The following is a 230,686-nucleotide window of genomic DNA, read 5'->3' as shown; positions in this document are numbered from 1 at the left end:
CGGGAGTAGGACTTTACAAGTCTTATTTTTTTGTCGAGGTTGATTGCTATAGTTGGTGTAATATGAATAGGAGACATCCTTTTATCTCTTAAAGGATTAACTTGAATTCACAGTTAAAAAAATATAAACTATTACTGAACTGTATTTTACAATTTTGTGTACATAAAAAGTTATGAGGGTATACAGTACTTACAATATTAATATTTATGAAGGAATAGGTGAATAGAAATGGCAGAACGCAAAAAAGTACTTGTTTTAGGTGCAGGTTATGCTGGTTTACAAACTGTATCAAAACTTCAAAAGCAATTATCAAAAGAAGATGCACAAATCACATTAATTAATAAAAATGATTATCATTACGAAGCAACTTGGTTACATGAAGCTTCTGCAGGTACAATTAGCTATGAAGATGTATTATATCCAATCGACAGCGTTATCAAAGATCACGTAGAATTTGTGCGTGCTGAAGTGACAAAAATTGATCGTAATGCTAAAAAAGTTGAGACAACACGTGGTGTATTTGACTTTGATATTTTAGTTGTTGGTTTAGGTTTTGAATCAGAAACATTTGGAATTAGTGGTATGAAAGAACATGCTTTCCAAATTGAAAATGTGCATACTGCTCGTAAAATTGCACGTCATATTGAAGATAAATTTGCGAACTACGCTGCATCAAAAACGAAAGACGACAAAGATTTAGCAATTTTAGTTGGAGGTGCTGGATTTACAGGCGTTGAATTCTTAGGTGAATTAACAGATCGTATTCCAGAACTTGCAAATAAATATGGTGTAGACCAAAGCAAAGTAAAAATTACTTGTGTTGAAGCAGCGCCAAAAATGTTACCTATGTTCTCAGACGAATTAGTAAATCATGCTGTAAGTTATTTAGAAAGCCGCGGTGTGGAATTTAAAGTTGGAACACCGATCGTTGCTGCTAACGAGAAAGGTTTCGTAGTAAAAGTAAATGATCAAGAACAAACTTTAGAAGCGAATACTGTAGTATGGGCTGCTGGTGTACGCGGTAGTCAATTAATGGAAAAATCATTCGAAGGTGTAAAACGTGGTCGTATTGTTACGAAACAAGATTTAACAATTGAAGGTTACGATGATATTTTCGTTATTGGTGACTGTTCAGCGTTTATTCCAGAAGGTGAAGAACGTCCATTAGCAACTACTGCACAAATTGCGATGCAACAAGGTGAACATGTTGCTAAAAACATCCAACACATTTTAAAAGGTGAACCAACAGAAAACTTCACATATGTTGATCGTGGTACAGTAGCATCTTTAGGTAAACACGATGGTGTAGGATTGGTTTACGGTCGTGAAATTACTGGTAAAAAAGCAGCCTTTATGAAACGTGTTATTGATACACGTGCTATCTTCAAAATTGGTGGTTTAGGTTTAGCATACAAAAAAGGTAAATTCTAAACTTTCGTTATGTAAAGTACTAAAAAGACTAGGACATGAGGGGTCCTAGTCTTTTTTATACTTTGTCAATTGGTTTTTGAAAAACTAAGGTGTATCCACAAAAGCTTGAGATAATGATAGAGAGAGTGGCGTGTGTTGCTGTGATGCTATCACTCATTTACAATAAGAGGAGATATATTCTATTTTATTTTTACAATCTAATCTGTCATTAAATAAAAAAGGAGTGTTACTATGACAACAAATGATAAAGCTTCTATTATGCTCATTGGCATACCCGAACACCTCAATCAATATCAAGATGAGGTAAAAGAAAATGATGCATTCATTAGCGCATTGACAGAACTAAAATCGAAACAAATTATATCTTCAAAGCTAGGAGAAATACGTGATACTGCATGCTTCATCAATCAAAATTTAGTACGTATCATTACTGTAGGTTTAGGTAATGTGAAAATGCTTAAAGAAGCGGATTATATTAAAGTATGGGGAAATATATTTCAATATTTAAAAAAACAAGCTATTTCTGAAATTAAGATTCATATACCAACGTTTTATACGAAAGCTGTGGAGCTTGAGAAAATATTTCATATTATGGGATTACAACGTGAACAAGCAATTTATACGTTTGATTCCTATAAGTCGGATAAAAAAGCACCTTATACGTTACATATTCAATTTGAGCCAAAAGTGGATGCGCAATATGAAAAAGCGATCGATTTAGGTCGGAAATTAGGGCAATCCATTAATTTTGCACGTGATTTAGGCAATATGCCTCCTAATATTCTTACACCTTCTTATTTTGCAACAGTTGTGTCACAACATTTTGAATCTGCAGCAGTACATGTGGATATTAAAGATGCAGAGACCATTCAACAAGAGGGATTTGGTTTAATTCATGCAGTAGGTAAAGGCTCAATCAATGGTCCACGTTTGATCACATTAGAGTACAAAGGGAATCCTGAAAATGATGCTGAAACGATAGCTTTAGTAGGGAAAGGTATTACGTATGATTCAGGTGGTTATACCATTAAATCTAAAACAACGATGCCGTCAATGAAATTTGATATGTGTGGGGCTGCGAATGTGATAGGGATGATAGACGCGATTCAATCACTTCAACTGAAAGTCAATGTTGTTGCAGTCATTGCTGCGGCAGAAAATATGATTGCAGCACATGCGATGAAACCAGATGATGTATTTACAGCTTTAAGTGGTGAGACTGTAGAAGTTCCAAATACTGATGCAGAAGGTCGCTTAGTACTTGGAGACGCTACTTTTTATGCGAATCAATTTCAACCTTCACTCATTATCGATTTTGCAACATTAACAGGTGCGGCAATTGTGGCGCTTGGTGAAGATAAAGCTGCTGTTTTCAATAAAGGTGCATCTTCTACATTATTAAATGACATTTTAGAACAAGCACATTTGGCTGACGAAGCGGTATTTGAATTACCGATTACAGAAACGGAACGTCGTAATATCAAAAAATCCGATATTGCTGATTTAACGAATCATATTAATGGTGACGGTAAAGCGCTATTTGCAGCAGCATTTGTGACACATTTTAGTGGTAAAACCCCGCATTTGCATTTTGATATTGCGGGTCCTGCTACAATATCAAAAGATACGCATAAAGGTCCAAAAGGTCCAACAGGGTATTTAATTGCAACGATCGTGCGTTATTTAGAAAAACAATACGGAAAAATGTAAGTAACTAAACACTGTAGAATGCTTTATTTGGCGCACTACAGTGTTTTATTTATTAACCGACATTGACATGAAATTATCGAACTGTTATGATTTTCATAACGCTTTAACTCGATAACGAACTAAAGGAGAAGTTGGAATGAATGCAGTTTTGGTTGCAGTAATACTTATGATTATTTTATGTTTGTGTAGATTAAATGTAGTCATTAGTTTGTTTATTAGTGCATTAGTCGGTGGACTCATTGCAGGATTACCTATTGATAAAACAATTACGACATTCACACAAAATATTGTTGATGGTGCTGAAGTGGCATTAAGTTACGCATTACTTGGCGGTTTCGCGGCGTTGATTTCTTATAGTGGTATTACAGATTATTTAGTAAACCGCATTATTGAAGCTATCCGAACGGAAAATACGAAAGTGTCTCGTATTAAAGTGAAAATAGCCATCATCATTAGCTTATTAGCGTTAAGTGTGATGAGTCAAAACGTTATTCCAGTACATATTGCATTTATTCCAATTGTAGTGCCACCATTACTAAGTTTATTTAATGAATTAAATATAGATCGACGTTTAATCGGTATCATCATTGGATTTGGTTTATGTTTTCCATATGTGTTACTTCCTTTTGGATTCGGTCATATTTTTCAGGAAATAATACAAAAGGGCTTTGATAAAGCGCGCCATCCGATTGAGTTTGGCATGATTTGGAAAGCAATGCTAATTCCAGCAAGTGGCTACATTATCGGCTTAATTTTGGCGATGTTTTATTACCGTAAACCTAGACAATATAAAAAGATTGAGACAGCTAATACCAATGATAAAGTGATTTTAAGACCTTATGTCATTGTAATGGTTATTATTGCAATTTTAGCTACCTTTCTCGTACAAACGTTAACAGATTCAATGATCTTTGGCGCACTTGCAGGAGTTTTAGTATTTTTCATTTCTGGTGTTTACAATTGGAAAACTTTAGATGCTCAATTTGTTGAAGGCATTAAGATTATGGCATATATCGGTGTGGTCATTTTAACTGCGAATGGTTTTGCAGGTGTGATGAATAAAACGGGAGATATTGAAAAATTAGTGAGTAGTTTAACGACACTATCAGGTGGCAATATGTTTATGAGCATCGTGTTAATGTACATCATTGGTTTAATCATTACATTGGGCATTGGTTCATCATTTGCGACTATCCCAATTATAGCAGCATTATTCATTCCATTTGGAGAAGCACTTGGAATGAGCACAATGGCCTTAATTGCTTTAATTGGTACAGCGAGTGCTTTAGGAGATTCTGGTTCCCCCGCGAGTGATTCTACATTAGGACCAACCGCAGGGTTAAATGTGGATGGACAACATGATCACATCCGTGACACGTGTATTCCGAACTTTTTATTTTTTAATATTCCTCTGATTATAATGGGAACTGTTGCAGCACTTGTATTATAATTGCTGTAAATAGGAGGCGTCATTATGACAAATTTAGTGGAATTATTAGAAATGCAAGTCATCGAACAAAAAGAAGGCTACATTAAAATTGAAATGCCTGTGAGTGATAAAGTCAAACAACCTTTCGGATATCTTCATGGCGGAGCGACGATTGCTTTAGGTGAGACAGCTTGTTCTATGGGATCGGCATATCTTTTAGATTTGAACCGAGAAATACCGGTAGGTCTTGAAATGAATGCGAATCATATTAAATCTGTAAAAGAAGGTAAAGTGGTGGCAGAGGCAAACATACTTCATCAAGGTCGAATGACACACGTTTGGGAAATAAAAATTTCTAGTACCCAAGGTGAATTAATCACTGTCATGAGAGGGACTATTGCAATAAAAAAGATAATTAAAAAAGGCTAAGTTGTGTACGCAACTTAGCCTTTTTTAGTTTTATAATTTTTTCCCTTTCAAATCTTCTTTAACTTCATCTAATTTCAAGCGTTTAGAAGCGGGGGATTTTAAATTATAGGCAGATTTTAAAATCATATGGCTTGCGAGTGGTCCTGTAATAAAGACGAAAAGTATGCCGATTAATAATTGGAAGTTAACATAGCCTTCCTTACCGATGAAATAAATGAACACGCCAGTTAAGAGCAACATTGCGCCAAGTGTAGCGGCTTTACCTGCTGCATGCGCACGTGAATAAACATCATCTAGCTTTAAAATACCGATCGCAGCTAGCGCACTGAATAATGCGCCGATAAGAACAAGAATGATGCCAATACTAATCACGATGGTCTCTGTCATATTCAATCACCTCACCTTTATCCATAAATTTCGCGAAAACGGCAGTGCCTAAAAAGGCAAGGATTCCAATTAAAAGGATGGCTACAATCATATAATGTGTGCCTAAAATAATTGAAAATAATCCTACTACAGCCATAAGCTGGATGCCAATCGCGTCAAGTGCAACAACACGATCTGGTAGGGTAGGCCCTAAAATCACACGGACTAACATTGCCAATATTGAAAGGACTACAATGATAAGCGCAATAATAATAAAAATGTCATAGTTCATTAGGATTCACCTACCTCTTTCACGGCTTTTTCAAGTGAATTTTTAATGGAAGCTACTTCCGCTTCTTTCGTCGAAAAATCTAAACAATGAATGTATAAACGCTTCATGTCATCATTGACACCGATTACGACGGTACCTGGTGTTAATGTAATCAGGTTGGATAGTAATGCGACTTGCCACTTATGTTCTAACTCAGTTTCATATACAAAGAAAGCAGATTCGTTTTTAGATTGTGGTTGCATAATAACTTTAAAAACGTCAAAGTTTGCTTTCACTAATTCGATGATAAAAATGAAAGCGAGTTGAATGACTTTAAAAAGTGTAATGAGATAAAAACGACCAGGTAAAATGTGACGCATCAGATACACTAATAATAAGGCGAATAAAAAGCCTAGGACAAAAGAGTTCATCGTATAGCTACCTGATAAAAACAGCCAAAAGACAGCAAGTATAATGTTAATTAATATTTGAACTGCCATTTAATCGCCTCCCAAAACGCTTTGGACATAGATGTCAGGTTGATAGAAAGATTTCGCACCTTCTGAAATAAGTGGATATAACTGTTCAGCAGTTAATCCGAATACTACAGTAATGACAACTGCAAGGACTGCTACAGCTAAAAGGCCTCTATGATGTAATCGCGGATTATAAACATAGCCATAACTTTTTCCAAAGAAACCACGAAGGAAAATGTTAATGACTGAATAAAGAACGACTAAACTTGATACAAGTACAATGATACCACTGAGGTAAAAGCCTTTTTCAAAAGTTGCTTGTACAATATAAAGTTTACCGTAAAAACCACTAAATGGTGGAATACCTGCTAAACTTAAATCAGCGATAAAGAATGTCCAACCTAACAATGGATAATGATGAATAAGTCCACCAAACTTGCGTAAATCCGTCGTCTTCGTAATTTTATACATAATACCGATTAAGAAAAATAAAGCGGCTTTAACAAGCATGTCGTGAAGCGTATAGTAAATGGCGCCAATAATACCGGATTGATTCATCATGGCGACACCAACTAAAATCACACCGACAGCAATCATAATATTATATAAAATGATACGCTTTGTGTCGCGATAAGCAACTGCACCTACCGACCCTAAAACAATTGTTAATAAGGCAAGCGCTAAAATAGTATAGTGCGAAATAGACAAAGTATTTTGGAAAAACAAGCTCATTGTACGCGCAATAGCGTAGACACCCACTTTTGTCAGTAACGCACCAAAAAATGCGATGATCGCAAAAGGTGGGGCATAGTACGCACCAGGTAACCATACGTACATTGGGAAAGTACCTGCTTTAGTAGCAAATACGAATATAAATAAAATAAATACAATGCTAATTAATCCGGGATGCGTTTTTGAAACTTCGCCTAATTTTACACTAATGTCCGCCATATTTAATGTGCCTACCACAGAATAAAGAATGGCAACGCCCATAACAAAAAATGCGGAAGAAACGACGTTTACTAATAAATATTTCACACTTTCTTGAAGTTGGATTTTAGTACCACCAATTACCATAAGTCCATATGAAGCCATAAGAAAAACTTCAAAAAATACGAATAAGTTAAAGATGTCTCCTGTAATGAATGCGCCGTTAATTCCAGCAAGCATAAACATTACTGTGAAATAATAGTAATAAGTTTCGCGGTGTAAACCGATAGATTGATATGAAAATAAAATAATTAACACGGTGATGATTGTACTTGTCGTGACAAGTAGGGCACTGAACAAGTCTAAAACAAATACGATACTATAAGGGGCTTTCCAAGAGCCGAGTTCTAAGACGATAGGGTGCCCTGTTTGCCATACATTAACTAAATTCCAAATCGCAAAACCAAGTGTAATGAATGTCCCTGTTAGTGCGATATAACGTTTAATGTATGGGCGCAAACCACTAAAAATAAGGAATATCGTGGTAATAACAGGAATAGCCACAAGCATTACAATTAAGTTCTCATTCATCATCATCTTGTGGCACTCCTTTCATGCGTTCTACGTTGTCTGTGCCTAATTCTTTGTAACTTCGGAATGCGAGTACTAAGAAAAAGGCAGTTACAGCAAATGAAATAACAATTGCCGTTAAAATTAAAGCTTGTGGAATGGGATCAACATAATTTGTAACGTCTTTTTCAAAAATTGGAACGTTCCCTGTTTTAAGTCCTCCCATAGTTAATAAAAATAAGTTTGCAGCGTGCGTTAATAAGGCGGTACCAATGATAATACGAATCAAACTTTTAGATAGAATGAGGTACACGCCAATTGATGTAAGTAAGCCACAAATGACAATTAAAACGATTTCCATTACTCATTCTCTCCAATCGTTAAGATAATGGTTAAAACGGTACCTATAACTACAAATAATACACCGGTATCAAAAAGCACAGCAGTGTGGACATGCATAGGCGCTAATAGCGGTAAAGGGATATCTACAGAAGTATGTGTAAAGAAATTTTTACCATATAACCAGCTAAGCATAGGTGAAAATACACAAAATGCTAAACCTAAAGCAATTAATTTTTTAAAATCCCATGGAAAGACTTTACGTAAAGTTTTAACATCAAATGCTACAGCGATGATGACTAATGCACTTGAGACGAGAAGCCCTCCAATAAAGCCGCCCCCAGGTGTGTAGTGTCCAGCTAAAAAGAGAGAGAAACCGAACATCATTATTAAGAAAAAGATGATAAGCGCAGAATATTGTGAGATTAAATCATTTTTCTGTCTGTTCACTGTTCTCAACCCTTTCGTAACCATTTTTATGTTTCGCACGTAATTTGATTAATGTGTAGATGGCCATACCGGCGATACCGAGTACGGCTGATTCGAACAGTGTATCGGTACCACGGAAGTCAACTAAAATAACGTTAACCATATTTTTACCTTCTGCAAGATCGTAAACGTGCTTTTTATAGAATTCACTAATTGAAACAAAATGACGATTGCCGTAAGCGATCAACCCAAGAATTGTAACGACAAGACCAACACCTATAGAAATCATAGCGTTAACGATTTTGAATTTCGGTGTTTCATTGTAACGGCTCATATTTGGCAAGTGATAGAAACAAAGTAAAAACAGTGCTGTTGTAATTGTTTCAACGACAAATTGTGTGAGCGCAAGGTCTGGCGCATTAAAGAATATGAAAAAGATCGCCATGGAATATCCCACTGCACTTAGCATAATAATGCTGAATAGACGCGAACGTGCAAATATAATCATCACTGCCGCAATAATAATTGTAATAACCGAAATAAACTCATAAGGGCGTATAGGTGAAACGTGTTTAAAATCAAAAGTAAACGGTGCTGAAATTAACGTTATAGCTGTAATAAGAATGAGTGTTCCAAAAATAATGACGATATTATTACGGCTAAACCCTGTCATGTAAGTACGTGTTAATTGTGTCGCATAAAATGGAGAATAGCGTCCTGCTTGATTATACCAGTGGTTAAACGTGAGCCATTGTGGCATTGCTTTAAGGATGCCTACCCATTTTTTATGCGTTAAAAGTAATATCGCCCCAACTGCATAGATAATGAGTGTAGCCATAAAGGCAGGTGTGAACCCATGCCATAAATGAAACTTAGCAGTAACACTATCTACATTTGCGATTGATTTAACAGCTGGTTCTACTAATGGACCAGATACTAAGCTTGGAAATAAACCAATTGCAATAACTAATGTTGATAAGATGATTGGCGAAATATTCATAAGTAGCGATGCTTCGTGCGCTTTGTGAGGCAATGCCTCAGGTTGGTGTCGACCTAAGAAAATCTCGCTGATAAATTTAAATGAATAAACAAACGTAAAAATACTACCAATCACAGCAATAATAGGGAGTAAAAGCCCTACTGTATTAAGACTGAAAATGTTGGCGCTAGTAACCTCAATCATCGCTTCTAAAAATTGTTCTTTAGACAAGAAGCCATTAAATGGAGGTACACCTGCCATACTGAGTGACGTAACGATAGCCAGTGTGAAAGAAATCGGCATAATCGTCATTAAGCCACCTAATTTTTTGATATCACGTGTTCCTGTTGCGTGATCGACAGCACCTGTAATCATAAACAATGCCCCTTTAAATGTGGCATGATTGATTAAATGGAAAATGGCTGCACTATAAGCGGCGATATAAAATTGGTTTTGTGCCCCATTGAAATGGTAGCTGACAGCACCAATACCTAGCATAGACATAATCATACCAAGTTGAGAGACCGTCGAAAATGCTAAAATACCTTTGAGGTCTTGCTGTTTCGTCGCATTCAATGAACCCCAGAAAAGTGTGATGAGCCCGAATAACGTGACAGCCCAGATCCAGCCTTGTGATATCGCGAAAATAGGCGTAAATCGAGCGATTAAATAAATTCCAGCTTTTACCATCGTTGCTGAATGGAGGTAAGCACTTACAGGTGTAGGAGCTTCCATCGCATCAGGTAACCAAATGTAAAATGGAAATTGAGCTGATTTAGTCATCGCTCCAAGAATAATAAATATCATTGCTAAAAGGAAAAATGGTGAAGATTGTATTTCATTAATGTGACTAATAATTTCTCGAATACTCCATGTTTCTGAAGCGATAAAAAGTAAAATAAAGCCACCAAGTAATGACAATCCCCCAAATACTGTAATAATCATTGACTTCATTGCACCATATAAAGACTTATCTTTATGACGCCAAAATGAGATGAGCAAGAAACTTGAAAATGAAGTTAGCTCCCAGAATAAATATAGAACAAGTAAATTGTCTGAAAGTACAACCCCTAACATGGCACTCATAAACATAAGTAAGTAGCAATAAAAATTACCTAGTTGTTCAGAACGGCTTAAATAACTAATAGAATAAAGTACAACAAGACTCCCAATACCGGTAATTAACAAACTAAATAATAAGCCGAGTCCATCTATGTAGATGTCAAAGTTCATTCCGATTTGTGGCATCCATTTTGCGGAAGCGATTTCGTAATGACCAGATATCGTAGGTTGAAGATACGTTAAAAAGTATGCGAACAACACTACTGGAATCGGTAACACAAACCAACCTAAATGCACACGTTTATAAAAACGATACAAAACAGGTATGAGCAGTGCGAATATCAACGGCAAAATGACCGCAATATGTAACCAACTCATAAATTGTCCTCCTTCATAAAACTACATTACCTCTATTATACATGATTATGAAAGTTAAGAAAATCAACCCTAGAAAAGGATAGGGTTGATTTTTTAGGTGCTCTTAAATAAGAAGAAACACGTCCAAAATAAAAGTGAAATTAATCGAATTTTCTTTTGTATTGACGTTCATAATCTATTTTAAGTGCTTTTAAACATTCTAATGATTTTTCGTTAAAAGACGTTTGCTCCGATTTAAGTTGTTCTTCTAATGCTGTAAGTGCGTGTTGTAAAGATGTTGGATAAGGTATTTCTTTCTCTTCAAACGGTTTTAATTTACTTTTTGACGTGTAACGTTTTTCATATAAACTTAGAGCTTTGCGCTCGTGAAAAAAAACGCCTTCTACTTCGTTCGGATGGTGTAAATCGCCTTGTTTTGGATGTTTAATGACTTGCATGACTTTGATGAGAACTTGATCTTGATGTGTTTCAACAATTTCTACGCCATAAACACCTGTTTTATGTGCAAATCGATAGCGCATAGTTATTCTTTCCTTTCTTGAATATGTTAATATATGCTTATATTAGTTTAACATGAATGGAGAAATGACAAATGACGAATTATCCTCAACTTACTAAAGATATACAAAACAATGAGATTAAAGCAGTGATGCATACAAATATGGGAGATATGACTTTAAAGCTTTTCCCAGATATTGCACCAAAAACGGTTCAAAACTTTGTGGAACTTTCAAAACAAGGTTACTATAATGGGATTACTTTCCATCGTGTAATTAATGATTTTATGATTCAAGGTGGCGACCCAACTGGTACTGGTATGGGTGGTGAAAGTATTTACGGTGCGCCTTTTGAAGATGAATTTTCAATGGAAGCATTTAATCTTTACGGTGCTTTATCTATGGCAAATGCTGGACCAGGAACGAACGGTTCACAATTTTTCATCGTACAAATGAAAGAATTGCCAGCTCAAATGTTAAATCAATTAGAAGATGGTGGCTGGCCTAAAGAAATAGCGGATGCTTACCGAGAAAAAGGTGGAACGCCTTGGTTGGATCAAAAGCATACTGTATTCGGTCAATTAATTGAAGGAGACAAAACGTTAGAAGATATTGCTAACGTAAAAGTGGGCCCTGGCGACAAACCAGCTTATGATGCTGTCATTGAATCTATTGATATTGTGGATGCGCCAACTGCGTAACAATAGATGAGGAGCGTGGTCGAAGGGAGTTTGTGAATGGCAAACAACGATTTAAACATTCAATTATATCAATTGTTATCATCATGGAATCCGATGAATTTTGAAGATAAAACACTTGGAGATGCTGAAGTCTATGAAATGATGGATGCTGTGCATCAACTTGGTGATCCTGCAGCTATCGCACATGCTTTTCAAGACATTTTCCAGTTTTCGTTTGACGAATTGCTACCATACGACATGTGCTTGGAAAAAGCAACTCAAGCGGTTAGTCTTCAACAGCAATGTGATATTTAAAATATGAGTCGTCTTAAGTGAGCGATGGAGAAAGCGAGATTAGTTTTCTTTGTCGCTCTTTTTTATGTTAGAACGGTGCAAGTTTGTTTTGATATCAATTGATAAAGAATTGTGTGCTGAAATAAGTGGTCATAAACAAAAGATTGAGGGAATTTGTGTCGAATCATAGAGTACATGCCGCTCTTTAGGGTAATTTAACACTAATAGTCGTAGCGACTATCACCATATAAAGAGGGGGATAAAACTATGCCAAAAAAATTATTTAGTATTGATTTGAACAAAAAAATGGATGAGCAAGCACATCCAGGACACAACAGATGGCATCCAGATATTCCGGCAGCTTTTTCGGTAGATCCCGGAGAAGTTTTTAGAATGGAATGCTTAGATTGGACCGACGGACAAATTTCTAATAATGATGATCCAAGTGATATCAAAAATGTAAACTTGAACCGTGTGCATGTACTTAGTGGACCTGTTTATGTGAACGGGGTCAACCCCGGTGATTTATTAGTCGTAGATATTCTTGATATCGGTGTGTTTCCAGAGCATGAATGGGGATTTAATGGCATTTTCGATAAAACGAACGGAGGAAGCTTTTTAGTAGATTATTATCCTCACGCTCAAAAATCGATATGGGATTTTAACGGTATTTATGCAACAAGTCGCCATGTTCCTGGTGTGGAATTTGCGGGAATTATACATCCAGGTTTGATTGGTGTGGCTCCGTCTCAAGAGATGCTAAATGAATGGAATCGACGCGAAAAAGCGCTCGTTGATACAGATCCGAACCGCGTACCTGTTTTAGCTAATTTGCCGACTGAAGATGCAGCAGTGTTAGGCACTTTGAAAGGCAACGCGTTTGACCGTGTTGCAAAAGAAGGGGCACGTACAGTGCCACCCCGTGAAAATGGTGGAAACTGCGACATTAAAAATTTATCTAAAGGCTCACGTATTTATTTTCCAGTATTTGTAGAAGGAGCGAAACTCTCGGTGGGAGACTTACATTTTTCACAAGGCGATGGTGAAATTACTTTTTGTGGTGGTATTGAAATGCCCGGATGGATTGACTTACGTGTAAACGTGATTAAAAATGGTATGGAAAAATACAGTATTAAGAAAAATCCAGCGTTTAATCCTGGACCAGTGATGCCTAATTACACGGATTATATTGTGTTCGAAGGTATTTCGGTTAATGCCTCTTCTGGAAAGCAAACCTATCTAGATGCGAATACGGCGTATAAGAATGCATGTTTAAATGCAATTGAATTTTTGAAAACGCGCGGTTTCACAGGAGAGCAAGCCTATATGTTATTAGGAACAGCCCCAGTGCAAGGAACAGTTGCAGGTATTGTTGATGTACCTAACGCTTGTTGTACGATTGCGATTCCTCGAGAGATTTTCAAAAAAGGGGTTCTCCCAGAAATGGATGAAGATTAATGCCAAATTATACGTATTTATGTAAAACGTGCGGGTCATTTACTTTACGTCAATCCATGCAAGTGTCTCATGAAAAAGCATCATGTCCTTCATGTCATCAAATTGCCAAGAGACAATTTACAACTTTTCAAACGTATCAGATGGATAAAAAATTGAAACAACGCATTGAAAAAGGACAACAACCAAGGCGTGTTAAAAGAGACGCGCTTACTCGAGGTGGGAAAAGGGCTAATACTGCAACAAGACCTTGGATGGCTGGACATTAAAAGGATATAGGACAAAACTTTTAAAATGTGTATGTAAACAATGATATAACTATTTTCAGAAAGTAAAATGCAAACATAATACCTCATTTTACATGAATGATAATGTGGATGACTTATTTAAAAGTTAGGATTCTGAAAAAATATGTGCTATGATGATACTGTTGAAGTTCAAATTAAATAAGGGGTTATACAAGTTGAAAAAACAGTATCGTGTTGGTCAACACATAAAAGTACGTGTGACTGGTATTCAACCCTACGGTGCTTTCGTTGAAACCCCTGACAATACTGAAGGACTTATTCATATTTCAGAAATTATGGATGATTATGTGCATAATTTAAAAAAGCTTTTATCACAAGGTCAAACGGTAAGGGCGAAAATCATTTCAATTGATGAATCAGGGAAACTGAATTTGTCTTTAAAAGACAATGATTATTTTAGAAATTATGAGCGTAAAAAAGAAAAACGTTCAGTATTGGACGAAATCAAAGAGACTGAAACTTATGGGTTTCAAACTTTAAAAGAACGCTTACCATATTGGGTGAAACAGTCAAAGCGACAAATGCAAGACGAAACCGATTAAACAAGAGCCAAATGATGTGTCATCGTCATTTGGCTTTTTTATGTAAATATTTATGTAAACTTGCTGTCTACTGCAATTTGATTTCGAGATGAGTCTAAATTTACACCTTTAAAGAGGTTGAATTTGCTAGGATTAAACGCTATAATGCTTGTGAATGAAAGCGCTTCAATTCGAGCAGATTAGTCGCTTTAGAGTGTTAAAGATACAAATTACCACAAAAATTGTGATAATTCAGTAAAGACTGAAAAAATCTTTTACATCCTACTTGTGATATGTCATGATGATAATAAGTGCTTTTTCAAAATAAACAAGGGAGGATTTATGAATGATTCCATATAAACATGAACCATTTACAGATTTTACAAAAGAGGAAAACCGCGAGGCATATTTTCGCGCTCTAGAAAAGGTAGAGGGTGAATTGGGCCAAGAATACCCTTTAATCATTGGCGGGGAACGCGTTTATACAGAAGATAAAACACGTGTATATAACCCATCTAATCGTGAGGAAACAATTGGTTATGTATCTAAAGCGTCTAAAGAGCATGCTCAAAAGGCATTAGAGGCAGCTAAAGAGGCATTTAAAACATGGAGAAATGTAGATCCTAAAGTACGTGCGAATATTTTATTCCGTGCAGCGGAATTAACACGTAAGCGTAAACATGAATTTTCAGCATTATTATCAAAAGAAGGCGGCAAACCATGGAAAGAAGCGGATGCAGATACTGCTGAAGCAATTGACTTTATGGAATATTATGGTCGTCAAATGCTTGAATTAAAAGACGGGAAAAAAGTAAATAGTCGTCCGGGTGAGTACAATCAATTTGATTACCTCCCAGTAGGCGTAAGTGTTGTTATCTCTCCTTGGAACTTTGCATATGCAATCATGGCAGGTACAACAGCAGCACCAGTAGTAACAGGTAATACAGTATTATTAAAACCATCTTCAAATACACCAATTATTTCATACAAATTTATGGAAATTCTTGAAGAAGCTGGTTTACCTAAAGGTGTTGTAAACTGGATTCCAGGTTCATCAAGTGAAATTGGTGATTTCTTAATCGAAAACAAAGATGTAGGATTAATTTCATTTACAGGATCTAAAAACGTAGGTAAAGAAATTATTCAAAAAGCGGCTGTGATTCAAGAAGGACAAAATCATATTAAACGTGTCATTGCTGAAATGGGCGGTAAAGATGCGATTATCGTAGACAATGAAGCAGATTTACAAGTTGCTACAGACGCAATCGTTTATTCAGCATTTGGCTTCTCTGGTCAAAAATGTTCTGCATGTTCACGAGTTATTGCACACCAAGATATTTATGATGAATTATTAGAGCGCGTTAAAGTTGAAACAGAGAAAATTAAAGTAGGTAACGCTGCTGAACCAGATACGTATGTAGGTCCAGTTATCGATCAAAAATCATTAGATAAAATTAAAAAATATATCGAAATCGGTAAAGAAGAAGGGCGCATCGTGACGGGTGGTAACACGGATGAAGAAAAAGGTAACTTCGTTCACCCAACAGTGATTGCAGACTTAGATCCAAATTCTCGTATCATGCAAGAAGAAATTTTCGGACCTGTTGTAGGTTTCTCAAAAGTAAAAGACTTTGATGAAGCAATTGAGGTTGCTAATGATACAGAATATGGTTTAACAGGTGCTGTTATTTCAAACAACCGAATGAAATTAGAACAAGCACGTCGTGACTTCATGGTAGGTAACTTATACTTTAACCGTGGATGTACAGGTGCTGTAGTAGGTTACCAACCATTTGGTGGCTTCAAAATGTCAGGTACAGACTCTAAAGCAGGTGGACCAGACTACTTAGTACTTCACATGCAAGGTCGTACAGTATCAGAACACTTATAATTGTAAAGAACTGAATAATATACGCATAAAGTCTCAATGTGTGCTTAAGGTACAATTACGTTATATAGACGATAGCGTTTGTTGATAACCATTTGGCGATATAATACTTTATGTATTAAGGTAGGGTAAGCCATCATACACACAATCAAAACAAGTTTATGCTTAGTTTTGTATTGTGACATACGGTGGTTTACCCTACAACTATCTTAAATAAAGGGGCGTTTAATGTGACAAATCAATCAGAACAAATTATAGAATTAACTAATCATTATGGTGCACATAACTATTTACCACTTCCAATCGTTATTTCGGAAGCAGAGGGTGTATGGGTTAAAGATCCTGAAGGTAACAAATATATGGATATGCTTGCGGCATACTCAGCAGTAAACCAAGGCCATAGACATCCAAAAATTATTCAAGCGTTAAAAGATCAAGCTGACAAAGTAACATTAGTATCACGTGCTTTTCATAGTGCAAACTTAGGCGAATGGTATGAAAAGATTTGTAAGCTTTCAGGTAAAGAAAAGGCACTTCCTATGAATACAGGTGCAGAAGCAGTGGAAACGGCATTAAAAGCAGCACGTCGTTGGGCTTATGATGTTAAAGGTATTAAACCGAACGATGCTGAAATTGTAGCGATGGTAGGTAACTTCCATGGACGTACGATGGCGCCCGTTTCTTTATCATCTGAAAAAGAATATCAACGTGGTTATGGTCCGTTATTAGAAGGCTTTACAAACGTTGAATTTGGTAATATCGAACAGTTAAAAGAAGTGATTAACGAAAATACAGCTGCAGTATTAATCGAACCGATTCAAGGTGAAGCAGGTATTAACATTCCACCAGCAGGCTACTTGAAGCAAGTACGAGAATTGTGTGACGAGCACAATGTATTGTTCATTGCAGATGAAATTCAAGCTGGTTTAGGTCGTACAGGTAAATTATTTGCAACAGACTGGGATGAAGTGAAACCGGATATTTACATTTTAGGTAAAGCATTAGGCGGTGGCGTATTCCCGATTTCTGTAGTGCTTGCAGATAAAGAAGTACTAGATGTCTTTACACCAGGTTCACACGGTTCTACATTTGGTGGTAACCCACTTGCATGTGCAGCATCAATTGCAGCATTAGATGTTATTGTTGATGAAGATTTACCGGGTCGTTCACAAGAACTTGGTGAATACTTTAAAAACGCATTGCTTGAAATTGATCACCCATCAATTAAAGAAGTGCGCGGCCGAGGATTATTTATTGGCGTAGAATTAAATGAAAATGCACGTCCGTACTGTGAACGCTTAAAAGAAGAAGGTATTTTGTGTAAAGAAACGCATGATACAGTGATTCGTTTTGCGCCACCATTAGTCATTACGAAAGAAGAACTTGATTTTGCCATCGACAAAGTGAAAAAAGTGTTTTCTGAGTCAAAGTAAGGTTTAAATGTTGTGTATAAAATATTAATGTAAGTAAGTTGAAATATTGATGTTTTATTGTATTGATACCCTAGACCGAAAAGGCTTTAAAAAAGAAGGGCTTATGTTACAATGACTAATGTAAGCGAAAACAAAGTAGGAAAAAGAGGCGAAATGGATCATGGCTGAAAAAAATAATCTAGTGACGTCAACGCAAGGTATTATTAAAGAAGCAATGCACAAATTAGGTTTTGATGATGGGATGTATGAATTGATTAAAGAACCTTTAAGATTCTTAACAGTTCGCATTCCAGTTAAAATGGATGATGGAACAGTAAAAACTTTTACAGGTTACCGTGCACAACATAATGATGCTGTTGGACCGACAAAAGGTGGGGTACGTTTTCATCCAGACGTTGATGAAGAAGAAGTTAAAGCGTTGTCTATGTGGATGACATTAAAATGTGGTATTGTCAACCTCCCTTATGGTGGGGGTAAAGGTGGCATCGTATGTGACCCACGTCAAATGAGTATCCATGAAGTAGAACGTCTTTCAAGAGGTTATGTTCGTGCGATTTCACAAATTGTTGGACCAACAAAAGATATTCCAGCACCTGACGTATTTACAAACTCTCAAATTATGGCTTGGATGATGGATGAATATAGTCAGATGGACGAATTTAATTCTCCAGGCTTTATTACAGGAAAACCTATCGTGCTTGGTGGTTCTCAAGGACGTGACCGTTCTACAGCATTAGGTGTTGTTATTGCGATTGAAGAAGCGGCAAAACGCCGTGGCAAGTCTATTAAAGATTCACGTATCGTAATTCAAGGATTCGGTAATGCAGGTAGTTTCTTAGCGAAATTCTTATATGATCAAGGGGCTAAAATTGTAGGTATTTCAGATGCTTATGGTGCATTACATGATCCAGAAGGGTTAGACATTGACTACCTATTAGACCGTCGTGATAGTTTTGGTACGGTAACGAATTTATTTGAAGATACGATTTCAAACAAAGAATTGTTTGAATTAGACTGTGATATTTTAGTACCGGCTGCAATTGCAAACCAAATTACAGCAGACAATGCGAATGATATTAAAGCTGAAATCGTTGTTGAAGCGGCAAACGGCCCAACAACGCCAGAAGCAACTAAAATCTTAACAGAACGTGGTGTATTACTCGTTCCTGACGTGTTAGCAAGTGCAGGTGGCGTTACAGTATCTTACTTCGAATGGGTACAAAATAACACAGGTTATTATTGGACAGAAGAAGAAGTTAATGAGAAGCTTCGTGAAAAACTAGTGAGTGCTTTTGATACGATTTACAACCTTTCTCAAAATCGTAAAATCGATATGCGCTTAGCGGCTTATATTATAGGTATTAAACGTACAGCAGAGGCTGCACGTTACCGCGGTTGGGCATAAATCAATCACATAACATAAAAACGCAAAGTTGTCATTGAACAACTTTGCGTTTTTTGAATGCTATACACTTTATATGGTGGTTATGTATCTATAATAATTAAGACGCAAACTTCCGATTGCTACTTCGAGTCTCACTTTCCCAGGCGTCTTACCTCTGTATGAACACGTTTTTTGAATGTAATGAAATACGTGTTCCTTATCAACGCAGTCTATGACTGGTTTCTAACTGTTATTAGAAACCTAGTCATAGTTGCGGGGGGAGATACTACGAAATCAATGTTATGTGATTTCTGTATCTCTTCCGGATTTTCGGTTTTGGCTCTATGCCTCGGGAGTGTTAGGGTTCAAAGTTTCTACACAAAAAAGAAATTGGAATAAATGCAATCTGTATACCAGTAAAGCATGTGTAATGTGCGTGTGTATAAAAGATTTGTGATAGTAACACATGAGTTAAATACAAAAAATGGGGTCGTTGATGTATAGTTAAAATGACCTTTTAACGTCAGAATAAGGGATAGACGAAAATATTTCATACGATGGGTACTTTAACTAAAAAGATAAAGAATACTCTAAATTTCCCTTAGAAAACGTCAAAAAAGACATCCGTGAATACAGATGTCTTTTTTGACGTTTTCTAATCTTAATTTTATTTATTGCTTTTAGTAAAAGGTATTTTCAACAAGATAGAAGATAGAATTAATACGATAATTAAAATTAGTATATTGATTATGGTATTAGAAGTGGGGGAGAAGATAACGATACAGTATTGAGTAATACCAATTATTATTGCAAGTATAACTATTTTTAGTATATTATTTTGCATTTAACTATTGCCATCCAAAGTTAGTAATTGATCTTGTAAAAATGTTATAGTCCAACCAGATTCCTCTTGTAATTGGATAATTACTAGCTATACTTGCCAAATATCCTCCGATAGCTGCTCCAGCTGTTGCTCCTCCAATTCCACCAAACATTCCACCTAAACCTGTTGATCCTCCTGCAATAGCTGCTTGTTTTAATGCTTCAGCCTGGTGAGAATTTAAAAATACTTTAGCCCCCCACCAATATACTTTTATTGAATTAACTCCTTTAGCGGCACTTCTTGTTGATATTCCTTCTACAGTTATATTTCCTTTAGCTACTTTTGTATTTTTATCAATAATTAAATTATTTTCTGAAATCATATTATTACTTTGAGTTATATAAGTATTAGCTGTAGCTAATTCTTTAGCTGTTAAAGAATTATTAGCACGTGAGTCTAAAATAAATTTATTATTTGAAACAGTAACGTATTTATCTATTTTAATTTTTAGAGTACTAGTTAATTGATTTTTTTCTGGTGTTTGAGTTTGATTAAGTGATTGTGCTTTTACAGTATGAGAATTCATAGTTGGAGCTAGACCTACTAGTAACAGGGTGCTGGATAATGCAATTTTAATAGCCTTTGTTTTCATAATGACAACTCCTTTGTATTTTTTCACTTACAATTATATAATAAACCATTTATAGTATTAATTCCTTAAATTTACAAAAATTTAAAGAAAATTCAATTTTTCGTCCACGTTATGTAAACAAGAAAATTTTTGAATGCTTATTTCTTTTTGATAAGGTTACTATATAAATCAGGGTAGTTTGTGAAAACACCTGTAACACCATATGAATTTAAACGTTTCATATCAGCAACGGTATTCACAGTATAAGGATGTACATAAAACCCTAAATTTCTAAGATGCTTCGTATTTTTTCTATTTAAATCGTGATAATCAGGTCCGATACCTACAGCATACGTTTTTACCTTTTTTAAATCTTTTTCAGTCATTGTCGTCAATTGGCCAGCATCTGTTAGCTGGACAAGCGGTACATAAGGATTTATATGATGAATCTTTTGTAAACTTTCTTGAGAAAAGGATTGGATCACGACTTTACCGTTTGCCAACTGATTTTTCTTGTCTAAACCATAGCGATGCATCGTTTTTAGTAATTTTTCTTCCATACCTGGATAAACGTTAGGCGATTTTGTTTCAATATAGTAATTTGTTTTTGTGCCGTAACGCTTAAATATTTCATCTAAAGAAAGCACTTTTTGGCCGACAAATTTAGGGTTTTTATATTTAGGATATGCTTTATTAAACCATGAACCTGCGTCTAATTGTTTTAATTCTGCGAGTGTATATTGATCTACACGTCCTTTACCATTTGTCGTGCGATTTACGGTTTCGTCATGCATTGCAATTAGATGACCATCTTTTGTCATTTGCAAGTCTATTTCTAGAAAATCAGAACCCATCTCGTTAATGCTTTTATCGTAAGAAGCGATGGTGTGTTCTGGTGCATAGCCACTGGCACCACGGTGCCCAATAGTCACGTGTTTTTTATCTAAAACATTATGTACAGATGGGGATAATGGCGTTGCCTTGCCTTGATTTGTCGCACTTTGTACAGACCCAGCTTGCGCTTGTGAAGGGATTGCAATACCTCCAACAAGTAAAGTTGTGACTATGCTTGAAGAAACGATTAACCTAGAATAACGATTCATTATAAATCCTCCTTTGTTTTAGGTGGGAATACCCCTTTAAATTATAGTATATAGAATAAAAAAACAATAGGATTTAATGAACCTTTTAACTATTAACAAATTTTACATTAAATTAATGATTCGGCTACTGAAATTTGATGTTTCACTGCTTTTTGTCCGGTAGAACCATAACTTTTGCGTCGTTTTACAGCTTCAGAAGGGCGTAAATATGTGTAAACATCTTGATCAATTGCATTATGATGTTGCTGATAAACTTCTAGAGGTACGTCAAGTAAAAATGTATGATTTTGTATAGACCATAACACGATTTTTCCGACAATTTCATGTGCTTCTCTAAAAGGAACGTCTTTCATCACAAGATAATCTGCTAATTCAGTTGCATTAGAGAAATCTTTTTCTGTAGTTTCAGATAGGCGTTCAGTATTGACATGCATACTTTTCAGCATTCCCTCAAAGATGTGTAAAGCACCTTTAAGCGTATGAATCGCATCAAAGAGCCCTTCTTTGTCTTCTTGCATATCTTTATTGTAAGCGAGAGGCAAGCCTTTTAACGTCATTAATAGACTCATTAAATGCCCTGTCGTACGGCCTACTTTACCACGTATTAATTCTGCCATATCTGGATTCTTCTTTTGTGGCATAATAGATGAACCAGTTGAAAAGGTATCAGATAGTGTAATGAATTGTGCTTCTTCTGAAGACCAGAAAATAATTTCTTCAGCAAAACGAGACAAATGCACCATTGTTAAACTGATTGCATGTAAAGTTTCAACAATATAATCTCTATCACTGACTGCATCTAAGCTATTTTCATAAACAGCAGCAAATCCTAAAAGACGTTGTGTCTCAAAGCGATCGATAGGATAGGTTGTACCGCTTAATGCAGCTGCACCGAGTGGTGAAATATCGATACGTTTTAATGCATCTTGAAAGCGATTTTTATCACGTTCTAACATCCAAAAATAAGTCATAATATGATGTGCAAATGAAATAGGCTGTGCTCTTTGTTGATGTGTATAGCCAGGCATAATCGTTTCAACATGATGCTTTGCTAAGTCGATGATGGTTTTTTGAAACTTTTGAAGCGCAGCAATGATATGTTGCACTTCTTTTTTTGTATATAAATGCATATCCGTTGCAACTTGATCGTTTCGGCTACGGCCTGTATGCAATTTGCCGCCTACAGAACCAATACGTTGAATCAATTCATGTTCAATATTTAAGTGAATATCCTCTAAAGCATCTTGAAATTGAATGTTGCCGTCATGAAAATCTTTTTGAATCGCCTTTAAACCTTGAATGATAGTTGTACATTCGTCTTGAGTAAGAATTTGTTGATGTGCTAACATCGTTGCGTGTGCGATACTTCCTTCAATATCTTCATCGATAAGCGTTTGGTCGAAATGAATCGATGCGTTAAAAGCGTCAACCCACGCTTCTGGTTGTGCTTCAAAACGACCGCCCCATGCTTTTTTAGTCATTTTGATAACCTCCATTTTGCATTGCATTTACTTTCGTAGGTAGGCCATAAATATCAATAAAACCAACTGCAGAGGATTGATTAAAAGCATCTTCTTTTGTGTATGTCGCAAGGGATTCATTATAGAGTGTATAGTCTGATTTTCTTCCATTTGCAATGGCATGACCTTTAAACATTTTAATGCGGACGTCACCAGTAACGTGTTGTTGTGTTTGATCAACAAACGCTTTGAGTGCATCTGTTAAAGGTGAGAACCATAACCCGTTATAGACTTGTTCGGCAAATTGTTTCTCAATAACAGGCTTAAAATGTGCCACTTCTTTTGTTAACGTGATAGATTCCAATGCTTTATGAGCTGTTAAAATAACTTCTGCGCCGGGGGTTTCATATACTTCACGTGATTTTATACCGACTAATCTGTTTTCAATATGATCAATACGGCCTATGCCATGTTTACCGGCGATTTCATTTAAATGAAGAATTAAATCATCTAATTCGTAAGGTTGACTATCAATATGTGTAGGCAAACCTTTGTTAAAGGTGATTAAAATTTCTTCAGGTGTATCAGGTGTGTCTTCTAGTTCCTGTGTTAAATCAAAAGCATCTTTTGGAGGCGCAACAAAAGGATCTTCTAAAATACCACATTCATTGCTTCTTCCCCATAAGTTTTGATCAATAGAATATGGAGAGGCTTTGCCAATAGGAACAGGAATATCATGCTTTTTGGCATAGTCGATTTCTTCTTCACGGCTCCATCCCCATTCTCTCACCGGGGCTATAACATTGAGTTCAGGATTTAATGCTTTAATAGCGACTTCAAAGCGTACTTGGTCATTTCCTTTACCTGTACAACCGTGTGCTATAGTATTGGCATTTGTTTCGTGCGCGATTTCGACAAGTTTTTTAGCAATCAGTGGGCGAGATAATGCAGAAACTAAAGGATATGTTTGTTCATACATTAAGTTTCCTTTAATAGCATAGCCGACGTAATCTTCGCTAAATTCTTTTGTAGCATCGATAATATGAGATTCAATCGCCCCCATGTCTAGCGCTTTTTGATAGACTACGTCTAAATCTTTACCTTCTCCGACATCTAAACAACATGCTACAACATCATAGCCTTGATCAATTAACCATTGAACGGCAACACTTGTATCTAAACCACCTGAATAGGCTAAAACTACTTTTTGTTTATTCATTTGAATTCCCCCTAGTTGTATTTTTAATAAGTATAACGACAACTATAACACAAATGTTTTATTATGCAAGTATTTAAATAAATATACATTTAGAAGTCATCGAATTGACACTTTAATATGCGTTTGAAAATTGAAAATGCATGAAAATCTTAGTAGAATAACGATAGTTAGAAAATTTAGGAGGCGCAGTGCATGACACATATTCAATTAGATTACCAAAAAGCGTTATCATTTTTTGAGCAACATGAAATAAATCAACAGGCTGACCTTGTCAAATTAGTACACCACACAATTCATGAAGGTACAGGTGCGGGTAGCGACTTTTTAGGTTGGGTAGACTTACCAGTAGATTATGACAAAGAGGAATTTGCACGTATTCAAAAATCTGCAGAACAAATTAAATCAAATTCTGATGTACTCGTTGTCATCGGTATTGGTGGTTCATACCTTGGCGCGCGTTCAACAATTGAAATGTTAACACCGGCGTTTAAAAAAGATAATGAAACACCGGAAATCATTTTTGCGGGACATCATTTATCATCAACGTATACACAAGAATTGATCGATTACTTAGCGGATAAAGACTTTTCCGTAAATGTTATTTCTAAATCGGGTACAACTACGGAACCGGCAGTCGCATTCCGTATTTTCAAAAAATTGTTAGAAGAGAAATATGGTAAAGATGAAGCAGTTAAGCGTATTTTTGCGACGACAGATAAAGCGAAAGGTGCTTTAAAGCAATTAGCGACAAATGAAGGTTATGAATCTTTTGTAGTTCCTGATGATGTTGGCGGTCGTTTTTCTGTTTTAACTGCCGTTGGTTTATTACCAATCGCAGTAGCAGGTATCGATATTGAAAATATGATGGCTGGGGCTGCGCAAGCGCGCGAAGAATTAAGCTCAGAAGATGTAACACAAAATATCGCATATCAATATGCAACAATCCGTAACATTCTATACAGTAAAGGCTACACAACTGAAATGTTGATCAACTATGAACCATCTTTACAGTACTTCAATGAATGGTGGAAACAACTATTCGGTGAGTCAGAAGGTAAAGATTTAAAAGGCATTTATCCTTCAAGTGCGAACTTTACAACTGATCTTCATTCATTAGGGCAATATGTTCAAGAAGGACGACGTTTCCTATTTGAAACAGTATTGAAAGTAGAATCCCCTAAACATAGTATTACAATTGAAGAGGACGAAGAGGATTTAGATGGTTTAAACTATTTAGCAGGTAAAACGGTGGATGATGTTAATACGAAAGCCTTTGAAGGTACATTACTTGCACATACAGATGGTGGTGTACCGAATTTAGTCATTAAACTCCCTCAATTAGATGCCTTTACGTACGGCTATCTCGTATACTTTTTTGAAAAAGCTGTTGCTATGAGTGGCTATCAATTAGGTGTGAATCCATTTAACCAACCAGGTGTGGAAGCATATAAACAAAATATGTTTGCGTTATTAGGTAAACCAGGATTTGAAGATAAGAAAAAAGCATTAGAAGAACGATTATAAGTAGCTCCTTTCAACCCTAGTCAGCCTTGTGGGGGTGAGACGACGAAATCAAATAGATTTCTGTCTCACATCTATAATGAGAAGGTAACTGCTAAAAAGCACAGTAGCTGTCTGGATTGAAATTTCGCTTAGCAGCTCCTTTCAACCCTAGTCAGCCTTGTGGGGGTGAGACGACGAAATCAAATAGATTTCTGTCTCACTCCCTTTTTGTGTCATAATGAAGTAAGGTATAGAAATAATTAAAAGGTAGATCACTTCGATTTTGTAATAAATCTAGTTGTGTTTTTATTAAGGGGAGGAACATGGTGAAACGAATTTTCAAATATCTTTTGTCCGCAATTTGCGCCTGCATCTTTATAAGCTTTATCATTCTTTTTATTGCTATCCCATTTCGTGCTGACACTAATCGTTTAGCGCCTATCATTCAAAAAGATGAGCGCTTCATCGTCAATCAACTTGCGCCACGGCTCAATAACATTAATTATCATGATTTCATTGTATATAGAAAAAATGGAACGCTTCAGGTTGGACGTGTTATAGGTGAACCTGGTCAATCGCTCGCGATTCAAAAAAGTGAACTTTACATTGATAATCAACGTGTTCAAGATCCATTTATAAAAGATTTAGGTGTGACTTCTTGGTCTTCTAAGATGCTATCTGAACAAGAAAGTGATATCATTGCTCCAGGTCATTATATTGTGATGAATCAATTCACACGAACGACGACAGCAGAACCGTTTGGAACTGTGGACAAAAATGATATAATAGGTACGATTTTACTTCGTTATTATCCTTTCGAAAAAATAACTGCAAATTTTGAAGACTAGAGGTGTAGAGAGTGAAAAAAGAAACGATAGAATGGTTGATTTCAATAGGTTTAGCATTACTTATTGTCGGTTTGCTATATGCTTTCGTAATCAAGCCATATAACGTCAAAGGGGATTCTATGGACCCCACTTTAAAAAATGGGGAACGTGTTATAGTGAATAAACTCGGTAAAACGTTCGGACATTTAGAGCGCGGTAATGTCATTGTATTTCACGCAGATGAAAACAGTGATTATGTGAAGCGTATTATCGGTGTGCCAGGTGATCATATCGAATATAAACACGATGTTCTATATGTGAATGGGAAGAAAACAGCAGAACCTTATTTGGACTATAATATGAAGCACAAAAATTATGAAGAAATTACAGGTTCTTTCAAATCATCTGACCTTCCTAATAGTGGTGGCAAGTATAAAATACCGAAAGACAGATATCTTGTACTTGGAGACAATCGTGAAGTAAGTAAAGATAGCCGTGCTTTTGGCCTCATCGATAAAGATCAAATTGTAGGGAAAGTGTCTTTACGTTTTTGGCCAATTGGTGAATTTAAAGTAAACTTTAACCCAGATCATTAAAAATAGGACAGCTTCAGTAAGCTACGTCATAGTAACAAGAACAATAAGTATAGGCTTTTAAGAGTGAGACAGTTTCGTTGTCTCACTCTTTTTTTAGAAACGATTTGAGATATTACGACTTGAATGGATGATATGAATGAGGTGGGGAGACAGTAGAGTTAACTGAAGCGAGAATGCTATAATAAACATAAATTGTGAATGTAATATGAAGGGGTGAGGGCATGTTTCGGGTATTTTTAGGTCGTGCAGGAACAGGGAAAAGTACGACGATGTTAAAAGAAATAAAAGCGAAATTACGAGCGCAGCCTTTAGGAGATCCTATTGTGCTTATTACGCCAATGCAAGGGACGTATTTGTATGAGCGGGCATTCGTAAACGATGCAGAGTTACGTGGCAGTGTTCGGGCTGAGGTTTTGCACTTTGAACGATTAAGTCATCGTGTGTTTCAAGAGTTAGGTGGTGTGAGCGAAAAAAGATTATCCACGAATGCGATTGAAATGATGCTGTATGATATTTTACAAGCACAAAAAGCGAATCTTAAACTTTATCATGCGCAAACAGAATATTTGGGATTTAGTACTAAAATTAGGGAGCAAATTCAAGATTTTGAAAAGTATGCAGTTACTGCTGATATGGTACAAGAAGCATCAGAAAATCAAGCCTTTGATAAACGGACACGAGACAAGTTGCATGATATTGGCCTTATTTATGACCAGTTAATTCAAAATATGACGGATGAATTTATTACATCTGAAGCGTTAATGAATCGTTTTATCGAACTTATTCCAAAATCTGATTGGCTCGCACGCGCGGATATTTATATAGATGGGTTTCATAACTTTTCAACGCAAGAATATAAAGTGATTGAAGCGCTTGTTCAACATGCCAAGTCGGTATCAGTACTTCTAACGACAGATGGAGACAAAGATGCGTTTAGTATGTTTCGTAAACCTTCAGAGACACTTCAACATATAGAAGCCATTGCCAAACATTTAGATGTTAATTTGGAACGTCGCTCATTTTCAACAGTGAATCGCTTTAACAATCAAGATTTACAACATTTAGAAAGTGAATTTGATGCGTTAATCCCCCGTGTATTTGCGACAGAAATAGAATCACTGAACATTTTAGAATCGCCTACTACGCGTGATGAAGTTAATGAAATCGCGCGCCGTATTTTGAAAGATGTGCGTGAAAATGGTTATCGTTTTAATGATATTGCGATATTGTATCGAGATCCGAGTTATCCTTATTTACTAGAGTCAATATTGCCACAATACGATATTCCGTACAGTATTGATGTGAAAAAATCAATGACACATCACCCAGTGATGGAAATGTTACGTGCATTGATCGAAGTGCTTCAAACGCAATGGAATTTTGAGCCATTAATGCGTTTGTTAAAAACGAATGTGTTAACACGTACATATTCAGATAGTTTACATCGTATTGATATATTAGAAAATTATGCTTTAGAACGTGGCATTCGTGGCAAACGGTGGATAGACCCTAAATCTTTCACGTTAGAACAATTTGAAAAGATGGGGATTAAACGAAAAAAGATCGATGAAGATACGCAAGCGTTATTTGAGCGCGTAATTACACTCAAAGATGATGTGTTTCATAAATTGATGGCATTCGAAAGTGCGTTAAATGAAGGTGCGCATGCTTTAGATTATGCTACAGCTTTTTATGAAGTGATGGAATCATTCGAATTACCTCATCAATTGATGACTGAACGCGATATGTTAGATGAAATGGGAAAACATACAGCAGCTGAAGAGATAGACCAAATTTGGAATGGTTTTAGCCGCGTTTTAGATGATGTCGTGACGGTTTTTAAAACACAATCAATGACACTTCCAAGATTTCTTGAAATCTTAGATGTCGGATTGAATGAATTAGAATTTTCAATGATTCCTCAAACGTTGGATCAAGTTTCGATTGGAACAATGGATTTAGCAAAGGTAGATAATAAAAAACATATCTATATGATAGGGATGAACGACGGTGTGATGCCTCAAGCGCTAGCAGGTAAGAGCTTGATTTCTGATGATGAAAAGAAACAATTTGAAGAAGTGACTAAAACGCAATTAAGTCCTACAGCAGATATTTTACAAATGGATGAAGCGTTCGTATGTTATTACGCAATGACACGTGCGACGGATAAAGTGACGTGGAGTTATAGTTTGATGGAAAGTAGCGGTAGCGAACGAGAAATAAGTCCATTTTTAAATGACATAATGAAGTTATTCACACAACTTAAAGTGACGTATACTGAGCGTGAACATGAGCGTCATACAATGTCACTTGTAGCCCATCCACATCAGACCAAAGTGCATTTACTGGAATCTTTAAAAGCCGCGCTTGATGGCGCATTAATTTCAGATACGTGGTATGCAGTTTATTATGTGATGACACAACATGAGTCATTAGCTCATGGACTGAACCATCTTAAAACAGCACTTACTTATCGCAATGAGACGGTTCAATTGGATCAAGTATTGACCGAATCACTCTATGGTAAAGTGATTAATGCCAGTGTGTCGCGATTTGAAGGCTATCAAAGTTGTCCGTTTAAGCATTATGCTTCGCACGGTTTACGTTTAAACGAACGTACAAAATACCAACTTCAAAGTTTTGATTTAGGTACCATTTTCCATGATGTTTTACGTTATATTGCTGAGAAAGTTCAAGGACGTTTTAATCAACTTTCAACACAACAAATCCAACAGCTTACGGAAGAAGCACTGGCTAACTATTTACCTGAAGTACAATATAATTTGCTTAATTCAACATCGTATTATCAATATTTATCTCGACGTATCGGCGCAATTATTCAAGCGACATTGCATGCGATGAAACATCAAAGTGAACACTCTCAATTCAAGCCGATTGCATTTGAAAAGTCATTTAGAAAGCAACCTAGAAATGATAATGAATTAATGGCTCAACCGCTTCAAACGAAACAAGGTATCCCTATTAATATTCGAGGTCAAATCGACCGTATTGACATATACGAAACGCAAAATAAAAGTTTCATTAATATTATTGATTATAAGTCTTCAACGACGAGCGCTTCTTTAGACTTAGTCAAAGTGTATTACGGCTTACAAATGCAAATGATGACGTATATGGATATTGCATTACAAAATAAAGCACGTCTTGGACTATCATCTGAATTGAAGCCAGGGGGCTTTTTATATATGTATGTGCACAAGTTTAAAGATGAAAAGCGGACATGGTCTGATTTGAGCACTGAAAATTTAGAAACATCATTTTTAAAATCCTATAAATTAAGTGGTTTGTTGAATGGTGATTCGGATGTTATTGAGGCGTATGACAAGAGTTTAATTGACGGATTCAACTCAGATATCGTGCCATTGAGGTTGAAGAAGAATGGCGATTTTTACAGTTCAAGTAAAGTAGCAGATGAAACAACACTTTACAAATTAATGCAGCATAACAAACGCAATTTTGAAGCAATCGCAACGAATATTATGGATGGTCATACTGAAGTGGCACCACTTAAATATAAAGAAACGCTACCGTGTCGTTTTTGTAATTATCAGTCCGTATGTCATGTGGACAGTTTAATTGATGCGCCGAAATATAGAACAGTAGATGAAAAAATCAATCCGCTAGAATGTTTAAGAGAGGAGGGAGAATAATGCATATACCTGAAAAGCCACAAGGCGTGCAGTGGACAGACGCACAATGGGAAAGTATTTATGCGAAAGGACAAGATGTTCTAGTAGCGGCAGCAGCAGGTTCAGGGAAAACGGCAGTGCTAGTTGAACGGATTATTCAACGCATATTAAAAGATGGTATTGATGTAGACAGGTTGCTCGTTGTGACTTTTACTAACTTAAGTGCTCGAGAAATGAAGCATCGTATTGAATCTCGAATACGTCAAGCGATATTAGAAGATCCTTCCAACCAACATATCAAAAATCAAAGCGCAAAAATTCATCAAGCGCAAATTTCGACATTGCATAGTTTTTGTTTAAAATTAATCCAACAACATTACGATGTTTTAAACATTGATCCCAATTTTCGTACGGCGAGTGAAGTGGAAAATGTCCTTTTGTTAGAGGCTGTTATCGATGATGTTTTTGAAAAACATTACAGCATATTAGACCGCCATTTTATTGACTTAACGGAACAAATCGGCTCAGACCGTAATGACGAGCGATTGAGACAAATTATTAAAAGTTTATATTATTTTAGTGTTGCTAATCCTGAACCGGAAAAATGGTTAGATGAACTTGATGCACCTTATATCGATGCGCATTTACAGTCACATTATTTAAATATCATTAACCATTATATCCGACTGTATATGGAAGCGGCGCAAGATGCAATTGAACAAGCATATGAACAATTGCAAATGGTTGGAGATTTAGAAAAACATGTCCGATTTATCGACGACCACCGTCAGGCTTTACGACAGTTTTTGAGTGAAAGTGTGATAGATAAAGCCCAACTTCAAGAATATAAAGTAGGGCGTTTACCTAATAAGCCACGTGACATTGGTAAAGATGAAGTAATGAATACGCATTATGAGACGTTTAAATTGCATTACGATCAATTTAAAACATTTATTTCAAAAGTACAGCAAGAGCTTGCTGCTCGAGATGATGCAACATTAACAGCTGAGCTTGCACATCTTGCTCCACGAGTACGCTATTTAAGTCGTTTAACGAAAGATGTGATACAGGCATTTAGTGAAGCGAAACGTGCACGTAATCTATTGGATTTTACAGATTATGAGCATTTTGCTTTGAAAATATTGTATGACGAATCGGGTGAACCTTCAGAAGTCGCGAAGATGTATCGTCAGCGTTTTGAAGAAATTTTAGTCGATGAATATCAAGATACGAATAGAGTGCAAGAGAAAATCATCGCAAGCTTTAAACGTGGTAATGCCGCGAATGGGAATTTATTTATGGTAGGTGATGTCAAGCAATCCATTTATAAATTTAGACAAGCGGATCCAAGTTTATTTATTGAGAAGTATCAAACTTTTAACCACCCTGACCACGCGAGTGGTTGGCGTATCGATTTATCACAAAATTTTCGCTCGCGTAAAGAAGTTTTGAACACAACAAATTACTTGTTTCATCATATGATGGATAGTGATGTGGGAGAAATAGCGTACGATGATGCTGCGCGTTTATATTACGGTGCGCCCTTTGATGAAGTGGAAGTACCGGTGCGATTCAATGTTTTAATTGAAGATGAGGCAAGTGCGTTGACGGGGTCTGAACAAGAGGCACATTTGATCGCTTCACAAGTTGAAGCGATATTACAAACGCAAAAAGTCTATGATATTAAAACGCAACAGTATCGACCAGCAACGTATAAAGACATTGTTATTTTGGAGCGAAGTTATAGTAACGCACGCCATTTACAACATGTGTTTAAAGATAGAGACATTCCGCTTTATGTGAATAGCAAACAAGGATATTTTGAACAAACTGAAATACGTTTAATGTTATCTTTTTTACGCGTAATTGATAATCCATTACAAGATATTTATTTAGTGGGATTAATGCGTTCTGTGATTTTTCAGTTTACAGAAGATGAGCTCGCACACATACGTGTGGTGTCCCCACATGATGATTATTTTTACCAATCTATTAGCAACTATTTAGCATCTGAAAAGGCGGAGGCAGCCCTTGTAGACAAGCTTGAGCGTTTTATGGAAGATTTAACGGTTTATAGAACATACAGTCAAAGTCACCCTGTTTATCAGTTGATTGATAAAATTTTTAACGATTATTATTTAATTCAGTATTTCAGTGGATTAGTAGGTGGTAAAGGCCGCCGTGCAAACCTTCATGGCTTATTTAACAAAGCGGTTGATTTTGAACAGTCGAGTTTTCGAGGATTGTTTCAATTTATACGTTTTATCGATCAAATGATTGAACGAGGCAAAGACTTTGGAGAAGAAAACGTGATTGGTCCTAATGACAATGTGGTGCGCATGATGACTATTCATAGTAGTAAAGGTTTAGAGTTTCCATTTGTTATCTATTCAGGGCTAACTCGTGACTTTAATATGATGGACTTAAATCAACCGGTAATTTTGAATCAGCAAGAAGGACTAGGGCTTCAATATTATGATGAAACGCACGGGATTTTTTATCCATCCCTTATCTCGATGAGTATAGAGTTAATGAATCGAAAAGAAATTATTTCCGAGGAAATGAGATTAATTTATGTGGCATTAACGAGAGCGAAAGAGCAACTTTATCTCATAGGGCGTGAGAAAAAAGAAGAAAAGTTAATGCAACTTGCTCAAGCTCCGATAAGTAACAATCAATTAACGTCGTTATATCGTTTTAATGCTAAAAATCCATTTGAACTGATGTACAGTGTTTTAAGTAAATATCAAAATTCAGCATTAATTCCGTCTATGCGCTTTAAGGAAGGTGTCGAGTTATTGGATGCTTCTTTAACCCCGACACTTGAAATCAATCATATTGAAGCGCTTGATATTTTACCAGAGGAAAAGCATGAAACAGAACACGTGAATATGTCTGATTTGGATGAACACATTCAACTAGCAGCTAAAAACACACGTGATACGCAAGAAATTGAAGCACGCTTATTATTTGAATATCCATATAAGGCAGCAGAAAACCAAGCTTCTAAACAATCGGTATCTGAATTAAAACGACAGTTAGAAACAGAACAGGCGGATACCAATTATGACCGTGTACGTCAATATCGGTTAGGTGTTGCGGCGTATAATCGACCGACATTTTTAGAAGAACAAAAACGTTCGGCTTCTGAAATTGGAACGTTAATGCATAGGGTAATGCAACATTTACCATTTAAAAGAGAAAGGTTATCTGACAATGAGTTAAATGACTATATCGATTCACTAGTTCAGCGTGCAATGATTTCAGAAGATGCTGTCAAAGATATTCGCATCGATGATATTAAACGTTTTATTCAGAGTGATTTATATGAAACAATCGCACACAGTGATGCGCTTTATCGAGAATTACCTTTTGTCGTTAATCAACAAGATATGGAAGCGGATCAACATGTTTCTGATGCGGCCATCATTCAAGGTATGATTGACGTCGTATTTGTGAAAGATGAGCAGTACTTTTTTGTAGATTATAAAACAGATGCCTTTATTCGACGCAGAGGAATGACCGATGAAGAAATAGGTGAACAATTGAAAGAAAAATATCGCATCCAAATGAAATATTATCAAAAGGCTTTAGAAACGATAACTGGCAAACATGTGGCGGGATATTTGTATTTCTTCAAGTTCGGTGCCTTAGTAATTGATTAAATCAAAAAGCAAACTGTGTGATTTATCTGAAATTTTCGTTATAATGTGTGTAAGATATACGTTAGGAGCTGATTATGAATGAAATTTTTGTCATTCAAGCATAATGGTGAAACATCTTTTGGTGTGAAAGTAAAACGTGAAGAAGCAGCATGGGATTTAAGAAAAGTCTTCGCTGATTTTGCAGAAGGTGATTTTCATCCAAAGACATTATTACAAGGATTACAACAAAATCAAACGATTGAATTCCAAGAGCAAGTACGTAAAGCGGTAGTTGCTGCGATGGATAGTGGTCGTGGAGAAGACTACAAAGTAAAATTCGATGAAATTGAATTTTTACCGCCTGTCACGCCTACAAACAATGTTATTGCTTTTGGACGTAATTATAAAGCGCATGCTGAAGAACTCAATCATGAAGTAGATCGATTATATGTATTTACAAAAGCAGCATCGTCATTAACAGGCGATGAAACGACGATTCCAAATCATAAAGATATTACTGATACACTTGATTACGAAGGTGAACTCGGTATTGTGATTGGTAAGTCAGGTTCAAAAATCCCTAAAGGCCTCGCATTAGATTACGTGTATGGTTATACGATTATCAATGATATTACAGACCGTACAGCACAAAAAGCGCACGATCAAGCCTTTTTATCTAAGAGTCTTACAGGCGCTTGCCCAATGGGACCATATATCGTGACTAAAGATGAAATGCCAACACCTGAAAATGTTAACATTGTAACGAAAGTGAACAACGAAATTCGTCAAGATGGTAATACATCACAAATGATTTTAAAAATCGACGAACTCATTGAAGAAATTTCAAAATATGTGGCATTACATCCAGGTGATATTATCGCAACAGGTACGCCAGCGGGGGTTGGTGCAGGCATGAACCCACCAAAATATTTACAACCGGGCGACGAAGTGAAAGTGACTGTCGACAATATTGGAACATTAACAAACTACATTGAAAAATAAATTTTTGTTTTAAAGAGGTTGAGCCAACCTGTTTTTAGGACACCGCTTGTGCGTTTCCTAGAGCAGTCACTCGTAAAGGCTCAGCCTCTTTTTTTGGCAAAAACGACAGCGTAAATGTGCAAGTAAGTAAAGAAAAGGTTACTTGCTGATGTGTTTGAAAACGCTTTGTAGCGGTTATTTAAATGAATGAATACATTTAATATGGTATAATCAACAAAGTTATGTATTAAAGGAGGGGTTATTGTGGTTTTAATTAATCTTCATGTGATCAGTTGGATTATTTTGTTGATTTTATTTTTTGCGACTTATGAAAATTTTTCAAGCAAACAAGGTCCAACACCACTTTTTAAACCGTTACATATGGCAACGCGCTTATTTATGATTTTTGTTTTAATTACGGGTGTATGGCTTATTGCCAATGCGTTTACGAGTGCGGGTTCAAACCATATGTTACTAACATTCAAAATGGTATTGGGGATAGCCATTGTAGGTTTAATGGAAGTGTCTATTGCACGTAAGAAACGTAAAGCGCCAAGTCGTGGCGTATTTATTGCGACATGGGCGGTTACTGTATTGACAATTATTCTTGGTATTATTTTACCATGGGGACCGCTAACACAATTATTTCATTAATTTAAAGAAAGACGCCATGCATTGTCTACAATGTATGGCGTCTTTTTAAATGATGTTAAGGTCGTGCTTTATAACCTAGCATATTTAATGCGTCTTTTGGATGGCTATAAGGAGGGGCATAGGCTACTTCAAATTCAGTGAGTTCGTCTACAGTAGATTGGTGCATCATTGCCATTGTTAGTACATCAATACGCTTATCTGCGCCTTTTTGTCCTACAGCAACGCCTCGAAGTATTTGACGACTTTTTTTGTCATAGTAGACTCTTAAGTGAAGTTTAGCATTGTTAGGATAATAGCCTGCATGTGCCGTTTGTTTGACTTCTACCACTTCATAGTCAAAATGTTTTAATTCATTTGGAGCAATACCTGTACTTGTTAAAGTACAATCAAAGAATTTCACGATATTTGCCCCTATGAAACCTTTAAAAGTGATATTTTTATTTCCAGCAAGCTGTTCAGCGATGACGCTCGCACCACGATGTGCGCCCCATGCCAATGGAATATGTGCTGGGAGGTCAACGTGTCTATAATGGCTTGTTATAATATCACCGAGTGCGTAGACATCTGGTTGATTTGTTTGAAAGCGATCATTAACAGGAATGTAACCTTTATCATCGAGATGTATTCCCGAATTGTTTAAGAAATCGGAATTAGGTTTGACGCCAACCCCAGTAATAATTAAATCATATGTTTCTTGAAGCCCCGATGTAAACGTAACATTTTTGCCATCTATCGAAGCAATTTCTTCATTTAAGCGATAAGGTATCTTTTTATCTTTTAAAATATCGAAGATGACATGGTTCATATCTTGATCCATATGTTTATTGATGGCTTCTGAACGATGTATAAGTGTAGGTTTTAGGCCTCTTAAGTACATATTTTCTAAAACTTCTAAACTTACATAGCCACCACCGACAATGAGGACACGTTCCACGTGATTTTCTTCAATAAAACGCTCGATGGCATCTGTATCTTCCATATTGCGTAATGTGAAAAGATGAGGCGCATTAAAGTTCAATTGATTTGCACGTGCACCTGGGCTAAGGATGAGTGTGTCATAATGATCGGTAAATGTTTCTCCTGTTGAATGGTTTTTGACTTTTACCGTTTTTTGATGACTATCGACAGCAATTACTTCATGTTTTACTAAGACATCAATATGTTTTCTTTGTTTGAAATCATCAGGAGTGATTGGGAGTAAGTCATCACGAGAAGCAACGACATTTCCAAGATAATAAGGTAAACCACAATTAGCAAAACTCATATCACGATCTTTTTCATAAACGGTAATTTGAGCGTCGGGATCGAGACGACGAAGTTGACTTGCTGCAGTTGCACCACCTGCAACAGCACCTACTACAATGACTTTATTCATTATTGTACCTCCTCTTCAGTATCTTTATTTAAATTCAGTTGGAAAAAGTTATTCAAATATACGCCGATGCCATCGTCATTGTTTGAACATGTCGTTTCCTTAGCGATATGTTTTAACTCCGGAATGGCATTTGCCATCGCTACGCCGTGTTTAGCATACTTAATCATTTCGATGTCATTATCTTCATCACCAAAGGCAATGATATATTGGTGATCGATGTTGAGATATGATTTGACGATGTCTATCCCGACAGCTTTACTAATGCCTCTTTTGACGATTTCTATAACAGGATAAGGCGCGCCCCAACGGCGATGTTCAATGTTTTCAGCATAAAAACGTGTTAAAGTTTGTTTGATGCGAGGAATCATATGCTCATCAGCTTCTATCAGTATACTTGTAGGATCTTCGTTTAAAAGTTCTCGTAAGTCGCCAATTTCAATTTGAGCTTCTCCCATACTAAATCCTTCATATAGATTTTCATCATAGCGATCCAAGTACACATGATCTTTGACTTCAGCAATAATATTTTGAACCTCCATCTTTTTGAGCGTTTCAATAATACTTGTTGCAATGCCTTCATCAAGACGGGCATGTTGACACGGAAAATGTGGATCTTTAGGGTGATGGACGTAAGCGCCATTGAAATTTACGATTGGCGTATCCATGTTAAGTTCATCATAATAACGTTTACTTGCACGGAAAGGTCGCCCGGTAGAAATCATAATAGCATGACCTTGTGATTGTAAGGTTTTAAGTACTTTAAAAGTATAGGGTGAAATTTCTTTGTTATCATTTAATAACGTGCCATCTAAATCAAGGCAAATCAAATGTTGTTTCATAAATGTCTCCTTATGCTCAAGTTCGATGTAAGCCTATCATAGCATTTTATTGTCTTAATGTCTGAATTTTGATATATTGATGATAGTTATTACATTGGAGAGGTGAATCTCATGGAAGAGGCTTTAAAAGATAACATTTTAGGCGCTTTAGAAAACGTTATTGACCCTGAACTAGGTATTGATATCGTTAATTTAGGCCTTGTTTATAAAGTAGATTTAGATGATGATGGCCTTTGTACTGTTGAGATGACATTAACGTCAATTGGTTGTCCGATGGGGCCGCAAATTGTTGATCAAGTCAAAACAGCGCTAGGTGAATTGCCAGAAATTAAAGACACAGAAGTCAATATTGTTTGGAATCCGCCTTGGAACAAAGACATGATGTCACGCTATGCAAAAATTGCATTAGGTGTAAGCTAAAATAAATGATATTAAAAGTGAGAACTCCCTAAACGATATAGGGAGTTCTTATTAGTGTTGGCCAATGTTTGAAGTAGTAAAGAACGGCTAATGTTAATAGCGAAGGTGCACTTATTTAGTCAAAGTAAGTCAAACTAAACCGTTGCAATCCCAAATTTAAAGGTGTATAATGCAATTAAGGTCAAAGAAAGTCAAAGTCAAAAGACCTGTAAAATGAAAAAGGAGTGAGACATTTTGGATATTAATCAATTTACACATTCTATTCAAAATGCGCTTCAAAAAGCCATTGAATATGCAAAAGAATATCACTTAACGAATATAGAAATAGAAGCAGTTTTAAAAGCAATGTTAGAACAACCGGAAAGCTTATATCAAAGTGTTTTACAACGTGCAAATATTGATACAGAAGCTTTAAATAAAGCCTATATAGATAAATTAACAAATTATGCTACTGTTAAAGGCGATAATGTACAATATGGACAATATTTAGGTGCAAAAACAAATAGTTTGTTTAATAAAGCCGAACAATTTATGAATGAATATGAAGATACGTATGTTTCGATGGAGCATATGTTGAGAGCTGCTATAGAAATCGATGACACTACAAAACAAGCAGTAGGCAATAAAAAAGAAGCTATAATTGAGATTATTAAAAAAGTTAGAGGAGGGAATCATGTGACAACACAAAATCCTGAAGTGAATTATGAAGCATTAGCCAAATACGGTCGTGATTTAGTAGAAGAAGTACGTAAAGGGAATATGGATCCTGTTATTGGACGTGATGAGGAAATTCGAAATACGATTCGAATTCTTAGTCGTAAAACGAAAAACAATCCGGTGTTAATCGGTGAACCTGGTGTAGGTAAAACAGCAATAGTTGAAGGATTGGCACAGCGTATTGTAAAGCGTGATGTTCCTGACTCTTTATTAGATAAAACAGTTTTTGAATTAGATTTAAGTGCACTCGTTGCAGGCGCAAAATACCGAGGCGAATTTGAAGAACGTTTAAAAGCCGTTTTAAAAGAAGTTAAAGAATCTGATGGACGTATTTTGTTATTTATTGATGAAATTCATATGCTTGTAGGTGCCGGTAAAACTGAAGGTGCCATGGACGCAGGTAATATGTTAAAACCAATGCTCGCACGTGGTGAATTACACTGTATTGGGGCGACAACGTTAAATGAATACCGTGAATATATCGAAAAAGACTCAGCATTAGAACGTCGTTTCCAAAAAGTAAATGTAAAAGAACCAAATATTGAAGATACGATTTCAATTTTACGTGGTCTTAAAGAACGTTACGAAGTACACCATGGCGTACGTATTCAAGACCGTGCATTAGTTGCTGCAGCGGAGTTGTCAGACCGATATATTACCGACCGATTTTTACCAGATAAAGCCATTGATCTTATAGACCAAGCGTCGGCTACGATTCGTACAGAAATGGGTTCTAACCCAACAGAACTTGATCAAGCCAACCGTCGTGTGATGCAATTAGAAATTGAAGAAAATGCACTTAAAAAAGAATCTGATGAAGCGAGCCAAATGCGTCTTAAAGAATTGCAAGAAGAATTAGCGGAAGAAAAAGAACTTCAAGCTCAGTTACAATCACGCGTAGAAAGTGAAAAAGAAAAAATCGCAAAAGTACAAGAAAAAAGAACAGAACTTGATGAAAGCCGTAAAGCACTAGAAGATGCAGAAAATAACTATGATCTTGAAAAGGCAGCTGAATTACAACATGGTAAAATACCACAACTTGAAAAAGAATTGAAAGACTTAGAAGCTGCTTTCCAAGAAGCTCAAGGTGGAGACAATGACCACATTATTAGAGAAGTGGTGACAGACGAAGAAATCGGTGAGATTGTGAGTCAATGGACAGGCATCCCGGTATCTAAGTTAGTCGAAACTGAACGCGAAAAGTTATTAAATCTGTCAGACATTTTACACGAACGTGTTGTAGGACAGGGACGTGCAGTTGATTTAGTTGCGGATGCTGTTGTACGTGCACGTGCGGGGATTAAAGACCCTAATCGACCAATCGGTTCTTTCTTATTTTTAGGTCCTACAGGTGTTGGTAAAACAGAACTTGCTAAATCGTTAGCTTCAACATTGTTTGATTCTGAAAAACATATGATTCGCATTGATATGAGTGAATATATGGAAAAACACGCGGTTTCAAGATTAATTGGAGCACCTCCAGGTTATGTTGGTCATGATGAAGGAGGTCAACTGACAGAAGCCGTTCGACGTAATCCATATTCGGTAATTCTTTTAGATGAAGTTGAAAAAGCACATTCTGATGTGTTTAACGTGTTGCTTCAAATTTTAGATGAAGGTCGATTGACCGATTCTAAAGGTAGAAGTGTGGACTTCAAAAATACAATTATTATTATGACAAGTAATATCGGTTCACAAATTTTACTCGACCGTGTGAAAGATACTGGAGAAATTACAGCTGAAACAGAAAAAGCAGTGATGGAGAGTTTACACAGTTATTTTAAACCAGAAATATTAAACCGTATGGATGACATTGTATTATTCAAACCGTTATCTGTAGAAGATATGCAAATGATCGTTAACAAAGTATTAAGAAACCTAAATATGAGATTAACGGATCAACGTATCACACTAGATATTTCTGAAGAAGCGAAAAAATGGATGGGCGAAACAGCTTACGAACCACAATTTGGTGCACGTCCGCTTAAACGATTTGTACAACGTCATGTAGAAACACCGTTAGCACGTATGATTATTAAAGAAAATCTTCCAGAAGGCACAAAAGTTTTTGGCGATGTTGAAGATGGTGAAATGGTCTTTAAAGTAGAGAAAAACGATGAAGTATGATGTAGCGCATAGTCAAAGAAACTTAGCGTAAGATGTAAAATTATAAGAATGAATTGAGGGGCAAGGACAGCGAATGTCCTTGCCCCTTTGCTTATTCATTATTTTTGATTGCTTTTAGCAGGAGAAGCGGTTTCAGGTTTAATTGCGATATCAATCAACGCAACAACCACTACCATAAGTACAGCTAAAACAAGTGGTGCGATAAAGTTAAGTGGACCGCCGCCATTTAAACTGTTTAATACGAAATTTATCATCTCTAATAAGAGTACCGCCCAAAAAAACGTAAAGAAGTATTTCATTGAGATTTGCCTCCATTTATACTGATATTTCTATTATAATTGTCTTAGATTACTTTGTATAGTCGTGTCGGCATTTGACTTGTAATTTTTATTGTTTCTATGGTAAATTAATACCTGGTATTAAAAAACATGAAGAAGGTGTTCAAACCATGAATGTAGGAATTAAAGGATTTGGAGCTTATGCACCAGAACGCGTTGTTGATAACGCGTACTTCGAGTCGTACCTTGATACATCAGATGAATGGATTTCCCAAATGACTGGGATTAAAGAACGAAGATGGGCAGATAAAGATGAACAAACATCGGATCTCGCATATGAAGCCAGTGTGCGTGCGATAGAAGATGCAGGCATTGATAAAGATGAAATAGACATGGTTATTGTGGCAACTTCAACTGGAGATCACCGTTTTCCAACAGTAGCCAATATGCTTCAACACCGATTAGGTTTAAATAAAGTAGCCTCTGTAGATCAACTCGCAGCATGTACAGGATTTATGTACGGTATCGTGACTGCAAGAGCTTATGTATTATCTGGAGACTATAAAAACATTTTAGTAGTAGGCGCAGACAGATTGTCTGGTATTACTGATTTAGAAGATCGCTCTACAGCTATTTTATTTGGAGATGGAGCTGGAGCGGCTATTATTGGCGAAGTATCAGAGAACCGTGGTATTCTTAGTTATGAATTGGGTTCTGATGGTATTGGAGGCAAGTACTTATATCAAGAAAAAGGTACTGACTTTATCCGTATGAACGGACGAGAAGTATTCAAATTTGCGGTACGTATCATGGGAGATTCTTCTTTACGTGTGGTAGAAAAAGCGAATTTACAACCAGATGATATTGATTTATTCATTCCACATCAAGCGAACATCCGCATTATGGAGTCAGCGAGACAAAGATTAAACATTCCAAAAGAAAAAATGAGTGTCTCGGTGAATAAGTATGGCAATACTTCGGCAGCATCGATTCCATTAAGCATTTCTGATGAATTAAAAGCTGGTCGAATTAAAGATGACGATGTGCTCGTATTAGTTGGCTTTGGAGGCGGACTAACTTGGGGCTCACTAGTGATTCGATGGGGTAAATAGTAAAGGAGGAACTTTAATGACTAAAAAACAACGTGTCGTAGTTACAGGTGTAGGGGCTTTATCGCCAATTGGAAATGATGTGCCTACGATGTGGGAAAATGCATTAAAAGGCGTAAACGGTATTGATAAAATTACACGTATTGATACGGAGCCCTATAATGTTCATATAGGTGGAGAATTAAAAGATTTTAATATAGAAGAACATATTCCAAAAAAAGAAGCGCGAAAAATGTCACGCTTTACACAGTATGCCGTTGTCGCTGCGAGAGAAGCGTTAAAAGATTCAGGATTAACAATTGATGAGTCAAATGCTGATAGAGTCGGAGTATGGATCGGTTCAGGTATTGGTGGTATGGAAACATTTGAGGAAGCTTATGATTTACTTAAGAAAAAAGGCCCACGCCGTGTGAGCCCTTTCTTTGTTCCAATGTTAATTCCAGATATGGCAACTGGACAAGTCTCAATCGATCTCGGTGCCAAAGGTCCTAACGGTGCGACTGTAACGGCTTGTGCGACGGCGACAAACTCTATCGGTGAAGCATTTAAATTCATCGAACGTGGTGACGCGGATGCTATGATTGCTGGGGGTACTGAAGCGCCAATTACGCATATGGCTATCGCTGGATTTAGTGCGAGTCGTGCATTATCTACAAATGATGATATTGAAACAGCGTGTCGTCCTTTCCAAGAGGGACGTGATGGTTTCGTAATGGGAGAAGGCGCGGGTATTCTTATCCTTGAATCACTTGAGTCAGCGAAAGCACGTGGTGCAAAAATTTATGCTGAAGTTGTAGGATATGGTTCAACAGGAGATGCGCACCATATTACAGCGCCAGGACCAGATGGCGAAGGTGGTTCACGCGCAATGGAAGCGGCCATTAAAGATGCCGGTATTGAACCAAGTGATATTCAATATTTAAATGCCCATGGAACGAGTACACCTGTAGGAGACTTGTTTGAAATTAAAGCCATTAAAAATACATTCGGCCAAGCAGCAAATCAGTTGAAAATCAGTTCGACAAAATCTATGACAGGCCATTTACTTGGTGCAACAGGCGGTGTTGAAGCGATTTTCTCTGTATTATCTATTAGAGATAAAAAGATTGCGCCAACGATTCATGCTGAATCTAATGATCCTGAAATAGATTTAGATATTACGCCAAACCAAGCAGTAGATTGTGACATCAATTATGCTATGAGTAACAGTTTAGGTTTTGGTGGTCATAATGCAGTATTAATATTTAAAAAATACGAATAATAAAAATAGAGGCTAGCACACGTCGATGTGCTAGCCTCTATTTTTAACTATAAGTTCAAAAGTACGACAGGTCTCTAGGGTGTTTATGAAAGCATTATAAATTGACAATTCCTCCCAATATTTGATGGTGTGCTATATTTGAATGTTTTTGTATAGGCTTGATTATTTATACAGTGATATTTTCAAGGAACATACAAGATGGGTAGTTATACCTTTATACACACAATATATAATAGAAGAAAAACGGAAAAATCATGCATGTATTTCATTTTTTGTCATCATTTTATAAAAATTAAGCATTTTTCCAATTGATATGAGTATATATATAAACAGATGTCTTCTCTAAAAAGACATCTGTTTTTGGTATATACATAAACATGTATGACTAACGAACGGTAAAAGCGAGCAAAAATGAAAGTACGATATAAAAAACGTGGACAAGTAAAGCAGGTTTAATCCAAGATTGAACAACGTACTTAGACTGCTTAGGATTTTTAGGATTAAAAAATTCGTCAGATTCGTACCGGCCTTTATCTTTTTTGCGCATCATTTGATACTTAAAGCGTCGGAAACCAAAGCTTGTAACATCTAATATACCTTCTTGAATAATCAACAAAGTAAATAATAAAATCGCAAAAATAATAGAAAAAGTAAAAAACAAGTTAATAAAATGACTCCAAGTAGGATTGCTCAATATCCATGAAATGATTGTGAATAAAGGCGTAATAATGATATAAACCCAAGTCCGATGAGATAAACGTAACATAACTTCATTCCTTAGTAGTGATTTTAAATTATTGTAACCTATTGTCCTATTAAATTGAAGATATTTCAGCTCGTAATAAACTATTTTTATGAAAATATGTGTTGATTTAATGCTATTACGTAGAATTCCTTTATCACTGTAAATTGAAATGATATTGATTAATTCGAACCCTTGTGATTATAATATTATTAATATTTCTGAAAATTTTGAAGGGAATGTTAATTCAATACTAGGGGGTATGGTTGATGCTTAGATATACGTTAAAAAGATTGTTCTACATGATCATTTCGTTATTTATTATCATTACAATTACATTTTTTCTAATGAAGTTAATGCCTGGATCACCGTTTAACGATGAAAAGTTAAGCGAGGAACAAAAAACGATATTGAATGAAAAGTATGGTTTAAATGACCCACTGCCAATTCAATATGGAAACTACATAGCCAATGTCGTTAAAGGAGATTTTGGTAATTCTTTCCAATACGATAACCAACCTGTGTGGGACTTAATTAAGCCGAGGTTAGTGCCATCATTTCAAATGGGGCTTTTCTCAATGACAATCGGTGTAATATTAGGAGTCATTTTAGGGGTTGTTGCTGCGACCCGGCAAAATACATGGGTAGATTATCTTGCCACCTTTATATCAGTAATTGCGATATCGGTACCATCATTTGTGTTAGCGGTATTATTACAATACGTTTTTGCAGTACGCTTACAATGGTTTCCGGTAGCAGGATGGGAAGGAATCTCTACGGCAATTTTACCGTCATTAGCACTATCGGCGGTTGTCGTTGCGACTGTCGCACGTTATATTCGTGCAGAAATGATTGAAGTATTGAGCTCAGATTACATATTATTAGCTCGAGCAAAAGGAAATTCAACGCAACGCGTATTATTTGGACATGCATTGCGTAATGCGTTAATTCCAGTCATTACAATATTAGTTCCAATGTTAGCAAGTATTTTAACTGGAACGTTAACAATCGAAAACATTTTCGGTGTACCTGGATTAGGGGACCAATTCGTTCGCTCAATTACGACGAATGACTTTTCAGTTATTATGGCTATTACACTATTATTCAGTACCCTATTTATCGTATCTATTTTTATTGTCGATATTCTTTACGGTCTAATCGACCCTAGAATTCGTTTGCAAGGGGGGAAAAAGTAATGACGAAAGAAACACGTATGTTACCAAAAGATGATCATTCGGGTGCAACTGTTGCACAAACATCGGGCATTATGAATGAAGATTTTATTCGCACTGGTGCACCTGATGATAGTGAACAAGCGTTTCAAAGAGAAGGACGTACATTTTGGCAAGATGCTTGGTCACAATTAACGCGCAATAAGCTAGCAGTTGTAGGGATGATTGGCTTAATCATCATATTGATTTTAGCTATCGTAGGACCGTTAATTAGTTCACACGACTATGCTGAACAAGATGTTGAAAGACGAAACTTACCACCTAAAATTGCTGTGTTAGATCAAATTCCGTTTTTACCATTTGATGGTGAAGGAATAGACGGCAATGCTTATGAAAAAGCGAACGTAAAACAAAATTTCTGGTTTGGGACAGATCAACTTGGACGTGATATTTGGTCTCGAACTTGGCAAGGTGCACAAGTATCACTTTTCATTGGTCTCGTTGCAGCGCTTTTAGATATTTTTATCGGTGTCATTTACGGTGCCATTTCTGGATACTTTGGCGGACGTATCGACACCATTATGCAACGTATTATCGAAATTATTTCATCTATCCCAACGCTTATCGTCGTGATTTTATTCGTATTAATTTTTGAACCTTCGATATGGACGATTATTTTGGCGATGGCCATCACCGGATGGATTGGTATGAGTCGTGTTGTACGTGGAGAATTCTTAAAATTGAAAAATCAAGAGTTTGTACTTGCTTCTCGCACACTAGGCACATCTAATCTAAAGTTGATTTTCAAACATATTTTACCTAATACATTAGGCGCAATTATTGTAACATCTATGTTTACAGTGCCAAACGCTATTTTCTTTGAAGCTTTCTTAAGCTTTATCGGTATCGGTGTCCCTGCACCACAAACATCACTAGGCTCATTAGTAAATGAAGGGCGTGCGATGCTATTAATTCATCCACATCAATTATTTATTCCAGCATTTATTTTAAGTTTGTTAATTTTATTCTTTTACTTATTTAGTGATGGTTTGAGAGATGCATTTGACCCTAAAATGCGAAAATAAAGGAGGTATGACAAATGTCAGAACGTGTAATTGAAGTGAATGACTTGCATGTCTCTTTTGATATCGAAGTAGGGGAAGTGCAAGCAGTCCGTGGCGTAGATTTTTATTTGAACAAAGGGGAAACTTTAGCAATTGTAGGTGAGTCTGGATCGGGTAAATCAGTGACGACTAAAGCGATTACTAAGCTTTTCCAAGGTAAATCGGGCCGTATTAAAAAAGGAAGTATTATTTTTAACGGAGAAGATTTGACGCAAAAATCCGAAAAAGAACTGATGAAACTTCGTGGAAAAGAGATTTCAATGATTTTTCAAGATCCAATGACGTCACTTAATCCAACGATGAAAATTGGTAAGCAAGTGATGGAACCGATTATTAAACATATCGGTTTAAGTAAAGCAGAAGCGAAACAACGTGCCATAGAGTTGTTAGAACTTGTCGGGCTTAAACGTGTTAAGGAGCGCTTCAATGCTTATCCACATCAATTTTCAGGAGGTCAACGTCAACGTATTGTCATCGCCTTAGCACTTGCTTGTGAACCTAAAGTGCTGATTGCTGACGAGCCAACAACAGCTTTAGATGTGACGATGCAAGCTCAAATTTTGGACTTAATGAAAGAATTACAACAAAAAATTGATACGTCTATCATATTCATTACACATGATTTAGGCGTAGTTGCTAATGTAGCTGATCGTGTTGCAGTGATGTATGGTGGACAAATGATAGAAACAGGGGATGTGGATGAAATTTTTTATGATCCACAACATCCGTATACGTGGGGGCTATTATCTTCTATGCCCGATTTGGATACAGAAGGTTCTACAGCACTTCAAGCCATTCCAGGTTCGCCCCCAGATTTAGTTCGACCGCCTAAAGGTGATGCTTTTGCGGCACGAAGTGAATATGCTTTGGCGATTGATTTTAAAGAAGCACCGCCATGGTATCGGGTATCACCTACACACTATGTGCGCTCTTGGCTATTAGATGAACGTGCACCTAAAGTAGAACCACCAGATTTAGTAAAACGTAAACAACGGCCAATGCCAAATAATTTTGCGAAGCCAGAACGTGTAGAAAGGGTGTCGTTCTAATGGATAAAAAAGATATCTTAGTAGAAGTGAAGCATTTAAAACAGTATTTCAATCAAGGCAAGCACAACGAAGTGAGAGCCATTGATGACATTTCTTTTGAAATTTTTAAAGGGGAAACATTCGGACTAGTAGGAGAATCGGGTTCAGGTAAATCAACAACAGGTAAAGCGATCATTAAGCTCAACGATGTTACTGATGGTCAAGTGTTATATGAAGGGGTAAATATACAAAATATTAAAAAGAGAAAAGACTTATTAAAGTTCAATAAGAAAATTCAAATGATTTTCCAAGATCCGTATGCGTCACTTAATCCAAGGTTAAAAGTGATGGATATTGTGGCAGAAGGTATTGATATTCATGGGTTAGCCAAAGATAAAAATGATCGCAAAAAGCGTGTCTATGACTTGTTAGAAACAGTAGGTTTGCGTAAAAGTCATGCCAACCGATACCCTCACGAGTTTTCGGGAGGGCAACGTCAACGTATTGGTATTGCACGTGCTTTGGCCGTTCAACCAGAATTTATTATTGCTGATGAGCCGATTTCAGCTTTAGACGTATCAATTCAAGCTCAAGTGGTTAATCTAATGCAAAAACTTCAAAGAGAACATAATATTACATTTCTATTTATTGCACATGATTTGTCGATGGTGAAGTATATTTCAGATCGTATTGCTGTAATGCATTTAGGTAAGATTGTAGAACTTGGTCCAGCTGATGAAATTTACAACAACCCCTTACATCCATATACAAAATCGTTATTATCGGCAGTGCCACAACCAGATCCAGATAGTGAGCGGACACGCCAACGCTTTGCTTATGAAGGGGAGAAAAATCCTGAAGCTTCACGTGAGTTAAAAGCTTTCACACCGTATCATTTTGTATTGGCGACAGAAGAAGAGTTTAAAGCGTTTGGACGACAACATGCGTCACATGGATAGCACAAAGGAAGGGGGAAATACAATTGAAAAAAGTTAAACATACAGTGAAATTACTCGGGGCACTCGTGAGTTCAGTGGTAATACTTTCTGCTTGCGGTAATGCTGAAGGCATCTATGATGATAAAGGTCAAGTGTTTCGAAAAGTGATAACACAAGATATGTCTTCACTCGATACAGCTAAAGTTACAGATAACGTTAGCTTTGATAAATTTAATCAAGTTTATGAAGGATTATATACTGCAGGTAAAAGCGACAAAGTTGAACCGGGAGTAGCGACAGGAGAACCTGAAGTAACCAATGGAGGCAAAACATGGACCATTCACTTGCGCAAAAATGCCAAATGGTCGAATGGCGACCCTGTTACTGCCCATGACTTTGAATTTGCTTGGAAGCGTGTACTAGATCCTAATACAGCGGCAGAGTACGCATATATTATGTACGATTTAAAGAATGCTGAAGCGGTAAATATGGGTAAAAAAGATGTGAATACGCTAGGGGTTAAAGCGTTAGACGATTACACATTACGTTTTGAACTTACGAAACCTATTCCTTATTACAAAGAAATGCTCGCTTTTGGGACGTTTTTACCTCAAAATGAAAAAATTGTAAAAAAATACGGAGAACGTTATGGCACATCAGAAGATAAAAGTGTTTATAATGGGCCATTTAAAGTGAAAGATTGGGCTGTAGAAGATAAAATCATTCTCGTTAAAAATAACGAATATTGGGATAAGCAAGCTGTAAAATTAGATAAGGTAAATTACAAAGTATTAAAAGACAGCCAAGCTGGGGCATCATTGTATGATACAGAATCAGTAGATGACACAACAATTACGTCTGAACAGGTGGAAAAATATAAAGACGATGTCGCATTGAAAAAGCGTATAATGCCGGCGACCTTTTATTTGAAATTGAATCAAGGGCAAGTGCCTGAATTGAAAAATCAACATATGCGTCTTGCTTTAGCACAAGCGATTAATAAAGAAGATTATGTAAATTCAGTCCTTAACAATGGATCAGCGGTGACGGATGGTTTTACGGCTAAAGGAACAGCAGATGCACCCAACGGTAAAGACTTTACAAGTCAAATTAAATCGCCTTTAAAATACGATGTAAAAAAAGCGAAAGAAAACTACGAAAAAGCGAAAAAAGAACTTGGTAAAGACAAATTTACAATGACGTTAAATACAGATGACACACCATCCTCTAAAATTTCAGCTGAATTTATAAAATCACAAATTGAAACAACGTTACCTGGTATCACGATAAAAATAAAACAATTTCCGTTTAAACAACGTATTGCACGTGAGCAAAGTGAAAACTATGAAATTTCATTATCTGGTTGGGCGCCCGACTATCCGGATCCGATGACTTTCCTTAAAATTATGACGACGGGCAACACGTCGAACAATACGGGATGGGGAAATAAAAAATATGATGAATTGCTGAAAAAAGCCAATGGAGAATTGCTTCAAAATGCTGAAGCGCGTAATCAAACGTTAATTGAGGCGGAGGAACTTTTATTAAATGAAGCACCTGTTGCACCAATATACCAAAAAGGTGAGGCGCATTTAACGAATCCTCAAGTAAAAGGATTACATTATCATAACATGGGTGGAGACACATCATTGAAATATACGTACATTGATAAATCCATTGATCGTAAAACAGGTAAAAAGAAAACGAAATAATTTAGGCGATTAATGTTGAATGAGACTGCACTTCAATTTTAATACGCTATGTGAAATCATTTTGATGTTATAGAACTTTTATTTAGCACATATGCTAGTGATCGCATAAAAAGGCGGTAAAGCTAATCTATTGTAGAGAAAGCTTTACCGCTTTTTAAGTGCTTTATTATTTACGTTTTCGCCCTAGACCCATCGCTTTTTCCATTTTTTTCAATGTTTTAAATGATGTACGGTGTGCTTTGTCGCGTCCTTCATCTAAAATTGCATCCAGACGTTCAGAATGATAAAATGCTTCATATTTCTCTTGGAAATCAGTTAAGAACTGCGCTACAATTTCAGCTAAATCCCCTTTAAATTGGCCGTAGCCTTCATTTTCATAGCGTGTTTCGAGGGTTTTGATGCTTTCGCCAGTTAAGCTTGAATAAATCGTTAATAAATTTGAAATGCCAGGTTTATTTTCTTTATCAAATTTAATAAGCCCATCGGAATCCGTTACAGCACTTTTAATTTTTTTAGCGGCAACGCGAGGTTCATCAAGTAATGAAATGAAATTTTTCGGATTATCATCACTTTTGCTCATTTTTTTAGTAGGATCTTGAAGACTCATTACACGTCCGCCTACTTCTGGCATTTGAATTTCAGGTTTAGTGAGAATATCGTTATAACGATGATTAAAGCGATCAACAAGGTTGCGCGTTAATTCGATATGTTGTTTTTGATCGTCGCCTACAGGAACGATATCTGTATTGTATAAAATAATGTCGGCAGCCATTAATGGTGGATAAGTTAATAATCCAGCAGGAATACCATCATTTTGTTTTTGTGATTTGTCTTTGAATTGAGTCATACGTTCAAGTTCACCAATAGAGGAAATCGTCGTCAACATCCACCCAGCTTGAACATGAGCTGGCACTTCTGATTGGATGAAGAGCGTGACTTTGTCTGGATTAAGTCCAGTTGCTAAGTAAATTGCAGCAAGTTGACGTATTTGTTGACGTAATTTCAAACGATCTTGAGGCACCGTAATCGCATGTTGATCCACAATACAGAAATAACAATCGTAATCATCTTGAATCTCAACAAATTGTTTGAGTGCACCGATATAATTGCCGATTGTGGGTATACCGCTAGGTTGAATGCCTGAGAATAATGTTTTCATAAATGCAATGCCTACTTTCTTTCGGTTTTAATCATTACTATTGTAACAGTATTTTATAAGTTTGTAAGTTATGATATGATAAGTATTAGGAAATCTTAAGTAGAGGTCTCATACTAAAGACTGATTATTTAAAATAAACACTATTTTTACAGGTTTCTCATTTAATTTTAATCTTGTTTGGCTATAATATATGTATAGCGTTAGAAAAACAGAAAAAAGATTTGAGTTGTTTTAACATATATTGAGCAGTCAAACTTGAACGTTAAATTTTAGTGAATTTTTATTCAATTAGGAGAGTGAGATGTATGGTAACATTATTTACTTCACCAAGTTGCACATCTTGCCGTAAAGCGAAAGCATGGTTACAAGAACATGACATTCCGTATACGGAGCGAAATATTTTTTCTGAACATTTAACTTTAGATGAAATAAAACAAATTTTAAAAATGACTGAAGACGGAACTGATGAAATCATTTCAACGCGTTCTAAAACATACCAAAAGTTGAACGTAGACATTGATGCATTACCTTTACAAGATTTGTATGGTATCATTCAAGATAATCCTGGTATTTTACGACGTCCAATTATTTTAGACGAGAAACGTTTGCAAGTAGGTTACAACGAAGATGAAATTCGTCGTTTCTTACCACGTAAAGTGCGTACTTTCCAATTACAAGAAGCACAACGCATGGTGGACTAATTCGAACGTCATAAATGATTAAAGTCTTTATTGAATATTAAAGGGAATCGACGAAGCTATTTGTAAATTAGTATTCGTCGTTTTTGCCATTTTGAATATAAAGTTACTTTGAGGGGTTGGGACGATACCACGTCCTAACCCCGATTTCATTATATTGAATTTAAAGCGTTTTTCGAATGGTTGCAGTAAACAAATAGATTGTATTTTTCGTATATGTTTACTACAATAGGGGTACTATTCATCGGCTGTAAGGAGTGAGATGATATGAGAATAGAACGCATTGATGACACGACAATAAAGTTGTTTATCACTTACAAAGATATAGAAGCACGCGGATTTAAACGTGAAGATCTATGGACGAATCGTAAACGTGGAGAAGAATTCTTTTGGTCAATGATGGAAGAAGTTAACCAAGAAGAAGACTTTGTCGTTGAAGGTCCATTGTGGATTCAAGTTCATGCTTTTGAAAAAGGCGTAGAAGTGACCATTTCTAAATCAAAAAATGAAGAATTAATGCAAATGTCTGAAGAAGACAGTGCGATAGATGAGTTTGATAGTCAATTAAATGATTTATTAGCGCAGTCATTAAAGGCACAATCAGCAGAGTCAAGTGAGGAAGAAGAGATTGAGTCTCAAATACAATCGCAACGTCAATCACGAATGAAGGCTGTAGCGTCTAATACGCTGATTTTCAAATTTGATGGCTTAGAAGCTTTGATTGCATATGCTTACCAAAACAATCAAAAATTAACACAATACGAAGATTTATTATATCTGTTAAATAATGAATATTATTATATGGTTCATTGTGATTCTGATGTGACTGAAACAGAAATCCACGACTTCTACAGTCAAGTCTTGGAATTTGCTGTGCCAACAGATAAAACAGAATTGTATTTAAATGATTACGGTAAAATTGTAATGAGTCATAATGTTATTGAACAAGTTAAACGTTATTTCTCACAAGACTAAAACAAGAGACGAAGGAGTCAAGAACATGAAAATGTTCCTGACTCCTTTTTATATATGTTGAGCAAAAAAGGGGCGCTTTAATAGAAAATTTTTATCTGAACGGGAAGTAATCTAGCTGTTTTTCACGTGTATCATGATGAGGTGAAGTTAATGTTAACAGCAATGAATGAACAAAACAAACAAGTTGTAGCAACACATGCATCGCGCTTTGAACGGTATCATTGTCCGATTTGTAAAGAATTCCTAGTTTTGAAGCAAGGCGCTAAAGTAACACCTCATTTTGCGCATCCATCTGGTAAAATTCATTTGAATCAAAAAGGTGGCGAGACGTTACAACATTTACACATGAAACAATGGCTTTATGAGACATTCAAAAAGCATTATGATGATGTAAAACTAGAACCGTATCTTCAATCGATTAAGCAAATACCAGATATTACAGTTAATCAGTGGGCAATTGAGATTCAATTAAGCCCTATTAAACTAGAAACCATCCAGTCTAGGACAACAGGTTTAAATCAATTGGGCTATCAAGTTGTGTGGGTAACAGAAGTCCCACGATGTAGAAATGGAATTTATTATTTAACGCAACGTCATCAAGCATGCATGAATCCATTAACGAGAACGCTGTATTGCTTAAACGAAAAAACAGAAAAAATTCATGCGCTTTCAAAAATGATACCGCTCGCTTCGAAATCATTTATAGGTCAGTCGCAAACATTTTCTGTCGGTCAATTGTTTGAACGGTTAAGTACAACGTCGCATCAAATGACCGTAGTGCATAAACTTTCTCAAGCATATATAGAAAATTATTTAACGCAGTGTAGGCGGAAAAATAGCGTGCTTGAGCCACATTTATCATTGATATATCAATTACAATATACGGATACACAAGTTATTAAACTTACAGGATTTGTATTCCCTGAACAAATTTACTTTTTGACGCATCCTATTTATTGGCAGTTAACGGTTTTGAAAGCACTTCATAATGGTGGATTACCAGCTACTGCTGTAACTAAGATACTCAAACCTAGGCATTTTGCATACAAAAATGTCAATTATCACAAATTGATGAACACAATGATTCATTCGTATTTAAAATTATTGCATGTAGCGTAGTTTAAATGTGCAATCTGAATTTAAAAATGAGAAAATAGACATATTATCATCTTTAGAGGAGGAATTAGAATGACACAACAACTTACGAGAGCAGAACAAGAACAACAACATCCTGAATACACTTGGGACTTAACGACTATTTTTGAAAGTGATGAAGCGTGGGAAAAAGCGTTTAAAAACGTGGAAAGTTATCTAGGCAAAGAAACGGCTTTTAAAGGACATCTTGCAGACGATGCTGAAACACTTTATCAAGCGTTGAGTTTAGAAGATGAAATCGAAACGGAACTAGAAGAGGTTTATGTGTATGCGCACCTTAAACAAGATCAAGATACTGCAAATGACACATATACAAGCTTTGAAGCACGTGCACACCAATTAGCAATTAAAATGAGTGCTGCGTGGAGCTTTTTAGTCCCAGAATTACTACAAATCGACGAAGCACGTTTACAATCGTTTGTAGATACCCATGAAGGTTTGAAACGTTTTGCATTTGATTTAAAATTAATTAATGAACAACGTCCACATGTATTGGATGAAGAGAGAGAAAAACTATTAACTGAAGCGCAAGATGCTTTATCAACACCAAGTAATGTATTTAGCATGTTTGACAATGCAGACCTTACATTTGAAGATGCGATAGATCAAGAAGGCAATGCGCATCCATTGACACAAGGAACATTTATTAAGTATTTAGAATCAGATGATCGTATGTTACGAGCGTCTGCGTATAACAATGTTTATAAAGCATACGGAGCATATAACAATACATTAGGTGCAACGTTAGCCGGAGAAGTTAAGAAGCATGTGTTTAATGCGCGTGCCCACCGTTATAAGACGGCGCGTGAACAAGCGTTAAGCCGTACACACATCCCTGAAGAAGTATATGACAACTTAGTTAAAACGGTTCATCAATACTTACCGTTACTTCATCGCTATACGAAATTGCGTAAAACATTGTTAGGGTTAGATGACCTAAAAATGTATGATATGTATACACCGATGGTTAAAGATATCAAGTTCGATATGCCATATGATGAAGCTGTAGAATGGATGTTAAAAGGTCTTGAACCGATGGGTGAAGAATACCTTAACGTCGTTAAAGAAGGATTGGAAAACCGCTGGGTTGACGTGTATGAAAACAAAGGGAAACGTTCAGGTGGCTATTCTTCAGGGGCGCATAAAACGAATCCATTCATTTTGTTAAACTGGTCAAATACAATATCAGATTTATATACGCTTGTACATGAGTTTGGTCACTCAGCGCATAGTTACTTTAGTCGCAAAAACCAACCATCGAACCAAAGTGATTATACAATTTTTGTCGCTGAAGTAGCATCTACATGTAATGAGGCATTGTTAAGTCATTATATGGATAAGCATTTAGACGACAAACATCGTTTACTGTTGCTTAATCAAGAGCTAGAACGTTTCCGTGCGACATTATTCCGCCAAACAATGTTTGCTGAATTTGAACATAAAATTCATCAAATCGAAGAAGCGGGAGAGCCGTTAACAGCGACGCGAATGAACGAAGAATATGCTAAATTAAATCGTCAATATTTCGGAGACACTGTTGAAACAGATGACAATATTAGTAAAGAATGGTCACGTATTCCGCATTTCTATATGAATTACTATGTGTATCAATATGCAACGGGGTATAGTGCAGCGCAAAGTTTAAGTCACCAAATTTTAACAGAAGGTCAACCAGCAGTAGAACGTTATATTAATGAATTTTTGAAAAAAGGAAGTTCAAACTACCCAATCGAAATTTTGAAAAATGCAGGGGTAGATATGACAACACCAAAGCCAATTGAAGATGCATGTAAGGTGTTTGAGGAAAAATTAGACGCTTTTGAAAAATTAATGAAAGCTTGAGAATAGTGTATCCGTTTACAATATGGCGGATTTGTGAAAAGTTGCATTTTTAGTTGCTAAAGGGTTGAATCGTTTGTAAACACGTGATATATTATGAGCATGAAATTAATCACATAACAAACATACCCCTTTGTTTGAAGTGAAAAATTTCTCCCATCCCCTTTGTTTAGCGCCGTGTCAGAACACGGCGTTTTTTTTTATCTTCTTATTTACCTCATAAATATATATGTATGAAAACTTTCTTAAGTTTAATCATTCTAATGTAAAAATAATACCTAAATAGTAAAAATACCTCATCTTTTACATCTTTAAGATGTACAAAAATGCACATTTAGGTACTTAATTAAATTAAATATGTCTATTTTTTAAATTTCGGACAATAAGTATTTTCTGCCGTTCTAGTATTCAGTATGATAGATGTAACGAGAGAGTGATGATGTATTGAAGAGAGGTGCAAAATGAATGCAATTATAGAATGTATAGGTTTGAAAAAGGATTATAGAAACGGCGCTGAAAGCAATCGTGTGCTTCATCATATCGACTTAACCATTCAAGAGGGTGAATTTATCTCAATTATGGGAACGTCAGGGGTCGGAAAATCCACACTGATTAATATTTTAGGATTACTTGATTCAGACTATGAAGGTGAGTATCAATTTAATGGAACACATGTTAATACAATGAGCGATGATAAATTGTCAGAATATAGAAATAATTATATCGGTTTTATATTCCAGCACTTTAACCTCATTGATGAATATAAAGTAAGAGAAAATATTGAACTGCCATTTTTATATTCCAAACATAAAATAGACTTTAAAAAGATAGAACAATTAGCTCAACGTTTAGGCGTGATGGAGAAATTAAATGACTATCCACAAAACCTTTCCGGGGGGCAAAAGCAGAGGGTGGCAATTATAAGAGCGCTCATCAATAACCCCAAATTGATTATAGCGGATGAACCAACAGGCGCACTGGATGTACAAACAAGAGACGAAATTTTAAATGTTTTGGTGCAACTTAACAACGAAGGGAAAACGATTATTTTAGTGACACACGACCCAGAAGTTGCGCATTATAGTTCTAAAATTTTAGAAATAAAAGATGGCAAATTAATCGAGAAATTAGGTACGAAACGTGAAACACTATAAAATTTTTAAAGATGTAATAAAATTGTTAAAACGTAATAAAAGGCAAAGTATTCTAACGTCTATCGCTATAGGAATAGCAACATTTGTCGTTTTAATTGTATTATCAAGTCAAACGTATACATTTAATTCTTTGTCTGAAGGACTCAATATAGACAAAAATACAACGTCATTAACATTTACACCGCATAATAAGTTAGATTTAGAAGGTTTCACAGATAAGGATCGCAGTTTAATCGAAAAAGAAATAGGGTTTCAACCTAAATTAATTTCTAGCTCTTATGGCAAAGTAATTCCTACTGAATTTCAACAACAACGTCAAAATTTAAGCTTTAGAACTGAAGATAATTTGAGCGAAAATCAAGTCGGGTTACCTGAAGTATTAATGGGCAAAAAGATTCAAGAGACAACAAAAGCAAATCAAATTGCCATCAGTGATAAAGCGCTTAAGCGTTTATCTAGAAATGATAACATTCAGCGTTATTTAGGAGAAACGTTAACAATCGGAAAGCAACAATATAAAATAGACACAATTTACCAAAGTTCAGCTGTGAAAGAAGTACTGCCTGACCTTATCTTGTCGAATAAAACAGAGCAGCAACTATTAAAAAATCATATTTTTTATGACCAAATGGATGTATCAACAAACGAATCAGGTACGATTTATAAAATGTTAGCGATACTAGATGAACACGGGGTTAATAAAGAAAAAGGTACTTATGATTTTATCGATAATGTACAAGTTTATGAAGATACTAAAAATGAAACGAACACGATTCTTAATTTTATAGCTATTTTATCAAGTATATCGATTTTTGTAGCGGGATTTGGCGTTATGAATGCCATGTTTTCAACTGTAAACGAGAGAAGTAAGGAAATTGCAATCAGGCGAGCATTAGGAGCAAAAAAATCACAAATTTATATGTCTTATCTTATCGAAGGGACGTTGCTTTCTACTATTGGAGGTTTGATAGGTGTCGCTGCGGCATTGGTGTTTATTATTTTAATGAACCTTTCTGGAATGGTAGCAACAGTGTCTGTGATGCAAGTAATAATTACATTAGTCATCAATGCATGTTTAGGTGTTGTGTTTAGTATTTTACCTGCAATGGTTGCGGCGAATAAAAATGTAATAGAAGGTATGAAGTAGTGACAGCACATAAAAAGTTATCAAACTTAGAAATTCTTATTATTTTAATTGGCACAGCATTGCTACCTGTCATGTCTTTGATGATAGGTGTTGCTATTTTTTCATTTGTCATTCCAACACCTAGTATGGTGACGCAAATGTACGGGGAAAGACTATGCTTCGCTCTGAGTGCGCTTGCGATAGGATACGTTTTGAATAAAATCAATGTCATTACAATAGTAAAAAAAGAGATTTTTACAGTTAAACATTTAAAGCTTTATAGTTTGCAAATAATGATTATCGTTAGTGTGCTATATTACTTTCAAATTAGTGAAGATGCATTTCTAATCTTACTCATGTTTATTATGTTGAATTATTTAATCGCGTGAGAAGAAGAATATGTTTACAGATTATTAGTGCCTCGTATATTAGAACACTGGCTTACGCATCGACTGATCATTTGTTTGTTACAAGGACTTATATTCAGTTATATAGGCCATCCTGAAAGTGCCTTTATTGATAATTTAATGTTTAGACTACCAGTATCATTTATTTTATATTTTATCGTTGAAAAAACAGGGAATATTTTTTCAGCAACTTCCGCACATGCAATGTGGAACATCGTTTTAAACTATATATAGTGGATTAATGGGAGACATACGAAATGAAAAAATGGGATTATATCTTACTTGTCGCAACAGTTATTGCTTATGTTTCATGTTTATTAATTATGGCTAAATTAAATATTTTTCAATTTATGCTGTTTGGACAAGTAGTACCGACGGTTTTGTTAGCTTTATTGGGTGCAAGAATCGCATCAAAAACGAAATATAAATGGTTCATCGTATTTGTAGTTGGAATTTTTTATGCATTATTAATGTATATCTTGCTAAGTTATGCGCCTATGCAAAGCATTGAAAATAACACCAATCAAAGTGCGACTTCGACGTTTGAATTTAGTAAAAATATAGGGTTTGGGACTTACCTTGGACTCTTTTTTCAACAGTTTATTTTAACGGCTTTTATCACGTTTTTATTCCGTGCAATTCAAAAGATAAAAACGAATAATTTTTAACCTGGAACGAAAATGAGAGGCATGTTTAATCTGATGGAAACGGTAATGTTATTTTGCTTTTAGGAGTATATACGCATAAAACGTATTACAAAAATGGTAAGTTAAAAGCTTAGAATTTCATCTTTTATAGCGAAGAGTGGAACTTTAACATTTGTTGATTAATTTCAAATGTTGGTCATCATGAATAAGCGATTAAAAAGCTTATAGCGAGCTAACGAATTGGCTCAAAGATTCATGAATAGCGTTCCACTCTTCTGCTTTTTATACAAAATCACATTACACTCAATCGTCATGCGATGTATGCTATGAAACACATCGGTGTATCGCCAAGAACGAAAAAATATAGATCATTTGAATGCTGTGTTAGACAGTTCAAATGATCTTTATATTTAACGTAATCTATACATAAAAGTGTTCATACCTTTTAAATGTTTACATTTTTGACTTCCAAAATTCGCCGCCTGGATATTTTATTTTTTCAATCTTCTGTTGTAAAAGCAGCTTTTTAAGTTCTTTTTTTAGCGTTTTTTCTGGCCACTCGTAAATGGTTAATAGTTCTTCTTCTGTAACGAGTTGCTTCTGATGAATGTATTCTGCTAATTTCGGTGGCAACTGTTTTTCGATTTGGTTTCCCATCATCTCATTAATGATATACGTATAAATATGATACGGGTACAACCCCTCAACCTTCAAGCCTTCTTCTTGAATATCTTCATTAAAAAATACGAGTGAAGGTGCCAATTCTACATCCATTTCACGCGCAATATGCAAATCTACTTTTAAGCTTTCACGCAAATTACCATGTGTTAAATCTTCTTGATAGACCTCAAAGTCCAAGCCAGCATTTATGATACATTTAGAAATCATCTCTTCAGTAACAATGTCTGGTTTCGGGATGATTTCGTTTTGAATGAGGTGCATAAAACGATGTGCACGTGCACGCCCTTGCAATTCCGCTGCTTTAAATGCTAATGCAATGTTATCTCTATCTGATGTACTTTGAGCCTGACATTTCGTCAATACACGTAATGAAGGGTTAAGAATATGACGAATACGGATATATTGGCTGTATTCAATTTTTAATTTCGATAAAACGGCAGATAATTTAAAACTATCTTTGCTAAAAGGATCGAAAAAAGAATAAATTTCAATTTTGCTCACAGGAGAGAGGTTCGCATTGGACTCTTCTTGACAACTATGAACAACAGCTCTTAATTCTTTCGTCATGTTTTCACCTACAATTAATATTCTGTGTTAACCATATGTGCTGCAGTTAACTTTAAACGCTCGTATAAATACTCATCAACACCATGAGGGAGTTGTGCCGTTTTAATAGCGATATGCATATTTTCTAGCCAAGCTTCTTTAGCATGTTCGTCAATTTTGAACGGTAAGTGTCTTTGACGTAACATAGGGTGTCCATGTTCTTCAGTATAGAGATTTGGACCTCCTAAAAACTGGGTAAGAAATTGTTTTTGCTTGCGACTTGTCTCTTTAAAATCACCAGGAAATAAGTGATTAATTCTATCATCTTGTTCAACAAGTGTATAAAAGTGATCAATCATGTCATTTAATGCTTCTTGACCGATGATTTCATAGGGCGTTGGGGGCATGTTATCACCTTAATGCGTTAGTTTTGATATATATAAATAATAACATGAATTTTTACATATCAAAGCAAAAACACTTATACGATGCTATTCCTTGTCATTATAATTGAGCGTTGCTTGATATTCGAAAAAGCGACGCACTTTATTTTTAGGTTCGGTATGTGTTAAATCGAATTGACTTAATAACGTTTCAAATGATTTTTTTCCTTGTTCGTAATCTGTCACTTCAAATTCTAATTCATAATCTTCCTTACCTAAGTAACAACTATGATCGAGCACCAACAAACCATCATTAATGTGCTTTTCGAAACGGTGTGTTTTGAGGTCGCCTAAAACTTGAAGTTTTTGAACCGCGACATTTTTTTCGATAAGAACTTTTTGAATCGCTTCAGGTATTTGCGATACCTCTATATATTGATTGCTTTTGGGTGAGATGTGCGTGTCAAAATTATACTCATTAAGGCCGATGGTGTCTGGGACTTTTAATGTCATTTCTAACGAATGGTTTGATTTTTCTCTAATGCGCAATGCCATTTTTTGTGATTGGATTTGAAAATCTGGTGTATCGATATAATAATTAATTTGAGTAAAAGGGATTGCTTCTTTAAAATAAGTTGCTTTAATGCTTTTATAGCTTGAAAAATCTAAAAGTTGTTTGAATTCAATTTCTCGTTCTATTGCCATATACGTCACTCCTTAATCAGTATTATGCCTAAGTTGATCGATGTTTAAAAGTATTTATTACCGAGAGATAGACGATGAGTCGCGCAAAGAATTATGTTAAACTGTATTATGATAAGGCTATTTGCCTCATAGAAAATTTAAGATGTCAATGTGAGTGGTCAGCTCAGCGCATATTGGACATCTAGGAGGAGAACGTATGCGTATTTATGTCAATGAAATCAAAATCCAAGATGATCAAGTGTTGTGTTACACCGATCAATCTACGGAAGGATTATCAGAAGTCGGTCAAATGATAGTAGACAGTGATAATTTTTCGTTTGTTTATTTAATGGATAATGGTTCTTCGTTTTCGTACTTGATTTTTGTTCAAGAAACATGGTCCATGTTACATAAGCATAAAGATAAACCAATTATCATTAATGATACGTTAGTGTTAACGCAATTCAAAGATGAATTGGACTATTTATTAGATAATATCGAAGGAAATTCCAATTACGGAAATGAATTTGTGGCTGCCGTTGAAGAAACATTCGAATTAGTATGAAGCGGAGTGAGGTAAGATGAACCAATGGGAAATTTTTCTAGCGCCTTATCGTCAAGCGATTGATGAACTCAAAATCAAACTCAAAGGTTTGCGTAAAGAATATCAAGTTACAGAACATAATTCACCAATTGAATTTGTGACTGGACGCGTCAAACCGATTACGAGCATTATTGACAAGGCAAATAAAAGGGGCATTCCATTTGACTGTCTACGTGAAGAAATGTATGACATTGCTGGATTACGTATGATGTGTCAATTTGTGGATGATATTGATAAAGTTGTTGAATTGTTACGTCAACGTAAAGATTTCAAAGTTGTTGAAGAACGTGATTATATCAAAGATACGAAACAAAGTGGGTATCGTTCTTACCATGTCATTATTGAATATCCAATCGAAACGTTAGAAGGTCAAAAGACGATTTTGGCAGAAATCCAAATACGGACATTAGCGATGAATTTTTGGGCGACAATCGAACATACATTACGTTATAAGTATGATGGTGATTACCCTCCAGAAATTCAAAAACGCTTGGAACGGGCAGCTGAAGCCGCTTTTTTACTAGACGAAGAAATGTCAGAAATTAAAGAAGAAATTAAAGAAGCTCAAAAGTTTTATTCCAAAAAACGTGCAGATAAGCATGAAAACCGTGGGGTGGAGTAATGCGTTACGCAATTTTGTCAAAAGGTGACTCTAAATCAGAGGCATTAAAGCATAAAATGATGAGTCATATGTATGATTTCAAAATGATTGAAGATAAAGAAAATCCTGAAATCGTAATTTCTGTTGGTGGAGATGGAACGTTATTACAAGCGTTCCACCAGTATAGCCATATGCTTTCAAGATGTGCCTTTGTAGGTATTCATACAGGACACCTTGGTTTTTATGCAGATTGGTTACCGCATGAAGTTGAAAAACTTATCATTGAAATTAATAATTCAGAGTTTCAAGTGATTGAATATCCATTACTTGAAATCATAGTACGTTATAATGATAAGGGCTACGAAACGCGCCATCTCGCATTGAATGAAGCTACGATGAAAACCGAAAATGGAACAACACTTGTCGTTGATTTAGATATTCGTGGTCAGCACTTTGAACGTTTTAGAGGAGATGGTTTATGTATTTCTACGCCATCAGGCTCAACCGCGTATAATAAGGCGTTAGGTGGCGCTTTGATACACCCATCACTAGAGGCGATTCAAATCGCGGAAATTGCTTCTATTAATAACCGTGTTTTTAGAACAGTAGGTTCTCCACTTGTATTGCCTAAGCATCATACGTGTCATGTTAAACCTGTAAATCATGATTCTATACTGACGACGATTGACCATGTCAGTATTAAACATAAAAATGTGAATGCGATTCAATATCGTGTTGCGAATGAAAAAATTCGATTTGCACGTTTTAGACCGTTCCCATTTTGGAAGCGTGTACACGACTCATTCATTTCAAGTGGCGATGATTTATGATTTTTCGATATTCAATTCAAAATGAGACATTGCTTAAAACATTTTTATATGAGCATCAGTTTTCTAAAAAAACGATTAGCGCCATTAAGCAAAATGGCGCTTTACTCGTTAATCAAAAACCTGTGACAGTAAGAACGACACTTATTGAAGGGGATCAGTTAGAAGTGTGCTTGCCTGATGAAGTGCCGAGCTCAAGTTTAAAACCATATTCGAAGCCGCTTAATATTCTTTTCGAAGACGAATGGCTTTTAATCGTTGCTAAGCCAGCAGGACAAAACAGTGCGCCTTCACGTGAGCATCCACATAGAAGTTTGGTAGAACAAGCTTTAGCGCACATGCAAATGCAAAATGAGCGTGGCATTCCTCATATTGTTACCCGATTAGATCGTCACACGATGGGGATTGTTATTTTGGCGAAGTCACGGCATTTACATCATTTAATGACGCACACCACGATTGAAAAGTATTATGAATGTATTTGTGAAGGGGTATTGACCAAGCCAGGAGAGATCGTCGCACCGATTGCGCGCCAGAACGACAGCATTATAACGCGTTGTGTTTCAGAAGAAGGAAAATATGCCAAAACGCTATATTGGCCGATAAAAAACTTCAAGACTTATACTTTATGCCGTGTTAAACTGATAACGGGAAGAACACATCAAATTCGAGTGCATTTTCAATTTATAGGTGCACCAATCGTTGGTGATGGTTTATATGGGCATGAGCATCCCCTGTATGCCACACAATTACTTAAATGTGCAGAAATTAAGTTTATGCACCCAATTACAAAGTCATCATTACATATAAAAAATAGTCATCCAGACTTGTCTCAACAGTTGAAGACCTTGTAAGAACATGAGAGATGGAGGTGGCAAAATTGACGGATGAAAAAGAGCAAATCGTTTTAGATGACGAAGAAATGTACGATAAAGCATTGCTAGATCACTTTATCACTGAATCAGATATCGACGGTTTTCGTGATGCTTTTTTAGAACTTCACTCTTATGAGCAAAGTGAGTACTTTGAGGAAAGTGAAAGTGATGTTCGCCAAAAAATATATCAATTTTTATCACCCGAAGAAGTTGCCGAATTTTTCGAGCATCTAGAGATAGATGAAGAAGCTTATGAAGATTTATTTGAGGAAATGAACGCGACGTATGCGAGTCAAATTCTTGAGCATATGTCTTATGATAACGCGGTTGATATTTTAAACCAACTGTCAAAACGTAAAATTGCAAGTTTGTTAATGTTAATGAACAAAGAGGACGCTAAAGAAATTAAAGCGTTATTACATTATGAGGAAGATACTGCCGGCGGTATTATGACAACGGAGTTTATCTCTCTCACAATTAACACACCTGTACATGAAGCGATGATGCATGTTAAAGCACAAGCTCCAGATGCTGAAACGATTTACGTTATTTTTGTTGTAGATGAGCAAAAAAAATTAGTTGGGGTTATTTCATTAAGGGATTTAATTGTTGCTGAAAATGATACGTACATTGAAGATATTATGAGTGAACGTGTTATTAGTGCTAACGTCGCAGATGACCAAGAAGATGTAGCTCAAACGATGAGAGATTATGACTTCATTGCGATGCCGGTAGTAGATTACCAAAACCATTTGTTAGGTATCATCACAATCGATGATATCGTCGACGTTATGGATGAAGAGGCGAGTGAAGACTACTCTCGTTTAGCCGGGGTATCTGATATCGATTCAACAGACGATTCGATTGTTAAAACAGCATTAAAACGATTGCCGTGGTTAATGATACTTACCGTACTCGGGATGATTACGGCTTCAATTTTAGGTTCTTTTGAAGAAACATTGGAAAAAGTAGCATTGCTCGCTGCATTTATTCCTATTATTAGCGGCATGTCTGGAAACTCTGGAACACAATCTTTAGCCGTTGCCGTACGTAACATTTCAACAGGTGAAATTGATGAAAAAAGTAAATTTAAACTTGCGTTGCGTGAATCAGGGAGTGGGTTGTTAACAGGTGTGTGCTGTGCCACAAGTCTGTTTTTTATCATTTTATTATTGTATCATGAACCTTTTCTTGGCTTAATTGTTGGGGGGAGCTTAACGATTGCTATGACAGTAGGAACGACTATAGGTTCTGTCATTCCATTAATTATGAACAAAATTGGAATTGACCCAGCTGTAGCAAGTGGGCCTTTCATTACAACGATTAACGATATTGTAAGTATGCTGATTTATTTTGGATTAGCGACTACTTTTATGACGTATTTAGTATAAGGAGGCGCATATGGAATTTGTATCGCTCGTTGTTGTCATTATTGCTGCGTTGCTTACCCCGATTTTAGTGAATAGGCTTAGAATTTCCTTTCTGCCTGTCGTTGTCGCAGAAATATTGATGGGGATTATGATTGGCAATTCTTTTTTAAATTTAGTACATAGAGATAATGTTTTGGATATTCTATCAACGCTCGGTTTTATCTTTTTAATGTTCTTGAGTGGCCTTGAGATTGATTTTAATGCGTTTAAAAAAGATAAAGGCAAGTCTAAAAAAGAAAAATCTGTAGAACCGAGCCATCTTTCACTTGCGTTCTACGTTTTTATGTTGATTATGATTATTTCTATCGTGCTTGCATATGGATTTAAATGGATTGGATTAATCGATGATGTGTTACTTATGGTGATTATCATCTCGACAATTTCTCTAGGTGTTGTCGTACCTACATTAAAAGAGATGAACATTATGAGCACAATCATTGGTCAATTCATCTTACTTGTCGCTGTTCTTGCTGACTTGGCTACGATGCTACTGCTTACAGTCTATGGGGCTATCCATGCGAAAGGTGGCGGCACAATTTGGTTAATTGGTATTTTAGTTGTCTTTACGATTGTATTTTACTTACTCGGTGGCTTATTTAAAAAAGCACCATTTTTAAATAAGTTAATGGACGGCACGACGCAAATCGGAATTCGAGCAGTGTTTGCTTTAATTATTTTACTTGTTGCATTAGCTGAAGGTGTAGGTGCTGAACATATTTTAGGTGCTTTTTTAGCTGGGGTAGTCGTTTCATTACTTCAACCTGACAAAGAACTAGTGGAGAAATTAGATTCATTTGGATACGGTTTCTTTATTCCGATTTTCTTTATTATGGTAGGTGTGGATTTAGATATTCCATCACTTATTAGTAATCCGTCTATTCTTTTAATTATTCCAGTGCTCATTTTGGCATTTTTAATATCAAAATTAATACCTGTAATGATTATAAAAAAATGGTTTGATATTAAGACGACGATTGCTTCTGCATTTTTACTTACGTCAACATTATCTTTAGTGATCGCTGCGGCAAAAATTGCGGAACGTTTAGGCACTATTAGTGCAGATACATCAGGCATTTTGATTTTAAGTGCCGTTATTACATGTGTATTTGTGCCTATCGTTTTCAAAAAGATGTTTCCGCTACCTGATGAAATGCAACGTTCAATTAAAGTTGCCATGATTGGAAAAAACCAGTTATCTATTCCGATTGCACAAAGTTTACAATCGCAACTTTATCAAGTGACACTATTTTATAGAAAAGATTTAACAGATCATCGCGTTTTATCTGACGATATTACAATGGTGGAAGTTGCTGATTATGAATCGAAAATATTAGAGCGTTTAGGGTTATTTACAAGTGATATTGTAGTATGTTCTACAAATGATGACGAAATTAACCGTAAAGTCGCATTAATGGCAAAATCATTTGGTGTTGAACGCGTCATTTGTCGATTAGAAACGAATGACGAAGAACATGCACTCAAACATCAAGGCATAGAAATCTTTAGTAATTTCCAAAGTAATCAAATTTTACTTAAAGGTATGATTGAAACGCCAAACATGCTTAACTTATTAAGTAACGTTGAGACATCTATTTACGAAATTGGTATGTTTAATTACGCCTTTGATCAGACGCAGTTACGCCATTTCCCATTTGATGGTGATATCATTTTTGTGCGTATTATTCGAAATAATGAATCGATTGTTCCGCATGGAGATACGAAATTGCAATATGGTGATCGACTTATTGTGACAGGTTCTAAAGAATATGTAGATCAATTAAAAATGGAACTTGAAATGTTTAAGTAAGTTAAAACAAGAGGTTAAGACAAAGTCTTGCTTTTGGAGTATCGTGTATCGGTTTTCAAAGCATGATTGGTGAAATCTTAGCCTCTTGTTTTTTGAAGATAAAAGGGATTTAATTTTTAAAAATTAAGACCAGATGTTAAAATTAATGTGACTACTGCAAATTTTAATTTAAAGGAGCAATTGACAGTGATGAATTTAGAAGGTAAAACGTATGTTATTATGGGCATCGCAAATAAAAGAAGTATTGGATTTGGTGTCGCAAAGGTTTTAGATGAACTTGGGGCAAAGCTCGTTTTTACGTACAGAAAAGAGCGCAGTTTTAATGAATTGGATAAATTAATTGACCAGTTGAATCAAAAAGAAAAACATGTTTATCAAATTGATGTTCAAAGTGATGAAGACGTTGAAAAAGGTTTCGAACGCATCGGACAAGAGGTTGGAAAAATTGATGGCGTGTTCCACTCTATTGCTTTTGCACGTGTGGAAGAACTTCGTGGCCGTTATTCAGAAACATCACGTGACGGTTTCTTATTAGCACAAGATATTAGTTCATATTCTTTAACAATCGTAGCTCGAGAAGCGCGTAAAATTATGAATGACGGTGGAAGTATCGTAACATCTTCATATATTGGAGGAGAATTTGCAGTACCAAATTACAATGTAATGGGTATTGCTAAAGCAAGTTTAGAAGCGAGCGTGAAATATCTTGCTGCTGATTTAGGACAAGATAATATTCGTGTCAATTGTATTTCTGCGGGACCTATTAAAACATTAAGCTCACGTGGTGTAGGTAATTTTACATCAATCTTAAAAGAGATTGAGCAACGTGCACCGTTACAACGTAATGTGAACCAAGAAGAAGTTGGTAAAACAGCGGCATATTTATTAAGTGATTTCTCAAGTGGTGTCACTGGCGAAAATATTCATGTTGACGCAGGCTATCATGCCATTCGTTAAAATTTTTAATTCGGACAACAATAAACAAACATAAAAAAGGTTCTCAAACATTCAAAGTGTTTGAGAACCTTTTATGGTTTCAAATATGATTATGCAGATGAATGACGCATTATAAAAGTTCGTGTTTTTCTACGTCACTACGGGCTTTTAGCATAATTTGATGGCGGTATTTAAAGACATTACGCACAATTGTTTTGAGTACAGCATATAAAGGAACAGCCACTAAAATGAGGCCAAAGCCGCCTAAACTACCAGAGGCTAAAATAACGATAATAATCGTTAGTGGATGGATATTCAATGATTTACCCATGACATTTGGTGTAATGACATTTCCTTCAAGTTGCTGCGCAACAAGTGTGACCACACACACCCACACAAAAGTTGTAGGGCTTTGGATCAGTCCTAAAATACCTGCTGGTAAAAATGCCATCCAAGGTCCAAGGAACGGAATCATATTTGCAACAATCGCAAACATAACAAGTAATACCGTATATTCAAGACCGATTATGCTGTAACCAATAAACAAGATTGCCCCTAAGATTAAGCTTACCAATACTTGTCCTTGAATATATGATTTTAAAGTATGGTTTAGATCTGATAAAAGATCTACAACGAAGATTTTACGGTCGCCACTGAATACACGTGCAATGGCAGGGATGAAACGCTCGTGATCTTTTAACATAAAAATTAAGAAAAACGGCACTAAGATAAGTAAGAACAACGTTGAAATGATACTTGTAATAATGTTAAAAGAGTTAGATAAAATATCAGTAGTATAAGATCCGACTTGTGAAATCATACTATTAATTTTATCTGTCACATTTGATGGTAGACGATCACGTTGGTCAAGGACAAAGTTGATCAAACTTTGCGCTTCGCGTTGAATCGTCGGTATATTTTTAATTAAATTTTGAACTTGGCTCGTAATAATAGGTCCTACTAAACCAATGACCGCACCGATAGCTGCCATTAAGCCAAGTAAAATAATGGTAATGCTCGCCCAACGTGGCACATGTCTTTTTTCAAGCATTTTTTGAAATGGCAAACATATGTAAAATAAAAATCCACTTAATAGTAATGGGAGTAGTACGGATTGTACGATGATTACCAATGGCATGAAAATGTGGTTGATTTCTAAGAAGAGCTTTATTAAAAGAAAAAGAATCAACAAAGCGACTCCGGTACGAAACCACACTTTATTAGTCATAAAATGCGCCTCCTTATAAATTAGTCACATTTCAGTATAGCCTAAAATAGATAGGGATGAAACAAAAAACGGCGTATAAAATTACAATTGGTAATATTTGAATTGTGTTGCGCGGATTATATTTAACGCGTATAATAAGTTTATATTTATCTGAAAATTTGAAATTTTAATCTTTTCAGATAACAGGGGGGATGTTTTATGGTAGAAACAGTAGTGGGATGGTTGAATGGAATTGTATGGAGTAAGCCGCTCGTTTATGGTCTTTTACTCACAGGGATTTTATTCAGTTTAATGACGCGATTTTTACAAGTGAGACATTTTAAAGAAATGATTCGTCTTATGTTCCAAGGAGAAAAATCACCGACAGGTATTTCTAGTTTTCAAGCTATCGCGTTGTCACTTGCAGGACGTGTCGGCACAGGTAACATTGTCGGAGTTTCAACAGCGATTTTTATTGGCGGTCCGGGTGCTGTGTTTTGGATGTGGGCCACAGCATTTCTCGGAGCAGGTACGGCATTTATTGAATCTACACTCGGTCAAATCTTTAAAAAAGAAGAGGATGGAGAGTACCGTGGAGGACCAGCGTATTACATAGAACAGGGGATTAAAGGGAAATTTGGTAAAATTTATGGCTTATTATTTGCAGTGGTTACGATTATTTCTGTAGGTTTATTATTGCCAGGCGTTCAATCGAATGCCATTGCAAGTTCAATGAAAAATGCTTTTGGCCTACCTACATGGATCATGGCTATAGTACTGATCATTATTTTATCACTCATTATTTTTGGCGGAGTGAAATGGATTGCAAAGGTGGCAACGGCAGTCGTACCATTTATGGCCATCGTTTATATTTTAATGGCAGTGATTATTATCGCGATGAATATTACAGAAGTCCCTGCTTTATTCGCATTAATTTTTAAATCTGCTTTTGGCATGGAAGCGGCATTTGGTGGTATTGTTGGTGCCATGATCGAAATTGGGGTAAAACGTGGTTTGTATTCTAATGAAGCTGGACAAGGTACAGGACCTCATGCAGCAGCAGCTGCAGAAGTCTCCCACCCAGCAAAACAAGGGCTTGTTCAAGCATTTTCGGTTTATGTAGATACATTATTTGTTTGTACAGCTACTGCGCTTATTATTTTAATTTCTGGCACTTACAATACTACAGATGGTAGTACAAATGCGAAGGGACAGCCTAACCTTATTGAAAACGGCGGGATTTATGTACAAACTGCAGATGGTACAAAGGATTATTCAGGAACAGCGATGTATGCACAAGCAGGTATTGATAAAGCGTTCCAAGGATCAAATTATCACTTTGATCCGACATACTCAGGATTTGGTTCATACTTTATTGCCATTGCTTTATTCTTCTTTGCTTTTACAACGATTTTGGCCTACTATTACATGGCTGAAACGAATGTAAGTTATATTACTAACCGTGTTGCTAAAAAACAAAATAAATTATGGAGAAATATCATTCGTCTACTTTTAATTGCTGCAACGGCTTATGGCGCAATAAAAACGGCTGATGTCGCTTGGGCACTTGGAGATTTAGGTGTTGGAATGATGGCGTGGTTGAATATTATTGCAATTTGGATACTTTGTAAACCAGCATTGAAAGCCTTAAAAGACTTTGAACAACAGAAAAAGAAAAACGGTACAGGTAAAACAGCGATTTATCGACCAGATACAAAAGAGTTACCGACCGCGAAATTCTGGTTAGAAGATTATCCACGCCGTTTACAAGAAGAAAACTATCGACCAGAAAATGAGCGTTAAGGATTGGAATAAATTAGAGATTGGACAAGCTAGATTAAAAAGCTAACATTTTTAAAGTGATGTGAGATTGGCAAAGGTCTAGTTAACAAGTAAAGCGTCTCTTGATACAATAGTAATGAATTCGTATAGGGGGCGCTTTAATTATGACAAATTTTAAACCCGGAGAAGTCACTACGACACATATACATAGTGACATTTTAAATAGAAATATTACGTTATCTGTTTATTTACCTGAAGATTATTCAGATTTATATAAAAGTAAAGTCGTTTTTTGTTTTGATGGTCGTGATTTTTTAAGGTTTGGCCAAATTCATCGCGTTTATGAGCGCTTAAGACGAGAGAAAGCCGTAGAACGTGTAATTATAGTTGGTTTTCACTACGAAAGTGTGGAAAAGCGACGTATAGAATTTCATCCTCAAGGAGAGAAAGCATCCCAAACGGTTCAAGCTGTTGCGCGTGAAATTATGCCGTGGATTGATCAAACGTTTCCTACGTATAAAGTGGGGAATGCGCGAGTGTTATTAGGTGACAGTTTAGCAGGGAGTATTGCTTTATTAACTACTTTATCTTATCCGAGAGTGATGAGCCAAGTAGGATTGCTGAGTCCCCATTACGATCATGTCGTTGAATCATTGTTTCAACGTTGTCAATTTAAAGATGATTTAACAATTTGGCATGTGATAGGTAAAGAAGAAAAGGACTTTAAGTTACCTACTAGTGGTGAACGTGCTGACTTTTTAACACCGAATCGCACTTTAAATCGTTTGATTTCCGCTACAAGTGCGACGTATTTTTATGAAGAGCTTGATGGTGGACATAATTGGAAAACGTGGAAAAAAGAATTACCCGCATTGTTAAAATACTTTTTAAGTAACCAATAATTTAAATTTTTGCTATAATAGAAATAAGGACAAACAAAGGAGGAATTTCAATGATTTTAGGATTAGCGTTAATTCCGTCACAAGCGTTTCAAGAAGAGGTCAATGCCTATCGTAAACGTTATGATAAACACTACACAAAAATTAAACCGCACGTCACTGTTAAAGGTCGTTTTGAAGTTGATGACAACGCATTAGATACTGTTAAGCAAGATATTCCAAAACGCCTCGAAGGTATTCAACCTGTAACAGTACATGCAACAAAAGCTTCTAATTTTGCACCAACAACAAATGTCATTTACTTTAAAGTTGAAAAAACGGACGAATTACAAGATTTATTCGATTCTTTCGATAAAGACGATTTCTATGGTAAAGCTGAACATCCATTTGTGCCACATTTTACAATTGCGCAAGGGTTAACGAGTCAAGAATTTGAAGACATTTATGGACAAGTGCGTTTAGCCGGAATTGATCATAAAGAAATCATTGATAAACTTTCATTAATGAAATTTAATGAAGAAGCAGATAAATGGGAAGAAATTGAAACATACACTTTAGGTTAATGACTTTTTCTAACCAATATACTACTATTCGTAATCATATGTAGGATTGATACACATCTTAATGCATTTCTATGAAATGGTTAAAATGTGTATCTTTTTTTATGCCTTAAAAGTCTCGTTAGATGTATAATGAAATTAAATTGTTGAAAATACGAAAGGGGGAGATGTCATGATTTGTCCTAAATGCCAATCACAACGTGTAGGGGAGACGAGAAGTGGTTGTTTACTTTTGTTAGTCATTTTTGGAACGATTTTCTTTGGCATTCAGTTTATTGTATATGCAAGTTCTGGTGCGTTAAGAGAAAATACATTGGGAAGTTCTGTTGTACTGCTGTTTTATTTAATAGTCGTTGCAATGATTTGGATAATTTACAAAAAGAAAGGTCAACGCTATTATTGTATCGCGTGTCAGAGTGAATTTAAGCCTCATCAATTAAAACATCTCAAAAATGAGAGGCATAATGATAGCAAAAGAGGTTAGTATTTGAGTAGGAAAAAGGACAATGTTCAGTGCATATTCATACTTTATAAAAGGTATAAAATAGGGGTAAGACAACGAAATCAAATAGATTTCTGTCCCACTTCTATAATGAGAAGGTAACTGCTAATAAGCACAGCAGCTGTCTGGATTGAATTTTCGCTTAGCAGCTCAATTCAACCCTAGTCAGCCTTGTGGGGGTGGGACAACGAAATCAAAAAGATTTCTGTCCCACTTCTATAATGAGAAGGTAACTGTAAAAGAGCACAGTAGCTGTCTGGATTGAATTTTCGCTTAGCAGCTCATTTCAATCCTAGTCAGCCTTGTGGGGGTGGGACAACGAAATCAAAAAGATTTCTGTCCCACTCCCTTTTAAAATTATGAGACGTGACGTTGTTTTAAGAAGTAGAGTCCATAGAAAAAGGCTAAGAAGTAAATTAAAAGTGCTGCAAAATAAAAAGTATAGACTGGGCTACCTGTAAATTGTGAGATCGGGCCTCCTATGAGTGGCCCGATCATGGCCCCAAAGCCTTGAATACTGTTGATAACGCCCCAAGTCTCTTCTTGTTCACTTGTATGAATAAAGCTTGCCATAAATGTATTCCAAGCAGGTAAAAGTAATCCATAAAGCAATCCAATGAAAAACGCAATAATCCATACAATTATAATTTGGTGGATAAATGCGAAAGATAAAATCGCACTCGCATATATGAAAAATCCTATAAAGATAATGCTATACATAAATTTTTTAGAGTATTTGTCGATGATTTTTGATAAAAATAGCATTGAAATGGTACAGCCTATGCCTCCTATAACAATTGCTAATGTATATTCGACAGTTGAAACCCCAATAATGTTAATCGCATAAATTGGCAATACGAGGATGAGTGCGCTAATCGCAACCCCTTGTATTAAAATGCCGGGAAATAATACGAGATGTCTTTTAGATACGCTAACAATTTGTTTCAATTGTTGTTTTACGTTTTTAGGATTATAAGCCGTTAAAGTCACTTTGACAAACATATATAATAAAAATGCTATAGCAACACATAAGGACATTAAAAAGTTAAAATGGGTTGGGTGTGCTTTGAAAATCAAGTTCATTACAATCATTCCAGCTAATAAACCCGCAAGCCACGCAAAGTAAACGTACCCCATTTGTTTGCCTCGAGTAGTTTCTTCAACATTCGCCAACATAATCACCCAAATTGGACATACTGCAATACCTAACATTAATGCACTAAAGATGAGTACAAACGGTGATGTCGGAAACCAAATGACTAAAAATAGACTGACAAGGGCTAAAATAAATCCGACTGTCAAAACTATTTTAGTTCCTAAACGTTTCAATACAAAACCAACAATAAAATTGGAAATTGAATCGGCAATGAAATGGACGGAAACTGCGACGGAGGTAATACCTACTGCAATAGAAGTAGCAGTAGGTAATAAAGGTAAATAACTCAGTACATACATGCCTCTCGCAAATTCCATCAAAAACAGGATAACTAGTAATAAGTAAAAATTTTTCATATAGTTATCTTTATTTGAAGAGTAATTTTGCATATAAAGGTACCTTTCCATAAACATTGTCATATTGTGATGCATCAGCAAGTAAATCTAATAAATCCTCGCATAAGCGTTGCGTCGCGTATCGCGTTCTTAACTTAGACATTGTCTGAATCATTGTTTCAAGTTGCTGTGGGTGGTTGGTAAGTTGCGTTACGATATTAATCGCTTCGTCTGGCGTATGGGCGATGCGACCAAAGCCTTTTTCTTCAAAGTAATAAGCATTTTCTAATTCTTGACCAGGCGCAGGATTTAAAAATACCATTGGAACTTGACGTGTTAGTGCTTCAGAAATCGTAATGCCTCCAGGTTTAGTAATCATCATATGGCTTGATGCCATCCACTCATTCATATGTTTTGTAAAACCTAAAATGCAAACTTTTGGATTGTTTTTGAATGTTGAAGATAATTGACGTTTTAATTCTTTGCTTCGTCCACATACCATAACCACTTGGGCGTTTGGACTTTCGTCAAGTATGCGTTGTATCATTTCGTCAAAACCTTTAGAAACACCAAAAGCACCTGCCGACATGAGTATCGTTTGAGCATCAGGATCTAAACCGTGTTGTGTTAACCATTCCGCACGATTAATGGCCGCTTCGAATTTTTCAGAAATAGGGATACCAGTCACTTTAATCGTTTCAGTCGGTACGCCAATATGTTCAAACTCTGCCTTTAAGTCATCTGTAGCTAAATAATAGCGCTGAGAATTTGGTGTAATCCAATTTTTATGCATACGGTAATCTGTCATTACAGTAGCAATAGGAATGTTCATATTAAACTGTTCTGTTAATACAGACATTACTGGCGTAGGGAATGTAAGTAAAATTAAATCTGGTTTTTCTTTTAATAATAAGTTAAGCAAGCGATTTAAACCGTAGTATTTATAAAAGCATTTGTCCAATTCATCAGGTCGGCTGTAATAAAATGCTTTATACATACGTCGGAAATATTTAAAACTATTGATATACCATTTTTTCGTGATTGTCGTGAGGATAGGGTGAGCTTCTAAAAAAAGATCATGTGAAATCACTGTAAGGTTATCTAGTTTAAGGTTATTGAGTTGTTCTACGATGCTATTAGTGACTTGAATATGTCCGTTACCAAATGAACCAGTAATGATTAATATTTTTTTCTTTTGTGTCACCATGATTGGGCCACCCTCCATCAAATGTTATCTGCATGTTACAGAATCAAGTGCGGTAATAATACTGATTAATGCGTTTGAATATACATTTAGTGTAACTTAAAATGTATACTTTGTGAAAAGATTATTGTGAACCTAACAAAATCATTACAATTTTAATGTGATATAAGTGATATTAAAGTTTGCTGAAAGTTATACCAATAATGATGATGTTAGTAAAAAATTAGAGGCTAAGAACAGGGACATATATTGAAAGCGTATTTTAGACAACCGTTCAATGCATGCCAGCTATACCTTGAGTGTTCACGTGTTATGGGCTTCTCTAAATCGAGTATCATTTGCTCAGAATAATGTGTGTGAATCATACTTATGCATCTCCTAAGTGTTATAGAAGCGATATCTTTCTTATCTTATTTCCCTTTTTCAGCTAAATAAATTCATTACTATATCTTAATATATACATAACATTGATACAACAATAAAATGAATGGGATATAAAGTAAAGATAGCATTTTGTTTCATGCAAAAAATTTACTTTAAACGTTTCTGCTTCTAAATTATTGTAAGTATCATACTATATCCAACACAGCCAAGTATTTAATGTGTAATTAGCGTAACCATGAGGCAATCAATTTGTTACATAACAATTTTTTAATTTTATATTTCTTTAAAAGACAATATTAATTAGGTGGAAAATCGTTTATTAATGGTAAAATCATCCTGGTTTTTATATGATTTTAATGAGAAAAGTGTATAATGAGTGAGTGTAAATAAAAGGAGAGATTTCTGTGAATGCGCAACAGCTATTTGAAAATGTTTTAATAAAAAATGTCAGTGGAACATTGGATAGAGAAATTATAGATATTACGACAGATTCTAGAACAGCAAAAGTGGGAAGTATTTTTATTGCTTCTGAAGGTTACACTGTAGATAGTCACCAATTTGCGCAACAGGTTGTAGATGCAGGTTGTCGACTGGTTGTAGTGAATAGAATGCTACCTCTTGAAGGAGACGTAACGCAAGTTGTTGTTCCTGACACATTAAGAGTAGCAAGTCACCTCGCACACCGTTTATACAACTATCCAAGTCAACATTTAACAACGATTGGGGTTACTGGAACCAATGGAAAAACTTCCATTGCGACAATGATTCACCATATTTACCGTAAATTGGGCAAAGGAAGTGCTTATTTAGGTACGAATGGCTTTCAAATCAATGAAAAAATAACGAAAGGCACAAATACAACACCTGAAACAGTTACATTAACAAAACGTCTTCATGAAGCAGTTGAATCAGGAGCTGAAGCGATGACGCTTGAGGTTTCTTCACATGGATTGGCATTAGGGCGTTTAAGTGGTGTGACATTCGATGTTGCTATTTTTTCAAATTTAACGCAAGATCACCTTGATTTTCATGGTACAATGGAAGCTTATGGCCACGCCAAGTCGCTGTTATTTAGTCAATTAGGGCAAGATTTATCTAAAGACAAATATGCAATTGTGAATAATGATGATGCATTTTCAAAATATTTAAAGACCGTAACGCCTTATGAAACGTTGACCTATGGGATTGATACGGAATCACAATTTATGGCGACGAATATACAAGAATCTTTACAAGGTGTGACATTTGATTTTGTGACACCATTTGGAGTTTATCCAGTTAGCTCACCTTATGTAGGACGTTTTAATATTGCTAATTTAATGGCTGCCATGTTAGGAGTATGGGTTAAAGGTGCTGAACTCGAAACGATTACACGTTTAGTTAGTAATTTAGAACCTGTAGAAGGTCGTTTAGAAGTACTTGATCCTAACTTGCCTATCGATTTAATTATCGATTATGCACATACTGCAGATGGTATGACAAAATTAATGGATGCAGTGAAGCCATTCGTAAAACAGAAACTGATTTTTCTTGTTGGCATGGCTGGAGAACGTGATTTAACGAAAACACCAGAAATGGGGCGGGTAGCTTCTCAAGCGGATTATGTTATTTTTACACCAGACAATCCTGCGAATGATGACCCTAAAATGTTAACAGCTGAACTGGCAAAAGGGGCGACACATGACAATTATGTTGAATTTACAGATCGTGCAGAAGGTATTCGACATGCAATAGACGTTGCAGAGCCGGGTGACACAGTTGTACTTGCATCTAAAGGGCGTGAACCTTACCAAATTATGCCAGGCCATGTAAAGGTACCGCATCGTGATGATTTGATTGGTCTTGAAGCGGCATATCAAAAATTTGGAGGTGGACCTGTTGAAGATTAGAGAAAGTCACAGTGAAAACTATTCTGCAAAAGTGTTCATTTATCAAAATAAAAAAGAAGATTATTTTATCGTTTCAATACCGGATTTAAATTGGTCTATTGCTATTGATGATAGATTGTATGGTGAAAGTTTGACAGAACATTTATATATGCATTTATTCAATGTTGTAGAAGAAAACGAAGCAGAGTTACTCGCATTGCGTATTACACATTGGTTACAAGAAGTATAAAAGGAGAACATAAATGAGTATTAAAGAAGAAGTACAATCCCGTAAAACATTTGCGATTATTTCGCATCCAGATGCTGGGAAAACAACGTTAACAGAAAAATTATTATTTTTTAGTGGTGCTATTCGTGAAGCTGGTACAGTTAAAGGGAAAAAAACAGGAAAATTCGCAACAAGTGACTGGATGAAAGTAGAACAAGAACGTGGTATTTCCGTAACGAGTTCAGTAATGCAGTTTGACTATGATAATTTCAAAATTAATATTTTAGATACGCCTGGACACGAAGATTTTTCAGAAGATACGTATCGTACGCTTATGGCTGTTGACAGTGCTGTGATGGTCATTGACTGCGCTAAAGGAATTGAGCCTCAAACGTTGAAATTATTCAAAGTATGTAAAATGCGTGGCATCCCTATTTTTACGTTTATTAATAAGCTTGACCGCGTGGGTAAAGATCCATTTGACTTATTAGATGAGATTGAATCAACGCTTGGTATCGAGACATATCCTATGAACTGGCCAATTGGAATGGGGCAAAATTTCTTTGGTATTATTGACCGCAAAGCACGAACGATTGAACCATTTAGAGATGAAGAGAACACGCTCCACATTAATGAGGACTATGAATTAGAAGAAACACATCCTATTGCTCAAGATAGTGTGTTCCAACAAGCGATTGAAGAATTAATGTTAGTGGATGAAGCAGGTGAAGCTTTTGATACAGAAGCATTAATGAAAGGGGACTTAACACCAGTATTCTTTGGTTCAGCCCTAGCAAATTTCGGTGTACAAAACTTCTTAAATGCCTATGTGGATCATGCACCAATGCCACATGCGCGTCAAACTGAAGAAGATATCGATGTGAGTCCTTACGATGACCAATTCTCTGGTTTTATTTTTAAAATTCAAGCCAATATGGACCCAAGACATCGTGACCGTATCGCGTTTATGCGTGTCGTAAGTGGTGCTTTTGAAAGAGGCATGGACGTTAAATTACAACGTACAAATAAAAAACAAAAGATTACACGTTCTACAAGTTTTATGGCTGACGATAAAGAAACGGTCAATCACGCAGTAGCTGGTGATATTATTGGCCTTTACGACACAGGAAATTATCAAATCGGTGATACATTAGTAGGTGGCAATCAAAAGTTCAACTTTAAAGCTTTACCACAGTTCACACCTGAAATTTTTATGAAAGTGTCGGCTAAAAATGTAATGAAACAAAAACATTTTCATAAAGGAATTGAACAATTAGTGCAAGAAGGCGCAATCCAATACTACAAATCGCCACATACGAATCAAGTGATTTTAGGTGCAGTAGGACAATTGCAGTTCGAAGTGTTTGAACATCGTATGAAAAATGAATATAACGTAGATGTAATCATGGAACCTGTAGGTAAAAAGATTGCCCGTTGGATTAAAAATGAAGATGCAATTCAAGAAAAAATGAATACAAGTCGTTCTATTTTAGTGAATGACCGCTATGATAATAAAGTATTTTTATTTGAAAATGAGTTTGCGACACGTTGGTTTGAAGAAAAATTCCCTGAAATTGAGCTTTATAGCTTACTATAATCTTATTTTTTAATATAAGATGTGCATCTATCGATAAACAGACTGTTATTTTCAAGAAGAATTGGGTATAATAGTCACATCATAATTAAATACCTAGGACATTTCTGTCAGAGGGGAGTAACTTGTTTAACGTTTACACGTTAAAAACGCTTTGTCGTCATTACGAAGAGGCATCTTCCGGTGAAGCGGGCAATACTTTTGCTAAGTGAGACCTTTGCTATATGATTTAGCATGGGTCTCTTTAATTATGCAAAAAGCGATGGTAAGGTATGAAATTATATTTTGTACATTATCTCTATATAGGAGGGATTATTTTGGATCCAACGTTATTGTTAACCTATGGATGGGTAATATTAGTACTCGTATTTTTAGAAGGTTTGCTTGCAGCGGACAATGCGGTTGTTATGGCTGTTATGGTAAAACACTTACCGCCAAAACAACGAAAAAGAGCTTTATTTTACGGGCTATTAGGTGCTTTTGTTTTTCGTTTTATTGCTTTATTCTTAATTAGTATTTTAGTGAATTTCTGGTGGATACAAGCGTTAGGTGCAGTTTACCTCATTTATATGGCTATCAAAAATCTGTATGAATTCTTTAAAAAGAAACAACATGGTGAAGAAATGCCTGACAATGATGATCACCACTATGATGAATCAGGCGTAGAAAAAGAAGTAAGTGCTAAAGAATTTTGGGGCACAGTAGCCAAAGTAGAATTTGCTGACATTGCTTTCGCGATTGACTCAATGCTTGCTGCATTAGCGATTGCGGTTACGCTGCCTAAGTTAGGTGTTCATTTTGGTGGTATGGATGCCGGACAATTTGGCGTTATGTTTTTAGGTGGTTTAATTGGCGTTATTTTAATGCGTTTTGCCGCTACAGTTTTCGTAGAACTTTTGAACAAATATCCAGGTCTAGAAGGTGCAGCGTTTGCGATTGTAGGTTGGGTAGGTATTAAACTTGTTGTGTTAGTATTGGCACACGATGATATCGGTTTAATTCCACATGATTTCCCACATTCAACACTTTGGCAAATCATTTTCTGGACAGTTATGATTGGTTTAGTTATTATCGGCTGGTTAACTTCAGTAGCTAAAAACAAAAAACATTCTTAAAACTGTAAATAAAACAAACACGTTTTGAAGCGTGTGTAGCATAGAAGCGGCTAGGACTTAAAGAGTTCTAGCCGCTTCTTTTTTATTGGTGAAAATATGTGTCCTGTTTTTTACTTTTTCATTTTTAGGTGGATTATTAAAGAAATTTGCAAACCAATATGTCATAATAAAAGATAAGCACATAAACTGAGGAGGGCGTGAGCATTGGATCAAGATAAAAAACATGTCATTCCGCGACACACATACAAACGTAAACGACGCGAATTTTTTCATAATGATGAACGTGAAGCACGTATCAAAGCTGAAGAAGAAGCGTCTAAACAAAAAGCCGAGCGCGAAAAGGCACAAGTTAGAAATAATGAAGAGCGCGTCAAAGATAATTTAAGAAAAGCGCGCATTGAAAAAATCACACATGAAGATAAAATCAATACAGCATCTCAGACTACAGAAGGGAAAGAACTAGAAAAAGAACCTGTATCTAAACAGACTGCAGTGGAACAAAATTATTTATATAAACAACAAGCTGAAGAAATAAAAAAACAAACTTCATCGAAACAACATAACGCTATACATAAGTCATCGCAAACGACTGCCTCTCAAGAAGAGGAAACGCCTTTAAACGCTCGAGATAAGCATCGTTATACTAATAAAAAAGATTGGACAGAAAAAATAACGAAATTTATTTCCAAAGAATGGGCAAAATTATTAATCGTAGTAGCTGTAATTTTAATTTTAGTACTTTTGTATGCCATTTTTAGTAACGTAAATCATAGTGGAGATAACGTGCGTAATGCAGTTGGCAATCAACAAACGCATAAGCAAATCACACCAACGATGACCCATGCCAATACCGCTTTAAATTCAGTTGTAGCTGTTGAAAGTCAATCTCAATCTACTGCAGAGCATGTTCAAGCTATTAAAAATCAGGCACAACAAGAAAATGAAACAGGTTCAGGTGTCGTCTACAAAAAAGTAGACGGCACTCTTTATATACTTACAAATGCGCATGTCATTGGTAAAAGTGAACATCAAACATTAACGTATCTCTCAGATAAAAAAGTGACAGCTACTGTAGTTGGAACGGACAAGTGGTCAGATATTGCTGTGTTGAAAGTACCAGAAAAAGAAGCAAAACAACTCAAACCGTTACATACAGGAGATTCAGATAAGTTAATGCTTGGTGAGCCAATTATTGTAATGGGCAATCCTTTAGGGTTAGATTTTTATAATTCAGTAGGAGAAGGCATTGTTTCAGGTTTAAACCGTAATGTACCAGTTGATATTGACAAAGATAAGCAATATGATACATTGTTACATGCCTTTCAAGTAGATGCACCAGTAAATCCAGGAGATTCGGGTGGCGCCATTATTGATCAGAAAGGGGATTTAGTAGGTATTGCATCATTGAAAATTAGTATGCCTAATGTTGAAGGCATGGCGTTTGGGATTCCTATCAATGATGCATTAAAAATTGCTAAAAAGTTAGAAAAAGAGGGTAAAATTGATTATCCGAATTCATTTATCAAGACACAAAATGTATCCGAATTAACTGCCAATGAACGTGTGTCTTTAAAAATCCCTGAAGTACTGAAGCAAGGTGTTGTCGTGAGAGAAATCGAAAATAATCGTCTAGCTAAAAATTCAGGATTACAAAAAGATGATATTATTATAGAATTAGATAGACAACCTATAAAAGACTCATTATCCTATAAACAAAAACTTTTCCAACATTTAGACACCTCACAAAAAGTGAGATTAAAGATATTGCGTCAAGGTCAAACAGAGCACATTGCATTTAAATTGAAATAACGTGGAGTGAACAATCTTGTCGATAGTGAAACAACTCTTAAAAAAAGCAAGTCCGCAACAAGGGATAGTATTGTATTATCTTGTCGCCATCGTCATTGCATTTTTATTATTAAATATACCTGGCGTGCATAAACCTGGTGTCAAAGTTGCCCCTATTGATACATTATTTGTAGCCGTTTCAGGTGTAAGTGTCACAGGATTAACACCAGTAAATATTTCAGAAACGTATTCAACATTCGGTTATGTCATCATTTTAATTATTTTGAATATTGGTGGTATCGGTGTAATGGCTATCGGTACGCTCTTATGGGTAGTACTAGGAAAGCATATCGGTATTCGAGAACGTCAATTAATTATGTTAGATAATAATAGAGAGTCTATGAGTGGAACTGTAAAATTAATTTTAGATATCGTGCGTGCCATGTTGTTAATTGAAGCAGTAGGAGCAATATTATTGTCGTTTTATTTTTATCGTGAACTTCATGATATTAAAGAGGCGGTTATCCAAGGCATATTTGTCTCCATTTCGGCAACTACAAATGGGGGACTAGATATTACAGGAGAATCATTGATTCCTTATGCTACAGATTACTTCGTACAAACGATTATTATATTTCTAATTATTTTAGGCTCTATTGGCTTCCCCGTTTTATTAGAAGTTAAAGCGTATATTACAAATCGTATTCCTAATTTTAGATTTACGTTATTTACGAAAATAACGACTGTGACTTATTTAGCTATATTGATTGTAGGAGTTATTGGTATTTTACTTATGGAAAGTCATAGTTTATTGAAGGGATATTCTTGGCATGAATCGTTTTTCTATGCACTTTTCCAATCTGCCACTACAAGAAGTGCTGGTTTACAAACGATCGATGTGTCTCAATTTTCTGATGCTACTAATTTATTTATGGGTGGATTGATGTTCATCGGTTCTTCGCCAAGTTCAGTAGGTGGAGGAATACGGACAACGACGTTTGCGATTTTAATTTTATTTTTACTTAACTATAAACCTAACGCAGAAAAGTCGAGCGTTAAAGCGTTTAATCGAGAAATCCATGCGCAAGATATTCAACGCTCTTTTGCCGTTTTTGCCATTGCTATCTTTTTAACTTTTTTAGGCATGTTTATTATGTTACTTGCTGAGGGCCGCGAATTTAATGTGATTCATATTTATTTCGAAATCATGTCAGCATTCGGAACATGTGGCCTTTCTACTGGAATTACTGGGGAACTCAGTGGCATCTCTAAAGTCGTTTTAATGTGCTTAATGTTTATTGGACGCGTAGGATTGATTTCTTTCATTATTATGTTTAGCGGTAACCGTGAACCTGCGAAATTCCACTTTCCTAAAGAACGGGTACAAATTGGTTAATCAAATGAGAAAGTTAATGGCTATACAAATTTAAGAATAGAGTGGGACAGAAACCGATTTGATTTCTGTCCTACTTTTTTTGTATTAAATGTAAACCATACGCTATGCGTATGGTTCCGGAAAGGTTTCACCGTTGTATTAAAACAGGCACCTCAACATGCTAGAATAATATTTGGTCAGCCAACCAATACTAACTACACGAGGAGATGCCTAAATGTCTAAAGACACAAACAGTTTAGCACATACAAAGTGGAATTGTAAGTATCACATAGTTTTCGCACCTAAATATAGAAGACAAATTATATATGGAAAAATAAAAAGGGATATCGGCATAATTTTAAGACAGCTTTGTGAAAGAAAAGGCGTAGAAATTATAGAGGCCGAAGCATGTAAAGATCATATTCATATGTTGGTAAGTATACCGCCCAAAATAAGTGTTTCCCAATTTGTAGGTTATTTAAAGGGGAAAAGCAGTCTAATGATTTTTGATAGACATGCTCATTTGAAATACAAGTATGGGAATAGAAAGTTTTGGTGTAAGGGTTTTTATGTAGACACGGTCGGAAGAAACAAAAAGGTAATAGAAGAATATATACGAAATCAATTACAAGAGGATGTCGTTGCAGAGCAACTTACAATGGTGGAATATATAGATCCATTTACAGGGGAAGAAAATAAAAAGTTGAGAAAAAAATAGAACCCTTTTAAGGGTTGCTGAGAAAGTAGTACAGTTGGCTGATCTTTTCAGTGCCCTTATAAGGGCTGGTCAGTAACAGAGGCTTTCAGCCGCAGAGCAAACCACCCGTTTTACGGGTGGTTATGATTACTAGGTATACTTAGTCGGTAAAATTTGAGTGATTATTTTGTGTATAAGTCGGCTTCCAATCTAAATGTTTGTATTTACCCGTTTTTAGTATAAAAGATGAAGAACGATTCAAAATGCGTCAATGTGATTTTTTAAAGTATGATAAAATAAACTCAAATGTTTAAAAGGGGTTCTGATGATGCGTCAACATGAGGAGATTCGTGTCCAAATTTTAGCTACATCTGATATTCATAGTCATATTTTAAATGGCGAAGAAGGTGCACAAATATACCGTGCAGGAACTTATGTATCTGAAATTCGTCAACGTGAAGATCATGTACTTTTACTTGATAATGGAGGAAGTTTAGCAGGAAATATTGTCGCTTTTTATTATGCGATTATTGCACCTCATAAGCGTCATCCTATGATCAAATTAATGAATGCATTAGATTATAATGCAAGTGGAGTAAGTGCGGATGAATTTAAGTTTGGATTAGACTTTTTAAATCGTTCTGTGGCGTTATCACGTTTTCCATGGTTATCTGCCAATATCGAATATGCGATGACACATGAACCTTATTTTTCTACACCGTATTTTATTCATAAAATAGATGATTTACGTATTGCGGTTATCGGACTGACTTCTGAATCATTAGTTAAAAATGAAAACATAGAAATGGAAAAAGATATTGCAATTGAACGTGCCACAATTTCAGCCAAACGTTGGATTCGATATATTTATGAAGCTGAAGCACCAGACTTTCTTATCGTTCTTTATCATGGAGGGGTCTCAACGTCGCAACGGACTGAAAAAGAGGTGGCAGATCAATATGCGCATGAAATACTAAAAAATATTGGTATTGTAGATTTATTTATTACGGGGCATCAACGTGCAACAACGTTGGAGCATGAGGATGGCACGCTCTTTGTTAGAGCCGGCCAAAACGGGGAGCATCTTGTACACGTAGAGATTACTTTTAGACGTCGCCAATCTTCTTATGAAACATTGAAAATAGAACCTACTATCGTCACTTTAAGTGATTATGAAGAACATCCAGAACTTTTAGAAATGACACGCTATGATCGTAAAGCGGTTCAAAAATGGAAAAATGAAGGCATTCATGGAGCTAAAGTAGACACATGTTTCTTCGATTTTCAAGAACTGTTACTAAAACCACATCCATTTATTGAATTATTACATGAAAGTATGGGGCTTCATCATCAAGTTAATATCAGTTGTGTTCATTTGCCACTTCCTTTATCAAAAGGTCTCAAAAGCCCTATTCAGCATAAAGATGTTTATGACGCCTACCCTCATCCGGATCAACTGATTGAGGTCACATTACGCGGACAAGTGATAAAAACGCTTATCGAAAAAAGTGTTGCCTATCTACAAGAAGAAGCGGGAACATTGAAATTGTCCCAATTAGATCCGACGCGCTTTCTTTTTTGGAAAGGATTTGATTACACAATAGATATGTCACAACCTGTTCATCAACGTGTAACGCAAATGAGCTTACGCCAAGACTATACGTATCGTGTTACGATGACGGATTATTGCTATCGTCATTACCGTCAATATTTGAAAGATGCACCAATACATGAAGTATCTAAGCAGTCTATGCCAGAACTGATGATTGAGCGTCTGTCGTCATCGGAACCTATAAAAGAAGCCCAACAAAATATGTATATTGTCGGCTATTAAAGCGAAAAGGTTGTCTACAAATATAAAAAATAGAGAGTGAGAAAAATCGACAAGATTTCTCTCACTCTTTCATCTCAAATGATTTGAGTTTGGAAGATAGGCGTCATTTGTAGTGTAAAAAAACAAATTTGCTTCTCCTCATATCTTTTACCCGTGGAATATGAGTAAAAGGACCACCGCTACAATCTGTGCTACTGTTGTCGTTACAATTCGGCGTGTATAGGCATAACTTAGTCCTAAAATTAATTGACATACAAAGATGAAAAGCACAACCCACCAACGATCCAAGTATAAGAAGAAGGAACTAGATAAACCAGCGCTTACAACAATTCCAATCCATGGTCGTTGAAATAATTGTGTGAGTTCTTTTTGTAAAATGGTACGCATATACAATTCATGACATGGCATCACACACAACAATGTGATTAACATTTGCCATTTGAAATAAACGCCTGTTCGAGACAGTTGCTTAATAAGTGATGTATAAGTTAAATCTGAGGTGATAAAAGCAAAAATGACTTGAACTAATATCAACGCTAACCCTGTTGCCAAACCGATAGCAATAGAGGTAAGCAATCGTTTAGATGCGATATCGCGTTGATAAAATACGTAACTAATACCTGCAATGAGCATAATGCCAGTATATAATTGCCAATAAACGTTATATTCGCCCCACATGATGAAGAGTATAATGTGGAAACAAATAAAACTTAAAATAAACCAAAGTAGCGGTTTGTTCATTTTTTTCATCATAAGTTATCCTTCTTGTTCAACAATCTTATATCTTTTATGATTAATGACTGTTTTTTCTGGTAAATCAAGTGAAGCAAAATTGTCCATTATTGTAAGGTCTACAATAACAGAATTATCGTTGATTTTTTCAACTTTTCCTCTAATGCCATCATAAAATTCTACGATATCTCCAACTTCTGCAATCGTCATGCTTAAGCCCCCTTAGAAATTTAACTAGCATATATTGTACTAAAATTTACAATTTAAATAAACAATTTACGTTAATTTTAATCTTTTTGTCATCTATAAGTCTAAACAGTAGCATATTCCCCTTGCATCGTGCGATATTTAATTTAATAAAGTGTATTAAAGGAGGTAAAGACGATGAAATTTATTAGCAATCGAAATATGACCGATCCTACGATGAATTTAGCGATGGAAGAGTATGTTTTAAACACAGTTCCTATGGACGAAGAGGAGAGTTATTTTTTATTTTACATTAATAGACCTTCTATTATCGTAGGGAAAAACCAAAATACGATAGAAGAAGTGCATCAACCTTATATAGAGGCAAATCAAATTGACGTAGTACGCCGTATTTCTGGTGGTGGCGCGGTCTATCATGATTTTGGAAATTTAAATTTTAGCTTTATTACGAAAGATGATGGTCAAAGCTTTCACAATTTCAAAAAATTCACGCAGCCTATTGTAGATGCTTTAAATCAGATGGGTGTCAAAGCATCGTTAACAGGACGAAATGATATTCAAGTTGGACTAGCAAAAATTTCTGGGAATGCGATGGTCAAAGTGAAAGACCGTATGTTCAGTCATGGAACATTAATGTTAAATAGTGATCTTGATGAAGTACAAAATGCATTGCGTGTGAACCCTGCTAAAATTCAATCTAAAGGGGTCAAATCTGTACGTAAACGAGTGGCGAACATTCAAGATTTTTTAGACGAACCTTTAGCGATTGAAGACTTTAAAAAAATTATTTTAAAGCATCTTTTCGGAGAGGAAGATGTAGAAGAATACGTATTGACTGAGGAAGATTGGCACAATATTGAGCAATTAAGTATTGAAAAATATCGTACGTGGGATTGGAATTATGGTAAAAATCCAAAATACAATTTTGGAAGAGAGCAAAAATTTGAAAAAGGATTTATTCAAATCAAACTCGATGTCAAAAAAGGACGCATTGAACATGCAAAAATTTTCGGTGATTTTTTTGGAGAAGGGAACGTCACAGATTTAGAGTATGCATTAGAAGGGGTATTACATCAAAAGCAGGCGATTTATGAAGCATTAGAAGGTTTTGACTTTTACTATTATTTTGGAGATATAGCAAAAGAAGATATTATCAATTTAATGGCATAAAAATAACAGGACGATATATTGTAAAGGTGCAATGTGTCGTCCTGTTTTAATATGTGGAGGTAGAACTATCTAATGGTTTCAACTTCTGGGCCCTCCAATTGTAAATAAGCTGTTGTATACATCTTGAAGTTGGCTTCATTTTTGTTTAACAAAGCTTCATCAATTAAGCGTTTGAGCTGTTGTTTACGATGATTTTTAAGTGCATCTTCAATAATCATTTCTACACCTAGTTGATTGACCATGTGCATTGCATTCGTAGTATCATAAAGTTGTGTTTCGATTGGCTGGTTCATAAAAATCACTCCTTTTATGTTGTTAAAATAGTTAGTTAACAGTATAACTAATGAAAGACATAAATGCAATGAATTTTCTGAATTTTTAAAACGTTTTCGATTGAAAGTATCAGACTACCAATATTAAATAAAAATAAATATCAAAAATGTATTGACATATAATGTCTTATGAATATAATTAATAGTATAGAGAGAAAAATATTAAATAAAGGGGGTATTTTATGAATGAATATCCAGTAAGTAAAAATTATATTATTATGAAAGGAGACATGTTTCTTCGTCCAACTAATGGGCCTAACGGTATGAACGAAAGTACTGAAATTTTTAGGTATAGTAAACCACCACTTATTGTTCACGAGACACCACTACAAATTATTGAAAATAGTTGTAAATGTTATGGTGAAACGTATCAATCACGAAAAAATCAAACACGCCGCATTTCTAACCTCAAAAGTAAACTTCCAATTAATATTACACCGATTTTTCCATCTTTTTATTTCCCTACACACTCTGACCGAACATCTGAAAATGCATGGGTAAATATGCACTTCATTGAACAAATTAAAAAGTTACAAGGCGCACGTGTGAAAATCATATTTGTGAATCGTCAATCGGTTATCGTCAATGCATCTGAACATACTATGTCAACGCAATATCGTAATTGTATTACTTTTTCCTATCATTTAGACCGCAAAGCAAAAGCACTTACTTCCAACCCAGACAAGCCTATAGATTATAATAAAGATAATTTCAACATCTACGAAACACTATCAAGATATGCCATTTTAGAAAAGCAACGTGAGGATTATACTAGAGCTCCCGATCCATCCAAACCATTTCCAAATCTCCCAGAAGTATAGATTAATTTCCAATACTAAATGACATCTTATTTTTCCACCTATCTTTATTTCTCTTTTCATTTTCTCAAATTTAGCATTATTAATTGCCAGCTAAAATATCTAGACTAGCCCTTATTTATAAAATAAGCTATCTTTTTATGTTTCATTTATGCAGATTTTAATTGAAAATTGTTGACTATGAGGAAAGAATCACTTTCCTTAATGTAGCGATTTAACAAGCTTAGTAAATTATCCTATAATAGATTTAAATACGTCTGATTTTATAAAATATTAGAAAGATGCGCTTTTATTTCTTAATGTGTATTACACTCAGAAATAAAAGCGTGTTTTTGAATTATAAAATTAAATAACATGCACATTTATCGATAAGAACACCATCCAACATCCATAATTTAAAGTAACTTGCAAGAAAAAGGGGAGATTTGTTAAAAAATCCCCTTGGAATGGGTATAATTAAAAAATTACTATGAATAGATCATAAATATAAATCATGAATGGTGTAAGGGAGGCATAAAAGTGTTTAAGCGTTTAAGAAAATACAAATCTGTTTCAGTGGCTGTAGCACTTCTATATTCAAAATAAAAATGGTATGTCAACAGATTTCTAGACAGTTTTTATAGAAACTATCTTTGTACGCTTTCGGCGTCAGATAATTTAATACACTATGAGGTCGAATGTTGTTATACCAATTAACATAATCAAACAATTCGAGTTTTAAGTGATTAAGAGATTTAAAATCATACTGTTTAATGAATTCAGTTTTTAACGCTTTAAATGTACTTTCAGCTACTGCGTTGTCATATGGACATCCTTTCATGCTTAAAGATCTTTTGATACCAAAGGTATCTAGTACATCATCAATCATATGATTATCAAACTCTTTTCCTCTGTCAGTGTGAAACATTTGTACGTCTCTTAAATCGTGTCTAATGCTACTAAGTGCCTTGGATACAAGCGCGCTGTCTTTCTTTGATCCTGCGCTATGCCCAACAATCTCACGGTTAAAAAGATCAATAAATAAACATATGTAATGCCATTTTCCAGCCACTTTTACATATGTCAAATCACTGACAAGAACTTCCAATGGTTCTTTTCTATTGAAACTTCGATTTAATTCATTATTGATTTCGCGTTCACTTGAGCGAGAAGGAAATGATTTATACTTCGATGTCGTATAAGAAGATACTAATTTATTTGCTTTCATAATACGTCCTATACGTCGTCTTGAAACATTTAAACCATTTTTGATAAGTTCATTTTTAATCCTTCTTGTTCCAAAACATTTGCGATTAGAATTGAAAATCTCGATAATTTTATCGCTAATTTCCTTATCTCGATCATCTTTTTCAACGTTGGGTGATTTGTTAATTTCGTAATAGTAACTACTTCTAGAGATTTGCAGGACTTTGCACATTGCTGATACTGAATATTTATTGGCATTCTTTCGAATGACATCTATTTTCGTCCCATGATCAGCGCTGCTTGCTTTAAAATATCATTTTCCATTTTCAATTGTTGATTTTCTTTACGTAATTTTCTTAGTTCTTTTTCTTCATTAGTTAAGCTATCTTGATGGTTAAATGAACCAGTATTTTGATGTTGCTTAATCCATTTCCCTAACGTCGAAGGTGTTAAATCATATTCACGAGCAATTTCATTTCTAGGTTTACCGTTTTCATAAAGCTTTACATTTGTAATTTAAATTCAGGACTGAAAGTTCTTCTCTCTCTTTTCATAAAAATCGCCTACTTTCTTAATTTAACAATATCTATTCTCATAGAATTTGTCCAACTAAGTGTAGACGATTCACTACATCCCAAAGCACAGATACCATTGCGTAAACATCAATAGAATCTCCTTCATGTAGTATTTCAGGTGTATCCTAAAGGATAACTCCATATTTTGTTTTCTTAACACCAATATCAAGATCTGAATTTAAGTTATATTGCTTGATGTCAGTTTTGTTAAGAATATCTAATGAATCAATTTCCAAATCTTTAATATTAGATTTATACTTTTTACTTGACACACTGCATGTTTATTGTATACACCGATAAATTAACGGAAAATAAAGAAAAATCAAAAAAGTTTGATTATTCTTTAATTGTATTGTAAAATGACATTGTTATTGAAAAATCACATAATTTTGTAAAAGGGGAGATAAACATGAAAATCAAAAAAGTTATCGTTAAGAACGATGAGAAAATTAAGGAACTGCTCGCAGCTTGTGGAAACGTTAATGTATGCAAGGGTAATGGGTAATATTTTCTAAAGGAATGTATTTATACATTCCTTTTTTGTTAAGGGGGAAAAATATGTATATTTCAAAATATAATGTCGATGTATTTAACGATTTAGGTGAATTAATTATTTATAATTCTAAAGATGGAACATTGATAGGGCTTATTGAACAAGAGGATATGCAAGAATACTTAAAGTTAAAGTCTTTACAAAAAATAGGTCATAAAAGTGATTTGATAAATTGTCTTTATGAAGAAGGTTTTATATTAGATGAACAAGAAGACATGAGAAACGTATTCTCAGAACTAGTTGCTAAAAGAGAAGCAACAGACACCTTATTCATATCCATACTTCCAACAGAAGATTGTAATTTTAGATGCGTATACTGTTTTGAACACTTTAAACGAGGGGCAATGAATCAAGATATACAATCAGGTACAATTAACTTTATTAAAAAAACATTAGAAAAATTTGGCTATAGGCATTTACATATAAATTGGTATGGTGGAGAGCCATTATATTCATTAAATGTGATCGAAAAACTATCAGAAGAATTAATGGAATATTGCCATAAAAATAAAATTGAGTATTCCTCAAGCATAACAACAAATGGGTACCTACTAAATAGTAAAGTATTTGCTAAATTATGTGAATACAAAGTTTTAAATTACACTGTAACATTAGATGGAATAAAAGAGGAACATGATAAAACGAGGGTGTTAAAAAATGGAGGTTCTACATTTGATATTATTGTTAAGAATTTGAAGAATATGAAAAATTCTGACATAGAATTTGAACTACAATTAAGGCAGAACTATAGTAGTTCAGCATTAGAGAAATTAGATTCATTCTTATTATATTATAACAATGAATTTGCTGATGATCACCGTTTTAAAAATGTAGATTTAAGACCAATTTTTGAATATAACGGGTATAACGAAGGGAATTATGAGGAGTGTATTATTAATCATAATAAGTTTGAAGGTTTAGAACGTGCGAGTAATTACAGACTATTTAATAAAAAATTGAAATTTTACATACAACCTGGCGGTATTGTCTGCAACGCATCTAATCCTAATTATTGGATGATAGGGTCAGATGGTAAGTTAATGAGGTGTAATATTGAATTAGATACTGAAGAAAGAAATATCGTTGGCCAAATATTTAGAGATAATTATGAAATTTATGTAGGTAAATTATCTAAATGGTTGGATGCCGGCAAAGAAGATAAGACTTGTATGAGCTGTATATTTTCTCCAAACTGTCAAGGGGCATTTTGTGCGCAAAAAAGATTTGATAATGAAAGAGAAGGAGTAAAAGAACAACCATGTCCAGATGAGAAATATAATCTAGCTAGTATTTTAAAATTAGTATATAAAGAGATTGATTATAATTAATAAAAAAATTAAAATAAAATATTTTTATAGCCAGGCGATAGATTCATATTTCGAACGTTTTAACAATATTGAACTTCAAAATTATATAAGTGATAATAACATTAAAAAAAGTTATGAATACACAAACCTTATTATAGATATATATTTTAATAGTATAGGAAAGAAATACAATAATGATATCAATGCAATATTGTTATCATTAATGCAGAATGATTCAAAAATTATTGAAATACCTGACAAATTAAGATTAAACACATATAAAAACAATCAACTTAGATATATAGAAAAACCTATAGAAATTCAAATTGTTTACACTGAAAAAGCTCCTTCTCCACCATTAGGACAGTTTACTAGCTATTTGGATGAACATGACCAGCTGACAATTGTTTGTATAATAGGAAACGTAAAGGAGTATAATGTTACTAATGAATGGATTTGTAGAGGAATAGATTATTCAATATTAAAGTACTTAATTAATAAATTTTTAATTATAGATGATAATTCACTAATGAATAAGTTAATCTGGTTTAGTTATTATTTTATTTTCGAGAGAAAACCTAAAGAATTAGTATTTAATAATTTCGGGAAACAAATGGATGAATTTGAGAGAAATTATAAAGATGAATTGAAAAATAGAAAAAGCTTAAAAGAAAAACTTTATTATATTTATAAAAAAATAGAAAGTGCTGATTGAACAATGAAAATAAATGATAATTACCATATAATTGAACAAGATAAATATATATATGTTCTAAATGTATTTGAAATGTGTGAACAGTACTTAAAAATTGAAATAGAAGATTATAATACTATTCAAAAATTAAAGAGATTAGATAAACCAAATGAAAATGATGAGTATTTAGAAATGTATAATTACCTAAAAAGGGAAAACATTATTATAAATGAAGAATCAAGAGATTACAACAAAGTTATTATTAAATCTTATGAGCAAAATCTCTATATTATAAATTGTGGATTTCCACTTTTAAATATAAGTGTTGAGAATAAAAAAATACACTATATATTTTTTCTTGATCAATGGTTGCACGTAGAACTAGATACTAATTGCCAATGTTTTAACCAAAGATTACTAGCTACACTTCCGTATTTAGAACCTAACAATATTAATATATTGCATGAAGGAAGTCGAAAATTCACAGATGAAGTGTTGGAACTGACGAGTCAAAAGATTTTTTGTTTACCAAATTGTAAAGAGGGGCAATTAAATGAAAAAATTAAATTCTGTGAATAAAATTTATATTATTGAGGAAAATAATATTATAATTAACTACGGTGGTGGCAAAGTAAAGCAATACATATTACAATTGAAAAACTTTAAGGGAGCAACACTAAATGGTGGTTTTTTGATTTGTGGTGGTGTTGATTTAAATTATAAAATAGCCAAAGAAAAGGCTGTTAGTGAATGTATAGAGAGATATACAATGAATCTTTTCGAGCAACCTAGTATGTTAATTGATAAAAGTTTTTCAGAAAATATCAATTTTTTGCAAGATATTAATGGATTTAAATTTAGCAAGGTATATAGCCTCTTGGAGGAAAAAGAAACATACATTCCTTCTCAAATGGTTAATTTTAAATCAGAAGACCATATTTATTATCCCATTTCTTCTAATGGTTTTGCAGCGCACGTAAATAAAGAAAAAATAATTGAGAGTGGAGTAAATGAATGTGTAGAAAGACACTTGACTTTAAAAAACTGGATATGTGATTCGAATAAGAATTATAGATTGATACCAAATGATTATTTAAAAAATCCTATTAAATCTATTGTATTATCAATTGAAAAAATAGGGTATAACGTTAATTTTGTATATATAAAGAATAAATATAAAATTAATTGTGTGAATGTTTTTGTTGTTAAAAATAATAGAGTGTTATTTGGTGCGTCGGCAAATGGAAACTTTGATATTGCGATAAGGAACTCACTGTTCGAAGCGATGTCAAACTTAAGGTGTAATGATAGTTCTTATTATGATGATTTCAATGTAGATAATGTATATCTAAGCAGAATGGCGGAAATAATATCAAATGCTAAAAGTCTAACACGTGAAGATTATGTTGAAAATATACACGTGCTCAAGAGTATATTAAAAGATAAAGTTGAAGTATATTATGCAAATTTTAACAGCAAGGAGTGTAAAGTGAACTATAATAGAGAAGTTGGTCGAATAATAATTCCGAAGTTTATATATTTTACTAATAAACCTACGAACTTTATAAAATTAATGAAGAAAAAAGGCGAATTAAATAAATTGTTTGAATCTAAGATTATAACACCATATTAAAAAGCTGATTATGAGGAGGAACAATGAACACAAATATAATGATTTATATGATTTCTTATGCTTTAATCATACTTGGAAACAGTGCTACATTTGTAGCGGTGTATTGGACGATTGGTGAAAAATCAACGTACTCGATCTTAGCACTAGTTGTTTCTGTTGTATTTTTTATTAGGTTTATAACTTCCAGGATTATTACGAATAAGATTGATAAATTTAATCACGTTAAATTATATAGAAACCTATTTGTAATTAGAATAATCACTTTAGCAACAGCATTGTTATTATTAAATTTAATGCATGATATCCTTGTAATTTGTGTATTAACAATCATATTGAATTGCTTAGACGTGGTCAGCGGTTCGATATCGCCGAAATTTGTTAAGAGTTTTGGTGAAGCGTTAATCGTTAAAATGAATTCATATTTATCAATAATAGAAAAAGTATTATACGTATTAGGAATGATATTAGGTTCAGTACTCATCGCAAGAGTAGACATTAATGTTATTATTTATATAGAAATCGTGATGTATATTATAAGTTTAGTTTTAATTATATCAATATCTAAAGTATTGTCTGAAAATTACGAAAAAGTTTCAGGAGAAGAAAGTGCCTCTAAATATGATATAGCAATTGTGAACTATATATTAGTTATTGCGATCGCTGCAAATGTTATGATAACACCATATACAACTTTGATTATTCCTTATATAAGGGAAAGGTTAGGCGTGAACCCTGACATATTTACTGCGACTGAAATATTTATGATGTTTGGTGGTATCTTATCGGGCGTATTAATTTCAAAATATGTAACGTTGGATTCTCGCAAATCAGACAAACTATTTATTTTTAGCGCTTTATTGCAAGGATTTTTAATAACGGGGCTTTCATTCAATTCAAATATAATTATTTACTTTGTATTTATGTTTGTATTAGGTGCATGCATTACATCGTTTAATATTCCATTATCGATTATTTTGCAAAATAATATACCAATAAAATCAATAGGGAAAGCTAAATCTCATATTATAAGTATATCTACAGTGTTTTCTGCATTGTCATATTTAATATCTTCGGCATCAATTAATTATGTAGATATTTCATTAATTTATTTTGTTTTTCCTATAATTGGTATTATGATGTTAATCGTTTATAAGTTTTTAAGGAGGAAGAATGAAGTATAAACAATTTTATTGGGAAAGTTCACTAAATGATAAAAATTATAATGAATTCAATGAAAGAATAAAAGTGTACTATGAAAAATATCGAAGCAATAAAGAGAAAAAGAGTTATACAGAATTAAAAAATAAATCTGCACTAAATAATTTATTTATAAAAAGAAAAACTTCCAGGGATTTTAAAGTTGCAATAGCTAAAGACGAGTTAAACAACTTATTAGATGCAACATTTAATATATCCTATCCTTCCGCCGGAGCGCTATATGGGCTAGAAATCTATTGTTTTGTGATAAATGTAAAAGGCCTAACACAAGGTGTATATAAGATGGAGAAGGAAGGGGAATTAACAATATTTGCTGAAACAAATGATATGAAAGAATTGATAAATACATTAACTTTGAATTATTACCTCATTGATTGTAGTAGCTGTTACTTTATAATAGTTGCACATACCGAAACTTATATACAAAAGTATGGGGAAAGAGGGTTTAGGTTTGCCCTTCAAGAAAGTGGGCATTTGGCACAGAATATTGTATTAAAAGCAACTGAATTAAGTCTGCGGACATTTATAAGTGGAGGGTATATAGAAGAAAGGTACGCAGAAGTACTAGATCTTTCAAAAGACGAGTTCGTAATTTATGAAATTGCTATAGGGAAATAAAATGTTATTTTGATTGTTAATATACTAATTTATAACGTCAGAAACTCTTAGATAATTTTGTTCGAACTTAAAATAATATCTAAGAGTTTATGGCCTTATGTGTATATATTTTATCTTGTCTAAATACATTCTTTTCGATTTACAGTGATGAAGATCGTTTACCAACATATTCAGAAGAATAGCTTATTATGCTATAATTTAAGTATATAGAAGTGGTAAATATGATTACAATTACGTCTACTGAGTCAGAAGAACAATATGATGCAAGAACAGGAGAGTTCGCTTTTAAAAAAAGAATAGAAAATAAAGGAGAGCCTCGACCATTTGAAGAATTTGCAGAAGAATTAAAAATAGAATTGTAAGATATATGTTTAATTGATATAACTTAAAAGGTGATGTGGTAATTATGAAAATTAATGTATTTATAAATTAGCTCGAAATAATAATGAGAGCGAGCAAGAATTCATTAATTTGATAAGTGAAATAATGGTTGAATATGAAGATAAATTGAAAAATTTGGTGGAAAGATAAGTGAAATAAAGAAAAAAGACTAATGTACAGAAATAGCTGTGTGTTAGTCTTTTTTGCGCAATATAAGTGCGAAACAAAGAATCCTGAGTTTAGGGATCTTTTAAACAAAAAGAAAAGTTGATAAAATATACTGTTTGTTGTTGGCAAAAGAATGGAAACGAATTACAATAAATTTAATTGATAAAATATACTTCTTATAAATGAGGTGAAACTTCAATTTTATCACGGAAAGCAAGTCGAAAAAACACTAGAAACACTAGGTGGTATGTCAACAGATTTCTAGGCAGTTTTTATAGAAACTATCTTTGTACGCTTTCGGCGTCAGATAATTTAATACACTATGAGGTCGAATGTTGTTATACCAATTAACATAATCAAACAATTCGAGTTTTAAGTGATTAAGAGATTTAAAATCATACTGTTTAATGAATTCAGTTTTTAACGCTTTAAATGTACTTTCAGCTACTGCGTTGTCATATGGACATCCTTTCATGCTTAAAGATCTTTTGATACCAAAGGTATCTAGTACATCATCAATCATATGATTATCAAACTCTTTTCCTCTGTCAGTGTGAAACATTTGTACGTCTCTTAAATCGTGTCTAATGCTACTAAGTGCCTTGGATACAAGCGCGCTGTCTTTCTTTGATCCTGCGCTATGCCCAACAATCTCACGGTTAAAAAGATCAATAAATAAACATATGTAATGCCATTTTCCAGCCACTTTTACATATGTCAAATCACTGACAAGAACTTCCAATGGTTCTTTTCTATTGAAACTTCGATTTAATTCATTATTGATTTCGCGTTCACTTGAGCGAGAAGGAAATGATTTATACTTCGATGTCGTATAAGAAGATACTAATTTATTTGCTTTCATAATACGTCCTATACGTCGTCTTGAAACATTTAAACCATTTTTGATAAGTTCATTTTTAATCCTTCTTGTTCCAAAACATTTGCGATTAGAATTGAAAATCTCGATAATTTTATCGCTAATTTCCTTATCTCGATCATCTTTTTCAACGTTGGGTGATTTGTTAATTTCGTAATAGTAACTACTTCTAGAGATTTGCAGGACTTTGCACATTGCTGATACTGAATATTTATTGGCATTCTTTCGAATGACATCTATTTTCGTCCCATGATCAGCGCTGCTTGCTTTAAAATATCATTTTCCATTTTCAATTGTTGATTTTCTTTACGTAATTTTCTTAGTTCTTTTTCTTCATTAGTTAAGCTATCTTGATGGTTAAATGAACCAGTATTTTGATGTTGCTTAATCCATTTCCCTAACGTCGAAGGTGTTAAATCATATTCACGAGCAATTTCATTTCTAGGTTTACCGTTTTCATAAAGCTTTACATTTGTAATTTAAATTCAGGACTGAAAGTTCTTCTCTCTCTTTTCATAAAAATCGCCTACTTTCTTAATTTAACAATATCTATTCTCATAGAATTTGTCCAACTAAGTGTAGACGATTCAAAATTTAGAAGTGAGGAATATCTAGGTATAACAATAAAATATTTAATAAGTCATTTACCTTGTAGTTTTTAAGTATTTTAGCGCAATGGCTACCGATAAAAATAATATTCTTGTTATTAGGAGTCTCATTTTTAATTGTAAGTATATTAGTGTGTAGGGATGCTCGAAAAAAATGAGATTGTTTGAATGTCATTTTTAAGGCATTGCATAGGTCTAATAAGAATTATTTACAATATAAAAGATGAATTCAAAAGGTGTTCGGGATGATGTCTCAGCACCTTTTTATAATTGCGTACATATACCCTAAAAATTGCGCATAAATTTATCATAAGAGTTAATGTATAATTAATAATTGATTAAGCCTCTGTTAATTCATTTAGAATAACCTTTACTATACAATAGCTAATGTAATTGAAATTATGGAGGAATGAATTATGAAAAATAAATTTATGGTGAAATCTTTACTTACATTGGCTGCGGTTGGAATCGCGACGACAACATTAGCAACAAATACTGATGCAAAGGGTTATGGTGCACGTTCAGAGGTTAAAACTTCGTATAAAACAGATGCTTTTTCTGATGCAGATCGACAAGCAAGAATAGCAAAAGCGAAAGTTTTAATCGCAGAATTTGATCAAAAACGTACTGTAAAATCTCACAGAGCAGCTCAAAAAGCTGTTAACTTCATTATTTTTGATAAAGAAGATAAAAAGTTATTACAAAATAGAATTAATATGATCTTAAAACAAGGACTTAAGAAATAATATTTAGGAATGTTTGTAAATTTTACGAGTGCGTACTTTGCTACGCTCTTGTAGAAAATATGTTTATTTAATTACCTATATGTATTTAACCACCCATGCACATCTTTGGGTGGCTTTTTTGTGTAGTATTTAATAAAAATAAGTTATAAAATTTATTTCATAGACAAAAACGTATTTTTATGGTGGCTTTAATAATGAGGTATAGAACCTTAAAAAGTTTTTCATCACTAATCCTAATACGATTGCTTTAGTTTAATTTATTTACTGGTACTTCATTCACAAGTATATCATTGGTTTTAGAGTTGGTGGAGCATGAAAGCGCAACAACTATGGAACGTATTATATGACAGAGAGGCAACATTTGTATGCGCTGGTAATGCTATCGCAACACGTGTAGGCGCACCGTTCCGTACAACTAAATTAGGCTATTGGTTCAAAGCTAACGGCAATGTCAATTATGATGAAGTATGCTTGCAAGACGGGCATGTACGGATTGGCTTTAATTGGAAAGGTGTACGTTATTATATGCCAATCCGCATATGGATTGGCGCAGCACCGCTTAACAATAGTGTCGGGCTATTATGGGGAAGTATAAAATAACAAAGTGTGTTATCATCGAAAAATCGGTATGTGCAATTAGAAAAGAAAAATCTAGAAAAGGGGAGTGGGACAGAAATCTATTTGATTTCGTTGTCCCACCCCCACAAGGCTGACTAGGGTTGAAAGGAGCTGGTAAGCGAAGTTTCAATCCAGACAGCTACTGTGACTTTTTAACTGTTATTCTCTCATTAAATGCGGGACAGAAATCTATTTGATTTCGTTGTCCCACCCCCACAAGGCTGACTAGGGTTGAAAGGAGCTAGTAAGCGAAGTTTCAATCCAGCCAGCTACTGTGACTTTTTAACTGTTATTCTCACATTAAATGTGGGACAGAAATCTATTTGATTTCGTTGTCCCACCCCCACAAGGCTGACTAGGGTTGAAAGGAGCTGGTAAGCGAAGTTTCAATCCAGACAGCTACTGTGACTTTTTAACTGTTATTCTCTCATTAAATGCGGGACAGAAATCTATTTGATTTCGTTGTCCCACCCCCACAAGGCTGACTAGGGTTGAAAGGAGCTAGTAAGCGAAGTTTCAATCCAGACAGCTACTGTGACTTTTTAACTGTTATTCTCACATTAAATGCGGGACAGAAATCTATTTGATTTGGTTGTCCCACCCCCACAAGGCTGACTAGGATTGAAAGGAGCTAGTAAGCGAAGTTTCAATCCAGACAGCTACTGTGACTTTTTAACTGTTATTCTCACATTAAATGCGGGACAGAAATCTATTTGATTTGGTTGTCCCACCCCCACAAGGCTGACTAGGATTGAAAGGAGCTAGTAAGCGAAGTTTCAATCCAGACAGCTACTGTGACTTTTTAACTGTTATTCTCACATTAAATGCGGGACAGAAATCTATTTGATTTCGTTGTCCCACCCCCTCTTTTTTTATTTTATAACCAATTATAAAAATATTGTTTAGCTCATGTATTTTAATTATTTATTGGCCATTATAAAATCATATAAATCATCTTTAAATAAGAATCCACCTGCATGATTGCTTGTGTGACCATAGGTGCTACTATTTATACCTACAACTTCGTTATTTTTATTAAATAAAGGAGATCCAGAATTACCAGGGACTGAAATAATGTCTGCTACATAGATACGTTTGTTATTAAAACCATATTTTAATAATTTACCGTCAGAACCCCACATTATATTTCGGTCTTTGTTTCCTGGATAACCAGCGATATGAAATTGATTGTCGGCAGAATTTTTCATCCATTCTTCATCAATATAATTAGCATTTACTATTTTTGCTGGATTTACTACTTTATCTAAAGGTAAGTTATCCTGAGAAGGTTTAACCTTTATAATAGCTACATCATCGTCTGAATTTGGAGCAGGAATAACAGAAACAAGTTCATAATTTCCTAAGACTTTCTTACCACTATTATTATAATTGATTCCTAGCGTAAATGTTCCTGTAATTCCATCTTTTAGATTTTTTGCTACGTGTTTATTAGTTAATATTGTATCACTACCTATAACAAATCCTGTCGCTGAAGGACCGTTGCTAAAGTTAATTCTACCAACAATATTATGAGGAGCCTTGTCAGAACCAGTTATTGGATAAACACTTTCTTCTGCTGCAGATACTACTGAATTTACCGGATGTTCTGGTGCAAATACTTGGGGTAGTGCTAATAACATTAATAAAAATAAAGCCAATTTTTTACAAAAATCCATTGCAAAACCTTCTTTCTTTTCATTTATTTGTATTACAAAATTAGAATACTTCAAACCCTATTGAAAAGCAATATAAATTACTAGGCGTTGTATTTATTTTTTATTAATAATATTTTTACCAGAGATATTATTGATATTTTACTAGAAACTAATAACCCACTGGCTTAGCAATAAAGGCTGTATCCAAATAAAGAGTATATGCTTAAGAGTAACTCACCAGTCATGTATACTAGTTAAAGGTCTTAATTCAACTTAACAAAAACTAACGATATTTAAAAAAAGCAACCTGTAAAATGGTCGCTTTTATTTGTAAGTTACGAAACCATTGCAAAAGCAGTCGAATAGAAACAACACTTATCTTAATGTCACGAAGTATTGAAATTGTATCTTCGGTATCATTCTCGTGACATTTTTATTTTAAAACAGATATTAATCAAAAATAAAAAGAACGCTGTCGTAACAGCGTTCTTGATAGTTTTAAGAAAACGAATATTAACCATTGTTTCCTAACTAGCGGAAACGGAGGGATTCGAACCCTCGCGCCGCTTTCGCGACCTACACCCTTAGCAGGGGCGCCTCTTCAGCCAACTTGAGTACGTTTCCATGGCTCCACAGGTAGGACTCGAACCTACGACCGATCGGTTAACAGCCGATAGCTCTACCACTGAGCTACTGTGGATTTATGTTATTTTTTGTAAGCACAGATACTATTATATCAATTCAATTGGAGAAATCAAGAGCTAAAATTAAAAAAGTTAACGTAATATTTACACTATACGTTCCGTTATTCAGTTAGAATTACATATTGAACAACAAAATATATAACGATAAGCATTATTTTAAGACATGGTACTTACTTATGCAATTGTGTAATGGATATAGTTTGTTATAGAATAAGTGGCCATACGTTGATCGCATTTAATGATTAAGAAGTACTTAGGCAATATAAAAAAGAGGTGAAGAACATGCCTATCGTAGATGTTCTCCACCTTAAAGTAACTTTATTTAAAACGCAGTTATTTGTAATAAGAAATTTGAAAAATGGCTTGGCTACCACACTGGTCTGTGGCTAGATATGAGCTACTTCAATGCGTTCTAAAGATAACATTTGTTTAAATTGCTTTTTACATCGTCACTTCGACAGATATGTTGTTAAGTTAGGCGTTAGATTATTTTATATTTATAACGCGTGACCTTTGTAGTTTTTTAAATTATTTTTTAACCAAGGATATATTTCTTGGTTAAATTGAATAAACCCTGTAGCATGACGGTCTCCAAAGGATAATATACCTATAACTTTATTATCTGAGAGGTCTATTGCTGAAGCACCTGATTGTCCGCCAGCTGAGTAAAAGTTCGTTTGAAACATGTTGTGGATTCTGTAGTTACCTACGACTGTACCTACGGATTGCCAAGGTGTTCTGTTGAATCTGTAATGTTTCACTTTATCTCCTGGATATCCTACAGTTAAAATTTTAGAGCCCTTAACTTGGTCAGCTTTTTTAACTTTTAATGGTTCAACAACGTCGCCAATATGTTGTCCTTTTTTATTAGGTGCTACTTTTATAATAGCAATGTCGTATCCAAAATGTAGGTAATTTTCGATATTTTCCTCATTCATATAACCTTCGTGGACTTTTATAGATTTTACTTTGAATTTTCCATACGGTGCTTGTTTACCGTTTTGAGCAGGTGTAGCCGTTACTTCAGTTGCATAACCACCGCGTAATGTTTCTTTTATGCCGTAAACGACATGAGCAGCAGTTACAATAGTGTCTTTGCCTATAACTGTACCTGTTCCTATTTCATGGATACCCTTTTCTCTTGTTCCTTCAAAGTTGCCGAATTTTGCATCTAATGCAACAACAGATCTATAAGGTGCACGGTCCATATTTTTGACATATTCTCGCGTATCAGATTGATTTGCTGCTTCTGCATGGCCTTGGAAAACACCAGCAACGAGCAATAATAATATTAAAAATAGTTTTGTTTTTAAATGCGCATTCATTTCTTAGATGATACCTCCATAAATGTTAATGTGTAATGATTGATTTGGAGTATTACAAACAATGCTTCTTGAGTTAAGGCAATGTTTTAATACAGTATTAAAAATCAATATCTCTCGTTGTGGACGGTAAGTAGTTGCGATTTATGGCATATCATCTTTAGAAGTGTTGCTGTTCAAAAGAACATGCGGCGTGGAAGTTTTGGAAAGCTGAATATGACGTTTCCAAAACAGGTATTTCTTCATTTTGTATTTTATGTAGTTCATACTCGATCTAATGTACGCTATCGTCGTATCGTATGAATAGAACGATTATCTAACGTTATTTTGCCAAGCTTATAGGCTTCAAGAATCTTATTTACAAAATTATCGTATTTTCCCTTAAGTGTCCTTATATTGTTATTCCCTAAACATGAGGGCAATTAAAATATTAAAACCCAATTTTTTATATACTTACACTTCGTAAGTTGTCCATTATATGTTGACTGTAATGATATAGTTCTTTAAATCTATATAGCTTGTGTGTACTCCTCTCTATTAATGGACATCTTAAAGTTACATGAACGGGTATGAAAAAGCAATTTTTGTGTCTAGGTATCCTATATTGCACGTTAGAACGCGTTTTTAGTTCTTTTCTAATATACGTATCAGCAATCTAAAAGTTTAATCTTTCATTTAGACACGCATGTTGCTTTATTTTAAAAGTGAGACGCTTATTTTATATTAAATTGGGGAAAAATAAAAAAACTTCTTATTTCTAAAGGAGCGATAGGATGATACGAGAAGCTAAAAAAACAGATGCGCAAGAGATTGCTGAATTGTCTTATATTATTTGGAAAGATATGGAATTAGAAATTGTAGAAAAGTACTCTGAAACAGAAGTCGTTAATGTCATTCAACAAAGTATTACTGAAATTCCTTATCGTAATAACTATCAGCATATACATATTTATGAAATCGAAAATAAAGTTGCTGGAATGATTATTGCATATAGCGCAGATAAAGAACTGGCTTACGAACACGCATGGGCAGATTTAGATAGTGCGAAATATTTAACTTTATCTACAAATACACCTTTACCTGTGAAAGAGGCCGAGGATAAAACTATTTATATAGAATCCATAGCAACTTTTCCGAAATATAGAGGACGAGGCATCGCTAAAAAATTAATGAAGCATATTATTGATAAATATGAGGGAGAAACACTAAGTTTAAACTGTGATCAATCGAATCATTTGGCTAGAAATTTTTATGAAAAAATGGGTTTTGAGGTAACGAAGCAAAAACAATTGTATGGTCATAATTACGATTATATGACGTATCAAAATTAAGGAGAGATGAGATGCTTAACTTAAACAACGTGAGTTACCATGTGGAAGATCAACGCATTTTAAACCAAATTAATCTTAACGTTAAGCAAGGTGAAGCCATTGCTGTCGTAGGTGCTTCGGGAAGCGGTAAAAGTACGTTACTACGAATTATTGCAGATTTAATTTCCCCAACTGAAGGTAATATATTATTTAAAGGTCATGCTTATAAAGACTATACACCTGAGAGCTTAAGACAACGTGTCAGTTATTTACCTCAGAGACTAGAATTATTTGGTGATACGATACAGGATAATCTTGCATTTCCGGCATTAGCACGTCAAGAATCTTTTGATAAAAAGCGTGCAAAGATGCTTTTAGAAGCGGTTGGACTTAAAAAGTATAAATTGAGTGCGTCGGTGCAACGAATGTCTGGAGGAGAGCAACAACGTGTAACGATTGCGAGACAATTGATGTATCAACCAGAGTTGTTACTTTTAGATGAGGCGACAAGCGCACTAGATGATAAAAACAGCCGTTTAATCGAACAACTTATTTTTAACATGGTTAAAGAAGGGACTTCTGTCCTATGGATTACCCACAATACAGCGCAAAGCAAACGACAATTTCATCGTATTGTAACGTTACATAATGGTGAAATTGAGCAGGAGGCGTAATATGACGACAAGTTCATTGCTTTTAACATCTCTATTGTTACTTATTCCTATTTTTATTTCGTATAAAGAAAAATTACGGATTTCTAAAGATTTGGTTATTGCGGCTTTACGGGCAGTGATTCAACTTGTCCTTATTGGTTATTTACTTGAATTCGTGTTTCGCGTTAAAGATACGTGGATTGTACTTGCACTGATACTTGTCATTATGATAAATGCAGCTGCCAATACGAAAAAACGTGCATCCAAAGTGATGCATCATGTATTTTGGATATCATTTATAGCGATTATGGCAGGTGCTATTTTATCATTAGGAGGCGTTTTATTAACGGGCGCAATTGATTTTACACCTAATGAAATGATTCCTGTTGCAGGGATGGTTGGCAGTAATGGTATGATTGCAATAAATTTAAGTTATCAAAATTTGAATCGTATTTTTACGAAAGAAACAGCATCCATCGAGGCGAAATTGTCACTTGGAGCGACGCCATCATTAGCGGCTAAAGATGCAATTCGTGAAAGTATAAAGGTTGCCATTGTGCCAACCATTGATTCCGTTAAAACGTATGGGTTGGTTTCGATACCGGGAATGATGACAGGTTTGATTATTGCAGGTGTGCCGCCGCTTCAAGCGATAAAGTTTCAGCTAATGGTAGTATTTATTCATACAACTGCTACGATTATTTCTGCACTTGTTGCTACTTACTTAAGTTATCGACAATTTTTCAATTATCGTCATCAATTAATTCACATGAAAAAGACCGAAACAAATCCCACTTAATCGAATAATTAAGTGGGATTTGTTTTAAATGTTACCTAATAAGGCGCTAATATAAATGCCGAGTGCATAAAGCAAGCCGAAAAACGTATTGGTTTTTCCAGTAGCAATCATAGCAGGCATCATTGTTTCAGGCGTGTCATTTTTCTTGAAACGTCGGTAAGCTTTTATCGGCCAAGGGAAGCTGAGTAAAACGAGTAAAAAGAATATCGAGCCTCCTGGTACAAAAAAGACAGTATAAATGACCCAAACGTAAGCAACAATATACATTGCCGCTAAAACATGCAAAGATAAGCGTTTACCTAAAAGAATAGGTAGAGTACGACGTCCGCTATGCTTGTCTTTAACACGGTCACGAATATTGTTTCCCATATTGATCAGTCCGATTGTAATGACAATTGGCATACTCATCCAAACAACAGTTCCATTGACATGGCCAACTTGAATGAAGAAGGCGATTAAAATAATAATCATGCCCATAAACAAACCGGAAAAAATTTCTCCAAAAGGCGTCCATGAAATTGGGAATGGACCACCTGTATAGAGGTAACCAATAGCCATACACAACAAGCCTACCGGAATGAGCCAAAATGAAGTTTGGGCAGCTAAAAAGAGCCCTAAAATCGCTGCGATAATATAAAAAGCAATCGCTAAATTAAAAATAGACTTTGGTGTCATTCCATGGCGTACGATAGCACCGCCAATACCTACAGATTCATGGTCGTCTAGACCTTTTTTAAAGTCGTAATATTCATTAAACATATTTGTTGCCGCTTGAATTAATAAACAAGCGAGTAACATTGCTAAAAAGAGCCAAATATTAATACGATCTTCACTGCCGAGTTGGAAAATTTTAGCAATAGCTGTTCCAACCAAAACAGGGATAATAGCAGCAGTTAGTGTATGAGGTCGCATTAATAACCAATACTTACGAACGGTTGAATGTCGCTGAAATTGATTCACCATATTGAACAAAACCTCGATTGATTAAATTGTTTATACAAAAACAGTATAGGAAAGTTTAAGGATGAAATCAATAACTAACTCTGTGAATTAAGCAATGTTCCACACATTTAACATTAAAAAATGTTAAAATAAATTTTAATGGATTATGATTATGAGAAAGAAGTGAGAGAGATGACTGTTGACGTTGGTGAGCAGGAAATCATTGACGCAATAGCGAACACAGCGAAGACTTGGGTATCCATAGAGGTACGTTTACCACGTAAATTGGATCCCGTTACGTTATTTAAAAAGACCTATCAAGAAGCGGGCAACCGCTTTTATTTTCGGTTGAATGATAATGAAACGACTTACTTTGGGTGTCGCGTTGCCAAGAAGTTTAAAAATAATGAACAGAGCAAGACCTCAATTTTTAAAGAATGGGATAACTTTAAAGAAGATATTGTTTACATACATCCGCATTCTGAACGGCATCATTTACGTATCTGTGGGGGTTTTCAGTTTTCAACGGAACGCACAGATGTAGAATGGCAGCAATTTGGGATGAATCATTTTATATTACCAGAAATATTGATTTCTCATAGAGCGGGAGAAACGTTTTTAACTTATACAGTACCTAAAGCAGCTTTTTCTTATCAGCGTTTTAACGAATGGAAAGTGTTTTTCAGTACATTAGAAGCAACGTCTTTATCAATGATTGAAGGTGTACCAGAAATACGTACGCAAGAAGATTTAGATGTTGAGGCATGGGAACGCTTAGTTGATGATACCATTCAACAACTTGATGTCGATGAAAAAATAGTCTTATCACGTCGTCGAGCGATTAAATTTGATGACAAAATTGAAGTAGCTACCGTACTTAATCGTGCATTAAAAAACGAAAAAAATAGCTATTTATTTGTTTTAGAGTCTGGGGAAGACTGTTTCATCTCACAAACACCTGAACAATTGTTTAAAGTGCATAACGGCATGTTGTCCACTAAAGCGGTGGCGGGCACGATTAAGAGAACGCAAGATGTAAAGAAAGATCAGTCACGTGTTCAAGCTTTTTTACAAGATGATAAAAATTTAGGGGAACACCACATTGTTGTGGAAAGTATTCTTGAAGATATTAAACCATTTGTAAATGAAGTCAACTATAATACAACACCAAGTATTTTGAAAAATGATCATTTATATCATCTGTATACAGAAATAGGAGGCCCTTTAGTGACATCCAATTATATTGAATTAATTGATGTAATGCATCCGACGCCTGCTTTAGGCGGTTATCCTAAAGCACGTGCAGTAAAATATATTGATATGCACGAATTTAATGCGCGTGGTTTGTATGGAGCACCTGTTGGTATGATTGATACGTATAATGATAGCGAATTTATTGTTGCGATACGCTCAATGCTCATTCAAGGTAAGCAAGCTTTACTTTTTGCAGGTGCGGGTATTGTCAAAGATTCAGATGCTAAAGCAGAAGTATATGAGACTGCCTTGAAATTTAGTCCAATGATGGACGCGTTAGGGGTGAAATAAATTGGATCATGCACAACAACAATTAACAGAACAAGTATTTTATTTTGTATCAGAACTTTATGCATATGGTGTTAGAGAAGTAGTCATTAGCCCGGGTTCTCGTTCAACGCCGCTTGCAATTGCATGTGAATGTCATCCTGAAATGAAAACATGGATTCATCCAGATGAACGTAGTGCAGCATTTTTTGCATTAGGTTTAATTAAAGGAAGCCAGCGACCAGTTGCCTTAGTGTGTACTTCTGGTACTGCTGCTGCAAACTATTTGCCTGCTGTGGCAGAAAGTCATATTAGTCGTTTGCCACTCGTTGTTTTGACCAGTGATAGACCACATGAGCTTCGAGAAGTCGGCGCACCTCAAGCCATTAATCAAGTTAATATGTTTGCCAATTACGTTCATTTTCAATTTGATATGCCTATTGCAGATGGGACGCAATATACATTAGATGCGATACGTTACCAGCTTCAAAAAGCAAGCCAATATTTTGTAGGTCCACATCAAGGACCGATACATTTTAATATGCCATTTAGGGAGCCATTGACGCCAGATTGGTCACGGACGGATTTATTGACGACGCATACTTATACGCTACCTAAATACCAAAAAGCTATTGATCCTACGCCTTTAAAACAGACATTGAAACAAATTAAAGGATTGATTATCGTAGGAGATATGCAACACCAAGATGTCTCACAATTATTAACTTTTGCTACAGAATATGATATGCCTATTTTAGCGGATCCATTAAATCCTATACGACGTACGCAACATCCAAATGTTATTGCAACGTATGATTTGTTACTACGTTCAGGATTAGAACTAGAAGCAGATTTTGTAATACGTGTTGGGAAACCGGTAGTTTCTAAAAAGCTGAATCAATGGTTGAAACGGACGAATGCAACACATATATTAGTTCAAAATAGTAAGGACATAGATGCTTTCCCTAAAAAGCCAGATTACTTTTACGAAATGTCTGCGAACGACTTTTTCAGATCATTGAACACATTAGAAAGCACCTATCGCAAAGTATGGTTGAAACATTGGCAACAAATGGAATTACAGGCGAGAGAAAAAATTACCTATCATCAAAAGCAAGCATTGGATGAGGCAGGATACATTTCACGTTTACTAGATAAATTAGATCATACGGATAATCTTTTTGTAAGTAACAGTATGCCTATTCGTGATATAGATAATTTGTATTTTGATTGTGAATTTGGCGTTTATGCTAACCGAGGCGCAAACGGAATTGATGGGGTCGTTTCTACAGCTTTAGGTATGGCTGTGCATCAGAAGGTAACATTATTGATTGGTGATATCGCTTTTTATCATGATATGAATGGCTTGTTAATGTCGAAATTAAATGATATTCATATGAATATTATTTTAGTTAATAATGACGGCGGGGGTATTTTCTCATATTTGCCTCAGAAAGAAGCAGCAGCGCCACACTTCGAACGCTTATTTGGTACGCCGACAGGATTAGACTTTGAACATGCAGCGCATTTATATCACTTTTGTTATAAACGTTTTTCAGATGTCCAATCTTTTGGTTACGTTGAACTTAATGCAATGTCGGGCACATTATACGAAATTATCACGGATCGTGCAGAAAATTATGAGGTACATCAAACTTTGTACGAACAATTAAGTGAGGTTGTCAATGTTACATTATAAAGTTTATGAAGCAAAGCAACCGTCAAATACGGTGTGTATTTTATTACATGGTTTTATGAGTGATAGTTCTATATTCGATCAGCACATCGCGACACTTACAAAATCAGTTAAAGTAGTTACAGTAGATTTGCCAGGACATGGTAAAGATGAGTCGAGTTTAGAAGAACAATGGCACTTTCAATGGATTGCGGAACAACTTTATCAAGTGATACGTGAAGTGAAAGAAGCATGTGTCGTTTTACATGGATATTCTATGGGAGCACGTGTAGCGCTTTATTACGGTTGTTATTATCCTGAATTGTTGAATGGTTTAATTTTAGAAAGTGGTTCTCCAGGCATTGACGACGGATTACAACGAGCGGAACGTTCACAAGTAGACGAAGCACGTGCTAAAGTACTTGAATTAGCGCCTTTTGAAACATTTGTTAAAGATTGGGAACGATTGCCATTATTTCAGTCACAACGTTTCTTAGATGAGGCAGAGCAACAACGTATTCGACAAATGCGGCTTCGCCAATCTCCAGAAAAACTGGCAAAAGCATTACGTGAATATGGTACAGGCGTCATGCCTAATTTATGGGGAACGTTAGAAAATTTACGTATGCCAGTGCAACTGATAGTTGGGGAATGGGATGAAAAATTTGTGAGCATTGCCCAAAATATGTTGCCGGCGCTTCAACATGGCAAACTTGACGTTGTGCCACAAGTGGGCCATACAGTTCATGTGGAAGATGTTGCGAAATTTGATACAATAACATTAGATTTTATTAAAGGTTTAAATGAGGAGGACAACGATGGAAAGACAATGGGAAACATTAAAAGAATATAAAGAAATTAAATATGAATATTTTGAAGGGATTGCTAAGGTAACGATTAATCGTCCTGAAGTACACAATGCGTTTACACCAAACACTGTACATGAAATGATCGATGCTTTTACACGTGCACGTGATGATGAGCGTGTCGGTGTGATTATTTTAACAGGTGAAGGCGACAAAGCATTCTGTTCTGGTGGGGACCAAAAAGTACGTGGCCACGGTGGCTACGTAGGTGATGACCAAATTCCACGTTTAAATGTTTTAGATTTACAACGTTTAATCCGTGTCATTCCAAAACCAGTCATTGCAATGGTTAAAGGTTATGCGATTGGTGGCGGTAATGTTTTACAAGTCGTTTGTGATTTGACAATCGCAGCGGACAATGCGAAGTTTGGTCAAACAGGGCCTAAAGTAGGTTCATTTGATGCTGGTTATGGTTCAGGATACTTAGCGCGTATTGTTGGTCATAAAAAAGCGCGTGAAATTTGGTACTTATGTCGTCAATATGATGCACAACAAGCATTAGATATGGGTATGGCGAACACAGTTGTACCATTAGATAAAATTGAAGATGAAACGGTACAATGGTGTAAAGAAATATTACAACATTCACCAACAGCTTTACGTTTCTTAAAAGCGGCGATGAACGCAGATACAGATGGTTTAGCAGGTTTACAACAATTTGCTGGAGATGCAACATTGCTATACTATACAACAGATGAAGCGAAAGAAGGACGCGATGCGTTTAAAGAAAAACGTTCACCAGACTTTGATCAATTCCCTAAATTTCCATAAGTATATATAACAAACAAGGATATAGTAATAATGTCCTTTGAATATTAAACTACCGACAAAGTTAAGCTTTGCCGGTAGTTTTTGTATATAAGCGATAGTTTACAATCGTCACAAAAAAGCACCTCAACATGCTAGAATAATATTTGGTCAGCCAACCAAAATCAACTACACGAAGAGATGCTATAAAATGTCATCAGACATCAATAGTCTAGCACATATAAAATGAAATTGTAAACGTTATATCGTTATTGCATCGAAGGGATGTACCGCATCGACAACGCACGCGAGCATGTTTTTTAGACTTCTGGATAATGCGTTTTTAAATATGTTTTGAGACGGTCCATACCTTCTTTTAATGCATCAATATGGTAAGCATAAGAAATGCGTATATAACCTTTGCCACAGTCAGTAAAGGCAGAACCTGGTACAATTGCTACACCTGCTTTTTCTAAAACATCCACGCAAAAATCAAGATCATTTTCAGTGAAACGAGTAATTTTTGGAAAAATATAAAAAGCGCCTTGAGGGATAGATTCAAGTTCAAAACCCATTTCAGTCAGTGCATCAACTAAATAGTTACGACGTTCAATATAGATATCATTCATTGCTTTTGGCGCTTCTACGCCTTCGGTAAGTGCAGCTATCGTTGCGACTTGAGCAGGGACATTCGCACAAATACAGTTATAAGCATGCATAAATGTGAGTTTATCAATTAAATATTGAGGCCCTGCTAAAAAGCCAATGCGCAGCCCCGTTGCGGAGTGAGATTTGCTTAATCCATTGATAAGCAATAATTGATCGTGTAGCACTTCAAATTGGGCAAATGATGTGTGCGTACCATTTAATGTGTTCTCAGCGTAAATCTCATCGCTAATGACAAAAACGGGATATGTTTTCAAACAATCGACAAGCGCTTGAACTTCTTCAAAACTCAATGTCGTTCCAGTTGGATTAGAAGGATAATTAAGTAACACGACTTTTGTTTTATGCGTGATATGACTTTGAAGCAGCTCTGGCGTAAGTTTGAATTGTGTCTCTCGCGTGTCGATAATGACAGGTTTTCCCCCTAAAGCTTGAATTAATGGAAGATAGCCAGCATAAACAGGCCCAGGTAATAATACTTCATCACCAGGATTTAAAATACAACGCAAACTCGTATCCAGTGCCTCAGAAGCGCCATTTGTTATAATAATAGATTCGGCATCGAAGTTGGCGTGATAACGAGACTTGAGAAATTGAGCTACGGCGTGTCGTGTTTCGACTAAACCTTTATTGTGTGAATACGTAGTTAAATTGTTAGAAATGGCATCTTGATAGGCTTTTTTCACGATTTGTGGCATCTCAAAGTCAGGCTGGCCTATTGTTAAATTAATGACATTATCCATTTTATTGATTAGGCTTGAAAATTGACGTATACGTGGTGCGTCCAAATATTTGGAATGCGCATTAAGTTCTAATTTCATAGCATCACATCCTAAAAAGAGAAGTTACATCAAAGCATATCATACTTTGAGTAACTTCTCTCGAGTTGTCTATGAATAAGGTTTAAATTGGGACGGCTTTTGTAAGTGAACGAATGGGTTCGTCCATTTTGCAACAAGGTCTGTAGACCATAACCATACAATAAATATGGAAAGTACAAAGTTATAAAGAATACCGAGTGCAGGATAATCAATAAAAGGAAACAAATTATAACCACGAATTGCACCAATAAATAATCCGTGTAATAAGTAGACGTACATCGTTCTCGACCCGATATAGGTCCATTTATATTGTTTCTCAGGAATCAAATTTAAGAACGCAAACATTGTAGAGAAAATAATCAAATATAATATTAAGCGTTTGAGCGGACTCAAAAGCACATTCCATCCGTCGGTATGTGTGTAAGGAGAACTTCCAAGTAACCATGATGAATCGATAGGGTGGACGTAATATATGATAAAAAATACGACAAGCACTACCAACGACAGTGGAGCAAATGTTTTTATACGAATCACACGGCTGAAATTTTCACTTAGGATATAACCAATATAAAAAATAGGGAAAAACACTAATGTTCGGGACCAACTGAGATAGCTATCAATATTAGATGAAAACCCAGCTAAAATCGCAATTAAAATCGCTATAGGTAATACATAGATAGGATTATAATTTCTAATCACGACAATAATGATATTAAAGAAAAAGAGTGTCAGTAAAAACCATAATGCAAATACGGGATCAAATGGATCTAAGCCAATTGAACTGTTTTTCCCAGTAATAAAGTAATACAGTGAGAAAAACGCAAAAAAGATAAGATAAGGCCCGAGTAACTTTTTACCTACTTTTTCAATATACCCTGATTGGCCGACATTTTTGGCGAAATAACCGGAAATAAAAAGGAACGCTGGCATATGAAAACTATAAATTGTTAAATATAATGCGTTAATCGCTGGATGCGTACTGTTATAAGGTTGAATCAAGTGTCCAAATACAACTAGGAAAATAAGAACTGCCCGCGCATTGTCGAAGAATGCATCACGTTTCATTGCATGTGCCATGGGATAAGTACTCCTTTAAAATCGTTACTATAAATGTATTACATTGTAAGGGGTTAATGCAATTAAAAAAGAGGATAGGACACTTTAATGTCCTAACCTCTTAATGAACTGTGATAAATGGATTAACTTTTATAATGATCTACGTCAAAGTATTTACCAACGGCGCCTACTTGGTCATAGAATTGTTTCATACGGCCTGCATTGTGATGAGCCCAACTAATATCTGTGGCGTATTGATGAACACCTGGATTTTCTGGATTCCATCTCATGCGATATAAAGTGTTTTGACCCGCGCCAATGTAGCGGTTTTTGATGAAGCCTGCACCACCAACGATAGCTTTTTCAACAGTATCCCAACCATATTTTTCAGCAGTTTTAAAGCCTCCGCGAATCGCGTCAGTATCCACAGCACCAATACCAAACATATTGTAGTATTTACGTGTTGAGTTTGTGATTACTTTATTATTTTCATCGACATAGCCACCATTTGCAAGTGTAGATGTGCCATTGCCTGTTTCTAATAAAGCATGTGAAATAAGGTAAATTTCATTGATGTTATTGACTTGCGCTGCTTCTTTAAATGCTGCACCTTGTCCAGCTAAAATACCTTTTCCAACTAATAATTTATCGAGTTGAGCGGCATCTAAACCTTGGTATTTATCTAATTTTAAGAATTGATATTTTTGGACAGGGTCTTTTTCAAATGCTGTTGTATCCATCGCATTTGCAACTTCTTCACGTGTTGCATCAACCCATTTACCCGGTTCTCTTTGAATTTGTGGTTTGTAAGACAAGTTGATTTGCTTGTCTACTGCTTCGTCTAATGTATATGGCGAATTAAAGTAACGCGTAAGCTGCGAGCGTAAATCTGATGATTTAACCCAAGCGACTGTACCGTCATTAAACTTACCATAATACCATGTGACACCATTTACGAGTGCAGCGCGTTGTGCATTGAAAATGCTTTCGTAATAACTAGATAAGTTACCTTTTGCTTTGGAGTCATTGAAATTAGCGAAATATTGACCGTTACGATTGTAAATGACATAATCTACAGGTTTAGTTAAAGTTTTAACTTGTGTCGGTGTTGACTTAGGTTGAACAGCAGCTTGAGCTGTTAAGTCATTTTTATTTAACCAACCCGTTTTTTGATTCACATTACCGAAGAGGTAAGTGTCTTTTCCAACAAGTACGGATTTTGTAGCAGTGAATGTACGGTTAGTAAGATTTTTTAGTGAATCAATACGCTGTTTTGCTGTCCCCCATGGCACAGAATAGAGTCCATTATTATTACTGTTTACCATATATTGTCCTGCCGCTGGGACTTCTTTACCTAAATTACGTGTTACAACATCTTCAACTTTGAACCAACCAAGTGGTGTATTGTTCGTGTTTTGTAATAATACGAAGTTTTGATTATTTGCTGATGCAGTTTTAGTAATTTTATAAGTACGATCAGCATGCTGTGAAGCCTCTTTAGCTGTTGGATCATAAATCGTTGCACGAATGCCTGAAGTTGTAGGTTTAAGTTGACCCATCTGTGAAACCGTTTGAGCAACTTGTTGAGTTGCTTTAGGTGCTGATAAAACTGATTGGTTGACCCAACCTGATAAATTGTTGGCTGTACCATAAACGTAAATCGCGTTTGCAATTTGTTTTTGTTGTGTTGCTTTAAAGTTTTGAGCACCTTTACCTGTCACTTTACCGGCATATTGCGCAGCTGTTCCCCAAGGCACAGCATATAATTGTGTACCAGCAGGAATTGAGAAATTCTTGTTAATTTTAACAGCAGGTTGGCTTGTACGGTAATCTACATCTGACTGTTTGACCCAACCGAGGTTTGTACCTTTGTTGTAGTCAGATACTAGATAGAACTGTTCACCATTGAGTGAAGCTTTTTTTGTAACATTTAACGTTTGATTTGTTGCAGTTGTTTTCTTTCCTGAAGCATCATAAACAGATGCATATAAACCATTATTTTTAGCATTAATGCGACCTACGCCAGTATCTGCTGCTACTTTTAATTGATTTGTAGGTGCAGATAGAAGTGATTGATTAACCCAACCAGATGTATTGTTGGCAGTACCATAAATGTAAATTGTATTGGCAATTTGTTTTTGTTGTGTTGCTTTAAAGTTTTGAGCACCTGTACCTGCTACTTTACCGGCATATTGCGCATTTGTTCCCCAAGGGACAGAGTACAATTGTGTGCCAGCAGGGATTGAGAAATTCTTGTTGATTTTTACAGCAGGTTGACTTGTACGATAATCAACATCTGATTGTTTGACCCATCCTAAATTTGAACCAGTATTATAATCAGATACGAGATAAAAATGATTGCCATTTAACGATGCTTTTTTAGTGACGTTTAACGTTTGATTTGTGGCTGTCGTTTTCTTACCGTTAGCATCATATACCGTCGTATATAAGCCGCTATTCTTAGCATTAATGCGGCCTACACCTGTATCATTATTTACAGTTAACGGTGAAGTAGGATTTGTTGTACCACCACCGCCAGGCGTATTAGTAGGTGAGGCTAAGCCCATTTTAACTTGATATTTCTCATTGATTAAGTCGTATAATTCGTCGTACGAATACCCATGTGATTGAAGGTAAGCGTGTGGATCGGTGTGATCTGTGCCACCTAAAAATCTAGAAACAGCATCATGTGTCCATACTGTACCTTGACCATCATATTCAGCACTATCTGGACGTAAATTATAATATTGTAAATTTGTTGCTGCATAATCCGCAAAGTTGTTCATTTGACGTGCGAATTTATCGTAACCGTATACGTGAACAAGTTCGATATTAATGAAACGCTCATTGGCTTGTGGTCCTGCACCCCATGAAAGGTAATCTGTAGGTTGTGTTTCAATGATTCTTTGGTCATTGATAAAACCATGCACGAACGCACTTTGATAGTTATTTTTCATGTAGTTGATTTCGCCTTCGATCGTTGAATTTGGATTGGCTGTATCATGGACAACGATACCTTCAGGACGACCTACACCATTGCGGTAGCCATATTTAGGGAAGTAACTTGTATAGTCTTCTTCATATTTCGGTACCGTGTAATTTTGCTTTCGAATATAGTCGTTGATTTGTGATGCTACTTGTGGCTTATACTTTGCTGGTGCAGTAGCACGTGTAGCAGATGCACGGAAAGTAGGGGCGTTTGTAGAATTCGCTGATAATGTTGCTGGCCCCCCTTTACCTCCAACACGAGCTGGCGTAGGACCGTTTGGATTGGTATTAATATTTGTTGTATTAGCTCGTACAGAATACGTATTCGGTTGCGCAGAGAACGATTGAATTGCTTCAGAGTTATTTTGATCTAATTGTGACTGGCTTTGCGTATTTTTTGATTGTACATGTGCGTTTTGCTCAGTAGACTGAACGCTTGATGTTTCAGTTTGAGCTGCTGGCTCAGAAAATGTATGCTCAGTTGATTGAGCTGATTGATTTTCTGTAGTTTCATCTGTTTGTGCATAGGCTTCAGGTGAAACTTGTGCGTCGTTGTGCAAGTTAATGTGATTGTCTTCGGAACTATCTGTTGATGTAGTATCATTTTGTGCAGTAGGAGATGCTTCACTGCTTGTTGTTGCCGTACCATCTTTTGCTTCATTAGTTGTTTCGTTTGTTGAAACTTGAGATGGGTCTTGATAAGCTTGTGTGCCAGAAACAGTAGACTGTTGTGACGTCGCTTCGGTTTTAGCTTGTTCAGCTTGTTGTAACGCTTTTTCGCTGTCTAACACTTTTTCCGGAGTTGTTTGTGTCGTCGTTTCAGCTGCGTCAGCATGATGTGCTGAAATTGCTGTTCCTGCAATCGTCAATGCAATAATAGAAGGCGTTTTATACCCAATTTTTTTAACCATTTCATTACCCCTTTTATCTTTAAGATAGTATAAAGTTAATTGATATCATTATATAGCGTTCCAATTCTCAAATGGTGTTTTTAATTGTATTGTAATTTAATTTTAATAATCGTTGCCCTTTTTTTATTAGATTAAAACATATTCACCAGTGTGAATTAAACTGAGAAATATTAATTACAACCGCTTAAACTTTCTTATACATATCGTAGTGTGGGATGCCAGCATCGATGTATTCTTCACCGTACGGCTCATATCCTAATGATTGATAAAAAGGAATTGCATGTGTTTGGGCGCCAAGTTTAAAAGTACGGTAGCCATGTTGCATTGCTTCATCTTCAAGATAAATCATGAGTCTTTTTCCTAATCCAAGTCCACGTGCAGCTTTAGAAACAGCAACACGTTCTACTTTAACAACATCATCTACAATACGGTATCTTGCTGTCGCTAAAGGTTTAGCATCATCATTGTATGCGATAAAATGTGTAGCTTCAGCTTCATAGGCGTCAATTTCTTCCTCGACCGGAACGTTTTGTTCTTCAATAAATACTGTCTTACGAATATGTAATGCATCTTGATACTCTTTTTCAGTGTTTACTTTTTTAATCATCTTATCACTCCTAATGTCTAACTTCTTTTTTAATTACTTTAGGTTAAATCTATTTTAAAAGCAATGACAAAAAAGCCAATGAAACATAAAAAGTATCTTTTGTTTCGTTGGCTTTTTGATAATAATAAATATGAAAAATTATTTAAGGTTATTCGGCATTTTGGCGTACTAACGCAGTATATTGCCAAAAAATACGCATTTGTACTAAATTCCAATTGTTCATTCCCATCGTATAACCCGAGGGTTTGAAAATATTGACATCTGTGACTTCTAAAGCTGCAGCAACAAGGTATTGAATTGGAACACTTAAGTTTTGCATCTCTTCTGTCAAACCATTTTCATTGTAAACCCATGAAAATGGTAAAGGAGAGTCAAATACATCGATAGCATCAAAGATTTCTGGCAATGCGACGATATAACAAGCTGCATTAATGACTGGATTCGTTTCACTATCTGAATAGTAAACGAGGAGGGCTTCGTAATTCTCGCGGTGGGCATGGTTAACATAAAAAAGCTCAGAACGAAAATGTGCCATATCTTTGCTATGGATAATTTGCTGTTCTAACATTGTGAACATACCATTGATTTGATTAATCTTTTCGTATGTGTGTCGCGACATGTTGGTTACCTCCTTTTTTTAATATGGGGTTGTTGCGTTTGGATCTTGATACGTCGAGTCATTTTCTACAGGTGCTTGATTGCTATCTTGATTTGTAGGTGTTTGTGTTGCGTTTGTTGCGTTATTTTGTTGGTCTGAAGGCACATCAGTGTTGTTAGATTGGGCCGATTCAGAACGGTTTGAAGATGACGGATTCACAAGATTTTCTTCAATGTTTAAGAGTGGCGGTATTTCGCCAAAAGCTTTTTTGACACGTTCTATCATAAATTGATCTCGGTCTTTTATAGGACTTAACCCTAAATCATTGCGTAGGCGATTAGCTGTCTTAATTAGTGCATCTATGTCAGGGTTAATATAATAAATGCCGTTTAATAGTTCATTTTCGCCTTTTAATTGTTCTGTTTTAATATCAGTGTCGCTAACTAGGTAATCCGTTGCAAGTGCTTGTATTTCATCATAAGATAAATTATGTTGCGAATTTTTTCCTACAATTTGTATGATATCGTCTAGTTTACTTAAAGATTGGGTTTCTTGGGCTTTGTGGAATAAAGTTTTTAGCACTTCCATTTGCCGCTGACCACGTTTTAAGTCAGAGTCTTGCTTACGCGTTCTTGTGAGCGCAAGTACTTCTTCCCCGTTTAAAACCTGTTTACCTTTTTTCAATTTAATACGGCCTTTATCTGTTCTGTTAGGTTCATTTAAGTCATAAGGCACGTTATACTCAATACCTCCAAGTTCATCCACAGCTTGAGCGAACGCATCCATATCGATTCGTACATAATAATCAACTGGAACATTTAAAGCTTTTTCGATTGTATCCATTGAAGACTCAGGGCCACCATAGGCATGGGCATGCGTAATCTTGTCATAATATCCTACTTTAGGTATATAACTTAAAGTATCACGAGGAATACTTAACAAACGAATTTGATTTTTGTCAGGATTAAGCGTTGATAAAATCATTGCATCTGTTCTTGATTGATTTGCGCTTTGGCCATTTTCTCTACGTGCACTGCTGTCATCAATACCTAAAAACAAAATTGAAACAGGTTCTTTACTAGGATCGACTTTTTGTTTTCTCAGTACAGATTCTCTTTTATCTTTTTGCGAAAAAGAATCGTCAAAAGCATCTCTTGACGAATTAAATAATATAAAAGCGAATATTGCAGGAACAATTACCAATATGAGTACAAGCAAATACAACACGAATTTGAGGGCTTTGTTCATTGTAAGTTGCTCCTAAAAAATGTGTATTTTATCCATATGATTTCTTATTGTATAGGAAAGTATAGTTGTCTTTCAACGATTTTAACATAAAAGGACTTAAATAGAAGTAATGTGTACTATAATATGAAGGTGAAAGTAATATGTTGGTGGATTTTTAATAAGTATAATGGATAGTGTAATAACGTTTAGTGTTTTTATTGAGAATGTACGATTATGCCAGTTTCTATGTGGTATGTTCCACCATTCGAAGTTTTTATATATTGTTATTTTAACTTTTGGTGACTCTAAAAATGGGTACAAGGATTGTTTCACATCACGATAACGCATCATGTATAATAATGATGTTAACAACTTTTAAATTTAATTATTAAGGAAGGTGCGCATTTTGAAGGCACAGTGGATGTCACGTTTAGAAGAAAGTTTAGTAAAAGACTTCTATGATCAACAAACAGAAGAAGAGCGTAATGCCGCTTTTGAAGATAAATTGAAATTCGGCACTGCAGGAATAAGAAGCAAATTTGGCCTCGGCCCTGGACGGCTTAATAAATTTACTGTTCGTAAGATAGCGCTTGGACTCGCACAATTTCTTCGTCGTGAACTTGTTGAACCATTAGTTGTCATACATTATGATACACGGTTTTTATCCGAAGCATTCGCAAAAGAAATGGCGAAGGTTTTAGCTACACAATCTGTATATGTCGTCTTATCAGACACTTATAAATCAACTCCCGAATTGTCTTTTGCCGTACGTTATTTAAAAGCAGATGCTGGGATTATGATTACAGCAAGCCACAACCCAAGTGATTACAATGGAATCAAAATATACAATCATGAAGGCGGTCAACTTTTGCCAGAAGCTTCGGAACAATTAAGCGTGGCGATTGAACGTAATGAATCTGCGTTAAATATAGAAGTTGATGCATTTGACCCTTTAATGGAAAAGGGATTGATTCGTTATTTACCACACGCTGTGAAAGAAAGCTATATCCAACATGTCACAGCACTTTATGAAAGCATTCAAGATCAAGGGGCACGTATTCTCTTAACAAGTTTACATGGTACGAGTTTGCCATTGACAGCAACAATCTTAAAACGTCTTGGTTTTGAAAACTTCGATATTGATGAAGCACAATCCGTCCCAGATGGTGCATTTCCTACGTGTACTACAGCGAACCCTGAAGACCCAGTTGCATTTGAACATGCGTTTAAATTAGCAGAACGTGTACATTCAGATTTGATTATTGCCACAGATCCTGATGCTGATCGCTTTGGGGTAGTTGAACGTTATAAAGATGGATCGCATTATTTTTTCAATGGCAATGAAATCGGCTTACTTTTAATGGCACTTCGTTCAAAAGAAAGTATTAAAGAAGTACAACACCCATACATTGTCAAAACAATTGTGACAGGTGCCACAAGCGATGCCTTGGCACAGCATCTTGGCTTAGAAGTGGTCGATGTATTAACAGGATTTAAGTTTATTTCTGAACAACTGCAACAACGAGAGAATAGTGATAAGCAATTAATATTAGCTTATGAAGAAAGTCATGGTTATTTGCTCCAAGACTTTTCAAGGGATAAAGATGCAATCCAATGCATTCCTTTGTTAGTAAAGTATAAGCAACAATGCTATCAGAAAGGGATGACCTTTCACGATGTATTGGAAGATATCTATCGACAAGTAGGTCGTTTTGAAGATAAAACCTTGTCTCCTATATATGAAGGCAAAGAAGGCAAAGAAAAGATTCACGAATTAATGATGCTTTTTAAAACTTATAAAGAAAGTCATTTATGCGGTATGAAAATAAAAACGCGTGAGGATTATTTAGCTTCTGTCTGTATGAATTTAGAAACGGGAGAAAAACACGCTATCACTCTTCCAAAATCAGATGTCGTGCGTTTTACATTTGATGAAGGATTCATCGCTGTGCGGCCTTCAGGTACAGAACCTAAAATGAAAATATACTTTTCATTAAATGTTCCAGATTTTGACGCTGTTATTCATGAATTTCAACAAACATATTTATAGCAACAAGTTAAAACCTCAACGAACATCTGTAGATACGTTGAGGTTTTTATTTTATAGTGCATAATAATAGGTGAGTTAAATTTCATGTTTTATATGGTTGTGTGATGGTTCGGATAATATTAAGAAAATGTAAAGAATGTAAATTTAAGTTTGATTTAAAATTAAGTTGTTGTTAAAATTAGGTTGTAAAATAGGTTAATGATTGAAATCAAAGTAATTTTAATTAAGAATTAATATAGGTTTAATATCTTTCGGGAAAAGACCAGAATATTGATTAAGACGAGAAGGGTGTATGAAATGAAATTAACTACTGTAGGATTAGGATATATTGGTTTACCAACATCAATTATGTTCGCCAAGCATGGCGTAGAGGTTATTGGTGTGGATATTAATGAAAAAGCAGTTAATAGTTTAAATAACGGTCATATTCACATCGAAGAACCTGGACTACAGGAAGCCTATGAAGAAGTTTTAGCGACAGGCAAATTTAAGGCATCTCAAACACCAGAAGAAGCAGATGCATTTATTATCGCAGTTCCAACACCTAATAATGATGATGAATATGAGTCTTGTGATATTTCTATCGTAATGAGTGCTACAGAAAGCATTGTACCTTATTTAAGAAAGGGAAATACGGTCATTGTTGAATCTACAATCGCGCCTAGAACAATGGATGATCATGTTAAACCATTTTTAGAAAAACAAGGTTTTACAATTGGTGAAGATTTGTATCTTGTTCATTGCCCAGAACGTGTATTGCCGGGTAAAATTTTAGAGGAATTAATTAATAATAACCGCATTATAGGCGGGATTACACCTAAGTGTATTGAAGCGGGAAAACGCGTTTACAGTACGTTTGTTAAAGGTGAGATGATTGAAACAGATGCAAGAACTGCAGAAATGAGCAAGTTAATGGAAAATACTTACCGTGATTTAAACATTGCACTTGCAAATGAACTTGCCAAAATAAGTAACAATTTAAATATCAATGTATTAGATGTTATTGAAATGGCAAACAAACATCCGAGAGTAAATATTCATTTACCAGGCCCAGGTGTTGGTGGTCATTGTTTAGCAGTAGATCCGTATTTCATTATTGCAAAAGATCCTGAAAACTCACCTTTAATTCAAACTGGACGCAAAGTAAACCGTTCGATGCCTGAGTATGTGGTTGAGAATACGAAAAAAATGATTCGTACATTAGAAGGAAAGAAAATTGCGGTGTTTGGTTTGACATATAAAGGGGATGTAGATGATATTCGAGAATCACCTGCGTTTGATATTTATAAATTATTGTGCCAAGAAACAGACTTAAACGTTGTAACATATGATCCACATGTTGAATTAGATTTTGTTGAAAAAGACATTCAAAAAGCAGTTTCAGATGCATCATTGGTTTTAATCTTAAGTGATCATTCGGAATTTAAGCGACTTACAGATGCTGACTTTGAAACAATGAAAGATAAAGTGATTTTTGATACAAAAAATGTCGTTCAAAGTGACTTTGAATCAGTTCAATACTATAATTACGGTAACTTATATGAATTCTATCAAAAATAATAAGTCCATTTAGATAGTAGGTTATATTGTGAAAGCGTTAATTATTATTCTTAAAGAACAATTTGAAAACTGGCAGCAAATACTGCAACTTGCTGTCTATAATATGAAAAGCCAATATTCCAACCATTATTTAGGTGTTTTTTGGAATATTTTGCAACCAATCATGCAAGTGGGTGTCTATTATTTGATTTTTGGATTGGGGTTAAGAGGAGGGGGAGATCGTCTAGTTGATGGCGCTCCCTTTATTGTCCATTTAATATCTGGATTATTTCCTTGGTTGTTTATTTCGCAAAGTATTAATTCTGGAGCAAATGCCATTCAATCGAATTTAAGTCTTGTAACAAAAATGAAATTCCCTTCATCTGTATTACTTTCGATTTCATTTACGAACACATTATTTAATTTGATGTTTATGACAAGCATTTTATTTGTTGTATCCCTGTTACATGGCTATGTTCCGTTTTGGAAATATTTTCTATTTTTATACTTTATTTTAGCTGCTTTCCCTGCTATTTTTGGTATCTCTTTATTGATGAGTTCCTTAGTCATTGTAGTAAGAGATACGAAAAATGTATTACAGAATGTGCTTAGACTTGGCTTTTTTATGACACCTATATTTTGGGGGATTGGTTCTGCACAACCGATATTACAGACCATCGCGCGACTTAATCCATTTACATACTTAGTGGAAGTTTATAGGAGCGCATTCGTTCACCATAGCCCAGTCCTATATGGTACAGCAGCTGACCATCTTTATTATTGGTCATTTACGTTGCTTGTGTTAACGCTTGGTGCACTTGTTCATCATCGTTTTAAAGATCGATTATTAGACTTCCTTTAAAGGATAGAAAGGATTCGATATGAAAGGAAAAATATTACTCATTAGTCAAAACTTTTATCCTGAATTAGGTTCAGCTGCAAATCGGATGAAACAACTTTATAAACAATTTGAAAAAGCAGGGTATCAGCCTTTGATAGTTACAACAGAACCTTCTTATCCCAATCATGCTTTGTTTGAAGATCGAACTTATTTTGATGATTCTGAATTAAATGCTTTGGAAGGGTACCGTATCATTAGAATTCGTATGCATTGTCAAAAACAACACACAGATTTGTTTCATCGTTTGCTTTATTATATCGAATTAATGATTAGAGTACGCATTTATTTAAAAAAGCTTGGTAATTATGAAAACGTCTATGTTACAAGCCCGAATATTTTTTTGGCATGGGCAACATTATTTTTTAAGAGGAATCAAAAGGCTAAATATTTTTTGGAAATTAGAGATTTATGGCCAGATAGTTTTGTAAGTTTAAAGAAAATCAAAATTAAATTTTCGTTGCCTTTATTAAAGTGGTTAGAAAAACAAATGTACCTCAAAGCCGATGACATTGTAGTTAATAACCCTTATTTCCAAACGTATATCAATACAATGTTGGGTAAAAATAACGAAATGATTTATTTGCCAAACGCAATTTCAAAAGAGGAGCTCGTTTCAACTGAAAAAGCCGAAACATTTTCGGTAGTTTATACAGGAAATATTGGATATGCACAAGATGTTGAACAGCTCATTGCCATTGCTAGAGGTTTAAATCATAAAAACATACACATGACAGCCATTATTTATGGTGTACAAGCTAATCGTTTTAGAGAAGCGGTAAGGCAAGAAGGTATGAGGTATATTCATTTAGTTCCCCCTATGAAAAGAGATGAATGTTTGAAAGCGATTTCCAAACATCACGTTTCACTATCTATACTCGAACCAAGCGAGGTGTTCATGAATGTCATGCCTGGTAAAATAGTTGATAGTATTTGTTCAGGAACACCAGTAGTGAGTAATATTGGAGGTTACACGGGCGAATTGATTAATGCCCAACAGTTAGGTTTTGCTAAAGCAGGCGCATCTACGGATGAGATTTTAGATTATATTGAGCAAATTAAAAATAATCCTGATTTATTGGAACATATTATTAACACAACGAAAAATTTAAGAGATAAACAATTTATTTGGGAAAATAATTTTCCTAAGTTAACCGGTAAATTAAGAGGTGTTTAAATGGATGATGACAAAAAAGCATTTTTAAAATCATTACCTTATACACATTGTTATGTACGTTTAAATGAAGGGATTCTCCGAGTCTATGAAGATGAAGCAATGCAAAATGTGAAGCAGTACCATCAACACCCTGATTATGCAAAAGTTTTGTATGAATACGAGCATGATAAATTAGCGTTATTATTAAACGAAAAGCGAGTTTTTGTGAAACGAGATGACGTTTCACTTATGTTATTTAAACATTTTAATTTTGAAACGAACCATTATCAAGTTATTAATATGAGTGAACCGACGTTTATGTATGATAGCGAAACTAAGAAAACGTCAACAATAGAAGTGGAAAATGCTTGGCAAGCGATTGCAAGTCATTTATACATACATCAATTGCTTCAAAATCAGCAACAACAATTGGCAGTGAAGAAGTTACTTGGAGATAATTTGAAGCAACGCACACAAATAGAACAGCTGATTGAAATGAAAGACACACTTTTGAAGCGTTATCTCAAATTACGAGAATCAAAGTTGGGGCGTATCCAAATTAAACTATGGGAGAGACGTTCATGAAGCTCAATTCTTTGAAATATATACTCTTTGGTAAAGCAAAACCTTTTCAGATGACGCGCGATGAAATCACTTATGATAAACACGAGTATAATTCGCTAAGTCGGGTTGCTGACGTTATGGAAACTTCTCCTAACAAAGCAATTTATGAAATTAATCAAGCCCCCTTTTTAAAAGAATTTGTGGATTATATTCAGGCGTTCCACCAATATGGAAGGGGTGATCGAAATGACTTGTATAGCAAGCAAGTATTACCTTCGCCCCAGTCTTACATTTATAAAAAATTAGATTTAAACGTAGGTATCGTGGCTGATCAATTTTTATTTGACGCGTTGGATGGCGCGTGTCATTTAACATATCTTAATGGTCACACACATCAAGGGGCATTTGACTTTGTCATTGTTGCTTCAACTTGGAGAGGTATTGACGGTTATTGGGAAGGGGTAACTAATCCTCATCGTCAGAAGTTTGAGGAACTTCAAACGTTAGTTGCATCATTTCAATCTAAAGGGGTACCGGTTGTTTTTTTTAATAAAGAAGATCCTGTTAATTTTGAAGTCTTTTTGCCACATGCCAAACTGGCAGATATCGTTGTAACGACAGAAGCAGATTTAATACCGACATATCGAAATGTATTAAAACATTCACGTATCCATCATTTACAATTCCCTATTCATCTTGGTATCCATAGACCTTTGTTTACTAAAGAAGTTCAAAAAAATGAAGAAGTTGTGTTCGCAGGCTCATGGTTAGAAAAATATAAAGAACGTAATGAAGATGCGAAACAAATTTTTGACGGCGTATTAGAGAGTGCGCATGAATTAACAATTTTTGATCGGAACTTATGGTCAAATCAGCTGAAATATCAATTTCCATCAGAATACATTCCTTATATTTCTGCACCGTTGACACATGAAAATACGATGAAAATGCATATTAATCATCCTTTTGCAATTAATTTAAATACTATTAAATATTCTAGAACAATGTGTGCGAATCGAATTTTTGAGTTACAAGGGATGGGCAATTTTATTTTTTCTAATTACAACACCTTTGTAAATTCTGAAATGCCACAAGTACAAATGATTTTCGATAAAAAAGATGTTGCTACAAGTTTGAATTTAGATCCAGTTATCATACAACGTGCACGCAAAATTGGTGCGCAACAAGTGTTAAAGCAATACAATCATTTTGAATGGCTAAAATGTATGGCGAGATGGTGTGATAGGAATACTTCGGCAACAGTATGGCCTAAAGTGTCAGTCATTATAAATGATAATGATGAAGCGGCATTAATGATGTTTGAGCATCAAAGTTATGTGCATAAAGTAATGGTGCGTAGTGTAGAAGAAGTGCAAACGCCATTTTACACGTATTTTGATTCAACAAATGACTATCAGCCAGAATATTTGGAAGACTTAGTATCAACATTAACATACACGAACACATCTTTTGTTACAAAAATGGCATGTGCGAATCAATTTGTTAGTTCTTATCAAGATAATACACATACATTATTCAAAAAGGGTGTCGATGAGTATGTAGAAGGGTATGCTTGTGATAACACGTTTTTAAATGAAACACCTCAAGAGCCACTTTATAAAACGCCGCAATTGAGCATTATTATTCCTGTCTATAATAATGGTGCACATCTAGAGCATAAAGCATTAAGATCTATAATTAGAAACCCACAATTTTCAGAATTTGAAATTATTTTAGTAGATGATGGCTCTACAGATGCTTTAACACGACGGACAATTCAACTGTATGAAAAGTGGTACCGTCATTTTAAGGTGATTAGGTTAGAGGCACCGTCTGGAAGCGCTTCAACTCCAAGAAATATCGGAATACAACAGGCAAATGCGCCATATATAACATTTTTAGATCCAGACAATGAGTGGGTAGGAGACGGTATTAATCAATTGTTACAAACGATAAAAGCTGATGATAATCTAGACGTTGTAGTAGGTAATATGATTAAAGTAGACAATGAAAAAACGCACATGCATCAGTACTATCGTCAATTTATAAATGCAATGCATCAAGATGAAACGACCGACACAAAAAATGTTTTACAGCAAATGAAGCTGAAAACAGCAAGCATTCAAGCTTTAATTGCTAGAACGTCATTTGTAAAACAGCATAAAATTCAAATGGTTCCAGGCGCATTAGGTCAGGATTCATTATTCTTTCTTAATTTGATACATTTCGCACGAAAGGTGAAAGCTATAGATGCGACGGTTCACGTTTATTATGCTGCGATTGCGCAATCAATGACGAATACAATCTCATCTTCATTTTTCAAAAAATATTTGAAACTTGAAAAAGAAAAGATAACTTTCTTAAAAAAGCATGATTATTTACAAACATATATGAAATATCGCTTTAATTTTTATATGAAGCATTGGTATATTGCTCGGATTAAACGTGCAGAAAAACTTGATACAGCAGTCATTAAGTCATTTTTAGAGATTTATCACCTTTATGACAATATCAAAAGACCTAAGGATGAAGATTTAACGTCAGAAATCAAAAAGTTACAAAGTGAGGTTGAATGATGGGTTATTTATTAATTACAAACGCGTATCCTAATAAAGAGAAAATTTACGCAAATGCTTTTATTCATAGACGAGTAAAAGGATACCAGGCACATGGTTTAGATGTTACCATCGTCGTATTTACAACTAAAATTAAACGTGATGAATATTATGATGGTGTGAAAATCATGTATATGAATGAAGCGCAGTTATACAACCATCTTTTATATAACCGTTATGATAAATTACTTTTTCATTTTATTAATTATAAAATGTTCCAAGCTGTTGAACGACTAGATCAAAAACCTGACGTTGTAGTATGGATTCATGGATTTGAAGCTGAAGCTTGGTATACGCGCTATTATAACTATTTAACCTCGGCTAGAACACTAAATGAACAGTTGCGAAAAAAGGATGAACATTATCCATATCAACGTGCTTTTTTTAAAAAATTAATGACGCGTGAAGATATGAATGTTCAATTTGTGTATGTTTCTAGAGGGTTAAAAGAGCTGTATGTTGATCCTTTTGTAGGCGTATCACCAAATCATTATCACATCATACCTAATATCGTCGATAAACATATGTTTCCGTATAGAGAAAAGAAAGAAGAGGATCGTTTCAAAATTTTATCTATACGACCCTATACAGCTAAAAATTATGCAAATGATTTAACAGTAGCTGTGATCTTAGCGCTATCCAAAGAAAAATGGTTTAAAAAACTTCATTTTTCACTTTACGGAGATGGACCATTATTTGATGAATTGACAGCACCTTTAAATCATTTCAGTAATGTAAGTTTAAACAAAATGTTCGTACCGCAACAAGAAATTTCACAATTACATGCACAAAATGGTATTTATTTAGGGCCGAGTCGTCACGATTCCCAAGGTGTATCTTTAAATGAAGCAATGAGCTCAGGATTAGTTCCGATTTCAAATTCTATTGGAGGCATACCAGACTTTGTAGAGCATGGTGTTTCTGGTTATTTAGCAGAACGTAATAATGTTGAACAAATGGTAGCAGCAATCACCTTTTTAATTAAAAATCCACAAAAATTTAAAGACATGAGTTATTTAGCTTCTAAAAATATACAAATCTTGACTGGCAATGATGTAGTGATAAAAAGAGAACTAGAGGTGATTTTTAATGGCTAATGTTGATTATAAAAAAGCATATGAATATTTAGAAAGTCAGTTAGAAGATATCATGATTGAAACATCTGTTTTGTTAGATCATAACCCTGCAACTTTGAGAATTGATGACATTTTATCTAACCAAACTGAAGAAGGCAAAGTAGACATTACAGTGTGCAGTTCGGGCGAAAAGATGTCTTACGCGCTTTATATTTATAAAAAAGGACAATCCATTCCCGAAGAAAAAATCATGTATCAACCACAAAACGTCTTTCATGTATCTTTAGAGCCCGGAAAATACCGTATCAAGGCTTTTGTGCAGCAAAATAACAACCAAAAAGTGGCTGAAACCAAAGAGATAAAAGTCTTTTAGGAGAGGAAGATCAACTTGGCGAAAAATGAATTTATTGTTTCACGAAATTTAACCAAAAAGGAAAAAATATTAGATATATGGTTTAAAAGTACTGAAAATGAAGCGTCTATTTTGAAACATGTGATTAATGAAATGGATGATATCACTAAAATCAATTTTTATTTCGACGAATCTATTAATCAAGTACAAATGACGTTATTCAACGAAATAGTTCAACATCTTAAAAGTCAAGTTACAGTGAAGTTGATTTTTCAGTCGCTTCATGTTCCATTTGAACGTATTGAAACAGTGATTACAAAACTTATTAACACTTATACAATCAATATTTATTATTTTAGTAAAGGAACCTTAAACATCGAATTTTTTGGTAATGATATCGTTCCATACGATGAAACACATAACGAGGATTTATACCTTCAACTCAAAGCAGAATACAAAATTGAGCGAAATCGTCCGATTATTAATGAAATGCGGTTGAAACAAGAATTACTTGTCTTAAAAAATGACTATGATGTGTTATATGACACATATTTAAATACACATAAGCGTATGCAGTTTGCGTTTCGTGAATTGCATAAATTTAAGAGAAGTGCTTGGACGTATAAGAAAAAATATCTTAATAATGCTTTACTTATTAACAATATTGAAAGAATCTCTCATTACAAAAAGAAAATAAATAAGAAAAATGTAGCTAAAGGACTTAAACTTATCATGAAGCGGGTGAAATCGAGATGAAATTGAATGAAGAAACATATACTTCAGAGCAATTAGAAGCGATGCAAAAACCTATAAGACGGAAATCTCATACCTTCATTAATGAAGCATTGTGGTCGATGCATTCATTTCAACCGCAAAACCTTCAAAAAGGAATAAGTTATGTTTTATTTATGGATGAATGTGACTTAAATACAATTGAAGATATGATTAAGTGTTATGAACAAGTCATACTGGTATTTGAAACACAAACTGCTTTGTCGCAATTTATTGAATCGCCTTTAAGAGAAAAACAAAATATTTTTTATTATTTCGATGATAGGGCCTTTCAATATTCATTTAAATTTGTAGTGAGTCGAATGAATCAGTCTCATTGTTGTTTTAAGTTTAGTAATGAAAAATGTAACACTGAGCGTTTGATAGAAACAGAGCATTTATCACAAGCTGTAGTCTATGGTCATGGAAGCCAAACCGTATATCCAACATATATTATAAAAAACTTAAACTTGCATTATCGATTAAACCAGTTTATAAGGTGTTATATTGATGAAATCGTCAATCACACGTACCATGTATCTCATTTTATGAGCCATGCCCGTATTTTTCAAAATGCTGAGAATGTGCTCGATATAAAAACAACAAATGAGATGATGGATGCTTTAGAGACAATTAAAGCGATATATAACGAAACATTATCGGTTCACTCTGATGTGACGTTAAAACATGAAGCGAATCGTTTGATTGAATGCATTCGTACGTTTATTAAAAAACAAGATGCTGAAACACGTTATAAATTACATCAATACATTTATACAATGATGGATCAATTTAATTTTAGCTTATTAAATAAAGATAAAGCCGAAACATTAGTGATTGCTTATTGTTTTCCACCTTATATTGATACGAGTGGGAATGTGATGGCAAAACGTATTAGAGATAAAAATGAAATTGTAGATGTGATTTCGAATGATATGTCACGTTTGCGCAAAATGGATTACAAATTAACTTCCTTGTCGCATCATCTTATTGATAGACACTATGAATTAAGTGCTAAACAGGCTTTCTCAAGTTGGCAAAGTATTAGTGAATTTATTGAACAAGGATTAGCAATCGTCAAAAAAGGTCAAAAGGTGTACCATCATTTGTATTCAAGAGCGATGTTTCCACAGTCACATTTTCTAGGGTTTGAAATTAAGCAACAACAACCTAAAATATATTGGCGTGCGGAATTTTCGGACCCACTTCATTCTACAGTTACAAGTGATTTACGTTATGCACCTATTGAAGATGAAGCCTATATTCAAAAAATAAAACGACAGATAAAGCCAGAATTAAAACGTTTAGTAGATGATAATGTGTTTAACGTGTGCGAATTGTTAGCACTTTCTGATGCTGATGAACTCATATTCACAAATGAAAATCAACTTGAGTACATGATTGAGCGCTTTGATGAAAATATAAAGCAATCTATTCGTGAACGTGCAGTTATTTCAAGACATCCCATTCCAATTAAATCAGATTATCGCAAAGTGATGACGCACTATAGCGTTGATCCAGACTTTATTAATTTAGGTTATTTTGGAAATTTTTATGAAACAAGAGGTTTCAATGAAATTGAACTCGTATGTAAATATTTAGAATCAAAAGGGGAAACCAATTTTAAAATCCATTGTTTTACTAATATTAAAGGTAATGTGCAAGCAATGCATAACAATAGTGATTTTAGCGATTACATTGTTTTACATCCGTTTGTAGGTTATTTTGAATTTTTAAATATTACAACAATCTTAGACGGATTACTACTTTTTGATGCACATACTAAAGGAATTAAACCGTTGAACCCTTATATTCCTTCTAAATTGAGTGATTATAAAGGGAGTGGGAAAGCGATATGGGCATTTACAGAGGAAAACAGTATAATGGACCAAGATAAACAAATTATTCGCACACATCTTGAAGATTTTGAACACTATATTGATGGGTTTAAACAAATTAAAAATAATGTAACGCGTTTCATTTCGGAAAAATAAGATTGAACAAGGTGATGACATGACTTACAAAGTAAAAGTGGACCATGTATCTAAAATCTATGATTTAAATAATAGTAAAGTTAGTAAAATAATTTCATTATTATCATTTGGTTATTTTTATCGACCTAAACCATATTACGCATTATATGACATTTCTTTTGAAGTAGAAGAAGGAATGTCTGTTGGGCTAATCGGTCTGAATGGTTCGGGTAAATCTACTTTGTCAAATATTCTTGCAGAAGTGCTTGTTCCATCAAAAGGCACAGTTAGTATTAACGGAAAGTCATCACTTATTGCGATTTCTGCTGGTTTAAAAAATGATTTTACTGGAGAAGAGAATATACGTTATAAATGTTTAATGCATGGAATGTCATCTAAAGAAATTAATGATGTATTTGATGACATTGTGGCTTTTTCTGAATTAGACGAATTTATTTATCAACCTATCAAAAGTTATTCGAGCGGAATGAAAGCACGTTTAGGTTTTTCTATTGCAATTCATACCAACCCTGATGTGCTAATCGTAGATGAAGCTTTATCAGTTGGAGATGAAACATTTGCCAATAAATGTATTACGAAAATGAAAGAACTCCAGCAACAAGGTAAAACAATTTTCTTTGTTTCTCATTCGGCAGCACAAATTAAAAATATGTGCGATAAAGCTATTTGGATTCATTATGGAGAAATGATTGAATATGGTGAAGTAAACCATGTGGTCAATCGTTATAATACTTTAATTCGAGGATTTAAAGCCCGAGATAAAAAAGGGCAATTGGCTTATAAAAAGAAGATGTTAAGATTACAACAACAACGTAGCGATACGATTGAACAATCAGAGTTAGAAAAAGTGCATTGGTCTACCTTTATTCCGGTAATGATTAGCTTTGGAATATTTGTAGCAAGTATTTTTTGGCAAATTTTAGGATAATTCATATTAACAAGAAGGTATGTGCTTTGATACACACACTATGATGACTGATCAATGAGTTAATCTGTAAGAAGAATAGGATAGGTTGTACGATTACGTTACGCACTTGTCTAAATATATAAGGAGGTCACAAGATGAAAAAAGTGGGCATGTTTGTTTGGAATCATTTTACAAATGATGCCAGAGTGAACCGCGAGTGTACAGCTTTAGCTGAAGCAGGCTATGATGTAGACTTGATTGCGATAAATGATCCGAAAAACCCAGCAATTGAAGCGTTTGAAAAAGTAAGTGAACGTTTTCGTGTTCATCGGGTAAAACGTTATCCTTGGTTGCTCCAAGCGTATTCTGACTTTGGCAAGCCTTTTGTCATTGTCGTTGGAGGTTTAGCCATGACTGTTGCTGTAGGATTATTTTTTGTTAATTTCATGATTTTATCGAGTTATTTAATGATGCTTTTAGCTACTGCTGGGGCAATCAAACAAAGAAAAGTGCGTAAAATCGTCGTAAATAGTGCAATCATTGCGCGTATGATTGTGAAAGGCTATTTGTGTAAATCAGATATTTATCATGCTAATGATTTAAATACATTGCCTCAAGGGATTGTATGCGCAAAATTACGTCTGAAGCCTAAACCACTTGTCTATGATAGTCATGAAGTTCAGTCTGATAGAACAGGTTACGATAAGAAAAAGATTAAAGTGATTGAGCGATTTCTATTACGTTTTGTCGATGAGATGATGGTAGAGAATCATACACGTGCGAAACATAATGAAGAAATATATGGTTTTTATCCTCAAACGCTTTATAATTATTCGGAGTTGTATGATATTAACGAACGACCTAAAGTAAATTTACATCATCAATTAGGTCTTCCTGAAGGGGAAAAGATTTTACTATACCAAGGTGGTTTACAACAAGGAAGAGGCTTAGAAAAGCTGATTGAAGCAATGCCACATATTAATGAAGGGGTACTTGTTTTTATAGGTGCAGGAAAATTAACCGCAACACTAAAATCACTAGCGCAAAAATCTCCAGAGCGAGACCGAATCTTCTTTTTAGAAAAAGTGCCTTTTAAGGAATTACCAAGTATTACTAGAGAAGCGTATTTAGGTTTTCAAGTTTTGCAAAATGTGTGTTTTAATCATTATTCAGCAAGTTCAAATAAACTTTTTGAATATATAATGGCACATGTGCCGGTCGTAAGTTGTGATTTTCCAGAGATTGCAAAAGTGGTAAATGAACACGAAGTAGGGATTGCAATTGACGCACATGATTATCGAAATATAGCTCATGCCGTTAACGAATTGCTGACGAATCAAGAACGCTATGGAAAGGCTAAAGCTAACACGAAAAAAGCAAAATACATTTATAATTGGCAAAATGAAAAAAAGAAACTTTTAGCGCTTTATGAAGGAATAGAACTTAAAACAGGATTTATAGGAAAGGTTAAGCACCAGTTAAAGCCAAAAAATATGATTGAATAGACATCATAACAGCCATGATACGATGAACGATTTCATGGCTGTTGTGGTGTCTTTTTTTATGTAGAAAGTAGGTGGTATATTTAATACGATAAATACGTGATTGTCCAATAATGTGGATAAAAATTTGCAGTAAAAAAGAGAACCACACATGTAGTGAGCGTCTCTTTTTATGTTACAGCTTGATTTTATAGGTGAGCGCTGTGTCCACCTTGCATTACCCAGAATGTACCTACAACAATGACAAGTGTAATGATGATAGCGAAGATAACTTTTGCAAGTTGTACGCGGCCATCTTTACCTTCAGTTAAGTGCATGAACATTAAGAGTTGTAAGAATGCTTGGATAAAAGCAAATCCAAAAATAATAGTTACTTTAGCTTCAAATGACAATGATGTGTATAGTGTGACGAAAACTGCAAGTAACGTCAAAATGATTGAGGCGATAAAGCCTATTGTATGTTTGATTACTGTACTCATCCGCTAAACACCATCCCTATCATGTATACGGCAGTAAAGATGAAGATCCATACAACATCTAAGAAATGCCAGTATAAACTTACAATGAAAATTTTAGGTGCATTATGTTTATTAAGTCCGCGCATTGCAACTTGGATTAATAAACAAATGATCCAGAAGATACCTAATGTAACGTGGGCACCGTGCGTTCCTAATAGTAAGAAGAAACTTGACCAGTATGAGCCCGCTTGTGGTACAGCACCTTCATGTGCATAGTGTGTGAATTCGAAAATCTCGAATGCTACGAATCCTACACCAAGAAGTACCGTAATAATCATCCAAATCATAAATAATGTTTTCTTTTCTTTACGCATGTAATAAATTGCGATACCACATGTGTAAGAACTTGCTAAAAGCAAGAACGTCATGATTAAAACAAGAGGTAATTCAAATAACTCTGTTGTCATCATGCCACCGTAGCCACCACCGTGTTGGAGTGTTAACAGTGTTGCGAAAAGCGTACCAAAAAGGGCAAATTCAGCTGTAAGGAAGATCCAGAAACCGAGTTTGTTTAATTCACCTTCATGCGTACGTGCATCAATTGTATCAACCTTATGACTCATGATTCATAGCCTCCCTTTCTTTTTGACGTGCTTTTCTTAAGCGTGCTTCTGTTTCAGCAACTTCACTAGCAGGGATGTAGTAACCGTGATCTTGTTGGAAACTTCTCCAAATCATTAAACCGAAGATACCAAGTAAACATAAAATTGCTGGTAAAATCGTTTCGAATACTAAGAAGAAACCACCAATAAAGAATAGGATACCCATCCAGAAACCGATATGTGTATTATTCGGCATGTGAATATCTTTGTAGTCATGATCATCTAAGTAGTGACGACCTTGAGCTTTCATCTCAACGAATGAATCTAAGTCATCCCAATGAGGTGTTTTTGCAAAGTTGTAATGTGGAGGGATTGCTGAAGCTGTAGCCCACTCAAGACCACGACCTAAGCCGCCCCAGTTATCGCCAGTTGCTTCACGAGGTGCTTTTAAGTGACTGTATACGATGTTACCAACGAAGATTAAGAAAGCGATAGACATCATAGCTGCACCGATTGAAGAGATAAGGTTAAGTAAGAACCAACCATCTTCTGGCAAGTATTTGTATAAACGACGTGGCATACCATCTAAACCTAAAACGAATTGAGGTAAGAACGTCACATTGAAACCAATCATAAAGATCCAGAAGAACCATTTATTTGGTTTTTCGAACAATTTGTATCCCATTGCTTTTGGATACCAGAAAATCATAGCTGCAAAACATGCAAATACAACACCAGCAACAATAGTGTAGTGGAAGTGTGCCACTAAGAAATATGTGTTGTGATATTGAAAGTCTGCAGATGCCATAGCAAGCATAACACCTGTTACACCACCAATTGTAAAGTTAGGGATAAACGCTAACGAGAACAACATTGGTGATTCAAAAGTGATACGACCTTGGTAAAGTGTGAACAACCAGTTAAAGATTTTTACACCCGTTGGCACAGCAATTAACATAGTTGTAATTGAGAAGAATGAGTTAACTAACGCACCGCTACCCATTGTGTAGAAGTGGTGTACCCAAACGATAAAACTTAAGAATGCGATACCAGCTGTAGCCCACACCATACTTTGGTGACCGAACAAACGCTTACGAGCGAACGTCGGAATGATTTCTGAATAAATACCGAACGCTGGCAATACAAGGATGTATACTTCAGGGTGCCCCCATACCCAGAAGAAGTTTGCCCATAACATTGGCATACCGCCGCCAGCAACAGTAAAGAATGAAAAGTCAAAGACTCTGTCAACAGTCATTAATGCAAGTGCCACTGTTAATACAGGGAAAGCTAAGATAATGATTAACATTGTGATGAATGTTGTAACAACAAACATCGGCATTTGCATAAACGTCATACTTGGTGTTTTTAGTTTGATGATAGTCACAAAGAAGTTAATACCTGTGGCTAAAGTACCAATACCTGCGATTTGGATTGCGATTAAGTAGTAATTCACGCCAGGTCCAGGGCTGAATTCACCAGCGAGTGGCGCGTAGTTTGTCCAACCTGCTGCAGGTGAACCACCAATAATAAATGAAATATTGAATAGTAACATACCAGCAACGAACAACCAAAAACTAATGTTGTTAAGTAAAGGGAATGCTACGTCACGCGCTCCGATTTGTAGTGGAATGATGATGTTCATTAAACCAATTACAAGTGGCATTGCCATGAAGATAATCATGATAACACCGTGCGTAGTAAAAATTTCATTATAGTGGTTTGATTCTAAGAATGGATTATTTGGTACTGTTAATTGAATACGTAAAAGGATAGCATCTATACCTCCACGTACAAACATTAAAACAGCACAAATCAAGTACATTAAACCAATTTTCTTGTGGTCGACTGACATGAACCATTCCTTGTATAAATATCCCCAAAGCTTAAAGTAAGTAAGGGCTGCGATTACACCAATGACTAAGAATGGCGCTCCAATTTGAGCCATAGTAATCATCCAGTTCCCGTTTACAATAAGCTCATTCCATGGAAAGTTCATCATTAATGTCCACCTCCACTTTTATCGTTTGATTCCGATTTTGCACCTTTGTGCATTGATTCCATTTCATCCATATTATGTTCTTCTTCTTTAATGAACGCATTATCATATGGCATATTATCCGCTAAAATAGCAGCTTTCATACCGTGACGTTCATAGTTTGGATTTGTGATTTGTGGTTTACGTGCTGGCTTATTCGGTTTACTTAAAACGCCTTCTTTATCATCGTAGAAGTTTGGATCTTTTGGTGAATAGTTGAAACGTTTGTAAGCGTAGAAGATGTATTCTGGATCAGCAGCCGGATCCACGAAAGCCATGTGCGTTCCACTGAATGTTAATTCTTTGTTTGGAGTAATAGGTAAAAGCAGTTTATCGAATGTATCTTGATCGATTTTTGTTTTAGATTTTGCTTCTTTTACCCATTTGTCATACTCAGCTTGACTTACTGCGTGAACGTTAAATGTGTGACGTGAGAAGCCTTCCCCGTTAAAGTTAGAGTTACGGCCACGGTACGTACCTTCTTCACTAGCTTTGTAAGTCCAGTTCATTGTCATGCCTGTCATGGCATATTTTTGACCCCCGAGTTGAGGTACCCAGAAACTTGTCATCGTATCCATAGCTTGAAGCTTGAAAGTGACAGGACGGTTAGTTGGAATTGTGATGTGGTTAACCGTTTCAATTTTTTCATCTGGATAAGCGAAGAACCATTTGTAACCACCGCTGACTGCGTAAATCACTAAAGGTTCATCTTTAGCTTTTGGTGGTTCTTCATACTCATAAAGTGACTTAACAGTTGGAATCATTAATGCAATTAAAATAATTACAGGGATAATGAACCAAATTGATTCAAGTAACACACTATGATGCAATTTGCCAGATTCACTCGTTTTGTTGTAACGATATTTAAAAGTGAAGATAGCAAATAAAATAAGTACGACAGCAACAATGGCAACCATAAAGATAATCGAATAGATGATTAAAAACCTTTGGTCACTTGCCATTGGCCCTTTTGCGTTTAAAACTTCTACATCAGAACAGCCCGCAAGCAAAATTATTGTTCCGAATGCAAGAAGCATAGACTTTAATTTTGACACTTTTTTGACCTCCTAATACTACAATTGTAGGACTTACATTAATTTTAAAATAATATGTGATATTTACAAGAGGCTTTTTAGAAATTTGTCCAAATAAATTTAGTGAAAGCCGTGTGACTCTAACACTGACAAGGGTTAGCACCTTTATAAAAATAATGTGTACATTTTGTGAAATGTGTTACTTTTATTCAAATTTACGCCAAAAGCTACTCTCGCACGATTTATAATAGACTTTGAAATTATATTTTCATATTAAAAAAAGGGGGATTATGTATTGTGTTGTAGGGAAATTACTGATTTATTTATAGGAGAATCATCACATACAATAAGAGATAGAAAAAGAAAGAGAGTGTGTTAATTAGTCATTGAATAGACTTTGAACACACTCCGAAATTGTAAAAAAGCACACATAAGCCTACGCATATTACTATATTGTAATAGTAATTAGGGGGTGGCTTATTGTGTATAAATTACGATTTTAATCAACGGAAGGTGCGTCAACAACTTCAATAATACGTTGGGTTGTTTCGATAGCACCGTCAGAATCAGCAACTTTATATTCTAAATGATATGTACCTGTTTTTGACGTATCAATATGACCTTTAACTTTTATTTTATCCGTAAGGTCACCGTCTTCTTTATCATAAGCTTTAACACCTTCAAGCGGATTGTAGTTCGCACCGATAGTAATTTTAGTATTAGATATTCCTTTGATTGATGGAATTTGATTTGTTGTTGCTTCAGCATTCAAGTTAGGAGTGACCAAAGTGGCCGAAACGCCTAATGCAGATAGAGATTGTAGTAATTTTTGATTCATTGGCTCTAGCCTCCATTTGTTTCTATACAATTACATTATACCTATTTCACACAACAATAAAATCAATCTTTAGTACTAAAAGTTTAAAGATGATGTAAAGCCATTATGAGGCGATCGTGAAACAGAGACGAGCATATCTATAGGAATAAAGTGAAAAAGCATGAATAATAAAGGGGAAAATTGTTACAGGAGTGATGGTAATGTTAACGCAAGAAGAAAAAGGGATTATTTTAGAGACCGTTCCGGTATTGAAAGAAAAAGGGACGGAAATTACATCGGAGTTTTATGGTAGAATGTTCAAACAACATCCCGAATTACGTAATATGTTTAACCAAACAAACCAAAAGAAAGGCTTTCAATCTGCAGCATTAGCACAATCCGTATTAGCGGCGGCTGTTAATATCGAGGATTTGACACCTATTTTACCAATTGTAAAAGAAATTGGATATAAACATTGCGCATTAGATGTACAACCAGAACATTATCCTATTGTAGGCGAAAACTTACTTGCAGCCATTCAAAAAGTAGTAGGTCTTGAAGCGGATCACCCAATTATTCAAACTTGGGGTAAAGCATACGGAGAGATTGCTGATGTTTTTATCAAGGTTGAAAAAGACATTTATGATCAGATGGCTTGGGAAGGATTTAAACCATTCAAGATTGAAAAAATCGAGCAAATTACGCACAATATTAAAGCGTTTACTGTTGTATCAGATGACATTGATTTAAGTCAGTTTGTACCTGGTCAATATATCACTGTAGATATAGAAAGTGAATCATTGCCGTATCGTGCAAAACGTCATTATTCGATTATAGATGGCGATACGAACTTCATCACTTTTGGTGTGCGTCGTGAAGCGAAAGACGGACATGAAGGTGAGGTATCTACAGTGCTTCATGATGCATTTAAAGAAGGGGATTACATTCATTTGTCTGCGCCAGTAGGTGGTTTCCATTTACACGATACGGATAAACCACAGCTTTTCTTAGGAAGTGGCGTAGGCGTAACGCCACTTGTGTCAATGTACCGTCAAGCGGTGAAAGTCTCACCTCAAACGCAGTTTATTAATGTGGCAGCTTCCGAAGCAGATGTGGCATTTAAAGATGAGATTGCAGCGATTAAAGCGCAAGGCACAAATACAGATGTTCATCATCATTTACGTGATAAAGAAGGCTATTTAGAATCAGCTGAGCTAAAGCGTTATTTAACAGAAGACACACAAGTGTATCTATGTGGAGGAACATCTTTCTTACAGGCGATGATCAAAGAATTACGAGCGTTAAACTTTAACGAAGATAACATTCATTTTGAAACGTTTGTGCCAAGATTGAGTGTATCTGTATAAAAATGCTTAAAGGTTTCAACGATTCTATAAAAACGGGGCTGGAACATTGGGTTTCAGTTCCTTAAGAAAAACACCACAAAAACCGTCCGAAAGGTTTTGTGGTGTTTTATTGTTGTTGTTAAATGTAAAGGGGATAGGAATTATGTCCCAACGCCATTATTATCAAGACAAGAAGAAACGCGTTTTCACTTGGTTATGATTTTTCTCTTCCTTTTTTGAAACGAATGAATTTAACTAAATAAAGTATGTAAGCAATGAATAAAAATAAGTTAGATGTTAATACATGAACAGTACTAATATTACCAAATTTTATACTAACCATTACCCACATTATTATCAATAAAAATAACAATAAACATACCCATATATTAAAAATTTTTTCATGGTATCACTCCTAGAGTTAATAGAAAGTAGCTACTCCAGTTATTGCGCCGCCAACAGCACCAACTACTCGGCTACTAACAGCCCCAATTACTGATAGGGTAACTGTCCCAACGCCTGTACTAGCAATACCTAAAGAAGTACCTCCTGTTGCTGCACCACCTGCTAGACTAGCGAGACATTTTAATGATCCTCGTTCTTCTTGTGCTAACTGAACATAAAAGCCTAAATTACCCTCTTTTTCAAAATAACCCAATGTAAAATTGCTACCATAATGGATGAAATTCATTCTTAAGTCTCTAAAATGTTGTTTTATTCACGTTAAGCTGCTAAAACCTAAATAAAACCAAGCAAGGGCTGTGACTTAATTCCTATCCTAAATAAATAACGGGAGCATGATGACGAAATCGATTGATTTCGTCATCATGCTCCTGTTTTTGTCTATTCTAATCCACGACGCATCTTTTCAGCAATGAGTGTATTGTTTAAAACCATTGTAATTGTCATTGGGCCAACACCGCCTGGAACAGGTGTGATAGCTCCTGCAACTTCTGACACTTCCTCGTATTCAACGTCACCTTTTAATTTACCGTTTTCATCAGGAGTATTACCTACGTCGATTACAACAGCGCCTTCTTTGACATCTTCTTTTTTCACCATACCAGGTCGACCTACAGCACTCACGATAATATCCGCATTTTTAAGGTGTTCATGAATATTTTGACTGCGTGAATGTAGGGTTGTCACAGTAGCATTTTGTTGAATGAGTAATTTAGATACAGGTTGTCCTACGATGTGGCTACGACCAATGACAACAGCATTTTTACCTTCTAAATCGATGTCAGCATGTTTTAACAATTCCATAACGCCTAAAGGTGTACATGGAATAAGTTTTGCTTGATCTAAATAAAGGCGGCCGATATTGATAGGATGGAACCCGTCAACATCTTTATCAGGGTCGATGGCATCTAATACTTTTTGTTCATTGACTTGTTCAGGTAGTGGTACTTGCACAAGAATACCGCTGACACTTTCATCATTGTTTAAACGTTCTAATTCTTTTAAAACATCTTCTTCTGACGTATCTTCTTCTAAATGGATGACTTCTGAAATCATCCCGATTTTTTCAGCTGCTTTTTTCTTAGAACGTACATAACTTTGGCTCGCGCCATCATTACCTACTAGGATTACAGATAATTTTGGTGTGTAGCCTTTTTGTTTTAAAATCTCAACCTCATCTTGCAAACCTTGACGGTAATTTTTAGCAATTTCTTTACCATCTAAAATTTTCGCACTCATAATACAAAATCCTCCCTTGGTTAATTCGAACTTTCTAGTGTAAATTATACATCAATTCTCAAGTTTTTGGTCTAAAAACCGAAATATTTAAAATAAAAATACTGTAAAGTTCGATTTTTGGATTGAAAAAAGCATGTTTGGTTGTTATGCTATACCTGTAATATACAACTAATTGGTTTGGTATTTCAAATGATTGAAAGGGTGTTCAAATTGAAGATTGCAGTCATTATGGGCAGTTCATCTGACTGGCAGATTATGAAAGAGGCATGCGATATGTTGGTTTACTTTAATATTCCGTACGATAAAAAGGTGGTTTCTGCACATCGTACGCCTCATATGATGGTCGATTTTGCAACGCATGCTTATGACAATGGGTTCCGTGCCATTATTGCGGGAGCAGGTGGAGCAGCTCACTTACCTGGTATGGTCGCGTCTATGACAACATTACCGGTAATTGGTGTGCCGATTGAATCTAAAAGCTTAAAAGGTTTAGATTCTTTGCTTTCGATAGTACAAATGCCTGGAGGGATTCCAGTAGCGACGACAGCGATTGGAAAAGCTGGTGCAAAAAATGCAGGGATTTTAGCAGCGCGAATCATAGGTGCTACAGATGAAGCAATTCAACAACAACTCAGCGCTTATGAACAATCACTCATTCAAAAAGTGGAGGACATGCAAAATGACCTACAATAAGCTCAAATTCGGTTCAACGATAGGAATCATTGGTGGAGGCCAACTTGGAAAAATGATGGCACAATCTGCTCAAAAGATGGGCTATCGTGTCATTGTTTTAGACCCAGATGCAGCGTGCCCTACGCAATACGTCGCACATGAATTTATTCATGCAGCTTACGATGATGCGGAGGCTTTGGAGGAATTAGGAACGAAATCTGATGTGATCACTTATGAGTTTGAAAATATTAACGCTAAACAACTTCAAAAATTAACAGAGCGTTTTAATGTGCCACAAGGTTATGATGCCATTCAACGCTTGCAAGATCGCCTAATAGAAAAACAATCTATTCAAAATGCGGGTGCACGAGTCGTACCATTTGTTCAAGTGACTTCGCCGAATGATTTGAATATGGCGGTTAAGGAACTGGGTTATCCATTTATGTTAAAAACCCGTTTTGGTGGTTATGACGGTAAAGGACAAGTATTTGTGGATTCAGAGCAGAAATTAGAAGAAGCACTTGCACTTATCCAAGAACAAGAATGTGTCGCAGAACAATTTCTTGAATTAAAACGTGAAGTTTCGTTGACAGTCACTAGAGGTTTAAACGGTGAAATATTATTTTTCCCACTTCAAGAAAATGAACATCGTAATCAAATTCTTTTCAAAACGGTTGTTCCTGCAAGAGTGCATCATACCGCGATTGCGCAAGAAGAAGTTCGAAAGATTACACAAGCCATTCATTTTATAGGAACTTTTACAGTTGAATTTTTTATTGACGAAAATGATGAATTATATGTAAACGAAATTGCACCTAGACCACACAATTCTGGACATTATTCAATAGAAGCATGTGACTATTCACAATTTGACACACATATTATGGCTGTTACAGGCCAGCAATTGCCGCCAGAGATTCAGTTATTAAAACCAGCTGTGATGATGAACTTACTTGGAAAAGATTTGGACTTGCTTGAAGACGTTTTTGCGTCTCATCCTGAATGGCATGTTCACATTTACGGTAAAACATCTCGCAAGCCATTGCGTAAGATGGGGCATCTTACACAACTGACAAATGATATTGAAACAGTAGAAAGCGATTTAATAAATTACTTTGAAGGGAGACAATCATGAGTAACGCTTTAGTTTATGAAGGAAAGGCCAAACGCGTATTTGAAACAGAACAACCACACACACTGCGTATCGAATATAAAGATGAAGTAACAGCAGGAAATGGTGCTAAAAAAGATGAGATGAAAGGGAAAGGGCGATTGAATAACAGAATCACTTCTGAAATATTTAATTATATTGCTCAACATGGAGTGAAAAGTCACTTTATTCGTCGCATTTCTGAAACAGAACAAATTGTACAGTCTGTAAATATCGTTCCATTAGAAGTAGTTGTACGAAATATAGCTGCGGGTTCAATAACAAAACGTCTCGGCATCGAAAGTGGGCATCGATTTGAAGTACCACTCGTGGAATTTTTCTACAAAAAAGATGAACTCAATGATCCCCTTATTACTGAAGATCATATTAAATTATTACACATTGCAGATGAAGACGAAATTAAAAGTTTAAAAGCACAAGCGCTACAAGTCAATCAAGCATTAGTACAATTAATGAATGAAATGGACTTGGATTTAGTGGATTTCAAAATTGAATTTGGTAAAGATGCAGAAGGCCACTTATTGCTTGCGGATGAAATTTCCCCTGATACTTGTCGAATTTGGGATAAAACAACGGGTGAAAATTTTGATAAAGATGTTTATCGCAATGACACAGGCTCTTTAATAGACACGTATGAATCATTTTTAAATAAACTGGAGGCTCTTAAATCATGAAAAAAATCGAATTACACATCACATTACAACCACAAGTTTTAGATACACAAGGACAAGCATTAACACGTGCAGTACACGATTTAGGTTATGCGCAAGTCAATGATATCCGAGTAGGAAAAGTACTTTATTTAACTGTCGATGAAGCAACGGACGAAGCGATTCACAATGTTGTTACGACGCTAAGTGAAAAGCTATTTGCGAACACTGTTATTGAAGAATACAGCTATACAATTTTAGGTGACGCTTCAGAAAAGGAGAATGTCTAATGAAATTTGCGGTACTTAAATTTCCGGGATCTAATTGTGACCGCGATATGTATAATGCAGCCATTAAGTCAGGAGTAGAGGCTGATTATGTAGATTATCGTGAAACGTCTTTAGAAGGTTTTGATGGGGTGTTAATTCCTGGTGGATTTTCATTTGGAGATTATTTACGCTCTGGGGCTGTTGCAAGTGTGGCACCTATTATTAATGAAGTAAAACGTTTAGCTGCAGAAGGGAAACCTGTCTTAGGTGTGTGTAACGGTTTTCAAATTTTAACAGAGATTGGACTGCTTCCAGGAGCTTTATTGCATAATGACAGTCATTTGTTTGTAAGCAGAAATGAACGTTTAACAATTACGAATGCACAGACACCATTTACTAATTTATATGATGAAGGCGAAGAAGTGATTTATCCGGTAGCACATGGAGAAGGTCATTACTATTGTACAGAAGAAATATATAATGACTTAGTTCGTAACAATCAAATTATTTTGAAATACAATGAAAACCCTAATGGTTCATATGAAGATATTGCAGGGATTGTTTCAAAAGAAGGCAATGTATGTGGTATGATGCCTCACCCTGAACGTGCGTTAGAAATGATTTTAGGAACTGATAGTGGTGTGAAATTATTTGAATCAATGGTCAAAAGTTGGAGGGAACAACATGCCTAAATTTTTAGAACCTACTGCAGAAGAGGTTAAAAGTGAAAAGTTATATCAAGACATGGGTTTAAGTGACGCAGAATTTGAAAAAGTTCAAGGTATTTTAGGACGTAATCCTAATTTTACGGAAATTGGTATCTTTTCCGTGATGTGGAGTGAACATTGTTCATACAAACATTCAAAACCGTTTCTTAAACAATTTCCTACAACTGGTGAGCATGTATTAATGGGGCCAGGTGAAGGTGCCGGCGTTGTTGATATTGGTGATGAACAAGCTGTTGTTTTCAAAGTAGAGTCCCACAATCACCCTTCAGCCATTGAGCCTTACCAAGGTGCGGCGACAGGCGTCGGCGGTATTATACGTGACATCGTTTCTATTGGTGCACGTCCAATCAACCTTTTAAATAGTTTACGATTTGGTGAGTTAAATGAAAAGACTAACAGACGTCTATGTCGTGGTGTTGTTGCGGGTATTGGTGGTTACGGAAATTGTATTGGTATCCCAACAACGGCAGGCGAAATAGAATTTGATGAGCGTTATGATGGTAATCCGCTTGTTAATGCGATGTGTGTCGGTGTAATCGACCATAACATGATTCAAAAAGGAACAGCCAAAGGTGAAGGCAACTCTGTTATTTATGTTGGTTTGAAAACAGGACGTGATGGTATTCATGGTGCAACGTTTGCTTCTGAAGAACTTACTGAAGAAAGTGAAAGTAAACGACCTTCAGTACAAATTGGTGATCCATTTGTAGGTAAGAAATTAATGGAAGCGACTTTAGAAGCGATTCAGTACGATGAGCTTGTAGGTATTCAAGATATGGGGGCAGCAGGTTTAACGTCATCTTCATCTGAAATGGCTGCTAAAGGTGGAAGTGGTATCCATTTAGAACTTGAAAAAGTACCTGTACGTGAAGAAGGTATTTCACCATATGAAATGATGCTTTCAGAGACACAAGAACGTATGTTGTTAGTAGTTAAAAAAGGAACAGAGCAAAAGTTCTTAGATTTATTTGATTTTTATGAGTTAGACAGTGCAGTTATCGGTAAAGTGACAGATACAAATCGCTTTGTATTAACATATGAAGGTGAAGTTTTTGCTGATATTCCTGTAGAACCACTTGCAGATGAAGCACCAGTATATGTTTTAGAAGGAGAAAAACCAGACTATACGCCTGAAAAACGTGATTATTCAAATATTGATGCTGAGGAAGTTTTTACTAAGTTATTAACGCATCCAACAATTGCCTCTAAACGCTATTTATATTCACGATATGACCAACAAGTCGGCGCAAATACAATTGTGAAACCAGGTCTTCAAGCTTCTGTTGTACGTGTAGAAGGTACAAATAAAGCGATAGCTTCAACGATAGATGGAGAAGCGCGTTATGTATTTAATGATCCATATGAAGGTGGAAAGATGGTTGTTGCTGAAGCTTATCGCAATTTAATTGCAGTGGGTGCGAAACCATTAGCGATGACGGACTGCCTTAATTATGGTTCGCCGGAAAAGAAAGAAATATATCAACAATTAATTGATTCAACACGTGGTATGGCAGAAGCGTGTGATGTATTAAACACGCCTGTTGTGTCAGGTAACGTGTCACTTTATAACGAAACACGTACATCATCTATTTTCCCAACACCAGTTGTAGGGATGGTCGGATTAATTGAAGATATTAAATATCTTGAAACATTCCAGCCACAAGCTAGAGATACATTGTATCTTGTTGGTAAAACTGAAGCGCATTTTGGCGGTAGCCAAATTGAAAAGTTATTATACCAACGTGTTAATCATGAAGCGGAACATGTAGATTTAACGGAAGAAGCTAAACGTGGAGAAACAATTCGAGAAGCGATCCGTTCAGGACAATTATCACATGTTCAAACTGTAGGTAAAGGTGGCGCTTTAATCACATTGGCACGAATGAGTGCACACTATAGTTTAGGTGTAGAAGCAACGTTGCCATTTTCTCGAGAACTTTTCTTTAGTGAAACACCAGGACGCTACATTGTCAGCGTTAAAGAAGGACAACACTTTGATATGGAAGATGCAGTTAAAATTGGAACATTTACGGATAAAGATGTATTTAACGTGCGTGGCACAGATGCAACAATTGAACGTCATACGTCTGAATTAAAACGTGAATGGGAAGGAGCAATTGAGGCATGTATGACATCCGTGGATTAAATGAAGAATGCGGTATTTTCGGAATTTGGAATCATCCACATGCAGCACATTTAACCTATCTTGCTTTGCATAGTTTACAACATCGTGGTCAAGAAGGCGCTGGAATTGTTTGTTCGAACGGAGAACAACTTTTTGGGGCTAGAGGAATGGGATTGTTAACTGAAGCTATTTCTGATGCACAACTTAAGTCATTAGAAGGTTACAAACATGCAATTGGACATGTCCGTTACGCTACAACAGGTGCGAGTGAAGTATCCAATGTCCAACCTTTCTTATTTAAACACTCTAAAGGTGATCTTGGATTGGCGCACAACGGGAATTTAACAAATGCAATGCAACTGCGCCGTGCAATTGAATCTACGGGAGGCATTTTTCAAACGACGAGTGACTCTGAAGTTCTCGCACATTTACTGATTAAAGGTACTTCCAAGCACATTAAAACAAATCAAAAGTCTGCATTAAATCAGATGAAAGGCGCGTTTAGTTGCGTTATTTTAAATGAACAGCAATTGACTGCAACGCGTGATCATAGAGGTGTAAGACCGCTTATGTTAGGTAAAGTAGACGGTGCTTACTGTGTTGCGAGTGAAACATGCGCATTTACAGCAATTGGTGCAGAATATATTCGCGATATTGAACCGGGTGAACTTATTACATTTTCTAATGAAGACGATGTAGATTACGATCATTATACGGCAGACATTGATCATCGCATGTGTTCTATGGAATATGTTTATTTTGCTAGACCTGACTCTGAGTTTCGCAAACATTCAATTTATCAAGTTAGAAAAGCACTTGGCAGACAACTGGCAAAGGAAATGGATGTAGAAGCAGATATCGTGATCGGCGTACCAGATTCATCTCTACAAGCAGCAAAAGGTTTTTCAGAAGTTTCAGGTGTTACAAATGAACAAGGATTATTAAAAAATCGTTATATTGGACGTACGTTTATTACGCCGGATCAAGCTGTACGTGAGCGACAAGTACGTATGAAACATGCGCCTATACGAGATGTTATAGATGGGAAGCGTGTCGTTGTAATTGATGATTCGATTGTACGTGGGACAACAAGTAAACATATCGTCAAGACGTTAAAGTCGGCTGGTGCTAAAGAAGTGCATATGGGCATATCTTCGCCACCTTTGAAAAATCCATGTTATTACGGTATCGACGTATCGACACATGAAGAGCTTATGGCAGCACAATATGATCTTGATGAAATTAGAGACAAAATTGGTGCGGACTCTTTAACTTACCTTTCTGTTGAGGGGATGCATGACGTATTTAAGCAATATGGTTCAAAAGGTGAATGTAATGCGTGCTTTACAGGACATTACCCAATTGAAATCATAGACCATGAATTACCTGTAGCAAAAGAATTGAAGCGAAGAGGAGTGTAAAAGAATGGCTGAATCATACAAGCAAGCTGGCGTAGATATTGAAGCAGGATATCAAGCGGTTAAACGCATGTCGAGTCATGTTGAACGTACAATGCGTAAAGAAGTCCTTGGAGGTTTAGGCGGATTTGGTGCTACTTTTGATTTATCCCAACTTAATATGAAAGCGCCTGTTTTAGTATCAGGTACAGATGGTGTTGGAACGAAATTGAAATTAGCGATAGATCATCAACGCCATGATTCAATAGGGATAGACGCCGTAGCAATGTGTGCCAATGATATTTTAACAACTGGCGCAGAACCGTTGTACTTTTTAGATTATATTGCGACGCATAAAGTTGTGCCTGAAGTTATTGAACAAATTGTTAAAGGAATAAGTGATGGTTGCCAAGAAACTGGGATGGCACTCATTGGTGGCGAAACAGCTGAAATGGGTGAAATGTACCACGAAGGTGAATATGATGTTGCTGGCTTTGCAGTAGGTGCTGTAGAAAAAGATGAATATATAGATGGCAGTACTGTAGAAAAAGGCGACATTATTATAGGTTTAGCTTCACATGGCATCCATTCAAATGGTTACAGTTTAGTCCGCAAATTAATTGAACAATCTAACATTGATATCAATGAAATGTTTGAAGCGGATGCGTCTTATTTAGATGTATTTTTAAAGCCGACTGCACTTTATGTTAAACCGGTTTTAGAAGTTAAAAAACAAGTGAACATTAAAGCGATGACACATGTTACAGGCGGTGGTTTTTACGAAAATATTCCTCGCGCATTGCCTGAAGGTAAGACAGCAGTCATTGATACGACATCATTTCCAACGCCGCGTATTTTTGAGTGGTTACAAGAACAAGGGCAGATTAAAACTGATGAAATGTACAATATTTTTAATATGGGTATTGGTTACACGATGGTGGTATCCGCTGAAGATGAAGCAAGTGTACACGCCATTTTAAAACAAGCTAACGTAGATGCTTATACTATTGGACATATTGCTGAAGAACCTACGCCGATTCGTCTTATGGGGGTGTAGAAATGGTTAAAATTGCCATTTTCGCGTCTGGTTCAGGTACGAATTTTGATAATATCATGAAAAAAATCGCTTCTGGAGCGCTAAAGCATATAGAAGTGACAGGGCTTTATACGGATAAACCTGACGCATCATGTGTCGCGCTTGCACGTGAACATCAAGTGGAAGTATACGCTTATGAACCGAAACACTATGCATCAAAAAAAGCGTTTGAAGCAGCCATCTGTCAACAACTTAAACAAGATCAAGTGGAATGGATTGTATTGGCAGGTTTTATGCGGCTCATTGGCGAAACGTTGCTGCAAGCGTATGAAAATCGAATTTTAAATATTCATCCTTCATTACTTCCGAAATATAAAGGCAAACATGCGGTAGAACAGGCATTAAATAGTGGAGAAACAATGACTGGAACGACCGTTCATTTCGTAGATGCGGGGATGGATACTGGAAAAGTGATTGCGCAACGTCAATGCCCTATTTATCCAGACGATTGCGTTTCAGAACTTGAACAGCGCATTAAAACATTAGAGTATGAATTATATCCTGAAGTCATTCAAAAGATTATTCAATAAGGAGATTTCAAATGAAAAAAGCTATTTTAAGTGTTTCAGATAAAACAGGGATAGAAGACTTTGCTAAGGCGCTTGTAGAACAAGGGTTTGCATTGTTTTCAACTGGAGGAACATTACGTGCGATTGAAGCAGCGGGTATACCAGTAGCATCTGTTTCTGATTTAACACATTTTGATGAGATTATGGATGGTCGTGTAAAAACATTACACCCAGCTGTGCACGGAGGTATTCTTGCTGATAGAGACAAACAAGAGCATTTAGATCAATTGAAAGCTCAACATATTGACCTTATAGATATGGTAGTCGTGAACTTGTACCCATTTCAGAAAACAGTTGCGAACCCAAATGTTACTGAAGCGGATGCAATTGAAAATATTGATATAGGTGGGCCGACAATGTTACGTGCGGCTGCGAAAAACTTTAAGCATGTGACAACAATCGTACACAGTGAAGATTATGAAGAAGTCATCCAAAGATTGAAAAATAATACTTTAGACGAAGCTTACCGCAAATCATTAATGTTAAAAGTGTTTAAGCATACGAATGAATATGATCAAGCTATTGTAGCTCATTTTGATGAAAATAAAGAAAGCTTACGTTACGGTGAAAACCCACAACAAAGTGCGTATTTTGTACGTACTTCTGAAGCTAAAAATACTTTAGCTGGTGCAAAACAACATCATGGTAAGCCATTAAGTTACAATAACATTAAAGATGCAGATGCGGCACTTACACTTGTTAAGCGTTTTGAACAACCAGCAGCAGTAGCGGTTAAACATATGAATCCTTGTGGCGTAGGAATTGGTGAAGATATTGAAGTAGCATTTGAACATGCATTTCAAGCAGATTCAACGTCAATTTTTGGTGGAATAGTGGCGTTAAATCGTCCGGTAACTCGAGCTTTAGCAGAACAATTGCATGGTATCTTTTTAGAAGTTGTCATTGCACCTGCTTTCGAAGCTGATGCGCTTGAAGTATTGACGCAAAAGAAAAATATTCGCTTATTGGAAATTGAAATGACGCCAGTAGAAGATGAACAAGAGTTTGTTTCTGTATCAGGAGGTTATTTAGTACAAGATAAAGATACTCAAGTGTCTTCACGTTCAGAAATGAATGTCGTTACTGAAACAGAACCTACAGAGCAACAATGGGACGCTTTAGTATTAGGTTGGGAAGTAGCGAAAGCGGTTAAAAGTAATGCGATTGTACTTGCTAATGGTCATCAAACAGTAGGTATTGGCGCTGGACAAATGAATCGTGTAGGTGCTGCTGAAATCGCTATAAACCATGCGATTGAAATGAATGACAATGTGGCGCTTGCATCGGACGGTTTCTTCCCAATGGACGATACAGTTGAACTTGCAGCAAAAGCAGGGATAAAAGCGATTATTCAGCCAGGTGGATCTATTAAAGATCAAGATTCAATTGATATGGCTAACCGTTACGGAATTGCAATGGTTACAACGGGCGTGCGTCATTTTAAACATTAATGGAGGAACATATCATGAAAACATTAGTAATTGGTAGTGGTGGTCGTGAGCATGCGATTGCACAAAAATTGAAACAATCTAAACATGTCACACATCTCGATGTCATTCCGGGTAATGACGCGATGACAGCAATCGCTACAATTCATCCTGAAATTGCAGAAAATGATCATGAAGCGATACTTAACTTTGCTAAAACCAATGAAATTGATTGGGTTATTATCGGACCAGAACAACCATTAACAGAAGGACTAACAGATCTTTTAAGTGAATCGGAAATTTCTGTATTTGGACCTAATAAAGCAGCAGCGCAAATCGAAGGTTCTAAAGCATTTGCGAAAGCTTTAATGGAAAAATATCAAATTCCTACTGCGGATTATCGTGAAATTGACAGTAAAACTGAAGCGCTCAAGTATGTTCAAGATTGTGAACTTCCTATCGTCCTTAAAAAAGATGGCTTAGCTGCAGGAAAAGGTGTTATTATTGCACAAACACGTCAAGAAGCATTAGACGCTGTAGACACATTGTATCCTAATGAAAATGAAAAAGTCGTATTTGAAACCTTTCTTGAAGGTGAAGAATTTTCAGTAATGACTTTCGTGAATGGAAGCTACGCGGTGCCATTCGAAACGATTGCACAAGATCATAAACGTGCATTTGATCAAGATAAAGGGCCAAATACAGGTGGTATGGGAGCGTATTGCCCAGTGCCACATATCGGGGAAGACGTATTGCGTCAAACGAATGAACGCATTGCACAGCCTATAGCCCATGCCTTAGAAAAAGAAGGATATGACTATTTTGGTATTTTATACATCGGGGCAATTTTGACAAAAGAAGGCCCTAAAGTCATTGAATTTAATGCGCGTTTTGGAGATCCAGAAGCTCAAGTATTATTGACGCGACTTGAAAGTGATTTGATGGAGCACATTTTAGAATTAAAAGAAAAGCAACCGATTTCTCAACAATGGAAACAGGATGCTGTTGTTGGTGTCATGCTTGCATCAAAAGGCTATCCAGCGGCCTATGACAAAGGAAGTCTTGTTTCTGGTTTTGAAACTGATTTAGAACATTATTTTGTAAGTGGTTTGAAACGTGATGCAAATCAATCATTTGTTACAAGCGGAGGACGTGTCATTCTTGCTATTGGAGAGGGAGACTCAATTGAAGCTGCACAAAAGAAAGCTTACGAGCGTGTAACAAAAATTGAAAGTGATGGGTTATTCTATCGTAAAGATATTGCGAACAAAGCATTGAAATCATAAAGGAAACCCCTAGGGACAATTGAATTGTGCCTAGGGGTTTTTTACGGGAAAATTTCCTTTGCAGATGGAAGTTAGGAAAGGAAATGGTGTGCCTTTTCACATCATCGAGATCGTGAAAACGCAACGGTTTAACGGACATCTAATATGCCTGTGATAGGCAATAGATGACTTAAGCCAAACGCAGCACTGATGAGGGCTATGATACATACGATAAGAAGTAAATCTCGATAGCTAAAAGGGGTTTGATAATAATACGTGCGTGGACCGTCACGAAACCCTTTCATTTCCATTGCCACAGATAGTCGGTGTGCTTTACGCATATTTTGACTCAATAAAGGAATAAGCAAATGATAAAAGCGCTTGATACCTCTATAATTTTGTTTTTGAATGATTTGATAGCGCATTTTCAATGCTTGTCTAAGTTGAAAAAATGATTCGATAATTAATGGCAACATTCGGAAAGCTGCCATAAAGGCATAAGCGATTTTAGGTTTTACTTTCATATGCTGCATAAAGCTGTAAAATATCATGATTACTTGTGATGTGAATGCAATAGATAAACCGAAAAAACTAATCGTTAAAGTTCTTAACGATAAATGTATACCACGTACAAGGCTTTCAATGGTAATATGGATAAAACCAAATTTAAAAAGCTCATGATGCCCATCTCCATAAAAAATCATAAATAAAGATGAACTAAGCGCAAAGAACATAGAAAAACCTACAAAAATGAAAAGAATGCGTAATTTGGCGCCACTCATAATGAGCATAAATCCAAACATTAATGCGACAAGGTAGAGCATCACATCAAAATTGTGTACAAAAATAATAAAGAAAAATAAAGCAAGGCCTAAAAAGAGTTTCGTAATAATATTGACATTATCCATAAAAGTACGATAGTTTTTCCAAGATGCAATCATGTTAAAGCCTCGCTTTCATACATCTTCCCATTTTCGATGACATAACGTTTAGAAGGGTAACGCGCTATGATTTCAGAGTCATGTGTAATCATAATGATGGCTTGCCCTTTTTGAATACGTTGTTGAAACAGTTGAATTAATTTAAAAGTATTATGACTATCCAATCCAAACGTAGGTTCATCCAAAAGGAGAATGTCCGCTGATGTGCTTAAAGCCACTGCAACACTTAGACGGCGCTTTTGCCCCATTGAAAGTTCAAAAGGGTGTTGCTCTTTGACGTGTGTTAAGTCTAATAACGCTAACATTTCATTCGTTTCTTTTTGTGCTGTTTGTGCGTTTTGATGCTTAAAATTAATAAAAATCTCATCATAAACCGTATTTTGAATAAATTGGAGTTCTGGGTTTTGATAGACTAAAAACATATGAGAAGCTGCTGTTTTTAGTTTGCGCACCGGTTTTTGATTGTATGTGAGTGTACCTTCATATGGAATAAGTTGCATAAGCGATTCAAAAAAAGTCGTTTTTCCTGTTCCATTTTTACCAGTAATGGCAACCCAATCACCAGACTTTATGCTAAATGATGGAATGTGATATAAAACACGCTTGCCTCGCTTTATCACGCCACCATTCAATTCTAGTTGAAATGAGGAATGGGGTAATGCAGCAGATCCCAGTGTTTTAGGCGCTGCTAACCAAGCATTAGGATGCCAAACACCATATTCAGATAAAAGTGCTTCAAAATGGTTCAAAATATCTGTTGGTGTACCTTCTTGAATAATCTGCCCATCGTGATTCATCAAAATGACACGATCTACATAGTTCCAAATGTGCTCAACTTTATGTTCAACAATTAAAACGGTTTGTTCTTTCCAAATTTCACGTAACAGTTGCCATAAATTTTCGGTTGCTTCTGAATCGAGCATGGCTGTAGGTTCGTCCAAAAATAACGTATCTGTTTGTTGCAGTAAAGTGCCAGCAATAGCTAATTTTTGCTTCATCCCGCCGCTTAATTGATGAATGGATTGCTTCGGATCGACGTCTAATTTAACTGCTTCTAATGCCGCTTTTATTTTGACATTCATTTCGGTTGGTGGAACTTGGTAATTCTCTAAAATAAATGCTAACTCTTCATTGACTTGCGGCATACAAAATTGAGCGTCTGGATCTTGAAAAATGACGCCGGCATTTTGAGAGATTTTCAATGTTTCATATTTCATGGGTAAATCAATTAAATGAGGTACGATACCACTTAATACATTCAATAATGTACTTTTCCCAGAGCCAGAAGGGCCGAGTAAAAGTACCTTTTCTTTGTCCTTAATTTCAATATTTAGCCCATCAAAAATTTTATGAGGGGCATTCGGATATTTTAATCGTAAGTTTGTTGCTTTTAACACGTTGCATACTCCTTATAAAGCATCGTAATCTTCTTTTGAGGCAGGGCGGAAAAGCTGTGTCACACCGGTTTTGTCCAACGCTTTTACAAGGAAATAAGAAAACATTCCTGCAAGCACCGCACCACTAATTAAACGAGCAACGATAAGTAAAATTAAGTTCCAAGTGGCTACTTCACTTAAATAGCCATAATACCAATCGATTGGTAGGCTGATAATTGCAGCAGCCATACCTGCAAGGATACTGACCATAAATGTACGAGAACGGTATTTGAAAATAGCGAAAACAATTTCACAAGCTAAACCTTGAAGTAATGCATAGATAATAGTTGGAATATCGAAACGTCCCATTATGATTGTTTCTCCAGCGCCTGCAGCAAATTCAGCAATTAGTGCAATACCCATTTTGGGAATGATTAAATAAGCAACAATAGCTGCTGCGAACCACATACCATACATTAATTGATCGATGTGTAGGCCTAGCGGTTGAACAGTATAGTAGGCCACCCACCAAAAATTATAAATGACAGCAAAAATGACTGATATTAGCACAGTGACTAAAATATCAGATAATGTTAAACCTTTTCTACTTGAACTCATAAACATCCTCCTAATTACAAAAAAACACAGCACCTCAACTAGAGGTACTGTGTATGACGTGGAAGTGAAACTGCAAATCTTTAAAAGAGTCATACGCGCAAAAAGGCATACTTATCTCGAGGGAATTTGAGCTTTCCTCACACTTTCCTACGCTAGTATCGTCTAGTTCAGGTTCAAAGGGTTTGAGGTAAACACCTCATCTCAGTTTTCACACCCCTAGTGTGTCTTTATTGAATGATTAAAGTCACTATACACCCGACACCTTTAAATGTCAATGTGCATTCTTAAGTTAATACAATATTCAAAATGTTAAACGTAAAATACGAGAGGTATGTTTATTAAAATGACTAACAAAAATAGCCTATAAGAACAGGGAATCCCTCTGTTCCTATAGGCCAATAGAGCGAGACGTATTATTCAAATGTGTTTTGAATATCGTCTTTTGTTTTTTCAGCGCCTTCTTTAGTGTCTTCTTTTTTATCTTTTAATTCTTGCTCTTTATCTTTAGCATTTTCAGCTGCTTTTTTAATTTCTTCTTTAGACATTTTACATCTCTCCTTTAAAAGGTATCTATATAAAAGAGTTCCCCTTTTTTTAAAACGTTAAACATCAGAAGTACACAACAAAAAATGTGATTTTTGGTATAATATATGTTTTAAACGACTACAAAAAGATAATATAATTAAATACAGTGATAACAGTCGTCTATATTTAAGGTAAATCGGTGTGTGTGGTAGAAGGTGTGACAGTACAAAATACGTCTCTCCATCTAAAGAATGAGATTTGTTTTTTATAAAGACATAGTTGATGTCTTCGTATATAATAATTGTGAGGTGAAGCGGATGTCTTTGTTTAATAAATACACCGAGGTGATTTACAGTTATATTATCGGTGCGATTTCTATTTTATTAAGTCTTATTATTTTTCTTAATATCCCATTGATTCACCAATTTAGTCAGCATAAAAAACCTGCAATTAATATTGAAAATTTGTGGGACTTTATTATGGCTTTTTTCAATGAAATCATTCGCGTAATGAGTAATTATATTGGTGAAATTCCTTTAGTGAGTGGCATTATTATTTTATTATTTGGGATTTTTATGATCTTTATCGGAAGAACATTAACGAATACCACTCGTTTCGACTATGACATTTCTATTTTATTTTTATTGATTGGGATCATTTACTTTGTGCTTACTTTGATTTTTATGTCACAAGTGTATGGCATAGCGGCATTTGTTTTTGTAGTTCCCTTTATCATACATATTGGGTATATCGCATATAAAGATGAACTCAATCCATTTAATCGTAAAAAGCATTATCTTTGGATTATTATCAGTTATGGCCTTTGTTATATTATTGGCCAACTCGTGCTCTACGGTCGTATTGAAGAACGTGAAGTGGCGCCTATAGATGTCTTAAGTATTAATACGTTCTTTGTGATTTTATGGTTACTCGGGCAAATGTCTATTTGGAACTTCTTATTTTTACGCCGTGCTCTACCGATGACACAAGAGGAAATTACTGGAGAAGAAAACCCGTATGTACGAAGTAAAAAATACAGTTTTGTGGGTCAATCTCAGCACCATTTCAAAGATCTTCAAACGCGTACAAACGAATTAACCCAAGATTTTTCACATCGCACGCGTAGAAGCATTGATTTAGATAAAATTCGACGCAAGCGCGAAATGATTAAAGAGAAATGGTTTGGTTGGGCAAAACTAGAAGAAGACGACATTCCGTCTTTCTTACATCGGCCTAAATGGTTAAAACGAGAATATGTCAGTATCGCATGTGGTGTCATTTTATTCTTCTTTATTTTAGTTGAATTTAAAAATCGTAACGGTTTATTTCTTTCTGGTGATTGGCAACTTTCACAAACACAGTATGTGTATGAATGGGTGAGTTTATTCTTATTGCTCGTCATTGTGACGGCTTTTATTTGGACATCAGTGACGAATATGTTGCAAGGACGACACTACTATTTAAAATTATTTATGATTAGTATTTTATTCTTTAAACTTTTCACAGAATATATCGTCATTTTAGTGCATGGATTAATGCTATCGATTTTTATTACACCAATTCTTGTATTGATGCTCATTCCAGCCATCATTGCGTTTATATTCCAGTTGCGTCAACCGTCGCCTGAACAAATAGAACAATATGGCGAGGATGCTTAATATTTGTGATACAAAAAGGGAGTGAGACAACGAAGTCAAATAGATTTCTGTCTCGCATCAAAAAATGTGTAAAAAAGTAAAAAAGCACAGTAGCTGTCTGGATTGAAAATATGCTTAGCAGCTTATTTCAATCCTAGTCAGCCTTGTGGGGGCGAGACAACGAAATCAAATAGATTTCTGTCTCGCATCAAAAAATGTGTAAAAAAGTAAAAAAGCACAGTAGCTGTCTGGATTGAAAATATGCTTAGCAGCTCATTTCAATCCTAGTCAGCCTTGTGGGGGCGAGACAACGAAATCAAATAGATTTCTGTCTCGCATCAAAAAAATGTGTAAAAAAGTAAAAAAAGCACAGTAGCTGTCTGGATTGAAAATATGCTTAGCAGCTTATTTCAATCCTAGTCAGCCTTGTGGGGGCGAGACAACGAAATCAAATAGATTTCTGTCTCGCATCAAAAAAATGTGTAAAAAAGTAAAAAAAGCACAGTAGCTGTCTGGATTGAAAATATGCTTAGCGCTTATTTCAATCCTAGTCAGCCTTGTGGGGGCGAGACAACGAAATCAAATAGATTTCTGTCTCGCATCAAAAAATGTGTAAAAAAGTAAAAAAAGCACAGTAGCTGTCTGGATTGAAAATATGCTTACTTAGCAGCTCATTTCAATCCTAGTCAGCCTTGTGGGGGCGAGACAACGAAATCAAATAGATTTCTGTCTCGCTCCCTTTCTATATAAGTTAAGTATATAACGATGATGTTTTTTCATGTTAAACTAAAAGAAATGATAAAAGAAAGGCTGAAATAATGAAAATAGCAATTTTAAATAAAGGAAAAGAAGGAAAATATTTTAATCAATATCCTTTGATTGAAGAAGAAGATATTTTTAAAAGTGATCGCTTAGAAGAGGGGGACTTATTTCAAATAAAGTCTTCTACAAATATTTATATCGCGACATGTTATGTAGGGCGTCAACATAAAGGGTTAGGTTGGGTGCTTTCTTACAATGCAAATGAAAAGATAGATACACATTATTTTAAAGCGCTTTTTGAAACAGCACGTGAAACGCGAAATTACTATTATCAAGCGGACGGGACAAATGCTTTTCGATTGTTTAATGGTGAAGGTGATGGATTAGGCGGTTTGACGATAGATCATTATGATGGTCATTTATTGATTCAATGGTATTCAGAAGGAATATATCAATTTAGAAAGTATATTATAGAAGCGATGCAAGCTGTATTTCCTTTTAAATCGATTTATGAAAAAACGCGATTCAAACACAATGCGATTCAAAGTGGCTGGGTGCTTGGTGAACAGCCTCAATTTCCTATTGTCATTGAAGAAAATTTTACCTTTTACAACGTGCATTTGGATGATGGACCAATGACAGGTATTTTTTTAGATCAAAAAGAAGTGCGCAAAAAATTAAGAGATTATTATAGTGAGAACCGTACAGTGCTTAATTTATTTAGTTATACAGGTGCTTTTTCAACGATAGCAGCGACGAAGGGGGCTAAAACAACAAGTGTAGATTTAGCAAACCGCTCTCGACAATTGACAGAAGAAAATTTTGGTATTAATGGTATTGATCCGACGACGCAATCGATTTATGTAATGGATACATTTGATTTTTATAAATATGCAATGCGTCATGGTTATAGGTATGATACGATCGTGATTGATCCACCGAGTTTTGCACGTAATAAAAAGAAAACGTTCTCAGTTACAAAAGACTACCATCAATTAATTCAACAGGCACTCCGTATTTTAAACCCGGGTGGAACGTTAATCTTAAGTACAAATCACAGTATGTATACGCTTAATGCGTTTAAAAATACAATCAAATCCACGTTAGCAAACGAAGGTGTCACTTATCAAATAGACGAAGTAATGGGGCTACCAAAAGATTTTAAAACAACTTCACACTATAAACCTTCTAAATATTTAAAAGTGGTGTTCGTTACGATTGAGCATTAGTTTATATAATTATGGGTATATAAAGTTAATACATTGATGAAAGGTGGCCATTATGATTATGGGATTTAAAGATAAAATCACTCAAAAAGTAGGTAATAAAGTTTTACACATTGAAGATATTGCAGTGAAAGACGCTTTACCAAAATCAGAAGAAGAGCTTCAAAAAAGACGTCAACACGCGGAATCTGTAATTAAGAAAAAAGCATTACTTTCATCAGGTGCAACGATTGTTCCAATACCAGGATTTGATTTTGGTGTAGACATGAAATTGATGCGTGACATTATTGAAGATGTTAATAAAATTTATGGTTTGGACCATAAACAAGTAAATAAAATGACTGACGATATGAAAGATCGCATTAAAATCGCAGCAGGTATTCAAGGGAGCCAACTTATCGGTAAAAAGGTGTCTAAAGGTCTTTTAAGAATTGTAGTGAGAGATGTCGCAAAACGTACGGCAGCCAAACAAACACGCTGGTTCCCGCTTGTAGGTCAAGCTGTCTCAGCATCGATTAGTTATTATTTTATGATGAAAGTCGGTAAAGAGCATATTCAAAAATGTGAAAATGTTGTAAAGACATTGATGTAAACTGACGAAAAATTGTTGAAAATAACATAGAAAACGGATAGTGCCAACTGTTTTCGAATTGAAAATAAAGGCACTTTTTGGTAATGTTATGCTAAGTAGCTAATTTACTAATAAATTTATGCTAATGAATTTGGGAATAGAAGGAGTAAGATAAAAGATGGAACAACAATCATATGTAATTATTGACGAGACAGGAATTCACGCGCGCCCAGCGACAATGTTAGTTCAAACTGCTTCAAAATTTGATTCAGATATTCAATTAGAATACAACGCTAAAAAAGTTAACTTAAAATCAATCATGGGTGTTATGAGTTTAGGCGTAGGTAAAGACGCTGAAATTACGATTTATGCAGATGGTAGTGACGAAAAAGATGCGATTCAAGCGATCTCTGAAGTCTTATCAAAAGAAGGATTAACAAAATAATGTCTGAGATAATTAAAGGGATTGCGGCATCAGATGGTGTGGCAATTGCTAAAGCCTATATGCTCATCGAACCAGATTTAAGTTTCAGCGAAACAACGACGAACGATAGCGAAGCAGAAGTGCTTAAATTTAACGAAGCATTAAAAAATTCTAAAATTGAATTAACGAAAATCAGAAATAACGCTGAGGAACAATTAGGTCCTGATAAAGCGGCTATTTTTGATGCGCATTTACTTGTCTTAGATGACCCAGAATTAATTCAACCTATTGAAAGCAAAATTCGTGATGAAAAAGCGAGTGCACCGCATGCATTAACCGAAGTGACTCAAAATTTCATTACTATTTTTGAATCAATGGATAATGAATATATGAAAGAACGTGCAGCGGACATTCGTGACGTTTCAAAACGCGTGTTAGCACACATTTTAGGGGTAGAATTACCGAACCCAAGTATCATTGATGAAAGTGTTGTTATTGTTGGACATGACTTAACACCTTCAGATACAGCACAATTGAACAAACAATATGTGCAGGGGTTTGTTACGAATATTGGCGGTCGTACGTCACATTCAGCGATTATGAGTCGCTCACTTGAAATCCCTGCGGTAGTAGGTACAAAATCTATTACAACAAATGTTAAGCAGGGCGATATGATTATTGTTGATGGTTTAACAGGCGACGTCATTGTCAATCCAAGTGAAGATGAAGTGAAAGCTTATCAACACAAACGTCAAACATTTTTTGCTGATCGTGAAGCATTAAAACAATTACGCGATGAACCTACTAAAACGATGGATGGCAAACATGTTGAACTCGCAGCAAACATTGGTACACCTAATGATTTAGAAGGTGTGAAAGAAAATGGTGCAGAAGGTATTGGTTTATACCGTACCGAGTTCTTATACATGGGACGCGATAACATGCCTTCTGAAGATGAACAGTTTGAAGCCTATAAAAAAGTACTTGAATCAATGGACGGTAAACGTGTCGTTGTCCGTACTTTAGATATCGGTGGAGACAAGGAATTACCATATTTAAACTTACCTAAAGAAATGAATCCATTTTTAGGATATCGTGCAATTCGTTTATGTTTAGATCAAACAGAAATTTTCCGTCCACAGTTGCGTGCATTATTACGTGCCTCAACATATGGGAAGTTAAATATTATGTTCCCTATGGTTGCAACAGTTCAAGAGTTTCGGGATGCTAAAGCGTTATTACTTGAAGAAAAAGCGAATCTCGAAAGTGAAGGCGTAAAAGTAAGTGACGACATCGAACTTGGTATTATGGTTGAAATTCCTTCTACTGCGGCGCTTGCAGATGTGTTTGCTAAAGAAGTTGATTTCTTCAGTATTGGGACAAACGATTTAATTCAATATACGATGGCAGCAGATCGTATGTCTGAACGCGTCTCTTACTTATACCAACCTTATAACCCTGCTATTTTACGACTTATTAAACAGGTTATCGAAGCTTCTCATAAAGAAGGTAAATGGACAGGTATGTGCGGTGAAATGGCAGGAGATGAAACGGCCATTCCACTATTACTAGGTTTAGGTTTAGATGAATTCTCAATGAGTGCAACATCTGTTTTAAAAGCACGTCGACAAATTAAGCATTTAAGTCAAACTGAAATGCAACAACTTGCGGACAAAGCAATTCAATGCGCAACAGTTGATGAAGTAGTTGACTTAGTTCATGCATATACTTCAAAAGCATAATTTTAGAACATAACTAAATATACTAAGATAAGCGATGAAGAGATTCTATATTGATAGATCTCTTCAGCGTTATTTTATGGTTATAAAAAGCGGGCAGGTGCCATAGTAATTTTCCTATGGCACTCGCCCGCTTTGTTTTAAACAGCAATAGTAGCCGTATTGTGCTTTTCATTTTGTAGTAACAAAAGGCTTTTCGAATCTAATCATTTTTGTGAGTGGAGAGCCCTAATTTTTGATTAATTTGATCTAAATCAATTTGATACATCGGTTCATCATCAATGAGAAGAAATGGGGTTGCGAACGCATCATGTTCAATCATTTGTTGTCGAAAAGCAGCGTTTTGAATATTTCTTTCTTCAAAGTCCACTTGTTGGTCGCTTAAATAATTTTTAATAAACGCACAAGGTGGACAATCATTTTGTGTATATATGATAATACGAGACATGTAAAGACCTTCTTTCAATTCAAACTTCTAATACTAAATTATCTTAGCAATGGAACGTTGTCAAAGTATTTTCAAATTATGATTTTAATGAATTAAACAAAATGTCAAATTAAAAATTATGGCAACTTTGCGTCTTGTCAATAAATTGTCAATCTTATATTAAGCATAGTCATTCTGTTTCTCAAGTGGGCTCAGTATAATGGAAATTACTTTGGAAAAGATTGAGGGAGTGATTCAATGGATGCAGTGGAAATCAGTCGTTTTTTAACAGGAATGACGCTTGCTGTCCATATTATATTTGCAACGATTGGCGTTGGTATGCCTGTGTTTTTTGCATTGGCAGAATTTTTAGCTATTAAAAAGAAAAGCTCACGCTATTTGGCACTCGCTAAAAGATGGGCTAAAGGATATACCATTACCGTGGCTGTCGGCGTGGTTACGGGTACAATTATAGGATTACAACTTTCATTGCTTTGGCCGACATTTATGCGTATTGGCGGACATGTTATTGCTTTGCCATTGTTTATGGAAACTTTTGCTTTTTTCTTTGAAGCAATATTTCTCAGTATTTATCTTTATACTTGGAATCGATTCAAAAATCAATGGACGCATTTCTTATTAAGTATTCCTGTCATCATTGGCGGAAGTTTTTCAGCATTTTTTATTACTTCAGTAAACTCATTTATGAACACACCTGCAGGAATGGAAATTTCTGGTGGCAGAATGGTGAATGTTGATCCGTTAGCAGCCATGTTTAATGCATCGTTTTTTGTACGTTCTTTTCATGTGATTACAACGGCATTAATGACGATGGCTTTTATTTTAGCGACTATCGCAGCATTTAAATTACTAAAAAATAAAGTAAAAGAAGATAAAGTTTATCATCAAAAGGCGCTTAAATTAACGATGATTGCAGGTTTGATTTTTTCTATGCTTTCTATGTTAGCAGGGGACTTATCTGCGAAGTTTTTACATCAGCATCAACCAGAAAAATTAGCAGCCTATGAGTGGCACTTTAACACAGAATCTAATGCAGATTTGGTACTTTTTGGTGTCATAGATGAATCCACTCAAGAAGTAAAAGGTGCGCTTCACATTCCAGGTGCGTTGAGTTTCTTATCTGACTCAAGCTTTGATACTAAAGTGAAAGGGCTTAATGAATTTCCTAAAGAGGAATTACCACCGCTTATCGTACATTACTTTTTTGATTTAATGGTGACATTTGATATTTTTTGTTTTGTAGTATCCGGACTTTATGTACTCGCATTGTGGATTAAAAAATGGAATCCTAATCATAAAGCATTTTTATATGCAATTTTATTTACAGGACCGGCAAGTATGTTAGCTATTGAGTTTGGATGGTTCTTAACAGAATTAGGGCGCCAACCTTGGATGGTTAGAGGCATATTAAAAGTTCAAGATGCTGCAACAACAGCTGGCGGTTTACAGTTTGTGACGCTTTTATTCGCTTTATTGTATTTTGTACTTTTATTCTCAGCAAGTTTTGTTTTAATAAGAATGTTTAAAAATCAACCTGTCTCTAAAGATATTGAGAAAATTGAATCAGAGAGAAGAGGGGGAGCATTATGAGTTATGAAATGATAGGTATTACGGTATTATGGCTATTCCTCTTTGGTTATATTATTGTGGCATCCATCGATTTTGGTGCCGGCTTCTTTTCATTGCATGCCAAACTCTTTGGGGAATCCAAAAAAGTAAATGGTTTAATTCAACGTTACTTAAACCCTGTGTGGGAAGTCACAAATGTCTTTTTTGTCTTTTTCTTTGTGGGTATTGTTGGATTTTTCCCAGACACAGCTTATTATTTCGGCACAGCATTATTAATCCCAGGTTCGATTGCATTAATATTATTAGCAGCACGTGGCGCATTTTATGCTTTTGAAAATTATGGTCAGGATTCTAAATTGTCATGGTTAATGATTTATGCGGTATCTGGATTGTTAATTCCAGCTGCGCTTTCCACTGCATTAACAATTTCAGAAGGTGGCTATTTAATTCGAACTTCCAATGATCATGTTGATTTGAATTGGGTGGCGTTGTTGCTAAGTCCCTTCGGTTGGGCTGTTGTATTATTATCGATTGTTTCAGTATTGTATATTTCATCGGGCTTTTTAACATTTTATGCAGCTAGAGCGAAAGATTGGAAGGCGTATGTTTTAGTTCGAAAATGGTTTTTAATGTGGGGCGCACCGATGATTATGGTTTCGTTATTTGTATTTTTATCGCTACGTGTGCAAAACAAAACGCATTTTGATTCAGCTGTATTTGAATACGGCTGGCTATTCATTATTAGTTTTATTGCATTTTTAATTGCTGGTATGCTCACTTATTTAAAAAAAGCACATGGTATTGCTTTTTTATTTGTAATGATTCAAATGGGGACGGCATTTTTCGGATATGGTTTAAGTAAACTACCGTATCTCTTATATCCATATGTTCGTATTGACCATGCTGTGACGAACGATAATATGGCTGTTGGGCTGATTATTGTATTTGTTTTAGGATTAGTGTTGCTATTACCTTCACTTGCGTTATTACTTAAACTGTTTGTATTTGACAAAGCGTATGTTAGAGGTAGAAAATAGGGGTATTGAATTAAGCAAATATAGAGAGATAGAACAAGCACTACTTTCTAAATTGGAATTCAATGCTAATATTATTAAAAGGACTAAGACGATTGAAATGATGCAACGTGTTGATAGCACAGAAAGCATTAGATATCTAGCCTTTTCTAATTTCGGAGGTAACATATGGATAAAGAATACGTTGTAATTGGATTAGGACGTTTTGGTGGGAGTATCGTACGCGAACTCAATGCGTTAGATATGGATGTAATGGCAATAGATAGCGATGAAAATCGTGTGAATGAATACAGTGATATTGCCACACATGCCGTGGTAGCAGATACAACAGATGAAGCAGTGATGAAAAGTTTAGGTATTCGTAATTTTGATCATGTGATTGTGGCAATCGGAGAAAATATTCAAGCGAGTACATTGACAACCCTTATTTTAAAAGAGTTAGGTGTAAAAAAAGTAACAGCCAAAGCGCAAAATGATTATCATGCAAAAATTTTAAATAAAATTGGAGCGGATACAGTTGTGCATCCAGAGCGTGATATGGGGCGTCGAATTGCGCATAATGTGGCAAGTGGTACCGTGTTGGATTATCTCGAGCTTTCAGATGAACATTCTATCATTGAAATGAGAGTAATGGAAAAATTGGCAGGACGAAGTTTAGTAGAATTAGATATTCGTGCCAATTATGGTATTAACATTATTGCTATTAAACGCGGAAAAGAAATTATTGTTGCACCGGATCCAGACATGGTGCTTGAGTTTGACGATATTTTAATTATGATTGGTCATGATAATGATCTTACGCGCTACGAAAAGAAAATGGCGCACTAAAAAAGGTGTTTAGAAATAGGTAAATGGTTCAAAAAAATCCGTTGCGACATTAATCGCAACGGATTTTTTGGGTTACTTTTTATCATTCACTTTCATAATCACGGGTAATATCATTGGTTTGCGTGCTGTTTTTTCAAATAAATAAGGTTGCAACGTCTCAATGATTGCAGATTTGATTTGATGCCATTGAATATTGTCGTTGTTATTCAATTTGTAAATCACGTCTTTTTTAATTTTACGCTGTGCATCATAAATTAATTGGCCGGATTCGCGCATATAAACAAAGCCACGTGAAATAATATCAGGTCCTGAAAGCAGTTGTTTCGTTTTGAAATCAATGCTTACGACAACGATAACTAATCCTTCTTCTGATAGAAGTTTACGGTCACGAATGACCACATTTCCGATATCACCGATACCACTACCATCTACAAGTACATTACCTGATGGGATACGGCCTGCCATACGTGCTGAATCACGTGTCAATGCAAGCACATCGCCAATATCGTGGATAAAAACATGATCTTCAGCTACGCCACAGTCCACACCTGTTTGACCATGTGCTTTCAACATGCGATATTCACCATGAATTGGTAAGAAGTATTTTGGTCGAATAAGACGCAACATTAATTGTTGATCACCTTGGGAACCGTGTCCTGACGTATGAATGTTAGAAATTTTGTTGTGAATGACTTCAGCACCAGCTTGATACAATGCATTAATTGTACGGTTAATACTTTTCGTATTACCTGGAATTGGTGATGAACTAAAGACAACAGTATCTTCAGGAATGATTTTAATTTGTTTATGCGTGCCATTAGCGATACGTGAAAGTGCCGCCATAGGTTCACCTTGAGAACCTGTACATAAAATTAGCAATTCATGCTTTGGTATGCTATTAATTTTGTTTGGTTCAATAAATGTTTCTGGTGGTGCCTTAATATAACCGAGTTCTGTACCAATTTTAATGTTGTTTTCCATTGAACGACCGAAAGTCACAATTTTACGATTGTATTTAATCGCAGCTTCTACAGCTTGTTGCACACGATAAATATTCGAAGCGAAAGTAGCAAAAATAATACGTCCTGTGCAGCCTCTAAAAATTTTATCGACGTTTTGGCCGACTTCACGTTCACTTAAAGTAAAATCGGGAACTAGGGAATTTGTTGAGTCTGAAAGTAAACACAACACACCTTCGTCACCTAGTTGAGCCATTTTAGCAAGGTTGGCTGGTGCCCCCACAGGTGTAAAGTCAAATTTAAAGTCACCAGTGTGGACGATTTTACCTTCAGGTGTGTCTACGATAACACCGTAAGTTTCTGGAATACTGTGTGTTGTAAGGTAAAAGCTAATTTCAAAATGTTTAGATTTGATTACCGAATCTTCGTCAATCTCATTTAAAGACGCTGTACGTAAGAGATGGTGTTCCTCAAGTTTGTTGCGGATTAAACCGAGTGAGAGTGGACCACCGTAAATAGGGACATTGATTTTTTTTAGCAAGTAGGGCACACCGCCGATATGATCTTCATGACCATGTGTGATGAATAAACCAACAATTTTGTCTTGGTTTTGTTCAAGGTAAGAATAATCAGGAATGACATAGTCAATGCCTAACAAATGATCATCGGGAAATTTAATACCTGCATCAATGATTACAATTTCATCTTTATACTCGACGGCATAAGTGTTTTTACCAATTTCACCTAAGCCACCAAGCGCATATACGGCTACTTCATTTTTGTGAAGTTGCTTCATTACTCAGCGCGCTCCACATTATAATGCTCTGACTGTGCTTCATATTCTAAATGTGCGCCCTCTAATTTAGTTATGAATTCGATATTATAGTTACGTTCTTTCAAATAACGTCTTACTTGTTCTTCAGTTTCTGCTTCAACATAAATTGTTTGTGTGTTTTCACGTACAATCACTTCATCACGATTATGTTGATAAAATACTTTAAAAATTGCCATTTATAATTTCCTCCTAGAGTTTACAAAAAATATATTAATGATGCATGAGTCTAAGTGTTTTAAGTAAAAAATAAAAAACATGAACTGAATAAGTAAAATCTTTAAGATAGACTTCATTCAATCCATACGTCGACTTAACTCTGTGCATATGTATCATTTTAAATCCGTTCAGTAGGCACAAGTTAGGATTGTACCTTTACCTAGTTGTTATTTATTTTACCTTATGTCTTCAGATAAATAAAGCAGTTTGTGATAAACTATCCGTATCGAGATAATGAATCAATATGTAAGCGTATTTTAATGGAAATAGGTGAGGACGATGAAAAGTAGTAAACGTATTATTGAAGAAGTAAAAAGGGAAAGTCAGCGGGAAGATAAGGCGCTTGATGGCATTAACTTTGAAATAAGGGAAAATGAAGTGACGATGTTTTTTGAATATAATGAACCGAGCCCTAAAGAGAAAAATCATCATTACGTTAGGCATGATCATGACCCAGAGTTTTTAGATGTCGAGACATTCGAAAAAGTAAAAACTGAACTAGCGTCCTTGAATATACCTTATTCAGAACGACGAGATGAATTTATATAAAAGAGAAACCACCTAAAAAAGTGCGATTAGATCGCCTTTCTAGGTGGTTTTAATTAAACTTCAATTGCATTTTCATGAGGTTGAAGTGGATTTTTACCATCGATGTGATCATAGAACATCACACCGTTTAAATGATCGAGCTCGTGTTGGAAAACAATAGCAGCATAACCTTTTAAACGTAAGGTAAATTCTTTGCCTTCCAAATCGTAAGCTTTAACTTTAATTCTATAATGACGATGAACATATCCTGGGATATTTTCATCCACACTTAAGCAACCTTCGCCAGTCGGTAAATAACCTTCTTGAACACTGTGACTGATGATCTTAGGATTAATCACTATCATGTCATAAGATTTGCCATGACCATCATCAGGAAGATAAATGGCAAATGCACGTTTTGGTACGTTGATTTGCGGTGCAGCTAAACCTACGCCACTACGTAATTTATATTTTTCCGACATTTCGGGATCTTGACTATGATATAAAAATGTTTGCATAGCTAAAAAGGTTTCTTTTTCTTCGGCAGATAAAGGGAATTTTACTTCTTCTGCTCGTTGACGGAGTGTTGGATGTCCATCGCGAATGATATCTTTCATAGTTAGCATATTTGACACCTTCCTTATCTATTTAATATATCAGATAAGCGGCTCAGAGTCATAATAATATTGTTTGATTTATACAATTGTTTTCATTAATATTACCAATGAAAAGAAGGAGGTATACTCAAAAATGAAATTCAAAAAGTCAATAGGTGTTATTGTAGCCACGAGTATCTTGTTAGTTGGATGTAACAACGATAAAGAACACATTCAAAATTATAATGATGGTTTAGAAAAAATTCAGAAAGCAGAGCAACCGATTACAGAGATAAATGAGAAACTAGGAAAGCTTGAAAAAGAAAAAGAGCGCATCGCTAAAAAAATCGAAAATAAAGATATTCATTCAGTACAAGATAACATCAAAAAAATGTTGAAAAATACTGAGGAGCGTAACAAAGAAATAAAAAAAGAGAAAGATGCGATGGATAAGTCGCAGAAAGAATTTAATAAAATTAAAGGTGACGTCAGCAAAATAGATGATAAAGATAAGAAAAAAGAATTTGATGAATTTAATAAAGCGATGGACACGAAATATCAAAAGCATGAAGATTTTGTTAAAGGGTATCAAAATATCTTGAATAAAGAGAAAGATTTGTTTGAATATTTTACGACTCAATCTATCACACAAGATGAAGTGAATCGTAAGTCTAAAGCAGTTGTAGATGCACAAAAACAAATGAAAGGTAAAGTAGATAAATATTCAGAGGCAGTTAAGAAAGCGAGAAAAGAGAAAAGCGATATTGACCAGTTTACTAAGTAATGAGAATATAACAGTTTTATAAAAATAGTATAACAGTTGCGTTAACTGTAATGTTACCAACTGTTACAGAAGTTGTTCAAAACTGTTTAACAGCTTGTAAGAAATATGTTAAACTATGTAAAGATGAACTATATAAAACGGGAAAGGTATGGTGAATTGAATGGCTGCTAAGTTAAAAGCCCAATTCGATGCTGAACAAGTATTGAAAGATACTGAATCAAAATTTGAAATGGTTCAAATCTTAGATGCAGATGGAAATGTAACTAATGAAGATTTGTTACCAGATTTATCAGATGAGCAATTAGTTGAATTAATGAGAAGAATGGTATGGACACGTATCCTTGACCAACGTTCTATTTCTTTAAATAGACAAGGTCGTTTAGGTTTCTATGCTCCTACTGCTGGACAAGAAGCATCTCAACTAGCTTCACAATATGCTTTAGAAAAAGAAGATTTCATTCTTCCAGGTTACCGTGATGTACCACAATTAATCTGGCACGGATTACCATTAACGAAAGCATTTTTATTCTCACGTGGTCACTTTGTTGGTAACCAGTTCCCAGAAGGTGTGAATGCATTAAGCCCACAAATCATTATCGGTGCTCAATACATTCAAACTGCAGGAGTTGCGTTAGGTCTTAAAAAACGTGGAAAAGAAGCGGTTGCAATTACTTACACTGGAGATGGTGGTTCTTCACAAGGTGATTTCTATGAAGGTATCAACTTTGCATCAGCATATAAAGTACCTGCAATTTTTGTAATCCAAAATAATAACTACGCGATTTCTACACCTCGTGAAAAACAAACTGCAGCGCATACGTTAGCACAAAAAGCAATTGCTGCAGGTATTCCTGGTATTCAAGTAGATGGTATGGACGCATTAGCTGTATACCAAGCAACGAAAGAAGCGCGTGACCGTGCTGTTAGAGGAGAAGGTCCTACGTTAATTGAAACAATGACGTATCGTTATGGCCCTCATACAATGGCTGGTGACGATCCGACGAAATATAGAACTTCTGATGAAGACTCTGAATGGGAGAAAAAAGACCCACTCGTACGTTTCAGAAAGTTCTTAGAAAATAAAGGTTTGTGGTCTGAAGACAAAGAAAATGAAGTCATCGAACAAGCTAAAGATGAAATCAAAGCAGCTATTAAAGAAGCAGACGGTATTGAAAAACAAACTGTTACTTCATTAATGGAAATTATGTACGAAGATATGCCATATAACCTTAAAGAACAATATGAAATTTACAAAGAGAAGGAGTCGAAGTAAGCCATGGCACAAATGACAATGGTTCAAGCGATTAACAATGCGCTAGCAACTGAACTTAAAAATGACGAAAACACTTTGATTTTTGGTGAAGACGTAGGTGTTAATGGCGGTGTATTCCGTGTAACTGAAGGTTTACAAAAAGAATTCGGTGAAGACCGCGTTTTCGACACACCTTTAGCAGAATCTGGTATTGGTGGTTTAGCTTTAGGTTTAAGTACACAAGGCTACCGTCCAATTATGGAAGTTCAATTCTTAGGTTTCGTATTCGAAGTATTTGACTCAATCGCAGGTCAAATTGCACGTCACCGTTTCCGTTCAGGTAACTCTAAAGTTGCGCCTGTAACTGTACGTGCGCCATTTGGTGGCGGTGTGCACACACCAGAATTACACGCAGATAACTTAGAAGGTCTTTTAACACAATCACCAGGTTTAAAAGTAGTAATTCCTTCTGGTCCTTACGATGCAAAAGGATTATTAATCGAAAGTATCCGTAGCAATGATCCAGTAGTGTATTTAGAGCACATGAAATTGTACCGTTCATTCCGTGAAGAAGTACCGGAAGAAGAATATACAATCGAAATTGGTAAAGCGAATGTTAAACGTGAAGGCACAGATTTAACAATTATCACTTACGGTGCAATGGTTCAAGAATCATTAAAAGCTGCTGAAGAACTTGAAAAAGACGGTCATTCAGTAGAAGTGATTGACTTACGTACAGTTCAACCACTTGATATCGAAACAATTGTTAAATCAACTGAGAAAACAGGCCGTGTAGTTGTAGTACAAGAAGCACAAAAACAAGCAGGTGTAGGTGCAAACGTAGTATCTGAATTATCAGAACGCGCAGTACTTTCATTAGAAGCACCTATCGGACGTGTTTCAGCACCAGATACAATTTATCCATTTACACAAGCTGAAAATGTTTGGTTACCAAACAAAAATGACATCTTAGCGAAAGCTAAAGAAACACTTGAATTTTAATAAATTTTAAAGCGTCATAAATATAAATAGGATAAATAAGAAGTGTTAAAGATGGGTATGATAGGAATAACTCAATTGAAGATGGTCATGTAGTTGTGGACGGGGTTGCCTGTTCACAGACATAACATCTTCTCTTTAACATTCTTTCATTTCGTTACAACTTAACAATCAAAATGATTAATTAGGAGGAAACAACGTGGCATTTGAATTTAAATTACCAGATATTGGTGAAGGTATCCACGAAGGTGAAATTGTAAAGTGGTTTGTAAAAGCTGGAGATCAAATCGAAGAAGACGACGTATTATGTGAAGTTCAAAATGATAAATCTGTCGTTGAAATCCCTTCTCCTGTTTCAGGGAAAGTAGAAGAAGTACTTGTAGACGAAGGTACTGTAGCTGTTGTAGGTGACACGATTGTTAAAATTGATGCACCAGACGCTGAAGACATGCAATTCAAAGGCGGTCACGATGACGACAGTTCAAGTGAGAGCAAAGAAGAAGTTAAAGAGGAAGCAAAAGAAGAAGCGCCTCAACAAGCAGCAAGTGAAGATGTAGATGAAAATAAACACGTTAAAGCGATGCCATCTGTTCGTAAATACGCACGCGACAACAATGTAAACATTAAAGCTGTTAATGGTACTGGTAAAAATGGTAGAATTACAAAAGAAGATGTGGATGCATACTTAAATGGTGGCGGCCAAGCTACATCAGCGCAAACAGAAGCATCAGCACCAGCTGACGCAAAAGAAGAAGCTACGTCAACAACATCAGTGGTATCTACTGAAGGCGACTTCCCAGAAACAACTGAGAAAATCCCTGCAATGCGTAAGGCAATTGCTAAAGCAATGGTTAATTCTAAACACACTGCGCCTCACGTAACATTAATGGACGAAATCGATGTTCAAGAATTATGGGATCACCGTAAGAAATTCAAAGAAATCGCAGCTGAACAAGGTACGAAATTAACATTCTTACCATATGTTGTTAAAGCATTAGTGTCAGCACTTAAAAAATACCCAGCACTTAACACTTCTTTCAATGAAGAAGCAGGTGAAGTGGTTCACAAGCATTACTGGAACATCGGTATCGCAGCAGATACTGAAAGAGGTTTATTAGTGCCTGTAGTGAAACATGCAGACCGTAAATCTATCTTCCAAATTTCAGATGAAATCAATGAACTTGCTGTAAAAGCACGTGATGGTAAATTAACTTCAGATGAAATGAAGGGTGCGACATGTACAATTAGTAACATTGGTTCAGCAGGTGGACAATGGTTCACACCAGTAATCAACCATCCTGAAGTAGCAATCTTAGGTATTGGCCGTATTGCTCAAAAACCTATCGTTAAAGATGGTGAAATTGTTGCAGCACCAGTATTGTCATTATCATTAAGTTTTGACCATAGACAAATTGATGGTGCTACAGGTCAAAATGCAATGAACCACATCAAGCGTTTACTTAACAATCCAGAATTATTATTAATGGAGGGGTAAAATATGGTAGTCGGAGATTTTCCAATTGAAACAGATACTATTGTCATCGGTGCAGGACCAGGAGGATACGTTGCAGCAATTCGTGCAGCACAACTTGGTCAAAAAGTAACAATTGTTGAGAAAGGTAATTTAGGCGGCGTTTGTTTAAACGTTGGTTGTATTCCTTCAAAAGCATTGTTAAATGTTTCACACCGCTTTGAACAAGCACAACATGGGGCAGATTTAGGTGTTACTGCTGAAAACGTATCTTTAGATTTCGGTAAAGTTCAAGAATTCAAAGGTTCAGTTGTTAACAAATTAACAAGTGGCGTTGAAGGTTTATTGAAAGGTAACAAAGTAGAAATCGTTAAAGGTGAAGCTTATTTTGTTGATAAAAATAGCTTACGTGTGATGGACGATAAGAGTGCTCAAACATACAACTTTAAAAATGCAATTGTTGCGACAGGATCTCGTCCGATCGAAATCCCTAACTTCAAATTTGGGGGCCGTGTCTTAGATTCTACAGGCGCGTTAAACCTTAAAGAAGTACCGAAAAAATTAGTTGTCGTAGGTGGCGGTTACATCGGTTCTGAATTAGGTACAGCATACGCTAACTTCGGAACTGAAGTGACGATTCTTGAAGGCGCAAAAGATATCTTAGGCGGTTTCGAGAAACAAATGGTTCAACCTGTTAAAAAAGGTATGAAAGCAAAAGGTATGACAATTGAAACAGAAGCTTTAGCAAAATCAGCTGAAGAAACAGATAACGGTGTTAAAGTGACTTACGAAGTTAAAGGCGAAGAAAAAACAATCGAAGCAGACTACGTATTAGTTACGGTTGGTCGTCGTCCAAACACAGATGAACTAGGTCTTGAAGAAGTAGGCGTTAAACTAACAGATCGTGGTTTAATCGATGTTGATAAACAAAGCCGTACTTCAGTAGACAGTATCTATGCAATTGGTGATATCGTTCCGGGATTACCGCTTGCCCACAAAGCAAGCTACGAAGCGAAAATCGCTGCTGAAGCTATTGCAGGACACAACTCAGAAGTAGATTATATCGGTATGCCAGCTGTATGTTTCACTGAGCCTGAACTTGCTCAAGTTGGTTACACTGAAGCACAAGCTAAAGAAGAAGGTATCGAATACAAAGCTTCTAAATTCCCTTATCAAGCAAACGGTCGTGCATTATCATTAGATGATACGACAGGTTTCGTTAAGTTAATTACACTTAAAGAAGATGACACGTTAATTGGTGCTCAAGTTGTAGGTACAAGTGCCTCTGACGTCATTGCTGAATTAGGACTTGCGATTGAAGCAGGTATGAATGCTGAAGACATCGCATTAACTGTTCATGCACATCCAACTTTAGGTGAAATGAGCATGGAAGCTGCTGAAAAAGCAATCGGCTTACCAATCCATACAATGTAATTCGTGAGAATACAATAAAATTGGGGGTGGGACATCGAAATCATTGTGATTTCGTGCCCACTCTCTTTCTTTTAGCTAATTTAAGGGGGAGATAATATGGATTATCAATATCCAATTGATGTGGATTGGACGCAAGATGAAATGGTTCAAGTTATTACTTTTTTTAACGCGATAGAATCTTATTATGAAGCCTCCGTTGACAGTACAACGTTAATGGCGCGTTATAAGGAGTTTAAAAAAATCGTTCCTGGAAAAGCTGACGAAAGAAATATTTTCAATGCATTTAAAGAACAGAGCGGCTACGATAGCTATCGTGTAATGAAACAAGCTAAAGAAAATCCTGAAAAAACGACATTGTCTGACAATTAAAAAACCTATTGTAATTTAAGCTGTAGTTTGGTATTTTTATTGAGCATTAAACTTTATGTTTAGTAAAAGTAAACAAATTGCAGCTTTTTTAGAGGTCAAACATGAATATTGGAAAAAAACTTAAAACTTTAAGACAACTTAAAAATTTAACACAGGAAGAGCTTGGAGAGCGTACAGATTTATCTAAAGGATATATTTCTCAAATTGAAAGTGATAAAACTTCTCCGAGTATGGAAACCTTTTTGAATTTATTAGAAGTGCTTGGTACAACACCAGCAGAATTTTTCGATAAAAAGCAAGTGGATAAAATACATTATCCTAAAGCCGATCAGCTCACTTATGATGAGTATGATAAAGGGTATTTTTTGCAGTGGCCTGTGAAAACATCAAATGAATTTGAAATGGAGCCGCTATTGCTCACGCTACAGCCTCAAGCAGCATATAAATTATTTGAACCTTCGTATTCTGATACGTTCGTTTATTGTATGCATGGATGTGTCACGCTTAAATTAGGCAATGAAAACTATAATGCTTCAAAAGGGGATGCACTATATTTTAAAGCGACCAAACAACACCAGCTTATCAATGAAAAAAATAAAGAAGCGCGTGTGATGATTGTAGCGACGTCATCGTATTTATAGGAGGAAAGACTTTGACAACATTATTATCTTTTCACAATGTAACCAAAAAATATCAAGATAAGACAATACTTAAAGGGATTAATTTAGAAATTGAATCTGGACATTTTTATACACTTTTAGGTCCATCAGGCTGTGGTAAAACAACGATTTTAAAGCTGATTGCCGGATTCACACAAGTGGACGAAGGGCAAATTGTTTATCAAGGAAAAACGATTAACCATCTTCCACCAAATAAAAGACAAGTGAATACCGTGTTCCAAGATTATGCACTCTTTCCTCACTTGAACGTCTATGAAAACGTGGCATTTGGATTAAAAATGAAAAAGATGGATAAAGCACAAATTAAAGAAAAAGTTCACGAAGCGCTAAGACTTGTAAAATTAGAACAATATGTGGAACGTGATATTCAAGCGTTAAGTGGTGGACAAAAGCAGCGAATTGCGATTGCTCGGGCGATTGTTAATGAACCGGAAATTTTATTGCTTGACGAATCTTTATCCGCTTTAGACTTAAAATTACGTACAGAAATGCAATATGAATTAAGAGAATTGCAATCAAGATTAGGAATTACCTTTGTATTTGTTACACATGATCAAGAAGAAGCACTGGCGTTAAGTGATTATATTTTTGTAATGAGAGAAGGTAACATCGAACAATTTGGTACGCCTCTTGATATTTATGACGAACCAGTTAACCGGTATGTGGCCGACTTTATCGGGGAGTCTAATATTGTTGAAGGGCGCATGGTAGAAGATTATATCGTTAATATTTATGGTCAAGATTTTGAATGTGTAGATAAAGATATTCCTTCAGGTAAAAAGGTAGATGTCATTATTCGACCAGAAGACATTTCTTTAATTGATGCGCCTCAAGGGTTATTTAAAGCAACTGTACACTCGACTTTATTTAGAGGTGTACATTATGAAATTACTTGTATCGATGAGCAAGGTTATCAATGGACCATTCAATCTACAAATAATGCTGAAGTGGATGATAAAGTAGGTTTATATTTCAAACCTGAAGCTATTCACATTATGGTGCCAGGTGAAACTGAGGAAGAATTTGATAAGCGTATAGAAGGTTATGGAGACGTCGAAGATGAAAAACATTAGTCGTTGGTTAGCAATACCTTATATTTTATGGATGCTGATTTTTATTATCATTCCAGTCATTCTACTATGTTACTTTTCTTTTGTAGACCAAAATGGCCATTTTTCATTAACAAACTATCAACAATTTTTCACAATGCGCTATATGTACATGTTAGGTGAATCTATTTTTTATGCGGCAATCATTACACTAGTATGTTTAATCATAAGCTATCCTGCAGCTTATTTTATTCGTCAATCTGCGCATGCTGCAACTTGGCTTTTAATAATGATTATTCCAACTTGGATGAATTTACTACTTAAGACATATGCATTTATTGGGATTTTCAGTCAAGATGGAATTATCAACCGTTTCATTAATATGTTGCATTTGCCTTCACAATCGTTGTTATTTACGGCGCCAGCGTTTATCATTGTTTCGGCTTATATTTATATTCCCTTCATGTTATTACCTATTTACAATAGTATGAAGGATATTAATCCTCAATTGTTTTACGCGGCACAAGATTTGGGCGCCAGTACATTTACAACAATACAAAAAGTCTTATTACCGTTATCTAAAGAAGGTATTAAAACAGGTATTCAAATTACATTTATTCCAGCGCTCTCTTTGTTTATGATTACACGCTTAATCGCAGGTAATAAAGTGGTTAATATTGGTACGGCGATAGAAGAACAATTTCTAGTGATACAAAATTACGGAATGGGTTCAACAATCGCCTTGTTCCTTGTTTTATTTATGGCTCTTCTTCTGATCTTAACACGTACAAAACATAAGGGAGGCGCGTCATAATGAAATGGTTTGGTAAAAGTTATTTAATAGGTTTACTTATCATTTTATACTTACCGATTTTTTATTTGATGTTCTATTCTTTTAATAGCGAAGGAAATATGGTTCGTTTTAGTGGTTTTACGTTGGAACATTATGTTGCGCTTTTTAATAATACACGCTTATTAGAAGTGGTTTTTAACACGATTGCAGTGGCATTGATTGCAGCAGCGATTTCGACAATTATCGGGTTATTTGGTGCGTTAATGTTATATCAAATCCGCAATAAGACACTGAAAATATCATTTTTAACGTTAAATAATGTGTTAATGGTTTCTTCTGATGTTGTTATCGGTGCCTCATTTTTAATTATGTTTACAGCATTGGGGCATATAACCGGTTTTGGATTAGGATTTACATCGGTGCTCGTCTCACATATTGCATTTTGTATTCCTATTGTCGTTATTATTATTTTACCTAAATTATATGAAATGAACGCATCAATTTTAGATGCTGGACGTGATTTAGGTGCATCAGATTTCCAAGTTTTTAGCCAAATTGTGATTCCACAATTAATGCCTGGCATCATCGGAGGATTTTTTATGGCATTGACGTATTCTTTAGATGATTTTACAGTGAGTTTCTTTGTTACAGGGAATGGTTTTAGCGTGTTATCTGTTGAAATATATTCAATGGCAAGACGAGGGATTAACATGGAGATTAATGCTATTTCAACATTGTTGTTCATTATTATCATGTTAGGCTTAATCATTTACCAATGGCTCAAGAAACGCAACAAACGTGCGATAGAGCATAAGAGGGGGTTCACCTCATGAAACAATTAATGCAATTGGTGTTTGGCGCACTCACGCTAGGTATACTTTGTTTAGCAATTGGTTATTGGATCAATCATGATGTTGGACAACAAAAGCAAGAAAAACTTTATGTTTACAATTGGGGACAGTACATAGATCCAGAAGTCATCCAACAATTTGAAAAAAAGACTGGCATTAAGGTAGTTTATGAAACGTTTGATTCAAACGAGGCGATGGAAGCAAAAATTCGAAATTTCGGGACGAGTTATGACGTCGCTTTTCCAAGTGATTACACTATAGAAAAGATGCGTAAAGCTCATTTATTAAAGCCTTTGGATAAAAAACAAATTCCGAATGCCAAACATTTAGATAAGCATTTTATGAATCAATCGTTTGATCCTAATAATACCTATTCTATGCCATACTTTTTTGGAACAGTAGGGATTATTTACGACAAAACCAAATACCCTGACATTAAGTTTGATAGTTGGCAAGATTTAAAAAATCCACGTGTTAAAAATGATGTTCTTTTTGTAGATGGTGCGCGTGAAATTATGGGACTATCCTTAAGCAGTTTGGGGTATAGTTTGAATGACACGAACCCAAAACATTTAAAGGAAGCAGAAACAGAGTTGAAATCATTTGCACCTTCTGTTAAAGGTGTCGTAGGTGATGAGATTGCAATGATGTTAGAGCAACATGAAGCTGGGGTTGCTGTTTTGTGGAGTGGCTCGGCAGCGCCTATATTCACTAGCGATGATCGATTTGATTACGTCGTGCCTAAAGAAGGCTCTAATTTATGGTTTGATAATATGGTAATTCCTAAGACATCTCAAAATGTTAAAGGTGCCCATCAATTTATTAATTTCTTACTTGATCCTAAAGTGAATAAACAAAATACGGAATGGGTAGAGTATGGGACACCTAACAAAACAGCAAAAGCGTTATTGCCAAAAGAAATGCGTGAAGATCCACGGATTTATCCAACACCTGAAGTGCAACGTAGACTTGAAGTGTATAAAGATTTAGGACCGGATGTATTAAATGATTACAATGAAAGATTTCTTAACTTTAAGATGGGATTATGATTCTAGTTATTTTTAAAGACTTTAGATATAATTAAGTAACAAAGTTCAATGAGGAGTGAAATTATGGCTTATGAGACTTACCAACAGGTAGTAAGACCAGTGAGTCGCATTGCTGAAAAAATTTTAGGATGGTTAAGTTGGATTGCATTACTTCTAACTACTATCGTAGCGATGTTTTTTGGCTTAGTGCTATTTAGTAATGAAAATTCAATTCAAAATATTGAAAATGGCATTGCTAATAATGAAACGATACAAAATTTTTTAGCTAATAATCAATTAACGGCGACTCAATTTGTCATCACAATGCAAAATGGTGTTTGGGCATTTATTGTATATTTAATCGTATGTCTTTTGATTTCATTCCTAGCGTTAATTTCAATGAAACATCGTATCGTTTCGGGGTTGTTATTTTTCCTTGCTGCCGTTATAACATTGCCGCTATTTGTAATTTTAGTACCTTTATTTTTTCTAATAATCGCTATTATGATGTTTGCGCGTAAGCCTAAAGTAGTTGCTACGCCAAATTATTATAATACGTCTTATAAAGAAAGATACGATAGGGACATTAATGAAGAACGTGGACATTATGTTATTGATGAAAAAGCTTATGAGAGGCCTACGTCACAAGCTCAACAACATGCACGTGAAAATGAAGACACTGCAAGATATGAAAATGTGTCAAATCATATGACGAAAGATACCGATGAAGTATCAGAATCGCCTCAAGTGCTTTCAAGAACGGCAAAATATCATCATAAGCCTGTTAAACGTACTGAGAACACAACAGAGCAATCGACGTTGGATGATGAAGATGATACAGTGGTTTATCAGCCGCGTTCAGAAGCTAAAAAGCAAGATACGGGACACACATTCGATTCACGCTCTAATGCTCATATAAACGATGAATCATTAGAAAATGAACAATTGAATCCAGAAGCTTCTAAACAACAACGTAAAGAAGAACGGGCACAAATGAAAGCACAAAAAAAAGAAGCACGCAAGGCACGTAAAGCGCATGAGAAAGCACAACGTAAATTACGGCCTAGCGCTTCATCGCAACGCCGTCAGAATTATGATTATCGAAAACAAGTTCAAAAAGAACGAACAGTTGAAGAACAAGAGACAGACTCGAAATAATACGATATGAATAAGTGAAAAGTAGCGGAGAGATTCTAATGCTAAGAATTTTTCTGCTACTTTTTTATATGATTTATACAAAAAATAAAAAAATACAACAAAGATTATGGATTTTTATTAAATTATACGTTTATAATTGTGAGATAGGGTAATAAAACGACTAAGGAGGTTATGTATTATGGCAAACAACAATTATACTTATGAAACACGTGACAATCATAATGTAAATTATGATCGTCCGCAGCATGATCATTATCATAATAATAAACCGTTTAAACGTACGGTGGAAAAAGCTTTAACTTGGACTGGTATTGTTTTACATGCTTTATGGGCTATTTTACTAGTTGTATTTGGGGCTCAACTCCCTAATTTGTTGAAAAATCCAGAAGTTCAGCAACAAATGCAACAACAAGGGACTGACCCTTCACAAGTAGCAGCACAAAGTCATAGCGTTATGCCATTAGTATTAATGGTAGGTTTTCCTTTAATCGTCGCTTTAATTGCTGCATTTTTATTTAAAAAACGTATTATCGCAGGTATTTTATTAATTTTAGCAGCATTACTTGGATTCTTCATGAGCGCAAGTTTTATTGCCGCTATTTTATGGTTGGTTGCAGGTATCATGTTATTAGTGCGTAAACCTAAAGGTCATCATACGCATTCAAATCACGAATACGAAGGGTATCGTAGAGACAATGTAGGACATCAAGAGAATAAGTACCAACATACTACTGCAGGTACGTCTTCTAAACATTATGAAAATAAGCATGATGAAAATAAAGCGTTTGATAATAATCGCGTTGATGACCATTATAAAAACAATGTAAACAATCAGCATGATGTGCATCGTACGAATCATACAGACGGTCGTCGTGATGGCGTAAAGACTAATCATCAACCAGAAGGACAACGCTATAGTGATAAAACATCACGTGATGATAACGACACGTCCGTTAATAATCATCTTCATCGTGATGCTCACGATGAACGTCAATCCTTAAAAGATGAAGTAAAAGACAAAGGTACTGACGCTAAAGCGCGTTTCAATGATGTAAAAGACGATTATCGTCGTTAATGCATAATATAAAAGCCACATCCATATTTGAATGGATGTGGCTTTAAATGTATTATTTGTAAAATTTTAAAAGATGTTCAAATGTATCTTCAAGAAAAGCAATAAAAGCTTTATCCGTTTTGAGCTCTGGAGCATTTGGTTTTAATGCACGGGCAATAAAAAATTCTCCTTTTTTAACATTCTTGGCACGTGTAATTCCCTTTTCAACTTCCGCTTTGGACATATGGCTAATTTTAGATTTATCTGGTTTTGTATGGTCTAAAGAAATTTGGAAATCTTCAGGTAACTGTAGCAATGTTTCTAGTTTTTCTTCAAAAATTTTAACATCTTCAGCTTTATTTTTATCTTCATGCATCATACCAAACATGACAAACAAATGATCTTCAAATAGGCCAATTTGGAAGTGGGGTTGCATTTTATAGCCGCGTTGGTTCGTAGCAAAGGCGACCCATGTGTCTTTAGGGGGATTCACCGTTCGACGTGCGTGTTTTGCAACATGTGCATAAAAAGTTTCACCTGTCATTGTTTTCAAATATTCTGTAAAATAGGCGCCAAGTTGATGGAATTGTGGTCGAATGTTTTCGTCCAAAGCAGCCATGCGGGCATCTAAACCATCAATTTGAAATACTTTAAAATCTTTAGGTTTGAAAGTATATTTCGTCATTTTTGTTCCTCCTATGTTGGTGTAAACTTGATTAATTCTAGCATAACTTAGTTTCTAAAACATTCATAATATAATGATTTGTTGTATAATGTAAGACAACTAGGAGTGATGCTTATGCATTTATATGATTTCGCTAAAAACTTAGTGCTAGAAGCAGGGAATAATATTCGTAAATGGATGCACGAAGACCTTGAAATAGTAGCTAAATCGAATCCTAATGATTTAGTTACAAATGTTGATAAAGCAGTAGAAACTTTTATTGTGAATCAAATCGAAGCACAATATCCAAACCATAAGATTATCGGTGAAGAAGGGCATGGCCATCATATCGATTCGACAGAAGGTATCGTATGGGTCATCGATCCTATTGATGGGACTTTAAATTTCATTCATCAACGTCAGAACTTTGCGATATCAGTTGGAATTTTTAAAGATGGAAAGCCTTATGCTGGGTTTGTTTATGATGTGATGCGTGACATTTTATATCATGCAAAATCTTCTCATGGTGCATATAAAAATGAAACGCCTTTACCACTCCTCCCATCAACACAATTAAAAGAAAGTATTGTCGGTTTAAATCCAAATTGGTTAACGAAACCTAAAATGGGGGAGATATTACAGCCAATTATTCAAGAGGCACGTACAGCTAGAGCATATGGCTCAGCTGCTTTAGAAATAGTTTACGTAGCGACAGGTTTGTTAGATGCCTATGTTACCCCTAGGCTTCATCCATGGGATTATGCTGGAGGCTTAATTATTCTACAAGAAGTGGGAGGCAAAGGAACAAACTTTTTAGGGGAACCTTTGTCAATTACTCACCACAGTACAGTTTTAATTGGTAATGCCGCGATTCATGAAGACATCTTCATGCGTCATCTACAACCGAAGGCACAAGAACTTCAAACACTTCAACAACGCTTTAAATAAGAAAGGAGAGCACAGCAAAGTGTTGTGCTCTCCTTTCTTATCACATATCAATTAAAAGGATACGGTTGGAATGATGGATGTTAAAACCAATCATTTTCGCGATATTTCTTTTTTAATGAGAAACCATATCCTAAAGTAGCCATTAATAAAACGAATGTAATACACATCCATAAAATATTCGTTGCAGCAATTGCAAAACTAAACAATACTAAAAATAAGACTGCAACAAGTGCGAGAACGAGAAAAATCGATTTAGACTTTTGCATCTTTATTCCACCTAACTGTGTCGTCATTTCATTTATATGATATAATAAACGAGTTGCAAAAGAAAGTGGTAATTTACTCAGGAAAGGAAATTAATGTATGACAAAATTTAGAGAAGATGTTCGTAATATTGCGATTATCGCTCACGTCGACCATGGTAAAACAACTTTGGTTGATGAATTATTAAAACAATCTGGAATTTTCCGTGAAAATGAACATGTTGCAGAACGTGCAATGGATTCCAATGATCTTGAAAGAGAGCGTGGGATTACAATTTTAGCGAAAAATACAGCAGTCGACTATAAAGGTACGCGCATTAATATTTTAGACACACCAGGACACGCTGACTTTGGTGGTGAAGTAGAACGTATTATGAAAATGGTCGATGGGGTTGTGCTTGTTGTTGATGCATACGAAGGTACGATGCCGCAAACACGTTTTGTACTTAAAAAAGCGTTAGAACAAAACTTAAAGCCTGTCGTAGTTGTCAATAAAATTGATAAACCCTCTGCACGTCCAGAAGGTGTTGTAGATGAAGTATTAGATTTATTTATTGAATTAGACGCAAATGACGAACAATTAGAATTCCCGGTCGTTTATGCTTCTGCTACTAGTGGAACTGCAAGTTTAGATGCAGACAAACAAGATGAAAATATGCAATGTCTATACGAAACGATTATAGAATATGTGCCAGCGCCTGTAGATAACCGAGATGAACCATTACAGTTCCAACCTGCATTGTTAGATTACAATGATTATGTTGGACGAATTGGTATTGGTCGTGTGTTCCGAGGTACGATGCGTGTTGGAGAAAACGTATCATTATTAAAATTAGATGGTAGTGTGAAAAATTTCCGAGTGACGAAAATATTTGGATATTTCGGGCTTAAACGTGAAGAGATTCAAGAAGCATATGCCGGAGATTTAATTGCTGTTTCGGGAATGGAAGACATTAACGTAGGTGAGACGATTACACCTCAAGATCATCAAGATAAACTTCCAGTATTACGCATTGATGAACCGACATTAGAAATGACTTTCAGAGTAAATAATTCACCATTTGCTGGACGCGAAGGGCAATTTGTTACTGCGCGTCAAATTCAAGAACGTTTAGATAACCAATTAGAAACAGACGTTTCATTAAAGGTAACACCAACTGATTCGCCTGATGCTTGGACAGTTGCTGGTCGCGGTGAATTACATTTATCTATTTTAATTGAAAATATGCGTCGAGAAGGTTTTGAATTACAAGTATCTAAACCACAAGTCATTTTAAAAGATATCGATGGCGAACTTCATGAACCATTTGAACGCGTTCAAGCTGAAGTTCCTGAAGAATATGCGGGATCTGTCATCGAATCATTAGGTCAACGTAAAGGTGAAATGGTTGATATGATGACAACAGATAACGGTTTAACACGTTTAATCTTCAATGTGCCTGCTCGAGGATTAATCGGTTATACGACTGAATTCATGTCAATGACACGTGGTTATGGCATTATTAACCATACTTTTGATGAATTCCGTCCACGCATTAAAGGTCGTATTGGTGGACGCCGTAATGGTGTACTTGTGTCTATGGATCAAGGTAGTGCGAGCGAATATGCGATTTTAGGACTTGAAGATCGTGGTGTTATCTTTATGGAGCCAGGTACAGAAGTCTATGAAGGAATGATTGTAGGTCAAAATAATCGTGAAAATGATTTAACAGTTAATATTACTAAAGTAAAACATCAAACGAACGTACGTTCAGCTACAAAAGACCAAACTGAGACAATGAAAAAACCACGTATTCTTACATTAGAGGAAGCTTTAGAATTTATTAATGATGATGAATTAGTAGAAGTGACACCTGAAAATGTACGTTTAAGAAAGAGAATCTTAAACAAAGGTCAACGTGAAAAAGAAGCTAAACGAATTAAACAAATGATGGAAGATAACGAATAAAACGTTGCGTTTAAACTAAATAGAGATTTAAGAAGAGGTCGGAATGATATTATGCTTTTGGATGCCTTTCTGGTAGCCCATGACGTGTATGGAATATATCCGAACCTCTTCTTTTGCATGCTTTACATTTCGTGTTTATTGCGCAATATCATATAGTAAAAAGTTATCATGCATGCCGGGGTTGAATTGATTTTAAGCCACGTTATTTGGTCGGTTTTTATAAATGTATTACACTAAATAGAGATAAAAAGGAGGGCCTTTAATGGAACAACGTTTTAAATCTTTATTTGAAAGTATTACTTTTCCGAATGGAAAGACGATTAAAAACAAGTTTGTTCTCGCACCACTCACACATACGATTTCTAATGAAGATGGGACAACATCAGAGCGTGAAATCGAGTTTGTTAAATCACGAACACAGGATGTAGGGATGGCGATTACGGCTGCGAGCTACATTAATATAGAAGGCAAAGCTTTTCCAGGACATCCTTCTATTTCTAAAGAAGCGGATTTGAAAGGCTTAAAACGTCTAGCTCAAACCATTAAACAAAATGGTGCTCTAGCGATTATACAAATTCATCATGGTGGCGCGCGTGCATTACCTAAGTATGTACCCAATGGTGATGTTAAAGCACCGAGTGACATTGAAGATTATGGTTATGGTCAGTCTCAAAAACATTCTTCTCGAGCAATGACTGCTGAAGAGGTTATGCAATCCATCAAAGATTATGGTCGTGCTACTGAACTTGCCATACGTGCTGGATTTGATGGTGTAGAAATACATGGGGCCAACCATTATCTTATCCATGAGTTTGTATCGCCACATTATAACCACCGAAGCGATAAATGGTGTAAGGCTTTAGCTTATCCTAAAGCTGTTGTAGAAGAAGTGTTGAATGTAAAAACGTCATTGGCGCCTAAAGATTTTGTTATCGGTTATCGTTTTTCACCGGAAGAAGCTGAATCACCTGGAATTTCTATGGAACTTACAGAAAGATTAATTAAAATGCTTATTGCGTATCCACTTGATTATTTACACGCTTCTTTAATGGATATTCAATCTACAACAAAAGAAGGTAAATATGCCGGCGAAAAACGTATCACATTGTTGAAGAGATGGGTAAATCACCAAATGCCTTTAATTGGGATTGGTTCTATCTATTCTGTTGATGCCGCTTTAGCAGGTTTGAACTCAGGGGCAGATTTGATTGCGCTTGGTAGAGGTTTATTGTTAGATGCAAGATTAGTAGCTAAAATTAAAGAAAATAAAACAGAAGCGATTATACGTCAATTTGATTCTAAGCGAGAAGATAAACATCAGTTGCCGATCGAACTTTGGCATTTGTTTAATAAATCGGCATTTCCTATACCGAAAAAAGAAAATGAATAAACGAATAGGCTAGGGAGAAGGCTGTTTTTGGCTGCCGTTTAGCGGTTGCTTAGAGCGCGTAATCCTAGCCTATTATTGTGTAAGAAAGTTGTACGTGTGACGTTACGCGCCATGCGTTTTCGTATGCTTTAGGTTCGTTGATGTTTCGTCATTATCTGTAGTAAGTTGGGAAGACGATGTTTTGTTGGAACGATGCTTAGGGGTATCTAAGCGACTTTTACATTCATCACACATAAATGTTTGAATAGGGTTATTTTTTAAACGTTTTGCAATCAGTGTATCCTCATCTAGTAATACTTCTGTATCACAAATGATACACGTTACTTTTCGCATTTATAACACCTCGATATGCGTAACATATTTAAATGGATATTGAATACCTTCAGTTTGTTGATAGACAAAACTGTCCACAGCATTATCTTGATAAAGTCTTTTTCCATCTTTAGAGAATTGGAAGAATAAATAAGGTAATAAATTGAAAGGAATATCGATATGTTCTGTCTCGTTTGATAGCCGGATGATTGTTGCATCATCAGAAGGTTCTGCATTTTTGAAAAAAGGTGTCATATTAATGACAAAAGAACTTTCAAGTACAGAACGTTTTTTATACTCAATTTCAGAATTTAAAGTAGGTGGATTTGTTTGACCTTCTAAAATCGCACGATTCCACTCACGATTGTCTTCAAATTTAATAGGCTTTTCCCCATTGAAGTCACCTTTTTTTAAATCTTCAATGCGAATTTTACGATCATCAAAAATCCAAGTTGAACTGTCCAATGTAATTGGAAATTTTACAGACCCTTTGATTTGAATCATATTCATTGCACTCCCTAATAGTAAACTAAATTTATTTTATCATACTTGGGACGGACACGTACGAAATACACTTGCTTTTTAAAAGGGCTTAAGATAAACTTTTAAACATACAGATAAATTTATGGGGGGACGATGTCATGAGCAAGCAATCAAACATTAGCAATGCGGCATACGACCAATTAAATGCAGATGCAGATAGAATTTTACAGCTCATTAAAGTACAAATGGACAACTTAACATTGCCTCAATGTCCTTTATACGAGGAAGTTTTAGATACACAAATGTATGGTTTGCAAAAAGAAGTTGATTTTGCAGTGAAACTTGGCTTGGTAGATAGAGAGGACGGCAAAGCATTAATGCTTCGTCTTGAAAAAGAGTTATCAAAATTACACGAAGCGTTTACAAGAGTTTAGTTGCGATAAATAATTCACCAAGAGCTTTTATCGCAACGACACTTTGTATCTGCGATGAATTGGATGATTAAAACATTATGAATAATATAAAAAACTTGCTTCGATATATTTTGAGATCCTCTAAATATATCGATTTTCCATTATTAATCACTTATCTTGCGCTATGCTTTATTGGTTTGACCATGGTTTATAGTGCAAGTATGGTAGCAGCAACAAGAGGAACGCTTACTGGTGGTGTGTCAGTGCCAGGTACATATTTTTATACGAGACAGCTAATCTACGTTATTTTTGGATTTGGGATTGTATTTTTCATTGCCTATTTATTGAATGTGAAAGTATTAAAAGCACCCAAGTTTCAAGTCGGCATGATGGGATTTATCGTGTTATTGCTTTTGGCGACATTAGTTGTAGGGTCTGAAATAAACGGTTCTCGAAGTTGGATAAATTTAGGTTTTATGAATTTACAAGCTTCAGAGTTGTTAAAAATCGCTATTATTTTATATGTCCCATATATTATTGAACGAAAAAGAAGGCAAATACAGCGAGATCCAACCGCAATTTTATGGCCTATATTATTTGTAGGTCTTATTATTGGGCTCGTATTATTACAAAAAGACGTAGGACAAACACTTTTAATATCCGCCATTTTCTTTTCTATTATTTTATATGCTGGAATTGGTGTCAAAAACTTCTTGAAAATTGGCTTTTTTAGTTTATTAGGTCTTTTTGTAGTCATTATTATTATCGTTGTATTCAGAATTAACATTTTACCTACGTATCTTACAGCACGTTTTAGTGCACTGGAAAACCCTTTTAACTTTGAAGATGGTATTGGTTATCACCTTGCCAACTCACTCCTTGCTATTGGTAATGGAGGTCTTTTCGGAAGAGGACTAGGAAATAGTATTATGAAATTAGGTTATTTACCTGAGCCACATACAGACTTTATCTTTGCAATCATTGCAGAGGAATTAGGTTTGGTAGGAGTATTAATTGTTCTAAGTTTATTGTTCTTTATTGTGTATCGATCATTTGAGCTCGCTTCACGTACGACGTCTTATTTCTATAAATTAGTTTGTGTCGGGATTGCGAGTTACATTGGTATTCAAACCTTCATCAATTTAGGTGGGATTTCTGGCTTGATTCCATTAACTGGGGTGCCACTGCCATTTATTAGTTTTGGAGGTTCCTCAATGATCAGTTTAAGCATTGCGATGGGCTTATTATTAATTGTGTCAAAACAAATTAGATATGAGCAAGCCCGCAAGCGTTATATTAATAAAAAACAAGCTACTTAAAGCAATAACGAGAGCTTTGAATCTAAATGTGTGATATGATTCTTAGTTCTCGTTTTTTATTTTGACTTTTGACGCGATAGATTTTAAAATGAATCTGGTAATAACAAATTTCTATCAAATTAGATAAGGAAAAGTTATAACGTGTAATAAAAGTTATTGCGTAATTGAATAATGAAGAATAATTACCATTTTAACTTTTAGTCGTCATTTGATATACTAGTAATTATGTTTTTAGAATTTTCGAACTTTTTAGGAGGTTGGCTTTATGAAACGCATTCGGAAGTTATTAGTCGCAAACCGCGGAGAGATAGCCATACGTATCTTCAGAGCTGCAACGGAATTAGACATTCAAACGGTTGCGATTTACTCAAAAGAAGATATGGGTTCATTACATAGATACAAAGCAGATGAATCTTACCTTGTGGGAGAAGATTTAGGTCCAGCTGAAAGTTATTTAAATATTGAAAGAATCATTAAAGTGGCCAAAGAGGCGAATGTAGATGCCATTCATCCAGGATATGGCTTTTTGAGTGAAAATATGCAATTTGCGAAGCGTTGTGCGGAAGAGGGGATTATTTTTATTGGACCTCATCTCGAACATCTTGATATGTTTGGTGATAAAGTAAAAGCACGTACAACAGCAATTAAGGCAGATTTACCTGTTATTCCAGGTACTGATGGTCCTGTCGAGGGGTTTGAAGCGGCCCAAGCGTTTGCGGAAAGCGCGGGCTTCCCACTAATGATTAAAGCTACTAGTGGTGGCGGTGGAAAAGGGATGCGTATCGTGCGCGAACCTTCTGAATTAAAAGAAGCATTTACACGTGCTAAATCTGAAGCGGAGAAGTCATTTGGTAATAGTGAAGTTTATATTGAAAAGTTTATAGATAACCCTAAACATATCGAAGTTCAGATTATTGGTGATGAAGATGGCAATATCGTCCATTTATATGAGCGTGACTGTTCAGTTCAAAGACGCCATCAAAAAGTTGTCGAAGTTGCTCCATCTGTTTCATTATCTGATGAATTGAGAGCGCGAATCTGTGCGTCAGCGGTTGAATTAATGAAAAAAATTAATTATGTCAACGCCGGGACAGTTGAATTTTTAGTTTCAGGAGAAGACTTTTATTTTATTGAAGTCAACCCTCGTGTGCAAGTAGAGCATACGATTACTGAAATGATTACAGGTATTGATATCGTTAAAACTCAAATTTTAATTGCGGATGGCGAACCATTACATGGCGAAGCGATTCGTATGCCAGCCCAAAATGAAATTAAAACATTGGGCTATGCGATTCAATGTCGTATTACTACAGAAGATCCAACACAAGATTTCATGCCTGACACAGGCCGCATCGTAGCTTACCGTTCAAGTGGTGGATTTGGAGTACGTTTAGATGCTGGTGATGCATTCCAAGGTGCCGAGATTTCTCCATACTACGATTCTTTACTCGTTAAAGTTTCTACACATGCAATCAGTTATAAAGAAGCACGTGAAAAAATGGAACGTTCTTTACAAGAAATGAGAATTCGTGGTGTCAAAACGAATATTCCATTTTTACGTAACGTTATCAATCATGAAAAATTCGCATCAGGTGATTATACGACAAAATTTTTAGAAAATGCACCAGAATTATTTGTGATTCAACCTTCTAGGGATAGAGGTACTAAAACATTAGAATATATTGGTAATGTCACAATTAATGGGTTTCCTAATGTTGACAAAAGACCGAAACCTGTCTTCGAACCTGCGTCAATTCCGGAAGTAAGCCATGAGACGCTTGCAAGCTTAAAAGGTACAAAGCAATTATTAGATGAAAAAGGCCCTCAAGCGGTTGCAGATTGGGTAAAAGCTCAAAAAGATGTGTTGATTACAGATACAACATTCCGAGATGCACACCAATCACTTTTAGCTACACGTGTGCGTACACATGATTTACTTAAAATTGCGCCAGCAACAGCAGAAGTCATGCAAAATAATTTTTCATTAGAACTATGGGGCGGCGCAACTTTTGACGTTGCATTTAACTTTTTAAAAGAAAATCCATGGCATCGATTACATGAGCTACGCAAAGCGATTCCGAATGTCCTGTTCCAAATGCTTTTACGTGCTTCTAACGCAGTAGGCTATAAAAACTATCCAGATAACGTGATTCAAAAATTTGTGAAACAAAGCGCTGAAGCGGGTATTGATGTTTTCCGTATTTTTGATTCATTAAACTGGGTTGAACAAATGAAAGTAGCAAACGAAGCGGTTCAAGAAGCGGGTAAAATTTCAGAAGGAACGATTTGTTATACAGGTGACATCTTGAATCCAGAGCGTTCTAATGTGTATACATTAGATTATTATGTTAAATTAGCAAAAACGTTAGAGCGTGAAGGATTCCATATGTTGGCCATTAAAGATATGGCCGGACTATTAAAGCCGCGTGCAGCATATGAATTAATTGGAGAATTAAAAGCGGCAGTAGACTTACCAATCCACTTACATACACATGATACAAGTGGAAACGGTATTATCATTTATAAACAAGCGATTGATGCAGGTGTGGATATTGTTGACACTGCAGTAGCTGCAATGTCTGGGTTAACAAGTCAACCAAGCAGTAACTCACTTTATTATGCGCTTGATGGCTTCGAAAGAGATCTGCGTATGGATATTGATGGTCACGAGGTATTGTCTCATTATTGGGATGCTGCGCGTGCTTACTACAGTGATTTCGAAAGTGATATGAAGTCGCCGCATACGGAGATTTATCAACATGAGATGCCAGGAGGACAGTACTCTAACTTACGTCAACAAGCTAAAAGTTTAGGGCTAGGGAACCGTTTCAGTGAAGTGAAAAAGATGTACCGCCGTGTCAACTTCTTATTTGGCGATATTGTAAAAGTAACGCCGTCATCTAAAGTTGTTGGAGATATGGCGTTGTACATGGTTCAAAATGATTTAGATGAAGCGTCTGTGATTAAAGATGGTCATAAATTAGATTTCCCTGAATCCGTGGTTTCTTTCTTTAAAGGTGAAATTGGACAACCTGTAAACGGCTTTAACGAAGCATTACAAAGTGTTGTTCTAAAAGGACAAACACCACTAACGAAACGACCAGGTGAATATTTGGAACCTGTAGATTTTGATGCTTTAAAAGTAGAGTTGCAACAAAAGCAACAAGATAAAGTAACAGATGAAGATGTCATCAGCTATGTCTTATATCCGAAAGTATACGAACAATATATTCAAACATATGAAAAATTCGGAGATGTCTCTATTTTAGATACACCGACATTTTTCTTTGGAATGCGTGATAATGAAACGGTACAAATTGAAATTGATAAAGGGAAAATTTTAATTATTACATTAAAAACAATCACAAAACCAGACGAAAATGGCATGTGTACAGTCTTTTTCGATATGAATGGGCAAGCACGACGTGTTCAAGTTAAAGATGAAAACGTTCAAGCATCCACACGTGCTAAACCTAAAGCGGATAAATCTAATCCGACGCATATCGGTGCGCAAATGCCCGGAACTGTGCTTCAACTTAACGTTAGTGAAGGTGATGAAGTAGAAGCGAGTCAAGCATTAATTATTACCGAAGCTATGAAAATGGAGACAACGGTGCAAGCACCATTTAAAGGTATTGTTAAAAAAATTCATGTCGCGCCTAATGATAGTATTGAAACAGGCGACTTACTCGTGGAATTTGAACAAGCAGAATAAAATCAATATAAAAAAGGGTGTCTTCCTTATATGGATGACACCCTTTTGGATTACAATTATTGTTCGCCACGATTTGATCTTAGTATTAACAATAAGAAATAACTTATCATTCCAAAAAGTAACGTGATGAATAGCGCATGAAACAAAGCAACGATTAAATTGACGTTTGTAATCACTGATAAAGCGCCTGTCAGAACTTGAAGAATGATTAAAATGAAGCTTGCGGTATAACCGTATTGAATCGTACGAATCGTTGGATAATTTTTAACGGCATGAATATATACCATCATTACTGTTAAAAATGCGATAAATGCTAAAGTACGATGAGACAACTGTACCCAATCATGTACATCATGTGGCACTAAATCATTAAAAGGCAAAGGCCAAGCACCGTAAGCTAGGCTAGAGTCTGTATGACGCACTAATGCTCCAGTATAGATGGCTACATAGATAATACCCGCCATGAGCCAAGTTAGGCGTTGGAGAGGTTTACGTATATGTACGATATTAGCTTCATATTTTTGGTCTAAATCAAAAATGATTAATGTTAGCACGAAGACAGATGAGAAACTGATAAGAGATATCCCAAAGTGTAGTGCCAAAATATAATCGTTTTGTTGCCACATTACTGCAGCAGCCCCGATTAAAGCTTGTAATAATAAGAATCCAATACTAATGCTACATAATGGTTTCACTTCTTTAATGTGGCCAATATGTTTCCAAGATGTGATTACAAGCCAAAGTACAACGAGTAAAGAGAGTCCAGATACCGCGCGGTGACTCAATTCAATGATCGTTTCAATCGGGAGGTTTTCAGGTAAAAAGGCACCGTGACATAATGGCCAATCTGATCCGCACCCATCTGCAGAACCAGTTTTTGTAACGAGCGCCCCACCAAGCTGAACCCATATCATCATTAAAGTAGCTAATACGGAAAGCCACTTTAGGTTTCGCTTTCTAAACACTGCTCAACACCCCGTTATTAAATAAAGTTGTAAAAAAGATGGAAATTCTACATTTGGCTCTATTATATCAAAAAATGCGCCTCTGTTTGTGACTTAATCATGACTTTCAATCAATGTCGATAAAGTGTCACATTTTTTTCGGAATTTGCCTAGTAAAGTATTTCACTTTAATATATCATTGTATTATATGAGAACTTTAAGGGGGGCAAATGATGTCTAAATCCGAGTTAGCCGTTCGAACTAAAGGACGTGTAACTTTTCAAGAATTAAAGCAGATTATCAAGTTAGGCCTTGTCCAAGGTAACCTGATTCCTGCTTTTGCTGGCGCATGGTTAGCTGTCGTTTTTACACACCATTCTTTTTTAGGATCTATTCCACAAATTATTACGATGGTGCTTGGTTCGACATTAGTGATGGGGGGCGCATGCGCACTCAATAATTATTATGACCAAGATATTGACCGCGTAATGCCGAGCAAGCAAAATCGTCCGACCGTTAACGACCGGATTTCAAATCGTCATCTTTTAATATTAAGTTTAGGCATGATTGTAGTAGGGGAAATCTTGCTTTTCATGCTTAATATTCCAACAGGAGTCATTGGCTTAGCAGGAGTCATTGGCTATGTTTCATTTTATTCAATATGGTCAAAACGCCACACAACTTGGAATACGGTGATCGGGAGTTTTCCTGGTGCTGTACCTCCGTTAATTGGTTGGGCAGCCGTTGATGGACAATTATCCATTTTAGCGTGGGCATTATTTTTAGTTGTATTTTGTTGGCAACCAATTCATTTTTATGCGTTGGCTATTAAAAGAAAAGATGAATATGCAATGGCTAATATTCCAATGTTACCATCTGTGAGTGGTTTTAAACGTACGCGTCTAGGTATGTTTTTATGGTTATTTGCACTATTACCAATTCCATTTTTAATGCAATCACTAGGAGTGGTATTTGTAGTGCTAGCGACGTTGTTAAATTTAGGTTGGTTATATTTAGGGATGACAAGTTTCAAATCAACGACAAATGAGTCAAAGTGGGCAACGAAGATGTTTATTTATTCTTTAAATTACCTTGTTGTGTTTTTTGCGCTTGTCGTTGTGATGACTTTAATAAATATGATTTAAACGGAAATGAGTGAGGGTTAAAAAATGAGCATACCAATTTTACCTACTATTAGTACAATGTGTATCGTAATCAGTGCAATTTTTGTTGCTATTGGTTGGAGACTGATTTGGAAAAAAGAAATAGAAAAACATAAAAAAGTCATGTTAATTGCAGCAATATTTGCCGTAGTGTTCTTTACAATATATGCGAGTCGTACAATCTTTATTGGTAATACAGCATTTGGTGGACCGGATTCAGTTAAATTGTATTACACTATTTTCTTATTCTGTCACATTACACTGGCGACTGTAGGCGCTGTTTTGGGACTTATCCAAATTGTGACAGGTTTAAAAGACAAATATCATGTTCACCGTAAAATAGGACCATCTGCTTCATTGGTGTGGTTCTTCACTGCAATCACAGGTGTTGCTGTATATCTTTTACTTTATATTTTATATCCAGGCGGCGAAACAACGTCTTTAATTAAAGCCACTTTTGGATTATAGTGTGTTAGGGTTGTAACAATCGTTGCTCAATGATGTTACAACTCTTTTTTGGTATCAATTATTTTGACTTTTGCTTCAAAAATGGGAAAATATTGTAAAATACCACGTTTTGAAGGAGGTGCCTATGAAAAGTATTATATTTAAGATGTTAGGCGTTATATTATTCATCGGCTTCTTGATTTATTTGTTTTATTCTCCTAATCTTGAATTTGATGTTTTAGAAAATCCTAACCGATCAAATGATTCGGCTAAGCGTAATAATGCACCCCAACATAAACAAAATGAAGGTGAAAATTCAACTTTGACCAAAGGTGTGGGCACCTTAGTTGGAAAGTCAATGAATAAAGTGACTGAAAAATACGGTCAAGCAGATCGAACGTACAGCTTTGAAAAAGATTATGAAAACTACATTTTTCATAGAGAGGATATGTATCTCATTATTACAGCCAAAAATCATAAAGTGATATCGGTCTATGTGACGGGCGAAGGCTCGAAAACAAAGGTAGGGCCTATTGATATCAATTCTCCTGCCGATAAAATTTATAATTCATTTTCTATCAATACGGAGCCGCAATTTAAGTTGAATGGGCGTGAATATCATTACGAATTGTCGGATGAAGATATTAAAACACAAGCATTGATACAGTTTGGTGACATTTATGAACAGGTGTTTATAGATCAACAAACGAATCGTGTTATTGGATTGAGATTTTTAGATAAAGAGGCGTTAGTTGCGATGAATCCATACGCGCAAAATGAATCTTCGATGTTGAGCGAAGATGAAGTAGACAAAAAAGAAGCGCATAAAAATCCAGACCAAGATGTTAACCAACGATTGACTTTATATGAACTTACAAACGAAATGCGTCAACTGTATCATCGCAAACCTCTAACAGTAGAAGGAAAACTTGAAAGTGTAGCTAATGTGAATTTATTTAATACCCTATCTAATGGTAACACTACTTTTACAGAGTCTAATTTAATCGATGTATTAGACCAAGCGGATTTACACTACAATAGTGTTTCACAAAATGTGGCGTATAATTTTACTGATATTCCAACGCTCGCTCATAGTTGGATGAATTCAGACGTCCATCGTTCAAGAATGTTAAATGAAAAATATACTAAAATGGGTAGTGAAATTGATCGACAGTATTTCATATTAATCTTTCTAGAGGAGGAAGAAAGAGATGTTTAATGAAGCATTAGTGACGGTTTTAGACAAAACAGATCAATTAGGAGATATGATTAGAGCGTCTGAAGTCTATCATCAATATAAAGAAGCGCAACAGGCATTAAAAAATGATGAAACCGCACAAAGTTTGTATCAAGCATTTTTAACTACGCGCGTGGCATACAACGAAGTCCAAAGGTTTGGGCGTTACCACCCAGATTATCAACAAATTATGTTAGAAACGAGACGTGCTAAGAGGCAATATGAAATGCATCCGACTGTGATTACATTCAAGCAAGCTGAAACAGCGCTACAACAACTTATCGATGAAGTTGTCACGGTATTAGCTACAAGTGTTTCAGAACATGTTAAAGTAGATGCTGGCACACCACTATTTGATAAATTAGCCCACGGTTGCGCCACAGGTGAATCATGTAAATGTAAAGCGCATTAACGTGATAGAGCACCTCGAAAAAGTATTTTTTTCGAGGTGCTCTATCTTTTAACGTAGGTTAATTGTTTTAAACTGTTGCGCTAAAGTTGGGCGATCAGTCACTATAGTATGGACGCCGTGCGTGATTAAATCACACATTAAATCAATACTATTTACGCCATAATAACCCGGCGCAATTTGACGTGAATTAAGCCAAGAAATGAACCGTTTTGATGTAAGTGGTAGCCCTTTATAAGAAAGGGGCATTTGGAATGTGAGCGCTTGCCCATCGTAAAGTTTGGAAAAACCAGTATAAAATTTAAGTATGCCTTCAGTCACTTCAGCTTGACTTGCGCCTGTTGCAATGTCGTTAGAATGGTAGAGGTTAAAGCGCTCGATTTGTTCTTTATGAAAACTTGTAACGAGTACACGATGTTGCGCGTCATGTTTGACGATAGTTTGATACAAGCGTTCAGCCGCAATACTTCCTTCATACGTTTCAGGATGGTCTTTAATATCAATATTAACCAATTGATTAGGGTAGCATGTAAACAATTCATCTAATGTCATAATTTTAGCTTTAGGATGGTTCTTGTAAGGTGTTGTACCATTAATATCTGTAAAATGATAGCCGGCATCTAATTTTTTTAATTCATCTAACGTATACTCTACAACGCGGCCAGAGCCATTTGTTGTACGATCAACATCAGCATCATGAAATACGATGACATGTTCATCTTTAGAAATACGGATATCAATTTCAAACCCAGTCAACCCGAGTTTTTCACTATGATCAAAGGCGAGGGCCGTATGTTCAGGGCGTTCGTACATACCGCCTCTATGACTTAATATAAAGGGGGCAGGATGTTTGAAATAGGGATGGATGTTTCGCGGATTAATTTCTTTTTTGATATAGTTCAATAAAAAGCGGCTGCCTATTAAACTTGAAATCCCTATAATGGTACGCGTGATGATTCGGCGCGACTGTGTCATTTTTACCAACTCCTTAATGTGATAAAATTTATCTTTTCGTTTTTATCGCACACATGGTACGATATAAGCGTGAAAGTGCGAGGTGAAAAAATGGAAATCGTACAACGAGAAAAATTAATTATTTACTTAAAAAATATGAAACATGAACGTCAAATACGTAAGTATGGTCACATTGTTTCGACGAACAAAACACATAAATATGTCGCAATGTATGTAGAACAACAACAAATAGATCAAATCGTTCAAAATTTGATGAAACTTAAATATGTGACGAAAGTGGTAGGTTCACCATATAAAACTATAAAAAAAGTATACGAAAAAGAAAAATATGAATTTTAGCTACTCAAGTGGTGGCAACCAATGTTGAAGTCTTAAAACACTTTTTAAATAATTAAAGTATAGCTCTAATTCTGGATATGCTTCAGGAGCGTGGACATCTACACCAACCATTTCGATATTATAAGGTGAGGCGAATGATTGGATGAGTTCGTATTTACGATTAGTTTCAGGAAAGGGATAACGTAAAGCATTCAACATGATATAAATCCCTTGGAAGTACCTTCCTTCTGTAGGTTGCATAATTAAAGCAACGGATGTTAATTGCGCTTCGGATTTTGGTGTATGAAAAAAGACGATACGCTCGACTCTTGGATGATTATAATCGATCAGTGTTTTAAATTCGTATAAATCTGTAAGCCCTTGACCAAGTACGATAAATGATTGTTTCATGATGTTCCTCCTTCATGAAAATTATATTAAAAATGAAAAAAGATTGGAAGTGTAAGTATATGCGCGTCATCGCCGGAAAACATAAAAGCAAACCGTTAGACACTCTCGAAGGTCGAAATACAAGACCTACTATGGATAAAGTGAAAGAGGGCATTTTTAATAGTTTACATGAGGTTCAAGGTATCGGATTAGACTTGTTTGCTGGAAGTGGCGGTCTAGGCATTGAAGCACTTTCAAGAGGAATGGAGAAAGTTATTTTTGTAGACCAAAATTTTGGCGCAATCAAAATTATTCGTCAAAATATAAAAAAATTAGGGCTTGAATCTCAAACTGAAGTTTACAAAAACAACGCTGATCGTGCGCTTAAAGCATTGTATAAAAGAGAAATTCAATTTGATATTATCTTTTTAGATCCTCCTTATGAAAAAGGTTTGATAGATAAAGCGTTGGAACGTATTCAAGAATTTGATTTATTGAAAAAGAATGGTATTATCGTGTGTGAGTTTAGTCATCGTGAATCTATTCAAAGTAACGGCTTCAAAGAAATCAAACGATATCACTATGGTTTAACTGATACTTGTTTATTGGAAAAAGGAGAAAATCATGACTAATACAAAAGCAGTCATTCCAGGAAGCTTTGATCCTATTACTTTGGGTCATATCGATATTATCGAACGTAGTGCAGAGCGCTTTGAAGAATTGCATATATGCGTTTTGCGCAATAGCAGTAAAAAAGGGACGTTTACATCTGATGAACGCATTGCGCTAATTGAAGCTTCAGTTTCACATTTGGATAATGTCTATGTCCATTCTTATGGAGGTTTGTTAGTAGACTTTTGTGAATATGTTGGTGCGACAACGATTATTCGTGGTTTACGTGCGGTGAGTGATTTTGAATATGAATTACGCCTCACGTCCATGAATAGAAAATTAAACCCTAATATTGAAACGTTATATATGATGACATCAACAGATTATTCTTTTATTAGTTCAAGTGTTGTGAAAGAAGTGGCACAGTATGATGCAGATATTTCAGAATTCGTACCAAAACCAGTAGAAGAAGCGCTATTAAAAAAATTCAAATCATAACCACCCGTTTAATGGGTGGTTATGATTTTTGTGTCATTACGGATGATTGAATACATCTTATTGGTGCAACACATTATTATTTCGAATTTTGAGCCAGTGTATTTATCTGTCGTGTGAGATGATGACAGGTGTATTGAAATCTGTGTTTGTTTGCTGCGTTAGTAGATTGTATATATCTGTCGCTTTTATTTCGTGTTTAAAATAAGAAGCGGATGTTTTATTGACATTGGTAATTAAGTTTTTCTCTGGATAGCGTTGTTTTAGATTTTTTAAATACGTTTGTCCTTTAGTTGTCATGCCTAAAATTCTAACCGCATTAATGTGAGGTTGGACATCTTCATAACGAAAATTCAGTAATACGTTCATTAAAATGCGTTGTATATGTGTATGCGTGTAACGCTTTGTTTTCAGTTTTGTGAGCAACGCATCCCAATGATTAACCTCACGAATCATGCGACTTAAGCGATGCTCAAATCCTTCACTCATTGTATAAATGGAAGCAAGTGATGTGAGAGATTGTTGTAGCACGGTGAGTTGAATCATTTTAAATAGCGTATCTGTTTGAGTGAATGGATGAGAAAACAATGGATAATTGTTCGGTGGGACGCAGTTTTTCCAATGTTTTCCATTATTAAGGATATCTTTACGAATTGCAGAACCACTTGCAAATGTATGATGTGCGATTTCATTTTGGTGATGTTGTGCATTGGTACGCGATATTGTGTATGGTTTGATGTTACTATTTTGTATGTGTAATTGCTTGAGATAAGACAATGCTAAAATATTGTTAGGTGACTCGATACACGCATCATTTATATATTCACCGACGATCCGAGCATAACTTTTACCTTGTTTGAGTGCGTTTTGAAATTGCGGATGATTTTCAAAGTGGCATATTTGTTCAGCTATTGACTTAAGCTGACGGATATCGCCACTTTCGCTACCAAATGACAGGGCGTCTACGTCTAAATAATTGGCAACTTTGACACCCATTTCTGCAAAACGATCACTTGAAGATAGACTGCCGAGTAAAGGCAGTTCAACGACAAGATCAACACCTTGAAGCGCCATTTGTGTGCGTGTGAATTTAGAATACATTGCAGGCATACCACGCATCATAAACTGGCCACTCATGATCGCGATGACCACGTCTGCATTAGTGATGTGCTTTGATTGTTGCGCGTGATAGAGGTGTCCATTATGAAAGGGATTATACTCTGTAATGAGGGCAACACTTTTCATTTGCTTTCTTTCCTTTCGTGTCTCATTATGAGTATTGTAACAGAACTAAAGATGTTAAGAAAAAATCTTGACAACTTTAGCGTCAAAAGTTAAAATAAATTTTGTGCTTGTTAGAGGTGAAGCCATATGAAATGGTCAATAACACAATTAAGAAAATACCAAGGACAACCTTTTAAATTTAATCAAACTGTTGAATTTAACGATTTAGCTGGAACTTTAGATATTATACATTTATCTCCAGTTCACATTGAGGGTGAATTAATCGTAAAGTCGAATGAAGTCGTTGCAACTATGCATTTAACTGGAATGTATACGATGGCATGTGCACGTACACTTAAGCCAGTAGAAGTTCCTTTGGATACAACATCGACGGAAGTGTTTGATTTAGATGGTTTATACGAAGATGAGGACGATGAACATTATCATCTCGCGACGGATGGCATCATCAATCTTCGTGCAATCGCGGAAGAGATTGTGATGTTAGAAAAACCTATGCGTGTTATCGCTGATGATAGCGAAGACATGTTAACAGGTGGTCAAGGTTGGGAAGTTGTTGACGAAACACAAATTTTGGATAACGACCCTTCACAAGATGAGTCGCATAAAAAAGTCGATCCAAGGCTTCAAAAATTACAACAGTTTTATGATGATGGTGATCGCGCACGCTAAAATCAATACGTCATATGTAATGAATAAAAGGGAGGATTAATCATGGCAGTACCAAAAAGAAGAACTTCTAAAACAAGAAAAAACAAACGCCGTACGCATTTCAAATTAACAGTACCAGGTATGCAAGAATGCCCAAACTGTGGTGAATTTAAATTATCACACCGTGTATGTCCAGGTTGTGGTTCATACAAAGGTGAAGAAGTCGTTTCAAAATAATTGATACGATATAAAATCGCTTTGACGCATTGAGGTCAAAGCGATTTTCTTTTTAACTTTATGATAGAATGAAATAAAATGATAAAGAGTTGAGGCGTGTTTATGGAACAAATTACTTCCAACCAAAATACAAAAGTGAAATTATATCAAAAGCTAAAAAAGAAACGTGAGCGCGACAAACAAGGGCTTATGATTCTTGAAGGGTATCATTTAATTGAGGAAGCATTTCAAAATAATTTAACTATTGAATATCTATTCGTACTTGATGTGGCGCGTGTCGATCAAGCGTTAATTGAAGCGAGTCAGGCTACTTATGAAATAAATATGAAAGTGGCTGAAACACTAGCTGGAACGGTAACGCCTCAAGGTATTTTTGCGATTGTTCAAAAACCAACGTTTGAAATCTCTACTGCCAAACAAGTGCTTATATTAGATCGTGTACAAGATCCGGGAAATGTAGGAACATTGATTCGAACGGCAGATGCGGCAGGTTTAGATATGGTTATCGTTTCTAGAGGAACTGCTGATGTTTTTTCTGATAAAGTGTTGCGTGCGAGTCAAGGTAGTGTGTTCCACATACCGGTAGTGGTAGAAGAAGATGTGGTACATTTTGTTCAAAACTTTAATGGGCCAGTTTATGGTACTGCGATAGAAAATGCTGTGTCCTATCACAAGATTGACAAGAAGCAAACGTCATTTGCGCTCATTTTAGGTAATGAAGGTGAGGGGATGACTAAAGCTCTTTTAGATGCGACGACGCAAAATGTTACGATTCCTATTTATGGTCGCGCAGAAAGTTTAAATGTAGCGATTGCAGCTGGGATTTTAATGTTTCATTTAAAGGGTTGACCCTCAATTTACTCATGTATATAATTGATGTATTGATACAGAATAAGAATGCTTATAAAAAGACGGAAACGATACGAAACAATTGTAAAGGGAAGGTCGGCAATAACTGTGAGTCGCCTCAATTGTGTATGGTTTTTTTCACCTTTTTAGCTACTTAAAGAGATTTAAGTCGGGTTTATGACTCGTTATCAACATAAATTCAGAGTGTATGTAGGAGACTACATAAAACTGGGTGGTACCACGGAAAGACTTCGTCCCATGTATAGGACGGGGTCTTTTTATTTTTAAGGAGGATTAAAGATGTCGCAAGCAGATGAAATGTTACAAATTAAAACTGAAGCACTTGAGGCGATTCAACAAGCGGATAGTGAAAAAGCTTTACAAGACGTGAAAGTACAATATTTAGGTAAAAAAGGTCAAGTGACCGGTTTAATGAAAAATATGAAAAATTTATCAAAAGAAGAAAAACCTGAATATGGTCAAAAAGTGAATGAGGTACGTCAAGCCATTACAAGTGCGATTGAAGAAAGACAAGCCGATTTAGCTGAAGCACAGTTAAACCAACAACTTTCAGAAGAATCTATTGACGTTACATTGCCAAGTCGTAAAATCGCAAATGGAGCTAAACATCCGTTAACACGAACAATTGAAGAAATTGAAGACTTGTTTTTAGGATTGGGTTATGAAATTGTTACAGGCTACGAAGTTGAACAAGATTATTACAATTTTGAAGCGCTAAATTTACCAAAATCTCATCCAGCTCGTGACATGCAGGATAGCTTCTACATTACTGAAGAAATTTTAATGCGTACCCATACCTCACCAGTACAGGCGCGTACGATGGAAAAGCGTAACGGCGAAGGACCTGTGAAAATATTATGTCCTGGTAAAGTATATCGACGTGATTCAGACGACGCGACACATAGTCATCAGTTCACACAAATTGAAGGGCTTGTTGTAGATGAAAACATTAAAATGAGCGACTTAAAAGGGACGCTTGAATTATTAGCTAAATCATTATTTGGTGAAGAACGTGAGTTGCGCTTACGTCCAAGTTACTTCCCATTTACAGAACCTTCAGTAGAAGTAGACGTTTCGTGTTTTAAATGTAAAGGTGAAGGTTGTAATGTATGTAAACATACAGGCTGGATTGAAATTTTAGGTGCGGGTATGGTCCACCCTAATGTGTTAGAAATGGCTGGATTTGATTCAAAACGTTATTCAGGTTTTGCTTTCGGTATGGGACCAGATCGTATCGCGATGTTGAAATATGGCATTGAAGACATTCGTCATTTCTATACGAATGATGTACGTTTCTTAGAGCAATTTAAAGCGGTAGAAGATAGAGGTGAAACAACATGTTAATTTCAAAAGAATGGTTAGAATCCTATGTGAATATTGATGTTTCCATTGAAGCGTTGGCTGAACGTATTACACGTTCGGGTATTGAAGTTGATGAAATTATTGATTTTACTAAAGATATTAAAAATTTAGTTGTTGGATATGTAGCATCAACTGCAAAACATCCAGATGCAGATAAATTAAGCATTTGTCAAGTCGATATTGGTGAAGATGAATTGACTCAGATTGTCTGTGGGGCCTCTAATGTCGATGCTGGTCAGACGGTAATTGTCGCTAAAGTAGGCGGGCGTCTTCCAGGTGGTATTAAAATAAAGCGTGCCAAATTACGTGGCCAAGTGTCAGAAGGTATGATTTGTTCTTTACAAGAAATTGGTTTAGCGAGCAATGTAGTACCAAAAGCTTTTGAAGAAGGGATTTATAACTTCACTTCACAAATTGAGCCAGGGACAGATGCTTTAAAAGCATTATATTTAGATGATCAATTAATGGAGTTTGATTTAACACCAAACCGTTCTGATGCGTTAAGCATGATTGGGACTGCTTACGAAGTAGGGGCTTTATATCATCAGCCTGTACAGAAGCCAGAAACAACGCTAACTTCAGAAAAAGGCGATGCACATCATAAACTTTCTGTGAAAATTGAAAATGAAGACAAAGTGCCTTATTATAGTGCGCGAGTTGTAGAAAACGTTACTATTGCGCCTTCTCCAGAGTGGATGCAAGCGCGCTTAATGAAAGCGGGCATTCGACCAATTAATAACGTTGTTGATATTTCTAATTATGTATTATTAGAATATGGTCAACCTTTGCATATGTTTGACCAAGATAAAATAGGTTCTAATGAAATTGTCGTGCGCCAAGCACGTGAAGGCGAAACAATGACAACATTAGACAATCAAGAACGCCAATTACAGACGAATGACATCGTTATTACAAACGGAACAGAGCCTATTGCACTTGGCGGCGTCATGGGCGGTGATTTTTCAGAAGTAACAGAACAAACTAAAAACGTAGTAGTTGAAGGGGCCTTATTTGATACGGTTGCCATACGTCATACGTCACGTCGCTTGAATTTAAGAAGTGAATCATCAAGTCGCTTTGAAAAAGGATTAGCAGCAGAATTTGTGAATGAAGCAGTTGACCGTGCGTGTTATCTTTTAGAGACGTTGGCGAACGGAGAAGTGTTAGCTGAACGTGTTGCTCAAGGAGATTTGGGTCCTTTAACACGTACAATTGAAATTACTGTAGATAAAGTTAATCGAACAATAGGCTTTAATGTGTCAGAACATGAAATGATAGAGGCACTTCAACAACTTGGTTTTGAGACGACTGTAGAAGAGCAAACGCTCCAAGTAACGGTACCTTCTCGCCGTCCGGACATTAAAATTGAAGCTGATATTATTGAAGAAATTGCGCGTATTTACGGGTATGATAATTTACCTTCATCACTTCCAGTATTTGAGTCTGTAACAAGTGGTGCGCTTACAGACCGACAACGTAAAACGCGTGCGATACGTGGTGCTTTAGAAGGCGCTGGATTGTCACAAGCCATGACATATTCGCTTGTTGACGAAAAGCGCGCTAAAGCTTTTACAATGGAAGCGCGTGAAGCGATCAAATTATTAATGCCAATGAGTGAAGCACATTCTACATTACGTCAAAGTTTAATCCCACACTTGATTGACGCTGCACAATACAATGTGGCACGTAAAAATCAAAACATTGCATTATATGAAATCGGAAATGTCTTCTTTAGCAATGGTGAGGGTGTTTTACCAGACGAGGTAGAATATTTAAGCGGTATTATGATAGGTGAATACGTTGCACATCCTTGGCAAGCTAAAAAAGAAGTGGTAGATTTCTATCTTACAAAAGGTGTAGTGGACCGCATCGCCGATAAACTAGCACTTTCTTTTGATTATGAAACAGCACAAATAGACGGTTTACACCCTGGGCGAACAGCAAAAGTATTATGTCAAGGTGATGTAATTGGATTCATTGGAGAACTTCACCCAACAGTAGCGAAACAATATGATTTAGGACGTACATACGTCTTTGAATTGAATTATGAAAAGTTAATGAGCTACCGTGTAGGTTATATCAACTATAATCAAATTCCTAAGTTTCCTGGCGTAACACGTGATATTGCATTAGTAGTTGATACAGAGGTACGTGTATCAGCATTGATTCAAACTATTAAACAAGCCGGAAATCATTTATTAAAAGAAGCTTCTGTATTTGATGTCTATGAAGGTGAACATATGGAAGCAGGTAAAAAATCAGTAGCGATTCGATTAGAATATTTAGATACTGAAAACACTTTGACTGAAGCACAAGTAGCAGAAGTTCATGATCGCATCCTATCAGAACTAGAACAACAAGGTGCAACGTTAAGAGGTTAGTAAGTGACTATATTAAGAAGGGCAAAAACGCAACGGCATTATAAACCGTTGCGTTTTTTGTCGACCAATTGTATAGCTTTGTTTCGATTACTAAAATGTTTTTTAGAAATTTGGTCAAGTCGTTGTAATCCTTCTTTTTCAATAATACGTGCTGCTAATAAATCTACTTTACCGCTAGCTCCTTTTAAAATTGTTTGGTTCATTTTTTTGGAAAGATGATCCATATGTTTAACGAAAGCATATCTTGAAATGATACTGGCTGCTGCGATTGCAAGTGATTTAGATTCGCCTTTAGTCTCAAAATGCGTTCGAGATTCAAGAGGAATATCGCTTAACGCATAACGTTTGTATACGCCAGGTTGCGCAAATTGGTCAATAACGATAGCTTCAATCTCATTTTCATTTACTTTCTTTAATACGTTGATGATACATTCATTATGTAATACAGCTTTCATCTTAACTTGCGACCAACCTAGTGCTTGACGATCGTTGTATTTAGGGTTGTCTAATACAAGTAATGAATGGGGCAGAAAGGTCACAAGTTGTTCAGCAAGCGAGACAATTTTAGCGTCATTTAATTTTTTGGAATCATCAACACCTAATGTTTTTAGCACGTCGATATGTTCTTTGCTTACGTAACATGCACATACAGTTAAAGGACCAAAATAATCGCCGCTACCTGCTTCATCACTACCGATACAATTATGCTGATTATATTTAAAAAGTGTCTTTTCAGAAGGTTTAGTTTTAGTAGAAGCGGGTGCTTTTACGATGTCACCTAAGAGCATACTGGCAACAGCTTCTACATTTTGACCTTGAAACATGACTTTTCGAGATTTGTAAATACTTATAGTTACATTTTGATATTTAGCTTTTGCGATCATGCCGGGAGCTAAATTAGAAGTATCCACATTAATTTTTTTCATAAGGGTATCGATTTCATTTTGTGATAATTGTTTAACTAAATTTGACATAAGCGACCTCTTAATATTTATTCAATAGAGCCTAAGCAATCATATTGTTCTTATAATAATAAACGTTCTTTCTGCTCTTAATCCTATCATAGAAATCTATGATTTGGCGACTTGTTTGAGCATCAGCGTCGCTATGATGATTGAAATACTTAGCGTACGTTTAAAGTTTATAAATCGATGATACACAAACGTGGTTGTCTCGTGTATAATGAGCATTGATGAATAAATTTAAATGATAGGGCTAGGTGAGTGGACATGGGTGAGTTTAAAAATAGAATTAACGTAACAATAAATGACCAGCACTATACTATTGTTGGAGAAGACGATCCTGAGCACATTCGTTATGTAGCTGATTTAGTTGATGATAAAATAAGGGTATTAGGTCAACGTAATGCAGGATTAGATTCTGTACGTAAAGCGGTATTAACAGCGGTGAATGTGACACATGAATTGGTGTTACTCGAAGAAGAAAATGCCAAATTAAGAGAAGAAATTCAACGCTTAAAACATAGAGGAGAATAGGATGTATATCGTGATTAGCGGTACACTCCTGCTTATTTATGCCGCTATAGGTTTTTACCGAGGATTGGTTGCAAGTTTATTACATTTATTGAGTACCATTTTTGCGATTTGGACGGGCTTACAGTTTTATCAACCATTGAATCATTATATGAGATTATTTATTCCTTTTCCTAAAACGGACGCATTTGATGCGAATTATGCGATTGATTTTGCACAACCTGAAAGGCATTTTAATACAATCATCAGTTTGTTGATAATAATATTTATAGTCAAAGTAATGACCCATATGGTTTTGGATGCATTTTCCAAGTTGATTTATCGACAACGCAACGTATTTTTTCTACGCGTTTTCGGCGTAATCATAAGTTTAGTATCAGGAGTGATTGCGCTTCATTTTCTTTTGCTCTTGATGGCGTTGTACCCAGATTCGACGATACAATCATCACTTCAACATGCTCGATTGGCAAAATGGCTCATTACAGAGCTACCTCTCCTTTCACCAATAACGCTCAATTTAACTTAAACAATCTTAAGAGGCTGGAACGTAATATGTTAATGAACAATCGTTTCATCCTCTTTTTTATGAGGTGATTCATATGACAAAAAAAGATGTCGTACGCTTACTTGAAAAAATTGCTACTTATATGGAGTTAAAAGGCGAAAATGCTTTTAAAGTGTCTGCTTATCGTAAAGCGGCGCAAAGTCTCGAGGTTGATGAACGTGCGCTTGAAGAAATTGATGACGTGACAACGTTAAAAAATATCGGTAAAGGCGTTGGAGAAGTCATTGAAACATATCGTCAAACAGGAGCATCACCTACATTAGAGACGCTTCAAAAAGAAGTTCCTGAAGGATTGGTCCCTTTACTTAAAATTCAAGGTTTAGGTAGTAAAAAAATTGCTAAGTTGTATGAAACACTTAACATTACGGATAAAACATCATTACAAGCAGCTTGTGAAGCTGGCAAGGTAAGTGAATTAAAAGGATTTGCGAAAAAAACAGAACAAAATATATTAGAAGCAGTTAAAGCGATGGGGGCTAAAAAAGAAGCATACCCTATTGATACGATGCGGAGATTAAACCGTGTCATTCAAGAACACTTAACGACTATACCTGAAATTGAGCGTTTTGAAGTTGCGGGAAGTTTTAGACGTATGAAAGAAATGAGCAAAGACTTAGATTATATTATTAGTACACGTGAACCTGTGCAGGTACAACAAGCACTTCTTAAATTGCCACACAAACAAAAAGAAGTGGCAGTAGGACAAACGAAAGTTTCGTTAGAGGTTGATTATGATGATGAAACGATTGGCGTTGATTTTCGTTTAATTGAACCTGAAGCGTTTTATCATACATTACAACATTTTACGGGTTCAAAAGAACACAATATTCGTATTCGTCAATTAGCTAAAGCGCGCCAAGAAAAAGTAAGTGAATATGGTATTGAACAACCAGATGGCAAGTTATTGCAGTTTAATAGCGAAGCGGAGATATACCACCATTTTAATGTTGCGTGGATTGCGCCGAGCATGAGAGAAGATGGTTCAGAATTTGATAAAAATTTATCGGATATTATTACGCTTAAAGATATTCGTGGCGACATACACATGCATACGACAGCAAGCGATGGTGCGATGACTTTACAAGAAATGGTTGAAGCGAACATTCAAAAAGGCTATGAATTCATGTGTATTACGGATCACTCGAAAAGTTTACGTGTGGCGAACGGCTTAAGTATCGAACGACTATTAAAGCAAAATGAAGAAATTAAAGCTTTAAATAAACAATACAGCGAAATCGATATTTATTCTGGGACAGAGATGGATATTTTACCAGATGGGACTTTAGACTATGATGATGAGATTTTAGCACAATTAGACTATGTAATTGCAGCGATTCATCAAAGCTTTAATCAAAGCGAAGCAGAGATTATGAAGCGGTTAGAAACGGCGTGTCGAAACCCTTATGTGCGTCATATTGCGCACCCAACAGGTCGTATTATTGGTCGTCGTGATGGATATCAACCAAATTTAGAACGCTTAATTCAAATGTGTGAAGAAACGCATACCGTCTTGGAAATTAACGCCAATCCGAAGCGTTTAGATTTAAAAGCATCCATACTACGTGCCCATCCTAACATTAAACTTGCGATTAATACTGATGCACACCATACAAATCATCTTGAATTTATGAAGTATGGTGTTGCCACAGCACAAAAAGGCTTCGTAAAGAAATCACAAGTGATTAATGCTATGACTAGAGATGAATTTAAAACATTTATAAGTCAAAAAAAGCGTTAACATTAACTAAATAAAAGGGAGTTGAAGGGGACATTGATGAGAGAGTTTCAAGAGCTGTCATATATGATGTCCTAACCTTTAACATAGAATCCTAAATAATAAAGTGTCACTATGTAGGAATTGAACGAGCAAGTCGAGGTTACTTGCGTCTGGATATAAAATAGTATGTGGTGCTTTATAGAAATTGAGGGATGAGTATGAGACAAAAAACATTAGAAGTACTAGAATTTGATAAAGTGAAAGCGTCATTATTAAATGAAGTAATTAGTGAGTTAGGCGCTGAGAAAATAGAACAGCTTCAACCCGCAACGGAATATAATATCGTTGTCGCACAAATTGAAGAAGTGGATGAAATTTCACAAATATACAATCAACATCGTTTGCCAAGTTTAAGTGGTCTTTCAAGAATTTCGCCATCTATTCAACGTGCCAAAATTGGCGGTACTTTAAATGTGCCCGAATTAAATGCGATAAAGCAACTTATCCAAGTTCAAAATCAATTTAAAACCTTTTACAACCAATTGGTTGAAGAAGATGAAAAAGTGAATTACGTCATTTTAGATGAACAAATGAGACGATTGCCGATTTTAACGCATTTATACCAATCTATCAAAGAAAAATGTGATGCCACTGACTTGTTTGACTCAGCAAGTTATGAATTACAAGCAATTCGTAGTAAAATCTCTAAAACGAACCAACGTATTAAGGCGCAATTAGATCGCATTGTTAAGTCTACTGGTAACCAAAAAAAGCTTTCTGATGCGATTGTCACAGTAAGAAACGAACGTCACGTCATTCCGGTTAAAGCAGAATACCGTCAAGATTTTAATGGCATTATGCATGATCAGTCTGCATCTGGACAAACGCTTTATATTGAGCCTTCTGCAGTTGTTGAATTAAATAACCAAGTCAGTCGTTTAAGAAATGAAGAAAAGATTGAAGTTACGCGTATTTTAGCGCAACTTACAGAAGAAGTAGCCGCAGAAGCAGCGTCTTGTTTGATAAGTGAAGACATTATGGGACACCTTGACTTTCTTATTGCTAAAGCGCGCTATGGCGCAAAAATAAAAGCGACAAAGCCTACATTTACGGAAACAAAACAGATCTATTTACCAAAAGCATTTCATCCACTTTTAGATTTGAATACTGTCGTAGCGAATACCATTGCGTTTGATAAAGATATTCAGACAGTTATCATTACAGGTCCGAATACAGGTGGTAAAACCGTTACTTTAAAAACACTTGGTTTAATTATCGTTATGGCACAATCTGGATTATTGATTCCGACTTTAGATGGAAGTCAGTTAAGTGTTTTTGAGAATGTTTTTTGTGATATTGGAGATGACCAATCTATCGAGCAATCACTTTCAACATTTTCATCTCATATGAAAACGATTATTTCTATATTAGAAGAAGCCAATGAAAATAGCTTGATTTTATTTGATGAGCTCGGTGCAGGTACAGACCCAAGTGAAGGGGCAGCACTTGCGATGAGTATTTTAGACCATGTACATGAGCTAGGCGCACACGTGATGGCAACGACGCATTATCCCGAACTTAAAGCCTACAGTTATAATCGCCAAGGTGTAATGAATGCGAGTGTAGAGTTTGATGTTAATACGTTAAGCCCAACTTATAAATTGTTGATGGGTGTACCAGGACGCTCTAACGCTTTTGATATTTCAAAAAGGCTCGGTTTAAGCTTGAAAATCATTAACCGTGCGAAATCGATTGTAGGTCAAGACGAACAAGAGATTAATGAAATGATTGCTTCTCTTGAAACCAATACAAAACGTGTAGACGATCAACGTATTGAACTGGAGCGATTGGTGCGAGAAGCAGAAGCAATTCATCAACAACTATCTCAAAAATACGAGCAATATCAAAACTTTGAATCTCGTTTAATGGAAGAAGCAAAAGAAAAAGCGAACCAAAGAGTTAAAACTGCTACAAAAGAAGCAGACGAGATTTTAAAAGAATTACGTGACATGCGTGATTTAAAAGGTGCCGAAGTAAAAGAACACGAATTAATTAATAAAAAGAAAATGCTAGATGATCAGTATGAGGCGCAATCAATTAAACAGGATGTCAAGAAACAACGTTACGACGCGATTCAAGTTGGAGACGAAGTGAAAGTCCTTTCTTATGGTCAAAAAGGTGAAATACTAGAATTAATTGGTGATGAAGAAGCTGTTGTTCAAATGGGTATTATTAAAATGAAGTTGCCTATAAAAGACTTAGAAAAGAAAGAAAAAATGAAAGAAAAACCGTCAAAAATGGTGACACGCTCCAATCGTTCCACAGTCAAAATGGAATTAGATCTACGTGGTTACCGCTATGAAGAGGCATTACATGCGTTAGATCAATATTTAGATCAAGCTGTTTTGAGCAATTATGAAGATGTTTATATCATTCATGGAAAGGGAACAGGTGCACTTCAAAAAGGTGTGCAGCAACATTTAAAACAACACCGCAGTGTTTCAAGTTTTCGCACAGGTATGCCAAGTGAAGGGGGATTTGGTGTGACGGTTGCGACATTAAAATAATGAGCAATTGGAATGAAATCAAAAATCAAATTTGATATACTTTGACTATCAACAAAATCAAGGAGGCAAAGTCCTATGGCATTAATCGAAGTAAACGATTCAAATTTTAATGAACAAATCAATAATGGTGTTAAATTAGTAGATTTCTGGGCAACTTGGTGTGGGCCATGTAAAATGATTGCACCTGTTTTAGAAGACTTAGCAGCAGATTATGATGGAAAAGCTGACATTTTAAAATTAGATGTTGACCAAAACCAAGCTACAGCAGCAAAATACGAAGTAATGAGTATTCCAACATTAATCGTATTTAAAGATGGTGAGCCTGTAGACAAAGTCGTTGGTTTCCAACCTAAAGAAAACTTAGCACAAGTTTTAGACAAACATTTATAAATATTAAATAGAAGATGTAAAAGTCAAATTAAGACGAAATCATTTTTGAGGCTGGGAGACGAATCTGACAAAGGTTTCGACCCAGCCTTTTCATGTAGAGCAGAGATAAGGGAGGTGAGTAAGGATGGAGGATGTCAAAACGAAATTAAAACAAAAGTTAGCGGTAGTACCGACAGAACCAGGGTGTTACCTCATGAAAGATCGACAAAACCAAGTTATATATGTCGGGAAAGCGAAACGATTACGTAGCCGTTTACGTTCGTATTTTACGGGTGCGCATGACCTTAAAACGACACGGCTTATACGAGAAATTATGGATTTTGAATACATCGTCACTTCTAGTGAAATAGAATCTTTGTTATTAGAATTAAATTTAATAAAAAAGTATCAGCCGAGATATAACGTACTATTAAAAGATGATAAAAGTTATCCATTTATAAAAATTACAAAAGAACGACACCCAAAACTCATTGTGACGCGAACGGTGCGTAAAGGAAGCGGTAAATATTTTGGACCCTACCCTAACGCCTATTCCGCACATGAAACGAAAAAATTACTTGACCGTATCTATCCTTTTAGAAAATGTGATAAAATGCCTGACCGTTTATGTCTGTATTACCATATTGGCCAATGTCTAGGGCCGTGTGTATATCAAGTAAAACAATCAGAATACGACAAAATGACGAAAGAAATAAGTGATTTTTTAAATGGTGAAGATAAAACCATTTTAAAAAATCTCGAAACACGTATGCATCAAGCGAGTGAAAATCTCGAGTTTGAACAAGCTAAGGAGTATCGTGATTTAATTGAACATATTCATAATTTAACAAACAAGCAAAAAATAATGTCTGCGGATCAAACTGTGAGAGATGTATTTGGCTATCACGTTGAAAAAGGTTGGATGTGTATTCAAGTGTTTTTTGTCAGACAAGGGAATTTAATTGAACGTGAAGCAACGATGTTTCCACTTCAACAAACACCTGAAGAAGAATTTTACACATTTATCGGGCAATTTTATCAACTGAATCAGCACTTTATTCCTAAAGAAATTCATGTTCCGAAACAGTTAAATCATGAAATGATTCAATCGGTTGTAGATACAAAAGTGATCACTCCACAGCGTGGCCAAAAGAAACAATTAGTGGATTTGGCGAACAAAAATGCCAAAGTTACTTTAGAAAACAAATTCGAATTGATTGCACGGGATGAATCACGGACGGTCAAAGCGATTGAGCAATTAGGGGATGCAATGGGCATTCAAACACCGATTCGTATAGAAGCATTCGACAATTCAAATATTCAAGGTGTAGATCCTGTATCAGCGATGGTGTCATTTATTGATGGTAAGCCCGATAAAAAAGGTTATCGTAAATATAAAATTAAAACTGTGCAAGGGCCAGATGATTATAAATCGATGCAAGAAGCTGTCCGAAGACGATATATCAGAGTGTTAAACGAAGGTTTACCACTTCCAGATTTAATTATTGTTGATGGTGGTAAAGGACATATGTCCAGTGTTATCGACGTAATTAAAAATGAATTAGGACTGGATATTCCTGTTGCTGGTTTACAAAAAAACGATAAACATCAAACTTCTGAATTATTATACGGAGAAAATGCGCAAATGATTCCATTGAAGAAAAATGGACAAGCGTTTTACTTATTGCAACGTATACAAGATGAAGTGCATCGTTTTGCGATAACTTTCCATAGACAAACGAGACGAAAGACTGGTATGCAGTCCGTTTTAGATCAAGTTGAAGGAATAGGGCCAAAACGCAAGACAAAATTATTGCGTCAATTTGGTTCTATTAAGAAAATGCGAGAAGCAACGGTGGAAGATTTAAAAATGGCGGGGTTACCTCAAAAACCAGCAGAAGCACTTTATACAGTATTACAAGAAGAAAAAGCATAAAATTGGGTATGAGAATCATTCTCATACCCAATTTTGTCACATTTAGTGTTACAATGAGGGAGAGTTGATTTCTTTTTTTTAATAAGATATGCAAACGTTTTCCTCAGGGCAACATACAAAAAAGAAGTCAAAAAATTATAGTATCGCAGGGGGGACTTCCTTTTGGCACAAACGAAGAATCAATTCTACCTTAGACGATTACACTCGTTGCTTGGCGTTATTCCATTAGGTGCTTTTTTAGTTGTTCACTTAACAGTAAACCACCAAGCTACGCGAGGGGTAGAAGCATTTAACAAAGCGGCAGGATTTATGGATTCACTGCCATTTCTTTACGCTCTAGAATTTATCATGATTTATATTCCGATTTTATTTCATGCTATTTACGGCTTTTATATTGCATTTACAGCCAGTCAAAATATCGGGCATTATTCTTACACACGTAACTGGTTGTTCTTATTCCAACGTTTATCAGGAATATTAACGTTCTTATTCGTAATGATTCACATGTGGCAAACACGCATCCAAAAATTAATGGGTGAAGAAGTAAGTTATGACATGGTACATCAAATTGTAGCAAATCCAATTTGGTTAATTTTCTACATCGTATGTATCATTGCAGTTGTTTTCCACTTTGCTAATGGTTTATGGTCATTTCTTGTGACTTGGGGGATTTTACAATCACCAAAATCACAAAAGATATTCACTTGGGTATCATTAGTAATCTTTATTATTTTATCTTACATCGGTGTAAGTGCGATTGTAGCATTTGCATAAGCGTTGGCTAAAATTTGCAATTATAGAATCTATAAGACAAAAATAAAACACTTGATTGGACTGTCACAAGCGTTTTTAGTCTTAACGTTTTAATCATTTCAGGGGAGTGACAATGCTATGGCAGAGAAGAAAATTATTGTTGTCGGTGGAGGGCTTGCAGGCCTCATGTCAACAATTAAAGCAGCAGAACAAGGTGCGCACGTAGACTTGTTCTCAATCGTTCCAGTTAAACGTTCTCATTCTGTATGTGCACAGGGGGGCATTAACGGAGCAGTAAATACAAAAGGTGAAGGCGACTCGCCGTATCTACACTTCGATGATACAGTTTATGGCGGAGACTTTTTAGCGGATCAACCACCTGTTAAAGCAATGACAGAAGCGGCACCTAAAATCATCCACTTATTAGACCGTATGGGTGTAATGTTCAGCCGTACAAAAGAAGGGTTACTCGACTTCCGTCGTTTCGGAGGCACATTATTCCATAGAACTGCCTTTGCCGGAGCAACGACAGGTCAACAATTATTATATGCTTTAGATGAGCAAGTACGTAGTTTTGAAGTAGACGGCTTAGTGACTAAGTATGAAGGTTGGGAATTTTTAGGCATCGTTAAAGATGATGAAAATAAAGCAAGAGGTATCGTTGCCCAAGACATTACAACATCAGAAATCAAATCGTTTGGTTCGGATGCAGTAATTATGGCAACAGGGGGCCCAGGTATCATCTTCGGTAAAACAACAAACTCTATGATTAATACAGGGTCAGCAGCCTCTATTGCTTATCAACAAGGTGTTAAATATGCCAATGGTGAATTCATTCAAATCCATCCTACCGCTATTCCGGGCGATGACAAATTACGTCTCATGAGTGAATCTGCGCGTGGTGAAGGTGGACGTATTTGGACGTACAAAGATGGTAAGCCATGGTACTTCTTAGAAGAAAAATACCCAGATTATGGTAACTTAGTGCCACGTGATATTGCAACGCGTGAAATCTTTGATGTCTGTGTAAACCAAAAATTAGGTATTAACGGTGAAAACATGGTTTATCTTGACCTTTCACATAAAGATCCTCATGAACTTGATGTTAAACTTGGTGGAATCATTGAAATATATGAAAAATTTACAGGTGATGACCCACGTAAAGTACCAATGAAAATCTTCCCAGCTGTTCACTATTCAATGGGTGGTTTATACGTAGACTACGATCAAATGACGAATATTGAAGGATTATTTGCGGCTGGAGAATGTGATTTCTCACAACATGGTGGTAACCGTTTAGGAGCAAACTCATTATTATCTGCGATTTATGGCGGTACGGTAGCAGGTCCGAATGCTGTAAAATATGTAGAAAATGTAGAGAAATCATACGTTGATTTAGACGAAAGCATTTATCAAAAACGTATTGATGAAGAACAAGCGCGTTTCGACAAACTTCTGAATATGAAAGGGACTGAAAATGCCTACAAGTTGCATCGCGAACTTGGTGAAATTATGACAGCAAACGTAACTGTTGTGCGTCATAATGATCGTTTGCTTGAAACAGACAAGAAGATTGTTGAATTAATGAAGCGCTTTGAAAATATTGATATGGAAGATACGTCAAGTTGGAGTAACCAAGCTGTCTTCTTTACACGTCAATTGTGGAACATGCTTGTATTAGCGCGTGTGATGACAATCGGTGCATATAACCGTAATGAATCACGTGGTGCACATTACAAACCTGAATTCCCAGAGCGTAATGATGAAGAGTGGTTAAAACATACGATTGCAACGTATAATGGACCAACTGAAAAACCAACATTCACATATAAACCAGTGGATGTTAGCTTAATTGAACCTCGTAAACGTGACTATACAAGTAAGTCAAAAGGGGGTAAAAAATAATGGTAGAAACGAAAGAGCGTAGCCAAAACGAAACGCAAACATCTCAGGAAAACGTGAACCAACATCAACAAGTAGCTCGTAACAGCAATAAAACTATAAAATTAATTATTAAGCGTCAAAAAGATGCACATTCAAAACCATACGAAGAAGCATTTGAAATTCCTTATCGTGAAAACTTAAATGTTATCGCATGTTTGATGGAAATTCGTCGTAACCCAGTTAACGATAAAGGTGAAAAAACAACACCAGTAACATGGGACATGAGTTGTTTAGAAGAAGTATGTGGTGCTTGTTCAATGGTTATTAACGGTCGAGCAAGACAATCTTGTTCTGCGATTGTAGACCAGTTAGAACAACCGATTCGTTTAGAACCAATGAATACTTTCCCAGTGATTCGTGACCTTCAAGTAGACCGTTCACGTATGTTTGATAACTTGAAACGTATGAAAGCGTGGATTCCAATCGACGGCACATACGATTTAGGTCCAGGACCACGTATGCCTGAGAAGAAACGTCAAACAGCCTATGAGTTATCAAAATGTATGACATGTGGCGTATGTTTAGAAGTATGTCCTAACGTAACATCTAAAAACGACTTTGTAGGTGCGCAAGCCATTTCACAAGTACGTTTATTTAATCTACATCCTACAGGCGCGATGACAAAAGATGAAAGATTAGATGCGTTGATGGACCAAGGTGGTTTACAAGCATGTGGTAACTCTCAAAACTGTGTGCAAGCTTGTCCGAAAGGAATTCCATTAACAACATCTATTGCAGCGCTTAATAGAGAAACATCATTCCATATGTTCAAATCATTCTTTGGTTCTGATCATACTGTAGAATAGAAACTGAATATATTAGTGAAACGTTAAATGTTTCATATCGATAAATAGGGGCGGGGCATAGAAATGTTCCTGCTCCTTTTTTCATATGCTGAGTATCCAACTTATCAACCAATACAGGGTATGATAAAATGAACAACAACTATATATGAATAGGATGAAGATTATGGAGAGACCTATTGGTGTGATTGACTCGGGAGTAGGTGGTCTCACAGTTGCTAAAGAGATTATGCGACAATTGCCAAATGAAACCATTTATTATCTTGGTGATGTGAGCCGTTGTCCTTATGGTCCAAGATCTCAAGAAGAGGTGCGCCAGTTTACAATTGAAATGGCGAATTATTTAACACAATTTGATATAAAAATGCTTGTCATTGCATGTAATACAGCGACCGCCGTTGCTTTAAAGGCTTTGCAACAACAACTTAAAATTCCTGTAATAGGCGTGATTGAGCCCGGTGCACGTACAGCGATAATGACAACTGATAATCAAAGTGTTTTAGTTTTAGGGACAGAAGGTACTATAAAATCGGAAGCGTATCGTCAACATATTAAACGTATTAATCCAAATGTAGAGGTTCACGGTGTAGCGTGTCCAGGTTTTGTCCCATTAGTTGAAGAACTTAAATATAAAGATCCAACGATAACAAGTATCGTCATTCACCAGACTTTGAAAAGTTGGAGACATATTGAAGCAGATACTGTAATTTTAGGATGTACACATTATCCGTTATTATATCAACCTATTAATGATTATTTCGAGCGTACTAAAACTGTAATTTCATCAGGACTGGAGACAGCGCGTGAAGTGAGCGCTTTGCTTACTTTTAGTCAAGAACATGCGCATTATAATCCAAGTCCTAAACATCGTTTTTTTGCAAATGGTAATGTCACACATGTTGAATTTATCATTAAAGAATGGTTAAAATACAATCAAGTCGAAGTAGAACGTATTTATTTAGGACAGGAGGATTAATGTATGACAGATATCGTCATTGCATCATCGAATAAAGGGAAAATTAATGATTTTAAAGTTATCTTTTCAGATTATAATGTGATTGGTATTAATGAACTGATTGAAGATTTTGACGTAGAAGAAACAGGGACTACATTTGAAGATAATGCTCGGTTAAAATCAGAAGCTGGAGCTAAAGCATTAAATAAAACCGTTATTGCGGATGATAGCGGTTTAGAAGTAACGGCGCTAGACGGTGCACCAGGGGTATACTCAGCACGTTACGCGGGAGAAGCAAAAGATGATAACGCTAATATTGAAAAAGTATTAGCTGCTTTAGAAGACAAAACAGACCGTACAGCACAATTTGTTTGTGTCATTAGCATGACTACAGCAGAAGGACACACAGAGACATTTAAAGGTACAGTTAATGGTGAAATTACATTAGCAAAAATTGGAGAAAATGGTTTTGGATATGATCCTATTTTCTATGTACCAGATAAAAATAAAACGATGGCACAATTGACTGCGGAAGAAAAATCTGAAATTTCACATCGACGTAAAGCAATAGACCAATTACAAGTATTTATTGAAGGAGCAGAGTAATGATGAAACTTATACTCGTCAGTGACAATCATTCTGAATCAGGCGTTTTAAACGATATTTATGAAAAACATGATGATGCAGATGCCTATTTTCATTTAGGAGATTCAGAGTTTGTATATGATGATATTGAATTAAGTATGTATCGGCGCGTTAAAGGTAATATGGATTTTTACCCTGAGTTTCCAGAAAATGAAATATACGAGTTAAATGGTGTGCGCTTTTTTTATACACATGGTCACCATCTCGGTGTAAACCAAGGACGTGAAGCATTAGCGCAACATACCAAAGAACAAGGTGCAACCTTTGCGTTTTATGGGCATACACATGTCGCACGTTATGAATTGATTAACGGTGTCCATATCATTAATCCTGGTAGTATTTCCCATTCACGAAGTAATGAAGTTGAAACGTATGCTGAAATTAAGTTAGAAGAAGGGGACGGCATTTTAAATTTCCGTGACCGTAACCATGAAATTATCAATACGATTCCTTTTGAATATTAAAAAGAACGACTAAAGGGAGCTAGGACAAAATCATTTAGATTTTGTCCTAGCTCCCTCTGTTATTTAAATGAAAATTTATTTTTTAATTGATAAATTCGGTAAATCAAAGGATTTGTAACACATATAAAATCTCCGACTAACTCTTCAACGTAGCCACCAAACCCTTTTTTAAATTGTAAAACGCCATAGTCTTTTGCTTCTTTAGAAAAATTACCTGTAATACCGTAAAAATTGTATCTTTCTAAATTTTGACTTTTAGCATGTTGAATCATATGCCACTGAAGTACGTAATTGCCCATGAATTTATTAAAAATTGGATCAGAGCCACTGAATAAATAGACGAGTTCATTATTATTTTCAGCGAAGATGGCAGCAGCTAAATCAAGCGTGTCACCATATTTTACACGCAATTGTTGGGCTTCTACGATGTCTTTTTCGAGTTTATTGTAAATAATCAGTTGTTCATTTAATTTATTTTGTTTCTTTTTAGAAAGCGGCTTTGTGTGCGAAGCGGACATTCCATGGATGATTTCATTAACATCATGTGCTTTCGTTTTTAATAACGCAATATGTTTATTTAAATTAACATAGGCAAGTTTCATTGTCGAAATGGTTGGATAATTCTTCAAAAAAGACTTAAAGTAGGGCTTTGAAAATAATGAAAACCCATGCTTAATTTCAGCTTTTTGATAAAGTGCATAAAAGGTATCAATTTCGTCAATAGATAGTGTTCTAACTTCTACCCCCATATTCATTGCTTTTTTAATACTATGTGCAGTATTATAATCCATTTGTTTTAATAATGCTTGCTCATCTTTTTCGCTTAAATCGAGAATCGAGAGCCATCTAGCTTGGCTAAGTTCAGAATATCCTGTTGTATATCCTTGATGTTTAAAACCGAGTTGGTTAAGGCGATTCATCCAATTCGTATTATCATTTTGTTTTAAAATAGTGCCTTTATAGTCACGAAGCGTTCTAATGATGTAAGGGTCAGTTAAAATGAAAAGCGTACGTCTTTTCTTAAAATAATGTTTGAGTTCGTTGAAATAGTATTGAACCAAGGCTTCATTATCATAATCTAAAATAGGGCCACGATGGCTATAAACATAATTGAAATATTTTAATAGAGGTGCAGAAGTAAATAAACCTGCTGCAATAACTTGACCTTGATCATCTTTGACGCCTAATAAGTCAATACGAGCTGCATTTTTAGTTTTGGACTCATAGTGTTCTAATGATTGTGTATATTGCTTGAATTGATGTTGAATAAAGTGATGATATTCATCTGGTGTAAGCACTTCAAATTTCAAAATAGATCTCCTTTCAATGTAAATTATGGCATATAGTGTTGAATAGATTGCTTTTATTTTGCCTTGCAACTTAAATAGTATTTTTATTCTGTTTGGGCATATTGATTCAACCATATCATAAATAAGAAGTGATTGCACTAGCGATATTATGACATTTATAAGTCATTTTGGAAGAAAAATTACCAAAGTAAATATGTTTCTTCCTAAAACATATAAGTTGACTAATAATACGAAAATAAAAGCGTAAAAAATCAATGAAACGGTTTGTATGTTTCATTCGAGGCATTTTTAATAGATTGTCTTTTTATATCCAATAAATTAAAAAATAATGGGAAATATTGCACTTAATAAAGATTTAATGAATGATTAATGATGGTTAATTAAAAGTTAAGCAATATATTATAGAAAAATATAAGATTTTTGTATACATTAGAGACTGTAGATTTTAAATTACATAATTAAGGAGCTTAAAAATGTTTACAAACAAGACAGAGAAATACAGCATAAGAAAATTTACAGTTGGTACAGCTTCAATAGTGATTGGGAGTTTACTTTATGGTGCAGCGGGAGAAAATGAGGCGGAAGCAAGTGAACAAGCACCGAAAGTTGCTGCCGAACATCAATTAAAAGGGAATGTACAATTAACGCAAGCACCAAAACAAGAAGTTAAAGTAACTGCGAGCGAAATGCAAGCGCAAAGTAAAAATGAAACGCAATATCAAGCGCAACCAACAAAACTCAATGAGCCAGAGGAGAACAGCTTTAAGCCAACACCTATTGAAGCTCCTAGAGTACAAGAACCTGTAAAGTTAGCTACTAACAACAATCAAGTAGAAAAAATGGATACGCAAAAATTGCAAGCAATATCGAAAATAGATACTAAGGATATTCAAAAGCCACAAGCACTAGCGAATGTGAAATCTGCCGAAACAGAAGCACAAAAAGCGACGCAACCTATTAAAAAAGTTGAAGAACACAAGGGTACGGATGTATCGAAACAAGTTACAGTTATATATAGTAAGATTGAAGGGTTTAAAGCACATAATGTAATAAGACCACACCATGGACAAGGTGGTAGAATGAACTACGCATTGAAAATTCCAAGCAGCATAAATCCCAGAGATCAGTTTAAAATACAATTGTCTGACAACATTAATACTCATGGTGTTTCAGTCGAAAGGAAAGCGGCCTCTATAACTACATCTAGAGAAAACAATATCGGAGACGTGATCGCTACAGGTCAAGTTTCAGAAGATGGTAAGACAATCACATATACTTTCACTGATTATGTAAAAAACAAGCAAAATATAACCGCAAATTTGTCTTTAAGTTATTTTGTAAATTACGGTAAAGTACAACAGTCTGGAAATCAATTGATCACAACTACGATAGGAGATACAAAAACGAGTCGTAACATCTACGTATACTATGACAATAGTAAATATGTAGATGGACGAATTACAGAACTTAATAAAAAAGAGGGGACATTTAAACATATCGCATATGTTAATCATTTTGGATATTGGAATGGACATAACACAGTATATGTATCAGGGCATGTTACACAAGGTTCGACAACGGGACAACCTAAAATTAAAGTTTATAAATATATTGGGGAAGGCTATCCGCCAGAAAGTGTTTATTTAGAAAAAGGTAAATGGGCAGAGGTAT

Annotated in this window: 211 protein-coding genes, 2 tRNA genes, 3 pseudogenes and 2 riboswitches (1 of these 218 running past the window's edge); of the genes and pseudogenes, 151 read left to right on the top strand and 65 right to left on the bottom strand. The window is 35.5% G+C overall.

Translation table 11 applies throughout. The features are described from left to right. The first annotated feature begins 228 nt into the window (after positions 1-228). The 4 genes from LN051_RS08540 (at position 229) to LN051_RS08525 (ending at position 4,999) form a co-directional block, all read left to right on the top strand. Entirely contained in the window at positions 229-1,431 is a 1,203-nt protein-coding gene (locus tag LN051_RS08540; protein WP_229292120.1) for an NAD(P)/FAD-dependent oxidoreductase, read from the top strand. Positions 1,432-1,662: 231 nt separating this feature from the next. After that, a complete protein-coding gene (locus LN051_RS08535; protein WP_229292119.1) occupies positions 1,663-3,141 on the top strand; it encodes a M17 family metallopeptidase in 1,479 nt (492 codons plus the stop codon). Between the two features lie 136 nt (positions 3,142-3,277). Next, positions 3,278-4,591, top strand: a complete 1,314-nt coding sequence (locus LN051_RS08530) for a Na+/H+ antiporter family protein (RefSeq protein WP_229292118.1) — start codon at positions 3,278-3,280, stop codon at positions 4,589-4,591. 24 nt (positions 4,592-4,615) lie between these two features. Continuing rightward, on the top strand, positions 4,616-4,999 hold the full coding sequence (locus LN051_RS08525) for a hotdog fold thioesterase (protein WP_229292117.1): 384 nt from the start codon (positions 4,616-4,618) through the stop codon (positions 4,997-4,999). A gap of 30 nt (positions 5,000-5,029) precedes the next feature. On the opposite strand, the gene LN051_RS08520 is transcribed toward LN051_RS08525, so the two are convergent. The 8 genes from LN051_RS08520 to kapB form a co-directional block, all read right to left on the bottom strand. Continuing rightward, complete coding sequence (locus LN051_RS08520; RefSeq protein WP_229292116.1) at positions 5,030-5,386, bottom strand: Na+/H+ antiporter subunit G1; 357 nt, start codon at positions 5,384-5,386, stop codon at positions 5,030-5,032. Continuing rightward, the gene (locus tag LN051_RS08515; protein ID WP_229292115.1) at positions 5,364-5,657 is read right to left on the bottom strand and encodes a Na(+)/H(+) antiporter subunit F1; all 294 of its coding nucleotides are present in this window, start codon (positions 5,655-5,657) and stop codon (positions 5,364-5,366) included. The genes LN051_RS08520 and LN051_RS08515 overlap by 23 nt, the downstream gene beginning before the upstream one ends. Further along, positions 5,657-6,136 (bottom strand): Na+/H+ antiporter subunit E, encoded by a 480-nt coding sequence (locus LN051_RS08510; RefSeq protein WP_229292114.1) that lies wholly within the window; start codon positions 6,134-6,136, stop codon positions 5,657-5,659. The genes LN051_RS08515 and LN051_RS08510 overlap by 1 nt, the downstream gene beginning before the upstream one ends. Further along, on the bottom strand, positions 6,137-7,636 hold the full coding sequence (locus tag LN051_RS08505; protein WP_229293656.1) for a Na+/H+ antiporter subunit D: 1,500 nt from the start codon (positions 7,634-7,636) through the stop codon (positions 6,137-6,139). After that, a complete protein-coding gene (gene mnhC1 / locus LN051_RS08500) occupies positions 7,626-7,973 on the bottom strand; it encodes a Na+/H+ antiporter Mnh1 subunit C (RefSeq protein WP_229292113.1) in 348 nt (115 codons plus the stop codon). The genes LN051_RS08505 and mnhC1 overlap by 11 nt, the downstream gene beginning before the upstream one ends. Further along, the gene (locus LN051_RS08495; protein WP_229292112.1) at positions 7,973-8,401 is read right to left on the bottom strand and encodes a Na(+)/H(+) antiporter subunit B; all 429 of its coding nucleotides are present in this window, start codon (positions 8,399-8,401) and stop codon (positions 7,973-7,975) included. Before LN051_RS08495 ends, mnhC1 begins: the two co-directional genes overlap by 1 nt. Further along, complete coding sequence (locus LN051_RS08490; protein ID WP_229292111.1) at positions 8,382-10,799, bottom strand: Na+/H+ antiporter subunit A; 2,418 nt, start codon at positions 10,797-10,799, stop codon at positions 8,382-8,384. The genes LN051_RS08495 and LN051_RS08490 overlap by 20 nt, the downstream gene beginning before the upstream one ends. A 140-nt stretch (positions 10,800-10,939) precedes the next feature. After that, positions 10,940-11,320, bottom strand: a complete 381-nt coding sequence (kapB, locus tag LN051_RS08485; RefSeq protein WP_229292110.1) for a sporulation phosphorelay system protein KapB — start codon at positions 11,318-11,320, stop codon at positions 10,940-10,942. Positions 11,321-11,391: 71 nt separating this feature from the next. On the opposite strand from kapB, the gene LN051_RS08480 reads away from it, so the two are divergent. The 8 genes from LN051_RS08480 to LN051_RS08445 all read left to right on the top strand — a co-directional run bounded on the left by LN051_RS08480 (position 11,392) and on the right by LN051_RS08445 (position 19,280). Then, positions 11,392-11,997: a peptidylprolyl isomerase gene (locus tag LN051_RS08480; protein WP_229292109.1), complete on the top strand. Its 606-nt coding sequence runs from the start codon at positions 11,392-11,394 to the stop codon at positions 11,995-11,997. A gap of 36 nt (positions 11,998-12,033) precedes the next feature. Then, entirely contained in the window at positions 12,034-12,291 is a 258-nt protein-coding gene (locus LN051_RS08475; RefSeq protein WP_229292108.1) for a DUF1871 family protein, read from the top strand. 246 nt (positions 12,292-12,537) lie between these two features. After that, positions 12,538-13,728, top strand: a complete 1,191-nt coding sequence (gene fmdA / locus LN051_RS08470) for a formamidase (RefSeq protein WP_229292107.1) — start codon at positions 12,538-12,540, stop codon at positions 13,726-13,728. After that, complete coding sequence (locus LN051_RS08465; RefSeq protein WP_229292106.1) at positions 13,728-13,994, top strand: FmdB family zinc ribbon protein; 267 nt, start codon at positions 13,728-13,730, stop codon at positions 13,992-13,994. The genes fmdA and LN051_RS08465 overlap by 1 nt, the downstream gene beginning before the upstream one ends. A gap of 194 nt (positions 13,995-14,188) precedes the next feature. Further along, positions 14,189-14,575: a S1 domain-containing post-transcriptional regulator Ygs gene (gene ygs / locus LN051_RS08460; protein WP_229292105.1), complete on the top strand. Its 387-nt coding sequence runs from the start codon at positions 14,189-14,191 to the stop codon at positions 14,573-14,575. A 325-nt stretch (positions 14,576-14,900) separates the two neighbouring features. Further along, positions 14,901-16,445 carry an L-glutamate gamma-semialdehyde dehydrogenase gene (pruA, locus tag LN051_RS08455; RefSeq protein WP_229292104.1) on the top strand — a complete coding sequence of 515 codons (1,545 nt, stop codon included), beginning with the start codon at positions 14,901-14,903 and terminating at the stop codon, positions 16,443-16,445. 227 nt (positions 16,446-16,672) lie between these two features. Continuing rightward, entirely contained in the window at positions 16,673-17,875 is a 1,203-nt protein-coding gene (locus LN051_RS08450) for an ornithine--oxo-acid transaminase (RefSeq protein ID WP_229292103.1), read from the top strand. 160 nt (positions 17,876-18,035) lie between these two features. Continuing rightward, positions 18,036-19,280, top strand: coding sequence for a Glu/Leu/Phe/Val family dehydrogenase (locus tag LN051_RS08445; protein WP_229292102.1), 1,245 nt, complete (start codon positions 18,036-18,038; stop codon positions 19,278-19,280). Between the two features lie 827 nt (positions 19,281-20,107). Here LN051_RS08445 and LN051_RS08440 read toward each other — a convergent pair. The 4 genes from LN051_RS08440 to LN051_RS08425 form a co-directional block, all read right to left on the bottom strand. Then, a complete protein-coding gene (locus LN051_RS08440) occupies positions 20,108-20,734 on the bottom strand; it encodes a hypothetical protein (RefSeq protein ID WP_229292101.1) in 627 nt (208 codons plus the stop codon). Positions 20,735-20,871: 137 nt separating this feature from the next. Beyond that, positions 20,872-21,816 (bottom strand): glycerophosphodiester phosphodiesterase, encoded by a 945-nt coding sequence (locus tag LN051_RS08435; RefSeq protein WP_229292100.1) that lies wholly within the window; start codon positions 21,814-21,816, stop codon positions 20,872-20,874. Between the two features lie 107 nt (positions 21,817-21,923). Then, positions 21,924-23,297 (bottom strand): argininosuccinate lyase, encoded by a 1,374-nt coding sequence (gene argH / locus LN051_RS08430; protein WP_229292099.1) that lies wholly within the window; start codon positions 23,295-23,297, stop codon positions 21,924-21,926. Then, the gene (locus LN051_RS08425; RefSeq protein ID WP_229292098.1) at positions 23,290-24,495 is read right to left on the bottom strand and encodes an argininosuccinate synthase; all 1,206 of its coding nucleotides are present in this window, start codon (positions 24,493-24,495) and stop codon (positions 23,290-23,292) included. Before LN051_RS08425 ends, argH begins: the two co-directional genes overlap by 8 nt. Before the next feature lie 192 nt (positions 24,496-24,687). Here LN051_RS08425 and LN051_RS08420 point away from each other — a divergent pair, with 192 nt between their 5' ends. The 7 genes from LN051_RS08420 to LN051_RS08390 all read left to right on the top strand — a co-directional run bounded on the left by LN051_RS08420 (position 24,688) and on the right by LN051_RS08390 (position 36,350). Continuing rightward, complete coding sequence (locus LN051_RS08420) at positions 24,688-26,019, top strand: glucose-6-phosphate isomerase (RefSeq protein ID WP_229292097.1); 1,332 nt, start codon at positions 24,688-24,690, stop codon at positions 26,017-26,019. Between the two features lie 302 nt (positions 26,020-26,321). Next, positions 26,322-26,846: a signal peptidase I gene (gene lepB, locus LN051_RS08415; RefSeq protein WP_229292096.1), complete on the top strand. Its 525-nt coding sequence runs from the start codon at positions 26,322-26,324 to the stop codon at positions 26,844-26,846. 11 nt (positions 26,847-26,857) lie between these two features. Beyond that, positions 26,858-27,421 carry a signal peptidase I gene (gene lepB, locus LN051_RS08410; protein WP_229292095.1) on the top strand — a complete coding sequence of 188 codons (564 nt, stop codon included), beginning with the start codon at positions 26,858-26,860 and terminating at the stop codon, positions 27,419-27,421. A 221-nt stretch (positions 27,422-27,642) separates the two neighbouring features. Then, on the top strand, positions 27,643-31,092 hold the full coding sequence (addB, locus tag LN051_RS08405; RefSeq protein WP_229292094.1) for a helicase-exonuclease AddAB subunit AddB: 3,450 nt from the start codon (positions 27,643-27,645) through the stop codon (positions 31,090-31,092). After that, the gene (gene addA, locus LN051_RS08400; RefSeq protein ID WP_229292093.1) at positions 31,092-34,736 is read left to right on the top strand and encodes a helicase-exonuclease AddAB subunit AddA; all 3,645 of its coding nucleotides are present in this window, start codon (positions 31,092-31,094) and stop codon (positions 34,734-34,736) included. Before addB ends, addA begins: the two co-directional genes overlap by 1 nt. 78 nt (positions 34,737-34,814) lie before the next feature. Further along, positions 34,815-35,717 (top strand): fumarylacetoacetate hydrolase family protein, encoded by a 903-nt coding sequence (locus LN051_RS08395; protein WP_229292092.1) that lies wholly within the window; start codon positions 34,815-34,817, stop codon positions 35,715-35,717. A 243-nt stretch (positions 35,718-35,960) separates the two neighbouring features. Next, positions 35,961-36,350 carry a YisL family protein gene (locus LN051_RS08390; RefSeq protein ID WP_229292091.1) on the top strand — a complete coding sequence of 130 codons (390 nt, stop codon included), beginning with the start codon at positions 35,961-35,963 and terminating at the stop codon, positions 36,348-36,350. Between the two features lie 55 nt (positions 36,351-36,405). On the opposite strand, the gene LN051_RS08385 is transcribed toward LN051_RS08390, so the two are convergent. Together LN051_RS08385 and LN051_RS08380 are read right to left on the bottom strand one after the other, a co-directional pair. After that, positions 36,406-37,725: a CoA-disulfide reductase gene (locus LN051_RS08385; protein WP_229292090.1), complete on the bottom strand. Its 1,320-nt coding sequence runs from the start codon at positions 37,723-37,725 to the stop codon at positions 36,406-36,408. Beyond that, the gene (locus tag LN051_RS08380) at positions 37,725-38,564 is read right to left on the bottom strand and encodes a Cof-type HAD-IIB family hydrolase (RefSeq protein WP_229292089.1); all 840 of its coding nucleotides are present in this window, start codon (positions 38,562-38,564) and stop codon (positions 37,725-37,727) included. The genes LN051_RS08385 and LN051_RS08380 overlap by 1 nt, the downstream gene beginning before the upstream one ends. A gap of 111 nt (positions 38,565-38,675) precedes the next feature. On the opposite strand from LN051_RS08380, the gene LN051_RS08375 reads away from it, so the two are divergent. Further along, the gene (locus LN051_RS08375) at positions 38,676-38,984 is read left to right on the top strand and encodes a metal-sulfur cluster assembly factor (protein WP_229292088.1); all 309 of its coding nucleotides are present in this window, start codon (positions 38,676-38,678) and stop codon (positions 38,982-38,984) included. 234 nt (positions 38,985-39,218) lie between these two features. Further along, complete coding sequence (clpB, locus tag LN051_RS08370; RefSeq protein WP_229292087.1) at positions 39,219-41,828, top strand: ATP-dependent chaperone ClpB; 2,610 nt, start codon at positions 39,219-39,221, stop codon at positions 41,826-41,828. Positions 41,829-41,926: 98 nt separating this feature from the next. Here clpB and LN051_RS08365 read toward each other — a convergent pair whose 3' ends face one another. Then, positions 41,927-42,127, bottom strand: a complete 201-nt coding sequence (locus LN051_RS08365) for a DUF2929 family protein (RefSeq protein ID WP_229292086.1) — start codon at positions 42,125-42,127, stop codon at positions 41,927-41,929. Between the two features lie 149 nt (positions 42,128-42,276). On the opposite strand from LN051_RS08365, the gene LN051_RS08360 reads away from it, so the two are divergent. Together LN051_RS08360 and fabF are read left to right on the top strand one after the other, a co-directional pair. Beyond that, positions 42,277-43,218, top strand: coding sequence for a beta-ketoacyl-ACP synthase III (locus LN051_RS08360; RefSeq protein ID WP_229292085.1), 942 nt, complete (start codon positions 42,277-42,279; stop codon positions 43,216-43,218). Between the two features lie 16 nt (positions 43,219-43,234). After that, positions 43,235-44,476 carry a beta-ketoacyl-ACP synthase II gene (gene fabF, locus LN051_RS08355; RefSeq protein ID WP_229292084.1) on the top strand — a complete coding sequence of 414 codons (1,242 nt, stop codon included), beginning with the start codon at positions 43,235-43,237 and terminating at the stop codon, positions 44,474-44,476. A gap of 385 nt (positions 44,477-44,861) precedes the next feature. On the opposite strand, the gene LN051_RS08350 is transcribed toward fabF, so the two are convergent. After that, positions 44,862-45,242, bottom strand: coding sequence for a DUF3899 domain-containing protein (locus LN051_RS08350; RefSeq protein ID WP_229292083.1), 381 nt, complete (start codon positions 45,240-45,242; stop codon positions 44,862-44,864). 245 nt (positions 45,243-45,487) lie between these two features. Here LN051_RS08350 and opp3b point away from each other — a divergent pair, with 245 nt between their 5' ends. The 5 genes from opp3b to LN051_RS08325 are packed head-to-tail and all read left to right on the top strand — an operon-like array spanning position 45,488 to position 51,192. Then, a complete protein-coding gene (opp3b, locus tag LN051_RS08345) occupies positions 45,488-46,414 on the top strand; it encodes an oligopeptide ABC transporter permease (RefSeq protein ID WP_229292082.1) in 927 nt (308 codons plus the stop codon). After that, positions 46,414-47,475, top strand: coding sequence for an oligopeptide ABC transporter permease (gene opp3C / locus LN051_RS08340; RefSeq protein WP_229292081.1), 1,062 nt, complete (start codon positions 46,414-46,416; stop codon positions 47,473-47,475). The genes opp3b and opp3C overlap by 1 nt, the downstream gene beginning before the upstream one ends. Before the next feature lie 14 nt (positions 47,476-47,489). Continuing rightward, positions 47,490-48,563, top strand: coding sequence for an ABC transporter ATP-binding protein (locus tag LN051_RS08335; RefSeq protein WP_229292080.1), 1,074 nt, complete (start codon positions 47,490-47,492; stop codon positions 48,561-48,563). Then, positions 48,563-49,501, top strand: coding sequence for an ABC transporter ATP-binding protein (locus LN051_RS08330; protein WP_229292079.1), 939 nt, complete (start codon positions 48,563-48,565; stop codon positions 49,499-49,501). The genes LN051_RS08335 and LN051_RS08330 overlap by 1 nt, the downstream gene beginning before the upstream one ends. Positions 49,502-49,524: 23 nt before the next feature. After that, positions 49,525-51,192 (top strand): peptide ABC transporter substrate-binding protein, encoded by a 1,668-nt coding sequence (locus LN051_RS08325; RefSeq protein WP_229292078.1) that lies wholly within the window; start codon positions 49,525-49,527, stop codon positions 51,190-51,192. Positions 51,193-51,358: 166 nt separating this feature from the next. Here the strand turns inward: LN051_RS08325 and trpS are convergent, their stop codons facing one another. Beyond that, a complete protein-coding gene (gene trpS, locus LN051_RS08320) occupies positions 51,359-52,351 on the bottom strand; it encodes a tryptophan--tRNA ligase (protein WP_229292077.1) in 993 nt (330 codons plus the stop codon). A gap of 305 nt (positions 52,352-52,656) precedes the next feature. Between trpS and spxA the strand changes: the two genes are divergently transcribed. From spxA to LN051_RS08280, 9 genes and pseudogenes are all read left to right on the top strand, one after another. Next, positions 52,657-53,052, top strand: a complete 396-nt coding sequence (gene spxA, locus LN051_RS08315) for a transcriptional regulator SpxA (RefSeq protein WP_229292076.1) — start codon at positions 52,657-52,659, stop codon at positions 53,050-53,052. Between the two features lie 264 nt (positions 53,053-53,316). Next, positions 53,317-54,024 (top strand): adaptor protein MecA, encoded by a 708-nt coding sequence (locus LN051_RS08310; protein ID WP_229292075.1) that lies wholly within the window; start codon positions 53,317-53,319, stop codon positions 54,022-54,024. Between the two features lie 126 nt (positions 54,025-54,150). Next, positions 54,151-55,143, top strand: coding sequence for a competence protein CoiA (locus LN051_RS08305; RefSeq protein ID WP_229292074.1), 993 nt, complete (start codon positions 54,151-54,153; stop codon positions 55,141-55,143). 69 nt (positions 55,144-55,212) lie between these two features. After that, positions 55,213-57,021, top strand: coding sequence for an oligoendopeptidase F (gene pepF, locus LN051_RS08300; RefSeq protein ID WP_229292073.1), 1,809 nt, complete (start codon positions 55,213-55,215; stop codon positions 57,019-57,021). A 458-nt stretch (positions 57,022-57,479) separates the two neighbouring features. Then, positions 57,480-58,172 carry an ABC transporter ATP-binding protein gene (locus tag LN051_RS08295; RefSeq protein WP_229292072.1) on the top strand — a complete coding sequence of 231 codons (693 nt, stop codon included), beginning with the start codon at positions 57,480-57,482 and terminating at the stop codon, positions 58,170-58,172. Next, on the top strand, positions 58,159-59,319 hold the full coding sequence (locus LN051_RS08290; RefSeq protein ID WP_229292071.1) for an ABC transporter permease: 1,161 nt from the start codon (positions 58,159-58,161) through the stop codon (positions 59,317-59,319). Before LN051_RS08295 ends, LN051_RS08290 begins: the two co-directional genes overlap by 14 nt. After that, positions 59,319-59,687, top strand: coding sequence for a hypothetical protein (locus tag LN051_RS08285; RefSeq protein ID WP_229292070.1), 369 nt, complete (start codon positions 59,319-59,321; stop codon positions 59,685-59,687). Before LN051_RS08290 ends, LN051_RS08285 begins: the two co-directional genes overlap by 1 nt. 15 nt (positions 59,688-59,702) lie before the next feature. Next, positions 59,703-59,939: pseudogene (locus LN051_RS11520) on the top strand (CPBP family glutamic-type intramembrane protease); the annotation flags it as partial. 23 nt (positions 59,940-59,962) lie between these two features. Beyond that, complete coding sequence (locus tag LN051_RS08280) at positions 59,963-60,373, top strand: hypothetical protein (RefSeq protein WP_229292069.1); 411 nt, start codon at positions 59,963-59,965, stop codon at positions 60,371-60,373. Between the two features lie 432 nt (positions 60,374-60,805). Here the strand turns inward: LN051_RS08280 and yjbH are convergent, their stop codons facing one another. The 3 genes from yjbH to LN051_RS08265 form a co-directional block, all read right to left on the bottom strand. Then, positions 60,806-61,600 (bottom strand): protease adaptor protein YjbH, encoded by a 795-nt coding sequence (gene yjbH / locus LN051_RS08275; protein ID WP_229292068.1) that lies wholly within the window; start codon positions 61,598-61,600, stop codon positions 60,806-60,808. 14 nt (positions 61,601-61,614) lie between these two features. Further along, entirely contained in the window at positions 61,615-61,986 is a 372-nt protein-coding gene (locus LN051_RS08270) for a globin domain-containing protein (protein ID WP_229292067.1), read from the bottom strand. 84 nt (positions 61,987-62,070) lie between these two features. Further along, on the bottom strand, positions 62,071-62,667 hold the full coding sequence (locus LN051_RS08265) for a CYTH domain-containing protein (protein WP_229292066.1): 597 nt from the start codon (positions 62,665-62,667) through the stop codon (positions 62,071-62,073). Between the two features lie 196 nt (positions 62,668-62,863). Between LN051_RS08265 and LN051_RS08260 the strand changes: the two genes are divergently transcribed. From LN051_RS08260 to fabI, 7 genes are all read left to right on the top strand, one after another. Next, positions 62,864-63,211: a UPF0738 family protein gene (locus tag LN051_RS08260; protein ID WP_229292065.1), complete on the top strand. Its 348-nt coding sequence runs from the start codon at positions 62,864-62,866 to the stop codon at positions 63,209-63,211. Between the two features lie 16 nt (positions 63,212-63,227). Further along, complete coding sequence (gene yjbM, locus LN051_RS08255; protein WP_229292064.1) at positions 63,228-63,872, top strand: GTP diphosphokinase; 645 nt, start codon at positions 63,228-63,230, stop codon at positions 63,870-63,872. After that, entirely contained in the window at positions 63,872-64,681 is an 810-nt protein-coding gene (locus LN051_RS08250) for an NAD kinase (RefSeq protein ID WP_229292063.1), read from the top strand. Before yjbM ends, LN051_RS08250 begins: the two co-directional genes overlap by 1 nt. Next, positions 64,678-65,532: an RluA family pseudouridine synthase gene (locus tag LN051_RS08245; RefSeq protein ID WP_229292062.1), complete on the top strand. Its 855-nt coding sequence runs from the start codon at positions 64,678-64,680 to the stop codon at positions 65,530-65,532. The genes LN051_RS08250 and LN051_RS08245 overlap by 4 nt, the downstream gene beginning before the upstream one ends. A gap of 17 nt (positions 65,533-65,549) precedes the next feature. Next, complete coding sequence (mgtE, locus tag LN051_RS08240; RefSeq protein ID WP_229292061.1) at positions 65,550-66,944, top strand: magnesium transporter; 1,395 nt, start codon at positions 65,550-65,552, stop codon at positions 66,942-66,944. Between the two features lie 10 nt (positions 66,945-66,954). Then, positions 66,955-68,790: a monovalent cation:proton antiporter family protein gene (locus LN051_RS08235; RefSeq protein WP_229292060.1), complete on the top strand. Its 1,836-nt coding sequence runs from the start codon at positions 66,955-66,957 to the stop codon at positions 68,788-68,790. Positions 68,791-68,976: 186 nt separating this feature from the next. Then, a complete protein-coding gene (gene fabI, locus LN051_RS08230) occupies positions 68,977-69,747 on the top strand; it encodes an enoyl-ACP reductase FabI (RefSeq protein ID WP_229292059.1) in 771 nt (256 codons plus the stop codon). Positions 69,748-69,856: 109 nt separating this feature from the next. On the opposite strand, the gene cozEa is transcribed toward fabI, so the two are convergent. Continuing rightward, on the bottom strand, positions 69,857-70,954 hold the full coding sequence (gene cozEa, locus LN051_RS08225) for a lipoteichoic acid biosynthesis protein CozEa (RefSeq protein ID WP_229292058.1): 1,098 nt from the start codon (positions 70,952-70,954) through the stop codon (positions 69,857-69,859). Between the two features lie 198 nt (positions 70,955-71,152). On the opposite strand from cozEa, the gene LN051_RS08220 reads away from it, so the two are divergent. The 4 genes from LN051_RS08220 (at position 71,153) to LN051_RS08205 (ending at position 74,658) form a co-directional block, all read left to right on the top strand. After that, on the top strand, positions 71,153-72,736 hold the full coding sequence (locus tag LN051_RS08220; protein ID WP_229292057.1) for an alanine/glycine:cation symporter family protein: 1,584 nt from the start codon (positions 71,153-71,155) through the stop codon (positions 72,734-72,736). 143 nt (positions 72,737-72,879) lie between these two features. After that, on the top strand, positions 72,880-73,617 hold the full coding sequence (locus tag LN051_RS08215) for an esterase family protein (RefSeq protein WP_229292056.1): 738 nt from the start codon (positions 72,880-72,882) through the stop codon (positions 73,615-73,617). Positions 73,618-73,667: 50 nt separating this feature from the next. After that, on the top strand, positions 73,668-74,177 hold the full coding sequence (locus LN051_RS08210) for a 2'-5' RNA ligase family protein (RefSeq protein WP_229292055.1): 510 nt from the start codon (positions 73,668-73,670) through the stop codon (positions 74,175-74,177). 169 nt (positions 74,178-74,346) lie between these two features. Beyond that, on the top strand, positions 74,347-74,658 hold the full coding sequence (locus LN051_RS08205; protein ID WP_229292054.1) for a hypothetical protein: 312 nt from the start codon (positions 74,347-74,349) through the stop codon (positions 74,656-74,658). Positions 74,659-75,033: 375 nt separating this feature from the next. Here the strand turns inward: LN051_RS08205 and ltaA are convergent, their stop codons facing one another. Further along, positions 75,034-76,221, bottom strand: a complete 1,188-nt coding sequence (ltaA, locus tag LN051_RS08200) for a lipoteichoic acid biosynthesis MFS flippase LtaA (protein ID WP_229292053.1) — start codon at positions 76,219-76,221, stop codon at positions 75,034-75,036. Then, entirely contained in the window at positions 76,199-77,374 is a 1,176-nt protein-coding gene (locus LN051_RS08195; protein ID WP_229292052.1) for a diglucosyl diacylglycerol synthase, read from the bottom strand. Before LN051_RS08195 ends, ltaA begins: the two co-directional genes overlap by 23 nt. Before the next feature lie 785 nt (positions 77,375-78,159). On the opposite strand from LN051_RS08195, the gene LN051_RS08190 reads away from it, so the two are divergent. The 8 genes from LN051_RS08190 to LN051_RS08155 all read left to right on the top strand — a co-directional run bounded on the left by LN051_RS08190 (position 78,160) and on the right by LN051_RS08155 (position 88,255). Further along, entirely contained in the window at positions 78,160-79,644 is a 1,485-nt protein-coding gene (locus LN051_RS08190) for a UDP-N-acetylmuramoyl-L-alanyl-D-glutamate--L-lysine ligase (protein WP_229292051.1), read from the top strand. Then, a complete protein-coding gene (locus tag LN051_RS08185) occupies positions 79,634-79,873 on the top strand; it encodes a YueH family protein (protein ID WP_229292050.1) in 240 nt (79 codons plus the stop codon). The genes LN051_RS08190 and LN051_RS08185 overlap by 11 nt, the downstream gene beginning before the upstream one ends. A gap of 13 nt (positions 79,874-79,886) precedes the next feature. After that, entirely contained in the window at positions 79,887-81,449 is a 1,563-nt protein-coding gene (locus LN051_RS08180) for a peptide chain release factor 3 (RefSeq protein ID WP_229292049.1), read from the top strand. A 100-nt stretch (positions 81,450-81,549) separates the two neighbouring features. Next, positions 81,550-81,652, top strand: a riboswitch (yybP-ykoY riboswitch). Positions 81,653-81,757: 105 nt separating this feature from the next. After that, entirely contained in the window at positions 81,758-82,561 is an 804-nt protein-coding gene (locus LN051_RS08175; protein ID WP_229293655.1) for a TerC family protein, read from the top strand. Positions 82,562-82,765: 204 nt separating this feature from the next. Beyond that, a complete protein-coding gene (locus tag LN051_RS08170; RefSeq protein ID WP_229292048.1) occupies positions 82,766-84,370 on the top strand; it encodes a S1C family serine protease in 1,605 nt (534 codons plus the stop codon). Positions 84,371-84,386: 16 nt separating this feature from the next. Further along, complete coding sequence (locus LN051_RS08165) at positions 84,387-85,745, top strand: TrkH family potassium uptake protein (protein WP_229292047.1); 1,359 nt, start codon at positions 84,387-84,389, stop codon at positions 85,743-85,745. A 214-nt stretch (positions 85,746-85,959) separates the two neighbouring features. Then, a complete protein-coding gene (tnpA, locus tag LN051_RS08160; RefSeq protein ID WP_229292046.1) occupies positions 85,960-86,442 on the top strand; it encodes an IS200/IS605 family transposase in 483 nt (160 codons plus the stop codon). A gap of 307 nt (positions 86,443-86,749) precedes the next feature. Next, entirely contained in the window at positions 86,750-88,255 is a 1,506-nt protein-coding gene (locus LN051_RS08155; protein WP_229293654.1) for a bifunctional metallophosphatase/5'-nucleotidase, read from the top strand. Between the two features lie 147 nt (positions 88,256-88,402). Here the strand turns inward: LN051_RS08155 and LN051_RS08150 are convergent, their stop codons facing one another. Further along, complete coding sequence (locus LN051_RS08150; protein WP_229293653.1) at positions 88,403-89,005, bottom strand: CPBP family glutamic-type intramembrane protease; 603 nt, start codon at positions 89,003-89,005, stop codon at positions 88,403-88,405. Between the two features lie 6 nt (positions 89,006-89,011). Then, complete coding sequence (locus LN051_RS08145; protein WP_037572105.1) at positions 89,012-89,197, bottom strand: YkvS family protein; 186 nt, start codon at positions 89,195-89,197, stop codon at positions 89,012-89,014. 174 nt (positions 89,198-89,371) lie between these two features. Here LN051_RS08145 and LN051_RS08140 point away from each other — a divergent pair, with 174 nt between their 5' ends. Further along, positions 89,372-90,364 carry a lipoate--protein ligase gene (locus LN051_RS08140; protein ID WP_229292045.1) on the top strand — a complete coding sequence of 331 codons (993 nt, stop codon included), beginning with the start codon at positions 89,372-89,374 and terminating at the stop codon, positions 90,362-90,364. Positions 90,365-90,429: 65 nt separating this feature from the next. On the opposite strand, the gene LN051_RS08135 is transcribed toward LN051_RS08140, so the two are convergent. Next, on the bottom strand, positions 90,430-90,657 hold the full coding sequence (locus tag LN051_RS08135) for an IDEAL domain-containing protein (protein WP_229292044.1): 228 nt from the start codon (positions 90,655-90,657) through the stop codon (positions 90,430-90,432). 221 nt (positions 90,658-90,878) lie between these two features. Here LN051_RS08135 and LN051_RS08130 point away from each other — a divergent pair, with 221 nt between their 5' ends. Next, complete coding sequence (locus LN051_RS08130; protein ID WP_229292043.1) at positions 90,879-91,517, top strand: competence protein ComK; 639 nt, start codon at positions 90,879-90,881, stop codon at positions 91,515-91,517. 592 nt (positions 91,518-92,109) lie between these two features. Here LN051_RS08130 and LN051_RS08125 read toward each other — a convergent pair. Then, positions 92,110-93,253: pseudogene (locus LN051_RS08125) on the bottom strand (IS3 family transposase). A gap of 146 nt (positions 93,254-93,399) precedes the next feature. Then, a complete protein-coding gene (locus LN051_RS08120; RefSeq protein ID WP_229292042.1) occupies positions 93,400-93,546 on the bottom strand; it encodes a tail fiber domain-containing protein in 147 nt (48 codons plus the stop codon). 286 nt (positions 93,547-93,832) lie between these two features. Between LN051_RS08120 and LN051_RS08115 the strand changes: the two genes are divergently transcribed. From LN051_RS08115 to LN051_RS08085, 7 genes are all read left to right on the top strand, one after another. After that, positions 93,833-95,155 (top strand): radical SAM protein, encoded by a 1,323-nt coding sequence (locus LN051_RS08115; protein WP_229292041.1) that lies wholly within the window; start codon positions 93,833-93,835, stop codon positions 95,153-95,155. Continuing rightward, positions 95,142-95,849, top strand: coding sequence for a hypothetical protein (locus tag LN051_RS08110; RefSeq protein WP_229292040.1), 708 nt, complete (start codon positions 95,142-95,144; stop codon positions 95,847-95,849). The genes LN051_RS08115 and LN051_RS08110 overlap by 14 nt, the downstream gene beginning before the upstream one ends. Positions 95,850-95,852: 3 nt before the next feature. Further along, positions 95,853-96,407 (top strand): hypothetical protein, encoded by a 555-nt coding sequence (locus LN051_RS08105; RefSeq protein WP_229292039.1) that lies wholly within the window; start codon positions 95,853-95,855, stop codon positions 96,405-96,407. Further along, the gene (locus LN051_RS08100; protein WP_229292038.1) at positions 96,382-97,461 is read left to right on the top strand and encodes a YcaO-like family protein; all 1,080 of its coding nucleotides are present in this window, start codon (positions 96,382-96,384) and stop codon (positions 97,459-97,461) included. Before LN051_RS08105 ends, LN051_RS08100 begins: the two co-directional genes overlap by 26 nt. A 23-nt stretch (positions 97,462-97,484) precedes the next feature. Next, positions 97,485-98,642 (top strand): MFS transporter, encoded by a 1,158-nt coding sequence (locus tag LN051_RS08095; RefSeq protein WP_229292037.1) that lies wholly within the window; start codon positions 97,485-97,487, stop codon positions 98,640-98,642. Then, positions 98,632-99,297 carry a SagB/ThcOx family dehydrogenase gene (locus LN051_RS08090; RefSeq protein ID WP_229292036.1) on the top strand — a complete coding sequence of 222 codons (666 nt, stop codon included), beginning with the start codon at positions 98,632-98,634 and terminating at the stop codon, positions 99,295-99,297. The genes LN051_RS08095 and LN051_RS08090 overlap by 11 nt, the downstream gene beginning before the upstream one ends. Before the next feature lie 221 nt (positions 99,298-99,518). Further along, positions 99,519-99,659: a hypothetical protein gene (locus LN051_RS08085; RefSeq protein WP_229292035.1), complete on the top strand. Its 141-nt coding sequence runs from the start codon at positions 99,519-99,521 to the stop codon at positions 99,657-99,659. A 437-nt stretch (positions 99,660-100,096) separates the two neighbouring features. Here the strand turns inward: LN051_RS08085 and LN051_RS08080 are convergent. Continuing rightward, positions 100,097-101,240, bottom strand: a pseudogene (locus LN051_RS08080) (IS3 family transposase). A gap of 507 nt (positions 101,241-101,747) precedes the next feature. Between LN051_RS08080 and LN051_RS08075 the strand changes: the two are divergent. Together LN051_RS08075 and LN051_RS08070 are read left to right on the top strand one after the other, a co-directional pair. Continuing rightward, positions 101,748-102,077 carry a fibrinogen-binding protein gene (locus LN051_RS08075; RefSeq protein ID WP_229292034.1) on the top strand — a complete coding sequence of 110 codons (330 nt, stop codon included), beginning with the start codon at positions 101,748-101,750 and terminating at the stop codon, positions 102,075-102,077. A gap of 312 nt (positions 102,078-102,389) precedes the next feature. Beyond that, positions 102,390-102,677 carry an SH3 domain-containing protein gene (locus LN051_RS08070; RefSeq protein WP_229292033.1) on the top strand — a complete coding sequence of 96 codons (288 nt, stop codon included), beginning with the start codon at positions 102,390-102,392 and terminating at the stop codon, positions 102,675-102,677. 938 nt (positions 102,678-103,615) lie between these two features. Here the strand turns inward: LN051_RS08070 and LN051_RS08065 are convergent. The 4 genes from LN051_RS08065 to LN051_RS08050 all read right to left on the bottom strand — a co-directional run bounded on the left by LN051_RS08065 (position 103,616) and on the right by LN051_RS08050 (position 106,379). Beyond that, positions 103,616-104,371, bottom strand: coding sequence for a trypsin-like serine peptidase (locus LN051_RS08065; RefSeq protein WP_229292032.1), 756 nt, complete (start codon positions 104,369-104,371; stop codon positions 103,616-103,618). Between the two features lie 514 nt (positions 104,372-104,885). Further along, positions 104,886-104,974, bottom strand: a tRNA-Ser gene (locus LN051_RS08060). Position 104,975: 1 nt separating this feature from the next. Then, a tRNA-Asn gene (locus LN051_RS08055) sits at positions 104,976-105,050 on the bottom strand. Positions 105,051-105,551: 501 nt separating this feature from the next. Beyond that, positions 105,552-106,379, bottom strand: coding sequence for a trypsin-like serine peptidase (locus tag LN051_RS08050; protein ID WP_229292031.1), 828 nt, complete (start codon positions 106,377-106,379; stop codon positions 105,552-105,554). Positions 106,380-107,149: 770 nt separating this feature from the next. Here LN051_RS08050 and LN051_RS08045 point away from each other — a divergent pair. Genes LN051_RS08045 through LN051_RS08035 form a run of 3 tightly spaced genes read left to right on the top strand, consistent with a single transcriptional unit; the run spans position 107,150 to position 109,138 of the window. Continuing rightward, positions 107,150-107,707 carry a GNAT family N-acetyltransferase gene (locus LN051_RS08045; RefSeq protein WP_229292030.1) on the top strand — a complete coding sequence of 186 codons (558 nt, stop codon included), beginning with the start codon at positions 107,150-107,152 and terminating at the stop codon, positions 107,705-107,707. 11 nt (positions 107,708-107,718) lie between these two features. Further along, on the top strand, positions 107,719-108,360 hold the full coding sequence (locus LN051_RS08040; protein ID WP_229292029.1) for an ABC transporter ATP-binding protein: 642 nt from the start codon (positions 107,719-107,721) through the stop codon (positions 108,358-108,360). Position 108,361: 1 nt separating this feature from the next. After that, positions 108,362-109,138, top strand: a complete 777-nt coding sequence (locus tag LN051_RS08035; protein WP_229292028.1) for an ABC transporter permease — start codon at positions 108,362-108,364, stop codon at positions 109,136-109,138. A 24-nt stretch (positions 109,139-109,162) separates the two neighbouring features. On the opposite strand, the gene LN051_RS08030 is transcribed toward LN051_RS08035, so the two are convergent. Next, positions 109,163-110,101 (bottom strand): 1,4-dihydroxy-2-naphthoate polyprenyltransferase, encoded by a 939-nt coding sequence (locus tag LN051_RS08030; RefSeq protein ID WP_229292027.1) that lies wholly within the window; start codon positions 110,099-110,101, stop codon positions 109,163-109,165. Between the two features lie 171 nt (positions 110,102-110,272). Here LN051_RS08030 and LN051_RS08025 point away from each other — a divergent pair, with 171 nt between their 5' ends. The 4 genes from LN051_RS08025 to menB are packed head-to-tail and all read left to right on the top strand — an operon-like array spanning position 110,273 to position 114,913. Then, the gene (locus LN051_RS08025; RefSeq protein ID WP_229293652.1) at positions 110,273-111,625 is read left to right on the top strand and encodes an isochorismate synthase; all 1,353 of its coding nucleotides are present in this window, start codon (positions 110,273-110,275) and stop codon (positions 111,623-111,625) included. A gap of 1 nt (position 111,626) precedes the next feature. After that, a complete protein-coding gene (menD, locus tag LN051_RS08020) occupies positions 111,627-113,300 on the top strand; it encodes a 2-succinyl-5-enolpyruvyl-6-hydroxy-3-cyclohexene-1-carboxylic-acid synthase (RefSeq protein WP_229292026.1) in 1,674 nt (557 codons plus the stop codon). Beyond that, positions 113,287-114,129 carry a 2-succinyl-6-hydroxy-2,4-cyclohexadiene-1-carboxylate synthase gene (gene menH, locus LN051_RS08015; RefSeq protein WP_229292024.1) on the top strand — a complete coding sequence of 281 codons (843 nt, stop codon included), beginning with the start codon at positions 113,287-113,289 and terminating at the stop codon, positions 114,127-114,129. The genes menD and menH overlap by 14 nt, the downstream gene beginning before the upstream one ends. Beyond that, a complete protein-coding gene (gene menB, locus LN051_RS08010) occupies positions 114,095-114,913 on the top strand; it encodes a 1,4-dihydroxy-2-naphthoyl-CoA synthase (RefSeq protein WP_037565961.1) in 819 nt (272 codons plus the stop codon). Before menH ends, menB begins: the two co-directional genes overlap by 35 nt. A 296-nt stretch (positions 114,914-115,209) precedes the next feature. Here menB and LN051_RS08005 read toward each other — a convergent pair whose 3' ends face one another. The 6 genes from LN051_RS08005 to LN051_RS07980 form a co-directional block, all read right to left on the bottom strand. After that, entirely contained in the window at positions 115,210-116,376 is a 1,167-nt protein-coding gene (locus LN051_RS08005; protein ID WP_229292021.1) for an aminotransferase class I/II-fold pyridoxal phosphate-dependent enzyme, read from the bottom strand. A 69-nt stretch (positions 116,377-116,445) separates the two neighbouring features. Beyond that, a complete protein-coding gene (locus LN051_RS08000; RefSeq protein WP_229292020.1) occupies positions 116,446-117,453 on the bottom strand; it encodes an acyltransferase family protein in 1,008 nt (335 codons plus the stop codon). A 122-nt stretch (positions 117,454-117,575) separates the two neighbouring features. After that, a complete protein-coding gene (locus LN051_RS07995; RefSeq protein ID WP_229292018.1) occupies positions 117,576-121,331 on the bottom strand; it encodes an N-acetylmuramoyl-L-alanine amidase in 3,756 nt (1,251 codons plus the stop codon). A 184-nt stretch (positions 121,332-121,515) separates the two neighbouring features. After that, a complete protein-coding gene (locus LN051_RS07990) occupies positions 121,516-121,938 on the bottom strand; it encodes a GNAT family N-acetyltransferase (protein WP_229292017.1) in 423 nt (140 codons plus the stop codon). 148 nt (positions 121,939-122,086) lie between these two features. After that, positions 122,087-122,557 carry a DUF2538 family protein gene (locus tag LN051_RS07985; protein ID WP_229292016.1) on the bottom strand — a complete coding sequence of 157 codons (471 nt, stop codon included), beginning with the start codon at positions 122,555-122,557 and terminating at the stop codon, positions 122,087-122,089. 18 nt (positions 122,558-122,575) lie between these two features. After that, on the bottom strand, positions 122,576-123,784 hold the full coding sequence (locus LN051_RS07980) for an LCP family protein (protein WP_229292015.1): 1,209 nt from the start codon (positions 123,782-123,784) through the stop codon (positions 122,576-122,578). Between the two features lie 385 nt (positions 123,785-124,169). On the opposite strand from LN051_RS07980, the gene LN051_RS07975 reads away from it, so the two are divergent. From LN051_RS07975 to LN051_RS07920, 12 genes are all read left to right on the top strand, one after another. Further along, a complete protein-coding gene (locus LN051_RS07975) occupies positions 124,170-125,813 on the top strand; it encodes a phospho-sugar mutase (RefSeq protein WP_229293651.1) in 1,644 nt (547 codons plus the stop codon). A 297-nt stretch (positions 125,814-126,110) separates the two neighbouring features. Continuing rightward, positions 126,111-127,373, top strand: a complete 1,263-nt coding sequence (locus LN051_RS07970) for a nucleotide sugar dehydrogenase (protein WP_229292014.1) — start codon at positions 126,111-126,113, stop codon at positions 127,371-127,373. 28 nt (positions 127,374-127,401) lie between these two features. Next, entirely contained in the window at positions 127,402-128,214 is an 813-nt protein-coding gene (locus LN051_RS07965) for an ABC transporter permease (RefSeq protein ID WP_229292013.1), read from the top strand. Between the two features lie 19 nt (positions 128,215-128,233). After that, positions 128,234-129,427, top strand: a complete 1,194-nt coding sequence (locus tag LN051_RS07960) for a glycosyltransferase family 4 protein (RefSeq protein WP_229292012.1) — start codon at positions 128,234-128,236, stop codon at positions 129,425-129,427. Further along, positions 129,428-129,991, top strand: coding sequence for a hypothetical protein (locus LN051_RS07955; RefSeq protein WP_229292011.1), 564 nt, complete (start codon positions 129,428-129,430; stop codon positions 129,989-129,991). Next, on the top strand, positions 129,988-132,546 hold the full coding sequence (locus tag LN051_RS07950) for a glycosyltransferase (protein ID WP_229292010.1): 2,559 nt from the start codon (positions 129,988-129,990) through the stop codon (positions 132,544-132,546). The genes LN051_RS07955 and LN051_RS07950 overlap by 4 nt, the downstream gene beginning before the upstream one ends. Further along, a complete protein-coding gene (locus LN051_RS07945) occupies positions 132,543-133,682 on the top strand; it encodes a glycosyltransferase family 4 protein (protein WP_229292009.1) in 1,140 nt (379 codons plus the stop codon). The genes LN051_RS07950 and LN051_RS07945 overlap by 4 nt, the downstream gene beginning before the upstream one ends. Continuing rightward, entirely contained in the window at positions 133,675-134,034 is a 360-nt protein-coding gene (locus LN051_RS07940; protein WP_229292008.1) for a hypothetical protein, read from the top strand. The genes LN051_RS07945 and LN051_RS07940 overlap by 8 nt, the downstream gene beginning before the upstream one ends. A gap of 15 nt (positions 134,035-134,049) precedes the next feature. Further along, positions 134,050-134,769, top strand: a complete 720-nt coding sequence (locus LN051_RS07935; RefSeq protein WP_229292007.1) for a hypothetical protein — start codon at positions 134,050-134,052, stop codon at positions 134,767-134,769. Beyond that, the gene (locus LN051_RS07930; protein WP_229292006.1) at positions 134,766-136,778 is read left to right on the top strand and encodes a hypothetical protein; all 2,013 of its coding nucleotides are present in this window, start codon (positions 134,766-134,768) and stop codon (positions 136,776-136,778) included. The genes LN051_RS07935 and LN051_RS07930 overlap by 4 nt, the downstream gene beginning before the upstream one ends. A gap of 19 nt (positions 136,779-136,797) precedes the next feature. Beyond that, positions 136,798-137,706: an ABC transporter ATP-binding protein gene (locus LN051_RS07925; protein ID WP_229292005.1), complete on the top strand. Its 909-nt coding sequence runs from the start codon at positions 136,798-136,800 to the stop codon at positions 137,704-137,706. Between the two features lie 134 nt (positions 137,707-137,840). Continuing rightward, on the top strand, positions 137,841-139,190 hold the full coding sequence (locus LN051_RS07920) for a glycosyltransferase (RefSeq protein WP_229292004.1): 1,350 nt from the start codon (positions 137,841-137,843) through the stop codon (positions 139,188-139,190). A 185-nt stretch (positions 139,191-139,375) separates the two neighbouring features. Here the strand turns inward: LN051_RS07920 and qoxD are convergent, their stop codons facing one another. The 5 genes from qoxD to LN051_RS07895 all read right to left on the bottom strand — a co-directional run bounded on the left by qoxD (position 139,376) and on the right by LN051_RS07895 (position 144,157). Then, positions 139,376-139,654: a cytochrome aa3 quinol oxidase subunit IV gene (gene qoxD, locus LN051_RS07915; protein WP_229293650.1), complete on the bottom strand. Its 279-nt coding sequence runs from the start codon at positions 139,652-139,654 to the stop codon at positions 139,376-139,378. Between the two features lie 8 nt (positions 139,655-139,662). Next, positions 139,663-140,268, bottom strand: coding sequence for a cytochrome aa3 quinol oxidase subunit III (qoxC, locus tag LN051_RS07910; RefSeq protein WP_229292003.1), 606 nt, complete (start codon positions 140,266-140,268; stop codon positions 139,663-139,665). Then, positions 140,258-142,246: a cytochrome aa3 quinol oxidase subunit I gene (gene qoxB / locus LN051_RS07905; protein WP_229293649.1), complete on the bottom strand. Its 1,989-nt coding sequence runs from the start codon at positions 142,244-142,246 to the stop codon at positions 140,258-140,260. The genes qoxC and qoxB overlap by 11 nt, the downstream gene beginning before the upstream one ends. Before the next feature lie 2 nt (positions 142,247-142,248). Continuing rightward, positions 142,249-143,340, bottom strand: coding sequence for a cytochrome aa3 quinol oxidase subunit II (gene qoxA, locus LN051_RS07900; RefSeq protein WP_229292002.1), 1,092 nt, complete (start codon positions 143,338-143,340; stop codon positions 142,249-142,251). Positions 143,341-143,818: 478 nt separating this feature from the next. Continuing rightward, entirely contained in the window at positions 143,819-144,157 is a 339-nt protein-coding gene (locus tag LN051_RS07895) for an immunoglobulin-like domain-containing protein (RefSeq protein ID WP_229292001.1), read from the bottom strand. A gap of 200 nt (positions 144,158-144,357) precedes the next feature. Between LN051_RS07895 and LN051_RS07890 the strand changes: the two genes are divergently transcribed. After that, positions 144,358-145,503 carry a globin domain-containing protein gene (locus LN051_RS07890; protein ID WP_229292000.1) on the top strand — a complete coding sequence of 382 codons (1,146 nt, stop codon included), beginning with the start codon at positions 144,358-144,360 and terminating at the stop codon, positions 145,501-145,503. 400 nt (positions 145,504-145,903) lie between these two features. Here LN051_RS07890 and LN051_RS07885 read toward each other — a convergent pair whose 3' ends face one another. Together LN051_RS07885 and folD are read right to left on the bottom strand one after the other, a co-directional pair. Further along, a complete protein-coding gene (locus tag LN051_RS07885; protein ID WP_229291999.1) occupies positions 145,904-146,173 on the bottom strand; it encodes a hypothetical protein in 270 nt (89 codons plus the stop codon). A 152-nt stretch (positions 146,174-146,325) separates the two neighbouring features. Next, the gene (gene folD, locus LN051_RS07880) at positions 146,326-147,183 is read right to left on the bottom strand and encodes a bifunctional methylenetetrahydrofolate dehydrogenase/methenyltetrahydrofolate cyclohydrolase FolD (protein ID WP_229291998.1); all 858 of its coding nucleotides are present in this window, start codon (positions 147,181-147,183) and stop codon (positions 146,326-146,328) included. A gap of 210 nt (positions 147,184-147,393) precedes the next feature. Here folD and purE point away from each other — a divergent pair, with 210 nt between their 5' ends. Genes purE through purD form a run of 11 tightly spaced genes read left to right on the top strand, consistent with a single transcriptional unit; the run spans position 147,394 to position 158,573 of the window. Continuing rightward, entirely contained in the window at positions 147,394-147,876 is a 483-nt protein-coding gene (purE, locus tag LN051_RS07875; protein WP_229293648.1) for a 5-(carboxyamino)imidazole ribonucleotide mutase, read from the top strand. Beyond that, the gene (purK, locus tag LN051_RS07870) at positions 147,863-148,990 is read left to right on the top strand and encodes a 5-(carboxyamino)imidazole ribonucleotide synthase (protein ID WP_229291997.1); all 1,128 of its coding nucleotides are present in this window, start codon (positions 147,863-147,865) and stop codon (positions 148,988-148,990) included. Before purE ends, purK begins: the two co-directional genes overlap by 14 nt. Beyond that, positions 148,987-149,700 (top strand): phosphoribosylaminoimidazolesuccinocarboxamide synthase, encoded by a 714-nt coding sequence (gene purC, locus LN051_RS07865; RefSeq protein WP_229291996.1) that lies wholly within the window; start codon positions 148,987-148,989, stop codon positions 149,698-149,700. The genes purK and purC overlap by 4 nt, the downstream gene beginning before the upstream one ends. After that, positions 149,697-149,966, top strand: coding sequence for a phosphoribosylformylglycinamidine synthase subunit PurS (purS, locus tag LN051_RS07860; protein WP_229291995.1), 270 nt, complete (start codon positions 149,697-149,699; stop codon positions 149,964-149,966). Before purC ends, purS begins: the two co-directional genes overlap by 4 nt. Continuing rightward, the gene (gene purQ, locus LN051_RS07855) at positions 149,966-150,637 is read left to right on the top strand and encodes a phosphoribosylformylglycinamidine synthase subunit PurQ (protein WP_229291994.1); all 672 of its coding nucleotides are present in this window, start codon (positions 149,966-149,968) and stop codon (positions 150,635-150,637) included. The genes purS and purQ overlap by 1 nt, the downstream gene beginning before the upstream one ends. Beyond that, positions 150,630-152,819, top strand: coding sequence for a phosphoribosylformylglycinamidine synthase subunit PurL (purL, locus tag LN051_RS07850; protein ID WP_229291993.1), 2,190 nt, complete (start codon positions 150,630-150,632; stop codon positions 152,817-152,819). The genes purQ and purL overlap by 8 nt, the downstream gene beginning before the upstream one ends. Further along, positions 152,798-154,219 (top strand): amidophosphoribosyltransferase, encoded by a 1,422-nt coding sequence (gene purF, locus LN051_RS07845; RefSeq protein WP_229291992.1) that lies wholly within the window; start codon positions 152,798-152,800, stop codon positions 154,217-154,219. Before purL ends, purF begins: the two co-directional genes overlap by 22 nt. A gap of 4 nt (positions 154,220-154,223) precedes the next feature. Next, positions 154,224-155,252: a phosphoribosylformylglycinamidine cyclo-ligase gene (purM, locus tag LN051_RS07840; protein WP_229291991.1), complete on the top strand. Its 1,029-nt coding sequence runs from the start codon at positions 154,224-154,226 to the stop codon at positions 155,250-155,252. Between the two features lie 2 nt (positions 155,253-155,254). Further along, positions 155,255-155,821: a phosphoribosylglycinamide formyltransferase gene (gene purN, locus LN051_RS07835; RefSeq protein ID WP_229291990.1), complete on the top strand. Its 567-nt coding sequence runs from the start codon at positions 155,255-155,257 to the stop codon at positions 155,819-155,821. Positions 155,822-155,832: 11 nt separating this feature from the next. After that, positions 155,833-157,311, top strand: a complete 1,479-nt coding sequence (purH, locus tag LN051_RS07830) for a bifunctional phosphoribosylaminoimidazolecarboxamide formyltransferase/IMP cyclohydrolase (RefSeq protein ID WP_229291989.1) — start codon at positions 155,833-155,835, stop codon at positions 157,309-157,311. A 14-nt stretch (positions 157,312-157,325) separates the two neighbouring features. Beyond that, positions 157,326-158,573, top strand: coding sequence for a phosphoribosylamine--glycine ligase (purD, locus tag LN051_RS07825; protein ID WP_229291988.1), 1,248 nt, complete (start codon positions 157,326-157,328; stop codon positions 158,571-158,573). A gap of 128 nt (positions 158,574-158,701) precedes the next feature. Here purD and LN051_RS07820 read toward each other — a convergent pair whose 3' ends face one another. The 4 genes from LN051_RS07820 to graF form a co-directional block, all read right to left on the bottom strand. Next, positions 158,702-159,493, bottom strand: coding sequence for an energy-coupling factor transporter transmembrane component T family protein (locus LN051_RS07820; protein WP_229291987.1), 792 nt, complete (start codon positions 159,491-159,493; stop codon positions 158,702-158,704). Beyond that, positions 159,490-160,890 (bottom strand): ABC transporter ATP-binding protein, encoded by a 1,401-nt coding sequence (locus LN051_RS07815; RefSeq protein ID WP_229291984.1) that lies wholly within the window; start codon positions 160,888-160,890, stop codon positions 159,490-159,492. The genes LN051_RS07820 and LN051_RS07815 overlap by 4 nt, the downstream gene beginning before the upstream one ends. A 12-nt stretch (positions 160,891-160,902) precedes the next feature. Continuing rightward, positions 160,903-161,487: an ECF transporter S component gene (locus LN051_RS07810; protein WP_229291983.1), complete on the bottom strand. Its 585-nt coding sequence runs from the start codon at positions 161,485-161,487 to the stop codon at positions 160,903-160,905. 127 nt (positions 161,488-161,614) lie between these two features. Then, a riboswitch (TPP riboswitch) is annotated at positions 161,615-161,715 on the bottom strand. Between the two features lie 185 nt (positions 161,716-161,900). Then, positions 161,901-162,032 (bottom strand): glycopeptide resistance-associated protein GraF, encoded by a 132-nt coding sequence (graF, locus tag LN051_RS07805; protein WP_229291982.1) that lies wholly within the window; start codon positions 162,030-162,032, stop codon positions 161,901-161,903. 297 nt (positions 162,033-162,329) lie between these two features. On the opposite strand from graF, the gene auxA reads away from it, so the two are divergent. The 5 genes from auxA (at position 162,330) to ptsP (ending at position 168,374) form a co-directional block, all read left to right on the top strand. After that, positions 162,330-163,670: a lipoteichoic acid stability factor AuxA gene (gene auxA, locus LN051_RS07800; protein ID WP_229291981.1), complete on the top strand. Its 1,341-nt coding sequence runs from the start codon at positions 162,330-162,332 to the stop codon at positions 163,668-163,670. A gap of 797 nt (positions 163,671-164,467) precedes the next feature. Continuing rightward, positions 164,468-165,640, top strand: coding sequence for a class I SAM-dependent rRNA methyltransferase (locus LN051_RS07795; protein ID WP_229291980.1), 1,173 nt, complete (start codon positions 164,468-164,470; stop codon positions 165,638-165,640). A gap of 58 nt (positions 165,641-165,698) precedes the next feature. Then, a complete protein-coding gene (locus tag LN051_RS07790; RefSeq protein ID WP_229293647.1) occupies positions 165,699-166,229 on the top strand; it encodes a DUF697 domain-containing protein in 531 nt (176 codons plus the stop codon). A 157-nt stretch (positions 166,230-166,386) separates the two neighbouring features. Beyond that, a complete protein-coding gene (locus tag LN051_RS07785) occupies positions 166,387-166,653 on the top strand; it encodes a phosphocarrier protein HPr (RefSeq protein WP_229291979.1) in 267 nt (88 codons plus the stop codon). After that, positions 166,653-168,374 carry a phosphoenolpyruvate--protein phosphotransferase gene (gene ptsP, locus LN051_RS07780; RefSeq protein ID WP_229291978.1) on the top strand — a complete coding sequence of 574 codons (1,722 nt, stop codon included), beginning with the start codon at positions 166,653-166,655 and terminating at the stop codon, positions 168,372-168,374. The genes LN051_RS07785 and ptsP overlap by 1 nt, the downstream gene beginning before the upstream one ends. Positions 168,375-168,573: 199 nt before the next feature. On the opposite strand, the gene LN051_RS07775 is transcribed toward ptsP, so the two are convergent. Further along, positions 168,574-168,819: a glutaredoxin family protein gene (locus tag LN051_RS07775; RefSeq protein WP_229291977.1), complete on the bottom strand. Its 246-nt coding sequence runs from the start codon at positions 168,817-168,819 to the stop codon at positions 168,574-168,576. 237 nt (positions 168,820-169,056) lie between these two features. Here LN051_RS07775 and LN051_RS07770 point away from each other — a divergent pair, with 237 nt between their 5' ends. From LN051_RS07770 to LN051_RS07760, 3 genes are all read left to right on the top strand, one after another. Next, positions 169,057-170,409 carry a cytochrome ubiquinol oxidase subunit I gene (locus tag LN051_RS07770; RefSeq protein ID WP_229291975.1) on the top strand — a complete coding sequence of 451 codons (1,353 nt, stop codon included), beginning with the start codon at positions 169,057-169,059 and terminating at the stop codon, positions 170,407-170,409. Then, on the top strand, positions 170,406-171,425 hold the full coding sequence (locus LN051_RS07765) for a cytochrome d ubiquinol oxidase subunit II (protein WP_229291974.1): 1,020 nt from the start codon (positions 170,406-170,408) through the stop codon (positions 171,423-171,425). The genes LN051_RS07770 and LN051_RS07765 overlap by 4 nt, the downstream gene beginning before the upstream one ends. 165 nt (positions 171,426-171,590) lie before the next feature. Beyond that, entirely contained in the window at positions 171,591-172,250 is a 660-nt protein-coding gene (locus LN051_RS07760; protein ID WP_229291973.1) for a potassium channel family protein, read from the top strand. Between the two features lie 72 nt (positions 172,251-172,322). Here LN051_RS07760 and rnjA read toward each other — a convergent pair whose 3' ends face one another. Together rnjA and LN051_RS07750 are read right to left on the bottom strand one after the other, a co-directional pair. Beyond that, positions 172,323-174,005 (bottom strand): ribonuclease J1, encoded by a 1,683-nt coding sequence (rnjA, locus tag LN051_RS07755; protein WP_229291972.1) that lies wholly within the window; start codon positions 174,003-174,005, stop codon positions 172,323-172,325. Then, on the bottom strand, positions 174,005-174,220 hold the full coding sequence (locus LN051_RS07750) for a DNA-dependent RNA polymerase subunit epsilon (RefSeq protein ID WP_229291971.1): 216 nt from the start codon (positions 174,218-174,220) through the stop codon (positions 174,005-174,007). Before LN051_RS07750 ends, rnjA begins: the two co-directional genes overlap by 1 nt. Positions 174,221-174,539: 319 nt before the next feature. Here LN051_RS07750 and LN051_RS07745 point away from each other — a divergent pair, with 319 nt between their 5' ends. After that, positions 174,540-174,809: a hypothetical protein gene (locus tag LN051_RS07745; protein WP_229291970.1), complete on the top strand. Its 270-nt coding sequence runs from the start codon at positions 174,540-174,542 to the stop codon at positions 174,807-174,809. A 53-nt stretch (positions 174,810-174,862) separates the two neighbouring features. On the opposite strand, the gene def is transcribed toward LN051_RS07745, so the two are convergent. After that, complete coding sequence (def, locus tag LN051_RS07740; RefSeq protein WP_229291969.1) at positions 174,863-175,414, bottom strand: peptide deformylase; 552 nt, start codon at positions 175,412-175,414, stop codon at positions 174,863-174,865. 124 nt (positions 175,415-175,538) lie between these two features. On the opposite strand from def, the gene LN051_RS07735 reads away from it, so the two are divergent. From LN051_RS07735 to LN051_RS07675, 13 genes are all read left to right on the top strand, one after another. Next, complete coding sequence (locus tag LN051_RS07735; protein WP_229291968.1) at positions 175,539-176,168, top strand: YkyA family protein; 630 nt, start codon at positions 175,539-175,541, stop codon at positions 176,166-176,168. 160 nt (positions 176,169-176,328) lie between these two features. Then, complete coding sequence (pdhA, locus tag LN051_RS07730) at positions 176,329-177,441, top strand: pyruvate dehydrogenase (acetyl-transferring) E1 component subunit alpha (RefSeq protein ID WP_229291967.1); 1,113 nt, start codon at positions 176,329-176,331, stop codon at positions 177,439-177,441. A 3-nt stretch (positions 177,442-177,444) separates the two neighbouring features. Further along, positions 177,445-178,422 carry an alpha-ketoacid dehydrogenase subunit beta gene (locus LN051_RS07725; protein WP_229291966.1) on the top strand — a complete coding sequence of 326 codons (978 nt, stop codon included), beginning with the start codon at positions 177,445-177,447 and terminating at the stop codon, positions 178,420-178,422. A 196-nt stretch (positions 178,423-178,618) separates the two neighbouring features. Further along, the gene (locus tag LN051_RS07720; protein ID WP_229291965.1) at positions 178,619-179,914 is read left to right on the top strand and encodes a dihydrolipoamide acetyltransferase family protein; all 1,296 of its coding nucleotides are present in this window, start codon (positions 178,619-178,621) and stop codon (positions 179,912-179,914) included. Positions 179,915-179,917: 3 nt separating this feature from the next. Continuing rightward, the gene (gene lpdA / locus LN051_RS07715) at positions 179,918-181,324 is read left to right on the top strand and encodes a dihydrolipoyl dehydrogenase (protein WP_229291964.1); all 1,407 of its coding nucleotides are present in this window, start codon (positions 179,918-179,920) and stop codon (positions 181,322-181,324) included. Positions 181,325-181,420: 96 nt separating this feature from the next. Beyond that, positions 181,421-181,693 carry a UPF0223 family protein gene (locus LN051_RS07710; protein ID WP_229291963.1) on the top strand — a complete coding sequence of 91 codons (273 nt, stop codon included), beginning with the start codon at positions 181,421-181,423 and terminating at the stop codon, positions 181,691-181,693. A 101-nt stretch (positions 181,694-181,794) separates the two neighbouring features. After that, positions 181,795-182,334 carry a helix-turn-helix domain-containing protein gene (locus LN051_RS07705; protein ID WP_229291962.1) on the top strand — a complete coding sequence of 180 codons (540 nt, stop codon included), beginning with the start codon at positions 181,795-181,797 and terminating at the stop codon, positions 182,332-182,334. Between the two features lie 11 nt (positions 182,335-182,345). Then, positions 182,346-183,446: an ABC transporter ATP-binding protein gene (locus tag LN051_RS07700; RefSeq protein ID WP_229291961.1), complete on the top strand. Its 1,101-nt coding sequence runs from the start codon at positions 182,346-182,348 to the stop codon at positions 183,444-183,446. Then, on the top strand, positions 183,433-184,236 hold the full coding sequence (locus LN051_RS07695; protein ID WP_229291960.1) for an ABC transporter permease: 804 nt from the start codon (positions 183,433-183,435) through the stop codon (positions 184,234-184,236). The genes LN051_RS07700 and LN051_RS07695 overlap by 14 nt, the downstream gene beginning before the upstream one ends. Continuing rightward, a complete protein-coding gene (locus LN051_RS07690) occupies positions 184,236-185,048 on the top strand; it encodes an ABC transporter permease (protein WP_229291959.1) in 813 nt (270 codons plus the stop codon). The genes LN051_RS07695 and LN051_RS07690 overlap by 1 nt, the downstream gene beginning before the upstream one ends. After that, positions 185,045-186,115 (top strand): ABC transporter substrate-binding protein, encoded by a 1,071-nt coding sequence (locus tag LN051_RS07685; RefSeq protein ID WP_229291958.1) that lies wholly within the window; start codon positions 185,045-185,047, stop codon positions 186,113-186,115. The genes LN051_RS07690 and LN051_RS07685 overlap by 4 nt, the downstream gene beginning before the upstream one ends. Positions 186,116-186,178: 63 nt before the next feature. After that, a complete protein-coding gene (gene auxB, locus LN051_RS07680; RefSeq protein WP_229291957.1) occupies positions 186,179-187,252 on the top strand; it encodes a lipoteichoic acid stability factor AuxB in 1,074 nt (357 codons plus the stop codon). Positions 187,253-187,430: 178 nt separating this feature from the next. Continuing rightward, a complete protein-coding gene (locus LN051_RS07675; RefSeq protein WP_229291954.1) occupies positions 187,431-188,327 on the top strand; it encodes a DUF4064 domain-containing protein in 897 nt (298 codons plus the stop codon). A 52-nt stretch (positions 188,328-188,379) separates the two neighbouring features. Here LN051_RS07675 and LN051_RS07670 read toward each other — a convergent pair whose 3' ends face one another. Next, entirely contained in the window at positions 188,380-188,991 is a 612-nt protein-coding gene (locus LN051_RS07670) for a YktB family protein (protein WP_229291953.1), read from the bottom strand. A gap of 114 nt (positions 188,992-189,105) precedes the next feature. On the opposite strand from LN051_RS07670, the gene LN051_RS07665 reads away from it, so the two are divergent. Then, positions 189,106-189,918, top strand: coding sequence for an inositol monophosphatase family protein (locus LN051_RS07665; RefSeq protein WP_229291952.1), 813 nt, complete (start codon positions 189,106-189,108; stop codon positions 189,916-189,918). Between the two features lie 80 nt (positions 189,919-189,998). Here the strand turns inward: LN051_RS07665 and LN051_RS07660 are convergent, their stop codons facing one another. Then, complete coding sequence (locus tag LN051_RS07660; protein ID WP_229293646.1) at positions 189,999-190,190, bottom strand: DUF5325 family protein; 192 nt, start codon at positions 190,188-190,190, stop codon at positions 189,999-190,001. A gap of 91 nt (positions 190,191-190,281) precedes the next feature. Between LN051_RS07660 and typA the strand changes: the two genes are divergently transcribed. Next, on the top strand, positions 190,282-192,129 hold the full coding sequence (typA, locus tag LN051_RS07655) for a translational GTPase TypA (RefSeq protein WP_229291951.1): 1,848 nt from the start codon (positions 190,282-190,284) through the stop codon (positions 192,127-192,129). A gap of 262 nt (positions 192,130-192,391) precedes the next feature. Then, a complete protein-coding gene (locus LN051_RS07650; RefSeq protein ID WP_229291950.1) occupies positions 192,392-193,519 on the top strand; it encodes an oxidoreductase in 1,128 nt (375 codons plus the stop codon). 102 nt (positions 193,520-193,621) lie between these two features. Here LN051_RS07650 and LN051_RS07645 read toward each other — a convergent pair whose 3' ends face one another. Beyond that, on the bottom strand, positions 193,622-193,852 hold the full coding sequence (locus LN051_RS07645) for a DUF2197 domain-containing protein (protein WP_229291949.1): 231 nt from the start codon (positions 193,850-193,852) through the stop codon (positions 193,622-193,624). Continuing rightward, positions 193,853-194,335, bottom strand: coding sequence for a hypothetical protein (locus LN051_RS07640; protein ID WP_229291948.1), 483 nt, complete (start codon positions 194,333-194,335; stop codon positions 193,853-193,855). Between the two features lie 137 nt (positions 194,336-194,472). On the opposite strand from LN051_RS07640, the gene LN051_RS07635 reads away from it, so the two are divergent. The 3 genes from LN051_RS07635 to LN051_RS07625 all read left to right on the top strand — a co-directional run bounded on the left by LN051_RS07635 (position 194,473) and on the right by LN051_RS07625 (position 199,761). After that, on the top strand, positions 194,473-194,748 hold the full coding sequence (locus LN051_RS07635; RefSeq protein ID WP_229291947.1) for an Fpa/YlaN family protein: 276 nt from the start codon (positions 194,473-194,475) through the stop codon (positions 194,746-194,748). 77 nt (positions 194,749-194,825) lie between these two features. Further along, positions 194,826-196,046, top strand: coding sequence for a cell division peptidoglycan polymerase FtsW (gene ftsW, locus LN051_RS07630; protein WP_229291946.1), 1,221 nt, complete (start codon positions 194,826-194,828; stop codon positions 196,044-196,046). 265 nt (positions 196,047-196,311) lie between these two features. Continuing rightward, positions 196,312-199,761, top strand: coding sequence for a pyruvate carboxylase (locus tag LN051_RS07625; RefSeq protein ID WP_229291945.1), 3,450 nt, complete (start codon positions 196,312-196,314; stop codon positions 199,759-199,761). Between the two features lie 56 nt (positions 199,762-199,817). On the opposite strand, the gene LN051_RS07620 is transcribed toward LN051_RS07625, so the two are convergent. Further along, positions 199,818-200,726 carry a COX15/CtaA family protein gene (locus LN051_RS07620; protein WP_229291944.1) on the bottom strand — a complete coding sequence of 303 codons (909 nt, stop codon included), beginning with the start codon at positions 200,724-200,726 and terminating at the stop codon, positions 199,818-199,820. 212 nt (positions 200,727-200,938) lie between these two features. On the opposite strand from LN051_RS07620, the gene cyoE reads away from it, so the two are divergent. The 4 genes from cyoE to LN051_RS07600 all read left to right on the top strand — a co-directional run bounded on the left by cyoE (position 200,939) and on the right by LN051_RS07600 (position 203,964). Further along, positions 200,939-201,850 (top strand): heme o synthase, encoded by a 912-nt coding sequence (cyoE, locus tag LN051_RS07615; RefSeq protein ID WP_229293645.1) that lies wholly within the window; start codon positions 200,939-200,941, stop codon positions 201,848-201,850. Between the two features lie 24 nt (positions 201,851-201,874). Continuing rightward, on the top strand, positions 201,875-202,336 hold the full coding sequence (locus tag LN051_RS07610) for a DUF420 domain-containing protein (RefSeq protein WP_229291943.1): 462 nt from the start codon (positions 201,875-201,877) through the stop codon (positions 202,334-202,336). A 124-nt stretch (positions 202,337-202,460) separates the two neighbouring features. Beyond that, complete coding sequence (locus LN051_RS07605; RefSeq protein ID WP_229291942.1) at positions 202,461-203,534, top strand: CAP domain-containing protein; 1,074 nt, start codon at positions 202,461-202,463, stop codon at positions 203,532-203,534. Then, positions 203,527-203,964 carry a YlbF/YmcA family competence regulator gene (locus LN051_RS07600; RefSeq protein ID WP_229291941.1) on the top strand — a complete coding sequence of 146 codons (438 nt, stop codon included), beginning with the start codon at positions 203,527-203,529 and terminating at the stop codon, positions 203,962-203,964. Before LN051_RS07605 ends, LN051_RS07600 begins: the two co-directional genes overlap by 8 nt. A 48-nt stretch (positions 203,965-204,012) precedes the next feature. On the opposite strand, the gene LN051_RS07595 is transcribed toward LN051_RS07600, so the two are convergent. Next, the gene (locus LN051_RS07595) at positions 204,013-204,936 is read right to left on the bottom strand and encodes a lysophosphatidylglycerol phospholipase D (protein WP_229291940.1); all 924 of its coding nucleotides are present in this window, start codon (positions 204,934-204,936) and stop codon (positions 204,013-204,015) included. Positions 204,937-205,026: 90 nt separating this feature from the next. Between LN051_RS07595 and LN051_RS07590 the strand changes: the two genes are divergently transcribed. After that, positions 205,027-205,275: a DUF2129 domain-containing protein gene (locus LN051_RS07590; protein WP_229291939.1), complete on the top strand. Its 249-nt coding sequence runs from the start codon at positions 205,027-205,029 to the stop codon at positions 205,273-205,275. On the opposite strand, the gene LN051_RS07585 is transcribed toward LN051_RS07590, so the two are convergent. Then, a complete protein-coding gene (locus LN051_RS07585) occupies positions 205,276-205,665 on the bottom strand; it encodes a DUF7147 family protein (protein ID WP_229291938.1) in 390 nt (129 codons plus the stop codon). It abuts the gene before it with no gap. 59 nt (positions 205,666-205,724) lie between these two features. Here LN051_RS07585 and rsmD point away from each other — a divergent pair, with 59 nt between their 5' ends. Both rsmD and coaD read left to right on the top strand, forming a co-directional pair. After that, complete coding sequence (gene rsmD, locus LN051_RS07580; RefSeq protein ID WP_229293644.1) at positions 205,725-206,276, top strand: 16S rRNA (guanine(966)-N(2))-methyltransferase RsmD; 552 nt, start codon at positions 205,725-205,727, stop codon at positions 206,274-206,276. Beyond that, entirely contained in the window at positions 206,269-206,754 is a 486-nt protein-coding gene (gene coaD / locus LN051_RS07575) for a pantetheine-phosphate adenylyltransferase (protein ID WP_229291937.1), read from the top strand. The genes rsmD and coaD overlap by 8 nt, the downstream gene beginning before the upstream one ends. A 102-nt stretch (positions 206,755-206,856) precedes the next feature. Here coaD and LN051_RS07570 read toward each other — a convergent pair whose 3' ends face one another. Further along, positions 206,857-207,996: a nucleotidyltransferase gene (locus LN051_RS07570; protein ID WP_229291936.1), complete on the bottom strand. Its 1,140-nt coding sequence runs from the start codon at positions 207,994-207,996 to the stop codon at positions 206,857-206,859. Between the two features lie 126 nt (positions 207,997-208,122). On the opposite strand from LN051_RS07570, the gene LN051_RS07565 reads away from it, so the two are divergent. The 5 genes from LN051_RS07565 (at position 208,123) to pheT (ending at position 213,494) form a co-directional block, all read left to right on the top strand. After that, positions 208,123-208,665: a YceD family protein gene (locus tag LN051_RS07565; RefSeq protein ID WP_229291935.1), complete on the top strand. Its 543-nt coding sequence runs from the start codon at positions 208,123-208,125 to the stop codon at positions 208,663-208,665. Positions 208,666-208,707: 42 nt separating this feature from the next. Further along, a complete protein-coding gene (gene rpmF, locus LN051_RS07560; protein ID WP_229291934.1) occupies positions 208,708-208,881 on the top strand; it encodes a 50S ribosomal protein L32 in 174 nt (57 codons plus the stop codon). Positions 208,882-208,983: 102 nt separating this feature from the next. Beyond that, positions 208,984-209,730 (top strand): TrmH family RNA methyltransferase, encoded by a 747-nt coding sequence (locus tag LN051_RS07555; protein WP_229291933.1) that lies wholly within the window; start codon positions 208,984-208,986, stop codon positions 209,728-209,730. A gap of 300 nt (positions 209,731-210,030) precedes the next feature. Continuing rightward, positions 210,031-211,095, top strand: a complete 1,065-nt coding sequence (gene pheS / locus LN051_RS07550) for a phenylalanine--tRNA ligase subunit alpha (RefSeq protein WP_229291932.1) — start codon at positions 210,031-210,033, stop codon at positions 211,093-211,095. Then, positions 211,089-213,494: a phenylalanine--tRNA ligase subunit beta gene (gene pheT / locus LN051_RS07545; protein WP_229291931.1), complete on the top strand. Its 2,406-nt coding sequence runs from the start codon at positions 211,089-211,091 to the stop codon at positions 213,492-213,494. The genes pheS and pheT overlap by 7 nt, the downstream gene beginning before the upstream one ends. A 38-nt stretch (positions 213,495-213,532) precedes the next feature. Here the strand turns inward: pheT and rnhC are convergent, their stop codons facing one another. Further along, on the bottom strand, positions 213,533-214,468 hold the full coding sequence (gene rnhC, locus LN051_RS07540; RefSeq protein ID WP_229291930.1) for a ribonuclease HIII: 936 nt from the start codon (positions 214,466-214,468) through the stop codon (positions 213,533-213,535). 255 nt (positions 214,469-214,723) lie between these two features. Between rnhC and zapA the strand changes: the two genes are divergently transcribed. The 12 genes from zapA (at position 214,724) to LN051_RS07480 (ending at position 227,705) form a co-directional block, all read left to right on the top strand. After that, positions 214,724-214,990, top strand: coding sequence for a cell division protein ZapA (zapA, locus tag LN051_RS07535; RefSeq protein WP_229291929.1), 267 nt, complete (start codon positions 214,724-214,726; stop codon positions 214,988-214,990). 1 nt (position 214,991) lies between these two features. Continuing rightward, the gene (locus LN051_RS07530; RefSeq protein ID WP_229291928.1) at positions 214,992-215,513 is read left to right on the top strand and encodes a CvpA family protein; all 522 of its coding nucleotides are present in this window, start codon (positions 214,992-214,994) and stop codon (positions 215,511-215,513) included. A gap of 73 nt (positions 215,514-215,586) precedes the next feature. After that, positions 215,587-217,290, top strand: coding sequence for a DNA polymerase/3'-5' exonuclease PolX (gene polX / locus LN051_RS07525; RefSeq protein ID WP_229291927.1), 1,704 nt, complete (start codon positions 215,587-215,589; stop codon positions 217,288-217,290). A gap of 197 nt (positions 217,291-217,487) precedes the next feature. After that, on the top strand, positions 217,488-219,836 hold the full coding sequence (locus LN051_RS07520) for an endonuclease MutS2 (RefSeq protein ID WP_229291926.1): 2,349 nt from the start codon (positions 217,488-217,490) through the stop codon (positions 219,834-219,836). A gap of 75 nt (positions 219,837-219,911) precedes the next feature. Further along, positions 219,912-220,226, top strand: coding sequence for a thioredoxin (trxA, locus tag LN051_RS07515; protein WP_229291925.1), 315 nt, complete (start codon positions 219,912-219,914; stop codon positions 220,224-220,226). Between the two features lie 124 nt (positions 220,227-220,350). Then, positions 220,351-222,141 (top strand): excinuclease ABC subunit UvrC, encoded by a 1,791-nt coding sequence (gene uvrC, locus LN051_RS07510; protein WP_229291924.1) that lies wholly within the window; start codon positions 220,351-220,353, stop codon positions 222,139-222,141. 162 nt (positions 222,142-222,303) lie between these two features. Then, the gene (locus tag LN051_RS07505; protein ID WP_229291923.1) at positions 222,304-222,915 is read left to right on the top strand and encodes a succinate dehydrogenase cytochrome b558 subunit; all 612 of its coding nucleotides are present in this window, start codon (positions 222,304-222,306) and stop codon (positions 222,913-222,915) included. 117 nt (positions 222,916-223,032) lie between these two features. Further along, a complete protein-coding gene (sdhA, locus tag LN051_RS07500; RefSeq protein WP_229291922.1) occupies positions 223,033-224,799 on the top strand; it encodes a succinate dehydrogenase flavoprotein subunit in 1,767 nt (588 codons plus the stop codon). After that, positions 224,799-225,644: a succinate dehydrogenase iron-sulfur subunit gene (sdhB, locus tag LN051_RS07495; protein ID WP_229291921.1), complete on the top strand. Its 846-nt coding sequence runs from the start codon at positions 224,799-224,801 to the stop codon at positions 225,642-225,644. Before sdhA ends, sdhB begins: the two co-directional genes overlap by 1 nt. A 163-nt stretch (positions 225,645-225,807) precedes the next feature. After that, positions 225,808-226,617 carry a glutamate racemase gene (gene racE, locus LN051_RS07490; protein ID WP_229291920.1) on the top strand — a complete coding sequence of 270 codons (810 nt, stop codon included), beginning with the start codon at positions 225,808-225,810 and terminating at the stop codon, positions 226,615-226,617. Positions 226,618-226,620: 3 nt separating this feature from the next. Then, on the top strand, positions 226,621-227,202 hold the full coding sequence (locus tag LN051_RS07485) for an XTP/dITP diphosphatase (RefSeq protein ID WP_229291919.1): 582 nt from the start codon (positions 226,621-226,623) through the stop codon (positions 227,200-227,202). Then, positions 227,202-227,705, top strand: a complete 504-nt coding sequence (locus LN051_RS07480; RefSeq protein WP_229291918.1) for a YfcE family phosphodiesterase — start codon at positions 227,202-227,204, stop codon at positions 227,703-227,705. Before LN051_RS07485 ends, LN051_RS07480 begins: the two co-directional genes overlap by 1 nt. 59 nt (positions 227,706-227,764) lie before the next feature. Here LN051_RS07480 and LN051_RS07475 read toward each other — a convergent pair whose 3' ends face one another. After that, on the bottom strand, positions 227,765-229,015 hold the full coding sequence (locus LN051_RS07475; protein WP_229291917.1) for an aminoacyltransferase: 1,251 nt from the start codon (positions 229,013-229,015) through the stop codon (positions 227,765-227,767). 473 nt (positions 229,016-229,488) lie between these two features. On the opposite strand from LN051_RS07475, the gene LN051_RS07465 reads away from it, so the two are divergent. Further along, positions 229,489-230,686, top strand: partial view of a fibronectin-binding protein FnbA gene (locus LN051_RS07465; RefSeq protein WP_250646358.1) — the 5' portion only. 641 nt of this gene lie beyond the right edge of the window; 1,198 of the gene's 1,839 nt are visible here — the first part of the coding sequence; the start codon lies at positions 229,489-229,491; its stop codon lies off the right edge, out of view.

Source organism: Staphylococcus ratti (assembly GCF_020883535.1).
GTDB classification, from domain to species: Bacteria; Bacillota; Bacilli; order Staphylococcales; family Staphylococcaceae; genus Staphylococcus; species Staphylococcus ratti.
The sequence above is the reverse complement of the archived record's forward strand: the minus strand, read 5'-3'. Positions and strand labels throughout refer to the sequence as shown.

Coding starts and splice junctions, on each gene's coding strand:
- LN051_RS08540 (WP_229292120.1), top strand. CDS start 229: ATGGCAGAACGCAAAAAAGTACTTGTTTTAGGTGCAGGTTATGCTGGT.
- LN051_RS08535 (WP_229292119.1), top strand. CDS start 1,663: ATGACAACAAATGATAAAGCTTCTATTATGCTCATTGGCATACCCGAA.
- LN051_RS08530 (WP_229292118.1), top strand. CDS start 3,278: ATGAATGCAGTTTTGGTTGCAGTAATACTTATGATTATTTTATGTTTG.
- LN051_RS08525 (WP_229292117.1), top strand. CDS start 4,616: ATGACAAATTTAGTGGAATTATTAGAAATGCAAGTCATCGAACAAAAA.
- LN051_RS08520 (WP_229292116.1), bottom strand. CDS start 5,386: ATGACAGAGACCATCGTGATTAGTATTGGCATCATTCTTGTTCTTATC.
- LN051_RS08515 (WP_229292115.1), bottom strand. CDS start 5,657: ATGAACTATGACATTTTTATTATTATTGCGCTTATCATTGTAGTCCTT.
- LN051_RS08510 (WP_229292114.1), bottom strand. CDS start 6,136: ATGGCAGTTCAAATATTAATTAACATTATACTTGCTGTCTTTTGGCTG.
- LN051_RS08505 (WP_229293656.1), bottom strand. CDS start 7,636: ATGATGAATGAGAACTTAATTGTAATGCTTGTGGCTATTCCTGTTATT.
- mnhC1 (WP_229292113.1), bottom strand. CDS start 7,973: ATGGAAATCGTTTTAATTGTCATTTGTGGCTTACTTACATCAATTGGC.
- LN051_RS08490 (WP_229292111.1), bottom strand. CDS start 10,799: ATGAGTTGGTTACATATTGCGGTCATTTTGCCGTTGATATTCGCACTG.
- kapB (WP_229292110.1), bottom strand. CDS start 11,320: ATGCGCTATCGATTTGCACATAAAACAGGTGTTTATGGCGTAGAAATT.
- LN051_RS08480 (WP_229292109.1), top strand. CDS start 11,392: ATGACGAATTATCCTCAACTTACTAAAGATATACAAAACAATGAGATT.
- LN051_RS08475 (WP_229292108.1), top strand. CDS start 12,034: ATGGCAAACAACGATTTAAACATTCAATTATATCAATTGTTATCATCA.
- fmdA (WP_229292107.1), top strand. CDS start 12,538: ATGCCAAAAAAATTATTTAGTATTGATTTGAACAAAAAAATGGATGAG.
- LN051_RS08465 (WP_229292106.1), top strand. CDS start 13,728: ATGCCAAATTATACGTATTTATGTAAAACGTGCGGGTCATTTACTTTA.
- pruA (WP_229292104.1), top strand. CDS start 14,901: ATGATTCCATATAAACATGAACCATTTACAGATTTTACAAAAGAGGAA.
- LN051_RS08445 (WP_229292102.1), top strand. CDS start 18,036: ATGGCTGAAAAAAATAATCTAGTGACGTCAACGCAAGGTATTATTAAA.
- LN051_RS08440 (WP_229292101.1), bottom strand. CDS start 20,734: ATGAAAACAAAGGCTATTAAAATTGCATTATCCAGCACCCTGTTACTA.
- LN051_RS08435 (WP_229292100.1), bottom strand. CDS start 21,816: ATGAATCGTTATTCTAGGTTAATCGTTTCTTCAAGCATAGTCACAACT.
- argH (WP_229292099.1), bottom strand. CDS start 23,297: ATGACTAAAAAAGCATGGGGCGGTCGTTTTGAAGCACAACCAGAAGCG.
- LN051_RS08425 (WP_229292098.1), bottom strand. CDS start 24,495: ATGAATAAACAAAAAGTAGTTTTAGCCTATTCAGGTGGTTTAGATACA.
- LN051_RS08420 (WP_229292097.1), top strand. CDS start 24,688: ATGACACATATTCAATTAGATTACCAAAAAGCGTTATCATTTTTTGAG.
- lepB (WP_229292096.1), top strand. CDS start 26,322: ATGGTGAAACGAATTTTCAAATATCTTTTGTCCGCAATTTGCGCCTGC.
- addB (WP_229292094.1), top strand. CDS start 27,643: ATGTTTCGGGTATTTTTAGGTCGTGCAGGAACAGGGAAAAGTACGACG.
- addA (WP_229292093.1), top strand. CDS start 31,092: ATGCATATACCTGAAAAGCCACAAGGCGTGCAGTGGACAGACGCACAA.
- LN051_RS08395 (WP_229292092.1), top strand. CDS start 34,815: ATGAAATTTTTGTCATTCAAGCATAATGGTGAAACATCTTTTGGTGTG.
- LN051_RS08385 (WP_229292090.1), bottom strand. CDS start 37,725: ATGAATAAAGTCATTGTAGTAGGTGCTGTTGCAGGTGGTGCAACTGCA.
- LN051_RS08380 (WP_229292089.1), bottom strand. CDS start 38,564: ATGAAACAACATTTGATTTGCCTTGATTTAGATGGCACGTTATTAAAT.
- LN051_RS08375 (WP_229292088.1), top strand. CDS start 38,676: ATGGAAGAGGCTTTAAAAGATAACATTTTAGGCGCTTTAGAAAACGTT.
- LN051_RS08365 (WP_229292086.1), bottom strand. CDS start 42,127: ATGAAATACTTCTTTACGTTTTTTTGGGCGGTACTCTTATTAGAGATG.
- LN051_RS08360 (WP_229292085.1), top strand. CDS start 42,277: ATGAATGTAGGAATTAAAGGATTTGGAGCTTATGCACCAGAACGCGTT.
- fabF (WP_229292084.1), top strand. CDS start 43,235: ATGACTAAAAAACAACGTGTCGTAGTTACAGGTGTAGGGGCTTTATCG.
- LN051_RS08350 (WP_229292083.1), bottom strand. CDS start 45,242: ATGTTACGTTTATCTCATCGGACTTGGGTTTATATCATTATTACGCCT.
- opp3b (WP_229292082.1), top strand. CDS start 45,488: ATGCTTAGATATACGTTAAAAAGATTGTTCTACATGATCATTTCGTTA.
- opp3C (WP_229292081.1), top strand. CDS start 46,414: ATGACGAAAGAAACACGTATGTTACCAAAAGATGATCATTCGGGTGCA.
- LN051_RS08335 (WP_229292080.1), top strand. CDS start 47,490: ATGTCAGAACGTGTAATTGAAGTGAATGACTTGCATGTCTCTTTTGAT.
- LN051_RS08330 (WP_229292079.1), top strand. CDS start 48,563: ATGGATAAAAAAGATATCTTAGTAGAAGTGAAGCATTTAAAACAGTAT.
- trpS (WP_229292077.1), bottom strand. CDS start 52,351: ATGAAAACATTATTCTCAGGCATTCAACCTAGCGGTATACCCACAATC.
- spxA (WP_229292076.1), top strand. CDS start 52,657: ATGGTAACATTATTTACTTCACCAAGTTGCACATCTTGCCGTAAAGCG.
- LN051_RS08310 (WP_229292075.1), top strand. CDS start 53,317: ATGAGAATAGAACGCATTGATGACACGACAATAAAGTTGTTTATCACT.
- pepF (WP_229292073.1), top strand. CDS start 55,213: ATGACACAACAACTTACGAGAGCAGAACAAGAACAACAACATCCTGAA.
- LN051_RS08295 (WP_229292072.1), top strand. CDS start 57,480: ATGAATGCAATTATAGAATGTATAGGTTTGAAAAAGGATTATAGAAAC.
- LN051_RS08280 (WP_229292069.1), top strand. CDS start 59,963: ATGAAAAAATGGGATTATATCTTACTTGTCGCAACAGTTATTGCTTAT.
- yjbH (WP_229292068.1), bottom strand. CDS start 61,600: ATGACGAAAGAATTAAGAGCTGTTGTTCATAGTTGTCAAGAAGAGTCC.
- LN051_RS08270 (WP_229292067.1), bottom strand. CDS start 61,986: ATGCCCCCAACGCCCTATGAAATCATCGGTCAAGAAGCATTAAATGAC.
- LN051_RS08265 (WP_229292066.1), bottom strand. CDS start 62,667: ATGGCAATAGAACGAGAAATTGAATTCAAACAACTTTTAGATTTTTCA.
- LN051_RS08260 (WP_229292065.1), top strand. CDS start 62,864: ATGCGTATTTATGTCAATGAAATCAAAATCCAAGATGATCAAGTGTTG.
- yjbM (WP_229292064.1), top strand. CDS start 63,228: ATGAACCAATGGGAAATTTTTCTAGCGCCTTATCGTCAAGCGATTGAT.
- LN051_RS08250 (WP_229292063.1), top strand. CDS start 63,872: ATGCGTTACGCAATTTTGTCAAAAGGTGACTCTAAATCAGAGGCATTA.
- LN051_RS08245 (WP_229292062.1), top strand. CDS start 64,678: ATGATTTTTCGATATTCAATTCAAAATGAGACATTGCTTAAAACATTT.
- LN051_RS08235 (WP_229292060.1), top strand. CDS start 66,955: ATGGAATTTGTATCGCTCGTTGTTGTCATTATTGCTGCGTTGCTTACC.
- cozEa (WP_229292058.1), bottom strand. CDS start 70,954: ATGACTAATAAAGTGTGGTTTCGTACCGGAGTCGCTTTGTTGATTCTT.
- LN051_RS08220 (WP_229292057.1), top strand. CDS start 71,153: ATGGTAGAAACAGTAGTGGGATGGTTGAATGGAATTGTATGGAGTAAG.
- LN051_RS08215 (WP_229292056.1), top strand. CDS start 72,880: ATGACAAATTTTAAACCCGGAGAAGTCACTACGACACATATACATAGT.
- LN051_RS08210 (WP_229292055.1), top strand. CDS start 73,668: ATGATTTTAGGATTAGCGTTAATTCCGTCACAAGCGTTTCAAGAAGAG.
- LN051_RS08205 (WP_229292054.1), top strand. CDS start 74,347: ATGATTTGTCCTAAATGCCAATCACAACGTGTAGGGGAGACGAGAAGT.
- ltaA (WP_229292053.1), bottom strand. CDS start 76,221: ATGCAAAATTACTCTTCAAATAAAGATAACTATATGAAAAATTTTTAC.
- LN051_RS08195 (WP_229292052.1), bottom strand. CDS start 77,374: ATGGTGACACAAAAGAAAAAAATATTAATCATTACTGGTTCATTTGGT.
- LN051_RS08180 (WP_229292049.1), top strand. CDS start 79,887: ATGAGTATTAAAGAAGAAGTACAATCCCGTAAAACATTTGCGATTATT.
- tnpA (WP_229292046.1), top strand. CDS start 85,960: ATGTCTAAAGACACAAACAGTTTAGCACATACAAAGTGGAATTGTAAG.
- LN051_RS08155 (WP_229293654.1), top strand. CDS start 86,750: ATGCGTCAACATGAGGAGATTCGTGTCCAAATTTTAGCTACATCTGAT.
- LN051_RS08150 (WP_229293653.1), bottom strand. CDS start 89,005: ATGAAAAAAATGAACAAACCGCTACTTTGGTTTATTTTAAGTTTTATT.
- LN051_RS08145 (WP_037572105.1), bottom strand. CDS start 89,197: ATGACGATTGCAGAAGTTGGAGATATCGTAGAATTTTATGATGGCATT.
- LN051_RS08140 (WP_229292045.1), top strand. CDS start 89,372: ATGAAATTTATTAGCAATCGAAATATGACCGATCCTACGATGAATTTA.
- LN051_RS08135 (WP_229292044.1), bottom strand. CDS start 90,657: ATGAACCAGCCAATCGAAACACAACTTTATGATACTACGAATGCAATG.
- LN051_RS08130 (WP_229292043.1), top strand. CDS start 90,879: ATGAATGAATATCCAGTAAGTAAAAATTATATTATTATGAAAGGAGAC.
- LN051_RS08115 (WP_229292041.1), top strand. CDS start 93,833: ATGTATATTTCAAAATATAATGTCGATGTATTTAACGATTTAGGTGAA.
- LN051_RS08105 (WP_229292039.1), top strand. CDS start 95,853: ATGAAAATAAATGATAATTACCATATAATTGAACAAGATAAATATATA.
- LN051_RS08100 (WP_229292038.1), top strand. CDS start 96,382: ATGAAAAAATTAAATTCTGTGAATAAAATTTATATTATTGAGGAAAAT.
- LN051_RS08095 (WP_229292037.1), top strand. CDS start 97,485: ATGAACACAAATATAATGATTTATATGATTTCTTATGCTTTAATCATA.
- LN051_RS08090 (WP_229292036.1), top strand. CDS start 98,632: ATGAAGTATAAACAATTTTATTGGGAAAGTTCACTAAATGATAAAAAT.
- LN051_RS08085 (WP_229292035.1), top strand. CDS start 99,519: ATGATTACAATTACGTCTACTGAGTCAGAAGAACAATATGATGCAAGA.
- LN051_RS08075 (WP_229292034.1), top strand. CDS start 101,748: ATGAAAAATAAATTTATGGTGAAATCTTTACTTACATTGGCTGCGGTT.
- LN051_RS08070 (WP_229292033.1), top strand. CDS start 102,390: ATGAAAGCGCAACAACTATGGAACGTATTATATGACAGAGAGGCAACA.
- LN051_RS08065 (WP_229292032.1), bottom strand. CDS start 104,371: ATGGATTTTTGTAAAAAATTGGCTTTATTTTTATTAATGTTATTAGCA.
- LN051_RS08050 (WP_229292031.1), bottom strand. CDS start 106,379: ATGAATGCGCATTTAAAAACAAAACTATTTTTAATATTATTATTGCTC.
- LN051_RS08045 (WP_229292030.1), top strand. CDS start 107,150: ATGATACGAGAAGCTAAAAAAACAGATGCGCAAGAGATTGCTGAATTG.
- LN051_RS08040 (WP_229292029.1), top strand. CDS start 107,719: ATGCTTAACTTAAACAACGTGAGTTACCATGTGGAAGATCAACGCATT.
- LN051_RS08035 (WP_229292028.1), top strand. CDS start 108,362: ATGACGACAAGTTCATTGCTTTTAACATCTCTATTGTTACTTATTCCT.
- LN051_RS08030 (WP_229292027.1), bottom strand. CDS start 110,101: ATGGTGAATCAATTTCAGCGACATTCAACCGTTCGTAAGTATTGGTTA.
- LN051_RS08025 (WP_229293652.1), top strand. CDS start 110,273: ATGACTGTTGACGTTGGTGAGCAGGAAATCATTGACGCAATAGCGAAC.
- menH (WP_229292024.1), top strand. CDS start 113,287: ATGTTACATTATAAAGTTTATGAAGCAAAGCAACCGTCAAATACGGTG.
- menB (WP_037565961.1), top strand. CDS start 114,095: ATGGAAAGACAATGGGAAACATTAAAAGAATATAAAGAAATTAAATAT.
- LN051_RS08005 (WP_229292021.1), bottom strand. CDS start 116,376: ATGAAATTAGAACTTAATGCGCATTCCAAATATTTGGACGCACCACGT.
- LN051_RS08000 (WP_229292020.1), bottom strand. CDS start 117,453: ATGGCACATGCAATGAAACGTGATGCATTCTTCGACAATGCGCGGGCA.
- LN051_RS07995 (WP_229292018.1), bottom strand. CDS start 121,331: ATGGTTAAAAAAATTGGGTATAAAACGCCTTCTATTATTGCATTGACG.
- LN051_RS07990 (WP_229292017.1), bottom strand. CDS start 121,938: ATGATTAAAAAAGTAAACACTGAAAAAGAGTATCAAGATGCATTACAT.
- LN051_RS07985 (WP_229292016.1), bottom strand. CDS start 122,557: ATGTCGCGACACACATACGAAAAGATTAATCAAATCAATGGTATGTTC.
- LN051_RS07980 (WP_229292015.1), bottom strand. CDS start 123,784: ATGAACAAAGCCCTCAAATTCGTGTTGTATTTGCTTGTACTCATATTG.
- LN051_RS07970 (WP_229292014.1), top strand. CDS start 126,111: ATGAAATTAACTACTGTAGGATTAGGATATATTGGTTTACCAACATCA.
- LN051_RS07960 (WP_229292012.1), top strand. CDS start 128,234: ATGAAAGGAAAAATATTACTCATTAGTCAAAACTTTTATCCTGAATTA.
- LN051_RS07955 (WP_229292011.1), top strand. CDS start 129,428: ATGGATGATGACAAAAAAGCATTTTTAAAATCATTACCTTATACACAT.
- LN051_RS07950 (WP_229292010.1), top strand. CDS start 129,988: ATGAAGCTCAATTCTTTGAAATATATACTCTTTGGTAAAGCAAAACCT.
- LN051_RS07945 (WP_229292009.1), top strand. CDS start 132,543: ATGATGGGTTATTTATTAATTACAAACGCGTATCCTAATAAAGAGAAA.
- LN051_RS07940 (WP_229292008.1), top strand. CDS start 133,675: ATGGCTAATGTTGATTATAAAAAAGCATATGAATATTTAGAAAGTCAG.
- LN051_RS07930 (WP_229292006.1), top strand. CDS start 134,766: ATGAAATTGAATGAAGAAACATATACTTCAGAGCAATTAGAAGCGATG.
- LN051_RS07925 (WP_229292005.1), top strand. CDS start 136,798: ATGACTTACAAAGTAAAAGTGGACCATGTATCTAAAATCTATGATTTA.
- LN051_RS07920 (WP_229292004.1), top strand. CDS start 137,841: ATGAAAAAAGTGGGCATGTTTGTTTGGAATCATTTTACAAATGATGCC.
- qoxC (WP_229292003.1), bottom strand. CDS start 140,268: ATGAGTCATAAGGTTGATACAATTGATGCACGTACGCATGAAGGTGAA.
- qoxB (WP_229293649.1), bottom strand. CDS start 142,246: ATGAACTTTCCATGGAATGAGCTTATTGTAAACGGGAACTGGATGATT.
- LN051_RS07895 (WP_229292001.1), bottom strand. CDS start 144,157: ATGAATCAAAAATTACTACAATCTCTATCTGCATTAGGCGTTTCGGCC.
- LN051_RS07890 (WP_229292000.1), top strand. CDS start 144,358: ATGTTAACGCAAGAAGAAAAAGGGATTATTTTAGAGACCGTTCCGGTA.
- LN051_RS07885 (WP_229291999.1), bottom strand. CDS start 146,173: ATGAATTTCATCCATTATGGTAGCAATTTTACATTGGGTTATTTTGAA.
- folD (WP_229291998.1), bottom strand. CDS start 147,183: ATGAGTGCGAAAATTTTAGATGGTAAAGAAATTGCTAAAAATTACCGT.
- purK (WP_229291997.1), top strand. CDS start 147,863: ATGACCTACAATAAGCTCAAATTCGGTTCAACGATAGGAATCATTGGT.
- purC (WP_229291996.1), top strand. CDS start 148,987: ATGAGTAACGCTTTAGTTTATGAAGGAAAGGCCAAACGCGTATTTGAA.
- purS (WP_229291995.1), top strand. CDS start 149,697: ATGAAAAAAATCGAATTACACATCACATTACAACCACAAGTTTTAGAT.
- purQ (WP_229291994.1), top strand. CDS start 149,966: ATGAAATTTGCGGTACTTAAATTTCCGGGATCTAATTGTGACCGCGAT.
- purL (WP_229291993.1), top strand. CDS start 150,630: ATGCCTAAATTTTTAGAACCTACTGCAGAAGAGGTTAAAAGTGAAAAG.
- purF (WP_229291992.1), top strand. CDS start 152,798: ATGTATGACATCCGTGGATTAAATGAAGAATGCGGTATTTTCGGAATT.
- purM (WP_229291991.1), top strand. CDS start 154,224: ATGGCTGAATCATACAAGCAAGCTGGCGTAGATATTGAAGCAGGATAT.
- purN (WP_229291990.1), top strand. CDS start 155,255: ATGGTTAAAATTGCCATTTTCGCGTCTGGTTCAGGTACGAATTTTGAT.
- purH (WP_229291989.1), top strand. CDS start 155,833: ATGAAAAAAGCTATTTTAAGTGTTTCAGATAAAACAGGGATAGAAGAC.
- purD (WP_229291988.1), top strand. CDS start 157,326: ATGAAAACATTAGTAATTGGTAGTGGTGGTCGTGAGCATGCGATTGCA.
- LN051_RS07820 (WP_229291987.1), bottom strand. CDS start 159,493: ATGATTGCATCTTGGAAAAACTATCGTACTTTTATGGATAATGTCAAT.
- LN051_RS07810 (WP_229291983.1), bottom strand. CDS start 161,487: ATGAGTTCAAGTAGAAAAGGTTTAACATTATCTGATATTTTAGTCACT.
- graF (WP_229291982.1), bottom strand. CDS start 162,032: ATGTCTAAAGAAGAAATTAAAAAAGCAGCTGAAAATGCTAAAGATAAA.
- auxA (WP_229291981.1), top strand. CDS start 162,330: ATGTCTTTGTTTAATAAATACACCGAGGTGATTTACAGTTATATTATC.
- LN051_RS07795 (WP_229291980.1), top strand. CDS start 164,468: ATGAAAATAGCAATTTTAAATAAAGGAAAAGAAGGAAAATATTTTAAT.
- LN051_RS07790 (WP_229293647.1), top strand. CDS start 165,699: ATGGGATTTAAAGATAAAATCACTCAAAAAGTAGGTAATAAAGTTTTA.
- LN051_RS07785 (WP_229291979.1), top strand. CDS start 166,387: ATGGAACAACAATCATATGTAATTATTGACGAGACAGGAATTCACGCG.
- ptsP (WP_229291978.1), top strand. CDS start 166,653: ATGTCTGAGATAATTAAAGGGATTGCGGCATCAGATGGTGTGGCAATT.
- LN051_RS07775 (WP_229291977.1), bottom strand. CDS start 168,819: ATGTCTCGTATTATCATATATACACAAAATGATTGTCCACCTTGTGCG.
- LN051_RS07770 (WP_229291975.1), top strand. CDS start 169,057: ATGGATGCAGTGGAAATCAGTCGTTTTTTAACAGGAATGACGCTTGCT.
- LN051_RS07765 (WP_229291974.1), top strand. CDS start 170,406: ATGAGTTATGAAATGATAGGTATTACGGTATTATGGCTATTCCTCTTT.
- LN051_RS07760 (WP_229291973.1), top strand. CDS start 171,591: ATGGATAAAGAATACGTTGTAATTGGATTAGGACGTTTTGGTGGGAGT.
- rnjA (WP_229291972.1), bottom strand. CDS start 174,005: ATGAAGCAACTTCACAAAAATGAAGTAGCCGTATATGCGCTTGGTGGC.
- LN051_RS07750 (WP_229291971.1), bottom strand. CDS start 174,220: ATGGCAATTTTTAAAGTATTTTATCAACATAATCGTGATGAAGTGATT.
- LN051_RS07745 (WP_229291970.1), top strand. CDS start 174,540: ATGAAAAGTAGTAAACGTATTATTGAAGAAGTAAAAAGGGAAAGTCAG.
- def (WP_229291969.1), bottom strand. CDS start 175,414: ATGCTAACTATGAAAGATATCATTCGCGATGGACATCCAACACTCCGT.
- LN051_RS07735 (WP_229291968.1), top strand. CDS start 175,539: ATGAAATTCAAAAAGTCAATAGGTGTTATTGTAGCCACGAGTATCTTG.
- pdhA (WP_229291967.1), top strand. CDS start 176,329: ATGGCTGCTAAGTTAAAAGCCCAATTCGATGCTGAACAAGTATTGAAA.
- LN051_RS07725 (WP_229291966.1), top strand. CDS start 177,445: ATGGCACAAATGACAATGGTTCAAGCGATTAACAATGCGCTAGCAACT.
- lpdA (WP_229291964.1), top strand. CDS start 179,918: ATGGTAGTCGGAGATTTTCCAATTGAAACAGATACTATTGTCATCGGT.
- LN051_RS07710 (WP_229291963.1), top strand. CDS start 181,421: ATGGATTATCAATATCCAATTGATGTGGATTGGACGCAAGATGAAATG.
- LN051_RS07705 (WP_229291962.1), top strand. CDS start 181,795: ATGAATATTGGAAAAAAACTTAAAACTTTAAGACAACTTAAAAATTTA.
- LN051_RS07695 (WP_229291960.1), top strand. CDS start 183,433: ATGAAAAACATTAGTCGTTGGTTAGCAATACCTTATATTTTATGGATG.
- LN051_RS07690 (WP_229291959.1), top strand. CDS start 184,236: ATGAAATGGTTTGGTAAAAGTTATTTAATAGGTTTACTTATCATTTTA.
- LN051_RS07685 (WP_229291958.1), top strand. CDS start 185,045: ATGAAACAATTAATGCAATTGGTGTTTGGCGCACTCACGCTAGGTATA.
- auxB (WP_229291957.1), top strand. CDS start 186,179: ATGGCTTATGAGACTTACCAACAGGTAGTAAGACCAGTGAGTCGCATT.
- LN051_RS07675 (WP_229291954.1), top strand. CDS start 187,431: ATGGCAAACAACAATTATACTTATGAAACACGTGACAATCATAATGTA.
- LN051_RS07670 (WP_229291953.1), bottom strand. CDS start 188,991: ATGACGAAATATACTTTCAAACCTAAAGATTTTAAAGTATTTCAAATT.
- LN051_RS07665 (WP_229291952.1), top strand. CDS start 189,106: ATGCATTTATATGATTTCGCTAAAAACTTAGTGCTAGAAGCAGGGAAT.
- typA (WP_229291951.1), top strand. CDS start 190,282: ATGACAAAATTTAGAGAAGATGTTCGTAATATTGCGATTATCGCTCAC.
- LN051_RS07650 (WP_229291950.1), top strand. CDS start 192,392: ATGGAACAACGTTTTAAATCTTTATTTGAAAGTATTACTTTTCCGAAT.
- LN051_RS07645 (WP_229291949.1), bottom strand. CDS start 193,852: ATGCGAAAAGTAACGTGTATCATTTGTGATACAGAAGTATTACTAGAT.
- LN051_RS07640 (WP_229291948.1), bottom strand. CDS start 194,335: ATGATTCAAATCAAAGGGTCTGTAAAATTTCCAATTACATTGGACAGT.
- LN051_RS07635 (WP_229291947.1), top strand. CDS start 194,473: ATGAGCAAGCAATCAAACATTAGCAATGCGGCATACGACCAATTAAAT.
- ftsW (WP_229291946.1), top strand. CDS start 194,826: ATGAATAATATAAAAAACTTGCTTCGATATATTTTGAGATCCTCTAAA.
- LN051_RS07625 (WP_229291945.1), top strand. CDS start 196,312: ATGAAACGCATTCGGAAGTTATTAGTCGCAAACCGCGGAGAGATAGCC.
- cyoE (WP_229293645.1), top strand. CDS start 200,939: ATGTCTAAATCCGAGTTAGCCGTTCGAACTAAAGGACGTGTAACTTTT.
- LN051_RS07610 (WP_229291943.1), top strand. CDS start 201,875: ATGAGCATACCAATTTTACCTACTATTAGTACAATGTGTATCGTAATC.
- LN051_RS07605 (WP_229291942.1), top strand. CDS start 202,461: ATGAAAAGTATTATATTTAAGATGTTAGGCGTTATATTATTCATCGGC.
- LN051_RS07600 (WP_229291941.1), top strand. CDS start 203,527: ATGTTTAATGAAGCATTAGTGACGGTTTTAGACAAAACAGATCAATTA.
- LN051_RS07595 (WP_229291940.1), bottom strand. CDS start 204,936: ATGACACAGTCGCGCCGAATCATCACGCGTACCATTATAGGGATTTCA.
- LN051_RS07590 (WP_229291939.1), top strand. CDS start 205,027: ATGGAAATCGTACAACGAGAAAAATTAATTATTTACTTAAAAAATATG.
- LN051_RS07585 (WP_229291938.1), bottom strand. CDS start 205,665: ATGAAACAATCATTTATCGTACTTGGTCAAGGGCTTACAGATTTATAC.
- rsmD (WP_229293644.1), top strand. CDS start 205,725: ATGCGCGTCATCGCCGGAAAACATAAAAGCAAACCGTTAGACACTCTC.
- coaD (WP_229291937.1), top strand. CDS start 206,269: ATGACTAATACAAAAGCAGTCATTCCAGGAAGCTTTGATCCTATTACT.
- LN051_RS07570 (WP_229291936.1), bottom strand. CDS start 207,996: ATGAAAAGTGTTGCCCTCATTACAGAGTATAATCCCTTTCATAATGGA.
- LN051_RS07565 (WP_229291935.1), top strand. CDS start 208,123: ATGAAATGGTCAATAACACAATTAAGAAAATACCAAGGACAACCTTTT.
- rpmF (WP_229291934.1), top strand. CDS start 208,708: ATGGCAGTACCAAAAAGAAGAACTTCTAAAACAAGAAAAAACAAACGC.
- LN051_RS07555 (WP_229291933.1), top strand. CDS start 208,984: ATGGAACAAATTACTTCCAACCAAAATACAAAAGTGAAATTATATCAA.
- pheS (WP_229291932.1), top strand. CDS start 210,031: ATGTCGCAAGCAGATGAAATGTTACAAATTAAAACTGAAGCACTTGAG.
- pheT (WP_229291931.1), top strand. CDS start 211,089: ATGTTAATTTCAAAAGAATGGTTAGAATCCTATGTGAATATTGATGTT.
- rnhC (WP_229291930.1), bottom strand. CDS start 214,468: ATGTCAAATTTAGTTAAACAATTATCACAAAATGAAATCGATACCCTT.
- zapA (WP_229291929.1), top strand. CDS start 214,724: ATGGGTGAGTTTAAAAATAGAATTAACGTAACAATAAATGACCAGCAC.
- LN051_RS07530 (WP_229291928.1), top strand. CDS start 214,992: ATGTATATCGTGATTAGCGGTACACTCCTGCTTATTTATGCCGCTATA.
- polX (WP_229291927.1), top strand. CDS start 215,587: ATGACAAAAAAAGATGTCGTACGCTTACTTGAAAAAATTGCTACTTAT.
- LN051_RS07520 (WP_229291926.1), top strand. CDS start 217,488: ATGAGACAAAAAACATTAGAAGTACTAGAATTTGATAAAGTGAAAGCG.
- trxA (WP_229291925.1), top strand. CDS start 219,912: ATGGCATTAATCGAAGTAAACGATTCAAATTTTAATGAACAAATCAAT.
- uvrC (WP_229291924.1), top strand. CDS start 220,351: ATGGAGGATGTCAAAACGAAATTAAAACAAAAGTTAGCGGTAGTACCG.
- sdhA (WP_229291922.1), top strand. CDS start 223,033: ATGGCAGAGAAGAAAATTATTGTTGTCGGTGGAGGGCTTGCAGGCCTC.
- sdhB (WP_229291921.1), top strand. CDS start 224,799: ATGGTAGAAACGAAAGAGCGTAGCCAAAACGAAACGCAAACATCTCAG.
- racE (WP_229291920.1), top strand. CDS start 225,808: ATGGAGAGACCTATTGGTGTGATTGACTCGGGAGTAGGTGGTCTCACA.
- LN051_RS07485 (WP_229291919.1), top strand. CDS start 226,621: ATGACAGATATCGTCATTGCATCATCGAATAAAGGGAAAATTAATGAT.
- LN051_RS07480 (WP_229291918.1), top strand. CDS start 227,202: ATGATGAAACTTATACTCGTCAGTGACAATCATTCTGAATCAGGCGTT.